General features: G+C 66.6%; 203 protein-coding genes, 3 tRNA genes, 3 rRNA genes and 1 pseudogene (1 of these 210 running past the window's edge). 113 read left to right on the top strand and 97 right to left on the bottom strand.

The annotated features are described in order from the left end of the window. Positions 1-2: 2 nt before the first annotated feature. The 3 genes from FBY21_RS20060 to coxB are packed head-to-tail and all read right to left on the bottom strand — an operon-like array spanning position 3 to position 3,283. Entirely contained in the window at positions 3-548 is a 546-nt protein-coding gene (locus tag FBY21_RS20060) for a cytochrome c oxidase assembly protein (RefSeq protein WP_142013181.1), read from the bottom strand. Between the two features lies 1 nt (position 549). Further along, the gene (gene ctaD, locus FBY21_RS20065) at positions 550-2,154 is read right to left on the bottom strand and encodes a cytochrome c oxidase subunit I (RefSeq protein WP_142013184.1); all 1,605 of its coding nucleotides are present in this window, start codon (positions 2,152-2,154) and stop codon (positions 550-552) included. 1 nt (position 2,155) lies between these two features. Further along, positions 2,156-3,283, bottom strand: a complete 1,128-nt coding sequence (gene coxB / locus FBY21_RS20070) for a cytochrome c oxidase subunit II (RefSeq protein WP_142013186.1) — start codon at positions 3,281-3,283, stop codon at positions 2,156-2,158. A 370-nt stretch (positions 3,284-3,653) separates the two neighbouring features. On the opposite strand from coxB, the gene FBY21_RS20075 reads away from it, so the two are divergent. After that, positions 3,654-4,313: a hypothetical protein gene (locus FBY21_RS20075; protein WP_142013189.1), complete on the top strand. Its 660-nt coding sequence runs from the start codon at positions 3,654-3,656 to the stop codon at positions 4,311-4,313. A 3-nt stretch (positions 4,314-4,316) separates the two neighbouring features. Here FBY21_RS20075 and FBY21_RS20080 read toward each other — a convergent pair whose 3' ends face one another. The 11 genes from FBY21_RS20080 to FBY21_RS20130 form a co-directional block, all read right to left on the bottom strand. Then, positions 4,317-5,846 carry a SulP family inorganic anion transporter gene (locus FBY21_RS20080; protein WP_142013191.1) on the bottom strand — a complete coding sequence of 510 codons (1,530 nt, stop codon included), beginning with the start codon at positions 5,844-5,846 and terminating at the stop codon, positions 4,317-4,319. A 66-nt stretch (positions 5,847-5,912) separates the two neighbouring features. After that, positions 5,913-6,644, bottom strand: a complete 732-nt coding sequence (locus FBY21_RS20085) for a carbonic anhydrase (RefSeq protein WP_142013194.1) — start codon at positions 6,642-6,644, stop codon at positions 5,913-5,915. 290 nt (positions 6,645-6,934) lie between these two features. Next, a complete protein-coding gene (locus FBY21_RS20090; RefSeq protein ID WP_044410202.1) occupies positions 6,935-7,639 on the bottom strand; it encodes a carbonic anhydrase in 705 nt (234 codons plus the stop codon). Positions 7,640-7,786: 147 nt separating this feature from the next. Next, positions 7,787-8,845: a PA0069 family radical SAM protein gene (locus FBY21_RS20095; protein ID WP_044410199.1), complete on the bottom strand. Its 1,059-nt coding sequence runs from the start codon at positions 8,843-8,845 to the stop codon at positions 7,787-7,789. Positions 8,846-8,927: 82 nt separating this feature from the next. After that, complete coding sequence (locus FBY21_RS20100; protein WP_142013197.1) at positions 8,928-9,440, bottom strand: hypothetical protein; 513 nt, start codon at positions 9,438-9,440, stop codon at positions 8,928-8,930. After that, positions 9,437-10,261: a hypothetical protein gene (locus FBY21_RS20105; RefSeq protein WP_074969907.1), complete on the bottom strand. Its 825-nt coding sequence runs from the start codon at positions 10,259-10,261 to the stop codon at positions 9,437-9,439. Before FBY21_RS20105 ends, FBY21_RS20100 begins: the two co-directional genes overlap by 4 nt. A 130-nt stretch (positions 10,262-10,391) precedes the next feature. Beyond that, positions 10,392-11,033 carry a Vat family streptogramin A O-acetyltransferase gene (locus tag FBY21_RS20110; RefSeq protein ID WP_107329947.1) on the bottom strand — a complete coding sequence of 214 codons (642 nt, stop codon included), beginning with the start codon at positions 11,031-11,033 and terminating at the stop codon, positions 10,392-10,394. A gap of 45 nt (positions 11,034-11,078) precedes the next feature. Beyond that, a complete protein-coding gene (locus FBY21_RS20115) occupies positions 11,079-11,861 on the bottom strand; it encodes a DUF1835 domain-containing protein (RefSeq protein ID WP_142013200.1) in 783 nt (260 codons plus the stop codon). A 22-nt stretch (positions 11,862-11,883) separates the two neighbouring features. Further along, complete coding sequence (locus tag FBY21_RS20120) at positions 11,884-12,150, bottom strand: YheV family putative zinc ribbon protein (protein WP_044410189.1); 267 nt, start codon at positions 12,148-12,150, stop codon at positions 11,884-11,886. After that, complete coding sequence (prlC, locus tag FBY21_RS20125) at positions 12,147-14,195, bottom strand: oligopeptidase A (protein WP_142013202.1); 2,049 nt, start codon at positions 14,193-14,195, stop codon at positions 12,147-12,149. Before prlC ends, FBY21_RS20120 begins: the two co-directional genes overlap by 4 nt. A 78-nt stretch (positions 14,196-14,273) precedes the next feature. Beyond that, positions 14,274-14,468: a hypothetical protein gene (locus FBY21_RS20130; protein WP_044410186.1), complete on the bottom strand. Its 195-nt coding sequence runs from the start codon at positions 14,466-14,468 to the stop codon at positions 14,274-14,276. Positions 14,469-14,632: 164 nt separating this feature from the next. Here FBY21_RS20130 and FBY21_RS20135 point away from each other — a divergent pair, with 164 nt between their 5' ends. Both FBY21_RS20135 and FBY21_RS20140 read left to right on the top strand, forming a co-directional pair. Then, the gene (locus FBY21_RS20135) at positions 14,633-15,178 is read left to right on the top strand and encodes a gamma carbonic anhydrase family protein (RefSeq protein ID WP_142013205.1); all 546 of its coding nucleotides are present in this window, start codon (positions 14,633-14,635) and stop codon (positions 15,176-15,178) included. A 27-nt stretch (positions 15,179-15,205) separates the two neighbouring features. After that, entirely contained in the window at positions 15,206-15,850 is a 645-nt protein-coding gene (locus FBY21_RS20140) for an HAD family hydrolase (protein WP_044410180.1), read from the top strand. Between the two features lie 2 nt (positions 15,851-15,852). Here FBY21_RS20140 and FBY21_RS20145 read toward each other — a convergent pair whose 3' ends face one another. Continuing rightward, entirely contained in the window at positions 15,853-16,086 is a 234-nt protein-coding gene (locus tag FBY21_RS20145; RefSeq protein ID WP_142013208.1) for a DUF1161 domain-containing protein, read from the bottom strand. 31 nt (positions 16,087-16,117) lie between these two features. Continuing rightward, on the bottom strand, positions 16,118-17,215 hold the full coding sequence (locus FBY21_RS20150; RefSeq protein ID WP_142013210.1) for an aminopeptidase: 1,098 nt from the start codon (positions 17,213-17,215) through the stop codon (positions 16,118-16,120). Positions 17,216-17,263: 48 nt separating this feature from the next. Between FBY21_RS20150 and FBY21_RS20155 the strand changes: the two genes are divergently transcribed. Together FBY21_RS20155 and FBY21_RS20160 are read left to right on the top strand one after the other, a co-directional pair. Further along, the gene (locus FBY21_RS20155) at positions 17,264-17,680 is read left to right on the top strand and encodes a hypothetical protein (protein WP_044410171.1); all 417 of its coding nucleotides are present in this window, start codon (positions 17,264-17,266) and stop codon (positions 17,678-17,680) included. Between the two features lie 62 nt (positions 17,681-17,742). Beyond that, entirely contained in the window at positions 17,743-18,162 is a 420-nt protein-coding gene (locus FBY21_RS20160) for a hypothetical protein (protein ID WP_044410169.1), read from the top strand. A gap of 3 nt (positions 18,163-18,165) precedes the next feature. On the opposite strand, the gene FBY21_RS20165 is transcribed toward FBY21_RS20160, so the two are convergent. The 3 genes from FBY21_RS20165 to FBY21_RS20175 form a co-directional block, all read right to left on the bottom strand. Next, positions 18,166-19,164, bottom strand: a complete 999-nt coding sequence (locus FBY21_RS20165; RefSeq protein ID WP_142013213.1) for an LLM class flavin-dependent oxidoreductase — start codon at positions 19,162-19,164, stop codon at positions 18,166-18,168. Between the two features lie 235 nt (positions 19,165-19,399). After that, a complete protein-coding gene (locus FBY21_RS20170) occupies positions 19,400-19,624 on the bottom strand; it encodes a DUF1161 domain-containing protein (RefSeq protein WP_044410163.1) in 225 nt (74 codons plus the stop codon). A 139-nt stretch (positions 19,625-19,763) separates the two neighbouring features. Next, a complete protein-coding gene (locus FBY21_RS20175) occupies positions 19,764-19,979 on the bottom strand; it encodes a dodecin (protein WP_044410160.1) in 216 nt (71 codons plus the stop codon). Between the two features lie 135 nt (positions 19,980-20,114). Here FBY21_RS20175 and FBY21_RS20180 point away from each other — a divergent pair, with 135 nt between their 5' ends. Continuing rightward, the gene (locus FBY21_RS20180) at positions 20,115-20,444 is read left to right on the top strand and encodes a hypothetical protein (protein WP_142013215.1); all 330 of its coding nucleotides are present in this window, start codon (positions 20,115-20,117) and stop codon (positions 20,442-20,444) included. Positions 20,445-20,448: 4 nt separating this feature from the next. Here FBY21_RS20180 and FBY21_RS20185 read toward each other — a convergent pair whose 3' ends face one another. From FBY21_RS20185 to FBY21_RS20195, 3 genes are all read right to left on the bottom strand, one after another. Next, positions 20,449-20,952: a DUF3060 domain-containing protein gene (locus FBY21_RS20185; protein ID WP_142013217.1), complete on the bottom strand. Its 504-nt coding sequence runs from the start codon at positions 20,950-20,952 to the stop codon at positions 20,449-20,451. Positions 20,953-21,046: 94 nt separating this feature from the next. Continuing rightward, positions 21,047-21,934, bottom strand: coding sequence for a LysR family transcriptional regulator (locus FBY21_RS20190; protein ID WP_142013220.1), 888 nt, complete (start codon positions 21,932-21,934; stop codon positions 21,047-21,049). Position 21,935: 1 nt separating this feature from the next. Then, positions 21,936-22,607, bottom strand: a complete 672-nt coding sequence (locus FBY21_RS20195; RefSeq protein WP_142013223.1) for a DUF3592 domain-containing protein — start codon at positions 22,605-22,607, stop codon at positions 21,936-21,938. A 117-nt stretch (positions 22,608-22,724) separates the two neighbouring features. Here FBY21_RS20195 and trpB point away from each other — a divergent pair, with 117 nt between their 5' ends. From trpB to FBY21_RS20210, 3 genes are all read left to right on the top strand, one after another. Further along, positions 22,725-23,948: a tryptophan synthase subunit beta gene (gene trpB, locus FBY21_RS20200; RefSeq protein ID WP_044410145.1), complete on the top strand. Its 1,224-nt coding sequence runs from the start codon at positions 22,725-22,727 to the stop codon at positions 23,946-23,948. Then, positions 23,948-24,757 carry a tryptophan synthase subunit alpha gene (gene trpA, locus FBY21_RS20205; RefSeq protein WP_142013225.1) on the top strand — a complete coding sequence of 270 codons (810 nt, stop codon included), beginning with the start codon at positions 23,948-23,950 and terminating at the stop codon, positions 24,755-24,757. The genes trpB and trpA overlap by 1 nt, the downstream gene beginning before the upstream one ends. Positions 24,758-24,881: 124 nt before the next feature. Further along, positions 24,882-25,406 carry an REP-associated tyrosine transposase gene (locus tag FBY21_RS20210; protein WP_142013227.1) on the top strand — a complete coding sequence of 175 codons (525 nt, stop codon included), beginning with the start codon at positions 24,882-24,884 and terminating at the stop codon, positions 25,404-25,406. Between the two features lie 83 nt (positions 25,407-25,489). Here the strand turns inward: FBY21_RS20210 and FBY21_RS20215 are convergent, their stop codons facing one another. After that, positions 25,490-26,356, bottom strand: coding sequence for a carboxylate/amino acid/amine transporter (locus FBY21_RS20215; protein ID WP_142013230.1), 867 nt, complete (start codon positions 26,354-26,356; stop codon positions 25,490-25,492). A 101-nt stretch (positions 26,357-26,457) separates the two neighbouring features. On the opposite strand from FBY21_RS20215, the gene FBY21_RS29770 reads away from it, so the two are divergent. Next, entirely contained in the window at positions 26,458-27,132 is a 675-nt protein-coding gene (locus tag FBY21_RS29770) for a FadR/GntR family transcriptional regulator (protein WP_052807632.1), read from the top strand. A gap of 70 nt (positions 27,133-27,202) precedes the next feature. Further along, complete coding sequence (locus tag FBY21_RS20225; RefSeq protein WP_142013233.1) at positions 27,203-28,639, top strand: flavin monoamine oxidase family protein; 1,437 nt, start codon at positions 27,203-27,205, stop codon at positions 28,637-28,639. Here FBY21_RS20225 and FBY21_RS20230 read toward each other — a convergent pair. From FBY21_RS20230 to FBY21_RS20250, 5 genes are all read right to left on the bottom strand, one after another. Beyond that, entirely contained in the window at positions 28,636-29,004 is a 369-nt protein-coding gene (locus FBY21_RS20230; RefSeq protein ID WP_142013235.1) for a DOPA 4,5-dioxygenase family protein, read from the bottom strand. The two genes, FBY21_RS20225 and FBY21_RS20230, sit on opposite strands and share 4 nt — an antisense overlap. Before the next feature lie 54 nt (positions 29,005-29,058). Then, complete coding sequence (locus FBY21_RS20235) at positions 29,059-29,655, bottom strand: hypothetical protein (RefSeq protein ID WP_142013237.1); 597 nt, start codon at positions 29,653-29,655, stop codon at positions 29,059-29,061. After that, positions 29,652-30,920 (bottom strand): peptidylprolyl isomerase, encoded by a 1,269-nt coding sequence (locus tag FBY21_RS20240; RefSeq protein WP_174244737.1) that lies wholly within the window; start codon positions 30,918-30,920, stop codon positions 29,652-29,654. The genes FBY21_RS20235 and FBY21_RS20240 overlap by 4 nt, the downstream gene beginning before the upstream one ends. Continuing rightward, positions 30,907-31,893 carry a phospholipase gene (locus tag FBY21_RS20245; RefSeq protein ID WP_074969870.1) on the bottom strand — a complete coding sequence of 329 codons (987 nt, stop codon included), beginning with the start codon at positions 31,891-31,893 and terminating at the stop codon, positions 30,907-30,909. Before FBY21_RS20245 ends, FBY21_RS20240 begins: the two co-directional genes overlap by 14 nt. Positions 31,894-32,038: 145 nt before the next feature. Beyond that, positions 32,039-32,989 carry a choline sulfate utilization transcriptional regulator gene (locus tag FBY21_RS20250; protein ID WP_044410131.1) on the bottom strand — a complete coding sequence of 317 codons (951 nt, stop codon included), beginning with the start codon at positions 32,987-32,989 and terminating at the stop codon, positions 32,039-32,041. 112 nt (positions 32,990-33,101) lie between these two features. Between FBY21_RS20250 and betC the strand changes: the two genes are divergently transcribed. From betC to FBY21_RS20265, 3 genes are all read left to right on the top strand, one after another. Beyond that, a complete protein-coding gene (betC, locus tag FBY21_RS20255; protein WP_142013242.1) occupies positions 33,102-34,610 on the top strand; it encodes a choline-sulfatase in 1,509 nt (502 codons plus the stop codon). Between the two features lie 10 nt (positions 34,611-34,620). Further along, entirely contained in the window at positions 34,621-35,547 is a 927-nt protein-coding gene (gene choX / locus FBY21_RS20260) for a choline ABC transporter substrate-binding protein (RefSeq protein ID WP_142013244.1), read from the top strand. 120 nt (positions 35,548-35,667) lie between these two features. Beyond that, the gene (locus tag FBY21_RS20265) at positions 35,668-37,227 is read left to right on the top strand and encodes a SulP family inorganic anion transporter (RefSeq protein ID WP_142013246.1); all 1,560 of its coding nucleotides are present in this window, start codon (positions 35,668-35,670) and stop codon (positions 37,225-37,227) included. Between the two features lie 23 nt (positions 37,228-37,250). Here FBY21_RS20265 and aroE read toward each other — a convergent pair whose 3' ends face one another. Next, positions 37,251-38,075, bottom strand: coding sequence for a shikimate dehydrogenase (aroE, locus tag FBY21_RS20270; RefSeq protein WP_107331492.1), 825 nt, complete (start codon positions 38,073-38,075; stop codon positions 37,251-37,253). A 157-nt stretch (positions 38,076-38,232) separates the two neighbouring features. Further along, positions 38,233-39,150: an oxygen-dependent coproporphyrinogen oxidase gene (gene hemF, locus FBY21_RS20275; RefSeq protein WP_142013248.1), complete on the bottom strand. Its 918-nt coding sequence runs from the start codon at positions 39,148-39,150 to the stop codon at positions 38,233-38,235. A gap of 157 nt (positions 39,151-39,307) precedes the next feature. On the opposite strand from hemF, the gene FBY21_RS20280 reads away from it, so the two are divergent. Then, positions 39,308-40,285, top strand: a complete 978-nt coding sequence (locus FBY21_RS20280) for an NADPH:quinone reductase (RefSeq protein ID WP_142013250.1) — start codon at positions 39,308-39,310, stop codon at positions 40,283-40,285. A 57-nt stretch (positions 40,286-40,342) separates the two neighbouring features. On the opposite strand, the gene FBY21_RS20285 is transcribed toward FBY21_RS20280, so the two are convergent. From FBY21_RS20285 to FBY21_RS20295, 3 genes are all read right to left on the bottom strand, one after another. Continuing rightward, entirely contained in the window at positions 40,343-40,900 is a 558-nt protein-coding gene (locus FBY21_RS20285; RefSeq protein WP_044410112.1) for an L-threonylcarbamoyladenylate synthase, read from the bottom strand. A gap of 40 nt (positions 40,901-40,940) precedes the next feature. Then, the gene (dprA, locus tag FBY21_RS20290; RefSeq protein WP_142013252.1) at positions 40,941-42,041 is read right to left on the bottom strand and encodes a DNA-processing protein DprA; all 1,101 of its coding nucleotides are present in this window, start codon (positions 42,039-42,041) and stop codon (positions 40,941-40,943) included. An 84-nt stretch (positions 42,042-42,125) separates the two neighbouring features. Further along, on the bottom strand, positions 42,126-43,151 hold the full coding sequence (locus FBY21_RS20295; protein WP_142013254.1) for a LysM peptidoglycan-binding domain-containing protein: 1,026 nt from the start codon (positions 43,149-43,151) through the stop codon (positions 42,126-42,128). A gap of 141 nt (positions 43,152-43,292) precedes the next feature. Here FBY21_RS20295 and def point away from each other — a divergent pair, with 141 nt between their 5' ends. The 7 genes from def to FBY21_RS20330 all read left to right on the top strand — a co-directional run bounded on the left by def (position 43,293) and on the right by FBY21_RS20330 (position 49,961). After that, positions 43,293-43,799 carry a peptide deformylase gene (gene def / locus FBY21_RS20300; RefSeq protein WP_069561846.1) on the top strand — a complete coding sequence of 169 codons (507 nt, stop codon included), beginning with the start codon at positions 43,293-43,295 and terminating at the stop codon, positions 43,797-43,799. 60 nt (positions 43,800-43,859) lie between these two features. Then, positions 43,860-44,804 carry a methionyl-tRNA formyltransferase gene (fmt, locus tag FBY21_RS20305; protein WP_142013257.1) on the top strand — a complete coding sequence of 315 codons (945 nt, stop codon included), beginning with the start codon at positions 43,860-43,862 and terminating at the stop codon, positions 44,802-44,804. Next, positions 44,801-46,114: a 16S rRNA (cytosine(967)-C(5))-methyltransferase RsmB gene (rsmB, locus tag FBY21_RS20310; protein ID WP_142013259.1), complete on the top strand. Its 1,314-nt coding sequence runs from the start codon at positions 44,801-44,803 to the stop codon at positions 46,112-46,114. Before fmt ends, rsmB begins: the two co-directional genes overlap by 4 nt. Positions 46,115-46,125: 11 nt before the next feature. Beyond that, the gene (trkA, locus tag FBY21_RS20315) at positions 46,126-47,499 is read left to right on the top strand and encodes a Trk system potassium transporter TrkA (RefSeq protein ID WP_044410095.1); all 1,374 of its coding nucleotides are present in this window, start codon (positions 46,126-46,128) and stop codon (positions 47,497-47,499) included. Between the two features lie 120 nt (positions 47,500-47,619). Beyond that, entirely contained in the window at positions 47,620-49,143 is a 1,524-nt protein-coding gene (locus FBY21_RS20320) for a TrkH family potassium uptake protein (RefSeq protein ID WP_142013261.1), read from the top strand. Positions 49,144-49,210: 67 nt separating this feature from the next. After that, positions 49,211-49,531 carry a tetratricopeptide repeat protein gene (locus FBY21_RS20325; RefSeq protein WP_044410092.1) on the top strand — a complete coding sequence of 107 codons (321 nt, stop codon included), beginning with the start codon at positions 49,211-49,213 and terminating at the stop codon, positions 49,529-49,531. 1 nt (position 49,532) lies between these two features. After that, entirely contained in the window at positions 49,533-49,961 is a 429-nt protein-coding gene (locus FBY21_RS20330; RefSeq protein ID WP_142013263.1) for a hypothetical protein, read from the top strand. A 29-nt stretch (positions 49,962-49,990) separates the two neighbouring features. On the opposite strand, the gene FBY21_RS20335 is transcribed toward FBY21_RS20330, so the two are convergent. The 3 genes from FBY21_RS20335 to FBY21_RS20345 all read right to left on the bottom strand — a co-directional run bounded on the left by FBY21_RS20335 (position 49,991) and on the right by FBY21_RS20345 (position 51,859). Further along, positions 49,991-50,257, bottom strand: coding sequence for a PilZ domain-containing protein (locus tag FBY21_RS20335; RefSeq protein ID WP_044410086.1), 267 nt, complete (start codon positions 50,255-50,257; stop codon positions 49,991-49,993). A 95-nt stretch (positions 50,258-50,352) separates the two neighbouring features. After that, a complete protein-coding gene (locus FBY21_RS20340; RefSeq protein WP_142013265.1) occupies positions 50,353-51,240 on the bottom strand; it encodes a lysophospholipid acyltransferase in 888 nt (295 codons plus the stop codon). 67 nt (positions 51,241-51,307) lie between these two features. Further along, a complete protein-coding gene (locus FBY21_RS20345) occupies positions 51,308-51,859 on the bottom strand; it encodes a DNA-3-methyladenine glycosylase I (RefSeq protein WP_142013267.1) in 552 nt (183 codons plus the stop codon). Positions 51,860-51,940: 81 nt separating this feature from the next. Between FBY21_RS20345 and glyQ the strand changes: the two genes are divergently transcribed. Genes glyQ through FBY21_RS20365 form a run of 4 tightly spaced genes read left to right on the top strand, consistent with a single transcriptional unit; the run spans position 51,941 to position 56,311 of the window. Next, positions 51,941-52,888, top strand: a complete 948-nt coding sequence (gene glyQ / locus FBY21_RS20350) for a glycine--tRNA ligase subunit alpha (protein WP_142013269.1) — start codon at positions 51,941-51,943, stop codon at positions 52,886-52,888. After that, a complete protein-coding gene (glyS, locus tag FBY21_RS20355) occupies positions 52,885-54,939 on the top strand; it encodes a glycine--tRNA ligase subunit beta (protein WP_044410069.1) in 2,055 nt (684 codons plus the stop codon). The genes glyQ and glyS overlap by 4 nt, the downstream gene beginning before the upstream one ends. Positions 54,940-54,991: 52 nt before the next feature. Next, positions 54,992-55,522, top strand: coding sequence for a D-glycero-beta-D-manno-heptose 1,7-bisphosphate 7-phosphatase (gene gmhB, locus FBY21_RS20360; RefSeq protein ID WP_074969844.1), 531 nt, complete (start codon positions 54,992-54,994; stop codon positions 55,520-55,522). 15 nt (positions 55,523-55,537) lie between these two features. Continuing rightward, on the top strand, positions 55,538-56,311 hold the full coding sequence (locus FBY21_RS20365; RefSeq protein ID WP_142013271.1) for a lysophospholipid acyltransferase family protein: 774 nt from the start codon (positions 55,538-55,540) through the stop codon (positions 56,309-56,311). Positions 56,312-56,442: 131 nt separating this feature from the next. Here the strand turns inward: FBY21_RS20365 and FBY21_RS20370 are convergent, their stop codons facing one another. From FBY21_RS20370 to dnaA, 5 genes are all read right to left on the bottom strand, one after another. After that, positions 56,443-56,643, bottom strand: a complete 201-nt coding sequence (locus FBY21_RS20370) for a hypothetical protein (RefSeq protein WP_107330185.1) — start codon at positions 56,641-56,643, stop codon at positions 56,443-56,445. An 81-nt stretch (positions 56,644-56,724) separates the two neighbouring features. Continuing rightward, positions 56,725-59,145 carry a DNA topoisomerase (ATP-hydrolyzing) subunit B gene (gyrB, locus tag FBY21_RS20375; protein ID WP_044410057.1) on the bottom strand — a complete coding sequence of 807 codons (2,421 nt, stop codon included), beginning with the start codon at positions 59,143-59,145 and terminating at the stop codon, positions 56,725-56,727. After that, on the bottom strand, positions 59,142-60,251 hold the full coding sequence (recF, locus tag FBY21_RS20380) for a DNA replication/repair protein RecF (protein WP_074969840.1): 1,110 nt from the start codon (positions 60,249-60,251) through the stop codon (positions 59,142-59,144). Before recF ends, gyrB begins: the two co-directional genes overlap by 4 nt. Before the next feature lie 8 nt (positions 60,252-60,259). Then, entirely contained in the window at positions 60,260-61,363 is a 1,104-nt protein-coding gene (gene dnaN, locus FBY21_RS20385) for a DNA polymerase III subunit beta (RefSeq protein ID WP_044410051.1), read from the bottom strand. A gap of 38 nt (positions 61,364-61,401) precedes the next feature. Then, positions 61,402-62,868, bottom strand: coding sequence for a chromosomal replication initiator protein DnaA (gene dnaA, locus FBY21_RS20390; protein ID WP_044410048.1), 1,467 nt, complete (start codon positions 62,866-62,868; stop codon positions 61,402-61,404). A gap of 527 nt (positions 62,869-63,395) precedes the next feature. Between dnaA and rpmH the strand changes: the two genes are divergently transcribed. The 24 genes from rpmH to FBY21_RS20515 all read left to right on the top strand — a co-directional run bounded on the left by rpmH (position 63,396) and on the right by FBY21_RS20515 (position 87,054). Further along, entirely contained in the window at positions 63,396-63,530 is a 135-nt protein-coding gene (gene rpmH / locus FBY21_RS20395) for a 50S ribosomal protein L34 (RefSeq protein WP_003458028.1), read from the top strand. A gap of 14 nt (positions 63,531-63,544) precedes the next feature. Next, a complete protein-coding gene (rnpA, locus tag FBY21_RS20400) occupies positions 63,545-63,949 on the top strand; it encodes a ribonuclease P protein component (protein WP_074969836.1) in 405 nt (134 codons plus the stop codon). Further along, positions 63,942-64,187: a membrane protein insertion efficiency factor YidD gene (gene yidD, locus FBY21_RS20405; protein WP_074969834.1), complete on the top strand. Its 246-nt coding sequence runs from the start codon at positions 63,942-63,944 to the stop codon at positions 64,185-64,187. The genes rnpA and yidD overlap by 8 nt, the downstream gene beginning before the upstream one ends. 2 nt (positions 64,188-64,189) lie before the next feature. After that, positions 64,190-65,872, top strand: coding sequence for a membrane protein insertase YidC (gene yidC, locus FBY21_RS20410; RefSeq protein ID WP_142013273.1), 1,683 nt, complete (start codon positions 64,190-64,192; stop codon positions 65,870-65,872). A 71-nt stretch (positions 65,873-65,943) separates the two neighbouring features. Continuing rightward, complete coding sequence (gene mnmE, locus FBY21_RS20415; protein ID WP_142013275.1) at positions 65,944-67,311, top strand: tRNA uridine-5-carboxymethylaminomethyl(34) synthesis GTPase MnmE; 1,368 nt, start codon at positions 65,944-65,946, stop codon at positions 67,309-67,311. Positions 67,312-67,828: 517 nt separating this feature from the next. After that, positions 67,829-69,721: a tRNA uridine-5-carboxymethylaminomethyl(34) synthesis enzyme MnmG gene (gene mnmG / locus FBY21_RS20420; RefSeq protein WP_142013277.1), complete on the top strand. Its 1,893-nt coding sequence runs from the start codon at positions 67,829-67,831 to the stop codon at positions 69,719-69,721. Next, on the top strand, positions 69,721-70,368 hold the full coding sequence (rsmG, locus tag FBY21_RS20425) for a 16S rRNA (guanine(527)-N(7))-methyltransferase RsmG (RefSeq protein WP_044410031.1): 648 nt from the start codon (positions 69,721-69,723) through the stop codon (positions 70,366-70,368). The genes mnmG and rsmG overlap by 1 nt, the downstream gene beginning before the upstream one ends. Before the next feature lie 17 nt (positions 70,369-70,385). Further along, a complete protein-coding gene (locus FBY21_RS20430; RefSeq protein ID WP_044410028.1) occupies positions 70,386-71,174 on the top strand; it encodes a ParA family protein in 789 nt (262 codons plus the stop codon). A gap of 9 nt (positions 71,175-71,183) precedes the next feature. Next, entirely contained in the window at positions 71,184-72,056 is an 873-nt protein-coding gene (locus tag FBY21_RS20435) for a ParB/RepB/Spo0J family partition protein (RefSeq protein ID WP_044410025.1), read from the top strand. Positions 72,057-72,203: 147 nt separating this feature from the next. Continuing rightward, complete coding sequence (locus FBY21_RS20440) at positions 72,204-72,611, top strand: F0F1 ATP synthase subunit I (RefSeq protein WP_074969823.1); 408 nt, start codon at positions 72,204-72,206, stop codon at positions 72,609-72,611. A gap of 16 nt (positions 72,612-72,627) precedes the next feature. Continuing rightward, entirely contained in the window at positions 72,628-73,497 is an 870-nt protein-coding gene (gene atpB, locus FBY21_RS20445) for a F0F1 ATP synthase subunit A (protein WP_142013279.1), read from the top strand. Between the two features lie 183 nt (positions 73,498-73,680). Next, entirely contained in the window at positions 73,681-73,938 is a 258-nt protein-coding gene (atpE, locus tag FBY21_RS20450; RefSeq protein WP_003457994.1) for a F0F1 ATP synthase subunit C, read from the top strand. Positions 73,939-73,986: 48 nt separating this feature from the next. Beyond that, positions 73,987-74,457 (top strand): F0F1 ATP synthase subunit B, encoded by a 471-nt coding sequence (locus tag FBY21_RS20455; protein ID WP_142013281.1) that lies wholly within the window; start codon positions 73,987-73,989, stop codon positions 74,455-74,457. Positions 74,458-74,469: 12 nt separating this feature from the next. Beyond that, positions 74,470-75,006 (top strand): F0F1 ATP synthase subunit delta, encoded by a 537-nt coding sequence (locus tag FBY21_RS20460; protein WP_044410011.1) that lies wholly within the window; start codon positions 74,470-74,472, stop codon positions 75,004-75,006. 21 nt (positions 75,007-75,027) lie between these two features. Continuing rightward, positions 75,028-76,572, top strand: coding sequence for a F0F1 ATP synthase subunit alpha (gene atpA, locus FBY21_RS20465; protein WP_044410008.1), 1,545 nt, complete (start codon positions 75,028-75,030; stop codon positions 76,570-76,572). A 50-nt stretch (positions 76,573-76,622) separates the two neighbouring features. Further along, entirely contained in the window at positions 76,623-77,483 is an 861-nt protein-coding gene (atpG, locus tag FBY21_RS20470; RefSeq protein WP_044410005.1) for a F0F1 ATP synthase subunit gamma, read from the top strand. Between the two features lie 30 nt (positions 77,484-77,513). After that, positions 77,514-78,890, top strand: coding sequence for a F0F1 ATP synthase subunit beta (gene atpD / locus FBY21_RS20475; RefSeq protein WP_044410002.1), 1,377 nt, complete (start codon positions 77,514-77,516; stop codon positions 78,888-78,890). A gap of 43 nt (positions 78,891-78,933) precedes the next feature. Beyond that, a complete protein-coding gene (locus FBY21_RS20480; RefSeq protein ID WP_044409999.1) occupies positions 78,934-79,359 on the top strand; it encodes a F0F1 ATP synthase subunit epsilon in 426 nt (141 codons plus the stop codon). 99 nt (positions 79,360-79,458) lie between these two features. Continuing rightward, positions 79,459-80,820 (top strand): bifunctional UDP-N-acetylglucosamine diphosphorylase/glucosamine-1-phosphate N-acetyltransferase GlmU, encoded by a 1,362-nt coding sequence (gene glmU / locus FBY21_RS20485; protein ID WP_142013283.1) that lies wholly within the window; start codon positions 79,459-79,461, stop codon positions 80,818-80,820. 142 nt (positions 80,821-80,962) lie between these two features. Continuing rightward, entirely contained in the window at positions 80,963-81,733 is a 771-nt protein-coding gene (locus FBY21_RS20490; RefSeq protein WP_044409993.1) for a DeoR/GlpR family DNA-binding transcription regulator, read from the top strand. 11 nt (positions 81,734-81,744) lie between these two features. Continuing rightward, positions 81,745-83,577 (top strand): glutamine--fructose-6-phosphate transaminase (isomerizing), encoded by a 1,833-nt coding sequence (gene glmS, locus FBY21_RS20495; RefSeq protein ID WP_044409990.1) that lies wholly within the window; start codon positions 81,745-81,747, stop codon positions 83,575-83,577. 332 nt (positions 83,578-83,909) lie between these two features. Next, on the top strand, positions 83,910-84,683 hold the full coding sequence (locus FBY21_RS20500) for a hypothetical protein (RefSeq protein ID WP_142013285.1): 774 nt from the start codon (positions 83,910-83,912) through the stop codon (positions 84,681-84,683). 46 nt (positions 84,684-84,729) lie between these two features. Further along, a protein-coding gene (locus FBY21_RS20510) for an IS3 family transposase (RefSeq protein WP_409563791.1) occupies positions 84,730-85,886 on the top strand; the annotation gives its coding sequence in 2 pieces (ribosomal slippage) (positions 84,730-84,990 and positions 84,993-85,886; 1,155 coding nt in all). A gap of 532 nt (positions 85,887-86,418) precedes the next feature. Next, a complete protein-coding gene (locus FBY21_RS20515) occupies positions 86,419-87,054 on the top strand; it encodes a hypothetical protein (protein ID WP_142013288.1) in 636 nt (211 codons plus the stop codon). A gap of 31 nt (positions 87,055-87,085) precedes the next feature. Here the strand turns inward: FBY21_RS20515 and FBY21_RS20520 are convergent, their stop codons facing one another. From FBY21_RS20520 to FBY21_RS20530, 3 genes are all read right to left on the bottom strand, one after another. After that, positions 87,086-87,748 (bottom strand): RES family NAD+ phosphorylase, encoded by a 663-nt coding sequence (locus FBY21_RS20520; protein WP_142013290.1) that lies wholly within the window; start codon positions 87,746-87,748, stop codon positions 87,086-87,088. 547 nt (positions 87,749-88,295) lie between these two features. Next, positions 88,296-89,186: an ImmA/IrrE family metallo-endopeptidase gene (locus tag FBY21_RS20525; RefSeq protein WP_142013292.1), complete on the bottom strand. Its 891-nt coding sequence runs from the start codon at positions 89,184-89,186 to the stop codon at positions 88,296-88,298. Between the two features lie 2 nt (positions 89,187-89,188). Beyond that, complete coding sequence (locus FBY21_RS20530; RefSeq protein WP_015278133.1) at positions 89,189-89,512, bottom strand: helix-turn-helix domain-containing protein; 324 nt, start codon at positions 89,510-89,512, stop codon at positions 89,189-89,191. Between the two features lie 187 nt (positions 89,513-89,699). Between FBY21_RS20530 and FBY21_RS20535 the strand changes: the two genes are divergently transcribed. The 8 genes from FBY21_RS20535 to FBY21_RS20570 all read left to right on the top strand — a co-directional run bounded on the left by FBY21_RS20535 (position 89,700) and on the right by FBY21_RS20570 (position 97,115). Beyond that, positions 89,700-90,665, top strand: coding sequence for a CBASS oligonucleotide cyclase (locus FBY21_RS20535; RefSeq protein ID WP_142013294.1), 966 nt, complete (start codon positions 89,700-89,702; stop codon positions 90,663-90,665). Positions 90,666-90,672: 7 nt separating this feature from the next. Further along, on the top strand, positions 90,673-91,188 hold the full coding sequence (locus FBY21_RS20540) for a hypothetical protein (protein ID WP_142013296.1): 516 nt from the start codon (positions 90,673-90,675) through the stop codon (positions 91,186-91,188). Beyond that, positions 91,188-92,120: an AAA family ATPase gene (locus FBY21_RS20545; RefSeq protein WP_142013299.1), complete on the top strand. Its 933-nt coding sequence runs from the start codon at positions 91,188-91,190 to the stop codon at positions 92,118-92,120. Before FBY21_RS20540 ends, FBY21_RS20545 begins: the two co-directional genes overlap by 1 nt. Positions 92,121-92,155: 35 nt before the next feature. Next, positions 92,156-93,703, top strand: coding sequence for an SAVED domain-containing protein (locus tag FBY21_RS20550; RefSeq protein WP_142013301.1), 1,548 nt, complete (start codon positions 92,156-92,158; stop codon positions 93,701-93,703). Between the two features lie 84 nt (positions 93,704-93,787). After that, positions 93,788-94,348, top strand: a complete 561-nt coding sequence (locus tag FBY21_RS20555; protein WP_142013303.1) for a DUF6037 family protein — start codon at positions 93,788-93,790, stop codon at positions 94,346-94,348. A gap of 339 nt (positions 94,349-94,687) precedes the next feature. Further along, the gene (locus FBY21_RS20560; protein WP_160158614.1) at positions 94,688-95,473 is read left to right on the top strand and encodes a DUF1190 domain-containing protein; all 786 of its coding nucleotides are present in this window, start codon (positions 94,688-94,690) and stop codon (positions 95,471-95,473) included. Positions 95,474-95,500: 27 nt separating this feature from the next. Continuing rightward, entirely contained in the window at positions 95,501-96,340 is an 840-nt protein-coding gene (locus FBY21_RS20565; RefSeq protein ID WP_142013308.1) for a hypothetical protein, read from the top strand. After that, on the top strand, positions 96,330-97,115 hold the full coding sequence (locus FBY21_RS20570) for a hypothetical protein (RefSeq protein ID WP_142013310.1): 786 nt from the start codon (positions 96,330-96,332) through the stop codon (positions 97,113-97,115). The genes FBY21_RS20565 and FBY21_RS20570 overlap by 11 nt, the downstream gene beginning before the upstream one ends. On the opposite strand, the gene FBY21_RS20575 is transcribed toward FBY21_RS20570, so the two are convergent. From FBY21_RS20575 to FBY21_RS20585, 3 genes are all read right to left on the bottom strand, one after another. After that, positions 97,083-98,246 carry a glutathionylspermidine synthase family protein gene (locus FBY21_RS20575; protein ID WP_142013312.1) on the bottom strand — a complete coding sequence of 388 codons (1,164 nt, stop codon included), beginning with the start codon at positions 98,244-98,246 and terminating at the stop codon, positions 97,083-97,085. The two genes, FBY21_RS20570 and FBY21_RS20575, sit on opposite strands and share 33 nt — an antisense overlap. A gap of 98 nt (positions 98,247-98,344) precedes the next feature. Further along, a complete protein-coding gene (locus FBY21_RS20580; RefSeq protein ID WP_142013315.1) occupies positions 98,345-99,724 on the bottom strand; it encodes a heavy metal sensor histidine kinase in 1,380 nt (459 codons plus the stop codon). After that, complete coding sequence (locus tag FBY21_RS20585; protein WP_044409960.1) at positions 99,721-100,395, bottom strand: heavy metal response regulator transcription factor; 675 nt, start codon at positions 100,393-100,395, stop codon at positions 99,721-99,723. The genes FBY21_RS20580 and FBY21_RS20585 overlap by 4 nt, the downstream gene beginning before the upstream one ends. A gap of 418 nt (positions 100,396-100,813) precedes the next feature. On the opposite strand from FBY21_RS20585, the gene FBY21_RS20590 reads away from it, so the two are divergent. The 4 genes from FBY21_RS20590 to FBY21_RS20600 are packed head-to-tail and all read left to right on the top strand — an operon-like array spanning position 100,814 to position 106,575. Continuing rightward, positions 100,814-102,064 carry a TolC family protein gene (locus FBY21_RS20590; RefSeq protein WP_233473346.1) on the top strand — a complete coding sequence of 417 codons (1,251 nt, stop codon included), beginning with the start codon at positions 100,814-100,816 and terminating at the stop codon, positions 102,062-102,064. Between the two features lie 3 nt (positions 102,065-102,067). After that, positions 102,068-102,229, top strand: a complete 162-nt coding sequence (locus FBY21_RS29460) for a hypothetical protein (RefSeq protein ID WP_160158615.1) — start codon at positions 102,068-102,070, stop codon at positions 102,227-102,229. Continuing rightward, positions 102,220-103,410, top strand: a complete 1,191-nt coding sequence (locus FBY21_RS20595; RefSeq protein ID WP_074969770.1) for an efflux RND transporter periplasmic adaptor subunit — start codon at positions 102,220-102,222, stop codon at positions 103,408-103,410. The genes FBY21_RS29460 and FBY21_RS20595 overlap by 10 nt, the downstream gene beginning before the upstream one ends. Positions 103,411-103,422: 12 nt before the next feature. Beyond that, positions 103,423-106,575, top strand: coding sequence for an efflux RND transporter permease subunit (locus tag FBY21_RS20600; protein ID WP_142013318.1), 3,153 nt, complete (start codon positions 103,423-103,425; stop codon positions 106,573-106,575). A 42-nt stretch (positions 106,576-106,617) separates the two neighbouring features. Here the strand turns inward: FBY21_RS20600 and FBY21_RS20605 are convergent, their stop codons facing one another. From FBY21_RS20605 to folE2, 4 genes are all read right to left on the bottom strand, one after another. Next, a complete protein-coding gene (locus FBY21_RS20605; protein ID WP_160158616.1) occupies positions 106,618-107,364 on the bottom strand; it encodes a DUF695 domain-containing protein in 747 nt (248 codons plus the stop codon). 222 nt (positions 107,365-107,586) lie between these two features. Beyond that, positions 107,587-107,793, bottom strand: coding sequence for a hypothetical protein (locus FBY21_RS20610; RefSeq protein ID WP_044409945.1), 207 nt, complete (start codon positions 107,791-107,793; stop codon positions 107,587-107,589). A gap of 140 nt (positions 107,794-107,933) precedes the next feature. Next, positions 107,934-109,256, bottom strand: a complete 1,323-nt coding sequence (locus FBY21_RS20615; protein WP_142013325.1) for an OprD family porin — start codon at positions 109,254-109,256, stop codon at positions 107,934-107,936. A 255-nt stretch (positions 109,257-109,511) separates the two neighbouring features. Further along, a complete protein-coding gene (gene folE2, locus FBY21_RS20620) occupies positions 109,512-110,402 on the bottom strand; it encodes a GTP cyclohydrolase FolE2 (RefSeq protein WP_074969762.1) in 891 nt (296 codons plus the stop codon). Between the two features lie 75 nt (positions 110,403-110,477). Here folE2 and dksA point away from each other — a divergent pair, with 75 nt between their 5' ends. From dksA to FBY21_RS20635, 3 genes are read left to right on the top strand one after another with little or no spacing between them, the layout of a single operon-like run. Beyond that, entirely contained in the window at positions 110,478-110,894 is a 417-nt protein-coding gene (dksA, locus tag FBY21_RS20625) for an RNA polymerase-binding protein DksA (RefSeq protein WP_074969760.1), read from the top strand. A gap of 32 nt (positions 110,895-110,926) precedes the next feature. After that, positions 110,927-112,132: a zinc metallochaperone GTPase ZigA gene (gene zigA / locus FBY21_RS20630; RefSeq protein ID WP_142013327.1), complete on the top strand. Its 1,206-nt coding sequence runs from the start codon at positions 110,927-110,929 to the stop codon at positions 112,130-112,132. Next, positions 112,132-112,776: a DUF1826 domain-containing protein gene (locus FBY21_RS20635; protein ID WP_142013329.1), complete on the top strand. Its 645-nt coding sequence runs from the start codon at positions 112,132-112,134 to the stop codon at positions 112,774-112,776. Before zigA ends, FBY21_RS20635 begins: the two co-directional genes overlap by 1 nt. A gap of 170 nt (positions 112,777-112,946) precedes the next feature. On the opposite strand, the gene FBY21_RS20640 is transcribed toward FBY21_RS20635, so the two are convergent. Next, positions 112,947-113,333: a hypothetical protein gene (locus tag FBY21_RS20640; protein WP_044409936.1), complete on the bottom strand. Its 387-nt coding sequence runs from the start codon at positions 113,331-113,333 to the stop codon at positions 112,947-112,949. A gap of 224 nt (positions 113,334-113,557) precedes the next feature. Here FBY21_RS20640 and FBY21_RS20645 point away from each other — a divergent pair, with 224 nt between their 5' ends. Beyond that, complete coding sequence (locus FBY21_RS20645) at positions 113,558-114,526, top strand: CobW family GTP-binding protein (protein WP_142013331.1); 969 nt, start codon at positions 113,558-113,560, stop codon at positions 114,524-114,526. A gap of 432 nt (positions 114,527-114,958) precedes the next feature. Here the strand turns inward: FBY21_RS20645 and FBY21_RS20650 are convergent, their stop codons facing one another. The 3 genes from FBY21_RS20650 to FBY21_RS20660 all read right to left on the bottom strand — a co-directional run bounded on the left by FBY21_RS20650 (position 114,959) and on the right by FBY21_RS20660 (position 120,992). After that, entirely contained in the window at positions 114,959-116,266 is a 1,308-nt protein-coding gene (locus FBY21_RS20650) for an MFS transporter (RefSeq protein WP_044409934.1), read from the bottom strand. A gap of 1,691 nt (positions 116,267-117,957) precedes the next feature. Then, positions 117,958-119,304, bottom strand: a complete 1,347-nt coding sequence (locus FBY21_RS20655; protein WP_044409931.1) for a sigma-54-dependent transcriptional regulator — start codon at positions 119,302-119,304, stop codon at positions 117,958-117,960. Continuing rightward, positions 119,301-120,992, bottom strand: coding sequence for an ATP-binding protein (locus tag FBY21_RS20660; protein WP_142016538.1), 1,692 nt, complete (start codon positions 120,990-120,992; stop codon positions 119,301-119,303). The genes FBY21_RS20655 and FBY21_RS20660 overlap by 4 nt, the downstream gene beginning before the upstream one ends. A 237-nt stretch (positions 120,993-121,229) precedes the next feature. Between FBY21_RS20660 and FBY21_RS20665 the strand changes: the two genes are divergently transcribed. Then, positions 121,230-122,108, top strand: a complete 879-nt coding sequence (locus FBY21_RS20665) for an alpha/beta fold hydrolase (RefSeq protein WP_142013333.1) — start codon at positions 121,230-121,232, stop codon at positions 122,106-122,108. Beyond that, on the top strand, positions 122,105-122,476 hold the full coding sequence (locus FBY21_RS20670; protein ID WP_142013336.1) for a hypothetical protein: 372 nt from the start codon (positions 122,105-122,107) through the stop codon (positions 122,474-122,476). The genes FBY21_RS20665 and FBY21_RS20670 overlap by 4 nt, the downstream gene beginning before the upstream one ends. 10 nt (positions 122,477-122,486) lie before the next feature. Here the strand turns inward: FBY21_RS20670 and FBY21_RS20675 are convergent, their stop codons facing one another. Then, positions 122,487-122,900 carry a DUF3301 domain-containing protein gene (locus FBY21_RS20675; protein ID WP_107330294.1) on the bottom strand — a complete coding sequence of 138 codons (414 nt, stop codon included), beginning with the start codon at positions 122,898-122,900 and terminating at the stop codon, positions 122,487-122,489. A gap of 46 nt (positions 122,901-122,946) precedes the next feature. Next, positions 122,947-124,521: a GGDEF domain-containing protein gene (locus FBY21_RS20680; RefSeq protein WP_142013339.1), complete on the bottom strand. Its 1,575-nt coding sequence runs from the start codon at positions 124,519-124,521 to the stop codon at positions 122,947-122,949. A 64-nt stretch (positions 124,522-124,585) separates the two neighbouring features. Here FBY21_RS20680 and pdxY point away from each other — a divergent pair, with 64 nt between their 5' ends. The 3 genes from pdxY to FBY21_RS20695 all read left to right on the top strand — a co-directional run bounded on the left by pdxY (position 124,586) and on the right by FBY21_RS20695 (position 126,696). After that, positions 124,586-125,455, top strand: a complete 870-nt coding sequence (gene pdxY / locus FBY21_RS20685; protein WP_107330307.1) for a pyridoxal kinase PdxY — start codon at positions 124,586-124,588, stop codon at positions 125,453-125,455. A 253-nt stretch (positions 125,456-125,708) separates the two neighbouring features. Continuing rightward, positions 125,709-126,074, top strand: a complete 366-nt coding sequence (locus FBY21_RS20690) for a DUF2946 family protein (protein WP_232104237.1) — start codon at positions 125,709-125,711, stop codon at positions 126,072-126,074. A gap of 97 nt (positions 126,075-126,171) precedes the next feature. Then, complete coding sequence (locus FBY21_RS20695) at positions 126,172-126,696, top strand: copper chaperone PCu(A)C (protein WP_044409910.1); 525 nt, start codon at positions 126,172-126,174, stop codon at positions 126,694-126,696. Between the two features lie 62 nt (positions 126,697-126,758). Here FBY21_RS20695 and FBY21_RS20700 read toward each other — a convergent pair whose 3' ends face one another. Then, positions 126,759-127,253 (bottom strand): acyl-CoA thioesterase, encoded by a 495-nt coding sequence (locus tag FBY21_RS20700; RefSeq protein WP_044409907.1) that lies wholly within the window; start codon positions 127,251-127,253, stop codon positions 126,759-126,761. A gap of 184 nt (positions 127,254-127,437) precedes the next feature. Here FBY21_RS20700 and FBY21_RS20705 point away from each other — a divergent pair, with 184 nt between their 5' ends. After that, complete coding sequence (locus tag FBY21_RS20705) at positions 127,438-128,709, top strand: hypothetical protein (protein WP_142013342.1); 1,272 nt, start codon at positions 127,438-127,440, stop codon at positions 128,707-128,709. 48 nt (positions 128,710-128,757) lie between these two features. Here FBY21_RS20705 and FBY21_RS20710 read toward each other — a convergent pair whose 3' ends face one another. Together FBY21_RS20710 and FBY21_RS20715 are read right to left on the bottom strand one after the other, a co-directional pair. Then, a complete protein-coding gene (locus tag FBY21_RS20710; RefSeq protein ID WP_142013344.1) occupies positions 128,758-130,125 on the bottom strand; it encodes a glutamine synthetase family protein in 1,368 nt (455 codons plus the stop codon). Positions 130,126-130,219: 94 nt separating this feature from the next. Further along, complete coding sequence (locus FBY21_RS20715; RefSeq protein ID WP_142013347.1) at positions 130,220-131,611, bottom strand: aspartate aminotransferase family protein; 1,392 nt, start codon at positions 131,609-131,611, stop codon at positions 130,220-130,222. Between the two features lie 270 nt (positions 131,612-131,881). On the opposite strand from FBY21_RS20715, the gene FBY21_RS20720 reads away from it, so the two are divergent. Both FBY21_RS20720 and FBY21_RS20725 read left to right on the top strand, forming a co-directional pair. Next, positions 131,882-132,547, top strand: a complete 666-nt coding sequence (locus FBY21_RS20720; protein WP_074969737.1) for a GntR family transcriptional regulator — start codon at positions 131,882-131,884, stop codon at positions 132,545-132,547. 172 nt (positions 132,548-132,719) lie between these two features. Next, positions 132,720-134,483, top strand: a complete 1,764-nt coding sequence (locus FBY21_RS20725; protein ID WP_074969735.1) for a cation:proton antiporter — start codon at positions 132,720-132,722, stop codon at positions 134,481-134,483. An 11-nt stretch (positions 134,484-134,494) separates the two neighbouring features. Here the strand turns inward: FBY21_RS20725 and FBY21_RS20730 are convergent, their stop codons facing one another. Then, positions 134,495-134,902, bottom strand: a complete 408-nt coding sequence (locus tag FBY21_RS20730) for an SMI1/KNR4 family protein (RefSeq protein ID WP_074969733.1) — start codon at positions 134,900-134,902, stop codon at positions 134,495-134,497. Positions 134,903-135,026: 124 nt separating this feature from the next. On the opposite strand from FBY21_RS20730, the gene FBY21_RS20735 reads away from it, so the two are divergent. Next, positions 135,027-135,506 carry a GNAT family N-acetyltransferase gene (locus tag FBY21_RS20735; RefSeq protein ID WP_074969731.1) on the top strand — a complete coding sequence of 160 codons (480 nt, stop codon included), beginning with the start codon at positions 135,027-135,029 and terminating at the stop codon, positions 135,504-135,506. 301 nt (positions 135,507-135,807) lie between these two features. Here the strand turns inward: FBY21_RS20735 and FBY21_RS20740 are convergent, their stop codons facing one another. The 3 genes from FBY21_RS20740 to FBY21_RS20750 form a co-directional block, all read right to left on the bottom strand. Continuing rightward, on the bottom strand, positions 135,808-136,662 hold the full coding sequence (locus FBY21_RS20740) for a Tim44 domain-containing protein (RefSeq protein ID WP_044409887.1): 855 nt from the start codon (positions 136,660-136,662) through the stop codon (positions 135,808-135,810). A gap of 132 nt (positions 136,663-136,794) precedes the next feature. Continuing rightward, positions 136,795-137,703 (bottom strand): D-hexose-6-phosphate mutarotase, encoded by a 909-nt coding sequence (locus FBY21_RS20745; protein ID WP_142013350.1) that lies wholly within the window; start codon positions 137,701-137,703, stop codon positions 136,795-136,797. Between the two features lie 73 nt (positions 137,704-137,776). After that, positions 137,777-138,181 carry an acyl-CoA thioesterase gene (locus FBY21_RS20750; protein ID WP_044409881.1) on the bottom strand — a complete coding sequence of 135 codons (405 nt, stop codon included), beginning with the start codon at positions 138,179-138,181 and terminating at the stop codon, positions 137,777-137,779. Between the two features lie 292 nt (positions 138,182-138,473). Between FBY21_RS20750 and FBY21_RS20755 the strand changes: the two genes are divergently transcribed. Further along, positions 138,474-139,760 (top strand): MFS transporter, encoded by a 1,287-nt coding sequence (locus FBY21_RS20755; RefSeq protein ID WP_142013352.1) that lies wholly within the window; start codon positions 138,474-138,476, stop codon positions 139,758-139,760. Positions 139,761-139,946: 186 nt separating this feature from the next. On the opposite strand, the gene FBY21_RS20760 is transcribed toward FBY21_RS20755, so the two are convergent. Next, positions 139,947-141,251 carry a PQQ-dependent sugar dehydrogenase gene (locus FBY21_RS20760; protein WP_142013354.1) on the bottom strand — a complete coding sequence of 435 codons (1,305 nt, stop codon included), beginning with the start codon at positions 141,249-141,251 and terminating at the stop codon, positions 139,947-139,949. A 178-nt stretch (positions 141,252-141,429) separates the two neighbouring features. Between FBY21_RS20760 and FBY21_RS20765 the strand changes: the two genes are divergently transcribed. From FBY21_RS20765 to prfH, 9 genes are all read left to right on the top strand, one after another. Next, positions 141,430-142,401 carry a phosphate ABC transporter substrate-binding protein PstS gene (locus FBY21_RS20765; protein ID WP_044403475.1) on the top strand — a complete coding sequence of 324 codons (972 nt, stop codon included), beginning with the start codon at positions 141,430-141,432 and terminating at the stop codon, positions 142,399-142,401. A gap of 482 nt (positions 142,402-142,883) precedes the next feature. Further along, positions 142,884-144,860, top strand: coding sequence for an ABC transporter permease subunit (locus tag FBY21_RS20770; RefSeq protein WP_174244763.1), 1,977 nt, complete (start codon positions 142,884-142,886; stop codon positions 144,858-144,860). 162 nt (positions 144,861-145,022) lie between these two features. After that, positions 145,023-146,639 carry a phosphate ABC transporter permease PstA gene (pstA, locus tag FBY21_RS20775; RefSeq protein WP_142016543.1) on the top strand — a complete coding sequence of 539 codons (1,617 nt, stop codon included), beginning with the start codon at positions 145,023-145,025 and terminating at the stop codon, positions 146,637-146,639. A 79-nt stretch (positions 146,640-146,718) separates the two neighbouring features. Next, positions 146,719-147,552 (top strand): phosphate ABC transporter ATP-binding protein PstB, encoded by an 834-nt coding sequence (pstB, locus tag FBY21_RS20780; RefSeq protein ID WP_044403471.1) that lies wholly within the window; start codon positions 146,719-146,721, stop codon positions 147,550-147,552. Between the two features lie 103 nt (positions 147,553-147,655). Beyond that, positions 147,656-148,387: a phosphate signaling complex protein PhoU gene (phoU, locus tag FBY21_RS20785; RefSeq protein ID WP_044403468.1), complete on the top strand. Its 732-nt coding sequence runs from the start codon at positions 147,656-147,658 to the stop codon at positions 148,385-148,387. Positions 148,388-148,517: 130 nt separating this feature from the next. After that, positions 148,518-149,432 carry a response regulator gene (locus FBY21_RS20790; protein WP_044403466.1) on the top strand — a complete coding sequence of 305 codons (915 nt, stop codon included), beginning with the start codon at positions 148,518-148,520 and terminating at the stop codon, positions 149,430-149,432. A gap of 124 nt (positions 149,433-149,556) precedes the next feature. Further along, positions 149,557-150,453 carry a peptidoglycan DD-metalloendopeptidase family protein gene (locus FBY21_RS20795; protein WP_142013356.1) on the top strand — a complete coding sequence of 299 codons (897 nt, stop codon included), beginning with the start codon at positions 149,557-149,559 and terminating at the stop codon, positions 150,451-150,453. Between the two features lie 214 nt (positions 150,454-150,667). Then, entirely contained in the window at positions 150,668-151,804 is a 1,137-nt protein-coding gene (locus FBY21_RS20800) for an RNA ligase RtcB family protein (protein WP_142013358.1), read from the top strand. Continuing rightward, positions 151,804-152,418 carry a peptide chain release factor H gene (gene prfH, locus FBY21_RS20805; protein WP_142013360.1) on the top strand — a complete coding sequence of 205 codons (615 nt, stop codon included), beginning with the start codon at positions 151,804-151,806 and terminating at the stop codon, positions 152,416-152,418. The genes FBY21_RS20800 and prfH overlap by 1 nt, the downstream gene beginning before the upstream one ends. Positions 152,419-152,468: 50 nt before the next feature. On the opposite strand, the gene FBY21_RS20810 is transcribed toward prfH, so the two are convergent. From FBY21_RS20810 to FBY21_RS20825, 4 genes are all read right to left on the bottom strand, one after another. Next, positions 152,469-153,659, bottom strand: a complete 1,191-nt coding sequence (locus FBY21_RS20810; RefSeq protein WP_142013363.1) for an N-acetylmuramoyl-L-alanine amidase — start codon at positions 153,657-153,659, stop codon at positions 152,469-152,471. Positions 153,660-153,830: 171 nt separating this feature from the next. Next, positions 153,831-154,589, bottom strand: a complete 759-nt coding sequence (locus FBY21_RS20815) for a TerC family protein (protein WP_044403457.1) — start codon at positions 154,587-154,589, stop codon at positions 153,831-153,833. A gap of 101 nt (positions 154,590-154,690) precedes the next feature. Next, entirely contained in the window at positions 154,691-155,998 is a 1,308-nt protein-coding gene (locus tag FBY21_RS20820; protein WP_044403455.1) for a CitMHS family transporter, read from the bottom strand. A gap of 268 nt (positions 155,999-156,266) precedes the next feature. Then, positions 156,267-157,247 carry an AEC family transporter gene (locus FBY21_RS20825; RefSeq protein WP_409563801.1) on the bottom strand — a complete coding sequence of 327 codons (981 nt, stop codon included), beginning with the start codon at positions 157,245-157,247 and terminating at the stop codon, positions 156,267-156,269. 41 nt (positions 157,248-157,288) lie between these two features. On the opposite strand from FBY21_RS20825, the gene FBY21_RS20830 reads away from it, so the two are divergent. Beyond that, positions 157,289-157,690: a GFA family protein gene (locus FBY21_RS20830; RefSeq protein WP_142013367.1), complete on the top strand. Its 402-nt coding sequence runs from the start codon at positions 157,289-157,291 to the stop codon at positions 157,688-157,690. Between the two features lie 847 nt (positions 157,691-158,537). Here FBY21_RS20830 and FBY21_RS20835 read toward each other — a convergent pair. The 8 genes from FBY21_RS20835 to FBY21_RS20870 form a co-directional block, all read right to left on the bottom strand. Further along, entirely contained in the window at positions 158,538-160,508 is a 1,971-nt protein-coding gene (locus tag FBY21_RS20835) for a DUF4105 domain-containing protein (protein WP_409563802.1), read from the bottom strand. Between the two features lie 10 nt (positions 160,509-160,518). Continuing rightward, entirely contained in the window at positions 160,519-160,839 is a 321-nt protein-coding gene (locus FBY21_RS20840; protein WP_044403447.1) for a DUF2388 domain-containing protein, read from the bottom strand. A 172-nt stretch (positions 160,840-161,011) separates the two neighbouring features. Further along, entirely contained in the window at positions 161,012-161,329 is a 318-nt protein-coding gene (locus FBY21_RS20845) for a DUF2388 domain-containing protein (RefSeq protein ID WP_142013370.1), read from the bottom strand. A 131-nt stretch (positions 161,330-161,460) separates the two neighbouring features. Then, entirely contained in the window at positions 161,461-161,670 is a 210-nt protein-coding gene (locus FBY21_RS20850) for a DUF1127 domain-containing protein (RefSeq protein ID WP_044403443.1), read from the bottom strand. A 233-nt stretch (positions 161,671-161,903) separates the two neighbouring features. Further along, positions 161,904-162,119: a DUF1127 domain-containing protein gene (locus FBY21_RS20855; protein WP_044403441.1), complete on the bottom strand. Its 216-nt coding sequence runs from the start codon at positions 162,117-162,119 to the stop codon at positions 161,904-161,906. Between the two features lie 312 nt (positions 162,120-162,431). Then, the gene (locus FBY21_RS20860; protein ID WP_044403440.1) at positions 162,432-163,925 is read right to left on the bottom strand and encodes an acetyl-CoA hydrolase/transferase family protein; all 1,494 of its coding nucleotides are present in this window, start codon (positions 163,923-163,925) and stop codon (positions 162,432-162,434) included. 220 nt (positions 163,926-164,145) lie between these two features. Beyond that, the gene (locus FBY21_RS20865) at positions 164,146-165,135 is read right to left on the bottom strand and encodes an asparaginase (protein WP_142013373.1); all 990 of its coding nucleotides are present in this window, start codon (positions 165,133-165,135) and stop codon (positions 164,146-164,148) included. 156 nt (positions 165,136-165,291) lie between these two features. Next, positions 165,292-166,740, bottom strand: coding sequence for an alanine/glycine:cation symporter family protein (locus FBY21_RS20870; protein ID WP_044403437.1), 1,449 nt, complete (start codon positions 166,738-166,740; stop codon positions 165,292-165,294). A 171-nt stretch (positions 166,741-166,911) separates the two neighbouring features. Here FBY21_RS20870 and FBY21_RS20875 point away from each other — a divergent pair, with 171 nt between their 5' ends. Both FBY21_RS20875 and FBY21_RS20880 read left to right on the top strand, forming a co-directional pair. After that, positions 166,912-167,730, top strand: coding sequence for a helix-turn-helix domain-containing protein (locus tag FBY21_RS20875; protein ID WP_044403434.1), 819 nt, complete (start codon positions 166,912-166,914; stop codon positions 167,728-167,730). Positions 167,731-167,758: 28 nt separating this feature from the next. Further along, on the top strand, positions 167,759-168,457 hold the full coding sequence (locus FBY21_RS20880) for a hypothetical protein (protein ID WP_142013375.1): 699 nt from the start codon (positions 167,759-167,761) through the stop codon (positions 168,455-168,457). 659 nt (positions 168,458-169,116) lie between these two features. Here the strand turns inward: FBY21_RS20880 and FBY21_RS20885 are convergent. From FBY21_RS20885 to FBY21_RS20900, 4 genes are all read right to left on the bottom strand, one after another. Beyond that, positions 169,117-172,020, bottom strand: coding sequence for an autotransporter outer membrane beta-barrel domain-containing protein (locus FBY21_RS20885; RefSeq protein ID WP_142013377.1), 2,904 nt, complete (start codon positions 172,018-172,020; stop codon positions 169,117-169,119). Between the two features lie 165 nt (positions 172,021-172,185). Beyond that, the gene (locus tag FBY21_RS20890) at positions 172,186-172,863 is read right to left on the bottom strand and encodes a GNAT family N-acetyltransferase (RefSeq protein WP_142013380.1); all 678 of its coding nucleotides are present in this window, start codon (positions 172,861-172,863) and stop codon (positions 172,186-172,188) included. A 10-nt stretch (positions 172,864-172,873) separates the two neighbouring features. Continuing rightward, on the bottom strand, positions 172,874-173,317 hold the full coding sequence (locus FBY21_RS20895; protein WP_107331749.1) for a GNAT family N-acetyltransferase: 444 nt from the start codon (positions 173,315-173,317) through the stop codon (positions 172,874-172,876). A 28-nt stretch (positions 173,318-173,345) separates the two neighbouring features. After that, a complete protein-coding gene (locus tag FBY21_RS20900) occupies positions 173,346-173,978 on the bottom strand; it encodes an FMN-binding negative transcriptional regulator (protein WP_142013382.1) in 633 nt (210 codons plus the stop codon). A gap of 96 nt (positions 173,979-174,074) precedes the next feature. Between FBY21_RS20900 and FBY21_RS20905 the strand changes: the two genes are divergently transcribed. Further along, positions 174,075-175,541, top strand: a complete 1,467-nt coding sequence (locus FBY21_RS20905; protein ID WP_142013385.1) for a PLP-dependent aminotransferase family protein — start codon at positions 174,075-174,077, stop codon at positions 175,539-175,541. 761 nt (positions 175,542-176,302) lie between these two features. Here the strand turns inward: FBY21_RS20905 and aspA are convergent. Then, positions 176,303-177,727 (bottom strand): aspartate ammonia-lyase, encoded by a 1,425-nt coding sequence (aspA, locus tag FBY21_RS20910; RefSeq protein WP_044400038.1) that lies wholly within the window; start codon positions 177,725-177,727, stop codon positions 176,303-176,305. A gap of 180 nt (positions 177,728-177,907) precedes the next feature. Between aspA and FBY21_RS20915 the strand changes: the two genes are divergently transcribed. Beyond that, positions 177,908-178,834: a LysR substrate-binding domain-containing protein gene (locus FBY21_RS20915; protein ID WP_142013388.1), complete on the top strand. Its 927-nt coding sequence runs from the start codon at positions 177,908-177,910 to the stop codon at positions 178,832-178,834. Positions 178,835-178,849: 15 nt separating this feature from the next. Here FBY21_RS20915 and adhP read toward each other — a convergent pair whose 3' ends face one another. Further along, positions 178,850-179,872 carry an alcohol dehydrogenase AdhP gene (gene adhP / locus FBY21_RS20920; protein ID WP_074969682.1) on the bottom strand — a complete coding sequence of 341 codons (1,023 nt, stop codon included), beginning with the start codon at positions 179,870-179,872 and terminating at the stop codon, positions 178,850-178,852. 246 nt (positions 179,873-180,118) lie between these two features. Between adhP and purE the strand changes: the two genes are divergently transcribed. From purE to FBY21_RS20940, 4 genes are all read left to right on the top strand, one after another. Then, on the top strand, positions 180,119-180,610 hold the full coding sequence (purE, locus tag FBY21_RS20925) for a 5-(carboxyamino)imidazole ribonucleotide mutase (protein WP_044405744.1): 492 nt from the start codon (positions 180,119-180,121) through the stop codon (positions 180,608-180,610). 3 nt (positions 180,611-180,613) lie between these two features. Continuing rightward, positions 180,614-181,696: a 5-(carboxyamino)imidazole ribonucleotide synthase gene (locus FBY21_RS20930; RefSeq protein WP_142013390.1), complete on the top strand. Its 1,083-nt coding sequence runs from the start codon at positions 180,614-180,616 to the stop codon at positions 181,694-181,696. An 82-nt stretch (positions 181,697-181,778) separates the two neighbouring features. After that, positions 181,779-182,024 (top strand): GlsB/YeaQ/YmgE family stress response membrane protein, encoded by a 246-nt coding sequence (locus FBY21_RS20935; protein WP_044405746.1) that lies wholly within the window; start codon positions 181,779-181,781, stop codon positions 182,022-182,024. A gap of 65 nt (positions 182,025-182,089) precedes the next feature. Continuing rightward, entirely contained in the window at positions 182,090-182,626 is a 537-nt protein-coding gene (locus FBY21_RS20940) for a DUF3299 domain-containing protein (protein ID WP_142013403.1), read from the top strand. Between the two features lie 6 nt (positions 182,627-182,632). On the opposite strand, the gene FBY21_RS20945 is transcribed toward FBY21_RS20940, so the two are convergent. The 3 genes from FBY21_RS20945 to FBY21_RS20955 all read right to left on the bottom strand — a co-directional run bounded on the left by FBY21_RS20945 (position 182,633) and on the right by FBY21_RS20955 (position 186,762). Beyond that, positions 182,633-183,073 carry a CBS domain-containing protein gene (locus FBY21_RS20945; RefSeq protein ID WP_044405749.1) on the bottom strand — a complete coding sequence of 147 codons (441 nt, stop codon included), beginning with the start codon at positions 183,071-183,073 and terminating at the stop codon, positions 182,633-182,635. A 451-nt stretch (positions 183,074-183,524) separates the two neighbouring features. Next, on the bottom strand, positions 183,525-185,330 hold the full coding sequence (gene oadA, locus FBY21_RS20950) for a sodium-extruding oxaloacetate decarboxylase subunit alpha (RefSeq protein ID WP_142013405.1): 1,806 nt from the start codon (positions 185,328-185,330) through the stop codon (positions 183,525-183,527). Positions 185,331-185,346: 16 nt separating this feature from the next. Next, positions 185,347-186,762, bottom strand: a complete 1,416-nt coding sequence (locus FBY21_RS20955; protein WP_142013407.1) for an acetyl-CoA carboxylase biotin carboxylase subunit — start codon at positions 186,760-186,762, stop codon at positions 185,347-185,349. Between the two features lie 204 nt (positions 186,763-186,966). On the opposite strand from FBY21_RS20955, the gene FBY21_RS20960 reads away from it, so the two are divergent. Further along, positions 186,967-187,914, top strand: a complete 948-nt coding sequence (locus FBY21_RS20960; RefSeq protein WP_107331003.1) for a LysR family transcriptional regulator — start codon at positions 186,967-186,969, stop codon at positions 187,912-187,914. Here the strand turns inward: FBY21_RS20960 and FBY21_RS20965 are convergent. After that, entirely contained in the window at positions 187,856-188,080 is a 225-nt protein-coding gene (locus FBY21_RS20965; RefSeq protein ID WP_074969676.1) for a PA3496 family putative envelope integrity protein, read from the bottom strand. The two genes, FBY21_RS20960 and FBY21_RS20965, sit on opposite strands and share 59 nt — an antisense overlap. 184 nt (positions 188,081-188,264) lie before the next feature. Here FBY21_RS20965 and FBY21_RS20970 point away from each other — a divergent pair, with 184 nt between their 5' ends. From FBY21_RS20970 to FBY21_RS20980, 4 genes and pseudogenes are all read left to right on the top strand, one after another. After that, on the top strand, positions 188,265-188,783 hold the full coding sequence (locus FBY21_RS20970; protein ID WP_044405757.1) for a sigma-70 family RNA polymerase sigma factor: 519 nt from the start codon (positions 188,265-188,267) through the stop codon (positions 188,781-188,783). Next, positions 188,780-188,923: pseudogene (locus tag FBY21_RS29985) on the top strand (DUF4880 domain-containing protein); the annotation flags it as partial. The gene FBY21_RS20970 and the pseudogene FBY21_RS29985, both read left to right, overlap by 4 nt. Before the next feature lie 93 nt (positions 188,924-189,016). After that, entirely contained in the window at positions 189,017-189,730 is a 714-nt protein-coding gene (locus FBY21_RS20975) for a FecR domain-containing protein (protein WP_243899319.1), read from the top strand. A gap of 95 nt (positions 189,731-189,825) precedes the next feature. Next, positions 189,826-192,267, top strand: coding sequence for a TonB-dependent siderophore receptor (locus FBY21_RS20980; RefSeq protein ID WP_174244738.1), 2,442 nt, complete (start codon positions 189,826-189,828; stop codon positions 192,265-192,267). Positions 192,268-192,462: 195 nt separating this feature from the next. On the opposite strand, the gene hexR is transcribed toward FBY21_RS20980, so the two are convergent. After that, positions 192,463-193,329 (bottom strand): transcriptional regulator HexR, encoded by an 867-nt coding sequence (gene hexR / locus FBY21_RS20990; RefSeq protein ID WP_044405761.1) that lies wholly within the window; start codon positions 193,327-193,329, stop codon positions 192,463-192,465. 174 nt (positions 193,330-193,503) lie between these two features. Here hexR and zwf point away from each other — a divergent pair, with 174 nt between their 5' ends. Further along, positions 193,504-194,925 (top strand): glucose-6-phosphate dehydrogenase, encoded by a 1,422-nt coding sequence (gene zwf, locus FBY21_RS20995; RefSeq protein WP_222119545.1) that lies wholly within the window; start codon positions 193,504-193,506, stop codon positions 194,923-194,925. Between the two features lie 306 nt (positions 194,926-195,231). After that, positions 195,232-196,575, top strand: coding sequence for a tRNA 5-hydroxyuridine modification protein YegQ (gene yegQ / locus FBY21_RS21000; RefSeq protein ID WP_044405765.1), 1,344 nt, complete (start codon positions 195,232-195,234; stop codon positions 196,573-196,575). Here the strand turns inward: yegQ and FBY21_RS21005 are convergent. Further along, positions 196,559-199,444, bottom strand: a complete 2,886-nt coding sequence (locus FBY21_RS21005) for an EAL domain-containing protein (protein ID WP_142013414.1) — start codon at positions 199,442-199,444, stop codon at positions 196,559-196,561. The two genes, yegQ and FBY21_RS21005, sit on opposite strands and share 17 nt — an antisense overlap. Positions 199,445-199,644: 200 nt before the next feature. Here FBY21_RS21005 and uvrD point away from each other — a divergent pair, with 200 nt between their 5' ends. Beyond that, on the top strand, positions 199,645-201,828 hold the full coding sequence (gene uvrD, locus FBY21_RS21010) for a DNA helicase II (protein WP_142013417.1): 2,184 nt from the start codon (positions 199,645-199,647) through the stop codon (positions 201,826-201,828). 250 nt (positions 201,829-202,078) lie between these two features. Here the strand turns inward: uvrD and FBY21_RS21015 are convergent, their stop codons facing one another. The 7 genes from FBY21_RS21015 to FBY21_RS21045 all read right to left on the bottom strand — a co-directional run bounded on the left by FBY21_RS21015 (position 202,079) and on the right by FBY21_RS21045 (position 212,403). Beyond that, entirely contained in the window at positions 202,079-203,515 is a 1,437-nt protein-coding gene (locus FBY21_RS21015; protein WP_044405769.1) for an NAD(P)(+) transhydrogenase (Re/Si-specific) subunit beta, read from the bottom strand. 2 nt (positions 203,516-203,517) lie between these two features. After that, the gene (locus FBY21_RS21020) at positions 203,518-203,832 is read right to left on the bottom strand and encodes an NAD(P) transhydrogenase subunit alpha (RefSeq protein WP_044405771.1); all 315 of its coding nucleotides are present in this window, start codon (positions 203,830-203,832) and stop codon (positions 203,518-203,520) included. Between the two features lie 12 nt (positions 203,833-203,844). Continuing rightward, the gene (locus tag FBY21_RS21025) at positions 203,845-204,966 is read right to left on the bottom strand and encodes a Re/Si-specific NAD(P)(+) transhydrogenase subunit alpha (RefSeq protein WP_074969656.1); all 1,122 of its coding nucleotides are present in this window, start codon (positions 204,964-204,966) and stop codon (positions 203,845-203,847) included. A gap of 507 nt (positions 204,967-205,473) precedes the next feature. Then, on the bottom strand, positions 205,474-207,993 hold the full coding sequence (locus FBY21_RS21030; protein WP_142013420.1) for a LuxR C-terminal-related transcriptional regulator: 2,520 nt from the start codon (positions 207,991-207,993) through the stop codon (positions 205,474-205,476). 132 nt (positions 207,994-208,125) lie between these two features. Next, positions 208,126-209,496 carry a DUF1329 domain-containing protein gene (locus FBY21_RS21035; RefSeq protein WP_044403420.1) on the bottom strand — a complete coding sequence of 457 codons (1,371 nt, stop codon included), beginning with the start codon at positions 209,494-209,496 and terminating at the stop codon, positions 208,126-208,128. Between the two features lie 22 nt (positions 209,497-209,518). Next, positions 209,519-211,285, bottom strand: a complete 1,767-nt coding sequence (locus tag FBY21_RS21040) for a DUF1302 domain-containing protein (RefSeq protein WP_142013423.1) — start codon at positions 211,283-211,285, stop codon at positions 209,519-209,521. Positions 211,286-211,494: 209 nt separating this feature from the next. Next, positions 211,495-212,403: a LysR family transcriptional regulator gene (locus FBY21_RS21045; RefSeq protein WP_044403416.1), complete on the bottom strand. Its 909-nt coding sequence runs from the start codon at positions 212,401-212,403 to the stop codon at positions 211,495-211,497. A gap of 180 nt (positions 212,404-212,583) precedes the next feature. Here FBY21_RS21045 and FBY21_RS21050 point away from each other — a divergent pair, with 180 nt between their 5' ends. The 10 genes from FBY21_RS21050 to FBY21_RS21095 all read left to right on the top strand — a co-directional run bounded on the left by FBY21_RS21050 (position 212,584) and on the right by FBY21_RS21095 (position 225,242). Next, positions 212,584-213,765 carry an acyl-CoA dehydrogenase gene (locus FBY21_RS21050; RefSeq protein ID WP_044403414.1) on the top strand — a complete coding sequence of 394 codons (1,182 nt, stop codon included), beginning with the start codon at positions 212,584-212,586 and terminating at the stop codon, positions 213,763-213,765. Positions 213,766-213,839: 74 nt separating this feature from the next. After that, positions 213,840-215,063 carry a CaiB/BaiF CoA transferase family protein gene (locus FBY21_RS21055; protein WP_142013425.1) on the top strand — a complete coding sequence of 408 codons (1,224 nt, stop codon included), beginning with the start codon at positions 213,840-213,842 and terminating at the stop codon, positions 215,061-215,063. A gap of 487 nt (positions 215,064-215,550) precedes the next feature. Then, a 16S ribosomal RNA gene (locus tag FBY21_RS21060) occupies positions 215,551-217,086 on the top strand. Between the two features lie 93 nt (positions 217,087-217,179). Beyond that, positions 217,180-217,256, top strand: a tRNA-Ile gene (locus FBY21_RS21065). Between the two features lie 26 nt (positions 217,257-217,282). After that, positions 217,283-217,358: transfer RNA gene (locus tag FBY21_RS21070), tRNA-Ala, on the top strand. Positions 217,359-217,582: 224 nt separating this feature from the next. Beyond that, positions 217,583-220,474, top strand: a 23S ribosomal RNA gene (locus FBY21_RS21075). Between the two features lie 122 nt (positions 220,475-220,596). Further along, positions 220,597-220,712, top strand: a 5S ribosomal RNA gene (rrf, locus tag FBY21_RS21080). Together the 16S, 23S and 5S rRNA genes with 2 tRNA genes alongside form the textbook arrangement of a ribosomal RNA operon. Positions 220,713-220,967: 255 nt before the next feature. After that, entirely contained in the window at positions 220,968-222,374 is a 1,407-nt protein-coding gene (locus tag FBY21_RS21085) for an NAD(P)/FAD-dependent oxidoreductase (RefSeq protein ID WP_142013427.1), read from the top strand. 78 nt (positions 222,375-222,452) lie between these two features. After that, positions 222,453-223,685: an aromatic amino acid transport family protein gene (locus FBY21_RS21090; RefSeq protein ID WP_142013430.1), complete on the top strand. Its 1,233-nt coding sequence runs from the start codon at positions 222,453-222,455 to the stop codon at positions 223,683-223,685. Positions 223,686-223,745: 60 nt separating this feature from the next. Further along, positions 223,746-225,242, top strand: a complete 1,497-nt coding sequence (locus FBY21_RS21095) for a PucR family transcriptional regulator (protein WP_142013432.1) — start codon at positions 223,746-223,748, stop codon at positions 225,240-225,242. A 70-nt stretch (positions 225,243-225,312) separates the two neighbouring features. On the opposite strand, the gene FBY21_RS21100 is transcribed toward FBY21_RS21095, so the two are convergent. Continuing rightward, positions 225,313-225,389 (bottom strand) — tRNA-Arg (locus FBY21_RS21100). Between the two features lie 317 nt (positions 225,390-225,706). On the opposite strand from FBY21_RS21100, the gene gabD reads away from it, so the two are divergent. Then, positions 225,707-226,305, top strand: partial view of an NADP-dependent succinate-semialdehyde dehydrogenase gene (gene gabD / locus FBY21_RS21105; RefSeq protein WP_044401960.1) — the beginning only. Its footprint extends 853 nt past the window's final position; the window shows 599 of its 1,452 coding nt (coding positions 1-599); its start codon is at positions 225,707-225,709; its stop codon lies off the right edge, out of view.

Consider the following 226,305-nt stretch of genomic DNA (forward strand, 5'->3'; position numbering starts at 1 on the left):
CCTCAGTTCTTGGCGACTGGCGGCTTGCGGGCGGTGATGTCGAACAGCGTGTAGGCGAGGGTCAGGTGGTGCACGTCCGCCGGCAGGTCGCGGTCGACGATGAAGCGCACCGGCATCTCGATGCGTTCGCCCGGCTGCAGCACCTGCTGGGTGAAGCAGAAGCACTCGGTCTTGTGGAAATAGGCGGCGGCCTTGGACGGCGAGATGCTGGGGATCGCCTGGGCGGTCATGGGCTTGTCGGTGGTGTTGTGGGCGATGAACAGCATTTCGTTGCTGGCCCCCGGGTGCACCACCAGGTCGTCCGCCTTGGAGCGGAACTCCCAGGTCATGTCCGCCGCGTTGGTGGCGAGGAACTGCACCCGCACCTGGCGCTGGGCGTCCTGCACCTGGCTGCCTTCGTAGGCGCTGGTGTTGGTCTTGCCGTTGATGCCGAAGGCGACGCACATGACGTCGTAGATCGGCACCAGGGCGAAACCGAAGCCGAACATCGCCACCACCAGCACCAGCAGGCGCAGGATCAGGCGGCGGGTTCCCAGCTCGCCGTCCATGTCACTTCACCTCGGGCGGGGTGCTGAAGGTGTGGTACGGCGCCGGCGAGGGCACGCTCCATTCCAGGCCCTCGGCACCGTCCCAGGGCTTGGCCGGGGCGGGTTTGCCGCCACGGATGCACTTGATGACGATGAACAGGAACAGCAGCTGGGTGGCGCCGAAGGTGAAGGCGCCGATGGAGGAGATCATGTTGAAGTCGGCGAACTGCAGGTTGTAGTCCGGGATGCGCCGGGGCATGCCGGCCAACCCCACGAAGTGCATGGGGAAGAAGGCGAGGTTCATGCCGATGAAGCTCATCCAGAAATGCAGCTTGCCGAGGGTCTCGTCGTACATGTGGCCGGTCCACTTGGGCAGCCAGTAGTAGGCCGAGGCGAAGATGCCGAAGATGGCGCCGGGCACCAGCACGTAGTGGAAGTGGGCCACCACGAAGTAGGTGTCGTGGTACTGGAAGTCCGCCGGGGCGATGGCCAGCATCAGCCCGGAGAAGCCGCCGATGGTGAAGAGGATGACGAAGGCCACGGCGAACAGCATCGGTGTCTCGAAGGTCAGCGAGCCCTGCCACATGGTGGTGGCCCAGTTGAACACCTTCACCCCGGTGGGCACGGCGATCAGCATGGTGGCGTACATGAAGAACAGCTCGCCGGTGAGCGGGATGCCCACCACGAACATGTGGTGCGCCCAGACGATGAAGGAGAGGAAGGCGATGGAGGCGGTGGCGTAGACCATCGAGGTGTAGCCGAACAGCGGCTTGCGCGAGAAGGCCGGGATGATCGAGCTGACCGCGCCGAAGGCGGGCAGGATCATGATGTACACCTCGGGGTGGCCGAAGAACCAGAACACGTGCTGGAACAGCACCGGGTCGCCACCGCCGGCGGCGCTGAAGAAGCTGGTGCCGAAGTGGATGTCCATCAGCATCATGGTCACGCAGCCCGCCAGTACCGGCATCACCGCGATCAGCAGGAAGGCGGTGATCAGCCAGGTCCAGACGAACAGCGGCATCTTCATCAGGGTCATGCCCGGGGCACGCAGGTTGAGGATGGTGGCGATCACGTTGATCGCCCCCATGATCGAGCTGATGCCCATCAGGTGGATGGCGAAGATGAAGAAGGTGACGCTCTCCGGCGCGTAGGTGGTGGACAGCGGGGCGTAGAAGGTCCAGCCGAAGTTGGGCCCGCCGCCGGCGCTGAACAGGGTGCTGATGAGCAGGCCGAAGGCCGCCGGCAGCAGCCAGAAGCTGAAGTTGTTCATGCGCGGCAGGGCCATGTCCGGCGCGCCGATCATCAGCGGGATCATCCAGTTGGCTAGGCCGACGAAGGCCGGCATCACCGCGCCGAAGACCATGATCAGGCCGTGCATGGTGGTCATCTGGTTGAAGAAGGCCGGCTCGACGATCTGCAGGCCGGGCTGGAACAGCTCGGCGCGGATCACCATGGCCATGGAGCCACCCACCAGGAACATGGTGAAGGCGAACCACAGGTACATGGTGCCGATGTCCTTGTGGTTGGTGGTGAGCACCCAGCGCATCAGGCCCTTGGCCGGGCCGTGGTGGTGATCATGCCCGGCATGATCGTGACCAGTGTGGTCCGGATCGATCACTGCACTCATGTCATTTCTCCTCGGCTTGTTTGAGGGCCAGGACTTCCTTGGGCGTGACCATGTCGCCCTTGGCGTTGCCCCAGGCATTGCGCTCGTAGGTGATCACGGCGGCGATGTCGACCTCCGACAGCTGCTTGCCGAAGGCGGCCATGGCGGTGCCGGGCTTGCCGTGGAAGACGATGTCGAGGTGGCCTTCCTTCGGCCCGGTGGCGATCTTCGAGCCCTTCAGCGCCGGGAACATGGGCGGCATGCCTTGCCCTTCGGGCTGATGACAGGCGGCGCAGGTGGTGTGGTAGACCTTGTCGCCACGGGCCACCAGTTCGTCGAGGGTCCAGTCCTTCTCGGTCAGTTCCTTGACCTTGGCCACCTCGGCCTTGCGCTCGTCGAGCCACTTGGCGAAGTCCTCGCGGGACTTGGCCTCGACCACGATGGGCATGAAGCCGTGGTCCTTGCCGCACAGCTCGGCGCACTGGCCGCGGTAGAGGCCGGGCTTCTCGATGCGGGTCCAGGCCTCGTTGACGAAGCCGGGGATGGCGTCGCGCTTGACCGCCAGCGCCGGCACCCACCAGGAGTGGATCACGTCGGCGGCGGTGATCAGGAAGCGCACCTTGGTGCCCACCGGGATCACCAGCGGCTCGTCCACCTCCAAGAGGTAGTGCTCGCCCTTGTCGGCCTTGTTGTGGATCTGGTCGGCGGGCGTGGCCAGGTTGCTGAAGAACTCCACGTCCTGGCCCAGGTACTTGTAGTTCCACTTCCACTGGTAGCCGGTGATCTGGATGTCCAGCTCCGACTCGGAGGTGTCGTAGATGTTGATCAGGGTGCGGGTGGCCGGCACCGCCATCGCCACCAGGATCACGAAGGGCACGACGGTCCAGAGGATCTCCACCGTGGTGCTTTCGTGGAAGTGGGACGGTTCCTGGCCGGTGGAGCGCCGGTGGACGAGCATCGACCAGAACATCACGCCGAAGACGACCACGCCGATCACGACGCAGATCCAGAAGATCGTCATGTGCAGGTCGAATACGGTCTGACTGACTTCAGTGGCGCCGGGCGTCATGTTGACCGTCCAGGCCGCCTGGACCGGGGTCAACGTCAACCACAGCAGGAATCCCATCCAGGCACGCGGATGTCGCATCATTGCGGGTTCCCCTTATCGTTCTTGTTCTTCCCGCCGGCTGGGCCAGCGGCTGGGGGACGGTCGTCAATACGGCTGACTTTAACGGCCGACCTCTAGCACGTGGTGCACAGTCGGGTGTCATCAGGTAACGCCTTCGGGTCGGAGTATAGACAGGGGGTCCGACCTGGCAATTCGCGGGGAAATTTATCCTGTGCGGAACGTTCCCAGCGCCGCAGGCCGCGCCGGACGTGGCTTCGCTGGTAAAGTAAATGGGACCCGTTATCGCTTGGATGCATAAGCGTTACGCGATTATGACAATCCGGTCTTAGCCGCCGGCCACGGCAGGCTAAGGTCTGTTCTTCCCATCCCATGTCCTGAATCAGGAGCAGTCATGAACACCCTCGCCCTGCGCGAACTGATCCGCCAGGCCCACGCCCAGGAAGCCGTCCACGGCCACCTGGCGCGCCTGCTCGATGCCCAGCTGTCCCGCCTGCACCCGGCCATCCGCCTGCCTGGCGACGATGCCCACGGGGTGCTCTCGCGCTTCGTCGCGGCCTACATCGACCAGGTGCCGGACGTGCTCGACGCCGCCGCCAGCGTCGCGGCCGAAGCCGGTATCGAGGCGGAGGTGAAGCCGGTGCTGAAGGTGGCCGAGCACTTCTTCCTGCAGCCGCCCAGCGTGGTGCACGGGCACGAGGGGCTGGACGGCCTGCTGGACGAGGCCTACCTGGCCCATCGCCTGGTGGAGGAGGTGAACGACCGCTACATCGCCCACCTGGGCGAGCCGCTGATCCCGCTGGACACCACGGTGGCCAACCTGATCGCCCACCAGCTCATCGGCGAGCCCTTCGCCAACCAGCTGGACGAGGCCGTCCACCTGGCGGTGGACGGCATGCTGGACCCAGGCGTGTTCCAGCGCGAGTCGGTGCAGCAGTACCGCGCGCGGCGGCACGACCCGAAGGTGGAGGCGGCGTGGAAGCGCTGGCCCTGCCTGTCGCGCCAGCTCGGCGTCGAACTGCAGCTGGACCCGGCGCCCTGCGCCACCGCCTGACCCTCAGACCGTCCGCCCCCGCAGGCTCAGCCGTCGCCCCTCCAGGCGCCGGTTGAGCCCGCGCGTCTCGATGCACAGCTCGCCACCCTGGCGCTCGGCGTTGCGGCCCCAGTCCTGCAGCAGCTCCATGCAGGCGTGGTCGATGTAGCTGAGCCGGTCCAGCGGTACGTGCAGCCGGACGCTCGGTGCCACGCCCTCCAGGGTCGCGGCCAGCTGCGGCACCCGCAGGAAGGTGGCTGCGCCCACCAGGCGCAGCTCCGCCTCGTTCGGGCCGATGGGCGCCAGGACGATCTTCAGCCGCGAGGCCTTCCAGGCCAGCTTGGCCAGGGTCAAACCGAAGCCGATCAGCACCCCGGTGAGCAGGTCGAAGGCGACGATGCCCAGCGCCGTGGCGGCATGGATCGCCAACGGTGCGCGCCCGTAGCGGCCGAGGCCGCGCAGGCTCTTGAGGTCCACCAGCTTGATGCCCGTGTAGACCAGCACACCGGCCAGGCTGGCGATGGGGATCTGCTGCAGCAGGCCCGGCAGCAGCGCCACCAGGGCCAGCAGCCAGGCGCCGTGCAGCACCGCCGAGAGGCGGGTCCGCGCGCCGGCCTGGACGTTGGCCGAGCTGCGCACGATCACCCCGGTCATCGGCAGCGCGCCGAGCACCCCGCACAGCAGGTTGCCGACGCCCTGGGCCGACAGCTCGCGGTCCAGGTCGGAGCGCGGGCCGCTGTGCATGCGGTCCACGGCAGCGGCGGAGAGCAGCGTCTCGGCACTGGCGACGAAGGCCAGCACCAGCGCCGCCAGCAGCAGCTGAGGATCGGCCAGGCGCAGCAGGTCCGCCGGCTGCAGCCAGTCGATGGCCTCGCCGAGGGTGGCCGGCACCTGCACGCGGTTCACCTGCAGGTCGAGCCCGCTGGCCGCCAGGGTGGCCAGGCCGACGCCGATCAGCGCGCCGGGCAGGAAGCGCAGCGCGCCCGGCCGCCAGCGTTCCCAGGCCAGCATCACCAGGATGGTGCCGAGCCCCAGCAGGGCGGCATCGAGGTCGCCGCCGGGGCCGAACTGGCGGGCCGCCTCCAGCAACGTGGCGGGGAAGGCCAGCAGGTTGTCCAGGCCGGAGGCCTGGGGGCTGGCGTCGAACATCACGTGGACCTGGGACAGCACGATGAGGATGCCGATGCCGGCCAGCATGCCCTGCACCACCGCCGGGGCGGTGACGCGGAACCAGCAGCCCAAGCGCAAGCGGCCGGCCAGCAGTTGCAGGGCGCCGGCCAGCACCAGGATCGGCCCGAGCATGGCCACGCCGTGCTCGCGCACCAGTTCGAAGACCAGCACGGCGAGCCCGGCCGCCGGACCGCTGACCTGCAGCGGCGAGCCGGCCAGCCAGCCCACCACCAGGCCGCCGATGATGCCGGTGACCAGGCCCTTGGCCGGCGGCATGCCGGAGGCGATGGCGATGCCCATGCACAGCGGCAGGGCAACGAGGAAGACCACCACCGAGGCGAGCGCCTCCCGTGGCAACGTGTTCTTGAGTTCAGCAAGGCGCATGGCGAATTCTCCTGAGCGCAGCAAGGGGCACGGCAGCCCAGCGGGTGCCGTGGCAAGGGGCGGGCGTCAGGACGCCAGGTAGCGGGGACGCGGGGTGGCCATGCTCGCGCTGGCCTCCTCCAGCGGGCGGAAGCCGCCCGTCTCGGCGTCGTAGGCGCGGATGGCAGCGGTCTCGATGTCGTAGACCCAGCCATGGATGTACAGCTGGCCGGCCGCCAGGCGGGCGGCGACGGCGGGGTGGGTGCGCAGGTGGTCCAGTTGGGCCACCACGTTCTCCTCGGTGAGCACGCCGAGGGTGTCGTGGGCAGCGCAGGTGCAGTTGCGCTCCACCAGGCTGCGGGCCACCTCGGCATGGCGCAGCCAGGCGCGCACGGTAGGCATGGGGCCGAGGGTCTCGGGGGCCAGCACCGCCTTCATGGCGCCGCAGTCCGAATGGCCGCAGACGATGATGTGCTGCACACCCAGGGCCAGCACGGCGTACTCGATGGCGGTGGAGACGCCGCCATTCATCTGCCCGTAGGCCGGCACCAGGTTGCCGACGTTGCGGGTGACGAACAGGTCGCCGGGGGCGCTCTGGGTGATCAGCTCGGGGGCGACGCGGGAGTCGGCGCAGGTGATGAACAAGGTGCGCGGTGCCTGGCTGCGGGCCAGGCGCTGGAACAGAGCCCGCTGCTCGGGGAATACCTGCTCGCGGAAGCGCCGGCAGCCGTCAACCAGCGCGGCGAAGGTGGCCTCGGCGGGGTGGCCGCCGAGGCCGGCAGACTGCCCGGGTCGAATGCGGTGAATGTCCTGTTTCATGGGTCCTCCTGAAGGTCGGATGGGCGTCATGCCCCGGTGGGCTCCGCACGGGTTGGCGGAGGGCGCTTCAACTAGGCGGTCGAAGCCCCTACAGACCTTAAACACGAGCCTTAACTCAACCTGAATAAACCGCTCTGGCATGCGGCTTACAGACGAGCGGACGATGGCACGCCGCCAGCGTCGGCCAAGAGCGCAACGCGCCGGGAGGGGTGCGAAACGGAGGGGAACAGCGGGGACGGGAAGAGGGAGGAGACCCGCAGGGCCCCGGCCACAGCCGGGGCGCCGGGGGCTTACAGGTAGCGGGCGCGGGGCGTGGCCATCGGCAGCGGGCCGTCGCCGATGGTGCGGAAACGGCCGCTCTCGGCGTCGTAGGCGCGGATGGCGGCGGTCTCGATGTCGTAGACCCAGCCGTGGATGAACAGCTGCCCGCTGGCCAGGCGTGCGGCCACCGAGGGATGGGTGCGCAGGTGGTCCAGCTGGGCCACCACGTTCTCCTCGGTCAGCACGCCCAGGGTCTCGTGGTTGGCGCAGCCGCAGTTCTCGGCGACCACGGTGCGGGCCACTTCGGCGTGGCGTAGCCAGGCCTTGACGGTGGGCATGCGCTCCAGCTGCTCGGGGTTGAGCACCGCCTTCATCGCGCCGCAGTCGGAGTGGCCGCAGATGATGATGTGGTGCACGCCGAGGGCCATGACGGCGAACTCGATGGCGGTGGAGACGCCGCCGTTCATCTGGCCGTAGGGCGGCACCACGTTGCCGACGTTGCGGGTGACGAACAGGTCGCCCGGCGAGCTCTGGGTGATCAGCTCCGGGACGATGCGCGAGTCGGCGCAGGTGATGAACATGGCGCGGGGTTTCTGCTCATGGGCCAGGCGCTTGAACAGCTCTTCCTGCTCCGGATAGACCTGGTCGCGGAAACGCTGGAAACCTTCGACGATGTTGCGCAGCGCTTCTTCGGCGCTTTCCTGGGGTTGCGGGGTATCGTGCTCGTCGCTCATGCCGACCTCGTTCGCCTTGGACTCTGTAGGGGTAAGTGGGATTACTTTACCGATACGGTCGGATTTATCCGACCCCCTACAGGACACCGTTCGGCGCGTTGCGGTCACACACCGGGCGCGTAAAACCCGTGCCGTTCATCCCATCGCTCACAGCAGGGCCATCTGCCCGCCGGGCGGGCAGAAGCGCGAGCAGTCCAGCGCCACGTCACCGCGCTTCTCCAGCCCCAGGCGACGCATGGCCACGGCGAAGCGCTGGGCCAGCAACGCGGCAAAGGCGCCTTCGCCGGTGAAGCGCTTGCCGAAGCGGCTGTCGTACACCTCGCCGCCCCGGCACTGGCGGATGATGCTCATCACGTGGGCCGCGCGTTGCGGGTAGTGGGCCTGGAGCCATTCCTCGAACAGTGGCGCCACCTCCCGGGGCAGGCGCACCAGCATGTAGGAGGCGCTGCGTGCGCCGGCATCGCGGGCCGCCTCCAGCAGGCTCTCCAGTTCGCTGTCGTTGATCATCGGGATCATCGGCGAGCACAGCACGCCCACCGGTACGCGGTTCTCGCGCAGCACGCGAATCGCCCGCAGCCGCGCGGAGGGCGCCGCTGCGCGCGGTTCGAGGATGCGCTTGAGCTCATCGTCGAGGGTGGTGAGGCTGATCATCACCTTCACCAGGCGCTGCTCGGCCAGCTGGGTCAGCAGGTCGAGGTCACGCAGCAGCAGCGAGCCCTTGGTGACGATGGTCAGCGGATGGCGGTAGCGCAGCAGCACCTCCAGCACCTGGCGGGTGATGCGGTGCTCGCGCTCGATGGGCTGGTAGGGGTCGGTGTTGGCCCCCAGGGCGATGGGCGCGCACTGGTAGCCGGGCTTGCTCAGCTGCTGCTCCAGCAGGGCGGCGGCGTTGGTCTTGGCGATCAGCCGGGTCTCGAAGTCGATGCCGGGGGACAGGTCCCAATAGGCGTGGCTGGGCCGCGCGTAGCAGTAGATGCAGCCGTGCTCGCAGCCACGGTAGGGGTTGATGGAGCGGTCGAAGGGCAGGTCCGGCGACTGGTTGCGGGCGATGATGCTCTTGGCCGTCTCGATGCGTACCTCGGTGGCGCGGGTCGGCGGCACTTCCTGGTACCAGCCGTCGTCCTCGGCCACCGAGAGGGTCGGGGCGAAGCGGTTGTAGGGGTTGCTGCCGGTTCCCCGACCACGGGGCGGGAGGGTGACGGACATGGCGGGGCGCTCCGAAAATACTGTATGCATGAACAGTATATTCAGACAGCGCCATGCGCCAGACGGTTTTCGTCGGAAAGCCCTACTCGTCCTCGCTCGGCGGCGTGAACGGCTCGATGAGGTACTGCCGGCCATGGGCCTTGCAGTCGGCCAGCGTGCCTTCGGCGGAGGCGCGCAGCTGCAGGAAGCTGCTGCCGAAGCGCTGCTCGTCGGTGTCCACCAGGCCGTTCTTGAGGTCCACCGAATTGGCCATGGCCATGGAGTCGGCGTACTTGAACTCATCGCCCCAGCCGGACTTGCCGCCCCAGAGGACGATGCGTTCGCCCTCCTGCCAGTGCACCGCCGCCTTGCGCGAGCCATCCGCCCATTGATAGCCGACCACGCAGAAGTGGTTGGGCCGGTCGTTGCGCTGGGCCTGCACCAGCAGGTAGCGCATGTCCTGCTCGGGGTTGGCGAAGGCCTTGTCCGCGTTGATGTCGAAGCGGGCCACCTGGTCGGTATAGATCGACGGCCCGAAGGCGCCAGCCGCGCAGGCGCCGAGCGCAACGAAAAGCAGTGTGCTGGAAAGCCATCCAGCGAGGCGTGAACTGTTCATTTCTTCGGTTTACCCGGGTTGTTGGGGTTGTCGATGAAAGCCTGCTGGAGGCTGAAGAACACTTGCCCGCCCTTATCGAGAGCCTTGACGAAGTAGCCGCCTGGATCGTTGCCAGCCGTCATCCAGGCGTAGAGCGCTGGCTTGTAGGGTTTGGCCACACTTCTGCCCGCTGCAACGTCCAGAGCGTTCTGCACATGCTGCCGCAGGAAGGCGAAGCGCAGGTCGGAGCCGTCGTTGGCCAGTTTCACGTAGCCGTCGACCTTGACCTGCTTGGAGCCGATGGCGGGGTAGTTGCCGAACCCTTCGAACTGCAGCGGGTCCTTGGCGGTGATGAACGCCGTCATGGTCTTGCCGGCGGGTTTGCCGAAGTGCTTCGGCTCGGAAAATGCCATGCGGTTCTCGATGACCTGACGCATCAGCTGCATGGAGTAGAGCGCTTCCTCCAGGCCAGCGGCATTCGGCGGCACCACCGATTCGGCCAGAAGCAGGCGGGCGAGACAGCCCTCGTCGGTCTTGCCATCGGGTAGTTGGAGCGCTTCCAGAACGTTGATGACCACATGGATGCCGGACGGCAGGTCGTCGACGGCGGAAAAGGCCTCGACCCGAACCCCTTCGCATGCACGCAGCGCCTTGATGGCAAGGGTCTGCTCGGCCTGACGGTCGTTAGCGTTCTGGGTGATTTCCAGACAGGCGTTGGCGCTCTTGATGCGGTAGTGCTTCTTGCCCGGCCCCAGGCCGTTGAGCTTCAGTCGCAACGTGTTACCAACCACGAGGTCGAGGGTGCCGACGACCGGCTTGTTGTTTCGGGTGAAGGTGGGCACTGGGGGAATCTCCTTGCGCTGTCGCTGCGTCGTGCTGCAGCTCCCTGTGCGCGGCGGCACAGCCGGGAAAACTACTCCCGGCCCCGCGTCCGGGCAAGGCGACAGCACGGCGGAAGTGACGCAGTTCGCCTCACGCCTCGCAGGCGCAGCGCTCCAGGGCATCGAGGTCGGCCGCCATGATCGCCGCCAGGTGCCGGCTGACCTTCTCCACCGGCCAGTCCCACCAGGCGATGGCCAGCAGGCGCTCCACCACCGCATCGGGGAAGCGCTGCTTCAGCGGCTCGGCCGGGTTGCCGCCGACCACTGTGTAGGGCGGCACGTCGCGGGTCACCACCGAGCGGGAGGAGATGATGGCGCCGTCGCCGATCTTCACCCCGGGCATGATCAGCGCCTCGTAGCCGATCCACACGTCGTTGCCGATCAGGGTGTCGCCCTTGTTGGGGAACTCCGACAGGTCGGGCATGTGGTGTTCCCAGCCACCGCCGAAGATCTGGAAGGGGTAGGTGGAGAAGCCGGAGAGCTTGTGGTTGGCGCCGTTCATGATGAACTTCACCCCACGGGCGATGGCGCAGAAGCGTCCGATCACCAGGCGGTCACCGATGAAGGGGAAGAGGTAGAGCACGTTGCGCTCGAAGTGCTCCGAATCCTCCGGGTCGTCGTAGTAGGTGTATTCGCCGATCTCGATCTGCGGGTTGCTCACCGTGTTGCGGATGAAGCAGACCTGGGGGAAGCCCGCCATGGGGTGCGGGTTGCGAGGGTCGGGGCCGTGCATGGCACCTCCTGTGCGCTGCGAAGGGGGGAAGGAGCGCCGCCGGGATCAGCCCGGCAGGCGACGCACCCGAAGGTTGCCGTAGCCGTTGGCGGCCGGCTCACCACCGATCTCGACCCGGCCCTGGGCGGCCAGTTCCCGCGCCCGCCAGAAGAGGAAGAAGTCGGTGGCGAAGAAACCATCGCAGCTGGCCATGACGTCGGCCATCACCCGCGCCAGCGGCTGCCAGTCGGAACTGCAGTGCTGCAGCAGATCGGCATCGATGAAGCTGAAGTCCTCGCCATGGAACACCTCCTGTCGCCAACGGCGGATGCCGGCACCTTCGGCCAGCACGCTGCGCCATTGGGTCGCCAGGTAATGGCGGCGCTCGGGCCCCACCTGCCTCGGCAGGTAGCGCTCGGCCAGGTCGGTCGGCGTGTGCATGGCCACCGCGCGGCGGTGGGTGACGCTGCTGTCGCCGCTACCGCAGGGCACTTCCCAGAACGGCAGGTCGCTGTGCTCCAGCACCGCGGCAACGCGGGCCAGCAGCAACTGCTCGGAGGCGCTGTCGCCGTGCCAGACGGTCACCCCATGGTCCTGATCGGCCAACCCGGCGAGCCACTGCGCATCCGCTCCCAGGTCACGCTCGAAGTCCGGCATCGGGTGCACGCCCTCCGGCCAGACCGCCCGCCAGAAGGCGGCGCGGCGGGCGCAGGGCGGCTGCTCGATGTCCTTCAGCGGGCCGACGGCGAGGTCGTCACGCAGCACCCGCAGCCACTCATGGGCCACGGAATCGCCGAGGACGATGCCGACGCCTTCGGCCGCGTTGTCACCGCATACCAGATGCCACATGACGCCCTCCTTGGCCTTGTCGCTACTCGCTGGATTTCTTCAGCTTGGGATTGGGGAAGAACTGCACGCTCTGCACCTTGGGGTCGGCCGGCTTGGGCTTGGCCTGGTTGACCCGGGTGCCGAGCTCCTTGGGCACCGACTGGCCCTGGGCGTTGAGGGTGTCGGCGTAGCCGCAGCCGACGCACTGGCGGTGCGGCACGCCGTCTTCGTCCCACATCTGGATCTTGTCCATCTCGCTGCAGGCGGGGCACACGGCCCCGGCGATGAAGCGCTTCGGCGTGGCGGTCATGCAGCGTCCTCCGTGAGGCCGCTGTGGCGCAGCAGGGCGTCGATGGAGGGCTCGCGACCACGGAAGTCGACGAACAGCACCATGGGCGCCTGGGAACCGCCCCGGGCGAGGATGGCGTCGCGGAAGGCACGGCCGGTGGCCGGGTTGAGCACGCCTTCTTCCTCGAACTTCGAGAAGGCGTCGGCGGAGAGCACTTCAGCCCACTTGTAGCTGTAGTAACCGGCGGCGTAACCCCCGGCGAAGATGTGCGCGAAGCTGTTGGCGAAGCGGTTGAACGCCGGTGGGCGCATCACTGCCACTTCGTCACGCACCGCTTCCAGCACGTCGAGCACGCTGCGGCCATCGCCGTGGGTGGCATGCAGTTCGAAGTCGAACAGGGAGAACTCCAGCTGGCGCACCATCATCAGGCCGGACTGGAAGTTCTTCGCCGCCAGCATCTTGTCCAGCAGGTCCTGGGGCAGGGGTTCGCCGCTCTGGTAGTGGCCGGAGATCAGCGCCAGGCCTTCCGGCTCCCAGCACCAGTTCTCCATGAACTGGCTGGGCAGCTCGACGGCGTCCCAGGCCACGCCGTTGATGCCGGAGGCGCCGGCGTGCTCGACGCGGGTGAGCAGGTGGTGCAGGCCGTGGCCGAACTCGTGGAACAGGGTGGTGACTTCGTCGTGGGTCAGCAGCGCGGGCTTGTCGCCGACGGCCGGGGTGAAGTTGCACACCAGGTTGGCCACCGGGGCGACCAGTTCGCCACGGGCGTTGCGGCGCTTGTCGCGGGCGCCGTCCATCCAGGCGCCGCCGCGCTTGTTGGCACGGGCGTAGAGGTCGAAGAAGAAGCGGCCGACGTGCTCGCCGTTCTCGCGGATCTCGAACAGGCGCACGTCCGGGTGCCAGGTGTCGAAGCCGCTGAGTTCGCGGATCTCGATGCCGTAGAGCCTCTGCACGATGGCGAACAGGCCGGTGAGCACCTTGTCGATGGGGAAGTAGGCGCGCAGGGTTTCCTGGGAAATGCTGTAGCGCTGCTCACGCAGCTTCTCGCTGAAGTAGCCGACGTCCCAGCTCTTCAGGTCGGCCACGCCACGTTCGGCGGCGAAAGCCTTGAGCTCGTCCAGGTCGCGGGCGGCGAAGGGCTTGCTGCGCTGGGCCAGGTCCCGCAGGAAGCCGAGCACCTGGGGGGTGGTCTCGGCCATCTTGGTGGCCAGGGACAGGTCGGCGAAGTGGGCGAAGCCCAGCAGGCGGGCCAGCTCCTGGCGCAGGTCGAGGATCTCGGCCATCACCGGGCCGTTGTCGTTCTGGCCGGCGTTGGGGCCCTGGTCGGAGGCACGGGTGGCGTAGGCGGTGTAGACCTCTTCGCGCAGGGCGCGGTCGTCGGCGTAGGTCATCACCGCGTAGTAGCTGGGGAATTCCAGGGTGATCAGCCAGCCGTCCAGGCCCTTGGCTTCGGCGGCCTGCTTCATCTGCGCCCTGGCCGAGTCGGTGAGGCCGGCGAGGGCGGCTTCGTCGGTGACGTGCTTGGTCCAGGCCTGGGTGGCGTCCAGCAGCTGGTTGGAGAAGCGGCTGCCCAGCTCGGAGAGCTTCATCTGGATCTCGCCGTAGCGCTGCTGCTTGTCGGTGGGCAGGTCGATGCCGGAGAGGCGGAAGTCGCGCAGGGCGTGTTCGAGGATGGTCTTCTGCGCCACGTCGAAACCGGCGGCCTCGGGGCTGGCGGCCAGGGCCTCGTAGGCCTGGAACAGGGCGCGGTTCTGGCCCATTTCGGTCCAGTACTCGGACAGCTTGGGCAGGCAGGCCTCGTAGGCGTTGCGCAGTTCGGCGCTGTTGCAGACGGCGTTAAGGTGGCTCACCGGGCTCCAGGCACGCCCCAGGCGCTCACCCAGTTCATCCAGTGCCAGCACCAGGCCCTTCCAGCTGGGGGTGCCGTCCTGCCCGGCCAGCAGCGCAGCGAGGGCGGCGCGGTTGTCGGCCAGGATCTGGTCGACGGCGGGCTCGACGTGCTCGGGCTTGATGGCGGAATAGGGGGGCAGGTCGAAATCTTGCAGGAGGGGATTGCTGGAACTCACGGCATTCACCTGTAGCGTCTTGGAAAAGGGTTCTAGGCTCGGAAAAACAAGAAGGGGGCGCAAGGCCCCCTCGACGAATCACTTTTTCTTGCTGGTCCGCGACATGGACCAGGCGCCGTTCTGTGGTAAACCGCTGACCCCCTTGGCGACCTTCTGGATCTCCCCTCCCTGGCGCAGGAATGCTGCGACCTGATCATCGAGGGTTGCACGGGTTTCCAGGGCCACTTCGGCTTCAGCCTTACGTGCGGAAGCTCTGATACGCAGGGTGGACATGACACTCTCCTTATCCAAAGGCGGCCAGCCAGTATGCCAGATTCTTGACAGCTTTGCAGAAATAGTGTTCCGACAGCCGGAAACCGACGTGCCAGAGGGTTCTCCGAACCGTGTGGGCCGCATCTTAATTACAATCGCCTTCCACCACAGCCACAGGACTTTCTATGAGCCCGATTAGAGCCTACCGCGGCCTGTCGCCCCAGCTGGGCGAGCGGGTCTTCGTCGATCCGTCCGCCGTGGTGATCGGCGACGTGCACCTGGGCGAGGACAGCTCGGTGTGGCCGCTGGCGGTCATCCGCGGCGACATGCACCGCATCCGCATCGGCGCCCGCACCAGCGTGCAGGACGGCAGCGTGCTGCACATCACCCACGCCGGCCCGTTCAACCCCGACGGCTTCCCGCTGGAGATCGGCGACGACGTGACCATCGGCCACAAGGCCCTGCTCCACGGGTGCCGGATCGGCAGCCGGGTGCTGATCGGCATGGGCTGCATCGTGATGGACGGCGCGGTGATCGAGGACGGCGTGGTGCTCGGCGCCGGCAGCCTGGTGCCGCCGGGCAAGCGCCTGGTCACAGGCTACCTCTACGTCGGCAGCCCGGTGCGCCAGGCGCGCCCGCTGACCGACAAGGAAAAGGCCTTCTTCACCTACAGCGCCGCCAACTACGTGAAGCTGAAGGACCACCACCTCGCCGAACACACCGGCGCCTGAGCCGCCCCTTCCAGACAGCAGGACCGCATGCGCTACCAGAACATCCTCTTCGACCTCGACGGCACCCTCACCGACCCGCGTGAGGGCATCACCCGCTCCGTGCAGTACGCCCTGGCCCAGCTCGACATCCACGAGCCGGACCTGACACAGCTGGAACACTTCATCGGCCCGCCGCTGCTGCAGTGCTTCATGCAGACCTACGACCTCAGCGAGGCACGCGCCTGGGACGCGGTGAACCACTACCGCGACCGCTTCAAGGTCACCGGCCTCTACGAGAACCGCGTGTTCGACGGCGTCGACCCCTTGCTCGCGCGCCTCGCCCAGCAGGGCCGCACCCTGTACATCGCCACCAGCAAGCCCACCGTGTTCGCCCGGGAGATCGCCCGGCACTTCGGCTTCGACCGGCACTTCCGGCACATCTACGGCAGCGAGCTGGACGGCACCCGCACCCACAAGGTGGAGCTGATCGCCCACCTGCTGGCGGAAGAGGGGCTGGACCCGGCGGACACGCTGATGATCGGCGACCGCAAGCACGACCTCATCGGCGCCAGCCAGAACGGGCTGCACGCCGCCGGCGTCGGCTATGGCTTCGGCAGCCGCGAGGAATTGATGGCCGAGGCGCCGACCTACTACTTCGCCACCCTCGGCGAACTGGACCGCGCCTTCGGCTGAGGTCAGTTGCCGTTGCGCTGGTAGAGGATCTTGCGGGTGCCGTTCTCGCAGGAGCCGACCACCATGTTGGGGTCCTCCACCTCGCCGGCGGGCACGATCTCCAGGGTGTAGGCCGTCACCCCGGCGGCCTGGATCTTCACCTCGATCTCGGCCTTCAGCTCCTCGCACGGCTTGGGCGCGGCCATCACCGCGCCCGAGGCCAAGCCACACAGCATCACCAGCATCCACCGCTTCATCGTGCGTCTCTCCCTTGTCTCGAATCCGCTGTCATTCGACCGGAGCCGCCGGGGCGGAGTTCGCCGCCTGCAGCTCGGCCAGGCGCGCCTCCCGTGCCGCCGTCGGCAGGGCTGCCAGCGCCGCCACCCGGGCATGGAAGTCGCTCCAGCCGTCCGCCTGGCTATAGAGCGCAGCGAAGGCCGGCACCCAGCGGTCGTAGAGGCCGAAAGGCAACAGCTTGGCGTTGTTCATCGGCCCCGCCATCCAGCCGTCATAGCGCCCCACGCCGCCCCAGGAGCCATCACGCAGGGCACGGTAGTCGCGCCGCAAGCGCTCGAACTCGGCGGCCTTGGCCTCGCGCAGCTCGGCGTCCGGGCGACCACTGGCATAGAGCGCCTGGAGCCGCTCGCGGCTGGCCAGCACCAGCGCGGTGAACTGCTCGCGCTGGCGCAGGGACGGATCCTCCCCGGTTGCCAGGCCCCGCGCGGCGCGCCATTGGCGCAGCCCTTCGCGCTCCACGAAGCTGGCGTAGGACTCGTTGAAGGCGCTGTCGTCGGTCACGTACAGCCGCTGGTGGGCCAGTTCGTGGAAGATCACCGCCACCAGCCGATCCTCGCCCCAACCGAGCATGCTGCTGAGGATCGGGTCATCGAACCAGCCGAGGGTGGAATAGGCCTCCACACCGCCGACCCAGGCGTCGAAGCCGTCCTCGCGCATCAGCGCCGCCGCACCCCGGGCGCGGCCCTGCTGGTAGTAGCCGCGGTAGGCCACGCACCCGGCGATGGGGAAGCAGTGGGTGACCGGCGCCAGGGAGAACTCCGGCGTGGCAAACACGTTCCACACCACGAAGGGCCTGTGGATATCCGCATAGACCCGGTAGCTGCCGTTGTCCGGCAGGACCAGCTGCTGGCTGGCGTAGTCCCGCGCTTCCTGCGCCAGGGCCAGGCGCTGGCGCAACGCCGGGTCACGGGCCGGGTCGGCGACGATGCGTGCCACCGGCTCGCGGGCGCGCAGCAACTGCCACTGCCCGGCGGCCAGTTGTCCGTAGTAGTCCAGCGTCGAGCAACCGCCCAGCACCAGGGCGAGCAGACAGGGAACCGCGAGGGTGCGGCAGCGGTCGAGAAAGGCGAGAAAAGAGGAGGGCGGCATGCGCCGAAGCTAGCGCAACGCCCCCGACCACGCCAGAAGGAGTTGCCCATGCGTCGCCTGCTCGTCCTTGCCCTGCCCCTGAACCTGGCCGGCTGCGGCCTGATCATGCCCAGCCCCGACCCGGACCAGGCCTGGATCGCCTTCGCCCCGCAGCAGCGGGGCGCACTGGAGGCCGCACGGGTGGACGAACGCCCGCTGGAGGACGACCGCTACTTCCAGGTCCAGCCCGGGCGCCACGCCCTGGAGGTGCGCTACCGCTTCGACGTGGACGGCAGCGCCATCGGCACCGCCCAGCCGAGCCTTGCCCGCACCTGCCTGCTGACCCTGGACTATGCCGACTTCGCCGCCGGTCAGCGCTATGAAATGCGCGCGGGGGAGATCGGTTTCCGCCCCTGGGTGCGGCTCTACGACGAGCGCCAGCGGGAAGTGGCCCGCGCCCGTGAAGGCCGCTGCGGTGATGTCTGAACGGGGCTGCCGTCGCGCCCCGGCGGGTTTATCCTGAGAGCCCGCCCCACGAGGTGATCGCCATGCACAAGCCCGCCCTGCTGCTCCTGCTCGCCAGCCTCGGCGCCTGCGCCAGCCCGTTGCCGACGCCCGACCCGAACCAGGCCTGGGTGGAGCTGCGCAGTGATCCGGGCACCACGCTGATGGCCAACCGGCAGGATGGCGAGCGCACCCGGGACGGGCGCTTCTACCAGCTCAGCCCCGGCGCCCATGAACTGGAAACCCGCTTCCAGTTCGACATCCCCGGCGGGGGCGGCTTCAACACCAGCAGCGGCCCGACCCAGCTCACCTGCCACATCCGCTTCCGCTACGACGGCTTTGCCGCCGGCCAGCGCTATCGCCTGGAAGCCCGACCGGTGGTGATGAGCGCCCAGGCGCTGCTGCGCGACGCCCAGGGCCAGGTGGTGGCGCGGGGCGACGTGCTCGGCTGCGGCCCGCTCTGACGCTCAGCCGCGCAACCCGGCGAGGATGTCGAAGGCCCGCAGGCGGTGCTCGTGCTGGTAGACGTCGCAGGTGAAGATCAGCTCGTCCGCCCCGGTCTGCTCCAGCAGCACCTCCAGCTTGCTGCGGATCTTCTCCGGCCCGCCGACCATCGCCAGGCCCAGGAAGCTGCCCACCGCCTCCTTCTCGTGAGGCAGCCAGCGCCCGGCCATGCTTTCCACCGGCGGGCGCAGCACCAGGCTCTCGCCGCGCATCAGCGCCAGCACCCGCTGGTAGACGGTGGTGGCGAGGAAGTCCGCCTCCTCGTCGGTGGGCGCCGCCACCAGCGGCACGCCGAGCATCACGTAGGGCGCATCGAGCACCTCGGACGGGCGGAAATGGTTGCGGTACACGCGGATCGCCTCGTGCAGGTAGCGCGGGGCGAAGTGCGAGGCGAAGGCGTAGGGCAGGCCCTTCATGCCCGCCAGCTGGGCGCTGAACAGGCTGGAGCCGAGCAGCCAGATCGGCACGCGGGTGTCCATGCCGGGCATGGCGATCACCTTCTGGCCCTCCTGGCGCGGGCCCAGCAGCTGTTCCAGCTCCTCGACGTCACGGGGGAAGTCGTCGGCGCTGCCCAGGCGGTCGCGCCGCAGCGCCTGGGCGGTGAAGTGGTCCGCCCCTGGCGCGCGCCCCAGGCCCAGCTCGATGCGGCCCGGGTAGAGGGTGGCCAGGGTGCCGAACTGCTCGGCCACCACCAGCGGCGCATGGTTGGGCAGCATCACCCCACCGGAACCGAGGCGCAGGGTCGAGGTGTTGGCGGCGAGGTAGCCCAGCAGCACGGCGGTCGCCGAGCTGGCGATGCCGTCCATGTTGTGGTGCTCGGCCACCCAGAAGCGCGAGAAGCCCAGCCGCTCGACGTGCTGCGCCAGGGCCAGGGAGTTGTGCAGGGCCTGGGCGGGGCCGCCGTGGTCGCGGATCGGCGCCAGGTCGAGGACGGAAAGGGGAAGCGAGGAAAGCGCAGTCATGGTGATCGGGCCTTGCGAGGGGAAGGCGGAAGACCTTCCGTAGGACAGGATGCGCCTACTCTAAGTTGCCCCTTTCGATCGGACCAGAAGGCACTTTTCCGTGCCTCAGGCACCTTCTGGTAAGCCTCTCACCGCTGCGGACGGGTCGTTCCGGCAGAGAAGGAACGCCTGTAAGTTGAAGTTAACGCGCAGAAAAAAGCCGGCATCGAGCCGGCTTCTTCCCAGATACGGTGAATCACTTGCGCTGGTAGACGATTTCCTTGGTGCCCGCCTCGCAGCTGCCCACCACCTTCTTGTCGGTGACGCTGCCCTTATCGACGATCTCCAGGGTGTAGGACGTCGCACCCTTGGCCTTGATCTTCGCGTCGATCTCGGACTTCAGCTCTTCACAGGGCTTGCCAGCGGCCATGGCCGAACCGGCGAGCGCGAACAAACCAGCAGCCAACAGCAGTTTTTTCATCGGTAACGCTCCCTCGTTGCAGAAAAGAAACGGCTCGTGCGAGCCATGGAGACGACCCGTCTCCGGGGTTGGCCGGGCACCCAGGCCCGGCCGAACGCGAACAGCCTAGCTCAAGGTGCCGGGGATTTCTGTCAGACAGTTAGCTATCGCTGAGTCGGAAGCCTACTTTCAGCGTCACCTGGTAATGGCCCACCTTGCCGTTCTCGATGTGGCCGCGGGTTTCCACCACCTCGAACCACTCCAGCAGCTTGATGGTCTTGGCCGCCTGCTCCAGCGCGTTGCCGATGGCGTCCTCGATGCTGGTGCGGGACGAGCCCACGATCTCGATCTTCTTGTAGGTGTGGTGATCCGACATAGCCGTTCTCCTTGCCTTAACGATGATTCGCCTGCCAGTTCTGGCACGTGCCTCGGGCGATAAGTTCAGATTAGCTGCACTCCCTCGCGCTGCCGTGGTCGCAAAACGTACACCCCACGACAGAGAAGACACCCCATGGCGTTCTTCATGAACCGGCGCAAGCAGCGCGCCCTCGACGACATCCAGCGGGAAATCGACCACCTGCGCGGCCGCATCGACCACATCCGCGGGCGCACCGAGGCCGCCACCGGGCAGGCAGTGGCCACGCTGAAGACGGAAACGGGACAGATGGCCCGCGCCCTGGACCACGGGCGCGAATGGGTGACCCGCAGCGCCTGGACGGCCGGGCGCGGCGCGCTCGCCTATGGTCGCCGGCACCCGCTGGCCGCGACGGGCCTGGCCGTGGGTGCGGCAGGCGCCGTGGCCCTGGCCTGCCTGCTGCAGGCGCGCGCCCAGCGGCGCTGAGTGATCAGGGCTGGTGCTCGATACGGTTGTCCACGCCCTGAACCCTGATCCGCGGCTCCGAACCGCTCCAGCGCAGCAGGTTGTCAGCCCCCGACAGGGTCGCCACGACCGGCCCCCTGAAGACCAGCTCCAGGTTGTGGTCGGCGCCGCTGACCTCCAACAGCGCGTGATTCGGGGCGCGGCCTTCGAGGGCCGCCTGGACGCGGTTCTTCGCGGTGTCCACCTCCAGGCGCTCGACGCGCCCGGCGGTGACCTGGTTCTGAATACCCGAAACGCTCAGCGCCCCACCCTGTTCCAGGCTCACCTGGTGGTCCGAGCCGTACACGGTGACGGCACCGCAGGTGCCGGTGAGGCGGATGTGATTGCCGGAGCCGGTGATCTCCACGTCCTGCCCCTGGCAGGGCACATCACGGGTCAGGCCGACGCCGTCGATGCTCACGGGTTCGGCCTGGGCGAGGGGGGCAAGGGTCAGGGCCAGCAGGGCGCCGGCGAGGGGAAACTTGGGCATGGACGCATCCTTCTTCCATTGGGCATGCCCGGCTGTGACCGGCCGTGGCCCGGGAAAGTTGCACGCCCTGGGCAGAAGCGTGACGCCGTAGACGTCAGCGCCCCAGCTCCTGGCGCAACCAGCCCGCCAGGGCATCGGCGCGGCGGTCGGCCTGCCGGCCGTTGATCCACAGCGCCAGGCGCGCGGGCGTCTCGACGAACCCCCAGGGCGCCACCAGGCGGCCCGAGGCCAGCTCGTCCGCCACCAGCTGCTGCGGGGCGATGGCCACGCCCAGGCCGGCCACCGCCGCCTCCAGCAGGTAGTAGAGGTGTTCGAAGCCCTGGCCGAGGCGCAGCCGATCCACCGCCAGCCCCTGGGCTCCGGCCCATTGCGGCCAGGCCTGGGGCCGCGAAGTGGTGTGCAGCAGCGACTCGTCCAGCAGGACCACGGGGGGCGCACCGGCCAGCCGGTCATGCCGCGCGTAGCGGGGGCTCAGCACCGGGCCGATGGATTCCGCCGCCAGTTCCACCACCCGCAGGTCCGCCGGCCAGGGCGGTGCGGCGAAGCACAGGGTGGCGTCCACCCCGGGTCGCCGTGGATCCAGCTCGCCCTCGCTGGCGGACAGCTGCAGGCGCAGGTCCGGCAGCTCGCGGTTGAGGCGGTCCAGGCGCGGGATGAACCAGCGCGCCAGCAGGCTACCGGGGCAGGCGAGGACGAAAGGCGCCTCGTCGCTGCGCCGTGCGAGGTCGGCACAGACCCCGCGCAAGCGTTCGAAGGCCTCCGCCGTGGCGTCCCGCAGGCGCTGGCCGGCATCCGTGAGTTTTACGCCGCGCCCGTCCTTGCTGAACAGCGCCACGCCGAGGGACTCCTCCAGTTGCCGCACCTGGCGGCTCACCGCCCCGTGGGTGACGTGCAGCTCATAGGCGGCGCGGCTCATGCTCTGCAGCCGCGCCGCGGCCTCGAAGGCGCGCAGGGCGTTGAGGGAGGGTAGGTCCTGGCTCATCTCAGTCCGCCAGTTCCGGCAGGAAGGCCGTGTCCATGGCATAGCGGCGCGGGTTGGCCGGGTCGATCAGCACCCGCACCCAGCCATCGTCGGGCAGGAAGCGGGACGGGTCGAACCAGAGGTTCTCGCTGTTGAACACATGAAGCTTGCCGGTGGCCGGGTTCTTCCACTGGGCCACGATGCGCCAGGGGTGCTGGCCATTGACGCTCAGCGAGCCGTTGAGCCGTACGTCGACCACCTCGGCCATCACCGCCTGGCCGCTCACCGCCAGTTGCGCCGCGCGGCGCCGGGCCAGCAGCGGCGGCACCACGAAGCACGAGCCGATCAGGGCGAACACCGCACCGATGCCGCCGAGCACCAGGGAACCGACCCAGTTGTCGACGAAGCTGTCCAGGTGCGCATCGCGGGGGTCTGCCGGGTCGTAGTAGACCCTCGCCGACTCGCCCAGCTCGAAGGCCGGCGGGCTGCTGCAGCCGCTGCTGGTGTGCTCCACCGCCTCACCCGCCGCCGTGCGGAAGGCCACCGTCGGGCAGCCGCCGCTGATATCGATCACCTCCGCCGAGGCCAGCGTCATGCGTGCCTGGTCGCTCAGCCGCGCCACCTGCACCGCCACCGCCCCCGCGATCATCAGACCGCCCAGGGCGGGAAACACCCACAACCATCCCAGTTTCATGTGTCGATCTTCCTGTGAGTAAAAATCACACGTCGAGGCGGAATTATCGGTTTTTCTACCGCCCCGTCCAGTCGTAGACTGGCCACCATTGTCCCAGCCACCCAACGGATGACCGCCATGCCTGGTTCACAGAATTCCTATCGCAACGGCCCGGACGCCAAGGGCCTGTTCGGCGCCTTCGGCGGCCAGTACGTCGCCGAGACCCTGATGCCGCTGATCCACGACCTGGCCCGCGAATACGAGAAGGCCAAGGAAGACCCGGCCTTCATCGAAGAGCTGGCCTACTTCCAGCGTGACTACGTCGGCCGCCCGAGCCCGCTGTACTTCGCCGAGCGCCTGACCGAGCACTGCGGCGGCGCCAAGATCTACCTCAAGCGCGAAGAGCTGAACCACACTGGCGCGCACAAGATCAACAACTGCATCGGCCAGATCCTCCTGGCCCGCCGCATGGGCAAGAAACGCATCATCGCCGAGACCGGCGCCGGCATGCACGGCGTGGCCACTGCCACCGTGGCCGCCCGCTTCGGCATGGAATGCGTGGTGTACATGGGCACCACCGACATCGACCGCCAGCAGGCCAACGTGTTCCGCATGAAGCTCCTGGGCGCCACCGTGATCCCGGTCACCGCCGGCACCGGCACCCTCAAGGACGCCATGAACGAGGCCCTGCGCGACTGGGTGACCAACGTCGACACCACCTTCTACCTGATCGGCACCGTCGCCGGCCCGCACCCGTACCCGGCCATGGTCCGTGACTTCCAGGCCGTGATCGGCAAGGAAACCCGCGAGCAGCTGGCCGAGAAGGAAGGGCGCCTGCCCGACTCCCTGGTCGCCTGCATCGGCGGCGGCTCCAACGCCATGGGCCTGTTCCACCCCTTCCTCGACGACGCCTCAGTGCAGATCGTCGGCGTGGAAGCCGCCGGCCACGGCATCGAGACCGGCAAGCATGCCGCCAGCCTCAACGGCGGCGTACCGGGCGTGCTGCACGGCAACCGCACCTTCCTGCTGCAGGACGACGACGGCCAGATCATCGACGCCCACTCCATCTCCGCCGGCCTGGACTACCCCGGCATCGGCCCGGAACACGCCTGGCTGCACGACATCGGCCGCGTCGAGTACACCTCGATCACCGACCACGAAGCCCTGGAAGCCTTCCACCAGTGCTGCCGCCTCGAAGGCATCATCCCGGCCCTGGAGAGCTCCCACGCCCTGGCCGAAGTGTTCAAGCGCGCGCCCACGCTGCCCAAGGACCACATCATGGTGGTCAACCTCTCCGGCCGCGGCGACAAGGACATGCAGACCGTGATGCACCACATGCAACAGAACCAGGAGAAGCACTGATGAGCCGCCTGCAGACCCGCTTCGCCGAGCTGAAGCAGCAGAACCGCGCAGCCCTGGTGACCTTCGTCACCGCCGGCGACCCGAACTACGACGCCTCCCTGGCGATCCTCAAGGGCCTGCCGGAGGCCGGTGCCGACGTGATCGAACTGGGCATGCCCTTCACCGACCCGATGGCCGACGGTCCCTCGATCCAGCTGGCCAACATCCGCGCCCTGGCCGGCAAGCAGAACCTGGCCAAGACCCTGCAGATGGTCCGGGAATTCCGCGGGGGCAACCAGAGCACCCCGCTGGTGCTGATGGGCTACTTCAACCCCATCCACCACTACGGCGTCGAGCGCTTCGTCAACGACGCCAAGGCTGCGGGCGTGGACGGCCTGATCGTCGTCGACCTGCCGGCCGAACATAACGACGACCTGTGCCTGCCGGCCCAGAACGCCGGCATCGACTTCGTCCGCCTGACCACCCCGACCACCGACGACGCCCGCCTGCCGACGGTGCTCGCCGGCAGCTCCGGCTTCGTCTACTACGTCTCGGTGGCCGGCGTCACCGGCGCCGGCTCCGCCACCCTGGAGCACGTGCAGGCCGCCGTGACCCGCCTGCGCCGCCACACCGACCTGCCGGTGGCCATCGGCTTCGGCATCCGCACCGCCGAACACGCCGCCAGCATCGCCCGCCTCGCCGACGGCGTGGTGGTGGGCTCCGCCCTGGTGGACCAGATCGCCAAGGCCGAAACCGCCGAACAGGCCGTCGACGGCGTCCTCACCCTCTGCAAGACCCTGGCCGACGGCGTGCGCAGCGCCCGCGCCTGAGGAGCAAGCCCACTCGCACGGACTTCGTAGGGTGGGCCGGACGGCGTTCCGCTTCAGCCCGCTGAGTCCGTAGGGTGGGCTTCAGCCCACCAAAGCAAAAACCCACACGAGGCAACGGATTGCCATGTCGAACTACCGCCGAAGCCTGGTGCCCGGCGGCACCTTCTTTTTCACGGTCACCCTGGCCGATCGCCGCGCCACTCTGCTGACCGATGCCATCCACGCGCTGCGCCGGGCCTACTCGATGGCACTGCAACGGATGCCGTTCGAAACCCTCGCCATCTGCGTACTGCCGGACCACCTGCACGCCATCTGGACGCTACCGCCCGGAGACACCGACTTTTCCCGTCGCTGGAGCCTGATCAAGAGCCAGTTCTCCATGACGGTTCCACCGTCCCCGCGCTCGGCCAGCAAGGCGAACCGGCGGGAGAAAGGCATCTGGCAACGGCGCTTCTGGGAGCACCAGATAAGGGACCAGAACGACCTGCAGCGGCATGTGGACTACATCCACCACAACCCGGTGAAGCATGGGCTGGTCACCCAAGTGAAGGACTGGCCCTATTCGAGCTTCCATCGCTACGTGCGTAACGGGTTGCTACCGGAAGACTGGGCAGGGATTGGGGAGGATGCGGGTGGTTTCGGTGAGTAGCGGGGGCATCGTGGTGGGCTGAAGCCCACCCTACGTCCAGCACCGGAGTTCTCGGTAGGGTGGGCTTCAGCCCACCGTTGTTCCTAAACCCGCAACTCGATAGGCCGTCGGCCCAAACGACTTATCCACAGGGACGCGAGGATCACCGCGCCGCCCAGGGCGAGGCGGGGGAGGTCGGCGTCGCGGTTCCAGATCAGCAGGTTGACCAGCAGCCCGGCGGGTACGTGGAGTTCGTTCATCACCGCCAGGGTGCCGGCGCTGACGCGGGTGCTGCCCTTGACCCACCAGAACATCCCCAGTGCCGTGGCGAACAGCCCCATCCACAGCAGCACGCCCCATTGCACGATCGTCTGCGGCAGGCGCTCGGGGTTGCCGAAGAGCAGGAAGGAGGGCAGCGCCAGCACCAGCGCGCCGAGGAAGAAGTGGCCGAAGAAGCGGTGCAGCGGCTGCTCCACCGGGTAGCGCACCAGCAGCCGGCGGCACAGCACCTGGCCGGCGGCGAAGGTGGCGTTGGCCACCTGCAAGAGGATGAAGCCCAGCAGGTACTCCCCCTCCAGCCGGTCGAAACGGATGATCACCCCGCCACCCACCGCCACCAGTGCGGCCAGCAGCGCCCAGGGGCTGAAGCGCCGGGCCAGCGCATCGTCCAGCAGGGTCACGTAGATCGGTGTGAGGACGGTGAACAGCAGCACCTCCGGCACCGTGAGCACCGCGAAGCTGCGGTACAGGCACAGGTAGGTGATGCCGAACTGCAGCGCACCGGCCAGCCAGAAGCCGGCCAGCAGGCGGGTCGGCAGGCCACGCCAGCGGGTGAAGGGCAGGAACACCAGCGCCCCGATCAGCACCCGCGCCAGCACCGCGAAGTCACTGTCCACCCGACCGGCCAGGTACTCGCCGATCAAACTGAAGGAGAAGGCCCAGAGCAGGGTGACGATGAGCAGGAAGGGCATGGACGGCCTCCGGAAACGCGGGCCGCGATGATAGGCGCTGCCTCGTCGTTCGTCATCGCGGGTGCTTGACTGTACTTGGTAACCAAGTACAGTGGCGCCCCATGAGCACAGCGAATCCCCCCACGCGGCATGCCGCTGACGACGCCCTGGAAGGGCTGTTCGTCGAAATCTTCGACGGCCACCTGGCCCCCGGCGAGGCATTGCCTGCGGAACGGCTGCTGGCCGAACGCTATGGCGTCTCGCGCATCACCGTGCGCCAGGCGGTGCACAAGCTGAAGGACGCCGGCCTGGTGGAAGTGCGCCAGGGCGGCGCGAGCCGGGTGCTGGACCCGGCCCGCGCCGATGCCCGGGTGTTCGAGCTGCTGCTGCGCTACGGCGCCCGCCTGCGCTCGGACGCCGCCCGACGCCTGCTGCGCGACCTGGACGAGTACCAGCAGCTCTATGCCATCGGCCTGCTGGAAGCGGCGGCGCGCCACGCCACGGACGACGAGCGGGCCGAGCTGCTGGCGGAGGTGGAAGGCTGTCCGGCCACACCGACCCCGGAGCAGTTGCAGGCCCTGGAGCGACGGGTGTGGCAGCGGCTCACCGCCTTCGGCCGCAACCGTGTGCTGCAGATGGAAATGGCCCTGTGGCAGCGCTGGCTGGGCGAGGAGCCGCCTTCGGCGGGCGACCCGGCGGAGCTGCGCTGGTTCTACCTGACCCTGGTGCGCCAGCTGCACGCCCGGCAGGACCCGATCCCGTTCTACCTGGCCTCGGTGCGTACACCGGCCGCCTGAACCCGTCGCCACCCCGGATTGGGTGGTTTTTTTCGACCCGATCAACTTGGTAACCAAGTGGAGATACAGGATGTACACGCGATTGCTCGATGCCCTGGGTGTTTCCCGCCGCTCCCTGCTGCGCCTGGGCGGCGCGGCGCTGCTGACCGGGCTGGCCCGGGGTGGACAGGCCTCGCCCGGCGGGCCGCCGGACCGGCAGGTGGACGTGGTGGTGGTGGGTGCGGGCCTCTCCGGCCTGGTGGCAGCTAGACGCCTGGTGGCCGCAGGGTGCCGCGTGCAGGTGCTGGAGGCCCGCGAGCGGGTCGGCGGGCGCACCCTCAACCAGCCCCTGGGCGAAGGCATTGAGGTGGACGGTGGTGGCCAGTGGGTCGGCGGCAGCCAGCAGGCGGTGATGCGCCTGGCCGGTGAACTGGGCGTGCCGCTGGTGCCGCAGTACACCCAGGGCGAGATGGCGGCCCTGATCCAGGGCCAGCGCTACACCTTCCCGCCCGAAGGCCCCGGCCCCAAGGCGCGGGCGTTGATGGACCGGCTCGAAGCCATGGCGGCGCGGGTGCCGCCGGAGGCGCCCTGGAAGGCGCCCCGCGCCGAGGCCTGGGACGCCATGAGCGTGGCGGCCTGGCTGAAGGCCCAGCGCGCGGACGAGGAAGCCGTCGAGGCGGTGGCGACCACCCTCTCCACCACCCTGGCCAGCGAGCCGGACCGGGTCTCGCTGCTGTGGTTCCTGTTCTACCTGCGTTCAGCGGGCGGCTTCACCGCCCTGGACGACCAGGCCCAGCAATACCGTTTGCGGGGCGGGGCGCAGCGCCTGTCCCTGTTGCTGGCCGAGCCACTGGGCGACAGCCTGATCACCGGCAGCCCGGTGAGCCGGATCGACGGCTGGCTGGAGGGCCCGCTGCGGGTCCACAGCGAACGGGCGGTGATCAGCGCCGAACAGGTGGTGGTGGCGATGATGCCGGCCGATGTCAGCCGCATCGGCTTCAGCCCCGCCCTGCCGCCGGGGCGCGAGGCTTTGCAGCGCAACTGGGCCGCCAGCGGCGGGATCAAGGTGCACCTGCGCTACCCGGCACCGTTCTGGCGCGCGGCCGGTCTCTCGGGTGCCGGCCTGGTCACCGACGGGCTGGTGCAGATGACGGTCGACAGCACCCCGGAAGGCCAGGGGGACGGCGTGCTGCTGGCCTTCCTCGATCCGGCCCGCGCGGGCGGCGACCCGGCCCGGCGGCGCAAGCGGGTGCTGCGCGAGCTGAGCCGCCTGCTGGGTGATGAAGCCGCGCGGCCGCTGGTCTATGTGGAGCAGGACTGGTCCCAGGAGCGCTGGAGCGCCGGCTGCGTGTCGCCCCTGCCACCCGGTGTGCTGGCGCGCAACGGCCACTGGCTGCGGGCGCCCCTGGGCCGGCTGCACTGGGCCGGAAGCGAAGCCTCGCCGATCTGGTGCGGTTACCTGGAAGGGGCGGTGCGCGCCGGCGAACGGGTCGCGCAGGAGGTGCTGGTGGCGCTGGGGCGGGCCTAAAGGTCGTACTCGATGGCCCCATCCTGCAGACCAGCCAGGTCCAGCGGACGGACCTCGCCCATCCACAGCGGAAAGTCGCGGTGGTCCTTCAGGTCGCTGCCGGTGATGGGGTGCACCAGCACGTTGAGGCCACCGCGGTTGAGCGCCAGCCAGGGCACCACGTCGCCAAACAGCTCGGGCTTGAAGGCCAGCTGGCAGCTCCAGTCCGGGTGCGGGCCGACCCGCTTCTCGTGGACGCGGCCCATCTTCAGCGGGAAGCGGCGGGCCGCCTCCTCGCACAGCGCACGGGCCTGGGGCAGGGTCTCGGCGTCGAAGTAGACGTGGGCGTGGAAGCCCTTGATGCGGGGGGTGGCAAAGGCCGACATGGCGGTCTCCCAAAAACGGAGGCTGCCATGGTAGCCGCTTGCGCCCGGGGCTGCTCAGTCGGCGCGGGTGCTGCCGGGCAGCAGCTCCGGCGCTTCACGCTCCAGGTGCGCCTGCATGGCCTCCAGTTGTTCCAGCGCGGCGCGGGCCTCGTCCAGCTCGGCGGGGCTGCGTTCGCCGCTCTGGGCGGCGGCCTCAATGCGCGCGCGGATCTCCGGGATCTGCTGCACGCCGGCGGCATAGGCCTGCACCAGCTCGCGGGTCTGGCGCTCCTCCAGGGCGGCATAGGCCTGTGGATCGGCCCGTTCGGCCTCGCTGGCGGCCTGGCGTGGCTTGAGCCCGCCCAGGGCCGGGCTGCGCGGGTCGCCGTGTTCCACCGTCCACTGCATGAGCTGCTGGGCCTGCTGAAGATCCAGGGGCGCCGGGGATGGCGGGGCCTCGTCCACGGCCTTGGCGGCAACGGGGGCCGCCGGTGCGGGGGAGGCCGGCGGCTGCGAGGCCGTCGGAACGGGCACAGGCGGAAGGCTGGCCGGCGCGGACGGCGCCCGGGCAGGCGACGCCACGACCACCGGGGCTTCGCGCCAGCTCCAGGCCGCACCCACGCCGGCGCTGACCAGCACGCTGGCCAGGGCCAGCCCCAGCCAGCCCTTCACAGCCCCTCCACGCGGGCATCGGCCAGCAACTGGCGGATGCGCGCCTCGAACTCGGCGGCCAGTTGCTCACGGGCCACGGCCTGGTTCACCTCGTAGCGCACGCTCGGGTCCGCCAGGGGCAGCTGGCGGTCCTCGCGGCTGCGCACGCGGAGGATCTCGAAGGCACCGTCGATCAGCATCGGCTGCGACAGGGTGTTGGCCTTCTGGATCAGCGCGGTCTTGTGCAGCAGGTCCAGCTTCGGGTCGTCGGCGCGGATCAGCCCGAGGTCCCCCGGCGGGGTGCGGGCCTTGTCGTCCGCCAGGGAATGGCGGCGCACGGCCTCGTCGAAATCCAGGCCCTGCTGCAGTTCGGCGTAGAGGCGGTCGGCGCTGGCCTGGTCCCCCACGCGCAGGTGCGCGGCCTGGACCTGGGCGACGTTGCGGTAGTTCGCCAGGTTGCGCTGGTAGTAGGCCTCGGCGTCGGCGTCGCTGACCCGGGCGGCCCGTGCCCGCAGGTTGTCGGACTCATGGTGGAAGTCGCTGTAGAGGCCGACCTGGTGCAGGTAGCGCTGACGCACCAGGCGATCCCGCACCAGGGTGCGCAGGCCCTGGCGCTCTTCGGCGCTGAAGCCCTCCTGGCCGAGGCGGTACCAGAGGCGATCCCGCTGAATCCGGGCCTGGACCTGGCGCGCCAGGTAGCCGAGGTTGCCCTGCTGCAGCTCCACGCGGCCCTGGACGTTGTCGCCCTGGTAGAGGTCGAGCAGGTCGAGGCGCTGTTCGGCTTCGCCGGGGAACTGCCAGCGGATCAGCTCGGTGGCTGCTGCTTCGCGGGTCTGGGTCGGGTCCAGCTGCAGGCTGTCCACCACCAGCACCCGGGCGGCGGGGGCCAGCACCTGGCGCAGGCGCTCCGCGCTGAGCGGCCGGGGCTGGCGCAGGTAGGGGCTGAGGTCTTCCTCGGCGCGGCGGCCGAAGTACTGCTCCAGCAGGTTGCCGGCCTCGATCTCGACACTGGCGTCGAGGTCGCGGCGGTTCTGCTCGTTCAGCTGCGGCTCCAGTTCCCGCGCCAGCAGGTGGTTCTCCACCAGGCCGCGGCGCAGCTGGCGCGGGTCGGTGTTGAACTTGACCCGGGTGAGCACCTGTTCCAGCAGGGCGATGCTGCGCCCGGGCAGGCGCTGACCGTCGATGCGCAGGTCCGGGGCGCTGGGCATGGCCTGCGCGCCGCCGAGCCAGGCGCCGAGCAGCAGCGCCAGGCCCCGCCGGCGCCAGGGGCGATCAGAGGCTTTCACGGGCATTGAAGCTGCGTGCGCCCTTGGTCAGCACGGTGACGGTCAGGGCGATGGACTCGGGAATCAACTCGCGGGCGACCCGCAGCCGGGTGGCGTAGCTGGTGTCGTAGAGCGGCTCGGGGTGGGCGTAGGCGACCTGGCCGGTCTGGGTCAGCAGTTCGCGGATGCTGCGGGCCGGGTCGTAGCGGCTGATGAGGTTGGCCACGGCGGTGGGGTCGTTGAGCTTCTCGCTGGCGTAGTGGTCGTCGACCCAGCCTTCCCAGCTGACGTGGCCGTTGGCCGAGGTGATCCACACGTGGTGGGGCTGGGCCACGTCGCCGGTGGCGTGCAGGGCATAGCCGATGGTCTGCAGCGAGGGGGCGGCGCGGAACTGGTCGAACCAGTAGCCGGCGAGGTTATCGATGGGCTGGAAGGCGGCGGTCTGGAAGTCGCCGTAGTGCTCCTGCCAGTTGGACCGGCTGCCGCGCCGGTAGTGGGCCTCGGTGGTGTCGAAGTCCTCGCGTTTCAGCTCGCGGTTGTACAGGTAGACCTTGGCGTACCAGTCCACGTCGGCGATGGTGCCGTCCACCTTGTGGTAGCGGTAGTCGTAGCCGCCGTGGGGGTTGCCGTGGGCATCGCCCTGGCGGCCCATGTTGAGGAAGTGCCAGTAGGAGGTGTAGTTCACCAGCTTGGCGGCGGCATTCCACACCGGGGCGTATTCGTAGCCGACCCACCAGCCACCCAGGCGCGTGTCGCGGAAGTCGTCCACGTCGTAGGCGGCCTGGCCGAGGATCTCGCCGGCCTTGGCCTCGCTGCCGGCAGCACCGACGTAGAAGGCATAGGCCTGGCGCATCTCCTCGGTGGCGTAGGCGGAGTTCATGTACGCCAGGGCATCCTTGACGATGTTCTTGTGGGTGGGCTGCGACCAGGCGTGGGCCTGGCCGGCGAGGGCGCACAGCACAAGGCTGGCGACCAGGCGGGAGGTCGGTCTCATTGGGGGCAGCGCTCTTTGGAGTGGTGGTGTGTCAGTAATGGGCGAAGGTTGTGGCCTTTGCATGACGCTCAGGCCGGCGCCCCGTGACGGGCATCACATAATAGCGGCGCCCAAACGATGGTTCGGGTCTGCAGACGTTTCGCGCTCAGATTGCGATGCCCTCGCGATTGCGGATCAGATGTGCCTGTCGAGCAGCATCGCCCAGCTCCTGCTGCAGCCAGTCGACGAAGCATTTCATCAGCCGGGCGCGGCGTTTGCGCTCGGGCTGGACCAGGTAGTAGCCGAGGTCCGAGCACACCCGGCCTTCCAGCAGCGGGGCGAGCAGGCCCTGCTCCAGCAGGTCGTCCACCAGGTAGCGCCAGCCGATGGCGACGCCCTGGCCGGCGATGGCGGCCTGGATCAGCAGGGTGTAGTTGTCGAAGCGCAGTGCGCCGGAGGGCGGGCTCTGGCTGATGCCCAGCTCGCGGAACAGGCTGCTCCAGTCGAACCAGCGGGTGCGCACCTCCGGCTTCAGGTGCAGCAGCGGCAGCTCGGCCAGCGCGGCGGCCGGCAGCGGCGTGGCGCGCCCGGCCAGCAGGCGCGGGCTGGCGATGGGGAAGACCTCCTCGCGGAACAGCAGCAGGGCATCGCCGTGCTTGAAGCGGCCGTCGCCGAAGGCGATGGCGATGTCCACCTCCGAGCGCAACATGTTCATGGTGCGGTCGCTGGTGACGAGGCTGACGTCGATGTCCGGGTTGGCTTCATGGAAGCGGTGCAGGCGCGGCATCAGCCAGTAGGCGGCGAAGGCGAAATCCGTGGCCACCTGCAGCACCTCGTGCTGGCTGCGGGCGCCCACGGCCTCCAGGCCGGCCTGGATCGCCTGCAGGCCTTCCTGCACGTGGAGGAACAGCACGCGCCCGGCATCGGTGAGCTCGATGCCGCGGTAGACGCGGTCGAACAGCCGGGTCGCCAGTTGCTTCTCCAGCCGCTGGATCTGCTGACTCACCGCCGGCTGGGTGGTGCCCAGCTCCACGGCAGCGGCGGTGAAGCTGAGGTGGCGGGCGGCGGCCTCGAACACACGCAGCAGGTCGAGGGCGATGTCAGGGAAATCTGCCATAAGCCTTGCTTATCCGAGTCATGTCTCCCCGTGCGGTTTACCGGGGCGAGGGGCTGACGCAATCATCAGCGCCAGCACTCTCGCATAATTCATCGGTATGGATAAGCGCACGATGAAACGCCCCAACATCCTCTTCATCATGGCCGACCAGATGGCCGCGCCGCTGCTGCCCTTCTACACCCCGTCCTCCCCGCTGAAGGTGCCGCACCTGGCACGCCTGGCCGCCGAGGGCGTGGTGTTCGACTCGGCCTACTGCAACAGCCCGCTGTGCGCCCCTTCGCGCTTCACCCTGGTGAGCGGGCAGCTGCCGTCGAAGATCGGCGCCTATGACAACGCCGCCGAGTTCCCCGCCGACATCCCCACCTACGCCCACTACCTGCGCCGCCTCGGCTACCGCACGGCGCTGTCGGGCAAGATGCACTTCTGCGGCCCGGACCAGTTGCACGGCTACGAGGAGCGCCTGACCAGCGACATCTACCCCGCCGACTACGGCTGGGCGGTGAACTGGGACGAACCGGATGTGCGCCCGAGCTGGTACCACAACATGTCCTCGGTGCTGCAGGCCGGGCCGAGCGTGCGCACCAACCAGCTGGATTTCGACGAGGAGGTGGTGTTCAAGGCCCGCCAGTACCTCTACGACCACGTGCGCCAGCGGGCGGACCAGCCCTTCTGCCTGACGGTGTCGATGACCCACCCCCACGACCCCTACACCATCCCGGCCGACTACTGGGCCCGCCACGACGAGGCGGCGATCCCCATGCCCCGCGTGCACTTCGCCGACCACGAGCAGGACCCCCACAGCCAGCGCCTGCTGAAGGTCATCGACCTGTGGGGCAAGCCGCTGCCGGAAGCGAAGATCCGCGATGCCCGCCGGGCCTACTTCGGCGCCTGCAGCTACGTCGACGACCAGGTCGGCGCGCTGTTGAAGACCCTGGCCGAGTGCGGCCTGGCCGAGGACACCCTCGTGGTGTTCTCCGGCGACCACGGCGACATGCTTGGGGAGCGGGGCCTCTGGTACAAGATGCACTGGTTCGAGATGGCCGCCCGGGTGCCGCTGCTGGTGCACGCCCCGGCGCGCTTCGCGGCCCGCCGGGTGACGGCCTCGGTGTCCACCGTGGACCTGCTGCCGACCCTGGTGGAACTGGCCGGCGGCCACCTGGAGGCGAACCTGCCGCTGGACGGTCGCTCGCTGCTGCCGCACCTGGAAGGCCGCGAAGGCCACGACGAGGTGCTGGGCGAATACATGGCCGAAGGCACCACCAGCCCGCTGATGATGATCCGTCGCCGGCAGTGGAAGTTCATCTACTCGGAGCAGGATCCGTGCCTGCTGTTCGACCTGGCCAACGACCCGCTGGAGCTGGAGAACCTGGCCGGCTCCGCCGAACACCAGGCGCTGCTGGCAACCTTCCTCGACGAGGCGCGGGCGCGCTGGAACGTCGCGGCCATCGCCGAGGCGACCCTCGCCAGCCAGCGCCGCCGCCGCTTCGTCGCCGAGGCCCTGGCCCAGGGCACGCTGACCAGCTGGGACCACCAGCCCTTCGTCGACGCCAGCCAGCAGTACATGCGCAACCACATCGACCTGGACGACCTGGAGCGCCGCGCGCGCTTCCCCCAACCCTGAGGACCGCCCCATGAAGACGCTGATCCCTGCCGTGGCCGCCGGCCTGCTGAGCACCATCCTGGCCCTGGCGGCGCAGGCCGAGGACGCCCGCTGCGCCACGGTGAAACTGGGCGACCCGGGCTGGAGCGACATTGCCGTGACCAACGGCGTGGCACGCCTGCTGCTGGACGGGCTGGGCTACCGCACCGAGACCCAGACCCTGGCGGTGCCGATCATCTTCGCCGGGTTGCAGAAGGGCCAGGTGGACGCCTTCCTCGGCAACTGGATGCCGGCCCAGCAGAGCAACTACGACCGGTTCGTCGCCAGCGGCGAGGTGGAGCGGCTGGCCGAGAACCTCACGGGCACCGAGTACACCCTGGCGGTGCCGCGCTACGCCTACGAGGCCGGGGTGAAGACCTTCGCCGACCTGGACAGCCATGCCGAGCGGTTCAAGCACACCCTGTACGGCATCGCCGCCGGCTCGCCGGCCAACGTTTCCATCCAGGAGATGATCCGGTCGAACGAGTTCGGCCTCGGCGACTGGAAGCTGGTGGAGTCCAGCGAGCAGGCGATGCTGGTGCAGGTGGGCCGGGCGGTGAAGCGCAAGGACTTCGTGGTGTTCCTCGGCTGGACGCCGCACCCGATGAACGTGCAGTACGACCTGGTCTACCTGAAGGGTGGCGAGCGCTACTTCGGCGAGAGCGGCAGCGTGAACACCCTGGCCCGCAAGGGCTACGCCCAGCAGTGCCCGAACGTGGGCCGGCTGCTGGCCAACCTGCAGTTCACCCAGGTGATGGAAAACAGCGTGATGGACCAGGTGCTGAGCGGCAAGGCCAGCAACGAGGCGGCGGTGAAGGCCTGGATCAAGGCCAACCCGGCAGCCATGGAGGCCTGGTTGAACGGCGTGACCACCCGCGAGGGCGGCGATGGGTTGGCAGCGGTGAAGGCGAAGCTCTGAGCCCGACCGCTCACAGGCCCGGGGGCGCTTTCACGGTCGAAACCGCGCCCACCGGGCGGGCTGGCAGCGTTGCCCTTCCGAATGACCGCGCTCCCGTAACCGAGCCACAGCGACGCCGCCATGCGCCCACCCCGTCTCTTCCCCTTCCTCCACTGGCTACCCGGCCTGCGCCCCCGGGCCGTCGGCCGTGACGCCCTGGTGGGGCTGACCGGGGCGGTGCTGGCGCTGCCCCAGTCCATCGCCTATGCGCTGATCGCCGGGCTGCCGGCGGCCTATGGGCTGTATGCCGCCGTGGTGCCGGTGATCGTCGCCTGCCTGTGGGGCTCGTCGCGGCACCTGATCGGCGGGCCCACGGCGGCCATCTCGGTGGTGCTGATGGCCAGCGTCAGCCCCCTGGCCTTGCCGGGCAGCCAGGACTACATCGGCCTGGTGCTGCTGCTGACCTTCCTCGCGGGGGCCTTCCAGTTCCTCATGGGGCTGTTGCGCTTCGGCGCCCTGGCGAACTTCGTCTCGCAGTCGGTGGTGCTCGGTTTCACCCTGGGTGCGGCGTTGGTGATCGCCCTGGGGCAGGTGCCCAACCTGCTCGGCCTGGTGCCGCCGGAGGGTCGCGCCACAGCCTGGCAGAGCGCGCTGGCGCTGGCCGCCCACCTGGGCGAGGCACACGGGCCGTCGCTCACCGTGGCCGGGGTGAGCCTCGGCGTGTCGATTCTGACAAGGGTGCTGGCGCCGCGCCTGCCGGCCCTGCTGCTGGGCCTGCTCGCGGGCAGCCTGCTGGTGATGGCGCTGCCCGGCCCGTTCGGCGCGGTGGCACGGGTGGCGGCCTTCCAGGGCAGCCTGCCGCCACTGGCGACGCTGCGCTTCGATGCCGAGGACATGCTGCGCCTGCTGCCGTCGGCGGTGGCGTGCGGGCTGCTGGGCCTGGTCACCAGCCTGTCCATCGCCCGCGCCCTGGCCAGCCGCTCGGGGCAGGTGCTGGACATGAACCAGGAAACCCGTGGCCAGGGGCTGTCCAACCTGGTCGGCGCCTGGTTTTCCGGCTACCTGTCGGCGGGCTCCTTCACCCGGTCGGGGCTCAACCTGCAGGCGGGCGCCGGCTCGCCCCTGGCGGGGGTGTTCTCGGCGCTGTGGGTGGCGCTGTTCGCGTGGGGCGGCGCGGACCTGATCGGCCACATCCCGCTGCCGGCGATGGCCGCCGGCATCCTGATGATCTGCTGGGGCCTGCTGGACGGGCGCGGGGTGCGCCAGCTGTGGCGGGTGAGCCGGGCGGAGTTCGCGGTGATGGCCCTGACCCTGGCGGCGACCCTGCTGCTGGAGTTGCAGACGGCAATCTATGCCGGGGTGCTGGCGTCGCTGTTCTTCTACCTCAAGCGCACCTCGCAGCCACGGGTGCTGCAGGCCCGGCAGGGTGACGAGGAGGTGCTGCGCATCGAGGGGTCGATCTTCTTCGGGGCCTGCCCGTACCTGCAGCGGCTGATCCAGAAGAGCCAGGCCGGGCGCCTGGTGCTGGATGCCCACTACGTCAATTTCATCGACTACGCGGGGGTCAGCCTGCTCCACGACGAGGCCCGTCGCCTGGGCGGGGAGGGCCGCTGCCTGGTGCTGCGCCGGGCCCGCCCGCAGGTGGAGCGGGAGCTGCGCAAGCTGGAGGGCGAGGGCAGCGGCCTGCTGATCGAGCCGTAGCCCGGCGTCAGGCCGGGGGTCGCTCAGCCCTCGGCGAGCTGGCGACGCAGTTCGGCCAGTACCGGGGCGCTGTCGGGCAGCACGCCACGCCACAGCAGGAAGGCTTCGGCGGCCTGCTCCACCAGCATGCCGAGGCCGTCGAGGGTGCGCGCGGCACCGTGGCTGGCGGCCCAGCGGTTGAAGGCGGTCGGTTCCTTGCCATACATCATGTCGTAGCAGGCGGTGTGGCGCGGCTGGATGAGGCTGGGGGCGATGGGGGGCAGGTCGCCGGCCAGGCTGGCGGAGGTGCCGTTGATGATCAGGTCCACCGGTTCTTCCAGCCAGTCGAAGCCGCTGGCGGACACCGGGCCGAGGTCGGCGAACAGGCGGGCGAGGGCTTCGGCCTTTTCCACGGTGCGGTTGGCGATCACCAGGGACGCCGGTTTTTCCGCCAGCAGCGGTTCGATCACCCCGCGCGCGGCCCCTCCGGCGCCCAACAGGAGGATGCGCTTGCCGGCCAGGGACAGCCCGGCATTGCGGGTGAGGTCGCGGACCAGCCCGGCGCCGTCGGTGTTGTCCCCGAGCAGGCGGCCGTCGTCGAGCTTCTTCAGGGTGTTCACCGCACCGGCGCGCTGGGCGCGGGCGCTGAGCTGGTCGGCCAGTTCGAAGGCCTGCTCCTTGAAGGGCACGGTGACGTTGCCGCCCAGGCCGGTGGCGAAGAAGGCGCGGGCGCAGCCGGTGAAGTCGTCCAGCGGGGCGAGGACCGCTTCGTAGCTCAGCACCTGGCCGGTCTGCTCGGCGTAGAGGCGGTGGATGAGCGGCGACTTGCTGTGGCCGATGGGGTTGCCGAAGACGCAGTAGCGGTCCATGGGGAAGTCCTTGGGGCAGGGCCGGGGCGGTTCGGGAACCCGCTTCGGCGCGTCACGTGGGAAGGGCCGCCAGGGCGGGCCCGGATCAGCGGCGGAGTCTACATCGGTGGATGCGCTTGCCGGGGCCGGGCCGGCGCACCTGGCCGGGCGCGGAGCGTCAGGGCTGGGTGGCCAGCCAGTCGCGGTCCTGGAGGAAGTACTCGGTGAGGCGTGCTTCTTCGCTGCCCGGCTCGGGCTTCCAGTCGTAGCCCCAGCGCACGTGGGGCGGCAGGGACATGAGGATGGATTCGGTACGCCCGCCGGATTGCAGGCCGAACAGGGTGCCGCGGTCGAACACCAGGTTGAATTCGACGTAGCGGCCGCGGCGGTAGGCCTGGAATTCACGCTGCTGTTCGGTGAAGGGGGTGTGGCGGCGACGGCGGATGATCGGCAGGTAGGCTTCCAGGTAGGCGTCGCCGATGGCGCGCATGAAGGCGAAGCTGGTGTCGAAGTCCCACTCGTTGAGGTCGTCGAAGAACAGGCCGCCGATGCCGCGCGGCTCGTTACGGTGCTTGAGGTGGAAGTAGCGGTCGCACCAGGCCTTGTAGCGCGGGTAGACGTCCTCGCCGAAGGGCGCGCAGGCGTCGCGGGCCACCTGGTGCCAGTGCACGCAGTCTTCCTCATGGCCGTAGTAGGGGGTGAGGTCGAAGCCGCCGCCGAACCACCACACGGGGGCCTCGCCTTCCTTCTCGGCGATGAAGAAGCGCACGTTGGCGTGGGAGGTGGGGACGTGGGGGTTTGCCGGGTGGATCACCAGGGACACGCCCATGGCCTGGAAGCTACGTCCGGCAAGCTCCGGACGATGGGCGCTGGCCGAGGGCGGCAGGCTGGTGCCGAACACGTGGGAGAAGTTGACCCCGCCCTTTTCGATCAGCGCGCCGTTCTCGATCACGCGGGTGCGACCACCGCCGCCGGCGGGGCGGTCCCAGGCGTCCTCGAAGAAGCTGGCCTGGCCATCCTCGGCGGCGAGGGCAGTGCAGATGCGGTCTTGCAGATCGAGCAGGTAGGCCTTCACGGCCGCAATGTGTTCACTCACGTCGGATACACCTTGAGTCGGCTTGCGAGCGCCGCCGGACGGGGCTTGCGGGGAAAAAAGAGGGCGCAAGCATACCACCGCCGGGGGCTGGCGGTGGCTTGACGGCGATCAAGCGGAAGGCTTGGATGAGGGCCTTTCCCATGCAGGAGCCTGAACCATGCCCAGACGCATCCAGTTTTCCCGATACGGCGGTCCCGAGGTGCTGGAACTGGCGGAGGTGGCGCTGCCACAGCCCGGGCCGGGCGAGGTGCGGGTACGCAACCATGCCATCGGCCTGAACTTCATCGAGACCTACTACCGCAGCGGCCTGTACCCGGCACCGGGCTTTCCGTCCGGGCTGGGCAGCGAGGGCGCGGGGGTGGTCGATGCGGTGGGCGAGGGCGTGTCACGGGTGAAGGTGGGCGACCGGGTGGGCTACGCAACGGGCCCGCTGGGCGCCTACGGGGAGTTCCACGTGCTGCCCGAGGGGCACCTGGTGACGCTGCCGGATGCCATCGGCTTCGAACAGGCGGCGGCGGTGCTGCTGAAGGGGCTGACGGTGCAGTACCTGCTGCGCCAGACCCATGCGCTGGAGGCCGGCGAGACGGTGCTGTTCCACGCGGCAGCCGGCGGGGTCGGCTCCATCGCCTGTCAGTGGGCGAAGGCCGCGGGGGCGAAGCTGATCGGCGTCGCCGGCTCGGCGGAAAAGGCCGCGCGGGCCAAGGCGCTGGGCGCCTGGGCGTGCATCGACAGCAGCCGCGAGGACGTGGTGCAGCGGGTGCTGGAGCTGACCGATGGGCAGAAGTGCCGGGTGGTGTACGACTCGGTGGGCAAGGACACCTGGGCGACCTCGCTGGAGTGCGTGGCGCCGCGCGGGCTGCTGGTGAGCTTCGGCAATGCGTCGGGGCCGGTCACCGGGGTCAACCTGGGGGTGCTGGCCCAGAAGGGCTCGCTGTTCGTCACCCGTCCGACCCTGGGCGGCTACGCGGACACGCCGGTACGCCTGCAGGCGATGGCGGACGAGCTGTTCGGGATGATCGCCAGCGGGGCGATCCGGGTGGAGATCGGCCAGCGCTACGCCCTGGCAGAGGTGGCGCAGGCCCACGCCGACCTGGCGGGGCGACGCACCCAGGGCTCCAGTGTGCTGCTGCCCTGAACGCATCAGCCCCGGACAGTGCCGGGGCTGTTCTGGCCTGGAGGCCGGAGGCGGTCTTCAGGAGGGGCGGATCACCCGTCCTGTGGCCAGGTCACGGATGGTGCTGGGCTTGCGGCGGCCCCCCAGGGCGCCGCCGAGCACAGCGTCCAGTTGGCCGGGGAAGTACTGCTGGACCCGCAGGCGCGACATGGCGGCGGGCCGCCCGCCGGGGTTGGCAGAGGTGGAGACCAGCGGCCCGACTTCAGCGCACAGGGCGCGCACCAGGGGGTGGTCGGTGACGCGCAGGGCGACGCTGTCGTGCTGGCCGGTGATCCATTCGGGCAGCAGGCCCTGGTGGGGCACCAGCCAGGTGTTGGGGCCCGGCCAGCTGGCGGTGAGCTGGTCGATCCAGGCGTCGGGCAGGCCGTCGAGGAGGAAGTCGAACTGCTGGATGTCGTCGGCCACCAGGATCAGGCCCTTTTCCACCGGCCGGTCCTTGAGCGCCAGCAAGCGGTAGACCGCGTCCGCATTCCACGGATCACAGCCAAGGCCCCACACCGCTTCGGTGGGGTAGGCGATCACGCCGCCTTCTCGAACGATCCGCGCCACGCGTTGAACCTGCCATTTGTTGACCATCGCCTGCTCCCGGAAAAACGATGGCGCGAGTGTACAGGGCTCACCCGCGGCGATGAACCCAGCGCCCCGCCTCGCAGGCGACACAGCCGTCGAGCTCCAGTTCGGTGAGGCTGGCCAGTACGCGGGGCAGGTCCCAGCCGCTGGCGTGGGCCAGGGCCTCGCTGCTGTAGGGGGCGGCCCGCAGCAGGTCCAGCAGCGGGTGCTGGCGGGGGGCTTCGATCGGCTTGGCAGCTGGGAGCGGTGCCACCTGCTGCCAGCCCCGCAGGGCTTCGAGGATGTGCTCGGTGGTCTCCACCAGCACGGCGCCTTCGCGGATCAGTTGGTGGCAACCCCGCGCGCCCGGGTGGTGGATGGAACCGGGCAGGGCGTAGACCTCGCGGCCCTGGTCGGCGGCCAACCGGGCGGTGATCAGCGAGCCGCTGGAGGGGCTGGCTTCCACCACCAGCACGCCCAGGGACAGCCCGCTGATGATGCGGTTGCGGCGGGGGAAGTTGGCGGCCTGGGGCGGGCAGTCCAGAGGCAGTTCGGACACCAGGGCACCGCCCCCGGCCAGCAGGTCCCGGGCCAGCCCGGCATGGCGCCGGGGGTAGAGCCGCTGCAGGCCGGTGCCGAGCACGGCGATGGTCTTGCCGCCGGCATCCAGTGCGCCCTGATGGGCGGCACCGTCGATGCCCAGGGCAAGGCCGCTGGTGATGGTGAACCCTCCGCCAGCCAGGGCGCGGGCGAAGGCGTGGGCGTTGTCGAGCCCGGCGGCGGAGGCGCGACGGCTGCCGACGATGGCCAGTTGCGGGGTCTCCAGCAGGCCGGGGTCGCCCTGGAGGAAGAGCAGGGGCGGGGCGTCCGGGAGTTCGGCGAGCAGGGCGGGGTAGCGCGGATCATCCCAGGTGATCAGGTGGCAGTCCGGCCCCTCCAGCCAGGCCAGCGCATGGGCGGCCCGCTCGCGGATGGCGGCATCCCGGCGCGGGCCGGCACAGGCTTCCGGCAGGCCGAGGGAACGCCAGGCGGCAGCCGGGGCGCTGAGCGCGGCAGAGGCGCTGGCGAAGGCTTCGATCAGGGTGTGGAAACGGCGGGGGCCGACTTCGGGGAGGCTGTGCAGACGGAGCCGGGCTTCCAGCTCGGCGGGGGAGAGGGCGGGCGGCATGGGGTTCGTCCTTGACCGGTGCCGCATCGCGCGGCTGGCCGCCCTGTATACAACAAGCCCCCGCTAGGCGGGGGCTGATTGGCACTACGGATTTTGTACCTTGTCCATCACCGCCAGTTGGCGGCTCGCGGCCAGGACCAGCCCGTAGCTGAGCTTGTCGTAGGTGCGGAACACCATCAGCAGGCCGGCACGCTCGTCGGGGATCTTCACCATCTCGCCGGTGACCCGGTCACGGACGGTTTCGCCGGTCTTGTAGACCGCCAGTACGTTGCCCTCGACCAGGCCATCGCGCTTGCCCTTGTTCAGGGTGACCACATCGAACTGGCCGATCTGGTTCACGCCACGCGGCACATCAAGGATCACACCCTTGATGTCACCGGCCGGTGCACTAGGCATGAAGGTGGAGGTGACGGCACGTTCCTCGGTGGGGAACAGGCGATCGCCCAGGCGGACTTCCTGGGTGGAGCGGGTCAGGTTGAGGGTGGCGACATCGCCTTCCTCGGCCACCACGTCACCGCCGCCGATGTCATCGGCGTTGATGCCGAGGAATTCCTGGGTCTTCGGATCCAGGTAGGTCTTGCCCTGACGGAAGATGCCGTAGGTGGGGTTGGCCGCATCGAACTTGCCACGGGCATAGACGCGATCACCCGCACCGCTCACCACGCGCTCGGCATTGCCGGCGACGATGTAGGGCGCGCCCTGGAACTGCTCGGGGGTGTCGACGATGCGGTTGGACAGCAGGAAGCTGTTGATGGCCCCCAGCGGAATGGTCGGAATGGCCTCGGCCATCGGTGTGCTGCGCACCTGCGGCGACAGCTTGATGGTGCCGCGGGACGCGCCACGATCCAGCACCAGACGCGGCTGGCCATCGACATACACCAGGCTCAGGGTGTCGCCGGGGTAGATGAGGTGCGGGTTCTGGATCTGCGGGTTGGCGTGCCAGATTTCCGGCCATTTCCAGGGTTCGCTGAGGAACTTGCCGGAGATGTCCCAGAGTGTGTCGCCACGGACCACCGTATAGCGTTCCGGATGGCCGTCCTTGAGCTCCACCGCAGCCTGTGCCAGCCCGTTGGCAGCCAGGAGCAGCAGGGCGAGTAGTGATTTCCTCATGCGGTGAATCCCTTTATTATGTGCGTTCACGCGAAACGGCCTGAAAGCCGCCCCAACCGGGCTTTTCAGGCGTTTTTCAATGCTGCTCATCATCTTAGCAGCGGATTTTGACTTTATTCCACAAGTGCATCACAAACCCATATGGCGATCCTGAACATCCTCGAATTCCCTGATCCGCGCCTGCGTACCATCGCCAAACCGGTGGAGGTGGTGGACGACGCGCTGCGCCAGTTGATCGACGACATGTTCGAGACCATGTACGAAGCCCCCGGCATAGGCCTGGCGGCGACCCAGGTGAATGTGCACAAGCGCGTGGTGGTGATGGACCTGTCGGAGGACAAGTCCGAGCCGATGGTCTTCATCAATCCCGAGTTCGAGTCCCTGACCGACCAGATGGACCAGTACCAGGAAGGCTGCCTCTCGGTGCCCGGCTTCTACGAGAACGTCGACCGCCCGCAGAAGGTCAAGATCAAGGCCCTGGACCGCGATGGCCAGCCGTTCGAGATGATTGCCGAAGGCCTGCTGGCGGTGTGCATCCAGCACGAATGCGACCACCTCAACGGCAAGCTCTTCGTCGACTACCTCTCCAGCCTCAAGCGCGACCGGATCAAGAAGAAACTGGAAAAGCAGCACCGCCAGCAGGCTTGATCCCCGAACCCCAAAGGCTTGCTCCGGCAAGCCTTTTTCTTTTTAGAGAGTGAGCCCCGCATGACCCAAGCCCTGCGCCTCGTCTTCGCCGGCACCCCGGAGTTCGCCGCCGAACACCTCAAGGCCCTGCTCGACACCCCTCACCAGATCGTTGCCGTGTACACCCAGCCCGACCGCCCCGCCGGCCGCGGCCAGAAGCTCATGCCCAGCCCGGTCAAGCAGCTTGCCCTGCAGCACGGCCTCCCGGTCCTGCAACCGCCGACCCTGCGCGACCCTGCCGCCCAGGAAGAACTGCGCGCCCTGGCCCCGGACCTGATGGTGGTGGTCGCCTACGGCCTGATCCTGCCGCAGGTGGTGCTGGACATCCCGCGCCTCGGCTGCATCAACAGCCATGCCTCGCTGCTGCCGCGCTGGCGCGGCGCCGCACCGATCCAGCGGGCGGTGCAGGCGGGCGACGCCGAGAGCGGCGTCACCGTGATGCAGATGGAGGCGGGTCTCGACACCGGCCCCATGCTGCTCAAGGCCACCACCCCGATCACCGCCGGCGACACCGGCGGCAGCCTGCATGACCGCCTCGCCCAGCTCGGCCCCCAGGCCGTCGTCCAGGCCATCGCCGGTCTTGCCGCCGGAACGCTGCAGGGCGAGGTGCAGGACGACGCCCTGGCCACCTACGCCCACAAGCTCAACAAGGACGAGGCGCGGATCGACTGGAGCCGCCCGGCCGACGAACTGGAGCGCCTGGTGCGTGCCTTCAACCCCTGGCCCATCTGCCACAGCACCCTCGACGGCCAGCCGCTGAAGGTGCTCGCTGCCGAGCCCGCCGAAGGCCGCGGCCAACCCGGCCAGATTCTCGATGCCAGCAAGGACGGCCTCACCGTGGCCTGTGGCGCAGGCGCCCTGCGCCTGACCCGCCTGCAACTGCCCGGCGGCAAGCCCCTGGCCTTCGCCGACCTCTACAACAGCCGCCGCGAGCAGTTCGCCCCCGGCCAGGTGCTCGGCGCATGAGCCCGCGCCTCGCCGCCGCCCGTGCCCTGGCGGCCGTGCTCAACGGCAAGGCCTCCCTCGGCGGCAGCCTGCCTGCCCAGCTGGACAAGGTGGACCCGCGCGATCGCGGCCTCGCCCAGGACCTCGCCTTCGGCGCCGCCCGCTGGCAACCCCGCCTGTCGGCCCTGGCCGAGCGCCTGCTGCAGAAGCCCTTCAAGGCGGCCGACCGTGACGTCGAGGCCCTGCTGCTGGTGGGCCTCTACCAGCTGTTCCACACCCGCATCCCGCCCCACGCGGCCATCGGCGAAACCGTCGGCTGTGCCGACAAGCTGAAGAAGCCCTGGGCCAAGGGCCTGCTCAACGCCGTGCTGCGCAATGCCCAGCGCCAGGGCGAGGCGATCTTCGCCGAGTTCGAGCGCGACCCGGCCGTACGTAACGCCCACCCGCGCTGGCTGCAGAAGGCCCTGAAGGCCGCCTGGCCGGAACAGTGGGAAGCCGTCTGCGCGGCCAACAATGCCCACCCGCCGCTGATCCTGCGGGTCAACCGCCGTCACGGCGACCGCGATGCCTACCTCGCCGAACTGCGCCAGGCAGGGATCGAAGCCGAGCCCTGCCCCTTCAGCCGCGATGGCATCCGCCTGGCCGAAGCCTGCGACGTCACCGGCCTGCCGGGCTTTTCCGAAGGGCGTGTCAGCGTCCAGGACGAAGCCGCGCAACTGGCCGCCGACCTGCTGGAACTGGCCCCCGGCCAGCGGGTGCTGGATGCCTGCTGCGCCCCCGGTGGCAAGACCTGCCATTTGATGGAAGCCGAACCTAGCCTGGCCCAGGTGGTCGGCGTGGACCTGGAAGAAAGCCGCCTGGTGCGCGTGCGCGAAAACCTGGCGCGCCTGGGCCTGGATGCCCAGTTGATCGCCGCCGACGGCCGCGATACCGCGAGCTGGTGGGACGGCAAACCCTTCCAGCGCATCCTGCTCGATGCCCCGTGCTCGGCCACCGGCGTGATCCGTCGCCACCCCGACATCAAGCTGACCCGCAAGGCCGAGGACATCGCGCCCCTGGCCACCCTGCAAGGCGAGCTGCTGGACGCCCTCTGGCCCACCCTCGAGGTGGGCGGCATCCTGCTCTACGCCACCTGCTCGGCGCTGCCGGCGGAAAACAGCGAGAACATCGCCGCCTTCCTCGCCCGCACCCCCGGCGCGCGGGAGCTGGATATCGCCGGCGGGTTCGGCCTCAAGCAACCCCATGGCCGCCAGCTGCTGGCCCGGGAAGACGGCCATGACGGCTTCTACTATGCCAAGCTGATGAAGATCGCCGCGTCTCCCCGCGGCTAACGGAGCAATCAGTGAAGATCATCATTCTCGGGGCCGGCCAGGTCGGCGGCACCCTCGCGGAACACCTGTCCGGCGAAGCCAACGACATCACCGTGGTCGACACCGACGGTGATCGCCTGCGCGACCTCGGCGATCGCCTGGACATCCGCACCGTGCAGGGCAAGGGCTCGTTCCCCACCGTGCTGCGCCAGGCCGGTGCAGACGACGCCGACATGCTGGTGGCCGTGACCAACAGCGACGAGGTGAACATGGTCGCCTGCCAGGTGGCCTACACCCTGTTCCACACCCCCACCAAGATCGCCCGCGTGCGCGAGTCGGCCTACCTGACCCGCGAGGCGCTGTTCGACAACGAGGCCATCCCGGTCGACGTGCTGATCAGCCCCGAGCAGGTGGTCACCAACTACATCAAGCGCCTGATCGAGTACCCCGGCGCCCTGCAGGTGATCGACTTCGCCGAGGGCAAGGCCCAGCTGGTAGGCGTCCGCGCCTACTACGGTGGCCCGCTGGTGGGGCAGGAGCTGCGCCAGATCCGCGAGCACATGCCCAGCGTCGACACGCGCGTGGCGGCCATCTTCCGCCGCAACCGGCCGATCATCCCCAAGGGCGACACCGTGATCGAGGCGGACGACGAGGTGTTCTTCATCGCCGCCAAGGCCCACATCCGCGCGGTGATGAGTGAGCTGCGTCGCCTGGAGGACAGCTACAAGCGCGTGGTCATCGCTGGCGGCGGCAACATCGGCGAGCGCCTGGCCGAGGCCATCGAGAGCCGTTACCAGGTGAAGATCATCGAGATGAACCCGGCCCGCTGCCGCTACCTGTCGGACACCCTCGACAGCACGGTGGTGCTGCAGGGCAGCGCCTCGGACCGCGACCTGCTGGTGGAAGAGAACATCAACGACGCCGACATCTTCCTGGCCCTGACCAACGACGACGAGGCCAACATCATGTCCTCGCTGCTGGCCAAGCGGCTCGGCGCGCGCAAGGTGATGACCCTCATCAACAACCCTGCCTACGTGGACCTGGTACAGGGCGGCGAGATCGACATCGCCCTCAGCCCCCAGCTCGCCACCATCGGCACCCTGCTCACCCACGTGCGCCGGGGTGACATCGTCAGCGTGCACTCCCTGCGCCGGGGCGCGGCCGAAGCCATCGAGGCCATCGCCCACGGCGACGCCAAGTCGAGCAAGGTGGTGGGCAAGATGATCGAGGACATCGCCCTGCCGCCGGGCACCACCATCGGTGCGGTGATCCGTGACGACGAGGTGCTGATCGCCCACGACGACACGGTGATCGAGTCCGGCGACCACGTGATCCTCTTCCTCGTGGACAAGAAGTACATCCGCGACGTGGAGCGGCTGTTCCAGGTCGGCCTGACCTTCTTCTGACGCCGCCAACCGGGCGAGCGCGGTATCCAGATACCGGCCGCCCGGTTTTCAGCCACTTCCTACATCCCCTCCCTGCGAGCCGGCGGTAGGGTTCGGACCCTCCCGTTCCGAGGGCCCGCCATGTCCCGCTTCGAACCCCTCCTGCCGCTGCGCCAGAACACTTACCTGCCTAACGCCGTGACCGGGCGAGCCCAGCGCCATGCGGTGATCCGCCGGATCCTCGGCGTGCTGCTGATGCTGTTCAGCAGCACCCAACTGCCGCCCCTGCTGATCGACCTGTACTACGGCGAAGGCGCCTGGCAGGGCTTTCTGATGGCGCTGCTGATCACCCTGAGCATCGGCCTGCTCATCTGGCTACCGGTGCGCGGTGCCAACGGGGACCTGAAGATCCGCGACGGCTACCTGATCACCGCGCTGTTCTGGACCGTGCTCGGCACCTTCGGCTGCATACCCTTCCTGCTCATCGACACGCCGCGCATGGGCCTGGTGGACGCGCTGTTCGAGTCCGTCTCGGGCATCAGCACCACCGGGGCGACCGTACTCACCGGGCTCGACCAGCTGCCCAAGGCGGTCCTCTACTACCGCCAGCAGCTGCAGTGGTTCGGCGGGATGGGGATCATCGTTCTCGCGGTGGCGATCATGCCCATGCTCGGCATCGGCGGCATGCAGCTGTACCGCGCCGAGATGCCCGGCCCGCTGAAGGAGCAGAAGCTCTCGCCACGCATCGCGGAAACCGCGCGCACCCTGTGGCTGATCTACTGCGGTCTGACCCTGGCCTGTGCGCTGGCGTACTGGGCCGCCGGGATGAGCCTGTTCGACGCCATCTGCCACAGCTTCTCCACCATCGCCATCGGCGGCTTCTCCACCCACGACGCCAGCATCGGCTACTTCGACAGCCCGCTGGTGGAGGCCGTGTGCATGTTCTTCCTGGTGGTCTCGGGGGTGAACTTCGGCCTGCACTTCCTCGCCTGGCGACAGCGCAGCCTGCGGCACTACCTGCGCGACGCGGAATGCCGCACGTACCTGTTGCTGCTGCTGGGCACCTTCGTGATCTGCGCCACCACGCTCATCGTCCACCAGCACTACGAGGCGCCGCTGCAATCGATCCGCTATGCCGCGTTCATGGTGGTCTCGGTGGCCACCACCACCGGCTTCGGCCTGGCCGACTTCAGCACCTGGCCGACCCTGCTGCCGCACCTGCTGCTCTACACCACCTTCATCGGCGCCTGCGCCGGCTCCACCGGCGGCGGCATGAAAGTGATGCGCATCCTGCTGGTGCTGCGCCAGGGGGTGCGGGAGTTCCAGCGGCTGCTGCACCCCAACGGGGTGTTCACCCTCAAGCTGGGGCGCCGTCACATTCCCGAGCGGGTGGTGGAGTCGGTCTGGGCCTTCTGCTCCATCTACCTGATGACCTTCGTGGTGCTGCTCCTGCTGCTGATGGCCATGGGGCTGGACCAGCTCACCGCCTTCTCCACCCTGGCGTCCTGCATGAACAACCTGGGCCCGGCCCTGGGCGAAGCGGCGGCGCACTACGGCAACCTGCCCGATGGCGCCAAGCTGGTGCTGAGCCTGGCCATGGTGCTGGGGCGGCTGGAGGTGTTCTCCCTGCTGATCCTGCTCAGCCCGGCCTTCTGGCGGTTCTGAACCTCGGGGTTGGGCGCTCGCGTCGATCAGGGTAGGGTGAGCGCCTCGACAGCCCGGGGACAGGACCATGATCGATTCACTGGAGAAGATGCTCGCCAAGGGCGTGGACAACGCACTGCTGCGCTTCGGCCTGGGCAAGGGCTACCTCGACCAGGGTGATGCGACGGCAGCAACGCTGCACCTGCAACGCTGCGTCGAGCAGGACCCGGCCTACTCGGCGGCCTGGAAGCTGCTGGGCAAGGCACTGGAGAGCACCGGTGACAGTGAGGGGGCTCGCCAGGCCTGGGAGCAGGGCCTGAGCGCCGCGCAGGCCAAGGGCGACAAGCAGGCGGAGAAGGAGATGGGGGTGTTCCTCAAGCGCCTCGCCCGCCGCCAGGGAGGGCAGTGACATGGTGCGCACCGTACTCGCCCTGGGGATTGCGGCGTTCGCCTTGGATGGCGTCGCTGCCCAACCGGTGCCGCCCTACCAAGTCGACTCGATCAAGCCACCGATACTGGAAGCCCCGCCTTCGGCCGAACCTGCCCTGACCGAAGCCTGCCACGCCTGGAAGCTGGACGCGCGGGGTGCCAGCCGATTCTTCACCCTGGCCGAGTTGCTGGACGGCGTGGTGCTGCACCATGCGTTCTCCTGGGTGCCCTGCAGCATCGAGGGGCGCCTGCATGACGGCCGCGGCCAGGTGTGGAACTTCCGCATCAACGGCGGCGCCACGGCAACGACCTGGCGCGGTGAAGGGCCGACCCGGGAGGAGTATCGCTGGGGCTGCCGCCGCCAGGCGTGCGAACCACTGGTGCTGCTGACGGCGGACGAAGAAGGCTAGGGGGATTTCCGGGAGCGGTTGGTAGCGGATCAGGACTCGACGAAGCGCAGGCCGACGCCCTCGGCGTCCACCCGCATGATCTCCATCTGCAGGATCGGCGCTTCGAAGGGCAGGTCCTGCACCTGGCCGGTGAGGATGGTGCCCACCGGCAGGGCCACCAGGTCCGGGTGGCGGACGTACACACCGCCGTCCGACAGGTCGCGGGTCTGGGCGAAGAGATCCCCGAAGCTCTCGTGACTGATCTTGATCCGGCACTTCATCGGCGTACGGGGATGCTGGCGCTGGTTGGAGGACATCGCGACACACCTTGGATTGGTCTGAGCGGTTTTTTAGCCTAAAACCACCGACTCGCCCAGCAGAAGGCGCAAAAAAGGCGCCGAAGCGCCTTTTCTCAATACCAGCGGGCTTCGCCCTCAGGGCGCTTCTTGAAGCGCTTCATGCTCCACATGTACTGGGTCGGGTAGGTGCGCACGTAGCGCTCCACCACGGCGCTCATCGCCGCCACGCCCTCTTCCACGTCGTCGCTGTACATCCCCTCCGGCGCAGCCTCGAGGATGACCTTGAAGCCGGAGCCATCCGCCAGGCGCAACGCATGCAGGAACACCCCGCGCGCCTTGCCGCCGGCGAGCATGCCGGGGACGAACTTGCTGGTCAGCGCCAGGGTGCCGAGGAAGGGCACGAACACGCCGGCGGACAGGCTCGGCTCCGGGTCGGCCGGAATGCCCACCGCGCCGCCCCGGCGCACTTCCTTGATGACGCTGAGGATGCCTTCCTTGGTAGACGGCGCGACGCGGTTGCCGAGCTGCACGCGCTGCTTCTGCAGCAATTCGTCCACGGCCTTCAGCTTCGGCGGGCGGTAGAAGATGATCGGTTTGCACTGGGCACAGTAGAAGTGGTTCAGCACCTCCCAGTTGCCCAGGTGACTGGTGATGCCCACCACGCCCTTGCCGCTGGCCAATGCCTCGTGCAGCACCTCCAGGCCTTCCACTTCGCGCACCAGGCCGATGGACTTCTCCGCCGGCCAGATCCAGGCGCAGGCGCTTTCGGTGAGGGTGCGACCGATGTCCATCAGGCTCTGGCCGACACGCTGGTCGAGCTCGGCCGGGGACAGTTCCGGAAAGCACTTGGCGAGGTTGATCCGCGTGACCTCGCGGGAGCGGTTGGGCAGCTTCCACATCAGCCAGCCGATTGCCGCGCCCACGGCTTGTACGGCCCGCCAGGGCAGCAGGGCGAAGAGGCGCAGGAAGCCGACCACGAGGGCGCCTTTGAGCTTGTCCACAGGCAACTCCAGGGCAAGGAAAAGCGCGCATTCTACCGTGACGCGCGCTCAGGTGCGGGACGGACCGTCAGCCCGCCAGGTGCGGATGCCGGTCGCAGTCGAGGGTGTGGTCCATGACCATGCCGGTGGCCTGCATGAAGGCGTAGCAGATGGTCGGCCCGACGAAGGTGAAGCCCAGCTTGCGCAGCGCCTTGCTCATCGCCTCGGCCTCGGCCGTCACCGCCGGCACCTCGCTGCGGTCGGCGAAGCGGTTGATCCGTGGTGCGCCGCCGACGAAGGACCAGAGCAGGGCGGAGGGGTCCTCCAGGCGCAGCCAGGCCTGGGCGTTCTGCCGGGCCGCGCGCAGCTTGGCGCGGTTGCGGATGATGCCCGGGTCCTGCATGCGCACCTCGATTTCCTCGTCGGTCATCTGCGCCAGGCGCTGTGGGTCGAAACCGAACAGCACCTCGCGGTAGCGGGCACGCTTCTTCAGCACCGTGATCCACGACAGGCCGGCCTGGAAACCCTCCAGCAGGAGCATCTCGAACAGCGCCCCGGCATCCCGTTGGGGCACGCCCCATTCCTGGTCGTGGTAGGCGATGTAGAGGGGGTCTTCGTTGCACCAGAAGCAGCGTGGCATAAGGCTTTCCATGCGGTTGCGGCGGGTCGGATCGGGTATACTCGCGCCCTTTCAGTCGAATACCCAGCACAGGTGAAATTCGTGAGCCAGACTACGCCCGCCGTGCGCACCTTCCAAGACCTGATCCTCGCCCTGCAGCAGTACTGGGCCGAGCAGGGCTGCGTGGTGCTCCAGCCCTACGACATGGAAGTGGGCGCCGGTACCTTCCACACCGCCACCTTCCTCCGTGCCATCGGCCCGGAGACCTGGAACGCCGCCTACGTGCAGCCCTCGCGCCGCCCCACTGACGGCCGCTACGGCGAGAACCCCAACCGCCTGCAGCACTACTACCAGTTCCAGGTGGTCCTGAAGCCCAACCCGGAGAACTTCCAGGAGCTGTACCTGGGCTCCCTGAAGGCCATCGGCATCGACCCGCTGGTGCACGACATCCGCTTCGTCGAGGACAACTGGGAGTCCCCCACCCTCGGCGCCTGGGGCCTGGGTTGGGAAATCTGGCTGAACGGCATGGAAGTCACCCAGTTCACCTACTTCCAGCAGGTCGGCGGCATCGAGTGCTACCCGGTGACCGGCGAGATCACCTATGGCCTGGAACGCCTGGCCATGTACCTGCAGGGCGTGGACTCGGTCTATGACCTGGTGTGGACCGACGGCCCCTTCGGCGTGGTCACCTACGGCGACGTGTTCCACCAGAACGAGGTGGAGCAGTCCACCTTCAACTTCGAGCACGCCAACGTGCCGAAGCTGTTCGAACTCTTCGACTTCTACGAGAGCGAGGCCAACCGCCTGATCGAGCTGCAGCTGCCGCTGCCGACCTACGAGATGGTCCTCAAGGCCTCCCACACCTTCAACCTGCTGGATGCCCGCCGCGCAATCTCCGTGACCGAGCGCCAGCGCTACATCCTGCGCGTGCGCACCCTGGCCCGCGCCGTGGCCCAGAGCTACCTGCAGGCGCGCGCGCGCCTGGGCTTCCCCATGGCGACCCCCGAACTGCGTGACGAAGTACTGGCCAAGCTGGAGGCGGAAGAATGAGTGCACAAGATTTCCTCGTCGAACTGGGCACCGAAGAGCTGCCGCCCAAGGCCCTCAAGTCCCTCGGTGACGCCTTCCTCGCCGGCATCCTCGGCGGCCTCAAGACGGCCGGCCTGAGCCACGGCGCCGCCCGCGTCTACGCCGCGCCGCGCCGCCTGGCGGTGCTGGTCGAGCAACTGGCCACCCAGCAGCCCGACCGCAGCGTCAACCTCGACGGCCCGCCGCTGCAGGCCGCCTTCGACGCTGCCGGCAACCCGACCCAGGCCGCCCTCGGCTTCGCCAAGAAGTGCGGCGTCGACCTGGCCCAGATCGACACCAGCGGGCCGAAGCTGAAGTTCAGCCAGACCATCCCCGGCCAACCCGCCAAGGGCCTGCTGGCCGGCATCGTCGAGGCTTCCCTGGCCGCCCTGCCGATTCCCAAGCGCATGCGCTGGGCTGCGCGCCGTGAAGAGTTCGTGCGCCCGACCCAGTGGCTGGTGATGCTCTTCGGCGATGACGTGGTGGACTGCGAGATCCTCGCCCAGAAGGCGGGCCGCGAGTCCCGTGGCCACCGCTTCCACAACCCCGCGAACATCCGCATCAGCAAGCCTTCCAGCTACCTGGAGGACCTGCGCGCCGCCTACGTGCTGGCCGACTTCGCCGAGCGCCGCGAGCTGATCGCCAAGCGCGTCGACCAACTGGCTGCCGAGCAGAAGGGCAGCGCCGTGGTACCGGCGGACCTGCTGGACGAGGTGACGGCGCTGGTCGAGTGGCCGGTGCCGCTGGTGTGCTCGTTCGAGGAGCGCTTCCTCGAGGTGCCCCAGGAAGCCCTGATCACCACCATGCAGGACAACCAGAAGTACTTCTGCCTGCTGGATGCCAACGGCAAGCTGCTGCCGCGCTTCATCACCGTGGCCAACGTCGAGAGCAAGGACCCGGCGCAGATCATCTCGGGCAACGAGAAGGTCGTGCGTCCGCGCCTGACCGACGCCGAGTTCTTCTTCAAGCAGGACAAGAAGCAGAAGCTGGAAACCTTCAACGAGCGCCTGAAGAACGTGGTGTTCCAGGCCCAGCTCGGCACCGTGTACGAGAAGGCCGAGCGCGTTTCCGCACTGGCCGCCCACATCGCCGAGCGCGTCGGCGCCGACCCGGTGAAAGCCGCCCGTGCCGGCATCCTCGCCAAGTGCGACCTGGCCACCGAGATGGTCGGCGAGTTCCCGGAGATGCAGGGCATCGCCGGCTACTACTACGCTCTGAACGATGGTGAAGCGGACGACGTCGCCCACGCCCTGAACGAGCAGTACATGCCGCGTGGCGCCGGCGCCGAGCTGCCGCAGACCCTGACCGGTGCTGCGCTGGCGGTGGCCGACAAGCTGGACACCCTGGTGGGTATCTTCGGCATCGGCATGCTGCCCACCGGCAGCAAGGACCCCTTCGCCCTGCGCCGCCAGGCCCTCGGCGTACTGCGCATCCTGATCGAGAAGAAGCTGGACCTGGACCTGGACGACGCCGTCGGCTTCGCCATCGCCCAGTACGGCGACAAGGTGAAGGCGGACGGCCTGGCCACCCAGGTGCTGGACTTCATCTTCGACCGCCTGCGCGCCCGCTACGAAGACGAAGGCGTGGATGTGGCGGTGTACCTCTCCGTCCGTGCCCTCAAGCCGACCTCGGCCCTGGACTTCGACCAGCGCGTGCAAGCCGTGCAGGCCTTCCGCGCCCTGCCCGAAGCCGCAGCCCTGGCCGCCGCCAACAAGCGCGTCTCCAACCTGCTGGGCAAGGCCGAAGGCGAAGTACCGGCCGTGGTCGACAGCGCCCTGCTGCAGGAAGACGCCGAGAAGGCCCTTGCCGCGGCCGTGGCAGAGGCCGAGCGTGCCGTGGCCCCCATGGCAGCCGCCCGTTGCTACAGCGAAGCCCTGGGCCGCCTGGCGAGCCTGCGCGAGCCGGTGGATGCGTTCTTCGAGGCGGTGATGGTCAACGTCGATGACGCGGCCGTCCGTGCGAACCGCTACGCCCTGCTGGCGAAGCTGCGCGGCCTGTTCCTCGGCGCCGCCGACATCTCCGTTCTCGGCTAAAGGCTGAGCCAACCGCAGGCGACACGTCTGCGGTTGGCTGCCAGGACGCACCATGAAATTGCTCATCCTCGACCGCGACGGCGTCATCAACCATGACTCCGACGCCTACATCAAAAGCCTCGATGAATGGATCCCGATCCCGGGCGCCATCGAGGCCATTGCGCGCCTCTCGCGTGCGGGCTGGACCGTGGCCGTGGCCACCAACCAGTCGGGCATCGCGCGTGGCTACTACCCCCTGGAAACCCTCGACGCCATGCATGCGCGGCTGCGTGAGCGGGTGGCGGAGCAGGGCGGCGACGTCGGCCTGATCGTCCATTGCCCCCACGGGCCCGACGACGGCTGCGACTGCCGCAAACCCAAGCCGGGCATGCTGCTGCAGATTGCCGAGCACTACGGCGTACCGTTGGGCGGCATCTGGTTCGTCGGCGACAGTAGCGGTGACCTGGAGGCGGCCAGAGCCGTCGATTGTCAGCCTGTGCTGGTTAGAACCGGCAAGGGCGAGCGAACCCTGGCCAAAGGCGTGCCCGGGGACGTCCTCGTATTCGACGACCTGGCGGCCGTCGCCAACCATCTCCTCAGTTAGCCAAGGCAAGGAACCATGACGACAGTGCAGGCCATCAGAACCGTCCTCTTCTACCTGCTGCTGTCGTCCAGTGCCTTCGTCTGGGGCACGATCAGCTTCCTGGTCGCGCCCTTCCTGCCGTTCCGCGCACGCTACCGCTTCGTGATCTGGCGCTGGTGCCGCTTCGCGGTCTGGCTGGCCAAGGTGGTGGCGGGTGTCGACTACCGCGTTGGGGGCATGGAGAACATCCCGCAGACGCCCTGCGTGATCCTCTCCAAGCACCAGAGCACCTGGGAAACCTTCTTCCTCTCCGGCTTCTTCGAACCCCTCAGCCAGGTGGTGAAGCGCGAGCTGCTCTACGTGCCGTTCTTCGGCTGGGCAATGGCCCTGCTGCGCCCCATCGCCATCGACCGCAGCAACCCCAAGGCTGCGCTAAAGCAGCTCGCCAGCCAGGGCGACGAGCGCCTGCGCCAGGGGGCCTGGGTGCTGGTGTTCCCCGAAGGGACCCGGGTTCCGGTGGGGCAGATGGGCAAGTTCTCCCGCGGCGGTACTGCACTGGCAGTCAACGCAGGGCTGCCGGTGTTGCCGGTAGCGCACAACGCCGGGCTGTTCTGGCCCAAGGTGGGCTGGGCCAAGTACCCCGGCACCATCCAGGTGGAGATCGGCCCGGCGATGTACGCAGAAGGGGAGGGGCCTCGTGCCATTGCCGACCTGAACGACCGCGCCTACGCATGGGTCGAGCAGGCCCAGCAGCGGATCGAAGGCGCCGCGCCCCAGCCTGTGGAAGCGGCGGACTCCACGCCTGCCTGATCTGTTGAAAAGCTGTGGATAAAAATTCCGCCTATTGATTGTTTCCAGCCTGAGGCCCGCGCCAGTCGGGCCTCACAGCTTTCCCCTGGAAAACCGACGATTGGTGCATAAACTGATTGCCCGGACGGGATTCAGCGCTTCAGGTAGCGCGATTCCAGTGCATTGAAACAGCGCACCAGGCGATCCCGCTCCACACCGGGGAATGCCTTCTCGAACTGCACCATCAGCACGCCGACCTTTACCCTGCCGCTGCGCAGCTGTCGCTCGAGATAGTCCATCAGCACGTCATCGCTGACGGCCGCTGCCTCCGGCGAGCCTTGGGTTTCCTGCATGTGGCGCACTCCTTTCCTGTTCCCAATAAAAAGCCCCGGCACAGGGCCGGGGCTGGAAGCATAGCCAAGCACTCGGGTGGGTTACACGTCGAGGTTGGACACCGCCAGAGCGTTGCTCTCGATGAAGTCGCGGCGGGGTTCCACCGCATCGCCCATCAGGGTGTTGAAGATCTGGTCCGCGGCGATCGCGTCCTCGATGGTCACCTTGAGCATGCGGCGGACGTTCGGGTCCATGGTGGTTTCCCACAGCTGCTCCGGGTTCATCTCGCCAAGGCCTTTGTATCGCTGGATGGTGTGGCGCTTGGTGCTCTCGGTCATCAGCCAGGCCAGGGCGTCCTTGAAGCTGCTGACGGGCTTGCGGCGCTCTCCACGCTGCACGTAGGCCCCCTCTTCCAGCAGGCTGTTGAGCTGCTCGCCGAGGGTAGTGACCTGGCGGTAATCATTGCTGGCGAAGAAGTCGCGGTTGAAGGTCACGTAGTGCGACAGGCCATGAGCGGTCTGCTGGACTTCGGGCAGCCACAGGTGGCGCTCGCGGTCTTCACGCAGGCTGATGGAGTAGGTCAGGCCGGACTTCTCCGCACCCTTCAGGCGCTCTTCGAACTGCTTGAGCCAGCCCTCCATCGCGCCCTGGTCGGACAGCTGCTCCACGCTGACGCGGGGCAGGTAGACCATGTGCTCGGTGAGCTCCTGCGGGTACAGGCGGGACAGACGCTTGAGGGTGCGCATGACGGCGCGGTATTCGTTGACCAGACGCTCCAGGGCTTCGCCCGACAGGCCCGGGGCGTTCTCGTTGACGTGCAGGCTGGCGTCTTCCAGGGCCGACTGGGTCATGTACTCGTCCATGGCCTCGTCGTCCTTGATGTACTGCTCCTGCTTGCCACGCTTGACCTTGTACAGCGGCGGCTGGGCGATGTAGACGTAGCCGCGCTCGATCAGCTCCGGCATCTGACGGAAGAAGAACGTCAGCAGCAGGGTACGGATGTGCGAACCGTCCACGTCGGCGTCGGTCATGATGATGATGTTGTGGTAGCGCAGTTTCTCGATGTTGTACTCCTCGCGCCCGATCCCGCAGCCCAGTGCGGTAATCAGGGTGCCGACTTCCTGGGAGGACAGCATCTTGTCGAAACGGGCCTTTTCCACGTTGAGGATCTTGCCCTTCAACGGGAGGATGGCCTGGGTCCTGCGGTTGCGGCCCTGCTTGGCCGAACCACCCGCGGAGTCACCCTCCACGATGTAGAGTTCGGAAAGGGCAGGGTCCTTCTCCTGGCAGTCGGCGAGCTTGCCGGGCAGGCCGGCGATATCCAAGGCGCCCTTGCGACGGGTCATCTCGCGGGCCTTGCGCGCAGCCTCACGGGCGCGGGCGGCATCGATCATCTTGCCGACGACGGCCTTGGCTTCGTTGGGGTTCTCCAGCAGGAAGTCGGCAAAGTACTTGCCCATTTCCTGCTCAACGGCGGTCTTCACCTCGCTGGAGACCAGCTTGTCCTTGGTCTGCGAGCTGAACTTCGGATCCGGCACCTTGACCGAGATGATGGCGGTCAGTCCTTCACGGGCATCGTCGCCGGTGGTGGCGATCTTGTACTTCTTCGCCAGGCCTTCCTGCTCGATATAGTTGTTCAGGTGACGGGTGAGGGCAGAGCGGAAGCCTGCCAGGTGGGTACCGCCGTCACGCTGGGGAATATTGTTGGTGAAGCAGAGGATGTTCTCGTTGAAGCTGTCGTTCCACTGCAGCGCCACCTCGACACCCACGCCGTCTTCTTCGCGCTGGATGTTGAAGTGGAAGACCTCGTTGACGATGGTCTTGTTGGTGTTCAGGTACTCGACGAAGGCTTTCAGGCCGCCCTCGTACTTGAACATTTCTTCCTTCCCGCTGCGCTCGTCACGCAGGAGGATGCCCACGCCGGAGTTGAGGAAGGACAGTTCGCGCAGACGCTTGGCGAGGATGTCCCAGCTGAAATGGATATTGGTGAAGGTCTCGGCAGAGGCCTTGAAGTGCACCTCGGTGCCGGTTCCGTCGGTCTCGCCAACGGCACGCAGGGCGAACTGGGGAACGCCGTGGCGATAGATCTGCTCCCAGACCTGGCCTGCACGGCGGATGGTCAGGCGCAGCTCCTCGGACAGGGCGTTGACCACGGAAACCCCCACGCCGTGGAGGCCGCCGGACACCTTGTAGGTGTTGTCGTCGAACTTACCGCCGGCGTGAAGCACGGTCATGATGACCTCGGCAGCGGAGACCCCTTCTTCCTTGTGGATATCCACCGGAATGCCCCGGCCGTTGTCACGGACGGTGATCGACTCATCGGTGTGGATGGTGATGCTGATCTCGGAGCAGTAACCCGCCAGGGCTTCGTCGATGGAGTTGTCCACCACTTCGAAGACCATGTGGTGCAGACCGGTCCCATCGTCGGTATCGCCGATGTACATACCCGGGCGCTTGCGTACGGCGTCCAGTCCCTTCAGCACCTTGATGCTGGAAGAGTCGTACGTGTTGTTCTCGCTCATGCTTCACTCCGATGATCAAAGGTCTGGGTGATACCACCATGTTCCACGTGGAACATGGCTACCGGCGTATCCGTTCGCCAGCCGTCCCTCATTAGTTCGTGATCGACGCAGGTGATGAATACCTGGCAATCCAATTCGTCCAGCAAACGGCAAAGGGCGCGCCGGTGCTGTTCATCCAGTTCAGACGGAAGGTCGTCCACCAGATAGATGCATTGGCCATGTTTGGCCTGGTTGAGCAGGTGCCCCTGGGCGATGCGCAACGCGCACACCACCAGCTTCTGCTGGCCTCGGGAAAGAATCTCGGCGGCGTTATGCCCGCCTAATCGCAACCGCAGGTCGGCACGCTGGGGGCCGGCTTGGGTATGCCCCATTTGCTGGTCGCGGAGAAGGGAAGTGGCCAGCACATCGGCAAGCTCCTTGTCCTTGTCCCATCCGCGGTAATAGCTGAGGGTGAGCCCTTCGATCTGTACCAGCTCCTGCAGGGTGCGCTCGAAAACCGGCTTCAACGCCTGGATATAGGCTCGTCGATAGCCATCGATTTCCGCACTCGCGAGAGTCAGTTCACGGTCCCAGACCGCCTGCGAAACGGCGTCAAGTGTACCATGCCGGAGCCACGAGTTCCGCTGCCTCAGCGCCTTCTGCAGGCGCTGCCAGGCGGGGAGAAAACGAGGTTCCACGTGGAACACTCCCCAGTCGAGAAACTGCCGACGAATCTTTGGGGCACCTTCCAGAAGACGGAAGCTGTCCGGATTGATGACTTGAAGCGGCAAGGTCTCGGCAAGCTGAGCAGCGCTCTTGGCATTCTGCCCGTCGATACGGATCTGGAACTCCCCATTCCGTTCCCGGGATATGCCCAGGCTGCTGCTACGCCCCTCCAGGAGTTCGACCTGGCCGAAGACCGTGCAGGCTGGCTGGTCGTGCTGGATGACAGGCTGCAGCTTGTTGCTGCGGAAGGACCGGGCAAGCCCGAGCAGGTAAATGGCTTCGAGCAGACTGGTCTTACCGCTGCCGTTGTCGCCATGGATGATGTTGATGCGGGGGGAGGGGGAGAGCGTCACCGGGTGCAGGTTTCGCACCGCGGTGACGGTGACGCGGCTGAGGGACATCGAGCGTGTTACAGGCGCATCGGCATGACGACATAGGACGAGTCGTCGTTGTCGGCTTCCTGGAGCAGGGCGCTGCTGTTGGAGTCGGACAGGATGAGGCGCACTTGGTCGGTGGTCATCACACCCAGCACGTCGAGCAGGTAGCTGACGTTGAAACCGATCTCCAGGTTGCTGCCACCGTACTCGACGGCCACTTCCTCTTCCGCCTCTTCCTGCTCCGGGTTGTTGGCCTGGATCTTCAGCAGGCCGGCCGCCAGTTGCAGGCGAATGCCGCGGTACTTCTCGTTGGACAGGATCGCGGTGCGGCTGAAGGCCTCACGCAGAGCCTGGCGATCACCAACGACGAGCTTGTCGCCGCCACGGGGCAGCACACGCTCGTAGTCCGGGAACTTGCCGTCGACCAGCTTGGAGGTGAAGGTGAACTCGCCGGTGGTGGCGCGGATGTGGTGCTGGCCGAGCACGATGCGGACTTCGCCATCCTGTTCGGTGAGCAGGCGCGCCAGTTCGAGGATGCCCTTGCGCGGCACGATCACCTGGTGACGATCCACGCCTTCGATGCCGGCCTGCATGGCGCACATCGCCAGGCGGTGGCCATCGGTGGCAACGGCGCGCAGCACGCCGGCGTTCACTTCCAGCAGCATGCCGTTGAGGTAGTAGCGCACGTCCTGCTGGGCCATGGCGAAGCTGGTGCGCTCGATCAGGCGACGCAGTTTGCTCTGCACCAGGCTGAAGTTCAGCGAGCCCGGGCCTTCTTCCACGGTGGGGAAGTCATTGGCAGGCAGGGTGGAGAGGGTGAACTTGCTCCGGCCGGCCTTGATCAGCAGCTTCTGCTCGTCGACGCGGATATCGATCAGCGCATCGCTGGGCAGGCTCTTGCAGATGTCCATCAGCTTGCGCGCCGGTACGGTGATCTCACCCGGCTCAGCCGCTTCTTCGAGGACTACGCGCCCGACCAGCTCGACCTCAAGGTCGGTACCGGTCAGCGACAGCTGCTGGCCTTCAACCACCAGCAACACATTGGAGAGGACCGGCAAGGTCTGGCGGCGCTCGACGACGCCGGCGACCAGTTGCAGGGGTTTCAACAGGGCTTCGCGTTGAATGGTGAAATGCATGGTCTAGTCCCTTGCCTCAATGGGCTGCGCTTGAACAGTCACGTGGTCAGTGTACGCAGCAGGTTCTTGTAGTCCTCGCGGATATCCGCGTCGGATTCCCTGAGTTCCGCAATCTTACGACAGGCATGCAGAACAGTCGTGTGGTCTCGTCCACCAAAGGCGTCGCCGATTTCCGGCAAGCTGTGGTTGGTCAGTTCCTTGGACAGTGCCATGGCCACCTGGCGCGGCCGCGCGACGGAGCGCGAGCGGCGCTTGGACAGCATGTCCGACATCTTGATCTTGTAGTACTCGACGACGATGCGCTGGATGTTGTCGATGCTGACCAGCTTGTCCTGCAGGGCCAGCAGGTCCTTCAAGGATTCACGGATCAGCTCGATGGTGATCTCGCGCCCCATGAAGTGCGCATGGGCGATGACCCGTTTGAGCGCACCTTCCAGCTCACGGACGTTGGAGCGGATGCGCTGGGCGATGAAGAACGCGGCATCGTGTGGCAGGTCGACCTTGGCCTGCTCGGCTTTCTTCATCAGGATCGCCACACGGGTCTCCAGCTCCGGCGGCTCCACGGCCACCGTCAGGCCCCAGCCGAAGCGGGACTTCAGGCGCTCCTCGAGCCCCTCGATCTCCTTCGGATAGCGGTCACTGGTGAGGATCACCTGTTGGCCACCCTCCAGCAGGGCGTTGAAGGTGTGGAAGAACTCCTCCTGGGAACGCTCCTTGCGGGCGAAGAACTGGATGTCGTCGATGAGCAGCGCGTCCACCGAGCGGTAGAAGCGCTTGAATTCGTTGATCGCATTCAGCTGCAACGCCTTGACCATGTCAGCGACGAAACGCTCGGAGTGCAGGTAGACGATCTTCGCGTTGGGGTTCTTCTTCAGCAGGTGGTTACCCACCGCGTGCATCAGGTGGGTCTTGCCGAGGCCCACGCCCCCATAAAGGAAGAGCGGGTTGTAGCCGTGCTTCGGGTTGTCCGCCACCTGCCAGGCTGCAGCACGGGCCAACTGGTTGGACTTGCCTTCGACGAAGTTCTCGAAGGTGAAGGTGCGGTTCAGGTAGCTGGTGTGCTTCAACGCCCCCTCGACCTGCACCGAACGCTCCGTGCGAACGGCCGGCGGTGCCGAGACGGAAGCGAGCGGATCGAGGCTCGCGCGGCTTTCCTCGACGGTCTCGACACGCTGTGCAGCCACCGGCGCAACCGGCGCAGGGGTGATCACAGGTGGCGCGGAAACCGGAACGGGCGCGACACGGGGCGGCGGTGGGTTGCGCTTGCTGCCGATCAGCAACGACAGCGCAGGCGCCAGGCCATTGCCTCGCTCACTGAGCAACTCCAGCAGGCGACCCATGTACTTTTCATTGACCCAGTCCAATACGAAACGATTGGGGGCGTAGACCCGGAGTTCGTCACCCTCGGCCTCGACCTGCAACGGACGGATCCAGGTGTTGAATTGCTGGGCGGGCAGTTCGTCGCGCAGAAGATCGACGCACTGCTGCCAAAGTTCCACTGACACGGATGTCCCCCAGGTAGGAAAGGAGTGCGGTGAAAAAGCTGGCGCATAGTGTAGCGGTCAGCGGCCAAGTTATCCACATGCAATTCGTCGATTCGCCAAGGAAAATCAATGTCTTATTGACGCACCACGCAGCACCTGGGATAGCCCGTGAAAGCTGTGGATAACGACCGCTTAGCTCGGTATACAAGGCCCTGGATAACCCAGTGCACAAAGAGCCTGTGGACAACGGACCGATTTATGCCCCGCTTGCCAACAGCCCCGGCACAGCTGCTCCCCGACTTGCTGACAGGCTTTTCCCGGGCCAGCTTGTGCGCAACCCGGCCCCTTGAGGCAGTTTTCCACAGGCAGAGGGTCTCACTACATCTGTAAGCTCATTCATCCTTCTTTAATCCGTCTTCTTTTCTATCTATTCCTGCCTGGGATTCATCGCTGGTTGGAAATTGACCTGCTCACGCCATTTCTCTAGAATTGCCGGTCTCTTAAACGGGGGCCACCTCGGCCCGTTGTGATCAACCAGGTAACGAATCATGAAACGCACTTTCCAGCCCAGCACCCTCAAGCGCGCTCGTACCCACGGTTTCCGTGCTCGTATGGCCACCAAGAACGGCCGCCAAGTCCTGTCGCGTCGCCGCGCCAAGGGCCGCAAGCGCCTGACCGTCTGATTCACCCGGAACAGGTGGTGAGTCGAGGCTTCGGCCGGGAAAAGCGACTACTGGTCCCCCGGCAATTCAAGGCGGTCTTCGACTCCCCTTCCGGCAAGGTCCCCGGCAGGAATGTCCTGCTGCTCGCACGTGACAACGCCCTCGATCATCCCCGCTTGGGCATGGTGATCGGCAAGAAGAGCGTCAAGCTGTCCGTCGAGCGCAACCGCCTCAAACGCCAGATACGCGAATCCTTCCGCCACAACCTTGAGTTGCTGGCTGGCTGGGACATCGTGATCGTGGCCAAGCGAGGCCTGGGCGATCTGGAGAACGAAGAGCTCAAGCAGCAATTCGGCAAACTCTGGAAGCGCCTTGCACGCAGCCGGCCTCGCCCTGAGTCTCCGACCGAACCAGGGATGGCCGACACCCCTCATGCGTAAACTGGCCCTCGTCCCGATCCAGTTCTATCGCTACGCCATCAGCCCGCTGATGGCCAGTCACTGCCGCTTCTATCCCAGCTGTTCCTGTTATGCACAGGAGGCCATCGAACGTCATGGCGTCCTGCGTGGTGGCTGGCTGACCCTGCGTCGACTGGGTCGCTGTCACCCCTGGAACCCCGGCGGCTACGACCCGGTTCCCCCTGCCAACACATCCCAATCCTCTTCGATGGCCGAGTAATCATGGATATCCAACGCTCGATCCTGATAGTCGCCCTGGCGATCGTGTCCTACCTCATGGTTCTCCAGTGGAACCAGGACTACGGCCAGGCCGCACTGCCGACCACCAGCACCGCCGCCTCCAGTGCACCGTCTTCCCTGCCGGAAACCGGTTCGCCGGCCCAACGCAGCAGCGACGACGTGCCCACCGCCGAGGGACCTGGCCAGGCCAGCGCCCCCATGACGGCACAGAGCGCGCCGAGCAATGAGCTGATCCGTGTCGACACCGACGTGCTGAACATCGCCATCGACCCGAACGGTGGTGACATCGTCCAGCTGACGCTGCCGAAGTACCCCCGTCGCCAGGATCACCCGGATGTTCCGTTCCAGCTGTTCGACAACGGCAACGAGCGTACCTACCTGGCCCAGAGCGGTCTGATCGGTGCCAATGGCCCGGATGGTCGTGCCAGCGGCCGCCCGGTGTATGCCTCTGCCCAGCGTCAGTACAAGCTGGCCGACGGCCAGGATCAGCTGGTGGTCGACCTGACCTACAGCGACGCCGGTGTGAACTACACCAAGCGCTTCACCTTCACCCGCGGCCAGTACGACCTCAAGGTGACCTACCGCATCGACAACCAGAGCGGACAGCCCTGGACCGGCAACCTCTATGCCCAGCTCAAGCGTGACGGCAGCGGTGATCCGTCCTCCAGCACCGCCACCGGCGTCTCCACCTACCTGGGTGCCGCCGTCTGGACCCCGAGCGAGCCCTACAAGAAGATTTCCATCAAGGACATCGACAAGCAGGAGTTCAAGGAAACCGTCGATGGCGGCTGGGTCGCCTGGCTGCAGCACTACTTCGTGACGGCCTGGATTCCTGAAAAAGGCCAGACCAACATCATCCAGACCCGCAAGGACACCAAGGGCAACTACATCGTCGGTTTCGTCGGCTCCAGCCTCAACGTCGCCGCGGGTGGCCAGGGTGAAAGCTCGGCCGTGCTGTACGCCGGTCCGAAGATCCAGAACCACCTGAAGGAACTCTCCCCAGGCCTGGAACTGACCGTCGACTACGGCTTCCTGTGGTTCATCGCTCAGCCGATCTTCTGGCTGCTGCAACATATCCACAGCCTGATCGGCAACTGGGGCTGGTCGATCATCGCCCTGACCGTGCTGATCAAGCTCGCCTTCTTCCCCCTCTCCGCCGCCAGCTACAAGTCCATGGCCCGCATGCGTGCCGTATCGCCCAAGCTGCAGGCGCTGAAGGAACAGTTCGGTGACGATCGCCAGAAGATGTCCCAGGCGATGATGGAGCTGTACAAGAAAGAGAAGATCAACCCGCTGGGCGGCTGCCTGCCGATCCTGGTGCAGATGCCGGTCTTCCTGGCCCTGTACTGGGTACTGCTGGAAAGCGTCGAGATGCGCCAGGCCCCCTGGATGTTCTGGATCACCGACCTGTCGATCAAGGATCCGTTCTTCATCCTGCCGATCATCATGGGCGCCACCATGTTCATCCAGCAGCACCTGAACCCGACCCCGCCGGATCCGATGCAGGCCAAGGTCCTCAAGCTGATGCCGGTGATCTTCACCTTCTTCTTCCTGTGGTTCCCGGCCGGCCTGGTGATCTACTGGGTGGTCAACAACTGCCTGTCCATTGCACAGCAGTGGTACATTACCCGGCAGATCGAAGCGTCCACCAAGGCCAGTGCCTGACGCCAGAACCGCCTGAAAAAAGACGCCCCCATCGTGGGGCGTCTTGCTATCCGCTCGTTGAAGGAGAGCCCATGAACGCGCCCCGTGAAACCATCGCCGCCGTCGCCACCGCCCAGGGTCGGGGTGGTGTCGGTATCGTGCGCGTCTCGGGTCCCCTGGCGGGACAGATCGGCGAGGCCGTCACAGGTCGCTCGCTCAAGCCCCGATTCGCCCATTACGGCGCCTTCCGGGACAGCGAGAACGGCGCCCTGGACGAAGGGCTTGCCCTGTACTTCCCCGGACCGAACTCCTTCACCGGGGAAGACGTCCTAGAGTTGCAGGGGCACGGCGGCCCCGTGGTGCTCGACCTGCTGCTCAAACGCTGCCTCGCGTTGGGCGCACGCCTGGCACGCCCTGGTGAGTTCAGCGAGCGCGCCTTCCTCAACGACAAGCTCGACCTGGCCCAGGCCGAGGCGATCGCCGACCTGATCGAAGCCAGCTCCGAACAGGCCGCGCGAAATGCCCTGCGCTCCCTGCAGGGCGCTTTCTCGGCTCGGGTACACGGGTTGACCGAGCGACTCATCCAGTTGCGCATCTATGTCGAGGCCGCCATCGACTTTCCGGAAGAGGAAATCGACTTCCTCGCCGATGGCCATGTGCTCGGCCTGCTGGACGGCGTTCGCGCGGACTTATCCACAGTCCTCAAGGAAGCAGGGCAGGGCGCCTTGCTGCGGGACGGCATGACCGTTGTCATCGCCGGGCGCCCCAACGCCGGCAAGTCCAGCCTGCTGAATGCCCTGGCGGGGCGAGAGGCAGCCATCGTCACCGACATCGCCGGTACCACCCGAGACGTGCTGCGTGAACATATCCACATCGACGGCATGCCCCTTCACGTGGTGGACACCGCCGGCTTGCGCAGCACCGACGACCATGTGGAAAAGATTGGCGTGGAACGTGCCCTGAAGGCCATCAACGAGGCTGACCGCGTCTTGCTGGTGGTGGACGCCAATGCACCGGAAGCGGCCGCCCCCTTCGCCCTCTGGCCGGAGTTCCTCGACACCTCGCCCGACCCCGCCCGGGTGACGCTGATCCGCAACAAGGCGGACCTGAGCGGCGAAGCCGTGGGGCTGGAAATCTCCGCCGACGGCCACGCCACCCTGAGCCTCAGTGCACGCTCCGGCGCCGGCCTCGAGCTGCTGCGGGATCACCTCAAGGCCTGCATGGGCTACGAGCAGACCGCCGAGAGCAGCTTCAGCGCCCGCCGCCGGCACCTGGAATCCCTGCGGCAGGCCAGCACCCATCTGGATCATGGCCGTGATCAGCTCACCCACCTGGGCGCTGGCGAGCTGCTGGCGGAAGACCTGCGCCTTGCACAGCAGGCCCTGGGCGAAATCACCGGTGCATTCAGCTCCGACGACCTCCTGGGCCGGATCTTCTCCAGCTTCTGCATCGGCAAGTAGCCGCTCCGCCCCCCACGACCACTTCCCCCCTCCCCATGCTGCCAACCCACGGCAGCGTGGAACGGGCGGCTGCGCGCCGAATAAACCCTGTTGATAACCTGGCCTGAACCCCGTCCATAACCCTGGGTAAAAGACGGAGGATAACTGCCCTGTGCATAAGGGCATCTTTCATCCACAGGCCCGACACGGGCATCCCCCAGGAAACCGCCAGGAACTCGACAGGCTTATCCTTGGCTACACGCATTTTGTTTAGTGGCTTACAGGTACTTATCCACAGAAAGGTGCTTCACCATACATAAACACAAGAACAAGCTCTTTAAGAAATTCTCTTCTCTTTTCTTTTTCTACCCGCGAAGGTTTTCCACAAGACGTGGTTAGTCAGGGAAAGCGGGTGTGGAAAACTTACGGAATCACCAATTGGCTATTTTTTGTGCAGAAGGCTTCATTCAAGAAGGCTAAATCCCTATACTTGCGGCCTTCCCTATTTCCCCCTTCCAGAACAGGCACGAGGTGCGTGGTGGATTTCCCTTCCCGTTTTGACGTGATCGTGATCGGCGGCGGTCATGCCGGTACCGAGGCCGCGCTGGCATCCGCCCGCATGGGCGTTAAGACCTTGCTGCTGACCCATAACGTCGAAACCCTGGGCCAGATGAGCTGCAACCCGGCCATCGGCGGCATCGGCAAGAGCCACCTGGTCAAGGAAATCGATGCATTGGGTGGCGCCATGGCCACTGCCACCGACCTGGGCGGCATCCAGTTCCGCGTACTCAACAGCCGCAAGGGCCCGGCAGTACGCGCTACACGTGCCCAGGCTGACCGTGTTCTCTACAAGGCGGCGATTCGCGAGATCCTGGAAAACCAGCCGAACCTGTGGATATTCCAGCAGGCCTGCGACGACCTGATTGTGGAAAACGACCAGGTGAAGGGGGTCGTGACCCAGATGGGCCTGCGCTTCCATGCCGAATCCGTGGTACTGACCACTGGCACCTTCCTCGGCGGACTTATCCACATCGGGCTGCAGAACTATTCAGGTGGTCGTGCCGGCGACCCGCCGTCCATCGCCCTGGCTCACCGCCTACGTGAGCTGCCCCTGCGGGTCGGACGCCTGAAGACCGGCACCCCGCCGCGCATCGATGGCCGCTCCGTCGACTTCTCGGTGATGACCGAGCAACCCGGCGATACGCCGATCCCGGTGATGTCCTTCCTGGGCAACAAGGAGCAGCACCCGCGCCAGGTCAGTTGCTGGATCACCCACACCAATGCCCGCACCCACGAGATCATCGCCAGCAACCTCGACCGCTCGCCGATGTACTCGGGAGTCATCGAAGGGGTCGGCCCGCGCTACTGCCCGTCGATCGAGGACAAGATCCACCGCTTCGCCGACAAGGACAGCCACCAGGTGTTCCTCGAGCCGGAAGGCCTGACCACCCACGAGCTGTACCCGAACGGCATCTCCACCTCGCTGCCCTTCGATGTGCAGCTGGACATCGTCCGCTCCATCCGTGGCATGGAGAACGCCCACATCGTGCGTCCCGGGTACGCCATCGAGTACGACTACTTCGACCCGCGCGACCTCAAGTACAGCCTGGAGACCAAGGTCATCGGCGGCCTGTTCTTCGCCGGGCAGATCAACGGCACCACCGGCTACGAAGAGGCCGGTGCACAGGGCCTGCTGGCCGGCGCCAACGCCGCACTGCGTGCCCAAGGCCGTGAAGCCTGGTGCCCGCGTCGCGATGAGGCCTACATCGGCGTGCTGGTGGATGACCTGATCACCCTGGGTACCCAGGAGCCCTACCGCATGTTCACCTCGCGGGCCGAGTACCGGCTGATCCTCCGCGAGGACAACGCCGACCTGCGCCTGACCGAAAAAGGTCGCGAACTGGGCCTGGTGGACGACCGTCGCTGGGCCGCCTTCGAGGCCAAGCGCGAGGGCATCACCTTGGAAGAGCAGCGCCTGAAAAGCACCTGGGTACGCCCCGGTACGCCCCAGGGCGACGCGATCGCCGAGCGTTTCGGCACGCCGCTCACCCACGAATACAACCTGCTCAACCTGCTCAGCCGCCCGGAGATCGACTACGCCGGCCTGGTGGAAGTGACCGGCAACGGCGCCGAGGATCCGCAGGTGGCCGAACAGGTGGAGATCAAGACCAAGTACGCCGGCTACATCGACCGCCAGCAGGACGAGATCGCTCGCCTACGCGCCAGCGAGAACACCCGCCTGCCCGATGACCTGGACTACGCCGCCATCTCCGGGCTGTCCAAGGAGATCCAGCACAAGCTGGGCAACGCCCGTCCGGAGACCCTGGGGCAGGCCTCGCGCATCCCCGGCGTCACCCCGGCGGCCATCTCGCTGCTGCTGATCCACCTGAAGAAGCGTGGTGCCGGTCAGTCGCTGGAGAGAAGTGCCTGATGTCCCTCGTCACCTCCCGGCACGCCGAAGAACTGACCCAGGGCGCCGCGACCCTGGGCGTAGCGCTCGATGCCCGTCAGCATGAGCTGCTGATGGGCTACCTGGCCCTGCTGATCAAGTGGAACAAGGCCTACAACCTCACCGCTGTGCGCAACCCCGACGAGATGGTGTCGCGCCATCTGCTGGACAGCCTCAGCGTGGTGCCCTTCGTCGCCGAGCGTGGCAATGACTGGCTCGACGTCGGCAGCGGCGGCGGCATGCCCGGCGTGCCCCTGGCGATCCTGTTCCCCGAGCGTCGCTTCACCCTGCTGGACTCCAACGGCAAGAAGACCCGCTTCCTCACCCAGGTGAAGCTGGAGCTCGGTCTGGACAACCTCGGTGTGGTCAACGCACGCGTCGAAGCCTTCCGTCCGGAGCAACCCTTCGCCGGCATCGTCTCCCGCGCATTCAGTGCCCTGGAGGACTTCGCCAACTGGACCCGCCACCTGGGCGACCGCGACACCCATTGGCTGGCCATGAAGGGGCTGCGCCCGGATGACGAACTGGCGCGCATGCCCGAAGACTTCAAGGTCGAAGCGGAGCACACCCTCGCGGTTCCCGGTTGCCAAGGCCAACGCCATCTGCTGATACTGCGCCGCACGGAATGAAGGGGGGTAAGGCAGCCATGGCCAAGGTATTCGCGATCGCCAACCAGAAGGGCGGAGTGGGCAAGACCACCACCTGCATCAACCTGGCTGCGTCGCTGGTCGCGACCAAGCGTCGTGTCCTGCTGATCGACCTCGATCCCCAGGGCAACGCCACCATGGGCAGCGGCATCGACAAGCACGCCCTGGAGCATTCCATCTATGACGTCTTGATCGGCGAGTGCGACCTGGCCGACGCCATGCAGTTCTCCGAGCACGGTGGCTACCAGCTGTTGCCGGCCAACCGCGACCTGACCGCGGCGGAAGTGGCCCTGCTGGAAATGAAGATGAAGGAAAGCCGCCTGCGCTATGCCCTTGCACCGGTGCGAGAGAACTACGACTACATCCTCATCGACTGCCCGCCGTCCCTGTCGATGCTTACCATCAATGCCCTGGTGGCGGCCGATGGCGTGATCATCCCCATGCAGTGCGAGTACTACGCACTGGAAGGACTGTCCGACCTGATCAACAGCATCCAGCGCATCGGCCAGTTGCTGAACCCCGAACTGAAGATCGAAGGCCTGCTGCGCACCATGTACGATCCGCGCATCAGCCTCACCAACGACGTCAGCGCCCAGCTCAAGGAGCACTTCGGCGACAAGCTCTACGACGCCGTCATCCCCCGCAACGTACGCCTCGCCGAGGCGCCCAGCTTCGGCATGCCGGCGCTGGTGTACGACAAGCAATCCCGTGGCGCCATCGCCTACCTTGCGCTGGCTGGCGAAGTGGTTCGCCGACAGCGCGCCGGCGCCAGAACAGCTACCGCATAAGGAAACCGCATGGCAGCGAAAAAACGAGGCCTGGGTCGTGGCCTGGACGCCCTGCTGGGCGGCAACAACGCCACCGTCCTGCAGGAGGAGGCCAGCAAGGCCGATACTCGCGAGCTGCAGAACCTGCCCCTGGACCTGATCCAGCGCGGCAAGTACCAACCCCGCCGGGACATGGATCCCACCGCCCTCGAAGAGCTGGCCCAGTCGATCAAGGCCCAGGGCGTCATGCAACCCATCGTGGTGCGCCCCATCGGTGGTGGCCGCTTCGAGATCATTGCCGGTGAGCGCCGCTGGCGCGCCAGCCAGCAGGCCGGCCTGGACCGCATCCCGGCCCTGGTGCGTGAGGTGCCGGACGAAGCCGCCATCGCCATGGCGCTGATCGAGAACATCCAGCGTGAAGACCTCAGCCCGATCGAAGAGGCCGTGGCGCTTCAGCGCCTGCAGCAGGAGTTCCAGCTCACCCAGCAACAGGTGGCCGAAGCGGTGGGCAAGTCCCGCGTCACCATCACCAACCTGCTGCGCCTGATCGGCCTGCCGGAAGAGGTGAAGACCCTCCTGGCCCATGGCGACCTGGAAATGGGCCATGCCCGTGCACTGCTCGGCCTGCCCCTGGAACGCCAGGTGGAAGGCGCGCGACATGTTGTCGCACGCGGGCTCACCGTGCGCCAAACCGAGGCACTGGTGAGGCAGTGGCTGAACACCCGCGAGAAGCCTGTCGAAGCGGTCAAGTCCGACCCGGACATCAGCCGGCTCGAACAGCGCCTGGCTGAGCGCCTGGGCGCTCCGGTGCAGATCAAGCACGGGCAGAAGGGCAAGGGACAGCTGGTGATCCGCTACAACTCCCTCGACGAATTGCAGGGTGTCCTGGCCCACATCCGCTGAAACATCTGGGCATGTAGCGGATAGTCGGATTTCACTACCGGGCAGTTGAACGGGGGGGGTTAGGCCCCTATACTCTGCGCGCAATTTTGTCGGCACAAAGTATGCCAAGTCATTGATTCAAGGCGCCGACTCAGAGGACATGCTGCGATGGATATCCGCACGCCGAATCGCTTGCCCTTCCATCGTCTACCGGTCTTCCCGGTGCTGCTCGTCCAAGGGGTCGTATTGCTGATCGCCACCGTCGTTCTCTGGCAGTGGCGCGGCACGGTCGCCGGGTACTCTGGCTTGTGCGGTGGGCTTATCGCCTGGTTGCCGAACCTGTACTTCGCCCACAAGGCCTTCCGCTACAGCGGTGCCCGGGCAGCCCAGGCGATCGTCCGGTCGTTCTACGCCGGCGAGATGGGCAAGTTGATTCTGACGGCAGTGCTCTTCGCACTGACGTTTGCAGGCGTGAAACCACTGGAGGCGCCGGCCTTGTTCGGTGCCTTCCTGCTGACGCAATCGGTCAGCTGGTTCGCTCCCCTGCTGATGAGAACAAGATATTCGAAACCTTAGGGCGTTTGAGGCAAACATGGCAGAGCAAACCGCTTCGGGCTATATCCAGCACCACCTGCAAAACCTGACCTTCGGTAAGCTGCCGTCCGGCGAGTGGGGCTTCGCCCACACCGCCGAACAAGCCAAGGAAATGGGCTTCTGGGCGTTCCACGTGGACACCCTGGGCTGGTCCATCGGCCTCGGTCTGCTGTTCGTCTTCCTGTTCCGCATGGCGGCCAAGAAGGCCACCTCCGGCGTTCCCGGTGGCCTGCAGAATCTGGTGGAAGTGATGGTCGACTTCGTCGACACCAACGTCAAAGACACCTTCCACGGCCGTAACCCGCTGATCGCCCCGCTGGCGCTGACCATCTTCGTCTGGATCTTCCTGATGAACGCCATCGACCTGGTCCCGGTGGACTGGATCCCGATGCTGGCCGCCAAGATCTCCGGCAACGAGCACCTGTTCTTCCGCGCCGTACCGACCACCGACCCGAACGCGACCCTGGGCATGGCCTTCTCCGTGTTCGCCCTGATCATCTTCTACAGCATCAGGGTGAAAGGCATCGGCGGCTTCATCGGCGAACTGACCCTGCACCCCTTCAGCAGCAAGAACATCGCCGTGCAGATCCTGCTGATCCCGGTGAACTTCCTGCTCGAATTCGTCACCCTGATCGCCAAGCCGATCTCCCTCGCCCTGCGACTGTTCGGCAACATGTACGCCGGCGAACTGGTGTTCATCCTGATCGCCGTGATGTTCGGTGCCGGCATCCTGCTGCTCAGCGGCCTCGGCATCGCCCTGCAGTGGGCGTGGGCCGTGTTCCACATCCTGATCATCACCCTGCAGGCCTTCATCTTCATGATGCTGACCATCGTCTACCTGTCGATGGCGCACGAAGACAACCATTGATAGCGCGCGGCGCCTCCTGGCTGTCTTCCCCTCGGGGAGGAACAGCAGGAGGCGTCTCAGGCTAGCGATGGTCCCGCCGCAGTCCGCGCGGGAATGCCCGAAAGGGCGATGGGAACACCAAAACGATTTCGTTCTACCGCTTCACTTAAACCTAACCAACACGACATAAAGTCGGGAGGAAAAATGGAAACTGTAGTAGGTCTCACCGCGATCGCCGTAGCTCTGCTGATTGGTCTGGGTGCCCTGGGTACCGCTATCGGCTTCGGTCTGCTGGGTGGCAAGTTCCTGGAAGGCGCTGCTCGCCAGCCGGAAATGGTCCCGATGCTGCAGGTCAAAATGTTCATCGTCGCCGGCCTGCTGGACGCCGTGACCATGATCGGCGTTGGTATCGCTCTGTTCTTCACCTTCGCTAACCCGTTCATTGCTCAGGTAGCCCAGTAATCCCTTCCTTAGGGAATTGGACTGACAACGAACGAGCGAGGTGTTGGCGTGAATATTAATGCAACCCTGATCGGCCAGTCCGTCGCGTTCTTCATCTTCGTACTGTTCTGCATGAAGTTCGTGTGGCCTCCGGTCATCACGGCACTGCGCGACCGTCAGAAGAAGATCGCCGACGGCCTGGACGCTGCCAACCGCGCGGCTCGTGACCTGGAGCTGGCCCACGAGAAAGTGGCCCAGCAACTGCGCGAGGCCAAGACTCAGGCAGGTGAAATCATCGAGCAAGCCAAGAAGCGTGCTACCCAGATCGTCGACGAAGCTCGCGATCAGGCCCGCACCGAAGGCGAGCGCCTCAAGGCGCAGGCTCAGGCCGAGATCGAGCAGGAACTCAACGGTGTCAAAGACGCGCTGCGTGCCCAACTGGGTAGCCTGGCCGTCAGCGGTGCCGAGAAGATCCTGGGTGCCACTATCGATCAAAACGCGCACGCGGAGCTGGTTAACAAACTGGCCGCCGAAATCTAAGCGAGGGCGATCATGGCAGAACTGACCACGCTGGCCCGACCTTACGCCAAGGCGGCTTTCGAGTACGCCCAGGCCCATCAGCAGCTGGCCGCCTGGTCGGCCATGCTTGGCCTGGCCGCTGCGGTGTCTCAGGACACCACCATGCAGCAGGTGCTCAAAGCCCCGCGTCTGACGAGCGAAGAGAAAGCCAACACCTTCATCGAGGTGGTTGGCGACAAATTCGATGCTCAGGTAGGCAATTTCATCCGCGTCCTCTCCGAAAACGGCCGCATCGGCCTGTTGCCGGAGATCGTCGAACTGTTCGAGCTGTACAAGGCCGAGCAGGAGAAGTCGATCGACGTGGAAGTCACCAGTGCCTTCGCATTGAACACTGAACAGCAAGACAAACTCGCCAAGGTTCTCAGCGCTCGGCTTGGCCGGGAAGTGCGACTGCACGCTGCGGAAGACACCAGCCTCATCGGCGGTGTCGTGATCCGTGCCGGCGACCTGGTTATCGATGGCTCGGTTCGCGGCAAGATCGCGAAGCTGGCCGAAGCGTTGAAATCTTGAGTTTGAAGGGGCAGCAGAGCAATGCAGCAACTCAATCCTTCCGAAATTAGTGAAATCATCAAGGGGCGTATCGAGAAACTCGACGTCTCTTCCCAAGCCCGCAACGAAGGCACCATCGTCTCCGTCTCCGACGGTATCGTCCGCATCCACGGCCTGGCCGACGTGATGTACGGCGAGATGATCGAGTTCCCGGGTGGCGTCTACGGCATGGCACTGAACCTGGAGCAGGACTCCGTAGGTGCCGTGGTACTGGGCAGCTACCTGAGCCTGGCCGAAGGCATGAGCGCCAAGTGCACCGGCCGCATCCTGGAAGTCCCGGTTGGTCCGGAACTGCTGGGCCGCGTCGTCGACGCACTGGGCAACCCGATCGATGGCAAGGGCCCGATCAATGCCAAAGCCACCGACGCTGTCGAGAAAGTGGCTCCGGGCGTGATCTGGCGTAAGTCGGTCGACCAGCCGGTACAGACCGGCTACAAGTCGGTTGACGCCATGATCCCGGTCGGCCGTGGCCAGCGCGAGCTGATCATCGGTGACCGTCAGATCGGCAAGACCGCCCTGGCTGTCGACGCCATCATCAACCAGAAGAACAGCGGCATCCGCTGCGTCTACGTAGCCATCGGTCAGAAGCAATCGACCATCGCCAACGTCGTACGCAAGCTGGAAGAAACCGGCGCCCTGGCCAACACCATCGTGGTGGCTGCCTCGGCTTCCGAATCCGCTGCGCTGCAGTTCCTGGCTCCCTACGCCGGCTGCACCATGGGCGAATATTTCCGCGACCGCGGTGAAGACGCCCTGATCGTCTACGATGACCTGTCCAAGCAGGCCGTCGCCTACCGCCAGATCTCCCTGCTGCTGCGCCGCCCGCCGGGCCGCGAAGCCTACCCGGGCGACGTGTTCTATCTCCACAGCCGCCTGCTGGAGCGCGCATCCCGCGTTTCCGAGGAATACGTCGAGAAGTTCACCAACGGCGAAGTGAAAGGCAAGACCGGTTCCCTGACCGCCCTGCCGATCATCGAAACCCAGGCTGGTGACGTTTCCGCGTTCGTTCCGACCAACGTGATCTCCATCACCGACGGTCAGATCTTCCTGGAATCCGCCATGTTCAACTCGGGTATCCGTCCGGCCGTCAACGCCGGTATCTCGGTATCCCGCGTCGGTGGCGCCGCCCAGACCAAGATCATCAAGAAGCTGTCCGGTGGCATCCGTACCGCACTCGCCCAGTACCGTGAACTGGCGGCCTTCGCCCAGTTCGCCTCCGACCTGGACGAAGCCACCCGCAAGCAGCTGGAACACGGTCAGCGCGTTACCGAGCTGATGAAGCAGAAGCAGTACGCGCCCATGTCCATCGCTGACATGTCCGTGTCTCTGTACGCTGCCGAGCGTGGCTTCCTGACCGATGTGGACGTGAACAAAGTTGGCGCCTTCGAAGCAGCCCTGCTGGGTTACTTCAACCGTGAGCTGGCCGCACTGATGGCCAAGATCAACGAGAAAGGTGACTTCAACGACGAAATCGACGCAGGCATCAAGTCCGGCATCGAGAAGTTCAAGGCCACCCAAACCTGGTAAGCCGCAGCGGGGGCCCCAGGGCCCCCGCCTGCTAACCCGAAAGGTGTCAAATGGCAGGCGCAAAAGAGATTCGCAGCAAGATTGCGAGCATCAAAAGCACGCAGAAGATCACCAGCGCCATGGAAAAGGTGGCCGTCAGCAAGATGCGCAGGGCTCAGCAGCGCATGGCTGCCAGCCGTCCGTACGCGGAGCGCATCCGCCAGGTGATCGGTCATCTGGCCAACGCCAACCCCGAGTACCGCCACCCCTTCATGATCGAGCGCCCCGTCAAGCGCGTCGGCTATGTCGTGGTGAGTTCGGACCGTGGTCTGTGCGGTGGCTTGAACACCAACCTGTTCAAGGCCCTGGTCAAGGACATGGCGAGCAATCGCGAGCAAGGCGTGGAGATCGATCTCTGCGTGATTGGCAGCAAGGGTGCGGCGTTCTTCCGCAACTTTGGTGGCAATGTCGTTGCTGCGATCAGCCACCTCGGCGAAGAGCCGTCGATCAACGATCTGATCGGCAGCGTCAAGGTGATGCTCGATGCCTACCTCGAAGGTCGCATCGATCGTCTGTCCGTGGTTTCGAACAAGTTCGTCAACACCATGGTGCAGAAGCCCACTGTGGAACAGCTCGTTCCGCTTGTGGCGACTCCGGATGAAGCGCTCAAGCATCACTGGGACTACCTGTACGAACCCGACGCCAAGCAGCTCCTCGACGGGCTGATGGTGCGTTACGTGGAGTCGCAGGTGTACCAGGCGGTGGTCGAGAACAACGCCGCCGAGCAGGCTGCGCGGATGATCGCGATGAAGAATGCCACCGACAACGCCGGTGAACTGATCAGCGATCTGCAGCTGATCTACAACAAGGCGCGTCAGGCAGCGATCACCCAGGAAATTTCGGAAATCGTCGGCGGCGCTGCCGCGGTTTAAGAACGGTTCAAATATTCAGAGGAACCAAAGATGAGTAGCGGACGTATCGTTCAAATCATCGGCGCCGTTATCGACGTGGAATTCCCGCGTGATCAGGTACCGGCCGTATACGAGGCGCTGAAAGTTCAAGGCGCCGAAACCACCCTCGAAGTCCAGCAGCAGCTGGGCGACGGCGTGGTTCGTTCCATTGCCATGGGCTCGACCGAAGGTCTGAAGCGTGGCCTGGACGTCACCAGCACTGGCGCAGCCATCTCCGTCCCGGTTGGCAAGGCCACCCTGGGCCGCATCATGGACGTCCTGGGCAACCCCATCGACGAAGCCGGCCCCATCGGCGAAGAAGAGCGTTGGGAAATCCACCGCGCTGCTCCGTCCTACGCCGACCAGGCGGGTGGCAACGAGCTGCTGGAAACCGGCATCAAGGTGATCGACCTGGTCTGCCCCTTCGCCAAAGGCGGCAAGGTAGGCCTGTTCGGTGGCGCCGGCGTGGGCAAGACCGTGAACATGATGGAACTCATCCGTAACATCGCCATCGAGCACAGCGGTTACTCCGTGTTCGCCGGCGTGGGCGAGCGTACCCGTGAGGGCAACGACTTCTACCACGAGATGAAGGACTCCAACGTACTGGACAAGGTCGCCCTGGTTTACGGCCAGATGAACGAGCCGCCGGGCAACCGTCTGCGCGTTGCACTGACCGGCCTGACCATGGCCGAGAAGTTCCGTGACGAAGGCCGTGACGTACTGCTGTTCGTCGACAACATCTACCGTTACACCCTGGCCGGTACCGAAGTGTCCGCGCTGCTGGGTCGTATGCCGTCCGCTGTGGGTTACCAGCCGACCCTGGCCGAGGAAATGGGCGTTCTGCAAGAGCGCATCACCTCCACCAAGACCGGTTCGATCACCTCCATCCAGGCCGTATACGTACCTGCGGACGACCTGACCGACCCGTCCCCGGCGACCACCTTCGCCCACCTGGACGCCACCGTCGTACTGTCCCGTGACATCGCCTCCCTGGGTATCTACCCGGCCGTTGACCCGCTGGACTCCACCAGCCGTCAGCTGGACCCGCTGGTAATCGGCCAGGAGCACTACGAGACCGCCCGTGGCGTGCAGTACGTACTGCAGCGCTACAAGGAGCTGAAGGACATCATCGCGATCCTCGGCATGGACGAGCTGTCCGAATCGGACAAGCAACTGGTAGCCCGCGCTCGTAAGATCCAGCGCTTCCTGTCCCAGCCGTTCTTCGTGGCCGAAGTCTTCACCGGCTCCCCGGGCAAGTACGTTTCCCTGAAGGACACCATCGCGGGCTTCAAGGGCATCCTCAACGGTGACTACGACCACCTGCCCGAGCAGGCGTTCTACATGGTCGGCGGCATCGATGAAGCCATCGAGAAAGCCAAGAAACTGTAACCCCCTGAGCGCCCGGCAACGGGCGCTTACGTGAGGCAAGCGTATGGCTATTACTGTCCACTGCGATATCGTCAGCGCCGAAGCGGAGATTTTCTCCGGTCTGGTCGAGATGGTGATCGCCCACGGCAACCTGGGCGACCTGGGTATCACGCCGGGCCACGCCCCGCTGATCACCGATCTCAAGCCGGGTCCGATCCGCCTGGTCAAGCAGGGCGGCGAGGAGGAGGTGTTCTACATCTCCGGTGGTTTCCTCGAAGTGCAGCCGAGCATGGTGAAGGTCCTGGCCGACACCGTGGTCCGCGCCGGTGACCTGGACGAAGCCGCTGCTCAGGAGGCCCTCAAGGCCGCTGAGAAGGCGCTGAACCAGAAGGGCTCGGAGTTCGACTACAGCTCCGCTGCCGCCCGTCTGGCAGAGGCCGCGGCCCAGCTGCGTACCGTCCAGCAGTTGCGCAAGAAGTTCGGCGGCTAAGCCACCGCTCTTCATCGCATGCAAGTAAAAGGGTAGCCTTGGCTACCCTTTTTCTTTTCCGGCATCGCCGGTTATCCACAGGCTCGGAAGCGTCCTTTCATGTCCCTCGATATCGTCATCCTCGCCGCAGGCCAGGGCACCCGCATGCGCTCGGCGCTGCCCAAGGTTCTCCACCCCGTTGCCGGCAAGCCCATGCTCGGGCACGTCATCGACAGCGCCCGTGCGCTGCAGCCCCAGGGCATCCACGTGGTCATCGGCCACGGGGCCGACCTTGTGCGTGAGCGCCTCGCCGCAGACGACCTCAGCTTCGTCCTGCAGGCCCAGCAGCTGGGCACCGGCCATGCCGTGGCCCAGGCCCTGCCGCAGCTCAGTGCCGAGCGCGTGCTGATCCTCTATGGCGACGTGCCGCTGATCGAGGAAGCCACCCTGCGCCGCCTGCTGGACAAGGTCCAGGACGACCAGCTCGCCCTGCTCACCGTCGAGCTGGACGACCCCACCGGCTACGGCCGCATCGTGCGGGACGCCCAGGGCGTGGTGAAGGCCATCGTCGAACACAAGGACGCCAGCCCCGAGCAGCGTGCCATCCGCGAAGGCAACACAGGCATCCTCGCCGTCCCCGGCAAGCGCCTGGCCGATTGGCTGGGCCGGCTGTCCAACCACAACGCCCAGGGCGAGTACTACCTGACCGACGTCATCGCCATGGCCGTGGCCGACGGCCTGGTGGTGGTCACCGAGCAGCCCCAGGACGCCATGGAAGTGCAGGGCGCCAACGACCGCATCCAGCTTGCCGAACTGGAGCGTCACTACCAGCAGCGGGCGGCCCGCCGCCTCATGGCCCAGGGCGTGACCCTGCTGGACCCGGCGCGCTTCGACCTGCGTGGCGAAGCCAGCGTGGGCCGCGACGTGCTCATCGACGTCAACGTCATCCTCGAAGGCCGCGTGGTGATCGAAGACGACGTCCAGATCGGCCCCAACTGCGTCATCAAGGACAGCACCCTGCGCCGCGGCGCCATCGTCAAGGCCAACAGCCACCTGGACGGTGCCGAGCTGGGCGAAGGCGCCGACTGCGGCCCGTTCGCCCGCCTGCGTCCCGGTGCCGTGCTGGGTGCCAAGGCCCATGTGGGTAACTTCGTCGAACTGAAGAACGCCGTGATGGGCGAGGGCGCCAAGGCCGGCCACCTGAGCTACCTGGGTGATGCCGAGATCGGCGCACGCACCAACATCGGTGCCGGCACCATCACCTGTAACTACGATGGCGCCAACAAGTCCCGCACCGTCATGGGCGAAGACGTCTTCATCGGCTCCAACAGCGCCCTGGTAGCGCCCGTGACCCTCGGTGACGGCGCCACCACCGGTGCCGGCTCCACCATCACCCAGGACGTACCCGCCCACAGCCTCGCCGTCGGCCGCGCCAAGCAGCGCAACATCGAAGGCTGGAAGCGCCCCGTGAAGAAGAAGTGAGTTGTGGATAACCCCGCCTGTGGATAAACCGCAGGCCCGACAGAAGGCGACCGAGGTCGCCTTCTGTCGTTTCCGGGGTTGACGCAAAAGCTTCGTTGAGTTTTGATTCGCCCACTTTTTCTTTCGAATCGAAACTTGCGAGATGTCGAAGCGCAATACGCCCCAGCGTCGCCATGCCATCCTCGCCCTGCTCGCCGAGCAGGGCGAGGTCAGCGTCGACGCCCTGGCCAAGGCCTTCGCCACCTCGGAAGTGACCATCCGCAAGGACCTCGCCGCCCTGGAGGCCAACGGCCTGCTGCTGCGTCGCTACGGCGGCGCCGTGCCCGTGCCCCAGGAGTTCATCAGCGAAACCAGCCAGCCGGTGTCCCGCTACAAGCAGGCCATCGCCCGCGCCGCCGCCGAGCGCATCCGTGAGCACGCACGGATCATCGTCGACAGCGGCAGCACCACCGCCGCGCTGATCCCCGAACTCGGCCACCGCCCCGGCCTGGTGGTGATGACCAACTCACTGAATGTCGCCACCGCCCTGCGCGAACTGGAGCACGAGCCGGTGCTGCTGATGACCGGCGGCACCTGGGACCCGCACTCCGAGTCCTTCCAGGGCCAGGTCGCCGAGCAGGTGCTGCGCTCCTACGATTTCGACCAGCTGTTCATCGGCGCCGACGGCATCGACCTGGCCCGTGGCACCACCACCTTCAATGAGCTGCTGGGCCTGTCCCGGGTCATGGCCGAGGTCGCCCGCGAGGTGATTGTCATGGCCGAGGCCGACAAGGTCGGGCGGCGCATCCCCAACCTGGAGCTGCCCTGGAGCAGCATCCATACCCTGATCACCGACGAGCGCCTGCCCCAGGACGCTCGCCAACAGATAGAAGCGCGCGGCATCACGCTGGTCTGCGCGCCTGTGGATAACTGAGGAGACAACCCATGTGTGGCATCGTTGGCGCAGTGGCTGAACGGAACATCACCGCCATCCTCGTCGAAGGCCTCAAGCGCCTCGAATACCGTGGCTACGACAGCGCCGGCGTCGCCGTGCTGGACAACCAGGGCGGCCTGCAGCGCCGTCGTCGCGTCGGCAAGGTCAGCGAACTGGAACAGGCCCTGGCCGCCGAGCCCCTCGCCGGCCGCCTGGGCATCGCCCACACCCGCTGGGCTACCCACGGCGCGCCCACCGAGCACAACGCCCACCCGCACTTCTCCGGCGACCTCGCCCTGGTGCACAACGGCATCATCGAAAACCACGAACCCCTGCGCGAGCACCTCAAGGGCCTGGGCTACGTCTTCACCTCCGACACCGACACCGAGGTCATCGTCCACCTGCTCGACCACCACCTGTCCAACCTCGGCGACCTCACCGAAGCGCTCAAGGTGGTGGTGCGCGAACTCCACGGCGCCTACGGCCTGGCCGTGATCAGCCGCAGCCAGCCCGACCGCCTGGTGGCCGCCCGCAGCGGCAGCCCGTTGGTGATCGGCCTGGGCCTGGGGGAAAACTTCCTCGCCTCCGACCAGTTGGCCCTGCGCCAGGTCACCGACCGCTTCATGTACCTGGAAGAGGGCGACATCGCCGAGATCCACCGCGACCAGGTGCGCATCTGGGACAGCGCCGGCCAGCCCGTGCAGCGTGAGCAGGTGCAGTACCACGAAGGCGCCGAGGCCGCCGACAAGGGCGAGTACCGCCACTTCATGCTCAAGGAGATCCACGAGCAGCCCAAGGTCGTCCAGCGCACCCTCGAAGGCCGCCTGGGCGCCGACCACGTACTGGTCAACGCCTTCGGCCCCCGCGCCGCCGAGCTGTTCGCCAAGGTACGCAACGTGCAGATCGTCGCCTGTGGCACCAGCTACCACGCCGGCATGGTCGCCCGTTACTGGCTGGAAGAGCTGGCCGGCGTCCCCTGCCAGGTGGAAGTGGCCAGCGAGTTCCGCTACCGCAAGGTGGTGGTCCAACCCGACACCCTGTTCGTCACCATCTCCCAGTCCGGCGAGACCGCCGACACCCTGGCCGCCCTGCGCAACGCCCGCGCCGGCGGCTACCTGGCGAGCCTGGCCATCTGCAACGTCGGCACCAGCTCCCTGGTGCGCGAGTCCGACCTCACCCTGCTGACCCTGGCTGGCCCCGAGATCGGCGTCGCCTCCACCAAGGCCTTCACCACCCAGCTGGTGGCCCTGCTGCTGCTCACCCTCAGCCTCGGCCAGGTGCGCGGCAACCTCGACAAGGCCCGCGAAGCCGAACTGGTGGAAGCCCTGCGCCGCCTGCCCACCCACCTGGGCGAGGCCCTGGCCATGGACAAGACCGTGGAGAAGGTCGCCGAGCTGTTCGCCGAGAAGCACCACACCCTGTTCCTCGGCCGTGGCGCCCAGTACCCGGTGGCCATGGAAGGCGCGCTCAAGCTCAAGGAGATCTCCTACATCCACGCCGAGGCCTACCCGGCCGGCGAACTCAAGCACGGCCCCCTGGCCCTGGTGGACGCCGACATGCCGGTGGTCACCGTGGCGCCGAACAACGAGCTGGTAGAGAAGCTCAAGTCCAACCTGCAGGAAGTCCGCGCCCGTGGCGGCGAACTGATCGTCTTCGCCGACCGCCAGGCCGGCATCGACAACGGTCCCGGCACCCACGTGGTGGCCATGCCCCACACCGTCGACATCCTCGCGCCGATCCTCTACACCCTGCCGCTGCAACTGCTGTCCTACTACGTCGCCGTGCTCAAGGGCACCGACGTCGACCAGCCGCGCAACCTGGCCAAGTCCGTCACCGTGGAGTGACGGGCCGCCCGCACGGCGCCCGTTGGTCTTTAGTGGTCTGTCCCGCACTGGCAGATGTCGCTTGGGCCAAGGGCAGCAGGTGACGCGATTCGGGCGCTGGCATCGCTCGGTCCGCTGTGGGTCGATGAAGCAGTCGTAAACCTACGTATTATTCTGCCGAGTGATGAATGGCAGGCTTTGCAATCGGTAGCGTCCGTGCTCCCTGACTGGATGGCCGAAGCTATTGAAAAGCACTCCGCCAATTAGATTTAGGCGGGTAGTAAGGGCGCTTGCTTGGCTGTTGTCATAGCCGCTCAGGCCTCAGCTCCGCGGCGCCGCCAAGGGATAGCTGTATGCAGGGTACGAAGATTCCATTTGGAGAGCGTGACGGAACGCTTTACCGTGCTTTCGAGGTTGAGAATGGCCTCGGCTGCGGTTGCATCTGTCCTGGGTGCTGTAAACCGCTGAATGCTGCGAATGGTGGGCAGAAAGTCATCCCGCACTTTCGCCACGCCCAGTCGGAAGATTGCGTTCGTGGCTATAAGGAGGCGGTACGGCGGGCTGCAGTTGCGCTGATAGCTGCTCGGCGGGGATTAACACTCCCTGCGTTCTATCACCAAGTCCGCGCTGCAACCTCCTCTGGGCACTCCCTGTTTCGAGATGTGGCTTTCAAGGCAGCACCTGTTGGCGGAGATGCAGTAGAGCGATTCGTGGATCTTGGCGATGTGCTTGCGCATGCTGTCCTTACTTCTGACAACCGCCAGCTGATTATCCAGATCAAGGTCTTCTCTCGAGCAGAGCACGAGCGCTATCAGCGGCTATCCAGCATTGAGGCGTCCTCCGTCGAAATTGATCTCAGCGGGCTTAGCCTTGATCAGATCAACGATTCAGTGGCCTTTGAGCGAGCAGTGCTTTCCGACCATGCCACTCGATCGTGGATTCGATCGCTACGCGGAGAGATGCTGATCAAGCGCGCTGTAACTGAGCTGGCCGCCGAGGTCGACCTCTATAACACCCAGTGGGAGCAGGAGCGGGCACGCCAGCAAGCGATCGAGGAAGCAAAGCGAGTTGAGCAGGAGGAAAAGGCTGCCGAGCACACAGCTGCACTCTGGTCTGTCCCGCGCTGAGTGGACACTGACTTTAGGTGGATAATGTCCACCGCAAGGAGTGTTCATGACCCAGACCAGACGACGTTTTCCCGAATCCTTCAAACGCGAGGCGGTAGACCAGGTACTTGCAGGCACGCCGCTTCGTCATGTAGCCGAGACGCTGGGCATCGCTGAAAGCCTGTTGGGCAAATGGAAGCGCCAGTACGAGCAGCAAGGTGACGATGCCTTTCCGGGCAACGGCAAGCAGCGAGGCGAGAGCGCGGAACTGCGTCGTCTACGCCAGCAACTGGCTCAGGTCACCATGGAGCGCGATGTTTTAAAAAAGGCGCTCGCCATCTTCTCGCAGCCCACGAAGTGAAGTTCCGCGCCATCGAGGCGTTGGCCGGTCGCTATCCCGTAGCGCCAATGTGTCGGCTGCTGCGGGTATCCCGCAGCGGCTTCTATGCATGGCAGCAGCGACCACCTTCGGCGAGAGAGATGGCGAATCGGCGTCTGAGCAAGGAGATCCGCACCATCCACCATGAGGTGAATGGGATCTATGGCCATCGCCGAATCAAGGCCGAGTTGGCGGCCATGGGGCATGCGTGTGGTCGACACCGAGTCGCTCGACTGATGCGCGAAGCCGGCCTGCGTGTTCGTTCGCGCAAGCGTTGGCGGCTGGTTTCCAGCAGTCGTCATGCTCTGCCGATTGCCCCGAACCATCTGGATCGCCAGTTCGCCTCGGATCGCGCCAATCGGCACTGGGTCTCGGACATGACCTACGTGCGGACGGCCCAAGGCTGGCTATATCTGGCCGTCGTGCTCGATCTCTATTCACGCGCTGTCGTCGGTTGGGCGATGCACCACCGCATGCAGCAGGCTTTGGTACATGCCGCGCTGGAGATGGCCGTTGCACGTCGACAGCCGAAAAAAGAAGTGCTGCTGCACTCGGATCGTGGCAGCCAATACTGCGCGTACGACTACCAGGCCTTGCTTCGGCGACATCGAATCGTGCCCAGCCATTCACGTCCGGGGAACTGCTGGGACAACGCCGCGATGGAGAGCTTCTTCCGTTCGCTGAAGGCTGAGCGGGTGTACCTGACTCGCTACGCCAGTTACCAGGAGGCGAAAACCGACCTGTTCGACTACATCCGCTTTTACAATCACCGCCGTCGCCACTCGACGTTGGGCTATCTCAGTCCGATGGAGTTTGAGCGGCGAAATGCGAGCAGTAGCTCTTAACTACCTGTCCACCAGTCCCGGGACAGACCACTCGCAGCTCACAGGCAGTCCCAATTGGAGGCTGCTGAAGCACAGCGATCTGCTGGGTTGCCTCTGAAGGGTGAGCGCGGGGCTCGTGAGTGCTGAGTGGAGTTGATCGTCAACCAGACACTGCGTGCCGCCCGAGACTGGGGTGGCCAAGCGGTTGAGTGCTCTGCCTGCTGCCTGCTTAGTCCGCCGGGATCCCACTTTTGTCTCTTTTGCACCAGTGAGTCGAGCACGATGACCCGCATCCTGGTGCCGGCAGATGTTGCTGCCACTATCTACCTGCGGATGCGCAGCTCGGCTAAGCCGGATCGCTCTCTGAGGATGGCCCCCGCCCTAGTGGTTCAACCAGATATCTAAATGATTAGTGGGCGTCTAGGCCTAGAGGGTTTGGCTCGGAGCGCAGGAAGATGGTTGACGAGTGGACGGGTTGACAGGTTGACGAATTGGCTATGGGGTAGTAGGCTTGAGTAGCTGGCGAAAAAGCGATCAGCGAGTGAGGAAGATTATGAAGACTGCTATCGAGTTCACCGAAGCCACTAGCCACAGCGAGGCCGCTAAGTCAGTGCTGCGTGAAGGCTTTGAGCAATTCATGGAAAAGCTTTCTCAGGCTCAACTGTTAGAGTTGGCTAGGAAGGGTAATCAGGAAAAGTACTTCGATACGATTCGAAATACCATTGCAATAAAGGATGGAGAAAAGCTGAGCCCAAAGATGCGAAACCAAATCGCATACGCAAAAGGCAAGGAGCTCGCTTTAGAAAAGGTAAAGGAAGCTTACGAACTGCTTGAGTCGAAAACTGTGTGCCAGATACTGGGTATTACCCGGCAAGCACTTAACAAAAGGGTTCAGCTGTGTCAGGTCCTTTCCTATACCGACGCGTCGCGACGGAAGTACTATCCATCATTTCAGTTCGAGAATAATACGATAATCCCTCAAATTGGGCTGCTGACAAAGACAACTGCGATAAGCCCAAAAAGCGAGGAAGAAGTAAATGTTCTATTAGGATTTTTGGCTCAAAATATGGATTACTCTAATCCGGGTGAGCCAGAGAATTTGAAACCAAGGTACATGCTTTTGGCTGATGAAAAGGCTTTCGAGATAATTGTTCGTGATTTCAAGAACAGACTGTCGATGGGCAGGTAAGCCGGGCCCATGGCTGGGCCCGGCTCCTGTTTCACTCGATGGGTACTTGCAGACGATTCAGAAGTTCACCGACAGTCTCTTCGGTAGAAAGCTCCAACTCCCCAAGGGGAGTCTTTCTCACTGCCTTAAGCTGCTCGGGGCGATCAGCAAAGAGCGCCAGGTTGCATTCATTTTGTCTACCAGCGCTAGGGTATACCTGCGATGTATAGATGATGCCGTCGACGTGATCGGTGTGTCGCATTACCACATCACTTAAGGCTTGGGTAAAGGCATAGCCTTGGCTTCCCTGGCCTTTCGACTGAACAATTGCTCCTAGACGCCTTCCTGTATTCGCTACCAGTCTTGCAGAGTCCACTACCTTCAGCAGGCGTGCCGCCTCAAGCTCATGAAGAGACCGAGCTTCGATCTCCTGCTGTGTTACAGGTGTACCCTCGCCTGCTTTTCCATGTTGAACCGTTTCCGCTACAGCCACGACGTCGGAAAACGCGACATAGCAGACCCCAATAGTTCCTTGGGGGTCTCCATACCGAGAGTCGGATTTAGGGTTGTAGTAGAGCGGGTTGGAGTGCTCAGTCTCCTGAACACGGAAGGTTGGGGTGCCTTTGGGGATCTCCGTAAGCGGCAAACCGTGCTTTTCTATGGCATCTTGAATCGTCTGCTTAAGTGCTTCGAGTTCGTCTTTTCTCTTTGTCATTAGTTGTAGGGCCTCTAATAGGGTTAAATTTTCTGCTCATGGTCGAATTCCATTTGCAAGTTGGTTTCTGCTTGCAGGTGGCTGAGCACTTGCAAACACGTACGCGCAGTGGGTCGCTACTAGATTTCGCTTATGGCCCATGCGCGCAACCATATTTAACCGAAGAATATTTATCTTGACTAGAGATTTTTTAGGTGCGTGGCAAAAAATAAATAAGCTTAATTAATAAATTACTAAAGCCGCTAAAACAAAGGCGCAGCTGGAGGCTGTAGGGGGGTATAGGCTGAAAGCCTTTACGTGGAATTAATTTGATTAAACAGGAGGAATCAAGAGAAGCGCGCCAGCACTCCTGCACCGCTCATTTCTTGCGGCCAGTTTTGGCCTAGCCGAATGGCATCTTGCGGGCACTCGACTACTCCCTCAGTCTGGCTTTTGCCCTGAGGTGTGGTGCAGAGGCGAGGATTTATGCAGAGCTTCCTGGGATGTGAGGGCTCAAATACACAGATAGCACCTCACCCCAGCAGTTCTGGTCAGTCGATGAGCATATTCATTTGCGACGCCAGTAATCCTTTCCGTCTCGAGACTCAGGATAAGGGGGCCAAACCGCAGCAGAGCGAGGAAGTCGGAGCAGGGTAATGACGTACTCATACCGCTCGGAATGAATCTTCATTTCACGAACGCAAGCACTGCGATCAGCATGTGGGAACCAGAGTGAGGCAGGAAGCTCAATCCCCTTTCGTTCTTGGGTAATCGTTGAGCAAGCTGCTAACGAGCCCGCAGGGATTGGTATGGGGCTCTGGCGTGTTCGGAAAAAAGCACCATTACGGCGTGCTGCCGAGCTGGAAAACGCCCATTTCATGAAGCCATCACGTGACAGTATCAAGACTGCACTGTCCTCGGTGCACTCAATCCACTTCAGGGCGGCAGCGGTAAGTGAAACGCCATAGCGATCCGCACAATGGCGCAATACCTCAATATCAGTGTCTGGGGTGAGTTGGCTGCGAAAGTCGTTTAGGGGCATCAGCAGAAAAGATGCGAACAGATCGGCTTCGGCCTCAATGTTCTTGTCCTCCCATGACAGCATGTCATCACTGCTGCATTGAAATTCGTCGCGCTTGAGGCGATGGAGGATGTAGTGCCCCAGCTCGTGAGCTTGAGTGAAACGAATACGGCCTGGAGATTTCAGGCCGTTGTTGTATAGCAGCATCCAGCGGTTTTTAGCTTCGTTGGCAAACAGTGCACCATCGAAGTTTTTGATGTCGACAGCCTCTACCTTAACGATCGGGTCGGGGTACTTGAAGACCTCGAAGGCGCCAAGGGCAAGCTCGCTAACATCAACAGGGAAGCGATCAAGCCCGAGGGATTGGCTGATCTGATCACAGATTTTGGTCAGATGGATGGCGGCTTTCTGCGGTGTCCATACCTTGCCATCAGGCATCTTTAAAAGTCCTTTTTGAACGTATCTAGAATCCTCCTAAGCTGCGCTTTCGCATCCGGCTCCAGATTCTTGTAGCCGCGGAAGAAGGCTTCATCGAGATGCTTTTCTTCCGGCTCACGTAGATCATCCTCGAAAAAGTAAGCCGTTCCTACTCCGAGAACATCCGCCAGCGCTGTGAGCTTCTCTGCTGAGGGTCTTTGGGACTCTCGGTTCTCCAGCTCCCATAGGTAGCTCTTGCTGAGCCCTGCCATGTCCGCAAGCTTTTCCAGGGTCAGCCCACGCTGCTTGCGCAGGTCGCGGAGCTTCTCGCCGAGACGGGTAGTCATCGTCGTGTCTCCTCCATAGTCGTTAAACACAAAATACCACGATTCCGAACAAATCGTTTGACAAAGGCGATAGGCGCGAGCAGTCTGTCACAAAGTTCGCTATTCCGAACTTTTTTTCCTGGCTCGACGACTAGCCCTTTCAGCTCCTCGCCCGGCCTCTAGAAGCGTGTGGACTGAGGGGGATGAAATGGCAAGAGAGCATATCGACCATAAGGATATAGCGCGGTTCGCCGAGGAAAAGGTGAATCTGCCTAAGGAAAAGGCTCAGCAGTATCGCGAGCAAGCTCAGCGGCTGCAGGACAAGCTGGAAGGGTACCTGGCGGACCACGACGATTTCTCTCTGAAACGCATGATGCTGTCTGGCAGCCTGGCCAAAGGGACGGCGCTTCGCTCGCTGAATGACATTGATGTTGCCGTGTACATCAGTGGCTCTGAGGCGCCGCACGATATCCGTGATCTTCTCGACTATCTGGCGGAGAGGCTGCGCAAGGCTTTTCCTAACTTCACGCCTGATCAAGTCAAGCCACAGACCTACTCGGTAACCGTGTCCTTCAAAGGTTCAGGCCTGGATGTCGATGTTGTGCCGGTGCTGTACTCCGGCTTGCCAAATTGGCGGGGCAACTTGGTGAGCCAGGAGGATGGGTCTTTCCTGGAGACAAGCATTCCGTTGCACCTTGAGTTTGCCAAGGCGCGTAAACGTGCTGCCCCTACGCATTTTGCTCAGGTTGTTCGGCTGGCCAAGTATTGGGCACGTCTGATGAAGCAGGAGCGTCAGGATTTCCGATTCAAGTCCTTCATGATCGAGCTGATCATGGCCAAGCTGTGCGACAACGGAGTCGACTTCTCCGACTATCCCGAAGCCTTGCAGGCGTTCTTTACCTATCTGGCTGCAAGCGGGTTACGACAGCGGATTGTTTTTGAAGACAACTACCCGGCCTCGAAAGTCGGAGCGTTGTCTGACCTCGTGCAGATCATCGATCCGGTTAACCCCAGTAACAACGTCGCGCGTCTGTATACGCAGCGCAACGTTGACGCGATCGTTGATGCAGCAATGGAAGCGGGAGATGCCATAGAAGCTGCGACCTACGCGCCCACCAAGCAGTTGACGGTTGGCTATTGGCAGAAAGTCTTCGGCTCTTCATTCCAGGGGTAAGAAAGCCATGTCCTCCTACAGCTTTACCGTTGCTGAAACGCAAACCTTCACCATCACTCACGCCCGACACATGGCTGCCAAAGTAGCGACTGACCTTAAGCGGGTTCAGCGCTTCTACGGCTACCCCAGCGATTCCTCGATCACGCAGTACGAAGCGGAACTAATTGTGATGCTTAAAGCCGGGTATCTCGGGGAGGTGACCTACGGCTTCAAGCGTGGCAACGATTTCATCGAGCCCACTCTGCGCTACACAGCGGGGGATCTGGTAGGCGCAGGTTCGGATGATGATCCGGGAAAGGTGCGTCCTGGGAAAGACGTGACTGGGGCGTCCTTCTCCAGCTACATGACTTACAGCTCGAAGTACTACAGCGATGCGGCGGCTGAGCGGGAGAGCGCCCTAAAAGATTTGCCTTTTAAGCGAGAAGGCGCGCCAACACCGGGGGTCAGTGGCTATCTAGAAAGTGACAAGACCTATTCGGCAGGTGGCCGTGCCCTCAATCGTGCAAGCGTAAGGAGCTACTGATGAACGTAAAACCGTCTCTAGATGAACTGTTTGAGCGGCGCGTAAGCTTCCCGGACTTCGAGCCCCAAGAGCGTTTGGCACGCCTCGTCGGACTGGACGCGCATAAAGAGCGGCTGGCTAAAATATTGGGTCTTTTGGTCAACCCGTACGGTTTGCAAGAGTGGGCCGAGAAGCATCACCCGCAGGCCCGCGCAGCTGTTGATGCGGTTATGCGCCGTCCCCCTTTAGCCGTTCTGGCAGGTGATGTCGGCTCGGGTAAAACCGAACTTGCTGAAACCATCGGTGATGCTGTCGCTCGGCAAGAGGGTATCGACATCACCCTCTACCCTTTGAGCCTCGCGACTCGCGGACAGGGCCGTGTGGGAGAAATGACCCAACTGGTTTCAGCCGCATTCGACTACACCATCGAGGCTGCAGAGAAGCTCAAGAACTCAAGCGGGAAGGCCCGCGGTGCTGTGTTGCTGCTGATTGACGAAGCTGATGCTTTGGCCCAATCCCGAGAAAATGCACAGATGCACCACGAGGATCGTGCAGGGGTAAATGCCTTCATTCGAGGCATTGACCGCATTGCCAACCAGAAGCTTCCAGCGGCAGTGCTGATGTGTACCAATCGACTCAAAGCTCTTGATCCCGCGGTGCAGCGGCGAGCCGCTGAGGTACTGACGTTTGGTCGCCCTGACGAGGCCCAGCGGCGCTATTTGTTGAGTTCGAAACTAGAAGGCCTAGGTCTTCCGGCTCTTGCGATTGACCAGCTAGTGAAGCTGACAGGACCCCGGGAAGCGAATGAGCCTGGCTTTACATTCTCGGATATCAACCAGCGACTGATTCCTTCCATCATTCTTGCTGCCTATCCGAACAAGGCCGTGGACGCGCGTGAGGCACTGCTCACCGCTCAAGAAATGAAGCCCACGCCAGCGTTCCAGGATCGCTGAGTCACTGCTGTGTGACTGATCAGAGAGGCAGAGTTATGACGCAAGCAGTTGTCACTCGTCGTGATGGTGATGTGTTTCAAGCGCGAATGTTCTGGCTTTATGCCGCCCGCTTGCTCGACGAAGGAGGCCCAATCATCCGCGTGGGTTTCGAGTCCGGGTTGAAAGGGTTCGACGATATTTGGGTTGAATATGATCCTCGTCGCGCGCCTCAAGATCATCGAGGCAACTCGGTTCATATTGAACGAATGCAATGTAAGTGGCACGCGATCCCTGGCTCGTTTACTCATGGGGATCTAGTACGACCCGATTACATCAATGCGACTACCACCTCTATGCTGCAGCGTGCTCTCGCTGCGCATCGACATGACATGGCCAATGAGTGCACGTCTAGGCTGGTTTTAGTCACCAACCACATGGCAGATCTAGCTGATGCCTTGGCGAAATGCATTCGCTCAAAGTCCCTAAATCTCGATGTGGATAAGCTGTTTCAAGGAACAACTGAGCGTAGTGCGACTGGGAGCTTGCGTAAGCTGTGGCGCGACCACCTCGGTGTAGAAGAAGAGGAGCTACGGGCACTTTGTAATCGTCTGGCTTTCCACCTGACCCGCGACTCGTTGGATGGGTTGCGCGATCTTTTGGACAGCGCATGTCGTGCGAATGGGTTGGTTAGGCCTGAGCCGAACGCGAGCGTCACTGTCTACGACGGAAATATCTTCGAATGGGTCGGGCAACGCAGAGCTGTGTTCGACCGATCAGACTTTAAAGATAAGTGTGCGCAAGAAGGGTTACTGGCCGAAAAGCCGAAGGCAGCTCCACTGATATTTGGCGTGAAGTCGTTCGAGCACGCCCTCGATCGAATGGAGAGCCGCTGTGCTCAGGTGCTGAATTTGGTCCCAGAGTTTGATGAGCGGACGATACGAGATGAGAGCTCCTGGAGAGATTCGCTTCTGCCCAAGCTCCGAGAGTTTTTATTGAATGTGCCCTCCGAAGATGGGCGTATCCGTCTGGCGATCGAGGCTCATGCCACTCTGGCTTTTGCGGCTGGAGCTGTACTCGATGCTAAATCTGGAAGGCTGACAGAATTAGAGCAGCGCTCGCCTGTCATGAAGATTTGGGCGCCAGATGACGAGACCCTGAGCAGTGCGTCCAACGGGTGGGTATTCTCTGAGCACGAACTAGATCCCGATGGTAGCGGCACAGTCTGTGCGGTCAGTTTGACTCGTGAGACGGAAGGTTCGGTACGGCAATTTCTTGAGGAGAACCCGGGGCACTTCCGTCGTCTGCTGGTAGCGACTTTGGTGGGGGGGGCCTCGCCACGAGCTCTTACGTCAGGAGCTCATGCAAACCACCTAGCCGAGCAGCTAGCCACGAAAATCGCAGCCGATCGAGCGGTCGACTTAGCGGCGAGGCGTGAGCGCTATCACCTGTTCATTTCGGCACCTAATGCTTTCACGTTTTATCTTGGAAGGCAGGCACCACTACTTAAGCCACTGACGTTGTACGAATTCGATTTTGATTTCCAGGCCGATGGATCTTATCGGCCATCGCTGTCGTATCCAGAGATAACTTCAGCCACTAGTTAGGGAGGCGGCTTAACTGCAGCTTCAGCAATCTATGGCCGCGGATAGCACAGTACGCGACACCATAAGCTCCAGAGGAATGAATGTATGCATATGACCGGGCTTGAGCGATTGGCGCGAAGCATGATTGCGTTAGGTATAGATATTCAGCAGTTCCTCTTTGTAAACGGAGCTGCGACCTTTGATTGCCTTTTCTCGATGAGAGGAGACTTCGAGTTGACGATGACGTCTCGTGGCGAAAACCCTAAATTCTTTCAGTTTCAGGTCACGGACAATTTCCACATGTCCGCCTACCTGGGTGATCTCTTCCAAGATCTGATGAGCGTGCTCAAGACCCATGGCATGTCCACAAATGAATTTAAATCTTCAGATTTTTTCCAGGCACTTAATGCAGCTGTGCCGCACGAGGCAAGCCCGGATAGGGCACCGACCCCGCAGCAAATCTTGACCCTTCGTCATGATCTTGAGGAGAGAGATCGGCCATTCTTCGATGCCTGGATCTACTGGGGGCCGGATAGGGGACCAACTGCGTCCAATCTTAAGAAGACCCTAATAGTCTTTGGGCCTGATGCAATGCAGTTCAGCCTAAGGAACCGAGCCTCTTCTAGATGGAGCGCTAATGACCTTGGCCGCGCCTGGCAGGGCTAGACCAAGACGAACCTAGCAGCAATGAGGCTAGGTTGCGTCATTAGTGAGCGTGGCTCGAAAGCGCTCGAACAGACTTTATTACTACGCGTTAGAGCGTTTTTCTGAATTCCTAGCAAATCGAACAGACTTTCAATAATTTCCTTACGGGCTGGAAGGCCCGGGTTTGGGCACACGACAGAACAGACTTTATTCCTGATTATCACCGTGGCAGGCCTCCAGCCACGGGCGCCGTGGGCCGTGCACAGCCGCCGGGACTGGATCACATCCCGTTCAATGGCGGTTGACCCGAGGGGAGCGTCATCTTCTAATCCGCCCCTCGATCTTGAACATGGACTGTTTATGCCCTCCGCCGAAGCGCCCTCGGCACCTGCTGCCGCTCCCTCCCAGCCATTGCCTGACACCGCTCGCCGGCAGAAGCGCGCCGGCTTGCTGACCCTCAGCCTCATGGGGGCCACGCCCCTCGTCCTGCTGGCCTGGGACCCGATGTACCGCGACGTGCAGGTCTTCGACAGCCTGGCGGTCTGCGAGCAGGGCACCACCCTGACCGCCGAGCAATGCCTGCGGCTGCGCGACGAAGCGTTCCGGCGCACGGCCCTGATGGCCCCGGTCTACACCAGCTTCATGGCCTGTGAGCGCGACTTCATCCGTATCAGTGGCAACTGCAAGGTCGGTGACTGGTGCGCGGCCGACGCCGTGCAGAGCTGCACACAGGGCGACGACGGCCTGGCCCGCCCCCAGCCGGTGGCGTTCCTGGTCAGCGATGCCTTGATCAGACGCCTGCGCAGTGGCGAACCGGACGATTGGAGCGAGATCGGCCTCGATGAGTTGCAGCCGGTCTTCGGCATGAGCGAAGACACCCTCTATGGCAGCGGCACCTACGTCAGTGGCCATTACGGTGGCTACTACGGCAGTGGTGGCCGCAACCTGCACCTGTTCACCGGCCAGGGCCAGTACCTGGGGGATCAGCGTACCCGCCAGGCCAGCGTGCATCGCAGCCAGTTGCAGGCGTCCGGTTATGCCCAGCAGTTCCAGAGCGGGCAATTGCCGACGCGCCTCCAAGGCGTTGCCAGCCGCGGCGGGTTCGGCGCGACGGCCCGCAGCAGCCTGGCCATGGCCAGCGGGTAACCGATCATGTGGATACGGATTGGCCTAGTGCTTGGTTGCCTCTTCGGCAACTCGATCGCCCAGGCAGCGGGTCTGGATAGCAGCATTGGCGAGGCCGATGCACGTCTCGAGGAGCTGCGTCGGCTCATCGCCGAAAAGCCCGACCGGCTGCGGGTGCGCCTGCCGAACAGTCGCGAATGGCAGAGCCTGGAATCCCTCGGTCTTGCCCCTACCTGCCGGGCGCCCGTGCTGGTGCGTCTTGCGGCCCCTTTGCGGGCGTTTACGCAGTGCGGCGGCATAGAGGTGACCGAGGAAGGCGTGAGGTGGATGACGACCTCGATCTTCTGGACCCATGACCGTACCTGGGAGCATGGGCGGATGCTGCACATGCAGGTCAGGAGTTTCGCCCGTCAGAGCAGACCCACCGATGACGTCGACCTGCGCGCCGAGTCGCCACTGGTCAAGGCCCTGGTGGACGCCAGGCCGGTCGAACTGGAAAAGCTCGCCGAGCTCTGGGCGACCCTGCGCCAGCAACCGTTGCCGGCCCGACCGGATGGCCAGTGGGGGGCCAGCGAGTCCTGGCCCACCGGCCTGCTGGCGTTGCATACCGATGGGCGGATCAAGCTGGCCGGCTCGAACCTGGCGGGCTTGCATGCCTGGCAGGCCTGGTGGGCGAGCCAGCCTCGGACCGAGAACGTCACTGCGTTGGTGGGGGTCGACCTGCAGCTGGGAGGCAAGTCCCCGGCCTTGCAGTTGGGCGAGTTCACGCTGGGCCAGACGCCCTTTGCGGTGGTGGTGTTGCCGGCTGACCAGCAGCCCCGCGATGAGCCTGCGCTGTGGCGTGATGACAGTTGGCAATTGCTGATGGTGCGCACCGATGGCAAATGAATACCTGAAAGCAACCCTGGTGACCGAAAATGGCGGCCCGCTCGACGTGTCGGAGCCTCGCATCGTGCGCGTCGACTCGGCCAGCGGCAGTGCCATGCTGGTCGGCGCCACCCATGGGTTGACCCTGATGCTGGGCTGTATGACGCCGCTGGTGATCGGCCTGATGTTCGCCGCGCAGCTGGCCTGTGACCTGCCGCCCTGGCCCGTGGGCAACTACGAGCTGACGTTGCTGGTCTGGACCGTCCTCTGGTTGGCTTTCCTGGGTTACAGCCTGTGTTGCGGCAGCTACGTGGAGACCTACCTGTTCAACCCGCAGCAGCGGCGGCTGTGGCACCTGAACAGTGGTGAGGTGCTCGACCTGAAGGCGCTGGCCGAGCTGGCACGCGCCCGCCAGAAGCCAGCGGATGCCGCCGCGACCGACGCGTCACCGCAGGAGCGCCTGTTGCCCATGGCCGCCGAGCGACTGTTGGGGATCAACTGGCAACGGCTGCAAAAGCTTCAGCCCTACCGACCCAGCCCATTGCGCGCCTACCTGCGCAGCTTCTGGGCCGTGGACGCCTGGTGGATCGCGGGGGTAACGGTGGGCACCTGCCTGCTGGTCATCCTGCTGATCGTTGGCTCGCTCGCCGGCCTGCTCCTTGCTGCAATGGCGCTGGCTGCCGCCTGGCTGGCCAGCGCCCTGGCCGGTTTCTGCCTGCAGCATCAGGCACTGAGGCGGGCCGAGGCCCTGCTGCGCGGGCGTTCAATCGAGGATGTAGTGCGGAACAAAGCGTGAGCTGTCCTGGGTGATGGCGCTGCGGTCTTCGCGAATGCCCATGCCCACGGGCCGGCCACCGACCAGCCAGCTGCCGATGATGGGGTGCTCCCCACCCATGCAGGGCGGCGGACACCAGCTCTGCAGAATCGCCGGCCCCTGCTCGTAGGGGCCGGGCGTCGCCAGCTCCACACCGCCCTCGCTTTCCACCTGGATGTTCGCCCCCTCGCGGGAGAAGAACGGCTTGCGCACCCAGCGCGGGCCCAGCAGGGCCGCATCCGGCTCATCGGCGAAGCAGGCCGGGATCAGGTTGGGGTGGCCGCGATGGCGCTGCCAGAGCAGCGGCAAGATCGCCTTGTTCGATAGCAGGGTCTTCCAGACGGGCTCGATGAAGCGCGTCCGGCTCCGGGCCAGATGGTGGGCGAAGTCCTCCTCCAGCAGCCACTCCCAGGGGTAGAGCTTGAACAGCTGGATCAGCGGCTGGTCGTGCAGGTCGACGAAGCCCTTGCCGGGCACATGGCCGATGTCGTCGATGTACAGCAGATGGGGCTGCAGGCCGGCCTGGTTGGCACAGTCGGCCAGGTAGGTGACGGTGCCCTCGTCCTCGATGTGGTCGCGGCAGCAGGCCAGGTGGAAGGGCTCACCCGCCAGGCCGATGCGCTGCAGGCGCTCGACCAGCGCATCCTGAATGAGGTTGTACTGGTCGGCTCGCTCCGGCAGCACGCCGCGCTCGCGGCACTGCTCCAGCCAGACCCACTGGAAGAAGGCCGCCTCGTAGAGGCCGGTCGGGGTGTCGGCGTTGTACTCGTAGAAACGCGCAGGGCCCTGGCCGTCGTAGGTCAGGTCCATGCGCCCGTACAGCGCCGGCTCGCGTGTACGCCAGCTGTCGCGGATCAGCGTCCAGTGCGCCTCGGGCACCGCCATGCGCCGCAGCAGGGCTTCGCTCTCCACCGCGTCTTCCACCAGGGCCAGGCACATGGCCTCCAGCTCGGCGCTGGGTGCCTCGATGTCGTCCTCGATCTGCCGCAGGCTGAAGCGGTAGCAGACGCTTTCATCCCAGTAGGGTTCGCCGCCGATGGAGTGGAAGTGGAAGCCGAGCGTCGAGGCTTGCTCGCACCAGTCGTGGCGCGGCGCGATGGTGTGCCGATGCATGAAACGTCCGTGTTGGCCTGGAAAATGGGTCGCCATTCTAGCGACCCGCCAGGGCCTTGGTTGTTGATCGAGGCGGCAACCCGGTGAGGGCGTCGTTCTTAGCCAGCCGCCGGGAAGCGCAGGCGGAACTCCGTAGGGCCGGCCGGTTCGCTGCTTACCTCCACCGAGCCCCGGTGCAGGCTCATGATCGAACGCACGATGGCCAGGCCCAGGCCGGTGCCGCCGTCCGCCCGGGCGCGGCCGGGGTCGACCCGATAGAAGCGCTCGAACAGGTGGGGCAGGTGCTGCGGGGGAATGCCCGGGCCCGGGTTGCGCACCGCCATCACCAGGCTGTCGCCTTCCCGGCGGGCCTCCAGGTGGATGCAACTGCGCGGCGGGCTGTGGCGGATGGCGTTGGACAGCAGGTTGGACAGCGCCCGCTGCACCATCAGCCGGTCCCCCAGCACCTGGCCTTCGCCCTCCACCACCAGCACCTGCTGCTTGTCGTCGGCGGGCAGGGTGAACAGGTCGGCCACCCGGCGCGCCTCGGCGCCGAGATCCAGCGGGGTCATGGGCACCAGCGCCGCCGGGTGGCTGACCTGGGCCAGGAAGAGCATGTCGGTGACGATCCGCGCCAGGCGCTCCAGCTCCTCGGTGCAGCACTCCAGCACCGCCTTGTAGACCTCCGGCGGGCGCTCGCGGGAGAGGGTCACCTGGGCCTGGCCCATCAGGTTGCTGATGGGCGAACGCAGCTCATGGGCCAGGTCGTCGGAGAACTGCGCCAGCTGCTGCACGCCGCCGTCCAGGCGGTGCAGCATCAGGTTGATGGATTGCGCCAGCTCCCCCAGCTCCCGGGGCAGCGACGCCACGGGCAGGCGGTGGGAGAGGTCCTCGGTGGAGACCTTCGCCGCCACCCGGCGGAAGCGTGCCAGCGGCGCCAGGCCGCGCTGCACCACCAGCCAGGCGCCGCAGCCGATCAGCAACAGCACCAGCGGCAGCGTCGCCAGCGCCGAGCGCAGGTAGGCCGCCAGCAGGGCGCGGTCGCTGCGCCGGTCCAGGTTGAGGAACAGGCGCACCGCCTGGCCGTCGGGCAGCACCAGCTCGCGGTAGGCCGCCAGCACCTCGCTGCCGTCCTCCAGGTACAGGGTGCGGTAGCGCACCTCCGGGCCCGCCGGCAGGTCCCGCAGGCGTTCCGACAGCGGCAGGCGCCCCAGCTCCAGGCGCACCGGCCCGCCGGTGCGGGCATCGAACAGCGCCAGGCTGAGGTCGTCGTGGCCCTTGATCTGGTCGCCCACCACGTGGGGCCGCAGGCTGTTGCCCAGATCCAGCGCCAGGCTGTGCTCGATCTGCTTCAGCTTGCTCTCCAGGGCCTCGCGGGCGCGGGCATCCAGCGCCCCGTCCAGCCCATAGACGGCCAGCAGGGCCAGCACCACCACCAGCACGGCGCCCATCGCGCCGACCGCCAGCCCCAGCCGGACGGACAGGCTGGCCGGCTTCATCCGCGGTCTTCCAGCACGTAGCCGACGCCGCGCAGGGTGTGGATAAGTTTGTTCTCGAACGGGTCGTCGATCTTCGCCCGCAAGCGTCGGATGGAGACCTCCACCACGTTGGTGTCGCAGTCGAAGTTCATGTCCCACACCAGCGAGATGATCTGGGTGCGCGACAGCACCTCGCCGGCGCGGCGCATCAGCAGGTGCAGCAGGGCGAATTCCTTGGTGGTCAGGTCGATGCGCTGGCTGCCGCGGAAGGCCCGGTGGCGCCCCGGGTCCAGCTCCAGGTCGGCCACCCGCAGCACCTCCGGCACGGCGATCTGCTCGGCGCGCCGCAGCAGGCTGCGCACCCGTGCCAGCAGCTCGGGAAACTCGAAGGGCTTCACCAGGTAGTCGTCGGCACCCAGGTCCAGGCCCTTCACCTTGTCCGCCAGGCGGCCCCGGGCCGAGAGCATCAGCACCCGCGTGGCGGTGTCCTGGCGCAACTGGCCGAGCACGCCGAAGCCGTCGATCTGCGGCAGGTTCACATCGAGGATGACCAGATCGTACTGGTGCTGGCGGGCCAGGTGCAGGCCGTCGACGCCGGTATGGGCAGCGTCCACCACATAACCGCTTTCGCTCAGGCCCTGGTAGAGGTAATCGGCTGTCTTGGGCTCATCCTCGACAATAAGGATCCGCATGGGAATTCATCCTGCATATAGAAGGAAAAGTGCCCGGCTCATTGTTCGAACAAGAGGGCAGCGATAAATAAGTCAATTAAGAAAAACGACCGGAAAGTTGCGCAGGCTAAACCCTGTAGTCACTTCAAGGTCAAGCGATCAGACCCGCCAGCGCCGCCTGCCACGAGGCTTTCAGCGCGGCGTAAGGCCTGTGGATAACACCGGTAGTTGTTTCAAGTTGCTACGGAAGTTGCCCGGAAGTTGTTCGGGGCGGTGCGATGCTAAACCAGATAAGTGCCCCCGGAACGGGCATTACATATTTGTAATCCGTGCGTCACCCTGGGGATAAGTGCCCCGCCCTAGAGTCCCCGGCGTTATCGGATCAACCCCTGGAAGTTGCCAGGCGTTGATCGCTTCCAAGACGCAGAGGACTTCCACCGTGTACCGACCCAAGCCCCCCAAGCGCCTGCGCCCGAGCCTGGCCGTCCTGGCCCTGTGCCTGGCGTTGCCGCCCTTCGCCACGGCCGCCGAGCTGGACTTCGCCACCGCCCTCGCCACCGCCTACCAGGGCAACCCCGAACTGGCGGCCGCCAGCCAGGGGCCGGGCATCGCCGCCGGCGAACGCCGCCAGGCCGCGCTGCTGCCCAACCCGGAACTCTCCTGGGAGATGGAGGACACCCGCAGCGCCACCCGCACCACCAGCGTCAGCCTGGCCCAGCCCCTCGAACTGGGCGGCAAGCGCGGTGCCCGTGTCACCTACGCCGAGCGCGGCCAGGCCCTGGCCGAGCTGACCCTGGAGCAGCGCCGCAATGCCTTGCGCGCCGACACCCTGCTGGCCTTCCAGGCGGCCCTGCGTGCCCAGGCGCGCAGCGAGCTGGCCGACGCCTCCCTGGCCCTGGCCGAGCGCGGCCTGACGGTGGCCCAGGCGCGCATCCGCGCCGGCAAGGCCGCCCCCATGGAAGCACTGCGGGCCCAGGTCCAGCAGGACGAGCTGACCCTGGAGCGCGACCGTGCCCGCACCGAGCAGCGCCAGGCCTACCAGCGCCTCGCCACGCTCATGGGCGAGCCACGGCCCGGCTTCGAGCGGGTCGCCGGGCGCCTCGGTCCGTTGCCGTCCCCCCCGGCCGAAGCCCGCCTGCTGGCCCGCCTGGGTGACACCGCCGACCTGCGCCTGGCGCTGGCCGACGTGGCGCGGGAAGAGGCCGGCCTGGACCTGGAGAAGGCCCGGCGCTACCCCGACGTCACCGTCAGCATCGGCAGCCAGTACAGCGCCGAGGACCGCCAGCGGGTGAACCTGGTGGGGGTGTCGCTGCCGCTGCCGCTATTCGACCGCAACCAGGGCAACGTGCTCTCCGCCAGCCGCCGCGCCGACCAGGCCCGCGACCTGCGCAACGCCACCGAGTTGCGCCTGCGCGGCGACGTGGCCATGGCCCTGGAGCAATGGCGCCGTGCCCAGGCCGCCATCGACGCCCACGACCGCAGCATCCTGCCGGCTGCTCAGCAGGCGGTGGACAGCGCCACCCGTGGCTTCCGCATGGGCAAGCTGGCCTTCCTCGACGTGCTCGACGCCCAGCGCACACTGATCGACGCGCGCAACCGCTACCTGCAGGCCATGGCCGAGGCCACCGAGGCCTGGGCCAGCCTGGAGCGCCTCTACGGCGACCTGTCGGGCCTCGACGGCCCGGCCTGAAGCATGCCCCGTCGCCACCCCTGGCTCGGCCTGCTGGTGCTGGTGGCGGGCTGCGGCTACGCCCCCGGCGTACCCAGCGAGCCCGACGGCCACTGGTGCCGCCACGACCTCTACCGCGCCTTGCACATCATCGTTTCCCTTCGAGAGGACACCCCATGGACATGAAACGAGGCCTCGCCCTCGGCCTGCTGCTCGCCCTCGGCCTGGGCGCGGGCGCCACCCTGCTGCCGGCCATCGGCAGCCCGTCGCCCCAGGCCACCGACGACCCGCCGCCCTCGGCCCATGCCGACGAGGAGGGCGGCGACCACGATGAGGAGGAGGGCGCCATCGCCCTCAGCCCCGCGCAGATCCAGGCCGCCGGCATCGAGCTGGTGAAGGCCGCTCCCCGCGCCCTCAGCCAGCGCCTGGCCCTGCCCGGCGAGATCCGCCTGGACGAGGACCGCACCGCCCACCTGTTCCCCCGTGCCGCCGGCGTGGTCGAGCAGGTCAGCGTCGGCCTCGGCCAGGCGGTGCAGAAGGGCGACCTGCTGGCGGTGATCGCCAGCCCCCAGGTGTCCGAGCAGCGCAGCGAACTGGCCGCCGCCGAACGCCGCGTGCGCCTGGCCCGCACCACCTTCGAGCGCGAGCGCCAGCTGTGGCAGGAAGGCATCTCCGCCGAGCAGGACTACCTGCTGGCGCGCCAGGCCCTGGATGAGGCCGAGATCGCCCTGGGCAACGCCCGGCAGAAGGTCAGCGCCCTCAGTGGCAGCCTCGCCCAGGGCGGTGGCAACCGCTACGAGCTGCGCGCGCCCTTCGCCGGCATGGTGGTGGAGAAGCACCTGGTGCCCGGCGAGGTGGTGAACGAGAGCAGTGCCGCCTTCACCCTCTCCGACCTGTCCCGCGTCTGGGCCACCTTCAGCGTCTCGCCCCGTGACCTGGCACGGGTCCGCGTGGGCCGCCCGGTCACCGTCAGCGCCCGCGACCTGGGGGCGGAAGTGGCCGGCTCGGTGGCCTACGTCGGCAGCCTGCTGGGTGAGCAGAGCCGCACCGCCACCGCCCGCGCCACCCTGGAGAACCCGGAACTGGCCTGGCGCCCGGGGCTGTTCGTCAGCGTGCAGCTGGCCACCGACACCCGCGAGGTGCCCGTCGCCGTGCCCGAGGCCGCCGTGCAGACGGTGGAGGACCGCAGCGTGGTGTTCGTCCGCACCGACACCGGCTTCGCTACCCGCCCGGTGACCCTGGGGGCCCGCGACCAGGGCTTCGTGGAGGTGAGCGACGGGCTGGAGGCGGGGGTCGAGCTGGCCGCCGCCGGCAGCTTCACCCTCAAGTCCGAGCTGGGCAAGGCCAGCGCCGACCACGCCCACTGACGAGTAGCCACCATGTTCGAACGCATTCTCCGCTTCGCCATCGAGCAGCGCCTGCTGGTGATGCTCGCCGTGCTGGCGATGGCCGGCCTGGGCATCGCCAGTTACCAGAAACTGCCCATCGACGCCGTCCCCGACATCACCAACGTCCAGGTGCAGATCAACACTGCCGCGCCCGGCTCTTCGCCCCTGGAGACCGAGCAGCGCATCACCTTCCCCATCGAGACCGCCATGGCCGGCCTGCCGCACCTGAAGCAGACCCGCTCGCTGTCCCGCTCCGGGCTGTCCCAGGTCACCGTCACCTTCGAAGACGGCACCGACCTGTACTTCGCCCGGCAACTGGTCAACGAGCGCCTGCAGACGGCCCGCGAGCAATTGCCCGAAGGCGCCGAGGCGGTCATGGGGCCGATCTCCACCGGCCTCGGCGAAATCTTCCTGTGGACGGTGGAAGCCGAGGAGGGCGCCCTCAAGGCCGACGGCACGCCCTACAGCGCCACCGACCTGCGGGTGATCCAGGACTGGATCATCAAGCCGCAGCTGCGCACCGTGCCCGGCGTCGCCGAGATCAACACCATCGGCGGCCACGCCAAGCTGTTCCAGGTCGCTCCCGATCCGGCGCGCCTGGCCGCCTACCGCATCACCCTGGCGGACCTGGTCACCGCCCTGGAGCGCAACAACGCCAACGTCGGCGCCGGCTTCATCGAGCGCAACGGCGAACAGCTGACCATCCGTGCCCCCGGCCAGCTGGAGGGCATCGAGGACATCGCCGCCATCGTCGTCACCCAGCGCGAGGGCACGCCCATCCGCGTGCGCGACGTGGCGCGGGTGGCCATCGGCGAGGAGCTGCGCAGCGGCGCCGCCACCGAGAACGGCCGCGAGGTGGTGCTGGGCACCGTGTTCATGCTCATCGGCGAGAACAGCCGCAGCGTCTCCCAGGCGGTGGCCGAGCGCCTGGAGAGCGTCAACCGCAGCCTGCCCGCCGGCGTGGTGGCGGTGCCGGTGTACGACCGCACCCACCTGGTGGACAAGGCCATCGCCACGGTGAAGAAGAACCTGATCGAGGGCGCCATCCTGGTGGTGGCTGTGCTCTTCCTGTTCCTCGGCAACATCCGTGCGGCGCTGATCACCGCCCTGGTGATCCCGCTGTCGATGCTCTTCACCTTCACCGGCATGTTCGCCAACAAGGTCAGCGCCAACCTGATGAGCCTGGGCGCGCTGGACTTCGGCATCATCGTCGACGGCGCGGTGGTGATCGTGGAGAACGCCATCCGCCGCCTGGCCCACGCCCAGCAGCGCCATGGCCGCCTGCTGACCCGCAGCGAGCGCCTGCACGAGGTGTTCGCCGCCTCCCGCGAGGCGCGCCGGGCCCTGGTGTTCGGCCAGCTGATCATCATGGTGGTGTACCTGCCGATCTTCGCCCTCACCGGGGTCGAGGGGAAAATGTTCCACCCCATGGCCTTCACCGTGGTGATCGCCCTGTTCGGCGCGATGATCCTCTCGGTCACCTTCGTCCCGGCGGCCATCGCCCTGTTCATCACCGGCCGCGTGCGCGAGGAAGAGAACGCCGTGATGCGTGCCGCCCGGCGCGGCTACGCCCCGGTGCTGGCCTGGGTGATGCGCCGGCGCAACCTGGCCTTCGCCCTGGCGGCCGCCAGCGTGCTCGGTGCCGGCGTGCTGGCCAGCCGCATGGGCAGCGAGTTCGTCCCCAGCCTCAGCGAGGGTGATTTCGCCCTGCAGGCCCTGCGCGTGCCCGGCACCGGCCTCGGCCAGTCGCTGGACATGCAGCAGCGCCTGGAACGCGCCCTGGTGGCGCAGGTGCCGGAGGTGCTGCGGGTGTTCGCCCGCACCGGCACCGCCGAGATCGCCTCCGACCCGATGCCGCCGAACATCTCCGACGCCTACGTGATGCTGCGCCCGCGCGAGCAATGGCCGGACCCGGGCAAGAGCCGCGAGGCGCTGGTGGCCGAGATCCAGCAGGTGGCGGCCGGCGTGCCGGGGAGCAACTACGAGCTGTCGCAGCCGATCCAGCTGCGCTTCAACGAGCTGATCTCCGGGGTGCGCAGCGACGTGGCGGTGAAGGTCTTCGGGGACGACATGGACGTGCTCGGCAGCACCGCCCAGCGCATCGCCACGACCCTGCAGCAGGTGCCCGGTGCCTCCGAGGTGAAGGTGGAGCAGACCTCCGGGCTGCCGGTGCTCACCGTCAACATCGACCGCGACAAGGCCGCGCGCTACGGCCTCAACGTCGGCGACGTGCAGGACACCCTGGCCATGGCCGTCGGTGGTCGCCAGGCCGGCACCCTGTTCGAGGGTGACCGCCGCTTCGACCTGGTGGTGCGCCTCGACGAGGGGCTGCGCACCGACCCGCAGGGCCTGTCGCGCCTGCTGCTGCCGCTGCCCGGCGGCGCGGCGGACGGCATCGCCTTCATCCCCCTGGGGGACGTGGCCACCCTCGACCTGGAGCTGGGGCCGAACCAGGTCAGCCGCGAGAACGGCAAGCGCCTGGTGGTGGTGAGCGCCAACGTGCGCGGCCGCGACATCGGCTCCTTCGTGGCCGAGGCCGAGGCGCGCATCCAGGCCGAAGTGCAGGTGCCGGCCGGCTACTGGACCACCTGGGGCGGCCAGTTCGAACAGCTGCAATCGGCCGCGCGGCGCCTGCAGGTGGTGGTGCCGGTGGCGCTGCTGCTGGTCTTCACCCTGCTGTTCATGATGTTCAACAACGTCAAGGACGGCCTGCTGGTGTTCACCGGCATCCCCTTTGCCCTCACCGGAGGGGTGCTGGCGCTGTGGCTGCGGGACATCCCCCTGTCGATCTCCGCCGGGGTCGGCTTCATCGCCCTGTCCGGGGTGGCGGTGCTCAATGGCCTGGTGATGCTGGCGTTCATCCGCAACCTGCGGGAGGAGGGGCGTTCGCTGGTGGATGCGGTGAACGAAGGGGCGCTGACCCGGCTGCGGCCGGTGCTGATGACGGCCCTGGTGGCCTCCCTCGGTTTCGTGCCCATGGCGCTGGCCACCGGCACCGGGGCGGAGGTGCAGCGGCCGCTGGCCACCGTGGTGATCGGCGGCATCCTTTCGTCCACGGCGCTGACGCTGCTGGTGCTGCCGGCGCTCTACCTGCGTGCGCACCAGCGCGACGAGGAAGAGGACGAAGCCGACGAGCGCGGCTGACCCGGGCGGCGCCACCCGAGTTCGCGGGTGGCGCCGGTGGTGTCAGTCGGCGCTGACCAGCTGGGTTTCCCAGCCGTCGTAGCGGCCACCGTGGTCCTCGGCCAGGTGGAACAGCGGCAGGGTGACGCTGTCGATCTCGGCGAAGGAGGGCAGGTCCTTGCGCCACAGGTGCACGCTGTACTGCCCGTCTTCGTTGGCCGCGATCGGCACCCGCAGCGAGAAGCCCAGGGCCTGGGCGCGGTTGGCGAAGGCCTGGGCGTCGCCGGCCTCGGCGAATTCGGCCCAGTGGTCGATGTCACGCGGGGTGTCGAGGCGGTCGCCGTTCTGTTCCAGGGTCTGGCAGACCCGGCGGTTCTGGATGCACTGGTGGTCGATGGCGCTGGGGTACAGGTACTCCAGGTAGGTCGACCAGCCCGGGTCGGGGTTGCTGCCGGCCTCGAAGCGGTAGTCCGGGAAGCCCCGGAACGCCTCGGCCACGCGGGCTTCCCAGCCTTGCGGGTGGGCGGTGTAGAAGAAGAAGTCGCGGCAGCCGTTGGTGGTGCAACGCCCGACGTAGGCGTGGTCGGCATCCTCCAGTTTCGGCAGCACGGCGTCCTCCAGCGCGATCAGCGCGTCGTACTCCTCGTTGCTCGACAGGCCGTCGCCCCGTGGCGCGTTCATCTCCACGCGCACATAGGCCATGGCCGGCAGGCGCTCGATCGGCGCCTCTTCCACGGCACCCAGGTCGACAAACAGCGATGCCGGGCGGTCATCCACCCGGGCGAAATAGAAATCCCAGTTCTCGGTCATCAGTCTCCCTCCCTGTTGGGGTGGCGAGACTGTAGCGGGTTTGCCGGGGCAAGAAGCGGACCTGGCGCACGGCGGGCCGTGGCGTGGCAATCGGTCGCTGGAGAGAGGAGGGAGAGGATTTGCGACCGGACGGCCACAAAAAAAGGCGCCCATCCGGGGCGCCTCAGGGTCCACCCCATCCAAAGGAGCGGAAGCGGGAGGTGGACGTATTGCCTGGGGAAATCAGTTGTTGGCGCGTTCGGCGCCCCTGGCCTCGGCCTTGTCGGCGTCGCGCTGGGCGGTGAGTGTCTGGCTGTCGTCGGCCGGGCGGGCGAGCTGGGCATCGCGGGCGGCCTGGACCATCTGCTGGGCGCGTTCCGAGCCGTCTTCGGCGAGGGCGGCGGTGGCGTTCAGGCCAAGCAGGGCGATCAGGAGAAGACTGGCTTTCATGGGGGTAACCTCGTTCATCTTTCGGGATTGGCGTCGAACCACGAGGCCCATGCTAAGGAGCGGAAGCTAACAGGACGGTGAGGCGCGGATTACATCTTTGATATCCGGGCCGACCCCCGTGGGCCGGCCCGGACGGCCCGTCAGAGTACGTTCAGCGGGTACTCGACGATCAGGCGCACCTCGTCCAGGTCCGACTCGAAGTCGGTGGCGCGGGTGGTGGCCTGGCGCAGGCGCAGGGACAGGTCCTTCAGCGAGCCGCTCTGCACCACGTAGCGGGCCTCGATGTCGCGCTCCCAGCGCTTCTGGTCCACCAGCGGGTCGCCGTTGCCGTCGCGGCGCATGTAGGTGCTGTTGGCGTGGGAGTAGTCCGCGTCGGTGCCGCGGGCGTAGCGGGTCATGAAGCTCAGGCCCGGCACGCCGTAGGCGGCCATGTCCAGGTCGTAGCGGAGCATCCAGGAGCGCTCCTTCGGCGAGTTGAAGTCGCTGTACTGGATGGAGTTGTCGAGGAAGATCGAGTCGGACTGGCGCAGGTAGTCGAAGTCGTCGTCACCGGTGTTGCGCTGGTGCGACAGCGCCAGGGTGTGGGCGCCGTAGCGCACGCCGACCTTGCCGCTGTAGATGGTGTTGTCGAACGTGCCCAGCAGGCGGCGCCCTTCGTCGGTGGCCTTGTACAGGTTGAGGCCGCCGATCAGGGCCAGGTCCTCGCCCAGCGGGTACTCCAGCTGGAGGCCGGCGTAGTGCTGGTTCCAGGCGTCCTTGAGGCGGCTGCTGTAGAGGCTCAGGCCCAGGTACTCGTTCACCTGGTAGTCACCGCCCAGGTAGGCCACCCAGGGGGCGTCCACGCGGCCGGCGTAGAAGGTGGCGAAGTTGCCGCGCATGCCGCTTTCCTGGGGCTGGCTCATGGCGTGCAGGCGCCCGGCCTGGACCTTCAGGCCCTCCAGGCTGGTGTTTTCCAGGGTCACGCCACGGAAGCTCTCCGGCAGCAGGCGGGCGTCGCCGTAGTGCACCACCGGGGTGGTGGGGAACACGTCGCCGGCCTTGAGCACGGTGTCGAAGGCCCGCACCTTCAGGGCGCCGCCGGTCTTGGAGTAGCGGTCCTCGGCCTCGCCCCGGCTGTTCACCGGCAGCAGGTTGACGCTGCCGCCCGGGCCGTAGCGGCCGTCGCCGGTGTCCAGCTTCAGGCCGAGCATGGCGAAGGCGTCGATGCCGACCCCTACCGTGCCTTCGGTGAAGCCGGACTGGAAGGTGGCGATCACACCGTGGGCCCAGGCTTCGGTGTAGCCGTTGTCGGTGGGGCTGGACTGGCCGTGGCGGAAGTCCCGGTTCATGTAGAAGTTGCGGTTGAGGACGGTGAGGCTGCTGCCTTCGATGAAGCCTTCGGGCTTCTGCTCAGCGGCCTGCAGGGGTGTGCTGGCGGCGAGGGCGACGAAGAGGGCCAGAGGGGCCCGTGCGGATTGGATCATCGGATGCTCCTGTTCGTGTATGGCAGGTCGTGGAGGCCATGTCGTTGTTGTTATCGAACACGCCGACGCTCACGCGGGCGGCGCGCGGCGGGGCTATCGTGGCAAGCGCCGGATAACCCGGAGATGAGGCGCTGATTACAATTCCGTAATCCGCCCGCCATGGGGACAGGGGCAGCCGGGGGCCTCAGGCCGGGCGCAATGCCACGGCCTGGGAGCGGGAAGGGCAGTTGGAGGGGGCCGGGCGGGGAAGGGGGCTCAGGTCCAGAGCCAGTGGATTTCCGCCACGGCGTCGTGGGCGTGCAGGCTCTCCTCGTGCTCCACACGCACCTTGAATGCAGCCAGGTCCGGCAGCGCCCGCAGGGGCTCGGCCAGGCGCCGCGCGGCGTCCTCGCAGAACATCAGGTTGTGGCCATTGGCCAGCGCAAAGGCCTGCTCGTCGGCGCGCTTCACGGCAGTCTGCAGCGCCGTGCCCAGGGCGGCTTCGCAGCGGTCCACCAGCTCGATCCAGTCCGGCGCCTGAAGCGGGTCCGCCGGGCGCAGCCACAGCCGCGCCTTGCTGCGCTGGCTGTGGGGCGTGGCGGGCATGGCCGCTTCGCTGCCCAGCCATTCATGCAGGGCTTCCCAGGTGGGTGCCTGCCCGGCGAAGCGTTCGCTGAAGGCACGCTGGGTCATCTGCCGTGACAGCGCCGCCGAGCACGGGCAGGTGGAGGAGTAGCCCAGTTCCAGCATGAGTTCCACGTGAAACCCCCGTGGATCCAGGCTCAGCGCGATTTCGAAGGGGTAGGCCTTGTGCCCCGACAGCGGGCTGACCAGCGCCGGACGCTTGAGCAGCAGCTCACCGGCCACCCGCAGGTGTGCCGAGAGGGACAGGCCCTGGTGGCTGTCGAGGAAGTGCTGCAGCAGCGCCTGCAGGGCGGTGAGGGTCAGCTCCTCGCCGGCCAGGGCCTCCAGCGCCAGGTACAGCCGCGACATGTGGATGCCGCGTACGCCTGGGGTGTCGAGGCTGACGCTGGCTTCCACCCGCGCCTGCACGGCTTGCCCGGCCACCTGCAACGGCAAGCGGATGCCGGCCATGCCGACGCGGTCCAGCGGGGCGAGGGTGGCCTGGGTCTGGCTGGCCACGTCGGGCAGGGAGAGGTCGTTCATCGTCGGGCTCGGCTTGCGGGGAATTCGATATGTTATGTTATAACACTTGAAAATCAAGCCACCCTTGCCGAAGCCATGCACCTCATCACCAGCGAAGACGACCTGCTCAGCCAACCGGACGAGCAGTACATGGACGACGCCCAGCAAGCCTTCTTCCAGCGCCTGCTGGAGGCCCAGCGGGACGACCTGCGTACGCGCATCGACAACGAGATGAACGAGCTGCGGGAGATCGAGCCCGCCAGCGACGAGGTCGACGTGGCCGCCCGCGAAGAGCAGCGCCAGTGGCAACTGCGCCGCCTGGAACGGGAAAAGAAGCTGCTGGACAAGATCGACAGCGCCCTGGACCGCCTCGCCCGTGGCGAGTACGGCTGGTGCCGGGAGACCGGCGAGCCGATCGGCCTGCGCCGCCTGCTGCTGCGGCCCACCGCCGAGCTGTGCATCGAGGCCAAGGAGCGCGAAGAGCGTCGCGAACGGCACCTGCGCGACGCCTGAACTCATAACCGTGCCCTGAAGAGGATTCCGCCATGCAAGAGCGTCTTCCCGTCACCGTGCTGTCCGGCTTCCTGGGAGCCGGCAAGAGCACCCTGCTCAACCAGATCCTGAAGAACCGCGAGCACCTGCGGGTCGCCGTGATCGTCAACGACATGAGCGAGATCAACATCGACGGCAGCGAGGTCCAGCGCGACGTCAGCCTCAACCGGGGCGAAGAGCGCCTGGTGGAGATGAGCAACGGCTGCATCTGCTGCACCCTGCGCGAGGACCTGCTGGAAGAGGTCGGCCGGCTGGCCCGCGAAGGCCGCTTCGACTACCTGCTGATCGAGTCCACCGGCATCTCCGAACCCTTGCCGGTGGCCGAGACCTTCACCTTCCTCGACGAGGACGGGCGCGGCCTGTCCGACGTCGCCCGCCTCGACACCCTGGTCACCGTGGTGGACGGGGTGAACTTCCTGCGCGACTTCCACCAGGCCGAGAGCCTGGCCAGCCGTGGCGAAACCCTGGGGGAGGACGACGAGCGCGCCATCACCGACCTGCTGATCGACCAGGTGGAGTTCGCCGACGTCATCCTCATCAGCAAGATCGACCTCATCAGCCAGGCCGAGCGCGAGGAGCTGACCGCCATCCTCCAGCGGCTCAACACCGAGGCGGAGATCCTGCCCATGAGCATGGGCCGCGTGCCGCTGGACAAGGTGCTCAACACCGGCCGCTTCGACTTCGAGCGGGCCGCCCGCGCGCCGGGCTGGCTCAAGGAGCTGCGCGGCGAACACCAGCCGGAGACCGAAGCCTACGGCATCGCCTCCAGCGCCTACCGGGCGCGGCGGCCGTTCCACCCCGAGCGCTTCCACGCCTTCCTCAACCGCGAATGGCGCAACGGCCGCCTGCTGCGCTCCAAGGGCTTCTTCTGGCTGGCCAGCGCCTGGCGCGAGGCCGGCAGTTGGTCCCAGGCCGGCGGCCTGATGCGCTACGGCCATGCCGGGCGCTGGTGGCGCTTCATCCCGCGCGAGCAGTGGCCCCAGGACGAAGAAGGGCTGGAAGCGATCTTCAAGCACTGGGATCCGCAGGTGGGCGACTGCCGCCAGGAACTGGTGTTCATCGGCCAGGGCATCGACTTCGAGCGCCTGCATGCCGAGCTGGACGACTGCCTGCTGGACGATGCCGAGATGGCCCAGGGCGTCGAAGGCTGGTCGCGCCTGCCCGATCCCTTCGGCGGCCTGGTCGGGGAGGCGGCGTGATGGAAGCCCTGGCCCTGCCCCCGCCGCCCCGGGCGGCCATCGGCGACAACCCGGCGGTGCTGGGCGAAGCCCTGCGGGACGAGGTCAACCTCGCCGTCTGGGAGCGCCAGCTGCCCCTGCACATCAGCGACTACGCCCGCTGCCTGCTGGGGCTCGGGGAACCCTTGAGCGAGTCCCTGACCCTGGAACTGCCGGACCCGGAGGCGCCCCTCGACCTGAGCAACCTGGCCCGGCGCTTCGCCGACATCGACGGCCATGCCGGCTTCCTCGCCGACGTGGCCTGGCTGGTGCGCGCCTTCGCCTGCCTGCTGGATGCCCGGCGCATCGGCCTGCGCCTGCGGCGCCTGGACCGCGCCATGTGCCCGCGCTACCACGTCGACCACGTGCCCCTGCGGCTGATCACCACCTACGCCGGTGCCGGCAGCCACTGGCTGCAGGAAGGCCAGATGCCCCGCAGCCGCCTGGGCGACCCCGCCGCCGAGCCCGCGGCCGTACCCGCCGGGCAGACCCTGGCGGCCGGCCATGTGGCGTTGTTCAAGGGCGAGAAGTGGCTGGGTAACGAGGGGCGAGGGGTTATCCACAGGTCGCCGGACGTCCTTCCGGGCGAGGCGCGGCTGCTGCTGACGCTGGATTGGCTGGCCTGAGCGGCAGGTGTGGTTGTGCTCGATGGGGTTCGCACCGCTCACCCCATCCTACGGGCTGGGGCGGCGGGCCTGCCGGTGCTTATCCACAGGTCAAAAAAAGGGCCACCCGAAGGTGGCCCTGCATCACCGAGGCCCTGCCGGCTGAGCCGGCATGGGCGAGGTACCCGGGGCTATTTCACCGCCTGGCTGTTACCGGCTGATGACGACGGGCTTTCCCAGGTGCCTTTGCCCTGGCCCTCGCAGAACGGCTTGAGGTAGCGCGCGTCGCTGGCGACGCCGTAGTAGTAGAGGTCCTGGCGGTAGGCGATGTTGCTGACCTGACTGTTGCGGCAGACGCCGAAGGCCCCTTCGGGGCACTGCTCGGCGTAGCTCACCTCCACCTTTTGGCCCGGCATCTCCGGCTTGCAGAAGCCGTCGCGGAACAACTGGGAGGGAATGCTGCGGTTGGCCTGGCAGACCTTCACGTCCAGCCGGTCGCTCTGGCTGTGGACAATGCAGGCTTCCGCCAGGGCCTGGGACGAGGCGAGCAGCAGCAGGGGCAGCAGGAACACACGCATGAAGCACCGACCGGGATCGTTGAGATGCGCGACTCTATCACGCCTTCAGGACACCTCTAAAAACTACCTGCGTTGTCATCGCAGCGTTAAAAACAGGCTCAATATGCTCATTTACCGCGCGTAAACTGCGCTTTTCGCCTGTTTTTGCCTTGCGCTGACGGCCTCGCCTACGTTTTTAAAGGCGTCCTGTTATTCATAGACTGTGACACCGCACCATGGCACCCATGCTGACCCACATCCCCACCCACCTGGTGGCCGGCCCTCTCGGTGCCGGCAAGACCAGCCTGATCCGCCACCTGCTGGCCCAACGCCCCGTGGGCGAACGCTGGGCGGTGCTTATCAACGAATTCGGCCAGGTCGGCCTGGATGCCGCGCTGCTGGAAACCGGCGAGGACGGTATCAGCCTGGCCGAGGTGGCCGGCGGCTGCCTCTGCTGCGTCAACGGCGCGCCCTTCCAGGTCGGGCTCGGGCGCCTGTTGCGCAAGGCGCGGCCGGACCGGCTGTTCATCGAACCGTCCGGGCTGGGCCACCCGGCGGAGTTGCGTCGGCAGCTCGTTGCGGCGCCCTGGACCGTGGTGTTGGCCCTGCAGCCCACCCTGGTGGTGCTGGATGCCCAGGCCCTGGCCCGTGGCGAGCCGCTGCCCGCCAGCCAGCAGGCGGCACTGGAAGATGCCGGGCTGCTGGTGCTGAACAAGGCCGAGGGCCTGCAAGCCGACGTTCGACAGCGTATCGCCCAGGCCCTGCCGGCGGTGCCCCAGTGTTGGACCGAACAGGGCCAGCTTCCGCTGGAACGCCTGCCCGGCCTGGCGGCGCGCGCCGGCGCGGCTGTGGATAACCTCGCGCTGCCCAGTGCCCCGCCGTCTTTGCCGACCCTGTGGACAGACCCCACCCGGCCCGTATGCCAGGCCGGCGGTCAGGGGGACGGCTGGAGCATCGGCTGGCGCTGGCACCCGTCCCAGCGCTTCGACCCGGAGCACCTGGCCGCCTGGCTCCAGGGCCTGGACTGGCGCCGCGCCAAGCTGGTTATCCACAGCGCGCAAGGCTGGGTCTCGGCCAACGTCCTGGACGGCGCCCCGCTGCACTGGCGCCCCAGTGAGTGGCGGCGGGATTCGCGGCTGGAGCTGATCTTCAGCGAGCCGCAGGAGGAGGCCGCCCTCTCGGCGGGGCTGGAGGCCTGTCGGTTGCGGGAGTGATGCCTCTCCAGCACTTGAGAGGGAGTTAGGCTGATTATCGAGTTCTGCTGGTGTTTTCTGTTTCGCCCTCCCGGGCGAGCCCCTTTTGGCAGTCGCCCCAAAAGGAGCCAAAAAGGCTTGCCCCTGCATACGGCCCGACTACGTCGGGTCCCCTCGCTACATCGTCGTTCCAGGGGCACGCGCTGACGGGCCATCCCTGGCCCGGCAGCGCTCTCGCGACATCCATGTCGCTCAACCCCTTCCACGACGATTCCGCTCGGCCTCCTGAAGGGGCACTGTCCCCGCCCAACCTCTCAAGCCAAGCACTGGTTCTATGTGCGCCCGGACGTAGAGCGCGAGGCGTGCAGAAACGAAAACGGGCCCTTGCGGGCCCGTCTGCGGAATAAAACGGCTACGGCAAACCGCAGCCAGGGCCAGGGCGGCCCAAGGGAATCAGTCGTCGTTCATGCGCGAGTGGGTGCGGGTGTCCTTCATGAACAGGTACACCATCAGCGAGCAGGCGATGCAGGCGGTCACGTACCAGTAGAAGCCGCTCTCCATGCCGATGCTCTTGAACCACAGCGCGATGTACTCGGCGGTGCCGCCGAAGATGGACACGGTCAGCGCGTAGGGCAGGCCCACGCCCAGGGCGCGGATCTCGGTGGGGAACAGCTCGGCCTTCACCACGGCGTTGATCGAGGTGTAGCCGCTGACGATCACCAGCGCCGCCATGATCAGGAAGAACGCGCCCCACCAGGTCTCGATGGTGTGCAGGGTGCTGAGGATCGGGTAGGTGAACAGGGTGCCCAGCACGCCGAAGGCGATCAGGATCGGGCGCCGGCCGATCTTGTCCGAGAGCGCGCCGACGATGGGCTGCAGCAGCATGAACAGGAACAGCGTGGCGGCCGAGATCATGGTCGAGTCGTCCTTGCTCATGCCCACGGTGTTGACCAGGTACTTCTGCATGTAGGTGGTGTAGGTGTAGAAGGCCAGGGTCCCGCCCATGGTCAGGCCGACCACGGTCAGCACTTCCTTGGGGTGGCGCATCAGGGTGCGCAGCAGGCTTTCCTTGGGCTTGTCCTTCTTCTGGGTGAAGGAGTCGGTCTCCTCCATGCCGCGACGCAGGAACATCGCCACCACGGCGCAGGCCGCGCCGATGAAGAAGGGTACGCGCCAGCCCCAGCTGTCCAGCTGCTCGGTGGTCAGGGTCTGCTGCAGCACGATCAGCACCGCCAGGGCGATGAGCTGGCCGGAGATCAGCGTCACGTACTGGAAGCTGGAGTAGAAGCCGCGCTGTTCCTTGGTGGCCATCTCCGACAGGTAGGTGGCGGAGGTGCCGTATTCACCGCCCACCGAGAGGCCCTGCAGCAGGCGGGCGATCACCAGCAGGATGGGCGCGGCGATGCCGATGCTCTCGTAGCTGGGGGTCAGGGCGATGATCAGCGAGCCGAAGCACATCAGCAGCACCGAGGCCAGCAGGGCAGCCTTGCGGCCCTTGCGGTCGGCGTAGATGCCCATCAGCCAGCCGCCGATGGGGCGCATCAGGAAGCCCACGGCGAAGATCGCGGCGGTGTTCAGCAGCTGGGCGGTCAGGTCGCCCTGGGGGAAGAAGGCCTTGGCGAAGTACAGCGAGAAGGCGGCGTAGACGTACCAGTCGTACCACTCCACCAGGTTGCCCACCGAGCCGCTGAAGATCGACTTGATGCGCTGGGATGTGGTGCGGGTTGCTGCTGAGGCAGTCAGGGTGCTGGAGCTTTCCATCGTGGTTCCTCGAGTCGTTGTTGTTGTGTGCACGGACTGGCCGGGCTTGGACAGGCGCCATAGCAGGACCTGTGCCAGGGGCCGGAGACCGCGCCGTTGCTGGGGTTCGGCTCGATGGAGGGGCATCGCTGCGCGGAATCCCGCCGATGCCGGAACGGGCAATGAGCGGGTTCTTGCCGAGTGCCCGGTGCTGGCGTGCGCATGCCTTCGGCATGGCTTCCGGGCACCGCGCCGCACATGGAAAGTGCCAGGGGCAGGTGTTCATCCCCGATTCCGGTGGAGCACAGCGTGGACAAGCTGTGGGCAGCTTCCCGTGTGCCCCGTCATCCGTGGCTTTCAGGCATTCGATCAGGATTTGAACAGGGCAGGGCCTGTGGATGGGCTTCCGCCCTGTGGGCGACTGTCCTCAAATAGCGTGGATGAGCCTGTGGAAAAGCTGTAGCCACCCCGCCAGAGGCCAGGCTGTACGCTGCCTGTGGAGGGTTGATCACTTAATGTCCAACGGGATAAGTGAGCGGATACGGCCTGTTGGGTATCGTCCCCAATTCCCGTGGACGGTACTGTGCCCAAGCTGTGGATAGATCGAAAAAGCCCAGTATCAATGGGCCTTTCATACGTTCGTACAGTTTCTGATCAGTAGCTGGGCCCTGCCATGCACCGGTTCTCCGCGGCTGTGAACTGTGGACAAAACCGCTGCATGATCCACACCTGTCCCCAAACGCCGGGGATGAGCCTGTGGACAAGCTGTAGCCAGACCGTCGGAGGCCTGATTTGGCGGGGCTTCTGGCGTTTAGATCGTTTTTTGATCGATGCGCGGGCACTCCAGTCGTGTGGAAAAGGCCTGCGCCGGTGGCCTTGCTGTCCACATTGCCCCCAGTATCCGGGGAAGACCCTGTGGAAAAACTGTACGCACCTGCCTGTTACCCACTGTTGGCGGGCTGTTCAGCCGATTGATCATTAATTGAGCCCTTGCTGGCCGGACGGTGCAGGCATCTGGCGTGTGCCGGACAGGCCGGGCCGGAGCGGCAGTCGGCCTGTCAGAAGGGGCGTTCTCCCTGCTATCCACACCGTCCCCAATAACGGTGGAAGGGCCTGTGTACAAGCTGTCTGTACCTCTCTGAAGGCCAGGGATTGCAAGGCCTCCAAGGGTTTGTACGAATTCTGAGCGATGGCCCGGGCGCACCGCAAGCAGCGGTGGTGTTTGCCTGTTCATCACGCTATCAACAGTCCCCAGATCAGGTGGAACAGCCTGTTGATAAGCTGTGCTCAATCGCTTGCAGGCCTTTATTCATAAGGCTTTCATCGATCTGATCGCGTATTGACCAGGGGTGCGAGGACGATTGGATGCACACAGCGAGCGACGCACTGGCGGTACTGTCCACAATTGTCCCCGCTTAAAGGGGAAAAATCTGTGGATAAACTGTTTTCAGTTGTACACAGGCCGTGTCGGGTGCGGCACGGAGCAAACTGTGCATTTACTGATCATGTTTTCGCAAGGCCCCGCCATACAAGGGATTTTGCGGAGTGAAGGGGGTGCGGGGTGTGGAAAAGCCCCGCCTGGGAGCTTTCCCCAGATAGCGTGTATCAACCTGTTGAAAAGCTGTGTCCACAGTGCTGAAGGCCCCGATTGACGGGGCCTTTGGCGTTCAGGTGGATTTATGATCACAGGGCCGGAAGGCCCTGTGGATGGCTCAGTCGTCTTCGCCGGGGAGGAAGTCGCCACGGGCCAGGCCGTGGCGTTGCATCTTCTCGTTGAGGGTGCGTCGCGGCAGTTGCAGCAGCGCCATCACCGCCTTGATGTCGCCCTTGCTGCGGGCCAGGGCCTGGCGCAGGCATTGCGCCTCGTAGGCTTCCATCAGCTCGGCCAGGGACGGCGCGCTGTCCTCGCGGGGGGCGTCCAGCGGCGCGGCCAGCCCCAGCACGTGGCGCTCGGCGGCGTTGCCCAGCTCGCGCACGTTGCCGGGCCAGTCGTGGGCCAGCAGGTGCGCCAGCTCGGCCGGGGTGAGGTTCGGCACCGGGCGCTGCAGGCGTTCGCCGGCCAGGGCGGCGAAGTGTTCGAACAGCAGGGGGATGTCCTCGCGGCGGTCCCGCAGCGGCGGCAGTTGCAGCTCGGCGACGTTCAGGCGGTAGAGCAGGTCCTCGCGGAAGCGCCCGGCGCGTACTTCGTCGCGCAGGTCCGGCTTGGTGGCGGCCACCACCCGCACGTCGATGCGGATGCTCTGGTTGGAGCCCAGGCGCTCCAGTTGCTGCTCCTGCAGGACCCGCAGCAGCTTCACCTGCTGGGCCAGGGGCATGCTCTCGATCTCGTCGAGGAACAGGGTGCCGCCGTTGGCGTGCTCCAGCTTGCCGATGCGCTTGCCCTGGGCGCCGGTGAAGGCGCCGCTTTCATGGCCGAACAGCTCGCTCTCGAAGAGGTTCTCGGGGATGGCGGCGCAGTTGAGGGCGACGAAGGGCCGTTCCGCGCGCGGGCCGAAGTCGTGCAGGCAGCGCGCGACGAGTTCCTTGCCGCTGCCGGTGTCGCCCCGCAGCAGGACGTTCACCGGGGTCTGCGCGAGGTCCAGCACCTGTTTGCGCAGGTGCAGGATGGGCCGGGAGATGCCCAGCAGGCGGCCGTCCAGTTGCGCGCGGCTGTCCGCCTGCTGGCGCAGGCGGCGGTTCTCCTGCTGCAGGCGGCGCTTCTCCAGCGCGCGCTTGAGGCTGCCCAGCAGGCGCTCGGGGGTGAAGGGCTTCTCGATGAAGTCATAGGCGCCCAGGCGCATGGCCTCCACCGCCTGGGGCACGTCGCCGTGGCCGGTCACCAGCAGGAAGGGCAGGTCGCGGTCGCGGGCCTGGACCGCCTCCAGCAGGGCCAGGCCGTCCATGCCCGGCATGCGCAGGTCGCTGACCACCACGCCGGGGAAGTCCGGTTCCAGGGCGTGCAGGCACTCGGCGGCGCTGGCGCACAGGCGCACGGCGAAGCCGGAGAGTTCCAGCCATTCGCGCACGGCTTCGCGGATGGCGGCTTCGTCGTCGACGAAGATCACGTGGGGGGAGGTCATGCTCGCTCCTCGGGGGGGCTGGCCGGCAGGCTGAGGCGGAACACCGCGCCGGGGCCACGGTTTTCCGCAGACAGGCGCCCGCCCAGTTCATGGACGATGGCGTAGGACACGGCCAGGCCGAGGCCCAGGCCGTCGCCCACCGGTTTGGTGGTGAAGAAGGGATCGAAGACCTGGGGCAGGACCTCGGCGGGGATGCCGCCGCCGTTGTCGGCGACCTCCAGGCACCAGTGCTCGCCGTCGCGTCGCAGGCTGATCTCCACCTTTGGCGAAGCCTGGCCGTCGACGGCATCCAGGGCGTTGCGCAGCAGGTTGACCAGCACCTGCTCCAGGCGGATGGCGTCGCCCTGGACCCAGGCCGGCTGTTCCAGGCGCTGGACGATGTGGGCGTCGCTGTCGCGCAGGCGCGGGGCGAGCAGTTGCAGGGCCTTGCCCACCACGTCGCCGAGTTCCAGGGTTTCCCGCAGGCCGCCGGGGGTGCGGCGGGCGTAGGTCTTCAGGTGGCCGGTGAGGGCGGCCATGCGCCGCAGCAGCTCGTCGAGGCGGTCGAGGGCCTTGCGCGCCGGCTCCAGCTGGCCGTTGTCCAGCATCAGGCGCAGGCTGCCCAGGTGCATGTGCAGGGCGGTCAGCGGCTGGTTGATCTCGTGGGCGAGGGCGGCCGACATCTGCCCCAGGGCGGCCAGCTTGGCGGCCTGCACCAGGCCGTCCTGGGCGGTGCGCAGGTCGGCGGTGCGCTGCTCCACCAGGCGCTCCAGCTCCTCGCGGCTCTGCTGGCGCAGGCGCGCCAGGCGCCAGCGCTGCTGCAGGAACAGGCCGAGGAAGAACAGCGCCGCCCACACCCCGCCGGCGGCCAGGCTGGCGGTGCGGGCGCTGCTGGCGGCGCCCTGGGGGCGGTGCAGCAGGTGCAGGGTCCAGCCCTCGCTGGGCAGCGCCTCGGATTCCCAGAGGTAGTCCTGTTCGCCGTCCGGGCCGTTGACCCGCACCAGGCGGCTGCCCTCGCCGAAGTCCTCGCGGGTCTGGTGCTCCAGGGGCACCAGGGGCTTCTTGTCGTACTGCCGGGTGGCGGCCAGCTCGGCACGCTGCCCTGCGTCCAGCGGCGCCAGCTCGCGGTAGCGCCAGTCCGGCTGGTTGGCGATGAAGACGATGCCCTTGGCGTCGCTCACCAGGATCACGTCGGGGCGTTCGCGCCACTGCTGCTCCAGCTCGGGGAACTCCAGCTTGACCACGATGGCGCCGAGGAAGCGCCCGGCATCGTCGTGGATGGCATGGGAGAGGAAGTAGCCGGGGATGCCGCTGACCACGCCCACGGCGTAGAAGCGTCCGGTGCCCTGGGTGCGGGTTTCCAGGAAGTAGGGGCGGAAACCGTAGTTGTGGCCGACGTAGCTGGTGGGCAGGCGCCAGTTGCTGGCGGCGATGGCCAGGCCGTCTTCGCGCATCAGCTCCAGGGTGGAGGAGTGGGCGGCACCGTTGATGCGTTCCAGCTTGAGGTTGAGCTGCCGTTGCAGGTCGTCGGTCAGCGGTGCCTGCAGCGCCTGGCGCAGCTCCGGGTCCAGGGCCAGCACGGCGGGCAGGGCGCGGTAGCGCTCGATCAGGGTGCTCAGGGCGCTGCGGTAGAGCCCGAGCTGGGCGCCGGCCTGGAGGCCTTCCTCGCGCAGTGCGGCGTACTCGGCCTGGCGCCCGGCCTGGTGCATCGACAGCAGCAGGCCGATGACGAACAGCAGGGTCAGCGGGACGATGCGCGGGGGCAGGCTGGGCACGGGCGGGTCCGGGGTGGTGCAGAGGGGCTGCGACGATAGCACGAGCGGGGCGGCGGCGGCCTGTGGATAACCCCTGGAGCCCGGAGCCGGCGGGTCGGCACGGGTATCCACAGGCTGCCGGTGGGCGGCATCCGGCGATACACTGCGCGCTTCCCGTTGCGAGCCTGTCCCATGTCGTTGATCGCCTGGTCCCATTCCACGTCCGCCGGTTTCACCCTGCGTGGCTGGCACAGTCCGCCCAGCGGCCGGCCGCTGCTGCACTTCCTGCACGGCAACGGTTTCTGCACCCGCGCCTATGCGCCGATGCTGGCGCGCCTGGAGGCACACTTCGACCTCTGGCTGTGCGACCTGCAGGGCCACGGCGAGAGCGATCACGGGGGGCGCTTCCTGGGCTGGAACCGCAACGCGGAGCTGGCCGTGGAGGCGTTCGAGGCTGGTCGCGGGCGCTTCGGCGAGGTGCCGCGCCTGGCCCTGGGGCACAGCTTCGGCGGCGTGCTCACCAGCCTGGTGCTGGCCCGCCATCCCGCGTTGTTCCAGCGTGCGGTGCTGCTGGACCCGGTGATCTTCACCCCGGCGATGATCGGGGTGATGGCCTTCAGCGAGGTGCTCGGCCTGCACCGCCGCACCACCCTGGCCAAGCGCGCCCGGGCCCGACGCCACCAGTGGAGTGATCGCGAGGCGGCTTTCAAGGCGCTGCAGGGGCGCGGCATCTTCCGTGGCTGGCGCGACGATGCCCTGGCGGCCTACGTGGACCATGCGATCAAGGCGGTGGAGGGCGGTGTCGAACTGAAGTGCCGCCCCAGCCGCGAGGCGGAGGTGTTCAGCTCCTGCCCGAAACGCCTCTGGCCGTCGCTGGCACGCATCGCCACGCCGACCCTGATCCTCCACGGCGAGGCCAGCTACCCCTTCGTCGCCCGTTCGGTGGCGCGACTCTGTGCCCTCAACGGCCACGTCAGCGCCCAGGTAGTGGAGGGCGGCCACTGCTTCATGCAGGAAGACCCGGACGCCGCCGCCGAGCGGGTGGCGGACTTCCTCGGGCGCGGCCTGTGAGCGACCCGCGCCGCGAGGCGGTCTGGCTGGCGCTTTCGGAGCTGTGGCTGGACACCGAGCTGGACGCGGGCGACCTGTTGCGGCTGGCGCGCTGCCTGCGCGAGAGCGGTTATCCACAGGCCGAGCTGGAGGCGATCTACGCGCTGGAAGTGGCGCCTGCCGTCTGGCTCAACGCCTGGAGCGTGGCGGGGGTGTGGCAGGGGTTCGATCCCGACTGGCTGTTCGAGCGCTGCCGGCATAACCAGGCACGGCGGGTGCGGCTCGGCTTCCGCCTGTGCTGCCGGCTGCTGCGCGGCGCCATGACCGGCGCCACACGGGCGGACTGGAACGGGGTTATCCACAGGCTGGAGGGGCTCGGCGAGGGCTGAGCCCGGCGGGTCATTCCACCTGGCGCTGCTCGTCCTGGCGCGGGTGGTTGCGGCGCCAGGTGTCCAGCTGGATGACGTTGCTGGCGACGACTTCCGGCTCGCGCGGGGCCTGGAAGGGGTGCGGGTCCATCTCGATGCGCCCCAGGTGGTTGCCGAACATCTGCACCGTGCCGGTCAGGCGCTGCTCGCCGGTGACGGTGAATTCGAAGCCATAGATGCGCGCCAGGCGCCGGTGGCCCTTGGCATCGCGGACGATGGCCATGCGCTGCAGGGCGACGTTGCCGTCCAGCAGGTCCACGTCGAAACGGGCGCAGTGTTGTTTCACCAGCACCAGGGCGCGCTCGCGCACACCGTGGCCGCGCCAGAGCCAGGCGGCGCCGGCGGCAAGCAGCAGGAACAGGAAGACATCGGCCAGACTGATCATGATCACTCCCCTCGGATGCGCTGAAGCTTAACCCATCCGTGGCCGATCAGAAGGCCAGCTCGAGGCGATTGCGACCCTGCTGCTTGGCTCGATAAAGCGCCTGGTCGGCCGCCTCCTGGAGGGCCTCCAGACCTCGCTCCGCCGGGGCTTCGGCCAGGCCGATGCTGACGCTGACGGCCAGCGCCTGACCGTCGATTTCGATGCGCAGCTGCTCCACGGCCTCACGCAACCGTTCAAGAAAACGACGGGCGGCATCGGCCGGGGTGTCGGGCAGCAGGAAGACGAATTCCTCGCCGCCGATCCGGGCGAACACGTCGGTGCTGCGGGCGGCCGCCTGGCAGAGGCGGCTGAAGGCCTGCAGCACCTGGTCGCCGGCGGCGTGGCCATGCTGGTCGTTGATGCGCTTGAAATGATCGATGTCGAGCATCGCCAGGCACAGCGGCTGGCCCTGGCGCAGGGCCCGCAGGCGCTCCTGCTCGGCGCGGGCGTCGAAGGCCCGGCGGTTCAGGGCGCCGGTCAGCGGGTCGGTGGTGGCCTGCAGGCGCAGGCGTTCCTCCAGGGCCTTGCGGTGGCTGACGTCGCGGATCTCCATCAGCCGCTGTCGGTCGTCCAGCACCGTCACCGAGCACTCGACGGCGAGCAGGGTGCCGTCCTGGCGCTGCACGGCGAAGTCGCGCGGGGTGCCGTCGGCCTCCGTCAGCAGGCGCTCCAGCGCAGCCTGCTCGCTGGCCGGGAACAGCGCCTGGGGCGTGCGCTCGCGCAGGCCGTCGCGGGGCAGGCCGAACAGGCTGTCGAGGGCCGGGTTGCTGTCCTGGATGCGGCCGTCCTGCAGCACCATCAGGCCGACGCTGGTCAGGCCCATCAGGCGCTCGAAGCGCTGGGCGCCGGCCTCGGCCTGCTCGGCGTGGCGCTGGCTGTCGAGGAGGATGCGGCGCATGGTCATCAGCGCCAGGCCCACCAGGGCGATGACCCACAGCGGGATGCCGAAGTTGTAGGGCAGCAGGTAGGCCACCGAGCGGGTCACGTCGGGGTGCTCCACCGCGTTCAGCCAGTCGTGCACGGCGATGCCGCCCCGCAGCAGGGTGACCAGGGCGTAGCCCAGCAGCACCACGCCGACGCCGGCACACACCCCGCGCAGCTGGGGTTCGCGCGGGTGGCGCAGCAGGGCGCTGGCGGCCTGCAGGGGCAGCGCCCCGCCGATGGCGGCGTAGACGGCGATCAGCAGCTCGCTGTTGAGCGGTGCCACCCACCAGTGCCAGCTGTTGAAGGCGGCCATCAGCCCGGCACTGGCCGGCACCGTCCAGACCGGCAACGGCCGGCCGAGGAAGCGGAACACCCCGAGCATCAGCACTGCCTCGCCGGCCAGCTGGGTGGCGTTGCCGAGGACGTTGAGCACGCGGTTGCCGGTGGCGACGAAGACGAAGAAGGCGAGGATGCCGAGGATCAGCAGCCAGGCGCCGGCCGCCCAGAAGCCGGGACCGCGATAGGGGCGCGAGACGTACCAGAGCCCGGTGCAGGCCAGGGCGCTGCCCAGCATCAGGTTGAGCCCGAGCAGCATGGGCGAAAAATACAGGGATTCCATGGTGACGGTGGGTGCCGGCAGGTTGGAGAATCCTGCCATTATGGCCGGCGAACCGAGCCCGCACCTCCTGGCATTCGATCCACCCCGACCCGAAGGACCTTCCATGTCGCGCACGCCCCATCTCCTCAGCATCCAGTCCCATGTGGTGTTCGGCCACGCCGGCAACCGCGCGGCGGTGTTCCCGGTCGAGCGCCTGGGGGTGAAGGTCTGGCCGCTGAACACCGTGCAGTTCTCCAACCACACCCAGTACGGGCAGTGGACCGGCGAGGTGCTGCCGCCCCGGCAGATCCCCCAGCTGGTGGAGGGCATTGCCGCCATCGGCGAGCTGGGCAACTGCGATGCGGTGCTGTCCGGCTACCTGGGCAGCGCCGCCCAGGGCCGCGAGATCCTCGAGGCGGTGGCCCGCATCAAGGCGGCCAACCCGCGCGCGCTGTACCTGTGCGACCCGGTGATGGGCCACCCGGAAAAGGGCTGCGTGGTGGCCCCTGAAGTGAGCCGCTTCCTGCTGGAGGAGGCCGCGGCGGCCGCCGACTACCTGTGCCCCAACCAGCTGGAGCTGAACAGCTTCGCCGGGCGCCGCCCGGAGTCCCTGGAGGACTGCGTGGCCATGGCCCGCGCGCTGCTGGCCCGTGGCCCGCGTGCAGTGCTGGTGAAGCACCTGGACTACCCCGGCCGCGCCCCGGAGGACTTCGAAATGCTGCTGGTCAGTGCCGACGGCAGCTGGCTGCTGCGCCGGCCGCTGCTGGCCTTCCCGCGCCAGCCGGTGGGTGTGGGCGACTTGACGTCCGGGGTGTTCCTCGCCCGTCTGTTGCTGGGGGACACCCTGGTGGCGGCCTTCGAATTCGCTGCTTCCGCAGTGCACGAGGTGCTGCTGGAAACCCAGGCCTGCGGCAGCTACGAACTGGAGCTGGTGCGGGCCCAGGACCGCATCGCCCACCCGCGCGTGCGCTTCGAGGCGCGTCGCCTGGGCTGACCTGCGGCCATCTGACTCAGGGCACGTCCAAAAACGTCGGCGAGGCCGGAAGCCGAAGGCAAAAACCGGCGAAAAAGCGCAGTTTATGTGCTGTAAATGAGCATTTGAGGCTGTTTTCAACGCCGCGATGACAACGCAGGCCGTGTTTGGAGGTGCCCTTCAGCGGCTATGCTTGCCGGCGCTGTATCGCTAGCATGGCGCGGTTTCCGGCGTGGTTGCCCACGCCACCCTCCAACGGACCCGGGAGACGGGATTGGCTCATCACGGACGCATGCGCTTCGGCGCCTGGCTCGGACTGCTGGCCCTGTGGCTGGTGGTGGCCGGTCCGTTGCTGTCCCAGGTCCGCGCCCAGGCGGGCGAACTGCCGGCCTGGCTGGCGGAGATGGCCTGCGCCTCCGGGCGTGATTCGGCCAAGCTCCCGGCCCACCCCGACCACCTGCTGGCCAAGTGCGGCTACTGCACGCTGCTCTCCGCCTCCCCGGCACTCACGCCCGCACCGCTGCTGCCCGCCCTGTTGCCGGCCACGGCGTTCTTCGCCCCGCTGGAGCCGGAGGCGGGCCATGGTGCCGCCTCGGTATTCCCCGGTGCCCGGCCCCGCGCACCGCCGTCGCTCGCCTGAAACCGTCTGCCGCCGCGCGCCCCTGTGCGCGGCGTTCCCGGCGTCCGGATGGCCGTTTTCAGGCCCGGCGCCGATCGACTTTCCAAGGAGTGACCCCATGCGCAAGACCCTGATTTCCGCCGCTGCCCTACTGGGCCTGTTCAGCACCGCCGCCCTGGCCCACGAGTACCAGGTGGCCAAGCTGCACATCGACCACCCGTGGGCCCTGGAGCTGCCGCCGGTGTCCGCCAATGGCGCGGCCTACCTGGTGGTGCACAACAACGGCGACACCCCGGACCGCCTGGTGGGCGCCGACACCCCCCGTGCCGGCAAGACCGAGATCCACGAGCACGTGCACAAGGACGGGGTGATGAAGATGCAGCAGGTGGAAGGTGGCCTGGCCATTCCCGCCGGGGGCGAGGTGCGCCTGGAGCAGGGTGGCTACCACCTGATGATGTTCGGCCTGAAGCAGCCGCTGAAGGATGGCGAGCGCTTCCCCCTGACCCTGCACTTCGAGAAGGCCGGCGACCTCAAGGTGGAGATCGCCGTGCAGAAGGCCGCCCCCGCCGCCGAGAAGGCCCACGCCCACGGCGAACACGCCGAGCAGGGCGACCACAGCCAGCACAGCGGTCACGCCCAGTAACCGCCTGCCGGCCTGCACCCGCCAGCAGGGGCCCTCGCCCCTGCCGGGTGCAAGCCGGATTCTCAACCCTGGACGTCGTCCTCGCCGCGCAAGGCGCGGTAGCGGCGTTCCAGTTCCTGGCGGATCTCCCGCCGCTGCTGACCCTGCACGTAGCGACGCTTCTGGTCGGGGGTCTGCGGCTCCAGCGGCGGGACCGGTGCCGGGCGGCGCTCATCGTCCAGCGCCACCATGGTGAAGAAGCAGCTGTTGGTGTGGCGCACCGAGCGTTCGCGGATGTTCTCGGTGATCACCTTGATGCCGATCTCCATGGAGGTGGTGCCGGTGTAGTTCACCGAGGCGAGGAAGGTCACCAGTTCGCCGACGTGCACCGGCTGGCGGAACACCACCTGGTCCACCGAGAGGGTCACCACGTAGCGCCCGGCGTAGCGGCTGGCGCAGGCGTAGGCCACCTCGTCGAGGTACTTGAGCAGGGTGCCGCCATGGACGTTGCCGGAGAAGTTGGCCATGTCCGGGGTCATCAGGACGGTCATCGTCAGTTGTGCGTTGCCGGGTTCCATCGGGGCTCCAGAGGCAGTGTGAGTCGGGGTGCGTGACGCGGTGCCAACCGCGCCGGGACGGGCGCCCGTATGATGGGCGTCTTTTTCCCAAGCAAGGACGCCCTCCCATGCCGGCAGGCTACACCTGGCGCCCCACGTGGCGCTGCGAAAACTTCATCCTCCTTCCTATCGCCCGAGTGCAGCCATGAAGCGCGCCGTGATCGGTCTGCTCGGCAGTGCGGTGTTGGTGGGCGCCCTGGTGACGGGGGGCGCGCTGCTGCTGCGGGACGACCCGCTGCGTCCGGAGGTGGCCGACTGGCTGCGGGATGCCCGCCACGAGGGCGCCGACAGCGCGGCATTCCTTTACCTGATGGGCATGGATGCGCCGGCCGACCAGGCGCCGGAGGCCTACGGCCGCGAGCGGCTGGACCTCTACGAGCGCTGGTACGCCCAGCACGGGGCGACGGATGACGCCCAATTGCCTGACCTGCCCGGACTTGAACTGTCCGAAATCCCCCAGCTGTGTGACCTGGGGCAGGACGGCTGCTGGGAGAGCCTTGTGGCTCGGGAGGGTGAGCTGGATGCGTGGGTGCGCGACCATGGCCTGCTGATCGGACGCTACAACCACCTGCTGACGCTGGATGACTATCAGACGCTGACCACCGAAGGTGCCAGCGAGCCCTTGCCGAAGCTGTCCCCTCTCAATCGGGCCCAGCAGATGTTTGGCCTGCAGATCATGCAGCGAGCTCGCAGGGGCGAGGGTGAGGAGGCCCGGCGTTTGTTGGCAGAGGAGTTGGTCAGCCTGCGCCGCCTCTTGGCGAGGACGGACCAGCTTGTCGTGAAAGTCATGACCAGCAAGCTGATCGACCGCAACCTGGAGTTGCAGGCCCGCCTGTACCGTCAGGGCTGGATGCCTGTACCGCAGCAGCCAGCACCGCTGAACGAGGCGGAGCGTGCCCTGGTCAAGCCGTTGCAGCGGGAGCTGCTGTACATCGCGACGCTGTTCCAGAGCCTGCCCGGTGGCAAGGAGGTACCGTTGAAGGAGCGCATCGGCATGGCACTGCTGGTGCGGCCGAACATGAGCCTCAATGCCACGTTTCCGCCCTTCCGCCAGGTTGCCGAACTGTCCCGGCTGGAACCGAAGGACTTTGCCCGCGAGGTGAAGGCGCAGCCTCTGGTGGTTCCGCAGCCCACGGGCTGGCGCAACTGGATGGGGGATCGACTGGTGGGAACCGCCGGGCCGGACTACCGCGCCTATGCCGGCCGCATCCAGGACCTGGACGCGAAGCTGCGCCTGCTGGCGTTGCTGGACGATCTGCCCGCCGAGCCGTCCGGCTGGGCGGCGGCGCTGGCGGCCTCGCCTGTGGATAACCCCTATTACCCCGGCCAGCCGGCGCGCCTGGAGGGCGGGAACCGGGTGTGCTTCGCCGGGCCCCTCGAACCCAAGCCCAACGCCCGCTGCCTGCCGCTGCGCTAACGCTGTGGATAACCCTGCCGGCCCCTGGGTCGGCAGGGCCTCCAGCGGTCAGGCGTGGGTCAGGTACCAGCGCCAGTCCTGCTCGCCCACTTCGCTGACGAACTGGCGGAACTCTTCCCACTTGATGGCGAGGTAGATCTTCAGGAACGCCTCGCCCAGGGCGTCCTTCGCCCAGGCGGACTGCTCAAGATTGCGCAAGGCGGTGAGCCAGTCGGTGGGCAGGGTTTCGCGGGCCTGCTCGTAGCCGTTGCCGACGATGGGCTTGCCCGGGTCGATCTGTTCGCGGATGCCGGTGTGGATGCCGGCCAGGATGGCCGCAGCCGCCAGGTAGGGGTTGGCGTCGGCGCCGCAGATGCGGTGCTCCACGTGGCGGCTCTTCGCCGGGCCGCCGGGCACGCGGAAGGACACGGTGCGGTTGTTCACACCCCAGCTCTTGGCCAGCGGCGCGTAGCTGTTGGCCTGGAAGCGCCGGTAGGAGTTGGCGTTGGGGCAGAAGATCGCCAGGGCGTCGTTGAGCGTGGCCATCATGCCGCCGATGGCGTGGCGCAGCAGCGGGGTGCCGTGGGGGTCTTCGCTGGCCATCAGGTTGTTGCCCTCGGCGTCGGCCAGGCTGACGTGCATGTGCAGGCCGCTGCCGGCCAGGTCGCCGAAGGGCTTGGCCATGAAGCAGGCGATCAGCCCGTGCTTGTTGGCCACGCCCTTGACCAGGCGCTTGTAGCGCAGGCCTTCGTCCACCGCCTGCAGCGCGTCGAAGCGGTGCTCCAGGGTCAGTTCCAGCTGGCCGGGGGCGTATTCGGAGATGGCGGTGCGCACCGGCAGGCCTTGGGCTTCGCAGGCGGCGTAGAGGTCGTCGAGGAAGGGCTGCAGCTGTTCCAGCTCGTACACGCCGTAGACCTGGGGCGCCTGCGGGCGCACGCCGTTGGCTTGCAGGGCGGGCTGCGGGCGGCCGTTGGCGTCGCGCTGCTTGTCCAGCAGGTAGAACTCCAGCTCCACCGCCATGACCGGGTGGTAGCCGTCTGCCTTGAGCCGGTCGATGGTGCGCGCCAGCACGTGGCGCGGGTCGCCGGCGGCGGCCGGCTGGCCCTGGGTCGGGTGCATGCTCACCTGCACCTGGCCGGTGGGGGTGGCGCGCCAGGGCTGCAGGCACAGGGAGCCGGCGAGGGGGTAGGTCCAGCAGTCGGCATCGGCCACTTCCCAGACCAGGCCGCTGGCTTCCACGTCCTCCCCCTGCAGGGTGAGGGAGAGGATGGAGCTGGGCAGCGGGCGGCCGTTCTCGTAGATGGCCAGCAGCTCGTCGCGGTGCAGCAGCTTGCCGCGGGGGATGCCGTTGGCGTCGATCAGCATCAGCTCGATGCTGCGGACTTCGGGGTGGCGTTCGAGGAAGTCGCGGGCTTCCTGGGGATGGGCGAAGGGCATGGGGGTTCTCGCGTCGGGTGGCTGGCGCGTCCTCCAGCCACCGGTGGTTGGGTGTGGGCGGATGACAGCGCCATCCGCCCGACCGGTCTACGGACTATTCGCGGGCGCCGGGGATGGCCAGCAGCTCGGTGATGGCCTGGTCCAGGGTGGCGATCAGCTGGTCCACGTCCGCCTCGGAGGTAGCGGGGCAGCACAGGGTCATGTTGTGGAACGGCGTGATGAGGATGCCGCGGTTGATCAGGTACAGATGCAGTGCCATCTGCAGCTCGTCATGGAAGGCGGCCTCGGCCTCGGCACCGGTGCGCGGGGACACCGGGCAGAACTGGAATTCGCTGCGGGCGCCCAGCTCGGTCACCGACCACTTCAGGTCGTGCTGGGCGATGAGCCGGCGGAAGCCGTCGGCCAGGCGCTTGGCCAGGGGCAGCATGTGGTCGTAGGCGGCCTGGGTCATGACCTCTTCGAGGTTGGCGCGCATGCAGTGCATGGCCAGGGCGTTGGCCGAGAGGGTGGTGCCCATGCCGCTGTGGCCGTGGCCATGGCTGTCTTCCTGGGCCTGCCTACGCGAGGCGGCCATGCGTTCGGCCATCTCCGCGCTGCAGCCGAAGATGCCGCAGGGCACGCCGCCGGCGATCGGCTTGCCGACCACGAAGAAGTCCGGGTCGAGGTTCCACAGGCGGGTGCAGCCGCCGATGTCGGTGGAGATGGTGTGGGTCTCGTCGATGATCAGCAGGCTGCCGTACTTTCGTGTCAGCTCGCGGCACTTCTGCATGAAGCCCGGGTCCGGCAGGACCATGCCGATGTTGGTCATGGCCGGCTCGCAGAGCAGGGCGCAGACGTCGCCCTGGGCCAGGGCGGCCTCCAGGGCCTCGACGTCGTTGAAGGGGATGGCGCGGCTGTACTGGGTCAGGTCGTAGGCCTGGCCCACCAGCCCGGAGCGGTGCACGGTGCGGCCGTCGCGGCTGCGCACCATCACGTCGTCCACGGTGCCGTGGTAGCAGCCGTCGAACACCAGCAGGGTCTTGCGGCCGGTGACGGCACGGGCCCAGCGCAGCACGTAGCGGTTGGAGTCGGTGGCGGTGGCGGTCACCTGCCAGTAGGGCAGGCCGAAGCGGGCGGCCAGCAGCTCGCCGCAGACCACGGCGTCTTCGCCGGGGAGCATGGTGGTCAGGCCGTTGCCGGCCTGCTCGGCGATGGCACGGGCCACCGGGTCCGGCGAGTGGCCGAACATGGTGCCGGTGTCGCCCAGGCAGAAGTCGATGTATTCGTGGCCGTCCACGTCATAGAAGCGGGCGCCCTTGGCGCGCTCGACGAACAGCGGGCAGGGGGTGGACCAGTCGGCCATCCAGTGCATCGGCACGCCGGCATACAGCGAGTTGCGGGCGCGCTCGGCGAGGGCGACGGACGTCGGGTTGCGCTCGATGAAGCGGGTGCGCTCACGGGCGGCGAAGGTTTCCACGGCGGCTTGGCTGATACCACTGGCGGTCATGCTGAACACCTCGTTCGAATTTCCGCACATCGTGATTTGTGATCACATTTGTGTCAAGCATTGGCCGGATACGTCGTTTGGAGTAGGCTTTCACCTGCTTTGTGATCACAAGGAGGCGAAAGCAACCGTCCCCCTGCTGATCGAGTCCCGTGTCCGCACAGCCCGTGCGGGCCTCCCCAACCCTTGATATAGACGGTGTCCACGATGCGCGATTGCAGCCTGACCCTCAGCCAACTGCCGGCCCCGCCGGTTTCCGCACGGTGATCCGCCATGGCCGAGAACCTGCAGGAACAGCTGTACCTCCGACTCCGTGAAGGCCTGCTGGCAGGCCAGTTCAAACCCGGCGAGCGCATGAAGATCCGCGACCTCGCCGCCGCCTGGGGCACCAGCCCGATGCCGGTGCGCGCCGCGTTGCAGCGCCTGGTGGCCGAAGGCGCCCTGGAAGGCGAGCCGCAGCGCTCGGTGCGGGTGCCGGTGATGACCCGGGAACGCTTCGCCCAGGTGTTCCAGGTGCGCCTGGCGCTGGAAGGGCTGGCGGTGGAAACCGCCGTACCGCGCCTGAGCACCGATGAGCTGGCGACCTTGCAAGGCTGCGTCGAGCGCATGGAAAAGGCCCTGGAGCGCCGCGACGTGCAGGGCTACCTGGACGACAACAGCCTGTTCCACCTGACCCTCTACCGCGCCTGCGCCAACCCGACGCTGCTGCGCATGATCGAATCCCTCTGGCTGCAGGTCGGGCCCTTCTTCAACCAGCTGTTCACCGAGGCGGACCTGTCCCTGCGCCTGAACGACTTCCATGAAGACGCCTATGAGGCCGCGCGGGCAGGCGACGCCCGTGGCGCGCGGGCAGCCATCGAGCAGGACATGCAGTTCTTCGGCAACTTCCTGATGAACCTGCTGGCGCTGGAAACCAGCCAGGCCCGCAGCGGCGGTTGAAACCTGTTTCGGTTTGTTTCGCGGAAATGATGGCGTGAGACCGGGTGTTACTCTCCGGAAAAGTCTTACATAGACCTTCCAGAGTTCTTACGTGGCTCTTCGGGGCCAAGGGAGTAACCCCGGGCGCGGCGACCACGCCTGCGCACTGACGAGCAAGAGGAGCCGGTGCGCCATGCATGCCATCAGTTTCATCCAGGACCTGGCCGTGATCATGCTGGTGGCCGCCATGGTCACGGTGCTGTTCCATCGCTTCAAGCAGCCGGTGGTACTGGGCTACATCCTCGCCGGCTTCCTCATCGGGCCGCATACGCCGCCCTTCGCGCTGATCCACGACGAACACACGATCAAGATCCTCGCCGAGCTGGGGGTGATCTTCCTCATGTTCTGCCTGGGGCTGGAGTTCAGCCTGCGCAAGCTCTTCCAGGTGGGGGCGACGGCCTTCATCGCGGCCTTCCTGGAAATCGTCCTGATGATCTGGATCGGCTACGAGATCGGGCGCTTCTTCGGCTGGAGCACCATGGACTCGCTGTTCCTCGGCGCAATCCTGGCGATCTCCTCCACCACCATCATCATCAAGGCCCTGGGCGACCTGAAGATGAAGCACGAGCGCTTCGCCCAACTGATCTTCGGCGTGCTGATCGTCGAGGACATCCTTGGCATCGGCATCATCGCGCTGCTGTCCGGCATCGCCCTGTCCGGTTCGGTAGAGACCGGCCAGGTGTTCGCCACCGTCGGCAAGCTCAGCCTGTTCATGGTGGTCGCGCTGGTCATCGGCATCCTGCTGGTGCCGCGCCTGCTGGCCTACGTGGCGAAGTTCGAGAGCAACGAGATGCTGCTGGTGACGGTGCTGGGGCTGTGCTTCGGCTTCTGCCTGCTGGTGGTGAAGCTGGAGTACAGCATGGTGCTGGGGGCCTTCCTGATCGGCGCGATCATGGCCGAGTCTCGCCAGCTGGCGCAGATCGAGCGCCTGGTGGAGCCGGTGCGGGACCTGTTCAGCGCGATCTTCTTCGTCGCCATCGGCCTGATGATCGACCCGGCCATCCTGCTTGACTACGCCTGGCCCATCGCGGTGATCACCGTCGCCGTGGTGCTGGGCAAGATGCTCTCCTGCGGCGTCGGCGCCTTCATCGCCGGCAACGACGGACGCACTTCGCTGCGGGTGGGGATGGGGCTGTCCCAGATCGGCGAGTTCTCCTTCATCATCGCGGCGCTGGGCATGACCCTGAAGGTGACCAGTGACTTCCTCTATCCGGTGGCGGTGGCCGTTTCGGCCATCACCACGCTGCTCACGCCCTACCTGATCCGTGCCGCCGACCCGTTGTCACTGCGGCTCGCCAGCCTGGTGCCGCCGCGCATCGCCCGGGTGTTCAACCACTACGGCGACTGGCTGCGCAGCATCCAGCCTCACGGCGAGGGCGCGCTGCTGGCGGGGATGATCCGCAAGATCCTGCTGCAGGTGGGGATCAACATCGCGCTGGTGGTGGCCATCTTCCTCTCGGGCGCCTACTTCGCCGGCGCCCTGACCGGGCATGTGGCGAACTGGGTGGCTGCGGAGAACCTGCAGAAGGGGCTGGTCTGGGGGGCGGCGCTGCTGCTCTCGCTGCCTTTCCTGATCGCCGCGTACCGCAAGCTCAAGGCGCTGTCGATGCTCCTGGCGGAGATGGGCGTGCGCCCGGAGAAGGCCGGGCGGCACACGGCGCGGGTGCGCAAGGTGATCGCCGAGCTGATCCCGCTGCTCGCCCTGGTGGGCTTCATGCCGCTGCTGATGGCGCTGTCGGCGAGCATCCTGCCGACCGTGGAGCTGCTGGTGCTCATCGCCCTGCTGGCGGCAGGCGTTATCGCACTGGCCTGGCGCTGGCTGATCCGCGTGCATTCACGGATGCAGATCGCGCTGATGGAGACCCTGGAGCAGAACCCGCCCAGGCCGCCCCACTGAGGCCCGCCGGCTCAGCTGGCGAGCCAGACGTCCCGGGCCCAGTGCCAGACGGAGTCCCAGCTCTCGTCGGTCATCTCGCCCTCGGCGCCGGACCACAGCAGCACCTCGCCCTCGGCGTCGACCACGTAGTAGTCGTCGCCATCCTGGCAGATCGGCACCAGGTCGCGGGGCAGGCCCAGGTCCCAGGCCACGGCGGTGACTTCCGGCAGGTAGGTGTGGGACTGCGGGTCGGTGACGGTCACCGGCTCCAGGCGGCCGTAGACCACGTCGCTGACCTTGAGCAGGAATTCGCGGAGTTCGAAGGGCAGGTTGATCAGCAACTGTTCCTCGATCTCCACCAGCAGCTCCTCGTCGGGCAGCTCCAGCGGGACGGGAACCGGTTCGTTGAGTTCGCGCAGCTGTTCGATGACTTCTTCCACGGCGACAGGCCCTCGTGCATTGGGATGCGCTTTATACAGTAGCCGGCGTGTCGGAAAAACCGTCGCGGGGCGACGTGCTGCGCCGGCATACTGCCCGGCCTGATCGACTACGCGAGGCCCGCACATGACCCTGGACTGGAGCTGCCAGCACCACGACGCCCTGACCAAGGAGGCGCTCTACGCCATCCTCGCCCTGCGTACCCAGGTGTTCGTGGTGGAGCAGAAATGCCCCTACCTGGAGGTGGATGGGCTGGACCTGGTGGGCGACACCCACCACCTGATGGCCCGTGACGGTGAACGCCTGGTGGCCTACCTGCGCCTGCTGGACCCGGTTCGCCAGGGCGGCGAGGTGGTCATCGGCCGGGTGGTGATCGAGGCGAGCGCGCGCGGCGCGGGCCTGGGCCGGCCGCTGATGGCCCAGGCGCTGGAAGCCTGCGAACGGCTCTGGCCGGGAATGCCGGTGTACCTGTCGGCCCAGGCGCACCTGCAGGGGTACTACGGGCGGTTCGGCTTCGAGCCGGTGACCGAGGTGTACCTGGAGGACGACATCCCCCATATCGGCATGCGCAAGGCGGCGGGCGCGGGGATGACCGAGACGGTGTGATGCCGTGCAGGGGCGAATTCATTCGCCAAGGACCGCGCCAAAGCCATGGTCAACGCCCCCGTAGGATGGCGCTGAGCGCAGCGATGCCCATCGGGCCGGGTGCAACATGTGGTGCCACGGCCTGGCGTGGACGCGATGCGCTTCGTGGCCTCAGCGCATCCTACGGATCGTGTACAGCCCGACCGGGGAGTGGGCGGCGGGAGTTGGTGGATGCGAAGAGTCTTATCCGCCCTTCATCCTCAAGGCCCGACAAAAGAAAACCCCGGGACAAGCCCAGGGTTTCTTCATGCCAGTGTCGCGATCAGTTCTGGCGGATGCCGGCCACCAGCCAGGGCTGGTTGTCGCCGTTGACGCGCTCCATGCGCCAGCTTTCGCTGAACACTTCGCCCTGGTCGAAGCGGGAGGTCTTGGAGACGCCGCTGAAGGTGAGGGTGGCGACGGTCTTGTCGGCCAGTTCGTCGATACCGTCCAGTTGCACCTGCAGGTTGTCGATGTAGGTCGACTGGAAGCCTTCACCCAGGCTGGCGCGCTCTTCCTTGAGGAAGTTGAGCATCTGCGGGGTAACGAACTCGGCGATCTTGTCCATCTCCGCAGCGTCCCAGTGTTGCTGCAGGGCGAGGAAGTGCTCGCGACCGGCCTCGACGAAGCGGGCTTCGTCGAACCAGCTCGGCGCGTTGAAGGCACGAGCCGGGGCCGCCGGGGCGGCGCTGCCGAAGATCGGCGCCTGCTGCTGCGGCATTTCACGCTGGAAGGGGGCACCACCGGCTGCACCGGCCATGGCCGGCTGGCCCATCTGCTGGCGCTTGCGGGCGGCGATGAAGCGGAAGATGACGAAGGCGATCAGGGCGATGATCAGGAAGTCGAAGATCTGCATGCCTTCGAAGCCGTCGCCCATGAACATGGAGGCCAGCAGGCCACCGGCGGCGAGGCCGGCCAGCGGGCCGAGCCAGCGCGAGGCACCACTGGCGGCAGCCGGGCGGCCCGCTGCGTTCGGCGCGGCGGCCGGGGTGTTGGGCTGGGCCTGGCGGGTCTGCTGGGTCTGGTGGGTCGGCGCGGCACCGGAGGTCTTGCCCCCGCCCATCCGCTTGGCGTTGGCGTCCAGGCTGAGCGTCAGGCCGACGCACAGGGCCAGGGCGATACTGAGGAATCGGCGCATCACAGGCTCTCTATAGGGTTGGGAATCACGCGCGCCATGCTGCCCAGTCACCGGGGTGATGACCAGCGAGAGAATGTATCGGGATTTTTAGCGAGGCGTGGGGGCGGGCGCATGCCGGCCCCCCGGAGGGGATCAGAGCGCTTCGCTCCACAGGCTGAACGCGAGGCGGTGCCGCGCGCCTGGCGCCAGGTGCAGGACGTCGTCCATCACCTGGGCGGTCTCGATGCAGAGCATGCGCTGCCAGGCGTCGGGGGCGAACTGGGAGAGGCGGGTGGACTTGTCGATCCAGGGGTTCCACACCACCGCCGAGGACGAGCCCTCGGCCTCCAGCACCACGCGGCGGTTCCAGCCGGCATCGTGGATGGCCACACGGCGGGGGACGCCGAGGTAGATGCGGTCGGTCTCGCCGCTGAAGGCCACGTCACCGGCCTGCCGGCGGCGGCTCCAGCCGTCCAGGGTCTCGATGTAGTCGCAGCCGTCCAGCCCTTCGACGCGGGCCTGGTGGATGTCGCTCACGGCGAAGTAGGTGTGCAGCGCCTGGCTGATGGCCAGGGGGGCGTCGCCGAGGTTCTCGGTGTCCAGGGCCAGGTGCAGGCGCTGGGCGTCGAGGCGCAGGGTGAGGCCCAGGCGGGCGGCGTGGGGCCAGCCGGGGAGGGGCTGGCGTCGGGTGTCGAGGCTGAAGCGCAGCTGCACCTCGCCGTCGAGGGCTTCGACGCCGTCCAGCTCCCAGTCCAGGCCGCGTACCAGGCCGTGGGCAGGGGCGTTGCCGTCACCGGGGTAGCACGCCTGCACGGCATCGGGGTTGCGGCGCAGGTCGCCGAACCAGGGCCAGCACACCGGTACGCCGCCGCGTACCGACTGGCCGCGCTGGTAGCCGGCCTGTTCGCTGAGCCAGATCAGCGGCTGCTCGCCGTGGCGGCGGTAGCTGAGCACCTGGGCGCCCTGCTGGGCGACCAGCAGCTCGGCTTCGGCGGTGAGTACCCGCCAGCAGGCGAGCGAGTCCATTTCGATGCGTTCGATCTGCGGGGTCGCGCGGGTCATCGGCGTTCTCTCGTGGGGGATGGCCCGAGCTTGGGCAAGGGCAGGGCCGGCGAGGTTCCCGCCGGCCGGTGCATCAGCTGCGGCGGGGAACCGGGCGGGTGCGGCCGCTGCCGTCGATGGCGACGAACACGAACACCGCTTCGGTGACCTTGCGCCATTCACTGGAGAGGGGGTCGTCGCTCCACACTTCCACCAGCATCTGGATCGAGCTGCGGCCGATCTCCAGGGTCTGGGTATAGAAGGAGAGCTGGGCGCCGACGGCGACCGGGACGAGGAAGGCCATGCGGTCGATGGCCACGGTGGCGACGCGTCCGCCAGCAACCTTGTTGGCCATGGCGGTGCCGGCCAGGTCCATCTGGGAGACCAGCCAGCCGCCGTAGATGTCGCCGAATCCGTTGGTTTCGCGCGGGAGCGCGGTGATCTGCAGGGCCAGGTCGCCCTGGGGAGTCAGGTTTTCTTCTTCTTCGATCTCGATCATGCCTGGGGTGCCTCTACCCCTGTGCTGCTCTGATTTGGCTTCGGTGGGCGGGGAAGGGCACGCTGCCCTGCAAAGAATCCCCGGGCGCCCGTCGACCCACTGCCCGTCGTCCGTGCGCAACAGCGCGCAGTATATAGGTCGGCGTGGCGGGCGACGACCGCCCGGTCGGGCTTTGTCGCGGTCATACGTCAGAGATTGTGTGCCCGGTAGGCCTTTTTGCTATGTTGCGGACCGGCCCGCCGCCAACGCAGTGGCGGGCACGCTTTGCCTGCCCCCGAACAAGAGACCCCACATGGCCACCGTTTCCGCCTCCGAGGCGCCCGCGCGTCCCCTGACCCGTAGCGACTACAAGACCCTGTCCCTGTCCGCCCTGGGCGGCGCCCTCGAGTTCTACGACTTCATCATCTTCGTGTTCTTCGCCGCCGTGGTGGGCAAGCTGTTCTTCCCCGCCGAGATGCCCGAGTGGCTGCGCCAACTGCAGACCTTCGGCATCTTCGCCGCCGGCTACCTGGCGCGGCCGCTGGGGGGCATCGTCATGGCGCACTTCGGCGACCTGCTGGGGCGCAAGCGCATGTTCACCCTGAGCATCTTCCTCATGGCGGTGCCGACCCTGGTGATGGGCCTGCTGCCCACCTACGCGCAGATCGGCATCTGGGCGCCGCTGGCGCTGCTGCTGATGCGGGTGATCCAGGGCGCGGCCATCGGTGGCGAGGTCCCCGGCGCCTGGGTGTTCGTGGCCGAGCACGTGCCGGCGCGGCACGTCGGCTACGCCTGCGGAACGCTCACCTCGGGCCTCACCGCCGGCATCCTGCTGGGCTCGCTGATGGCGACCCTGATCAACACCCTCTACACCCCGGAAGAGGTGCAGGCCTGGGCCTGGCGTGTGCCGTTCCTGGTGGGCGGTGTGTTCGGCCTGTTCTCCGTGTACCTGCGCCGCTGGTTGCACGAGACGCCGGTGTTCGCCGAGCTGCAGCAGCGCAAGGCGCTGGCCGAGGAGGTGCCGCTGAAGGCGGTGCTGCGCGAGCACCGGGGCGCCATCGCCATCAGCATGCTGCTGACCTGGGTGCTGTCGGCCGGCATCGTGGTGGTCATCCTCATGACCCCCACCGTGCTGCAGACCGTGTACGGCTTCGACGCGGCCACCGCGCTCAAGGCCAACAGCCTGGCCATCGTCTGCCTGACCGTCGGCTGCATCGCCTCCGGCGCCCTGGCCGACCGTCTCGGTGCGGGCCGTACCTTCCTGGTGGGCGGGCTGCTGCTGGCGGCCAGTTCCTGGACCTTCTACTCCAGCCTCAAGGCGCACCCGGACTGGCTGTTCCCGCTCTATGCGCTGACCGGGCTGTTCGTCGGCACCATCGGCGCGGTGCCCTACGTGATGGTCAAGGCCTTCCCGCCGGTGGTGCGTTTCTCCGGCCTGTCGTTCTCCTACAACCTCGCCTACGCCATCTTCGGCGGGCTGACACCGATGATCGTGTCGCTGCTGATGAAGTGGGACCCGCTGGGGCCGGCCTACTACGTGGCGGCCCTGTGCGGGGTGGCGGTGTTCATCGGGCTGTACCTGATCGGGCAGAAGCGCTGATCGAGCGCACTTCGTGGGGCACTCCCGTAGGGTGGGCTTCAGCCCACGCTGAGCACCACTGGTGGGCTGAAGCGGAACGCCGCCCGGCCCACCCTACGTGGCCGTCATGTACGGGGCGGCGATGCGGTTCGCCGAGCTCACCGCATCCTACGACCGGCTCTATGCGCTGTGGGGCTGGCCTGGCCATCACCGGGCGGTGGAGGTTACCCGCCAGACCGTGTTGCCGACGTCGTCGGTCACCAGCAGGGCGCCCTGGGCGTCCAGGCGCACGTCCACGGGGCGGCCCTGGGCGTTGCCGTCGGCGTCGAGGAAGCCGGTCAGCACGTCCACCGGCTGGCCATTGGGCTTGCCGTCCTTGAAGGGCACGAAGATCACCTTGTAGCCGCTGTGGGGCTTGCGGTTCCAGGAGCCGTGCTGGGCGACGAACAGGCCGTTCTGGAAATCCGGCAGGGCGCTGCCGCGGCCGAAGGCGATGCCAAGGGAGGCGGTGTGCGGGCCCAGGGCATAGTCCGGCACCAGGGCGCTGGCGACCTTCTCCGGGTTGGCCGGTTGCACGCGTTCGTCGACGTGCTGGCCGTAGTAGCTCCAGGGCCAGCCGTAGAAGCCGCCGTCCTTCACCGAGGTGATGTAGTCGGGCACCAGGTCGCTGCCGATCTCGTCACGCTCGTTCACTGCCGTCCACAGCGCGCCGCTGTCCGGCTCCCAGGCCAGGCCGTTGGGGTTGCGCAGGCCACCGGCGAACAGGCGCTTGGTGCCGCTGGCGCGGTCCACTTCCCAGATCGCGGCGCGGCCTTGCTCCATCTCCAGGCCGTTCTCGCCGACGTTGCTGTTGGAGCCGACGGTGACATAGAGCCGGGTGCCGTCGCGGCTGGCGATGACGTTCTTGGTCCAGTGGTGGTTGATGCCCGCCGGCAGGTCGGTGACCCGCTGCGGCGTGGCGTCGATGCGGGTCTGGCCGGGCTGGTAGGGCACCTTCACCAAGGCGTCGGCGTTGGCGACATACAGGGTGTCGTCCACCAGGGCCATGCCGAAGGGCGAATGCAGGTTTTCCAGGAAGGGCGTCTTCAGGTCGGCCACGCCGTCGCCGTCGGTGTCCCGCAACAGGGTGATGCGGTCGGCGCTGGGGGTGCGGGCGCCGGCCTTCTCCATGATCTTGCCGGCGATCCAGCCCTTGAGGCTGAAGCCGCCGTCACTGGCCGGGGCGTTGCTCTCGGCCACCAGCACGTCGCCATTGGGCAGCAGGTACAGCCAGCGCGGGTGGTCCAGGCCCTCGGCGAAGGCCTTCACCTCGGTGCCCTGGGTGGCCTGGGGACGGCCGCCTGCGGGCCAGCCGGTGGCGGGGGCGATGTTCACCGTGGGGACCAGGGTCTTGTTCGGCGCGGGCAATTGCGGGGTGGGGCCGGTGCCGTCGGCCACCTGCAGGGCGGCACGCTCGCCGCAGGCGGCACAGAGGACGGCGAGGCTGAGGGGCAGCAGGTGCAGCGCTTTCATGGGGTTCTCCTTGAGCGGGCCTGGTGGGCTTCCTGTCGGGATGAGTGGCGGTCGCCAGGGATTGGACCGGCATGATGGCCATTCATCCAATTGTCATATTCGGGTCATAGAGTGTTCACACGGCCTTCCGATACTGGCCCCCGACTCATCCAACCCTATCCTCTGCTAGGAGCAAGGCATGAAACTGAAGCGTTTGATGGCGGCCCTGACCTTCGTCGCCGCCGGCGTTGCCACCGCCAGCGCGGTTGCCGCCGTCGACCCGTCCATCCCGTCCTACACCAAGACCACCGGTGTGTCGGGCAACCTCTCCAGCGTCGGTTCGGACACCCTGGCCAACCTGATGACCCTGTGGGCCGAAGCGTACAAGCGCGAATACCCCAACGTGAACATCCAGATCCAGGCTGCCGGTTCCTCCACCGCGCCGCCGGCCCTGACCGAGGGTACCGCCAACCTCGGCCCGATGAGCCGCAAGATGAAGGACGTCGAGCTGCAGGCCTTCGAGCAGAAGTACGGCTACAAGCCCACCGCCGTCCCGGTGGCCGTCGACGCCCTGGCGATCTTCGTGCACAAGGACAACCCCATCAAAGGCCTGACCATGCAGCAGGTCGACGCCATCTTCTCCGCCAACCGCCTGTGCGGTGGCAAGAGCAACATCAAGACCTGGGGTGAGCTGGGCGTGACCGGCGACCTGGCCGACAAGCCGATCCAGCTGTTCGGCCGCAACTCGGTATCCGGCACCTACGGCTACTTCAAGGAAGAAGCCCTGTGCAAAGGCGACTTCAAGGCCAACGTCAACGAGCAGCCGGGCTCCGCCTCCGTGGTGCAGTCCATCAGCCAGTCCCTGAACGGCATCGGCTACTCCGGCATCGGCTACAAGACGTCCAGCGTGAAGACCGTGGCCCTGGCCAAGAAGGAAGGCGGCGAGTTCGTTGAAGACAACGAGCAGAACGCCCTGAACGGCAGCTACCCGCTGTCCCGCTTCCTCTACGTCTACGTCAACAAGGCCCCGAACAAGCCTCTGGCCCCGCTGGAAGCCGAGTTCATCAAGCTGGTGCTGTCCCAGCAGGGTCAGCAGGTTGTGGTGAAAGACGGCTACATCCCGCTGCCGGCCAAAGTGGCCGAGAAAGCCATGAAGGATCTGGGCCTGTAATCCAGGGCAGATGAAGGGGCGGCTTCCCCCATCGGCCGCCCCGCAAGGATGCGACGGCGTCGGGTGATCCCCGGCGCGAAGGCCCGCCCCCGGCATCACGCCCCGGGCGGGCTTCGTTGCGTCACCACGCTGTCATCTTTCTGTCATACGAAGGCTTTAGGGTGTGCCCCATGAATGACCTGGCCAGTTCTCCCATGACCTCGACGAATCCCCCCGCGCGCATCGACTTCAATACGCCGGCGATGCAGCGCAAGCGGCGCATTCGCGCGCTGAAAGACAACCTGACCCGCTGGTACGTGCTGGTGGGCGGCCTCGCGGTCCTCGCGGCCATCACCCTGATCTTCTTCTACCTCGCCTACGTGGTGCTGCCCCTGTTCAAGGGTGCCGAGCTGACCGCGAAGAAGGTGCAGGCCCCGGCCTGGCTGCAACAGGAGACCGGCAAGCCGCTGCTGCTGACCCTGGAAGAGCAGAACCAGGTGGGCATGCGCGTTTCCGACAAGGGCGAGGTGGTGTTCTTCGCCACGAAGGACGGCGCCGAACTCCAGCGCGTCGCCCTGCCGCTGCCGGAAGGTGTCAGCGTCGCCTCCATCGGCCAGGACCAGCCCGGCCAGCCGCTGGTGGCCCTCGGCCTGTCCAACGGCCAGGTGCTGCTGTTCAAGCACAGCTACCAGGTGACCTACCCGGACAACAAGCGCGTGATCACCCCGCGTATCGACTACCCCTTCGGCGACAAGCCCATGGCACTGAACCCCGAGGGCAAGCCGCTGGAGCACGTGGCCGTCAACCAGAACGACGAGACCCTGGTCCTGGCCGGCTCCACCGGCAACCAGCTCTACGTGCAGGAGCTGGTGAGCCAGGAGAACATGCTCACCGGCGAGACCACGGTCGAGCAGAACGCCATCGCCCTGCCGCAGATGGTCGAGCCGATCAAGGCCATCTACGTCGACCCGCGCCAGCAGTGGCTGTACGTGATCAACGGGCGTGCCCAGGCCGACGTCTTCAGCCTGCGTGAGCACGCTCTCAACGGCCGCTACAAGCTGTTCGAGGACGGCGACCGCGAAACCACCGCCAGCGCCCTGCTGCTGGGTGGCATCTCCCTCATGGTGGGCGACTCCAAGGGCAGCATCGGCCAGTGGTTCATGGTCCGTGGTGCCGACGGCGAAGCGCGCCTGACCCACATCCGCAGCTTCCAGCTGGGCAGCGCCCCGGTGGTGCAGATCGCCCCGGAAGAACGCCGCAAGGGCTTCCTCGGCCTGGATGCCAGCGGCAAGCTCGGCGTCTTCCACAGCACCGCCGAACGCACCCTGCTGATCGAGCCGGTGACCGAAGGTGCCGGCATGCTGGCCCTGTCGCCCCGCGCCAACCGCGTGGTGGTGGAGGCCGATGGCAAGTTCCTGCCGTTCCGCCTGTCCAACCCGCACCCGGAAGTCTCCTGGAGCGCGCTGTGGGGCAAGGTCTGGTACGAGAGCTACGACGCGCCCAAGTACGTCTGGCAGTCCACCGCCGCCAACACCGACTTCGAGCCCAAGCTGAGCCTGGCGCCGCTGACCTTCGGCACCCTCAAGGCCGCCTTCTACGCCATGCTGCTGGCCGCTCCGCTGGCCATCGCCGCCGCCATCTACACCGCCTACTTCATGGCCCCCGGCATGCGCCGCAAGGTCAAGCCGGTGATCGAACTGATGGAAGCGCTGCCGACGGTGATCCTCGGCTTCTTCGCCGGCCTGTTCCTGGCGCCCTACGTCGAAGGCCACCTGCCGGGCATCTTCAGCCTGCTGCTGCTGACCCCCATCGGCATCCTGCTGGCCGGCTTCATCTGGAGCCGCATGCCGGAGTCGGTGCGCCTGCGCGTGCCGGACGGCTTCGAAGCCGCCATCCTGATCCCCGTCGTCCTGCTGGTGGGCTGGTTCGCCCTGGGCATGAGCCCGCTGCTGGAAACCTGGTTCTTCGGCGGTGACATGCGCCTGTGGATCAGCAACGACCTGGGCATCACCTACGACCAGCGCAACGCCCTGATCGTCGGCCTGGCCATGGGCTTCGCGGTGATCCCGAACATCTTCTCCATCGCCGAAGACGCCATCTTCAGCGTGCCCAAGAGCCTCACCTACGGCTCCCTGGCCCTGGGTGCCACGCCCTGGCAGACGCTGACCCGCGTGGTGATCCTCACCGCCAGCCCGGGCATCTTCTCCGCCCTGATGATCGGCCTCGGCCGTGCGGTGGGCGAGACCATGATCGTGCTGATGGCCACCGGCAACACCCCGGTGATGGAAGTGAACATCTTCGAAGGCATGCGCACCCTGGCGGCCAACGTCGCGGTGGAGATGCCGGAATCCGAAGTGGGCGGCTCGCACTACCGCGTGCTGTTCCTCGCCGCGCTGGTGCTGCTGATGTTCACCTTCGTGATGAACACCCTGGCCGAACTGATCCGCCAGCGCCTGCGCAAGAAGTACGCATCCCTGTAAGGCGGCCCGCGCCGCGATGGCCCCCTCCCGGCGGGAGGGGGTGTGGACAAACAAGCGCCTCCGGCCCCGGGCGGGAGGCACTGGAAGACTCACGAGTTGGAGACATCCGTGAAAAAGGTTTCCCTCAAGAACTGGTTCGAGAGCGGCGCACCGGGCGTCTGGATGAGCGGTGGCGCCGTGGCCATCGCCGTCATCATGACCATCGGCCTGCTCTCGGTGATCGCCGTGCGCGGCCTCGGCCACTTCTGGCCGGCCGACCTGGTCGAAGCGCAGTACAGCATCCCCGGCCAGGCCCCCAAGGCGGTGATCGGCGAGGCCGTGCAGATCGAGGAAGTGCCCAGCGCGCGCCTCAAGAGCGCCGGCCTGCCGGTGCAGGACGACAGCCCCGAGTTCATGACCCGCGAGCTGCTCAAGGTGGGCAACCGCGAGGTCTACGGCGCGGACTTCACCTGGGTGGTGGGCGAGTGGCTGAAGGACCTGCAGAAGCCTGCTGACCTGATCGCCATGGAGCGCCGCGAGTGGGGCAACTTCTACGGCCGCCTGGTGAGCGTGAAGGAGAACGGCAAGGTGATCGCCGAAGGCGAGGCCGCCATGCCCGTGCTGCAGGAGCGCCTGAAGCGCGTCGACGACCTCTACGCCCAGCTCTACCGGCTGGAGAAGAAGGAGATCGGCGGCATCAACCACGGCCTCGAACGCCTGCGCCTGGAAGGCCGCAAGCTGGAACTCAAGGGTGAGCTGGACGCCGTGGCCCAGGCCGACCTGGCCGCGCGCCGCGCCGAGCTGGACGCCCGCTACAAGACCCTCGAAGGCCAGCTGACCGAGCTGCACCAGGCCTTCAACCGCGACAGCGTGGTGGTGCGCGAAGCCGGTGGCCAGGAGCAGGAAATCACCCTGGGCAAGGTGGTGCACGCCTACCAGCCCAACGCCATGGGCGTGATGGACAAGCTGGGCTTCTACTTCAAGAAGCTCTGGGAATTCCTCGCCGACGACCCGCGTGAAGCCAACACCGAGGGCGGCATCTTCCCGGCTATCTTCGGCACCGTGATGATGACCCTGATCATGGCCGTGATCGTCACCCCCTTCGGCGTGGTGGCCGCCATCTACCTGCGCGAGTACGCCAAGCAGGGCGTGCTGACCCGCGTCATCCGCATCGCCGTGAACAACCTGGCCGGCGTCCCCGCCATCGTCTACGGCGTGTTCGGCCTGGGCTTCTTCGTCTACGTGGTGGGCGGCTCGCTGGACCGCATGTTCTTCCCCGAGGCCGCCCCGGCGCCGACCTTCGGCACCCCGGGCCTGCTCTGGGCCTCGCTGACCCTGGCGATCCTCGCCGTGCCGGTGGTGATCGTCGCCACCGAGGAAGGCCTGGCGCGCATCCCCCGTGCGGTGCGTGAAGGCTCCCTGGCCCTCGGTGCGACCAAGGCCGAGACCCTGTGGAAGATCGTCCTGCCCATGGCCAGCCCGGCCATGATGACCGGCCTGATCCTCGCCGTGGCCCGCGCCGCCGGCGAAGTGGCGCCGCTGATGCTGGTGGGCGTGGTGAAGCTGGCCCCGAGCCTGCCGGTGGACGGCAACTACCCGTACCTGCACCTGGACCAGAAGATCATGCACCTGGGCTTCCACATCTACGACGTCGGCTTCCAGAGCCCCAACGTCGAGGCCGCCCGCCCGCTGGTGTACGCCACCGCGCTGCTGCTGGTGCTGGTGATCGCCCTGCTGAACTTCTCGGCCGTGGCCATCCGCAACCACCTGCGCGAGAAGTACAAGGCGCTGGAAAACTGATCGAACGCCCGGCGGCCCCCAGGGCCGCCGCGCCTGAATACCTGAGCGCGTAGCCACCGGCTACGAACGGAGCGAGACCATGCAACACGAGACCCACAGCCACGGCGTCAACATCTCCGCCCTGGGCCGCGGCAAGCAGAGCCTGAACCTGGCCGACGAGACCGTCGCCCTGGAAGTGCCGGGCCTGAACCTGTTCTACGGCGAGAAGCAGGCCCTCTACGACGTGCGGATGAACATCCCCAAGCAGCGCGTGACCGCCTTCATCGGCCCGTCCGGCTGCGGCAAGTCGACCCTGCTGCGTTGCTTCAACCGCATGAACGACCTGGTGGACGGCTGCCGCGTGGACGGCGAGATCCGCCTGGACGGCAACAACATCTACCGCAAGGGCGAGGAAGTAGCCGAGCTGCGCCGCCGCGTCGGCATGGTGTTCCAGAAGCCCAACCCCTTCCCCAAGAGCATCTACGAGAACGTCGTCTACGGCCTGCGCATCCAGGGCATCAACAAGAAGCGCGTGCTCGACGAAGCCGTCGAGTGGGCCCTGAAGGGCGCCGCCCTGTGGGACGAGGTGAAGGACCGCCTGCACGAATCCGCCCTCGGCCTCTCCGGCGGCCAGCAGCAGCGCCTGGTCATCGCCCGCACCATCGCGGTCGAGCCTGAAGTGCTGCTGCTCGACGAGCCCTGCTCGGCCCTCGACCCGATCTCCACCCTCAAGGTGGAAGAGCTGATCTACGAGCTGAAGAGCAAGTACACCATCGTCATCGTCACCCACAACATGCAGCAGGCCGCGCGCGTCTCCGACTACACGGCGTTCATGTACATGGGCAAGCTGATCGAGTTCGGCGATACCGATACGCTGTTCACCAACCCGGCCAAGAAGCAGACCGAGGACTACATCACCGGCCGCTACGGCTAGTGGCCGGGGCGGCCCGCCTGCGCGGGCACCCACGGGTGGACCCGGACAACACGAATGACCTGTAGCTGGCGGCGTGGAGCCTGCAGCTTTCGCGGAGCGAACAATGATCGACAAAGACAGCCTTACCCACCACATCTCCCAGCAGTTCAACGCCGAGCTGGAAGAGGTGCGCAGCCACCTCCTGGCCATGGGCGGCCTGGTGGAGAAGCAGGTGAACGACGCCGTCACCGCGCTGATCGACGCCGACTCGGGCCTGGCCCAGCAGGTGCGCGAGATCGACGACCAGATCAACCAGATGGAGCGCAACATCGACGAGGAGTGCGTGCGCATCCTCGCCCGTCGCCAGCCGGCCGCCTCCGACCTGCGCCTGATCATCAGCATCTCCAAGTCGGTGATCGACCTGGAGCGCATCGGCGACGAATCCTCGAAGATCGCCCGCCGCGCCATCCAGCTGTGCGAAGAGGGCGTCTCGCCCCGGGGCTACGTCGAGGTGCGCCACATCGGCGACCAGGTGCGCAAGATGGTCCAGGAGGCGCTGGACGCCTTCGCCCGCTTCGACGCCGACCTGGCCCTGTCGGTGGCCCAGTACGACAAGAACATCGACCGCGAGTACAAGACCGCCCTGCGCGAGCTGGTCACCTACATGATGGAAGACCCCCGCGCCATCAGCCGCGTGCTCAACGTCATCTGGGCCCTGCGCTCGCTGGAACGCATCGGTGACCACGCGCGCAACATCGCCGAACTGGTGATCTACCTGGTCCGCGGCACCGACGTGCGTCACATGGGCCTGGCCCGCATGCAGGAAGAGGTGAAGGGCTCGGCCAAGTCCGAGTAAGCTTCGCCTACGGACCGGTCGCCCTTTTCCCGCTGGACCCGTCGCGCCCCGGCTTGCCCGGGGCGCATTCTATTTGGCACAGCGCTATCGCCCGCAGCTATGCTTAGGTCCGGTCTGAGAGGAGTGGTTGATGAGCAAAGTTACTGTGCTGGTGGTGGACGACGCGTCCTTTATTCGTGACCTGGTGAAAAAGGGCCTGCGCGACCATTTCCCGGGTATCCAGATCGAAGAAGCGGTGAACGGCCGCAAGGCCCAGCAGATGCTCAGCCGCTCGTCGGTGGACCTGATCCTCTGCGACTGGGAGATGCCGGAGATGTCCGGCCTCGAGCTGCTCACCTGGTGCCGCGCCGAGGAAAGCCACAAGACCACGCCCTTCGTCATGGTCACCAGCCGTGGCGACAAGGAGAACGTGGTGCAGGCCATCCAGGCCGGCGTCTCCGACTACATCGGCAAGCCCTTCTCCAACGACCAGCTGGTGACCAAGGTCAAGAAGCAGCTGGCCCGCGCCGGCCGCCTCGAAGCCCTGGCCGCCTCCGCACCGCCCAAGATGCTCAGCACCGGCGGCTTCGCCAACGACTCCCTGGCCGCGCTGACCGGTGGCAAGGGCGCCGACGTGGTCAAGCCCAGCAGCCCCGGCGCCAAGCCGGCGGTCCAGGCCGCCGCTGCCTTCGCCGCGCCGGCCAAGAGCGCCGCGCCCAAGGTGCCCGCCGGCCGTGGCCAGGCCCAGTTGCGCCTGCCCTCGGCGGTGCTCTCCTGCGTGATCAAGACCATCAGCCTCAAGGACGCCCACCTGGTGGTGAAGCGGGGCGACCCGCTGCCCCAGGTACTGGAAAGCGCCGTGCTCGACCTGGAGCAGGGCGAGGGCGGCGAAGTGGCGCGCCTCAACGGCTACCTGCACGCCGTTGCTGCGCTGGAGCCCAAGCCCGACAGCGAGTGGCTGCAGCTCACCTTCCGCTTCGTCGACCGCGACCCGCAGAAGCTCGACTACCTGTCGCGCCTGATCGCCCGCGGCACCGCCCAGAAGCACTTCGTCCCCGGCGCCTGATGCCCGCCGGTCCGCCCGGACCGGCCCCCAGCCAACCCCGTCACAGCCCGACCGTCGGCGCCTCGCACAGGACCGGCGGCGCTGCTAGGCTTGCCAGCTCATAACACTCATGAAACGTGCAGTCATGCCAGGGCGCGCTCTACTCCTCTGCTGCTTGCTGGTGGCCGCCATGCCCGCCAGCGCACTGACCATCTACAAGTACACCGACGCCAACGGCGTGGTGACCTACACCGACAAGGCCGTCTCCGGCGCCCAGGTGTTCGTCTTCCGCGACCGCATGGTGGAGCGGCTGGACCGCTCGGTGAAGCTGGAGACCCAGAAACACGACGCCGGCGAGACCCTGCTGGTGCGCAACGATCTGTTCGCCCCGGTGGAAGTGGAGCTGAGCCTGGAGAACGTCAGCAACGCCGTCGGCGATCCTGGCCGGCCGATCCGCTGGGTGCTCCCCCCGCGCAGCAAGATCCGCCTGGTCACCCTCAGCCCCGAGAACCCCGGCAAGGCCCTGCGCTACAAGCCGCGCCTGCGCTACGCCCTGGGCGATCCCCGGCAGCAACCCTCGCTGTACCGCTACCCGCTGCCCTGGCTCGGTGGCCCGTTCCGTCTGACCCAGGGCGCCAACGGCCAGTACAGCCACTTCACCCCCAAGGGGCGCTATGCCCAGGACGTGGCCATGCCCGAAGGCACGCCCATCGTCGCCGCCCGCGCCGGCATGGTGGTGAAGACCGAGAACCGCCAGAGCGGCCGCGGCGAGAACCCCTCCGGCAACTTCGTGCGCATCCTCCACGACGACGGCACCATGGGCGTCTACCTGCACCTCATGAAGGGCTCGGTGCAGGTCCAGGAAGGCCAGCGCGTAGCCCTCGGCGAGCAGATCGGCCGCTCCGGCAACACCGGCAACAGCACCGGCCCGCACCTGCACTTCGTCATCCAGCGCAACGTCGGCCTGGCCCTGGAGTCCATCCCCTTCGACTTCGCCCAGCCGGTGGACAGCCTGCCCAACTTCGCCGTCGGCGGCGAATGACGGCGCTTGCGTCAATCCGCACGGCGCGCCTAAGATGCGCGCCTTCCCCCCCAACCCGACAGCAAAGGAGGTTCATCATGCAGACACTGACCACCCTTTGCAGGTCGCGCCAGGCTTAATCGCTTCTCCGTCCTCCTTCTCGACGGTTCCGCATCGCCCGGCCCCAGGCCTGCCAAATCCAAGCATTTTCGTTTCAACCCATTTGGATTGGACCATGGGCACTTGCATTCGCAATCTGGCCGACGGCATCACCCTGATCGCCGCGGACGACACCTGGATCGAAGGAAAAGCGATCCAGCAACTTGAAACCACCGCCCGCCTGCCGGGCATGCAACGGGTGGCCGGCATGCCGGACCTGCACCCGGGGCGCGGCTACCCGGTGGGCGCCGCGTTCTTCTCCAGCGGCCGTTTCTACCCCGCCCTGGTGGGCAACGACATCGGCTGCGGCATGGCCTTCTGGCGCACCGACATCCCCGTCGCCAAGCTCCACCTGGACAAGCTGGAGAAGCGCCTGGGCTCCCTCGACGCGCCGCTGGACGACAGCTGGCACGAGGCGATCGCCGCCTTCGGCCTGCCGCCCTGCGGACACGAGCGCTCCCTGGGCACCATCGGTGGCGGCAACCACTTCGCCGAGCTGCAGCAGCTCGACGAAGCCTACGACGCCGACGCCCTGGCGGCCTTGGGCATCGACCGCAAGCACCTGCTCCTGCTGGTGCACAGCGGCTCGCGTGGCCTGGGCGAAGCCATCCTGCGCGAGCAGGTGGACCGCTTCAGCCACGCTGGCCTGGAGGCCGGCAGCCTGGAGGCCGAGCACTACCTGGCCCGCCACGACGGCGCCCTGCGCTTCGCCGAAGCCAACCGGCAACTGATCGCCCGGCGCATCCTCGACCGCCTGCGTGCAGACGGCGAACAACTGCTGGACGTGAACCACAACCTCGTCTCCGCCGCGACCATCGGTGGCGTCGATGGCTGGCTGCACCGCAAGGGCGCCACCCCCGCCGACCAGGGCGTGATGGTCATCCCCGGTTCCCGGGGTGACTACAGCTACCTGGTGGCCCCGGTTCCCGACGAGCGCAGCCTCAACTCCCTGGCCCACGGCGCCGGGCGCAAGTGGATGCGCAGCGAGTGCAAGGACCGCCTCGCCAAGCGCTACAGCGTCGAGCAGCTGGAACGCACCGCCCTTGGCAGCCGGGTGATCTGCGCCGACCGCGCGCTGATCTACGAGGAAGCGCCGGAAGCCTACAAGGCCATCGACTCGGTGGTCGGCGCCCTGCGCGATGCCGGGCTGGTGCAGGTGCTGGCGCGGCTCAAGCCGGTGCTGACCTACAAGACGCGCGGAGGGTGCTGCTGATGATCCTCCTGCAACTCTCGGCGGCCCAGGGACCGGACGAATGCGCCCTGGCCGTGGCCAAGGCGCTGCAGCGGCTGATGCACGAAGCCACGCAGCGGCAGGTGCGCGTCCAGGTACTGGAGCGGGAGGAGGGTGCCCGGCGCGGCACCCTCGTCTCCGCCCTCCTGGCCCTGGACGGCGATCAGGCCGACGGCCTCGCCCGGGACTGGGAAGGCACCCTGCAATGGACCTGCCCCAGCCCCTACCGGCCCAACCACGGGCGCAAGAACTGGTTCTTCGGCGGGGCCCGCTTCGCCCCGCCGCCGGCCAGCCTCGAAGGCGAGATCCGCTTCGAAGCCCTGCGCGCTTCCGGCCCCGGCGGGCAACACGTCAACACCACCGACTCGGCGGTGCGCGCCACCCACCTGGCCAGCGGCATCAGCGTCAAGGTGCAGAGCGAGCGCAGCCAGCACGCCAACAAGCGCCTGGCCATCCTCCTCATCGGCCAGCGCCTGGCGCAACGGGCCGATGAGGCGGACGGCGCCCTGCGCGCGGAGCGCCGCCTGTTCCACCACCGGGTGGAGCGGGGCAACCCGTTGCGCTGCTTCAAGGGCGAGCGGTTCGAACCGGTGTGAACACGCGCGCAGGTCGGGTTCGCCCGCACCTGCGCGTCATCGGTGATCCATCAACTGCTCTGGCTGGCCTTCATCGAGGCCAGCAACGTGCCTTGCGGCGGCGCTGCCCGGAAGTGCCGGTACAACCCGTCGAAGATCGCGTTCGCCACCCGCTGCTGGTGGCGGGCATCGATCAGCCGACGGCAATCACCCGGGTTGGACATGAAGCCGGTTTCCACCAGCACCGAGGGGATGTCCGGGGACTTGAGTACGGCGAAGCCCGCCTGCTCGACCCGCTTCTGGTGCACGCCCGCCACACCCTGCAGGCTGCCCAGGATGCTCTTGCCCAGGTCCAGGCTGGTGGCAATGGTGGCGGTCATCGACATGTCGAGGATCACCCCGGCCAGCATCGGGTCCTTGTCCTTCAGCGACAGCAGACGCTCGGCACCGATCAGGTCCACACGGTTCTCGCGCTCGGCGAGCCAGCGCGCCGTGGTGGACGTCGCACCGCCCTGGGACAGCGCGAAGACCGACGCCCCGGAGGCACTGCGCCTGGGCGCCGCATCGGCATGGACGGAGATGAACAGATCGGCGTTGCGCCGCCGGGCGATCTCGACCCGCTTGCGCAGCGGCACGAACACGTCGTCATTGCGCACCAGGTGGGCCTTGAAGCCCTTCTGGGCATTCACCTTCCTGGCCAGCAGGCGGGCGATGGCCAGTGCCACCGCCTTCTCCTGCTCACCGTTGAAACCGATGGCGCCCGGGTCCTTGCCGCCGTGGCCCGCGTCGATGGCGACGACGATGTCCCGCTGCCCGCCCGCAGGGGCGACCGCCGGAGCGGCCGGCGCCCACGCAGGGGTGGGCGTGAGCGGCTGGAAGTCCAGCACCAGCCGGTGCCCCTTGCCCTCCCCAGGTGGTAGCAGGAAGCTGCTCAGCTGCGCCGGTGCCTGCAGGTCGAACACCAGCCGCGTGCTGCGGCCCTGCAGACCACTGCGGACCGAACGGATCGGCCCCTGGCCCAGCGCCAGGTCTTGCAGCTGAGCCAGCAGGCGGGTGTCGTCCAGGTCGACGATGACCCGCTCCGGCGCGGCCAGCGCGAAGCTGCGGAAGTTCACCGGGCCGCTGAGGTCCAGCACGATGCGCAGGCGGTCGGCCGTCCGCCAGCTGCGAACCTGGGTGATGGCCTGGGCGGCGGAGGCCGTGGAAGCGAAGGGCAGGGTGAAACCGGCGAGCACGAACTTGAGCAGATGACGGCGATCCATGAGGGGGCTCCATCGCATCGAGGAAAGCAGGATCGGTCAATTATGTTATAAAGTAACATTTTTGCGCAGCCTGATTCCGGCTCTACGCTCCCTCTACCGTGCGTTTCGCACCCACAAAAAACGGGGCCCTTCGGCCCCGTTCTTCATTCCAGCTGGCGGTCACGCCCGGGCTTATTCCCCCGGGATGTCCTTGCGCAGCTTCACCGCCTCTTCCTTGCGTCCACGGGCGATGCGCATGCGGATGTTCAGCGCCTCCACGCCCAGGGAGAAGGCCATGGCGAAGTAGACGTAGCCCTTCGGCACGTGGACTTCGAAAGCCTCGGCGATGAGCACGGTGCCCACCACCACCAGGAAGGCCAGGGCCAGCATCTTCAGGCTCGGGTGCTTGTCGATGAAGGCACTGATGGTGCCGGCGGCGGCCATCATCACCAGCACGGCGACGATGATCGCGGCGACCATCACCGGCACGTGGGAAACCATGCCCACGGCGGTGATCACCGAGTCCAGGGAGAACACGATGTCGATGATGGCGATCTGGATGATGGTGGCGATGAAGTTGCCGCCCTTGCCCTTGGGCGCCTCGCTGGCCTCGTCCTCGCCTTCCAGGCTGTGGAACATCTCGGTGCTGCTCTTCCACAGCAGGAACAGGCCGCCGAAGAACAGGATCAGGTCACGGCCGGAGATGCCCTGGTCGAACACATGGAACAGGTCGGCGGTGAGCCGCATGATCCAGGTGATCGACAGCAGCAGCAGGATGCGCGTGACCATCGCCAGCGCCAGGCCGAAGAGCCGGGTGCGTGCCTGCATGTGCGGCGGCATGCGGCCCACGAGGATGGCGATCATGATGATGTTGTCGATGCCCAGGACGATCTCCAGGGCGGTCAGGGTGAAGAAGGCGACCCAGATTTCCGGGCTGGTCAGCCATTCCATGATGCGTGTACCTCGTGGTGTCGACGGCTAGGTTGGAGCACGGCCACGCCGGAAAGTGCGAGCCTTTCCGGCGTGAATGAATTAAAGGAGGCGCCTGACCCTCACGGGGTGCCGAACAGCGGGAAGACCCCGAGCAGCAGCGCGGCGAGCAGGATACACAGGCAGATCAGAACCGCCCACTTCAACGTGAAGCGCTGGTGGTCGCCGAATTCGATCTTCGCCAGGCCCACCAGCAGGTAGGTGGAGGGCACCAGCGGGCTCAGCAGGTGCACCGGCTGGCCCACGATAGAGGCCCGCGCCATCTCCACCGGGCTGATGCCGTAATGGCCCGCCGCCTCGGCCAGCACCGGCAACACGCCGTAATAAAAAGCGTCGTTGGACATGAAGAAAGTGAACGGCATGCTCACCACCGCCGTGATCACCGCCATGTACGGCCCCATGGACGGCGGGATCACCGCCAGCAGGCTCTTGGACATCGCCTCCACCATCCCCGTGCCGGAGAGGATGCCGGTGAAGATGCCGGCCGCGAAGATCAGCCCCACCACCGCCAGCACGTTGCCGGCATGGGCCGCCACGCGCTCCTTCTGCTGCTGCAGGCAGGGGTAGTTGATGATCATCGCGATGCTGAAGGCCACCATGAACAGCACCGGCAGCGGCATCAGGCCGAGGATCAGCGTCACCATCAGGGCAGCCGTCAGCGCCGCGTTCACCCACAGCAGCTTCGGCCGGCGCGCCTCGGGGAACTGCGACACGCTGATGTCCACATGGCTTTCCGGCAGGTCAGGCAGCTGCAGCACGCCCAGGCGGGCGCGCTCGCGCTTGCCATAGGCCCAGGCCAGGCCGAACAGCGCCACGGCACCGGCCGCCATCGCCGGGATCATCGGCACGAAGATGTCCGACGGGTCCACGTGCAGCGCACTGGCCGCACGGGCGGTGGGGCCGCCCCAGGGGGTCATGTTCATGATCCCGCCGGCCAGGATGATCAGCCCGGCCATTATCAGCGGGCTCATGCCCAGGCGGCTGTACAGCGGCAGCAGCGCCGCCACGCAGATCATGTAGGTGGTCGCGCCGTCGCCATCGAGGGAGACGATCAGCGCCAGTGCCGCCGTGCCCATGGACACCTTCAGCGGGTCGCCCTTCACCAGCCGCAGGATCGCGCGCACCGGCGGGTCGAACAGGCCCGAGTCGATCATCAGGGCGAAGTAGAGGATGGCGAACATCAGCATCACGCCCGTGGGCGCCAGCTTGGTGATGCCCTCCAGCATCATCGGGCCGATGCCGGCGGCGAAGCCACCGATCAGCGCGAAGGTGATGGGCACGATGATCAGGGCGATCAGGGCGGACAGGCGCTTGGTCATGATCAGGAACATGAAGGTCATGACCATGGCAAAACCGAGGAAGGTCAGCATGGGAATCTCCGGACGAAAGGCGACGAGGACGGGCGCCGGTCAGCGCGCAGCGGGTCGGGTACGGAGAGGGGGCGGAACGAGGCCGGGGAGGCGGCAGGAGCGGAACATGGCAATCACCCATCTTGTTGTTGTCGGGGTGCCTGGCGCGGAACGGGCAGCGCCGGGCGGCCGGTCTGTGCCGGCGGTGGGGCGATGCTAAGGGGCGAAGCTTTCAGCCAGCTTTCGCTGCGAACCGGCAGCGAACGTGCAGCGAAATCCGGACGGGCGGTCAGCCCGCCCCGGCTTGCAGCAATACCAGCACGGCCACCAGGGTGGCGCCGGAAAGCAGCGTCTGCAGGGTGATGATCCCCGCCATCAGGTGGCCGTCGCCGCCCAGCTGGCGGGTCAGCACATAGGCGGTGGGCGCCGTCGGCAGGGCGAAGAACAGCACCAGGATGCTGCTCTCCATCGCCGGCAGCCCGAGCACTCGCGCCACGACGAAGGCCAGCGCCGGCATCGCCAGCAGCCGCGCCGCGCAGTTCCAGCCCAGGGCTGGCAGCTCGCCACCCAGCTCGCGGGGTTGCAGCGCCGCCCCCACGCAGAGCAGGCCCAGGGGCAGGCTCGCCACCGCCAGCAGGTTGAGCAGCCGGTCCAGCCCGCCGCCCAGGCCCAGCCCCGTCAGGTTGTAGGCTGCGCCAGCCAGGCAGGCGAGGATCAGCGGATTCTTCACCATCGGCAGCAGCAGGCCCCGTGCGCTGACGCCGCGCTCGGCAGTCAGCGACCACACCGACAGCAGGTTCACCGTCGGCACCATCAGCGCCAGCATCAGCGCCGCGATGGCCAGCCCCTCCTTGCCGAACAGGCTGCCGATGGCCGCAAGCCCCAGGTAGGTGTTGAAGCGCAGCACACCCTGGGTGATCGCCCCGAAGCGCGCCGCCGGCCAGCCCAGCAGGCGCCGCGCCAGCAGCAACGCCGCCCAGCCGAGGCCCAGGCCCAGCAGCACCGCCAGCGCCAGGCGCGGCAGCGCCGGGTTGTCCAGCGGCGCCGTGGCCAGGCTGCTGAACAGCAGCGCGGGGAACAGGATGAAGTAGTTCAAACGCTCGGCGGCCGGCCAGAAGGCCTCGCCGGGGAAGTCGACCCGCCGCAGCACGTGGCCGGCGACGATCAGGGCGAACAGGGGCCAGAGGGCCTGGAGCAGGGTCAGCACGGGCGCGTCCGTTTGTCCGGTGGCGAAGGCCGCATCTTGTCCGCCGCGGCCCTCACGGCGCAACCCGCAACGCGCTAGGCTGCGCCTTTGCCAAGGAGTACGCCATGACCACCGCACACACCGGCGGCTGCCACTGCGGCCGCCTGCGCTACCGCTTCGACGCCCCGCTGGCCGACATCGCCCACTGCCATTGCAGCGACTGCCGGCGCATCACCGGCGGCCTGGTGACCACCTGGATCACCGTGCCCCGCGCGGCGTTCACCTGGCTCGACGGGGAGCCGGCGGAGTACCGCTCCTCCGCCACCTGCAGCCGCTACTTCTGTGGCCATTGCGGCTGCCACCTGGCGCTCTACACCAGCCTCAGCCCGGACAGCCTCGACGTCACCGTGGCCACCCTCGACGACGCCCACCAGGCCCCGGCCGACCGCCACATCTGGGTGCGCAGCCGCCTGCCCTGGGTGACCCTCGACCCGCACCTGCCGGAGGAGCAGGAAGAGGCGCTGTGAGTTATCCACAGCGCCCCATCAGCGCGGCGCCGGGCATTCCCGGACTGAAGTCCGGGCTACGGGCTCAGCGCCATCCTACGGGGGAGTTGGCCGTGGCTTTGGCGCGGGACCGCGTGGATCGGTGAAGCGCGATCCACCCTACGGTTGGTGCTACTTGGTCGCGTAGGGTGGATGCCGCTTTTTGCATCCACCAAATGCCCCCGCCCGCACTCTGGTCGGGCTGGGCACGATCCCATCGCGTTCATGCCAGGCCGTGGCACCACCTGTTGCGCTCGGCCTGATGGGCATCGCTCCGTTCAGCGCCATCCTACGGGGGTGCTGGCCATGGCTTTGGCGCGGGTGCGTGGATCGGTGGAGCGTACGGCTGTAGCCCGGGCTTCAGCCCGGGAGCGGCGCCGGGCATTCCCGGACTGAAGTCCGGGCTACGGGCTCAGCGCCATCCTGCGGGGGCGTTGACCGAGGCTTTGGCGCGGGACCGCGTGGATCGGTGAAGCGCGATCCACCCTACGGTTGGTGCTACTTGGTCGCGTAGGGTGGATGCCGCTTTTTGCATCCACCAAATGCCCCCGCCCGCACTCTGGTCGGGCTGGGCACGATCCCATCGCGTCCACGCCAGGCCGTGGCACCACCTGTTGCACTCGGCCCGATGGGCATCGCTGCGCTCAGCGCCATCCTACGGGGCGTTGACCATGGCTTTGGCGCAGGGTGCGTGGATGTATGAAGCGTACGGCTGTAGCCCGGGCTTCAGCCCGGGAGCGGCGCCGGGCATTCCCGGTCTGAGCGCCATCCTGCGGGGTGTTGGTCGTGGCTATGGTGCGCGATCCACCCTGCATCCCTGGGAGCGGGCTCAGGGCAGTTCGAGGCCGCCGGCGGCTTTGTGCAGCTGGCGCAGGTGGGCGCTGAGCTGGTCGAGGTTGGCCTGGGTGGCGTCGAGTTCGGTGAGGATGCGCGGGTCGATCAGTTCGCGCAGTTCGCGGTCGAGGCTGTCGGTGAGCTGGCGCAGGGTGCGCTGGCGGTTGGCGCTCTCTTCCTGCAGGCGTTGCCATTCGCTGGCCTGGGGCAGGCCGTAGCCGCTGCCTTGCAGCAGGTCGGCCGGGCGGCTGAGGAAGCCGCTGTTGGCGAGGATCTGTTCGAGGGTGCCGCCGGCGCGGGAGAACTCGGTCTGGCCGAGGGTGGCGCGGTTGTCCAGGTAGCGGCGCTTGAGGTTGTCCTGGGCGAGCAGCATCTGCCGGCGCATGGCGGCCTGCTCCAGCAGCAGCAGGGCGGCGCTGCCACGCAGGTCGGCGTGTTCGATGTAGGGGCGGCGGCGGGTGGCGTCCTGGGCGAGCCAGGTTTCCACGTCGGCCTCGGGCAGCCCCAGGCGCTGGCGGGCGATGTCGAACATGGCCTGGTAGCGGTCGCGGAAGGAGTCGAAGCGGTAGCCCAGGCGCAGGGCTTCCTTCGGGTCGCGCAGGGGGCTGGGGTCGGCCACGCCGCGCCCTTCCAGCACCGCGAGGAGGCCGTTGGGCATGATGCTGTCGAGGTCGTCCAGGCGCGGGTCGGCGGTGCCGCTGCGCAGCAGCTTGAGGGTCTCGACGGCGCAGTTGTTGGAGAGGAACCAGTAGTTGCCGTCGTAGCTCCAGTGCATCTCGGCGGCACGCTCCACCAGGTTGTGGACCTGCTCGCGGTCCAGGCGCAGGGGCACGGAGGCGAGGCTGCGCATTTCCACCTTGGTGTACTCGTCGATCACCTGGGCCAGCGGCAGGACGAACAGCCGCGAGGGGTAGGCGCCGGTGAGGCCGTCCCAGCTGGAGAGCTGCACATCGCCGACGAAGGCGCGGTAGGAGAGCACCAGGTGCTGGTCGAGGTCGAGCCGGCAGTCCGGGCCGCGCGGGCGACCGGGGGCGCAGATCACCAGGCGCAGCATGGTGTGGCCCCAGCGGCTGGCCCAGTTGTCGTTGGCTTCGGCGAACAGGTAGTCCACTTCGTAGACCCGCTCGGGGTCGAGGCGCCCCAGGGGTTCGCGGCCGAAGTCGCGCCCGGCGTTGAGGTAGGCCAGTTCGCTGGCGCAGGTGCCGGTGGCGTCCGGGGCCCAGCCGAAGTGGTCGCGGAAGTAGCGGTACAGCGCGGGGCGTCGGCAGCGGTAGTCGGGGTCGAGGAGGAAGTACTCCATGTTCACCGCGACGAATTCGCGGGGGTTGGTCAGCTCGTAGAGGTCGGGGCTGCGGGCGGCCTGGTGGTTGTCCGCTTCGCGCTCGCCGCGCTGGCCGACGCGCTGGGGCCAGCCAGCGAGGTCCAGCAGGCGCGGGTCGTCGCTGAAGGTGAAGCGGCGGGCGGTCTGCCCCCGGCATTCGCTGCGCAGGCCGACGGCACCGGTGCTGGCTTGGGCGCTGCGGCAGCGGAAGCCGAGGCTGCGCTGGGCGGCGTCGCGGTAGTGGGCGCGGTCGTAGAGGTGGGTCAGCTCGTGGAGCACGGTGGCAAGCAGTTCGCGGCGCACGGTGCCGTGGGGGCGCGTGGTCTTCTCGCGGGCGGCGCTGCCGTCGGCGAGGGCGGGCAGCAGGGCGCGGTTGAGGTCGAGGGCGTCGATGCGGGTGGCGCGGCCGTAGGCGTTGTCCGGCAGGTCATCGGCCCAGGTGACTTCCACCTGGCGGTCGAGGCGTTCGACGAAGCGCGGCGGCAGCTTCTGCAGGGCTTCGTCGAGCAGGGCCTGGCTGGCCTGGCGCTGGGCGGCGTCGAGGCTGTCGGTCTTGAGCGCCAGGCGCAGATCGGCCCGTGCGCTGGCGCAGGCCAGCAGGGCGGCCAGGCCGAGCGCACCGAGGCGCCACAGACGCAGGCTCAAGGGCGCCGCTTCAGAGGGCGAGGATGGCCTGGGCGAGGGCTTCGTCGCTGGCGTCGCGGGCTTCCGGCAGGCGGGTGCGCAGGGTGTCGAAGGCGGCTTCGAGCTGCACGCCACGGATGGCGCCTTCGCTGGCGACGAAGCTGGCGGCGTCGTCGCGGGCCTCGCGGATCACCTTCATGTCGCGGATGGAGGTGGTGGTGTCGGAGGTGAAGTCGATGCTGCGGCCCAGTGCACGGACGACGATGTTGCTGGTGGCGACCAGGGTCTGGGCCTGGGCGATGCCGGTGAACAGGGTGAGGGCGGTGGCAGCGACGATCAGCGTGCGACGCATGGAGGGTCTCCGGAGGTGAAAACTGTACGGGTCATTGGACGTCAAAGCGGCCGCCCGGTTCAGCGCAAGCGCAGCGGCACCGGCGCGGCGGGCGCCAAGGCTAGCGAAAGGCGCCAGGCGCGGCCATAGCCTGCTGTCGCGGCTGTGAACCGGGTGGCGCCGATCGGTGGCCTCAGAGGGCGAGGATGGCCTCGGCCAGTTGCAGGTCGCTGGCCTGCAGCTGCGGGGCCTTGGTGCGGATGTGCACCAGGGCGGCTTCCAGGCGGGCGCCACGGATGGCGCCTTCGCTGGCGACGAAGCTGGCGGCGTCGTCACGGGCGGCGCGTACCAGCTTGCTGTCGCGCAGGGAGGAGGAGGCGTCCGAGGTGGCGTCGGCGGTGGCGCTGAGGGCGCCGACCAGGGAGTCGGTGGTCACGGCAAGGCTGGAGGCGAAGGTGGTGCTGGAGAAGGCCAGGAGCGCAGCGGCACCGAGCAGGCGGAACGAGGGCATGGGGAAACTCCTGTACGGCAGGGGGACGCCCGCCAGGGCGTCCCATCGACACGGTGCCCCGGGGCGGGGCGGCGCCGATTTTCGCACAGGGCCCAGCGCAGCGGCAGAGCAGATGACCGCCGGGTCGCGTTTCAGCGCCAGAACGGCTTGTCCAGCTCCACGCGGCGGTCGCTTTCGCTGAGGCCGATGTCGGCCAGCTGCTGGGCGTTGAGCTGGGCCAGGTGGCTGCGGGTGCGGGCGTTGCGCTGCCATTCGACGACGCGGGCGTACAGGCGCAGGAACAGCGGCGCACGGGGTGCGGGCGGCAGCGGGGCAGGGCGGGCGTGGAGGTGGCGTTCCATGGTTGTGGCTTCCCTGTTGGTGTGGGGCAGTCCATGGTCGCGCGGCGGGGGGGGCCTGGGCAGGCACAGCGGGGTGGAATTGTACGGGTCCAGGTGCGGATATTCGTGAACTGTTATGCCCGTATCCGGCACATCTGTACCAGCGCCCGGTTTCCCGGGACCGTAAAAACGAAAACCCGCCGGCTGAGCGGCGGGTTCTGTCGGTACTGCGGTGCGGCTTGCGCCGCGCTGGCTCAACGCCAGAAGGGCTTGTTCAGCTCCAGTTCACGCTGCGCTTCGCTGATGCCGGCGTCAGCCAGCAGGCGGGCGTCCAGCATGGCCAGTTGACGACGGCTGGCGATGCGGCGCTGCCACAGCAGCAGGGTGGAGATGACGCGCAGCGGCCAGGAGGCTTTGGCGCTCGACTCGTGGGAGTTGAAGATCAGGTCGGAACTGAGGGTACGTTCCATGGCGGTGCTTCCTTCCCGCTTGTGGCGGGGCTAGAGGGGTTGTCTGGTGGCTATTTTCTAGCCGGAACAGCCGACCCAGTAGTCACAGCTACCGAAAATTGTATGGCTACTAGAAAGCAAGCTAACTAACTGTATTGGTAAAATTTTAGTCAGCTGTACCGGTCACCCGTTGAAACCCTCGGCATTCAACGGGAAACCGGATTTTCCTCTGGGGAAGTGCCTTTTGGCAGGGGTTTGGAGCAGTACAGTTGGCCTTTTACCTGATGCAGTTTTTTGACCTGTTTGTCAGGTAAAAGGCCGTTCGGCGGGGGCTCAGCTGGCCAGCATGCGGCCGGTTTCTTCCAGGTTGATGTGCCAGGCCATGGCCTCGCGGAGCAGGTGCGGGGTGTGCCCGCCCTTGGCGCAGGCGGCGCTGAAGTACGCATCGAGCGCCGGACGATAATCCGGATGCACGCAGTTGTCGATGATGACCCGTGCGCGCTCGCGCGGGGCCAGGCCGCGCAGGTCCGCCAGGCCCTGTTCGGTGACGAGGATGTCGACGTCGTGCTCGGTGTGGTCCACGTGGCTGACCATGGGCACTACGCTGGAGATGGCGCCGCCCTTGGCGATGGACTTGGTGACGAAGATCGCCAGGTGGGCGTTGCGGGCGAAGTCACCCGAGCCGCCGATGCCGTTCATCATCCTGGTGCCGCCGACGTGGGTGGAGTTGACGTTGCCGTAGATGTCGAACTCCAGGGCGGTGTTGATGCCGATGATGCCCAGGCGCCGCACCACTTCGGGGTGGTTGGAGATCTCCTGCGGGCGCAGCACCAGCTTGTCCTTGTAGCGCTCCAGGTTGCCGAACACGTCGGCGTTGCGGCGCGCGGAGAGGGTGATGGAGCTGCCCGAGGCGAAGCGCAGCTTGCCGGCGTCGATCAGGTCGAAGGTGGAGTCCTGCAGCACCTCGGAATACATGGTGAGGTCCTGGAAGGGCGAGTCGATCAGGCCGCACATCACCGCGTTGGCGATGCTGCCGATGCCGGCCTGCAGCGGGCCGAGGTTGTTGCTCATGCGGCCGTCGGCCACTTCACGGCCGAAGAAGGCGATCAGGTGGTCGGCGATGGCCTGGGTCTCGTGGTCCGGCGGCAGCACGGTGGACAGCGAGTCGGGCTGGTTGGTGAAGACGATGCCGGCGATCTTCGCCGGGTCGATCGGGATCGCGGTGCTGCCGATGCGGTCGTCCACGCGGGTCAGCGGGATCGGCGTGCGGGTCGGGCGGTAGGTCGGGATGTAGATGTCGTGCAGCCCTTCCAGGTTGGTGTGGTGGGAGAGGTTGATCTCCACGATCACCCGCTTGGCGAAGATGGCGAAGCTGGCCGAGTTGCCCACCGAGGTGGTCGGCACGATGTGGCCCTGCTCGGTGATGGCGGTGGCCTCGATCACGGCGATGTCCGGCAGCTTGAGCTGGTGGTTGCGCAGCTGCTCGACGGTTTCCGACAGGTGCTGGTCGATGAACATCACGCTGCCGTCGTTGATCGCCTTGCGCAGGGTGCTGTCCACCTGGAACGGCATGCGCCGTGCCAGTACGCCGGCCTCGGTGAGCTGCTTGTCGAGGTCGTTGCCCAGGCTGGCGCCGGTCATCAGGGTGATGCGCAGCGGCGAGGCCTTGGCGCGTTCGGCCAGGGCGCGGGGCACGGCCTTGGCTTCACCGGCGCGGGTGAAGCCGCTCATGCCGACGGTCATGCCGTCTTCGATCAGGGCCGCGGCCTCGGCCGCACTCATGACCTTGTCCAACAACGAGGGCAGGCGTACGCGATCAGGGTACATGGAGGAAAACCTCAGGGCTTCAGGGTGGGGAGGAAGGCGCGCAGTCTAGGGGCTGCGGCGCGGGGCGACTTCTATACCAAGGTCGAAGAGGCCGCTCTGGACGGGGCCTTTGCGCGCGCCATGGTGGTGCTTCGGAGGGCGCTTTTGAATGCGGCGGATTGGCGCGGCGCAGACGGCCGCGCGGGGTATGGCGAGGGGCCCGGGCAGGCCCCTGCGGGGGTCAGTCGGCGCGTTCGCCGCACAGGTCCAGGGCGAACCAGCGTTCCGTCGCCTCGGCGTCCAGGCCGGCGCCGATCAGGGCGAACAGCTTGGCCAGGGCGGCCTCGCGGGTCATGCCGCCGGCCGACACCAGGCCACTGGCGGCCAGTTGGCTGCCGGCGGCGTAGACACCGAACTCCACGTGCCCGGCCGGGCACTGGCTGATGGCCGCCAGCACCACGCCGCGCTGGCGCGCCTCGCGCAGCACCTGCAGCAGCTCGGCGTTGTCCGACGGGCCGGTGCCGCTGCCGTAGCACTCCAGCAGCAGGCCCTGCACGCCGCTGCCCAGCAGGGCCCGCAGGTGCGCGGCCTGCAGGCCGGGGAACAGCGGCACCACCGCCAGGTTGACCGGCTGCCGACGGATGGCGAAGTCCAGCTCCGCAGGCACCGGGGCGTGCTCGCCGTGGCGCGGGCGCGGCAACACGGTGAAGGCGTCCAGCGCCTCGCTGTACAGCTTGCTGACCCGGGCGCCGTGCATCAGCGCGCCGTTGAACCACAGGTGCACGCCGGGCGCCACGCCAGCCGCGAGGGCCGCCAGGGCGCCGCACAGGTTGGGCCAGGCGTCGCTGCCCTCGGCCCCGGCCGGCAGCATGGAGCCGGTGAGCACCACCGGCACGCCCAGGCCGAGCAGCTGGAAGCTCAGGGCCGCAGCGCTGTAGGCCAGGGTGTCGGTGCCATGCAGCAGCAGCACGGCGTCGTGCCCACCTTCGCGCACTGCGTCGACGATGACGTCGCGCATGGCCAGCCACTGGGCCTGGGTCATGTTGGCGCTGTCCAGCAGGGGCAGCATCTCGGCGAAGGTGAAGTCCAGGGCCGGCGCAGTGGGCTGGCTCGCCAGGTGCTCGCGCATGCGCGCCTCGAAGCCGCCGGCCGGGGCCAGGCCCTGGGCGCTCTGCAGCATGCCGATGGTGCCGCCGGTGTAGAGGACGAAGAGGTTCTTGACTGCGCTCATGCCTTGCCCTGGTCGTACGGGGAGTAAAACGGTGGGCCAGCATAACGCTGAATCCGGTCGCGAACGCGAGCCGATCCCACCAGAAAAGGTTGCCTGATATGAAAATGCCGCTTCCCCGCAGGGCGGAGAAGCGGCATCCGGTGACGCGCGGGGCGCTTAGCGGTGGCTTTCCGCCAGGCCGGCCGGGACCTGCTGCGGAGCCGCTTCGGTGACCGGGTTGATCGGCCAGGCGGCGCGGTCCAGGTCCAGGTCGGTGAACTTGCTGGCGTCGAACACCGGCTGGTCGATGCCGGCCTTGCGCTGCTCGTCGTAGTCACGCATCACCCGCAGGCCGACCTTGATCAGCAGGGCCAGGGCCAGCAGGTTGACGAAGGCCAGGCAGGTCATGGTGATGTCGGCGAAGGCGAACACGGTGCCCAGGTTCTGCATGGAGCCCCAGCAGATCAGTGCCAGCACCAGGCCACGGTAGGTCAGCAGGGCGGCGCGGCTGCGGCCGGCGAGGAACTGCAGGGCGTTCTCGCCGAGGTAGTAGTTGTAGAGGATGCAGGTGAAGACGAAGAGGCTCAGCGCGACGCTGACGAAGATCCGGCCCCAGTCACCGACCACGGCGGCCAGGGAGTTCTGGGTCAGGACGATGCCGTCGCCTTCGAAGCCCGGGGTGTAGAAGCCGGACAGCAGGATCAGCAGCGCGGTGCAGGTGCAGATCACGAAGGTGTCGAGGAACACGCTGAACGCCTGGACCACGCCCTGGGCGGCCGGGTGCTTCACGGCGGCCACGGCGGCCACGTTCGGGGCGCTGCCCAGGCCGGCTTCGTTGGCGAACACGCCACGCTTCACGCCCATCACGATAGCGCTGCCCAGCAGGCCGGCGAAGGCCGGTTCCAGGCCGAAGGCGCTCTTGACGATGGTCACCAGCATGCCCGGGACCAGCTCGATCTGGGTGGCGATCACGTACAGGGTCACGCCGATGTAGGCCAGGGTCTTGACCGGCACCAGCAGGTCGGAGACGGCGGCGATGCGCTTGATGCCGCCGATGAACACCAGGCCCAGCAGCACGGCCAGGCCGATCCCGGTGTACTGCACCGGCAGGCCGAAGGCGTTCTCCAGGGAGTGGGTCACGGTGAAGGACTGCAGGCCGTTGAAGGCGAAGCCGTAGGTCACCAGCAGCAGCACGGCGAAGGTCACGGCCATCCAGCGCAGCTTCAGGCCGTGCTCGATGTAGTAGGACGGGCCGCCACGGTACAGGCCGTCGCCATCGGCGCGCTTGTAGACCTGGGCTAGGGTGCACTCGAAGAAGCTGCTGGACATGCCGACCAGGGCGGTCACCCACATCCAGAACACGGCGCCCGGGCCGCCCAGGGTCACGGCGATGCCGACGCCCGCGATGTTACCGGCGCCGACGCGGCCGGCGAGGCTCAGCATCAGGGCCTGGAAGGAGCTCAGCTGGCCTGCCTGGCCGCGGATGGATTCCTTGAAAACGCTGAACATGTGGCCGAAGTGGCGGAACTGGACGAAACGGGAGCGGAGGGTGAAATACCCGCCCAACCCGACGATCAGCACGATAAGCAGTTTCCCGGACAGGAAGTCGTTGAGCGCTTCGAGCATTGGAGAATTCCTCGATTCTTATTGTTCGAACGATGGAGTGCCGCGAGCGGGTCGAGGCAGAGGCGCGCATGGTTGGGCATGGCCGTCGGTCAGGCAATTTCGCAGGTTGGCTCAAAATGGTGCGAGTTGACGCTACAATCGCGCCGCTCGCGTCAGCTGGAGGGGCGGGAATTGTCAAACAATCTGGGTGCCAACCTGAAGTTGCTGTGCAGCCACTACCGCTCTATCTCGGAGGTTTGCCGGAAGCTGTCGATCAACCGTGCGCAGTTCAACAAGTACCTCAGCGGCCAGAGCGCGCCGACGGCCTACAACCTCAAGCGCATCGGTGATTTCTTCGGTGTCGAGGACTATGAGCTGGGCCTGCCACCGGAGCAGTTCGCCCGCCTGATCGGTGCCCGCCGCCCCCACGACAGCAGTGCCCCCAGCGACGACCCACTGATGCAGATGCTGCGCCCCCTGCGCGAGCACGCCGGCGACCTGTCGCGCTACTGCGGCTACTACTTCGAATACTCCAACTGCATGTCGGTGCCCGGCACCATCCTGCTGTCGCTGGTGCACCTGTGGGAGGAGCGCGGCACCTTCCTGTTCGAGCGCCAGGAACGCCAGGAGCGCTCCAGCGCCTCCAACGTCGAGGCCGAGGACTGGGTGCGCTGCCGCTACCTTGGCGCGGCGTTCCAGCTGCAGGACCGGCTGTTCCTCGCCGACTTCGAGTCGCTCACCCTCAATGAGATGAGCCAGACCATCCTCATCCCCAGCTTCAAGAGCCGCATCACCCGCCTCAACGGCCTCAAGACCGGTGTCTCCAGCGGCGACCGGCGCAACCCCGCCTGCACCCGCGTGGTGTGGGAATACCTGGGGCCGGAGATCAACCGCGTCAGCGCCTACCGCCAGGTGATGCTCTACCGCCCGGACGACCCGCGCATCGACGAGGACATCCGCCGCCGCCTGCAGGTCGGGCCGCTGCAGAACAACCTCTTCGAAATCGAATGACCCACCCGCTTCAAGGAACCCCCCGACCATGGACGTTCTCCGTCACCCCCGCTCCCTCGCCCGTGCCCTCGTGCTGCTGTTCGCCGGCCTCCTGCTCGCCGGCTGCGGCGGCGTGAAGGGCAAGGGCTACCTGTTCACCCGCGACAGCCAGGCGCTGCGCCTGAACGATGAGGCCACCCTGCACCAGGGCCACAAGGAGCTGGAGTTCAGTCCCACGCCGAGCTTCTTCGGCACCTTGCGGCTGAAGGACGAGCGCGACGACGTCAGCATCGACGTGCCCCGCAGCGCCTACGGCAAGCGCTCGTTCTTCATCGACGGCCGGGAGGCCGGGCTGAACTACGACATCCAGGCCCGCTGGCGCGAGGAGCGCGAACTGCAGACCGAGCGCGATCGCCAGGAGTCCTGCACCGCGCCGGGCTATTGCACCCGCACCGTGAGCGTCCTCAATTGCGACGGCAAGCGCTACCTCAGTGGCACCGAGCGCTACGGCGACCACCTCGACGACCAGAACTGCCGGCGCGAGCAGGTGACCCGCACCGACTACTTCCGCGATTGCCCCGGCTCCCGCCCGGTGCGCGAGCGTTACCAGGTCTACCGCCTGCTGGTGAACCTGTCCTTCACCGACCCCGTCCACAAAGGCCCGCCCGCCGCCGAGTTCGACGGCGAAAGCCGCCTGCGCGACCGCTTCCTGGAACGCCTCTCCGAGGGTGCCTGCCGGGTCAATTGACCCCGCACCACCCTCCGTGCCACCGCCTGGCCGCGACGTGATGCGCTTCGTGGCCTCAGCGCATCCTACGGTTCGCCCGAGGACCAACGGGAGGCGTCGGGTGCGGTGCCGAACGCTTCAATCGGCACCCGTAGGATGGCGCTGAGCGCAGCGAAGCCCATCGATCCGAGCGCCAAGGCCATCCGAGGTGCCTCCCTTGGCCGCGACGTGATGCGCTTCGTGGCCTCAGCGCATCCTACGGTTTGCCCGAGGGCCAACGGGAGGCGTCGGGTGCGGCGCCGAACGCTTCAATCGGCACCCGTAGGATGGCGCTGAGCGCAGCGAAGCCCATCGATCCGAGCGCCGAGGCTATCCGTGGTGCCGCCACTTGGCCGTGACGTAATGCGCTTCGTGGCCTCAGCGCATCCTACGGTTCGCCCGAGGACCCACGGGAGGCGTCGGGTGCGGTGCCGAACGCCTCAACGACACCCGTAGGATGGCGTTGAGCGCAGCGAAGCCCATCGATCCGAGCGCCGAGGCTATCCGTGGTGCCGCCACTTGGCCGTGACGTGATGCGCTTCGTGGCCTCAGCGCATCCTCCGGTTCGCCCGAGGGCCAACCGGGTGGCGTCGGGTAGACCGCGCTTCATCGATCCAGGCGGACCCCGTCCCCCAGCCTGCTCAGAACCCCATCTGCCACTGGGCGATGAGGGCGTTGTTGCGGGCGTTGCTGCCCAGTTCGCCGCTGTAGGCGAGGCCGATGCGCTGGGTGCTGCTCAGGCCGAGGTCGAGGCCGGTTTCCACCAGCAGGCTGTTGCGGTCCAGGGCGGTGCCTTCGACGCGGAAGGCGCTGCCGCCGCTGAGGAAGGCCTGACGGGTGCTGCTGTCGACGTCGCCGTAGACGTGGCGCCAGGCCAGGGACAGGCGCGGCACCAGGGTCATGCCGTTGTCCAGGGTGCCCAGGTGCGCCAGGCGCAGGCCGAGGCTGCTGGTGAAGTTGCCCTGGTGCTGGTCGTCCACCCGCAGGGCGGCGGCTCCGCCCCGTTCGGCGTAGCCGTCGCGGGCGTAGTACTGGTAGCCCAGCCCGGCAAAGGGCTCGGCCTGCCAGCGCCCGCTGCCCAGGGCGTAGCCCAGTTCGCTGACGGCCTGCAGGCTGTGGGCGTCGTAACGGCCCTTGAGGCGGTCGCTGAATCCGTCGAACTCAACCGTACGGCGGCTCTCGCCGTCATGCCGGCTGTAGGCGGCGCCCAGGCGCAGGGACAGCGGGCCGTCCTGGCGCAGGCCGTAGAGGCCCAGGTGCAGGCTCTCCACATCGCCCTTCAGGCTGCGTCCGGCATCCAGCCGGGTGCGCGAGTAGCCACCCAGCACGCCGAGGCGCCACTGGCCGTCGAGGGCCCAGTCGGCGCCGAGCACCGCCCCCCGGGTATCGCTGTCCAGGTCGGCGCTGCCGGCCTGGCCGTCCAGGCGGCCGTGGCTGCCCAGGCCTTGCATCCACAGGCGGCCTTGGGCGGCGGGGTCGTTGAGGTTGCGTGCCGCTTCAGGCACGCCGAGGGCCGCCAGTTGCGGTCCGTCTTCCAGCGAGCGGGCGCTGAGCAGCCCGCCGGTGCCGCTGGCCCCGACGCTTTGCAGTGCGCCGAGCATGGCGCCGGTGACCTGGCCGGTACTGGCCAGGCTGCTGCCGGCGAGGCTGGCGTTGCCGGCGGCGGCCAACTGGTCGAGGGCCTGCCCGGCGCGGGTGCCGTCCTGCACCACCAGGGCGTTGTACAGCTGCGGGCTGCCCTGGGCACTAATGCTGCCCGCGACCGTGGCGGCGTTGCCGTTGCCGGCGAGGCTGGCGAAGGCCACGTCGTTGCGGGTCAGCTCCAGCTCCACGCTGTTGGCGCCGTAGCGCAGGCTCGGGGTGAGAAAGGCGAAGGTGCTGGTGACGCTGGCGAAGCGCCCGCTGACACCGCCGGCCGCCTGGATCACCTGGTAGCGGCTGGTGTTCGGGTAGGTGCCGGCGCTGGCACGGACATCCAGGCGGGCGCCGTCGAGGCTGACCCGGCCGTCGGCCTGCAGCGGGCTGTGGCTGCCGTCGGCCGCGACGGCGAAGGCCAGGGTGGAACCGGCCGCGAGGTCGAGGTTATCCACATGGCCGCCGCCGGCGTAGGTGGCGCCCGAGGCGATGCCCAGGGTGCCGCCGATGCGCCCGAGGTTGACCAGCTCGGCGCCGGCCAGCACCTGGCCGCCTTCGCTGAAGTCGTCGGTGTCGAGGGTCCAGCGGCCGGCGCTGACCTGCAGCCATTCGAAGCGGGTGCTGTTGCCGAAGCTGCCGCCGCCGACGTCGTCCAGGGTCAGCACGTCGCGGCCGGCGCCGCCGTCCACCCGGCCGACGAAGCGGCTGCCGCTGCGCAGGGTGAGGCTGTCGGCGCCGCCGCCCAGGTCCAGGGCCACGCCGCCGGTGCTGCTGATCAGGCCGCCGTTGATCACGCTGTCGGCCTGCTCGCCGATGATGCGCACGGCATCGCCGCCCAGGCCGAGGATCTGCCCGAAGTTCTCCAGGTGGGTGGCATAGGGGGCGCCGCCGGTGGCGCTGTCGTCGATGAGGATGGCGTTGGCCGCCCCGCTGATGGTGGCGCCGGCGTGGTTGAAGATTGTCCCGCCGCCCATGGCGATGCCTTCGCTGGTGTTCGGCGAGCCGTCCTTGGAACCGCCGGCGCCGGTGCCTTCGATGATGCCGTGGTTGTCGATCCAGCCCTGGCCGTCGATGTCCACGCCATCGCCGTCGCCATCGGGCACCAGGCCGTTGTAGGCACCGGTGATGCGCCCGTAGTTGGTGACCCGGCCGTTGCCGTCGGAGCCGAAGCCCGAGCCGTTGCGGCCGATGATCACGCCGCCTGCGTAGTTGACCAGCTCGGCGCCGGCATCGGTGGTGATGCCGTGGCGGCCACCGGTGATGGTGCCGTGGTTCTCCACCTTGCCGCCGGTGGAGGCGTCGAAGTCGATGCCGTCGAACTTGGCGTCGGCGCTGGTCATGTCGCCGCTGCTGATGGTGCCGTAGTTGGTGATGGTGGCGTTGTTGCCGACGCGCATGGCGTCCTCCCGCACACCGCGGATCAGGCCGGTGGCGCGGTTGGTGATGTCGATCTGCACGTTGGTCTTCAGGTCCTTGAGCATGATCGCGCGGTCGGTCTGGGAGATGACGGTGCCGGCGTTGTCGATGGACACGCGGGTGCCGGCCAGGTCGCCGCTGATGCGGATGGCCTGCTTGGCGGCGTCGAGGGTGGCGCCTTCGCGGTTGATGATCTGGTAGGTGCGCGCGGGGTTGCTGCCGGAGGCGTCGAGGCCGCGGTCGGCGGTGGACTTGATCAGGCCGCTGTTGTCGACGACCACGCCGGTGCCGCTGGTGGCGTTCTTCAGCTCCACGCTTTTGCCGCTGGTGGTGATGCTGCCGCTGCTGCCCACCTGGAGGGTGGTCTCGCCGCTGAGCACCTGGCCGGTGGTGGTGGCGCTGTTCACGGTGACGGTGGCGGCGCTGGCCAGGCCGGTGCAACCGGCCAGGGCGAGGGTGATGCAGCGGGCGAGCGGGGACGGCGAGCGGAGCATGGCGGCAACCTGTTGGGGGTCTTGTTGGCTGGCCGCTCTTTATAAGGAAGAAGTCTTACCGTTCCGTAACAGCGGTGTGACGGGAATAAGGGAGTGGGGCGGGCCATCCCGCGTCGCCCGTCGAGGTGACGGGCTGCAACGGGGCGGGATGGCACCGGGTGCGGCCTACGCCGGCCGCAGATCCTCCAGCCGGCGGCGCTGGCGGCCTTCGCCGTCGAAGTTATCCACAGCCAGCCAGGCCTCGAAGGCGCTGCGCACGGTGGGCCATTCGCCGTCGATGATGGAGAACCAGGCGGTATCGCGGTTCTGGCCCTTGATGACCATGTGCTGGCGGAACAGCCCTTCGTAGCGGAACCCCAGGCGTTCGGCGGCGCGCATGGAGCGGGCGTTGGCGGCGTTGCACTTCCACTCCAGGCGGCGGTAGCCGAGGTCGTCGAAGGCGTGGCGGGCCAGCAGCCAGACCGCTTCGGTGGAGGCCGGCGAGCGCTGCATGGCCTGGCCGAAGGCGATGTGGCCGATCTCGATGGCGCCATCCTTCGGGGCGATGCGCAGGTAGCTGAGCAGGCCGGTGACGCGGCCGCTGGCCAGGTCGACGACGGCGTAGAACAGCGGGTCGCGGTTGGCGGCGTGGCCGGCGAGCCAGGCGTCGAAGGGCACGCGCTCGGGGAAGGGGCCGTAGGGCAGGTAGTTCCACAGCGCCGGGTCGTGGCCGGGGCCTTGCAGGGCGTGCCAGAGGTCGTCGCCGTGGCGCGCCGGGTCGAGGGCTTCCAGGCGCACGAAGCGCCCGGGCAGGGCGCGGTGGTCGGGGGTGGGGCGGGGTTGCCAGTGGCTGAGGTCGGTCATGGGGCGGTCCTCACAGGACTTTGCGGTACTGGACGAAGCCGGAGCGGTTGGCGATGCGGTCGTAGAGCTGCATGGCGTCGGTGTTGGTCTCGTGGGTCAGCCAGTGCACCCGCGAGCCGCCGGCGGCCTCGGTGCGGGCGTAGACGTATTCGATCAGCGCGCGGCCGATGCCGGCGCCGCGCAGGCCCTCGGCAACGAACAGGTCCTGCAGGTAGCAGTAGTTGCCCACCGTCCAGCAGCTGCGGTGGTCGATGCAGTGCACCATCCCGACGGCGCGGCCGTCCTGCCAGGCGAGGGCGGCGTGCATGGGTTCGGCCGGGTCGAGGAAGCGCTGCCAGGTGACGGCGCTGGTGGCCTCGGGGATCTCGGTCTTGTAGAAGCGCTGGTAGCCCTGCCAGAGGGGCAGCCAGGCGGCGTGGTCATCGGCGGTGACGGGGCGGATCTCGAGGCTCATGGGGCGTCCTTGTGGGCTCGGTTGAGGATCAGGAAGTGGACTGCAGCCGGGCCGCCAGGGCCTGGTCGCGCGGATCGGCGGAGGCCTCCAGGCCGGCGCGGACACCGGCCTGGTCGGCAGCGGAACGGTTCTGGCCGAGCTTCCACTTGCCTTCCAGGCGGCGGATCGGCAGGGCGAAGCCGACGATGGCGCGCAGCATGCTGGCCAGGTAGTCGGCCGGGGCTTCGTCCACGGACCAGGGGCGTGCCTGACGCGCTTCGTGGCGGTCGCTGAGCTGGCGCACCAGGGCCAGCAGGCGTTCGGGGTCGTCGAACACTTCGGCCTGGCCCCAGGCGTGCACGGCGATGTAGTTCCAGGTAGGCACCGCCTTGCCGTGCTCGGCCTTGCTCGGGTACCAGCCGGGGTGGACGTAGGCGTCCGGGCCGCTGAACACCACCAGGGCTTCGCTGCCAGCGGCCAGGTCGCGCCAGTGCGGGTTGGCCCGGGCGAAGTGGCCGTAGAGGGTGCCGAACTCGCCTTCGCCGGGGGCCAGCAGCAGCGGCAGGTGGCTCGCCTGCAGGCCCTGGGGGCCGGCGCTGGTGAGCAGTGCGAGGCCGCTGGCGTCGATCTGGGCATGGAGCTGGGCCAGGTCGTCCTGGCGGAAGGCGGCGGGGCAGTACATGGTCGGTCTCCTCGGCGATGGCTTCATGCTAGGCAGGGAATTGGCCTTGTGTAAGATCCATTGGCCGCCACTTTCATAGAGCCAATCGAGGCCGCCATGACCGCCACGCCCCCCTTGCCCGTCGACCTCTCCGGCATCCGCCTGGACCCTGCGCGGGGGCTGTCCCGCCAGCTCTACGAGGCGCTGCGCGAACGCATCCTCGACGGGCGCCTGGGCAGCCGCACGCGCCTGCCCGCCAGCCGCGACCTGGCGGCGCTGCTGGGCATCTCCCGCAACACCGTGACCCGCGCCTTCGACCAGCTCTATGCCGAGGGCTATGTGGAGGGGCGTGTGGGCGACGGCACCTACGTGGTGGAGTTATCCACAAGCCCGCCGGTGGCCCTGCCCGAACCGCCCGGGCCGGCGCCGAGCGTGGCCCTGGAGCGCCTGGAGCGGCATCACCTGCCGGCTTCGCCGGAGCGCGCGCCCCGGGCCTTTCGCATCGGCGTGCCAGCCTTCGACCTGTTTCCCTTCGAGACCTGGGCACGACTGTCCGCGCGCTTCTGGCGCAAGCCGTCGCTGGCGCGCCTGGGCTATGGCGACCCGGCGGGCGACCGGGGCCTGCGCGAGCTGGTGGCGGCCTACCTGCGCAGCAGCCGGGGCCTGGCCTGCGATGCGGAGCAGGTGGTGATCACCTGCGGTGCGCAGCAGGCCATCAGCCTCTGTGCGCAGTTGCTGGTGCAGCCGGGGGACCGGGTGGCTGTGGAAAACCCCGGCTATCGCGCGGCGGGCCACGCGTTCGCGGTGGCCGGTGCGCAGCTGGTGGGAGTGCCTGTGGACAACGAGGGGCTGGTCTGCCCGGCGCTGTCCGCTGTGGATAACTGCCGGCTGGTGTACCTGACGCCGTCCCACCAGTACCCGACGGGGGTGACGCTGTCCCTGGCGCGGCGCCTGGAGCTGCTGGAGTGGGCCGAGCGCGAGGGCGGCTGGATCATCGAGGACGACTACGACGGCGAGTACCGCTACAGCGGGGTACCGCTGGCGCCCCTGGCCTCGCTGGACCGGCAGGGGCGGGTGCTCTACGTCGGCACCTTCTGCAAGATCGCCTTCCCGGCCCTGCGCCTGGGCTACCTGGTGCTGCCGCCGGCCCTGGCCCAGCCCTTCGCCCGGCGGCTGGCTCTGGACATGCGCCATTCGGAGATCGGCACCCAGGCGGTGATGGCGGAGTTCATCGCCGCCGGGCACTTCCAGCGCCATGTCCGGCGCATGCGCCAGGCTGCCCGGGCGCGTCGCGATGCCTTGCTGCGGGACTGGCCGGCGGCGATTCCCGGTTGTGCACCGATGCCGGCGGTGGAAGCGGGGCTGCACCTGTGCATCCGCGTCGACAGCCTGGAACGGGAGCAGGCACTGCTGGGCGCCGCGCGGGCGGCGGGGGTGGAGATGAACGGGTTGAGCGGCTATTGGCTGGAGGACAGTGACGAGCCTGTGGATAACCGCGCCGGGCTGGTGCTGGGCTTCGCCGCCGTGCCCGAGCCGGAGATCGCCGAGGCGGTGCGGGTGTTGCGCCGGGCCTGGCGGGTGTAGGTGCCGTAGAGGCTTCGGTGTCGGGGGATAGCCCGGCCGGTGGATAAAAAGAGCGTTATCCATCCTACGCAATGACCGGCACCCGTAGGGGGATCGCGCTTCATCGATCCACCAGCGGAGTTGCGGCGGGTCCGGATGGTGGGCTGAAGCCCACCCTACGCCTAGGCAGCCCCCGTAGCCTGGGCTTCAGCCCAGGGATGTTCGACTCCAAGTCCCCGGGCTGAAGCCCGGGCTACGGCTGGCGGGTGTAGATGCCGCAGGGGGAGGCTTTGGTGTCGGGCGTGAGTCCGGTCGGTGGATAAAAAGAGCGTTATCCACCCTACGCAATGACCGGCACCTGTAGGGTGGATCGCGCTTCATCGATCCACCAGCGGAGCTGCGGTGGGCTCCGATGGTGGGCTGAAGCCCACCCTACGCCTAGGCAGCTCCCGTAGCCTGGGCTTCAGCCCAGGGATGCTCGGCTCCAGGTCCCCGGGCTGAAGCCCGGCCTACGGGGCTAGCGGTTTTAGGTCCACAGGGGGCTTCGGTGTCGGGGGGTAGCCCGGTCGGTGGATAAATAGAGCGTTGTCCACCCTACGCAATGATCGGCACCCGTAGGGTGGATCGCGCTTCATCGATCCACCAGCGGAGTTGCGGCGGGTCCGCATGGCGGGCTGAAGCCCACCCTACGTGGGGCACTTTTCCACAGGCAAAAAAAAGGATGGTCAGACGACCATCCTCTAGAATGAGGGGCTGCGCCCCTCCTGGTGAGACGGTAAGGCTCAGGCCTTCAGCGGTACGAGGCGCGGGGCGATCATGTTTTCCGGGCGGAGGATGTCCGCCAGCATGGAGTCGTCCAGCAGCTTCTCTTCGCGAACCAGTTCCAGTACGCCGCGGCCGCTGATCAGGGCCTCCTTGGCGATACGGGTGGAGTTCTCGTAGCCGATGTAGGGGTTGAGCGCGGTGATCAGGCCGATGGAGTTCTCCATCAGGCGGCGGCAGTGCTCTTCGTTGGCGGTGATGCCGACGATGCAGTGCTCGCGGAGCATGTCCATGGCGCGCTGGAGCAGGCGGATCGAGTCGAAGATCTTGTAGGCGATCAGCGGCTCCATCACGTTCAGCTGCAGCTGGCCGCCTTCGGCGGCGAGGGTCAGGGCCAGGTCGTTGCCGATCACTTCGAAGGCGACCTGGTTGACCGCTTCCGGGATCACCGGGTTGACCTTGCCGGGCATGATCGAGCTGCCCGGCTGGCGTGCCGGCAGGTTGATCTCGTTGATGCCGGTGCGCGGGCCGCTGGAGAGCAGGCGCAGGTCGTTGCAGATCTTCGACAGCTTGACCGCGGTGCGCTTGAGCATGCCGGAGAACAGCACGAAGGCGCCCATGTCGGAGGTGGCTTCGATCAGGTCGGCGGCGGGCTTCAGCGGCTGGCCGCTGATTTCGGCCAGGCGCTCGACGGCCAGCTTCTGGTAGCCGGGGTCGGCGTTGATGCCGGTGCCGATGGCGGTGCCGCCCAGGTTCACTTCGGTCAGCAGTTCGGGTGCCAGGCGACGCAGGCGGTCCAGGTCCTCGCCCAGGGTGGTGGCGAAGGCGTGGAATTCCTGGCCCAGGGTCATGGGCACGGCGTCCTGCAGCTGGGTGCGGCCCATCTTCAGCACATGGGCGAATTCTTCACCCTTGGCGGCGATGGCCTGGATCAGGCTGTCGAGGCTGGCCAGCAGGGCGTCGTGGCCGAGCAGCAGGCCGAGGCGGATGGCAGTGGGGTAGGCGTCGTTGGTGGACTGCGCCATGTTCACGTCGTTGTTCGGGTGCAGGTGCTTGTATTCGCCCTTCTGCTTGCCCATCGCTTCGAGGCCGATGTTGGCGATGACCTCGTTGGCGTTCATGTTGGTGGAGGTGCCGGCACCGCCCTGGATCATGTCCACCACGAACTGGTCGTGGTACTCGCCACGGATCAGGCGGGCGCAGGCCTCGGTGATGGCGGCGTGCTTGTCGGCCGGCAGGTGGCCGAGCTGCTTGTTGGCGTCGGCGGCGGCCTGCTTGACCATGGCCAGGGCGACTACCAGTTTCGGGTAGTGCGACAGCGGTACGCCGGAGAGGCGGAAGTTCTGCACGGCGCGCAGGGTCTGGATGCCGTAGTAGGCATCGGCGGGGACTTCGAGGGTACCGAGCAGGTCTTTTTCGACGCGGAAGGATGCAGCAGCGGACATGATGCGATTCATCTCTGGAAGAACACGGCTAGTGCCGCGATGCCCGCTAATCTAAGGCTCCAGGCATTTTTAGACCAATGCTGTTATTCGCTGCCCTATGCACAATCGGCATAATGCAGGTGTGACGCCGCTTCGCTGGCAAGCGTGTGCACCAAAATCGAGCATTCCCTGGAAGGCCCCATGAACCTGGAAACCAAATGGCTGGAGGATTTCGTCGCCCTGGCCAACACCCGCAGCTTCTCCCAGGCCGCCGAGCGGCGCTTCGTCACCCAGCCGGCGTTCAGCCGGCGCATCCGCAGCCTGGAGGCGGCGCTGGGGCTGACCCTGGTGAACCGCTCGCGCACGCCGATCGAGCTGACCGACTCGGGCCAGCTGTTCCTGGTCACCGCGCGCAGCATGGTGGAGCAGCTGGGGGAGGTGGTGCGCCGCCTGCACCACCTGGAGGGCCAGCAGGGCGAGGTGTTGCAGTTCGCCGCCGCCCACTCCCTGGCGCTGGGCTTCTTCCCGCAGTGGATCGCGCGGTTGCGGGTCGAGGGGCTGAACATCTCCAGCCGCCTGATCGCCACCAACGTGGGGGAGGCGGTGCACTCGCTGCGGGAGGGGGGCTGCGACCTGATCCTGGCCTTCTATGACCCGGACGCGGCGCTGCAGATGGACCCGGAACTGTTCCCGTCCATGAGCCTGGGGCGCACCGAGATGCTGCCTGTGTGCGCGGTGGACGCCGAGGGCAAGCCGCTCTACGAGCTGGACAGCGGGCAGAGCGTGCCGCTGCTGGCTTACAGCGCTGGAGCCTTCCTCGGGCGTTCGGTGAACCTGCTGCTGCGCCAGCGGGCCCTGCGTTCCACCACGGTGTACGAGACGGCGATGGCCGACAGCCTCAAGAGCATGGCGCTGCAGGGCCTGGGCGTGGCCTGGGTGCCGCGCTTCAGTGCCGAGGCGGCGCTGGCGCGGGGGGATCTGGTGGTGTGCGGCGGGCCGCACTGGCACGTGCCGCTGGAGATCCGCCTGTACCGCTGCGCGCTGGTGCGCAAGGCTGCCATCCGCCTGCTGTGGCGCAAGCTGGAGGGCGGGCTGGGGGCGACGCTGGAGGGAGGAGGGGCCGGCTGAGCCGGCCCCGGCGGGTCAGGGGTTGATGACGATGCGGCCTTCGATCTTGCCGGCGCGCATCTGGTCGAAGATGCCGTTGATGTTGTCCATCGAGTCCTTGTGGATGGTGGCCTTCACCAGGCCTTCACCGGCGAAGTCCAGCGCTTCCTGCAGGTCGGCACGGGTGCCGACGATGGAGCCGGTGATGCTGATGGCCTTGAGCACCACGTCGAAGATCGGCGTGGGGAAGTCGCCCGGGGGCAGGCCCACCAGGGCCACGGTGCCGCCGCGACGGGCCATGCCGATGGCCTGGCCGAAGGCGCTGTTGGACACGGCGGTGACCAGCACGCCGTGGGCGCCGCCGATGTCGCGCTGGATCACCTCGGCGGGGTTCTCGTTGCGTGCGTTGATGGTCAGGCTGGCGCCGAGCTTGCGGGCCAGGTCGAGCTTGGCGTCGTCGACGTCGATGGCCGCCACATGCAGGCCCATGGCGCGGGCGTACTGCACGGCCACGTGGCCGAGGCCGCCGATGCCGGAGATGGCCACCCACTGGCCGGGGCGGGCGCCGGTGACCTTCAGGCCTTTATAGACGGTGACGCCGGCGCAGAGGATCGGCGCGATCGCGTCGAACTCGACGTCCTTGGGCAGCAGCCCGACGTAGTTCGGGTCGGCCAGCACGTATTCGGCGTAGCCACCGTTCACCGAGTAGCCGGTGTTCTGCTGGCCTTCGCAGAGGGTTTCCCAGCCGGTCAGGCAGTGTTCGCAGCAGCCGCAGGCGGTGTACAGCCAGGGCACGCCGACCCGGTCGCCTTCGCGGACGCGGGTGACGCCGCTGCCGACGGCGGCGACGTAGCCGACGCCTTCATGGCCGGGGATGAAGGGCAGGGCGGGTTTCACCGGCCAGTCGCCCTCGGCGGCGTGGAGGTCGGTGTGGCAGACGCCGGAGGCCTCGATCTTCACCAGGATCTGGCCGGGGCCGGGCAGCGGCACCTTCACTTCCTCGATCCGCAACGGTTCACCGAAGGCATGGACGACGGCGGCTTTCATGGTCTTGTTCATGGCTTTCACCTCCTGGCTGTGGAGCCTGGGAGTGTGCCGTGCCGAGCGTGACAAACCTTGCGCTGGGACAAGGTTACGGCCCGTGGCGGGCACCGCGTGACGGACGGTCGAGGCGGGTGATTACCGCGCCCGCCTTTGCGGTATACTGCGCGGCCTTCGGCCGGCAGCGCACGCCGGCCCACATCGCAGACAAGCCACGCCCTTGAGCGTGGCTTGTTGGTTTTCGACCCTTGATGAGGTACGACGATGAGCGCACTGGTAGGCGTGATCATGGGCTCCAAGTCCGATTGGAGCACCCTCAGCCACACCGCCGAGATGCTGGACAAGCTGGGCATCCCCTATGAAGTGAAGGTGGTCTCCGCCCACCGCACCCCGGACCTGCTGTTCCAGTACGCCGAAGAGGCCGAGGCCCGCGGCATCCAGGTGATCATCGCCGGTGCCGGCGGTGCCGCCCACCTGCCGGGCATGTGCGCGGCCAAGACCCACCTGCCGGTGCTCGGCGTGCCGGTGCAGTCGTCCATGCTCTCGGGCGTCGACTCGCTGCTCTCCATCGTGCAGATGCCGGCGGGCATCCCGGTCGCCACCCTGGCCATCGGCAAGGCCGGTGCGGTGAATGCCGCCCTGCTGGCCGCCAGCATCCTCGGCCACCAGCACCCGCAGTACCACGCGGCGCTGAAGGCCTTCCGCGAGGAGCAGACCCGCACCGTTCTCGACAATCCGGACCCGCGCGAGGCCTGACCCATGAAGATCGGCGTGATCGGCGGCGGCCAGCTCGGCCGCATGATGGCCCTGGCGGGCACCCCGCTGGGCATGGACTTCGCCTTCCTCGACCCGGCCCCCGACGCCTGCGCTCAGGCGCTCGGCGAGCACATCCGCGCCGACTACGGCGACCAGGACCACCTGCGCCAGCTGGCGGACGAAGTGGACCTGGTGACCTTCGAGTTCGAGAGCGTGCCGGCCGAGACCGTGGCCTTCCTCTCCCAGTTCGTGCCGGTCTATCCCTCGGCCAATGCCCTGCGCATCGCCCGTGACCGCTGGTTCGAAAAGTCGATGTTCAAGGACCTGGGCATCCCCACCCCCGAGTTCGCCGACATCCAGTCCCAGGCGGACCTGGACGCCGCCGTGGCCGCCATCGGCCTGCCGGCGGTGATGAAGACCCGCACCCTGGGCTATGACGGCAAGGGCCAGAAGGTCCTGCGCAGCCCGGCGGACGTGGCCGGTGCCTTCGCCGAGCTGGGCAGCGTGCCCTGCATCCTCGAAGGCTTCGTGCCCTTCACCGGCGAAGTGTCCCTGGTGGCGGTGCGCGCCCGTGACGGCGAGACGCGCTTCTACCCGCTGGTGCACAACACCCACGAGAACGGCATCCTGCGCCTGTCCATCGCCAGCACCGACCACCCGCTGCAGAGCCTGGCCGAGGACTACGTCGGCCGCGTGCTGCGCGAGCTGGACTACGTCGGCGTGCTGGCTTTCGAATTCTTCGAAGTGGACGGCGGCCTGAAGGCCAACGAGATCGCCCCGCGCGTGCACAACTCCGGGCACTGGACCATCGAAGGCGCCGAGTGCAGCCAGTTCGAGAACCACCTGCGCGCCGTTGCCGGCCTGCCGCTGGGTTCCACCGCCAAGGTGGGCGAGAGCGCCATGCTCAACTTCATCGGCGAAGTGCCGCCGGTGGAGAAGGTGATCGCCGTCGGCGACTGCCACCTGCACCACTACGGCAAGGCCTTCAAGGCCGGGCGCAAGGTCGGCCACGCCACCCTGCGCAGCGCCGACCTGCCGACCCTGAAGGCGCGCATCGCCGAGGTCGAGGCGTTGATCGCCGGCTGAACCCCTGCCGCTGCGCTGCTGTCTGATCAAGGGCGTGTCCACGGACACGCCCTTTTTCATTCAGGATTCAGGAGTGACTGCCATGGGGCTCATCGGAACGCTATTCATCGGCCTGGTCGTGGGCCTGGTCGCACGCTTCCTCAAACCGGGCGATGACAGCATGGGCTGGATCTGGACCATCCTGCTGGGCATCGGCGGTTCCATCGCCGCCACCTACGGCGGCCAGGCGCTGGGCATCTACCGTGCCGGGCAGGGGGCGGGCTTCATCGGTGCGGTGGTCGGCGCCATCGTCCTGCTGATGATCTACAGCGCCATCAAGAAGGACTGAGGGCTGGGAACCGGGAACGGGCGCGGCTAGTCTTAGCGCCTGTTTCCCGCCCGCGAGCCCGCACCATGCGCCGTACCCTGCTGTTTCCCCTGCTGCTGTGCAGCGCCCTGGCCCACGCCCAGCTCCCCGAGACCGACTGGCTGGAGCTGATGCCCCCGGAGGACCGCAAGGCCCTGGAAGAGATGCCGGACATCAGCCACAACACCCCCGAAGGCGAAGGCACCTTCACCAACAAGGGCGGGCTGAAGCAGCAGGACAAGGACCTGCCGGCGGTGATGTATTCGGCGAAGACGGTGGCCACGCTCAACGGCAAGAAGATCCGCCTGGGGGGCTACCCGGTGCCGCTGGAGACCGATGCCAAGGGGCGTAACACGCTGTTCTTCCTCGTGCCTTACCCGGGCGCCTGCATCCACGTACCGCCGCCGCCGCCGAACCAGATCGTGCTGGTGCGCTTCCCCAAGGGCATCGCCCTGGACGACATCTACACCCCGCTCTGGGTGAGCGGCACGCTCAAGGTGGAGCCGGTCAGCAACGACCTGGCCGACGCCGCCTACGCGATGGACGCCGGCGAGGTGCGGGTGGTGCAGGACGAGGACCTCTGACAGGCCTCAGGCCACTTCGCCGCGGATGTACTGCTCCAGGTGCAGGATCAGGTTGTCCTGCTCGGCCATGGCTTCCTTCACCAGGTCGCCGATGGACAGCAGGCCGATCAGCTGGCCGTCTTCCACCACCGGCAGGTGGCGCATGTGGCGGTCGGTCATCAGCGACATGCATTCGCGGATGCTCTGCCGGGCATGGACGGTGAACACCGGCTCGGTCATGAACTCGCGCACCGGCGTCGCCACCGAGGAACGCCCCTGGAGCACGCCGCGCCGGGCGTAGTCACGCTCGCTGACGATGCCCACCAGGCGACCGCCTTCGGTGACCGGCAGGGCGCCGATGTTCTGCTCCGCCATCAGGCGCAGGGCCTCGAGCATCGGGGCATCGGCCTCGATGGTGTGGACCTGCTGGCGAGGCTTGGCGTGAAGCATCTGGGCGACGGTTTTCATGGCTTCTCCTCCCTGGGGATGGCGCTGACTGGAAGCGCAGGATGCACCTGCAGCCGGTGCGGCGGCCAAGTGGGAATTTTCATGATGACCATTGAGAAATTCATGAGCCGGGCAGATGCTGCGGTGGGCCCGGATGGTGGGCTGAAGCCCACCCTACGCGGTGCGGCTCCCGTAGCCTGGGCTTCAGCCCAGGGAGATTCGACTCCAAGTCCCCGGGCTGAAGCCCGGGCTACGGCTGGTAGGTGTAGATGCCACAGCGGGGAGGCTTCGGTGTCGGGTGTGAGTCCGGTCGGTGGATAAAAAGAGCGTTATCCACCCTACGCAATGACCGGCACCCGTAGCCTGGGCTTCAGCCCAGGGATGTTCGGCACCAGGTCCCCGGGCTGTAACCGTTGGGGCATAGGCAAAAAAAGGGAGCCTTTCGGCTCCCCACGGGGACTTCGGGTCGGGATCATTCGATCTCGATCAGCACTTCGCCCGGGTTGACCCGGTCGCCCTTGGCGACGTGGATCGCCTTGACGGTGCCGGCGATGGGCGCCTGGACCTCGGTTTCCATCTTCATGGCTTCGGTGATCAGCACGGCCTGGCCGGCCTTGACGCTGTCTCCGTCCTTGACCAGCACGTCGACGATGTTGCCCGGCATGGTGGTGCTGACATCGCCCGGTGCGCTGGCGCTCTTGCGCTTGTTGCCGCCGCCGCCGATGAATTCGTTCAGCGGCTCGAACACCACTTCTTCCGGCATGCCGTCGATGGACAGATAGAAGTGGCGCTTGCCGTCGCTCTTCACGCCCACGCCGGTGATGTCCACGCGGTAGCTCTCGCCGTGCACGTCCACCACGAACTCGGTGGGTACGCCCTCGCCGCCGACCGGAGCCGGGCCCTGGCCGTTGGGGATGGGCAGCAGTTCCTCGGGCTTGAGGGTGCCGGCGGCGCGCTCTTCGAGGAACTTGCGGCCGATGTCCGGGAACATGGCGAAGGTCAGCACGTCTTCCTCGGACTTGGCCAGGCTGCCGATCTCGGCGCGCAGCTTGTCCAGCTCGGGCTTGAGCAGGTCGGCCGGGCGCACGTCGATGACTTCCTCGTTGCCGATGGCCTGGCGGCGCAGCTCTTCGTTGATCTGCCCGGCGGCCTTGCCGTAGCGGCCTTGCAGGTAGAGCTTCACCTCGTTGGTGATGGTCTTGTAGCGCTCACCGGCCAGGACGTTGAAGAAGGCCTGGGTGCCGACGATCTGCGAGGTGGGGGTGACCAGGGGCGGGTAGCCCAGGTCGGCGCGCACGCGCGGGATCTCTTCCAGCACTTCGCCCATGCGGTTGAGGGCGCCCTGTTCCTTCAGCTGGTTGGCCAGGTTGGAGATCATGCCGCCGGGCACCTGGTTGACCTGCACGCGGGTGTCGACGCCGGTGAATTCGCTCTCGAACTGGTGGTACTTCTTGCGCACGGCGTGGAAGTACAGGCCGATCTCCTGGATCAGCTCCAGGTCCAGGCCGGTGTCGTAGGGGGTGTTGCGCAGGGCCGCGACCATGGACTCGGTGCCGGGGTGGCTGGTGCCCCAGGCCATGCTGGAGATGGCGGTGTCGATGCGGTCGGCACCGTTCTCCACGGCCTTGAGCTGGCACATGCTGGCCACGCCGGCAGTGTCGTGGGAGTGCACGGCCACTTCCAGGGGCAGGGCATCCTTCAGGGCCTTGACCAGATCGCCGGTGGCGTAGGGGGTCAGCAGGCCGGCCATGTCCTTGATGGCGATGGAGTCCACGCCCATGGCGGCCATCTGCTTGGCCTGCTCGACGAAGGCGTCGATGGTGTGCACCGGGCTGGTGGTGTAGCAGATGGTGCCCTGGGCGTGCTTGCCGGCGGCCTTCACCGCCTCGATGGAGACGCGCAGGTTACGCACGTCGTTCATGGCGTCGAAGATGCGGAACACGTCGATGCCGTTGACGGCGGCCTTGGCCACGAAGGCGCGGACCACGTCGTCGCTGTAGTGGCGGTAGCCCAGCAGGTTCTGCCCGCGCAGGAGCATCTGCAGGCGGGTGTTGGGCAGGGCGGCCTTGAGCTTGCGCAGGCGCTCCCACGGGTCTTCCTTGAGGAAGCGCACGCAGGCGTCGAAGGTGGCGCCGCCCCAGACTTCCAGGGACCAGTAGCCGACCTTGTCCAGCTTGTCGCAGATCGGGAGCATGTCCTCGGTGCGCATGCGGGTGGCCAGCAGCGACTGGTGGGCGTCGCGCAGGATGGTGTCGGTGACGGTGACTTTTTTGCTCATGTTCTGAATCCTTCCCCTACAGGCCGGCGTGGGCAGCGATGGCGGTGGCGATGGCGATGGCCAGGTGCGACGGGTTGCGCTTGATGGAGTACTGGGTCAGTTCCGGGTGGGCCTCGACGAAGCTGGTGTTGAACTGGCCGCTGCGGAACTCGGGATCGCGGAGGATCTCCTGGTAGTAGGCGGCGGTGGTCTTGACCCCCTGCACGCGCATGTCGTCGAGGGCGCGCAGGCCGCGGTCGAGGGCTTCTTCCCAGGTCAGCGCCCAGACGATGAGCTTCAGGCACATCGAGTCGTAGTAGGGCGGGATGGTGTAGCCGGTGTAGATCGCCGTGTCGGTGCGCACGCCGGGGCCGCCGGGGGCGTAGTAGCGGGTGATCTTGCCGAAGGAGGGGAGGAAGTTGTTCTTCGGGTCCTCGGCGTTGATGCGGAACTGCAGGGCGTAGCCCCGGTGGATGATGTCGTCCTGCTTGACCGACAGCTCCAGCCCGGAGGCGACGCGGATCTGCTCGCGGACGATGTCGATGCCGGTGATTTCCTCGGTGATGGTGTGCTCCACCTGGACCCGGGTGTTCATCTCCATGAAGTACACCTCGCCTTCGGCGAGCAGGAACTCCACGGTGCCGGCGTTCTCGTAGCCCACGGCCTTGGCCGCGCGCACGGCCAGGTCGCCGATGTAGGCGCGCTGCTCGGGGGTGAGCTGCGGGCTGGGGGCGATCTCGATGAGCTTCTGGTTGCGGCGCTGGATCGAGCAGTCACGCTCGAACAGGTGCACGGTGTTGCCGAAGGAGTCGGCCAGCACCTGGGCTTCGATGTGCTTCGGGTTGACGATGCACTTCTCCAGGAACACTTCCGCCGAGCCGAAGGCCTTGGTGGCCTCGGAGATCACCCGGGGGTAGGCCTGCTCCAGTTCCTCGCGGCTGTTGCAGCGGCGGATACCACGGCCGCCGCCGCCGGAGGTGGCCTTGAGCATCACCGGGTAGCCGATGCGGTCGCCTTCGCGCAGGGCCTCGGCCAGGTCGGCGACGTTGCCCTCGGTGCCGGGGGTGACCGGTACGCCGGCCTTGATCATGCTGCGGCGCGCCTCGGTCTTGTCGCCCATGCGGCGGATGACCTCGGCGGACGGGCCGATGAACTTGATCCCGCGCTCGGCGCAGATCTCCGCCAGCTCGGAGTTCTCCGAGAGGAAGCCGTAGCCGGGGTGCAGGGCGTCGCAGCCGGTCTCCACGGCCAGGTTCACCAGCTTGCGCGGGTTCAGGTAACCGGCCAGCGGGTCTTCACCGATGCTGTGGGCTTCGTCAGCGCGCTTCACGTGCAGCGCATGGCGATCGGCCTCGGAGTAGATGGCCACCGAGCGGATGCCCATCTCGGCGCAGGCGCGCACGATGCGGACAGCGATCTCACCCCGGTTGGCGATGAGGATTTTCTTGATCACGAGTGTTCCCTCGACCAAGTGGGCAGGCGAACGGCGTAGGCCGGTCGGCGAGTGACCGAGCCAGGCTGGACGGTCGCGTATCTAACCTAAATCGAAGTTTGTGAATAACCAAAATCAATAATTATTGGGATATCCATTAGGAAGGCCTTATAGTCCGGCGCCGCACCCCCCGATTTATCGAGGTCCATGATGCGCAAGACCCTGCTGCGCATGACGTTGCGCCAGCTCCAGGTGTTCCGTGCCGTGTACGAGAGCCGCTCCTACAGCCGCGCGGCAGAGGAGATGGCGCTGACCCAGCCGGCGGTGAGCCTGCAGATCCGCCAGCTGGAAGAGCTGGTGGGCCAGCCGCTGTTCGAATACGTGGGCAAGAAGCTCTACCAGACCGACGCCGCCGAGGCGCTGTACGTGGCCAGCGGCGACATCTTCCAGCGGCTGGAGAGCCTCGACATGCAGCTCTCCGACCTGCAGGGCTCGCTGCAGGGGCAGCTCAACCTGGCGGTGGAGTCCAGCGCCAAGTACTTCGTGCCCCACCTGTTCGCCGCCTTCCGCCAGCAGCACCCGGACGTCAGCCTGCACCTCACGGTGGTCAACCGCGCCCAGGCGATCAAGCGCCTGGCAGACAACCGCGACGACCTGGTGATCATGTCCCTGGTGCCCCAGGACATGGCCCTGGAATTCCTGCCGTTCCTGAACAACCCGATCATCGCCGTGGCCCCGCCGGACCACCCGCTGTGCCACGCCCGTAGCCTGACCCTCAAGGACCTGGAGCCCTTCCCGCTGCTGGTGCGCGAGGCCGGCTCCGGCACCCGCAAGGCCTGCGAGGAGTACTTCCAGCAGAAGCGCGCGCACTTCGCCCACACCCAGGAAGTCACCTCCCTGGATGCATTGCGCGAGTGCGTGGTGGCGGGCCTGGGCATCGGCCTGCTGCCCCGTCATGCGGTCAGCCTGGAGCTGGCCACGGGGTTGCTGCGGGAACTGCCGGTGGAGGAACTGCCGCTCTACCGCAGCTGGTGCGTGGTGCATGCCAAGGGCAAACGGCTGTCACCGGTTGCCCAGGCCTTCATCAGCTACATCCGCGAAGAACGCGCCCAGATCAGCACGCTTTCGCAGCGTTTCGACGGCGCTTTGCCGTTGTCGACAACAGGTAGTTGATGGCGATCAGGTCGGGATAATCGTCGATCTCGGCCTTCAGGCGCCGTTCCTCGGCGTGGGCCTCGATGGCGCGGCGGAAACGCATCCGGCGCTGATCTTCGAGTTTGCGGCGGGTCTTGCTGTCGAGGACGGGGGCGTCCGAACGCACGTCATGGGGATGAGTCATGTCGGGTCTCCAGGGGCTCCGTTGTCGGAGCCCTCAGCATTTGCGCAGCAGGTGACCGTTTGAAGACGTGCCGTTGAACATCCCGTGACGCCGATGGGTGATTGCTCGCTGCTGGGGCTCTACATAGAATGAGACTTTTTCTCATTTGATGTCGGTCAGGCGCATGTCGCCAGGGAAGTCCTCCATGCCAGTCGCCCCCCACCAGAGCTGCTCCGGTGATCCGCTGCAGCAGCTTTACCGTGAACACCATGGCTGGCTGCTCAACTGGCTGCGCAAACGCCTGGGCAATGGTGCCGATGCTGCCGACCTGACCCAGGACAGCTTCCTTCGCCTGCTGGTGGCCCGACCGCAATCGATCGAGGCCCCGCGAGCCTACCTGGCGACCGTGGCCAATCGCCTGCTGATCAACTTCTACCGGCGCAAGTCGCTGGAACGCGCCTACCTCGATGCCCTGGCGGAGTTGCCCGAGCCTGCGGTGCCGTCCCTGGAGCAGCAGGCGCTCCTGCTGGAGGCCTTGCAGGAGGTCGACCAGGTGCTTCAGCGGTTGTCTGCAAAAGCCCGTGAGGCCTTCCTGCTGTCCCAGCTCGAAGGTTGCACCCAGGAGGAAATCGCCCAGCGCCTGGGTGTGCATGTGCGCTCCGTGCAGCGCTATCTCGCCCAGGCGTATGAGGAGTGCATCGTGATTGCAGGGGATCTGTTGTGAGCGCAGGTCCCATCGAACGGAGGATTGCTCGGGAGGCGGCGCGCTGGTTCGTTCGCCTGCAGGCCGGGGCCAGTGAGGCGGTGCACGCCGAGTGCGCCCGCTGGCGGGCCAGCCATGAGGCGCACGAACGCGCCTGGCAGATTGCCGAACAGTTTCATCAGCGGCTACAAGGCATTCCGCCTGCCATTGCCGGACAGGCCCTGGGGCGGCCGGCGACAGCGGATCGCCGAGCATTGCTGAAGCTGCTGGCCCTGGCTGCCCTCGCCGCGCCCTGCGGGGTCATCGGCTATCGGGCAACGCCCTGGCGCAGCTGGGTGGCAGACGAGCGTACGGCAGTCGGCGAGCGACGCGAGATCCAACTGCCCGATGGCACCCAGGTCGTCCTCAACACCGCCAGTGCCCTTGATCTGGCGTTCGATGAGCAGCGACGCCTGCTGCGCCTGCACGCTGGTGAAATCCAGGTGTCCACCGCCGTGGACGCGTCTGGCCGACCGTTCTGGGTGCAGACCCGTGAGGGCCTGGTGCGACCGGTGGGGACGCGCTTCACCGTGCGACAACGCGAGGGGCTCACCCAGGTGGCAGTGCAGTCGGGCGCCGTCGAGCTGAAGCCCGTCGGTGCCCCTTCGGCCACTCTGCTGGGGGCGGGCTACCAGAGTGAGTTCGACGATCTGCGGATGGGCGAGGTGAGGCCGTTGCAGCCCGGAGCGGACGACTGGGTGCGTGGTGTGCTGCGGGCCGAAGGGCTCACCCTGGGGGCATTCATCGAGGAGCTGGGACGCTACCGACCCGGTGTGCTGCGCTGTGACCCTGCCGTCGCCGGGCTGCGCATCTCCGGTGCCTTCCAGTTGGCCGATACGGACCAGGTGCTGGAGTCCCTGGCGCGTACCTTGCCTGTGGATATCCACTACCGGACCCGATACTGGGTGACGCTGGCTCCACGTGCCTGAGGCGCTGCATACGCGCTAATGAGAATTGTTGTCGTGTTTTCGCGGCTGGCGTGTCCCTTCCTCGACACTGCCAACCACAACACGGGGACACCCTGATGCAGCCCGCCACTCTTTTCTCCCTCCACCCACTGGCCCAGCGGGTCCGCTGCCTGGCTCTCATGCTGGCCGCCAGCACGGCGGCCGTCGCCCTTCCGCTCAATGCTGCGGATGGGGCCCGTCACTTTGCCGTACCGGCCGGTTCCCTGGGGACGGCGCTGGTCGAGTTCGCCGTGCAGGCCGGGATCACACTGCCGATCGACCCGGCCCTGGTCCAGGGGCGTTCCAGCCCTGGCCTGAACGGTGACACCGGCATCGAAGCCGGGTTGGAGGCTTTGCTGCATGGCAGCGGTTTGCGTGCTGTTCGCGAGGGTGAGGGGCTCTATGGATTGCAGCCGGTGGGCGACGAGGCTGGCCTGCAACTGGCGCCCACCACCGTCGCCAGCACCGCAAGCGAGTCGGCCTATGGCCCCGTGGTCGGCTACATCGCCACGCGCAGCGCCACCGGAACCAAGACCGACGCGTCGTTGCTGGAGGTTCCGCAGAGCATCAACGTGGTCACCGCCGACCAGATGCAGGCCCAGGGCGCGCAGGACCTCACCCAGGCCCTGCGCTATACGCCGGGTATCGGGGTGAACGGTTTCACCGATCGCAACGTGATTGCCGACGAAATCACCAGTCGCGGATTCGCGCCGGCAGCGCTTTACCTGGATGGAGCCTACCTCCCGTATGCCGGCAGCCTGGGCGGAGCCCCGCAGATCGACCCCTACACGCTGGAGCGGGCCGAGGTCCTCAAGGGGCCGGCGTCCGTGCTCTATGGGCAGAACCAGCCGGGTGGCCTGGTCAACCTCGTGTCCAAGCGGCCCACCGGGGAAACACGCAACCAGGTCAAGTTCGGCCTGGGCGACAACCATCGGGTCAATGGCGCGCTGGACACCCAGGGTGTACTGGATACCGAGCAGGACCTGGCCTACCGGCTGGTGGCCCTGGCGCACAAGGGCAATGGCCAGGTCGATCACACCCGCAATGGCCGTCTGCTGCTGGCGCCGAGCTTCAGCTGGGCGGTGTCGGATGACACCGACCTGACCTTGCTGGCGCAGGTGCAGCGGGACGATGGCAAGGCGGACTACCAGGCCCTGCCCAGGATCGGCAGCCTGGTTCGGGGGCCGAATGGGCAGCGGATCGACCGCGACTTCTTCTCCGGAGACTCGAACTACAACGACTACCAGCGCGACCAGTACGTCCTCGGCTACGACTTCGAGCACCGTTTCGACGATGACCTGAAGTTCCGTTCCACAGCGCGCTACATCGATGTCCGTGACCGCTACAAGGGCTTCTACCTGCGGGGTTTCGTCGTCGACGGACTCGGCCAGACCGACTACACGCGGGTCAACCGCGTGAAGTTGGATTGGCGCCAGCACAACACCACCTACACCCTCGACAACAACCTGACCTACAGCTTCGACACCGGCCCCGTGCAGCACACCACGCTGGTGGGCGTGGACTACCGCGACTTCAACCGCAAGTACCAGGGCTACAACGCCTACAGCGTGCTGCCCATCGACCTGTACGGCCGCAACAACTACGACACCAGCAGCGTCACCCCGCAGTTGGATACCCGCTGGGACAACACGGTCCGCCAGACCGGTCTCTACCTGCAGGACCAACTGCGCCTGGGCAATTGGCTGCTGACTCTTGGCGGTCGCCAGGATTGGGCGGAGGTTGAGAACAAGGACCTGCTGGCGCGTACCGAGACGACGCAGCGAGACAACCGGTTCACCGCACGGGCCGGGCTGACCTACCTGACCGCATTCGGCCTGGCGCCTTACATCAGCTATTCCGAGTCCTTCATGCCCACCGTCGGGACGGGCGCGCCGGAGCGGGGTGGCAAGGCGTTCGAGCCCATCGAGGGTATCCAGTACGAGGCGGGCGTGAAGTACCAGCCCCACGAGGACCTGCTGCTGACCGCATCGGTCTTCGAGATCACCCAGAAGAACGTGCGGACCGGCGATGTCGACTATCCCCAGTACGAGATCCAGTCCGGGCAAATGCGCACGCGGGGTGCGGAGCTGGAGGCCAAGGCGCGCCTCGGGCGCTTCGATGTCCTGCTCTCCGGCAGCTACCTCGACGCCTTCTACACCCGCGACACCTACGGCAACGAAGGGAACCGCAGCGAGGCCCAGGCGCCCGTATCCGCCGCTGCCTGGGTGGATTACCACCTGGTCGGGCTGCCCGGTGTCACCTGGGGAGCGGGTGCCCGTTACACCGGACGCAAGCCCGGCGACGCGGCCAACAGCTTCAGCACCCCCGCCTATGTCGTCTACGACACCACCCTGCGCTACCAGTTGGGGGAACTGTCGGCTGACCTCAAGGGCCTGCAGGCCAGCCTGAACGTGCAGAACCTCTTCGACCGCGACTATGTGTCGGACTGCAACTATGCCTTCGGCTGCTACTACGGCCAGGAGCGCACGGCGAGCCTTGAAGTCACCTACGACTGGTAAGCCGTACTGCCGCTAGAACAGGGCGTCCAGCAGTCCATGCTGGCCGCCCGGTGGCTTCGGTGCACGTGGTCGCGCCCACGAGTCGCTGGACCCAGGAGGAAGCCGAGCGCCGCCTGGCGCCGGCGGTGATCGAGTGCGCGCGGGCCATCCGCACCTCGATCCGAACGCTCTAGCCGGTCGCTTTCAGCGGGCGGCTCAGTCCTCGGCGTTCTTGATCGACTTCGGCGACAGACGCAGGCTGCGCAGGCTGCGCTTCACGCTCTTGAGGTGGTTGACCAGGCTCGGGCCACGGGCCATGGCCACGCCCATGGCCAGCACGTCGATCACCACCAGGTGGGCGATGCGCGAGGTCAGCGGGGTGTAGATCTCGGTGTCTTCCTGCACGTCGATGGCCAGGTTGACGGTGGCCAGGTCCGCCAGGGGGGTCTGGCTGGGGCACAGGGTGATCAGCGTGGCGCCGGTCTCGCGGACCAGGTTGGCGGTGATCAGCAGGTCCTTGGAGCGGCCCGACTGGGAGATGCAGATGGCCACGTCGGTGGGCTTGAGGGTCACCGCCGACATCGCCTGCATGTGCGGGTCGGAATAGGCCGCGGCGGTCAGCAGCAGGCGGAAGAACTTGTGCTGGGCATCGGCCGCCACCGCACCGGAGGCGCCGAAGCCGTAGAACTCCACGCGCTGGGCCTGGGCGCAGGCGGCGATGGCGGCCTGCAGGGCCTGCGGGTCGAGCTTCTCGCGCACGTCCATCAGGGTGTGCAGGGTGGTGTCGAAGATCTTCAGGCTGAAGTCCGCCACCGAGTCGTTCTCGTGGATGGCGAACTGGCCGAAGCTGGCGCCCGCCGCCAGGCTCTGCGCCAGCTTCAGCTTGAGGTCCTGGAAGCCGCCACACCCGATGGCACGGCAGAAGCGCACGATGGTGGGCTCGCTGACCCCGACGCTCTGCGCCAGGTCGGCCATGGAGCTGTGCATGACGGCGGCGGGGTCGAGCAGGACGTGATCGGCGACTTTCAATTCCGACTTGCGCAGCAGATGGCGCGATTGGGCGATATGTTGCAGCAGATTCACTGGGCAGGCTCTTCGAAGTGGGGAAGTACGCCGCAGGTCGCGATCTATTCGGCCGGGCAACTCGGTTATGATCGGCGACGGTCAGGCTGTAGTGACCGTGTAGTTATACTACATGACCCGCTTCCCCGCCCAGGCAAACCACGCAGGAGTGCACACGTGACCCAGCCTTGCGACATGTTGGTCTTTGGCGGCACCGGCGATCTGGCGCTTCACAAGCTGCTGCCGGCGCTCTATCACCTGCATCGCGACGGCCGGCTGCATCCGCAGCTGCGCATCCTCGCCATTGCCCGCAATCCCCTGGACATCGACCGCTACCGCGCCCTGGCCGAGCGCCATTGCCGCGCCCAGGTGGCCCGTGCCGAGTTCACCGAGCAGGCCTGGGCCGGGTTCGCCGAGCGGCTGGACTACTTCGCCATGGACGTGTCCCAGAGCGCCGACTTCGGCCGCCTGGCGCGCCACCTCGGCCCGCTGGAGGGGCGCACCCGCGTCCACTACCTGGCCATCGCCCCGCGCCTGTTCGAGGACATCGCCCGGCACCTGCAGATCGCCGGGCTCGGCGGGCCGGACGACCGCATCGTGCTGGAGAAGCCCATCGGCCATTCCCTGGAGTCGGCCCGGGCCATCAACGCTGCCATCGGCAAGGTGTTCAGCGAATCCCAGGTGTTCCGCATCGACCACTACCTGGGCAAGGAGACGGTGCAGAACCTCATGGCGCTGCGCTTCGCCAATGCCCTGTTCGAGCCGATCTGGCGCGCCGGTCACATCGACCACGTGCAGATCAGCGTGTGCGAGACCCTGGGCGTGGAGAACCGTGGCAGCTACTACGACCAGGCCGGCGCCATGCGCGACATGGTGCAGAACCACCTGCTGCAGCTGCTCTGCCTGGTGGCGATGGAGGCGCCGGTGCGTTTCGACGCCGAGGCGGTGCGCAACGAGAAGGTGAAGATCCTCGAAGCGCTCAAGCCCATCTCCGGGCTCGACGTGCAGGACAAGACCGTGCGCGGCCAGTACAGCGCCGGCAAGATCGGCGGCCAGGAAGTGCCGGCCTACTACTTCGAGAAGAACGTCGACAACGACAGCGACACCGAGACCTTCGTCGCCCTGCAGGTGGAGATCGACAACTGGCGCTGGGCCGGCGTGCCCTTCTACCTGCGCACCGGCAAGCGCCTGGCGCGCAAGTACTCGGAGATCCTCATCCAGTTCAAGCCGGTGCCCCACCGCCTGTTCAACGGCGGCGAGGCCAACCGCCTGCTGATCCGCCTGCAGCCGGAGGAGCGCATCAGCCTGCAACTCATGGCCAAGAACCCCGGCAAGGGCATGCGCCTGGAACCGGTGGAGCTGGACCTGAACCTGGCCCAGGCCTTCAGCCAGCGGCGCTGGGATGCCTACGAGCGGTTGCTGCTGGACGTGATCGAGGGTGACTCGACGCTGTTCATGCGCCGCGACGAGGTGGAGGCCGCCTGGCGCTGGGTCGACCCGATCCTCGAAGGCTGGCACGAGCACTACCAGAGCCCCCGCAGCTACCCCGCCGGCTCCAGCGGCCCGGAGCAGGCCCACAGCCTGCTGGAGCTGCAGGGGCGGGCCTGGAACGACTGAGCCCCATTCTTTCGCGAATGAATTGGCTTCCACAAAAAAGCCAGACCGCTGCCTAGGCTGGACGTCACCGGCTGGGCTCGGCCCGGCTCCGCTGATGGACCGGTGTAGCGGGCTCCACCCCAACGATGGGCTTCGCACGGCTCAGCCCATCCTACGAGTCGAGCAGGCCCGTAGGATGCGGTGAGCTCGGCGAACCGCATCGATCGGTCACGGCGTTGTGGGCGTGCAGCGGCATTGCTCCAGCGCAATACCCATGGTTTGGGGCTTGCCTAGAATGCGCGATTTTTCGCGTCACGAGCCCCGCCCATGTCCCGCCTTCCCGCCCCCGAACTGCTGTGCCCCGCCGGTACCCTCAAGTCCATGCGCCACGCCTTTGCCTACGGTGCCGATGCCGTCTACGCCGGGCAGCCGCGCTACAGCCTGCGGGTGCGCAACAACGAGTTCGACCACGCCAACCTGGCGCTGGGCATCGCCGAGGCCCATGCCGCCGGCAAGCGCTTCTACGTGGTGGTCAACATCGCTCCGCACAACGCCAAGCTGAAGACCTTCCTCAAGGACCTGGAGCCGGTGGTGGCCATGGGGCCGGATGCGCTGATCATGTCCGACCCGGGGCTGATCATGCTGGTGCGCGAGCACTTCCCGGCCATGCCCATCCACCTGTCGGTGCAGGCCAACGCGGTGAACTGGGCCAGCGTCGAGTTCTGGCACCGCCAGGGGCTGGAACGGGTGATCCTCTCCCGCGAGCTGTCCCTGGAGGAGATCGGCGAGATCCGCCAGGCCGTGCCCGGCATCGAGCTGGAGGTGTTCGTCCACGGCGCCCTGTGCATGGCCTATTCCGGGCGCTGCCTGCTCTCCGGCTACATCAACCACCGCGACCCCAACCAGGGCACCTGCACCAACGCCTGCCGCTGGCAGTACAAGGCCGGTGAAGCGCGGGAAGACACCCTCGGCGACATCGTCCACGCCTGCCAGCCGGCGCCGACCCTGGGCGAGGGGCCAAGCACCGAGCGGGTCTTCCTGCTGGAGGACGAGACCCGCCCCGGCGATTTCATGCCCGCCTTCGAGGACGAGCACGGCACCTACATCATGAACTCCAAGGACCTTCGCGCCGTGCAGCACGTGGAACGCCTGGTGGCCATGGGGGTGCATTCGCTGAAGATCGAGGGGCGCACCAAGTCGCACTTCTATGTGGCCCGCACGGCCCAGGCCTACCGCCAGGCCATCGACGACGCGGTGGCCGGCCGGCCCTTCGAGCCGCGCCTGCTGGAGCGCCTGGAGTCACTGGCCAACCGGGGCTACACCGAGGGCTTCCTGCGCCGGCACACCCACGACCACTACCAGAACTACGCCTTCGGCAGTTCGCGGCCTTCGCGCCAGCAGTTCGTCGGCGAGCTGACCGGCGTGCGCCGGGGCGAACTGGCCGAGGTGGTGGTGAAGAACCGCTTCGAGGTGGGCGACCGCCTGGAGCTGATGACCCCCGCCGGCAACCTCGGCTTCATCCTCCATGGGCTGCAGGCCGGCGATGGCAGCCGCCGCGAGGTGGCGCCGGGGGACGGCCACGTCCTCTACATCCCGCTGCCTGCCGACCTCGACCTGGAGCACGGGCTGCTGCTGCGCGACCTGCCGGAGCCGGTCAGCGCCACAGCGTAGCGCTCTGCTCGCGGAGCAGCGCGGTGAAGGCCGAGGCCTCCACCGGCGGGCTCAGCAGGTAGCCCTGGATCTCGTCGCAGCCCTGCTCCTTGAGGAAGTCCAGCTGCTCGGTGGTCTCCACGCCCTCGGCCACCACCTTCAGCTCCAGGCCGTGGGCCATGGCGATGATGGCGCGGGTGATGGCGGCATCCTCGCCGCCCAGCGACAGGTCGCGGATGAAGGTCTGGTCGATCTTCACGTAGTGCACCGGGAAGCGCTTGAGGTAGCTCAGTGACGAGTAGCCGGTGCCGAAGTCGTCGATCGCCAGCTTCACCCCCAGCTCGCGCAGCTGGTGGAAGGTGGCGATGACGTGCTCGACGTTCTCCAGCAGGTGGCTCTCGGTCAGCTCCAGTTCCAGCAGGCGCGGCGGCAGGCCGGTCTCCGCCAGCACCTGGCGCACCAGGGCCACCAGGTTGCCCTGGCGCAACTGGTGGCCGGAGAGGTTCACCGAGACGCGGATGTCCGCCACGCCCTGGCGCTGCCAGTCGCGGGCCTGCAGGCAGGCCTGGCGCAGGACGAACTCGCCGATGGGGGCGATCAGCCCGGTTTCCTCGGCCAGGCCGATGAAGTCCCCCGGCGGGACCAGCCCCATCTGCGGGTGGCGCCAGCGTACCAGGGCCTCGGCGGCGTTGAGGCTGTCGTCGGCCAGGCACAGTTTGGGCTGGTAGAAGACCTCCAGCTGACCCTCGTCGATGGCCTTGCGCAGCTGGGTTTCCAGTTGCAGGCGCTCCAGGGTGCAGGCCTGCAGGTTGTCGGTGAAGAACTGGAAGGTGTTCCCGCCCAGGTGCTTGGCGTGCTGCATGGCCATGTTGGCCTGGCTGACCAGGGTGGTGATCTCCCGCGCGTTGTCCGGAAGCAGGCTGATGCCCAGGGAGGCGCTGACCACCAGCTCCTCGCCGCCCACCGTCATCGGCGTGCGCAGCTTGGCCAGCAGGCGGCTGGCGGTGCGCGCGAGGCTGGAGAGGCTGCCGTAGCGGTCGAGGATCAGCGCGAACTCGTCGCCGGACAGCCGCGCGATGGTGTCCGCCTCCGGCGCGGCCTGGGCCAGGCGCCGGCCCATCTGCCGCAGCAGCTGGTCGGCCAGCTCGTGGCCGAGGCTGTCGTTGAGCACCTTGAAGCGGTCCAGGTCGATGTGCAGCAGCGCCAGGCCGTGGCCGTGCTCGCGGGCCCGCTCGCTGGCCTGGTGCAGGCGGTCGCGGAACAGCGTGCGGTTGGCCAGGCCGGTGAGGTCGTCGTAGTGGGACAGGTAGCGCAGGCGCTCCTCGGCCTCGCGCCGGGCCGAGAGGTCGGAGAAGAAGCCGACGATGTGGCTGGCCTGGCCGCGTGAGTCGCGCACCACGTTGAGCTGCAGCCACTGCGGGTAGAGCTCGCCGTTCTTGCGGGTGTCCACCAGCTCGCCCTGCCAGCAGCCGTCGTGCTCCAGCTGCTGGTGGATCAGGTGGTACTGGCGGCGGCTCTCGCGGGTGCCGCTGATTTCCGCCACGGCGCGGCCGAGCACTTCCTCGGCGCGGTAGCCGGTGACCTGGGTGAAGGCCTGGTTGACCGCCAGCAGGCGGTAGTCCGGGTCGAGGATGACGATGCCTTCGCTGGCGGCCTCGAACACCGTGGCGGCGAGGCGCTGCTGCTCCTCGGCCTGGCGCCGGGCGGTGACGTCGCGGCGGGTGCCGACCATGCGCAGCACGCGCCCGCGCGCGTCGCGCTCCACGGCGCGGCCGCGGTCTTCCACCCAGATCCAGCGGCCGTCACGGTGGCGCACACGGTAGTCCACCGCGTAGTCCTCGCTGCGGCCCTTGAGGTGGTCAACCAGGGCGCGGCGCAGCAGCGGTACGTCATCGGGGTGCAGGCAGGGGCGCAGGTCGCTGAGCACCCGGGACACCTCGTCGCTCTCCAGGCCGAAGATGGCCTTGAGCTGGGTGTGGTGCACCTCGTCCGTTTCCAGGTTCCAGTCCCACAGGCCCAGCTCGCTGGCCTCCAGGGCCAGGGCCAGGCGCGCCTCGCTCTTGGCCAGGGCGTGGGTGGCGTCGGCCAGTTCCAGGGTGCGCTGGGCAACGCGGATCTCCAGCTCGTCGTGGGCACCGCGCAGCTCCCGCTCGGCACGGCGGCGCTGCTCCACCTCGCGGGCCAGTTCGGCGTTGAGCCCTTCGGCGCGGCTCTTGGCGTGCTCCAGGTTGTCGATCAGGGCCTGGTTCTGCAGGCGCTGCAGCAGGCTGTTGCGCACCAGGCGGTTGACCTGCAGCGCCACCACCATCAGCGCCGCCAGCAGGGTCAGGCTCAGCAGGCCCCAGCCGCGCAGCATCGGGTGGCCGCTGGCGAGCAGCCAGCTGACCGTGGGCAGCAGGCAGGGCAGGGCGAAGGCGAGGAAGGCCGGCAGGCTGACGGCATAGGCGACGCTGGCGGAGAGGATGGCGGCGGCGACGAGCCCGTAGACCAGCGCCTGCTGCAGGAAGGCGTCCGCCGGCACCAGGAAGACCACCGGGAAGGCCAGGGTCAGCCCCGAGGCGCCGGCGCCGAGCAGGAAGGTGCGGTGCCAGTGCGGCTGGGCCTGGCGCGAGGGCAGGGCGCGGTTGAAGGCGGCGACCTGGGTCAGCCGCAGCACGGCCAGCAGGACCAGCCAGAAAAGCCAGCCGGAGAGCAGGGCCGCCAGTTCGGAACGCCACAGCAGGCAGGCACAGGCCAGCCCGTTGAGCAGCATGAACAAGGTCGGGACCCGGGAGCCCTGGTAGAGCAGGCGCGTGCGTTCGATCGCCAGGTCGGCGGCGAACGGGGGGCGCAGCGGCGCGGAATCGTCGTCGGCAAACGCAAGGGAAGCCTGGTTGGGAGTCGCGGTCATAGGCGATGTTCTTGTAATGGTTGCCTAGGCGTCGGCGGAGCTTACCCGAGCCTGCGGAGTCGCCAAAGGGTTATGTGATGCCTTTCTCCCTTGCGCCTCCCAACTTTTGGCGGGCGCTCTGGCACGCAGGCTGCGTGCCGTCTGGCCGACCGCCCGGTCATCGGTTTGCCCTGCCTGGGCCGCCCCCCTAGAATGCCGCGATGCAAAACGACCCCGAACTCCTCATCGCGTCCCTCAACGATGCCCAGGTGCAGGCTGTGGCCGCTCCGCTGGGCCGCCAGCTGGTGCTGGCCGGCGCCGGCTCCGGCAAGACCCGCGTGCTGGTGCATCGCATTGCCTGGCTGATCCTCACCGAGGGTGCCTCGCCTCATTCCATCCTCTCGGTGACCTTCACCAACAAGGCCGCCGCCGAGATGCGCCACCGCATCGAGCAGCTGCTGGGCATCAACCCGGCCGGCATGTGGGTGGGCACCTTCCACGGCCTGGCGCACCGCCTGTTGCGCGCGCACTGGCAGGAGGCCGGGCTGGCGGAGAACTTCCAGATCCTCGATGGCGACGACCAGCAGCGGCTGATCAAGCGGGTGATCCGCGACCTCGGGCTGGACGAGCAGCGCTGGCCGGCGCGCCAGGCGCAGTGGTTCATCAACGGGCAGAAGGACGAGGGCCTGCGCCCGCAGCACATCCAGGCCGGCGGCGACCTGTTCCTCGCCACCATGCTGAAGATCTACGAGGCCTACGAGGCCGCCTGCGCGCGCACCGGGGTCATCGACTTCTCCGAACTGCTGCTGCGCGCCCTCGACCTCTGGCGTGACAAGCCGAGCCTGCTGGCGCACTACCAGCGGCGCTTCCGCCACCTGCTGGTGGACGAGTTCCAGGACACCAACGCCGTGCAGTACGCCTGGCTGCGCCTGCTCGCCCAGGGTGGCGAGAGCCTGATGGTGGTGGGCGACGACGACCAGTCCATCTACGGCTGGCGCGGCGCGCGGATCGAGAACATCCAGCAGTTCGCCAGCGACTTCCCGGATGTGCAGACCATCCGCCTGGAGCAGAACTACCGCTCCACCGCGGCCATCCTCAAGGCCGCCAACGCCCTGATCGCCAACAACAACGGCCGCCTGGGCAAGGAACTCTGGACCGACGGCCCGGACGGCGAGCCGCTGGGTCTCTATGCCGCCTACAACGAGCACGACGAAGCCCGCTACGTGGTGGAGAGCATCGAGAGCGCGCTGAAGGACGGCATGACCCGCAGCGAGATCGCCATCCTCTACCGCTCCAACGCCCAGTCGCGGGTGCTGGAAGAGGCGCTGCTGCGGGAGAAGATTCCCTACCGCATCTACGGCGGCCAGCGCTTCTTCGAGCGCGCCGAGATCAAGAACGCCATGGCCTACCTGCGCCTGCTGGACGGCCGTGGCAACGACGCTGCGCTGGAGCGGGTGATCAACGTGCCGCCGCGCGGCATCGGCGAGAAGACCGTGGAAAGCATCCGCGAGTTCGCCCGCGCCCAGGACGTGTCCATGTGGGAGGCGATCCGCCTGCTGCTGGCCAACAAGGGCCTGTCGGGGCGCGCGGCGTCGGCCCTGGCGGTGTTCGTCGAACTGGTGGAGAACCTTGCCGCCAAGGTCCTGGAGATGCCCCTGCACCTGATGACCCAGACCGTCATCGAGCAGACCGGGCTGATCACCTACCACAAGGAAGAGAAAGGCGAGAAAGGCCAGGCCCGGGTGGAAAACCTGGAGGAACTGGTCAGCGCCGCCCGCGCCTTCGAGAACAGCGAAGAGGACGAGGAGCTGACGCCGCTGCAGGCCTTCCTCAGCCACGCCTCCCTGGAAGCCGGCGAAGCCCAGGCCGATGCCTTCGAGGACAGCGTCCAGCTGATGACCCTGCACAGCGCCAAGGGCCTGGAGTTCCCTCTGGTGTTCCTGGTGGGCATGGAAGAGGGCCTGTTCCCCCACAAGATGAGCATGGAGGAACCCGGCCGCCTGGAAGAGGAGCGCCGCCTGGCCTACGTCGGCGTCACCCGCGCCATGCAGCGCCTGGTGCTGACCTACGCCGAGACCCGGCGCCTGTACGGCAGCGAGACCTACAACAAGGTTTCGCGCTTCGTCCGCGAGATTCCCGCCTCGTTGGTGCGCGAAGTGCGCCTGGGCAATACCGTCAGCCGCCCGATGGCTGGAAGCGCCTCGCGTACGCCGTCGATGTTCAGCGGTGCCGAAGTGCCAGAGACCGGCTTCACCCTCGGCCAGCGTGTGCAGCACGCGCTGTTCGGCGAGGGCACCATCCTCAACTTCGAAGGCGCCGGCGCCCAGGCGCGGGTGCAGGTGAAGTTCGAGAGCGAAGGCAGCAAGTGGCTGATGCTGGCCTACGCGAAGTTGCAGCCGCTCTGAGGCCGGTGTGGCCGGGAGGGTCTGGTTTGCCCTTCCGGCCGTCGCTTCCCTGGCTGTACCTGCTCGATCCTCCGGACGCTCCCTGCCTCTCGCTCCTCGAGGGCTATGCCAACCTTTGGCTGCTCTCCAGCCCCTTTCCCCAGTGGGCGATCCATGAGCGCACGCCGACAGCACCCGCCTGAAACACCACCCATAAAAAACCCCGGCACGAAGGCCGGGGCTGGGAAAGGTGGAGCGCAGGCGTGTGATCTCAGTCCACGGCCTTGACCATGTCTTCCAGGACTTTCTTGGCGTCGCCGAAGACCATCATGGTCTTGTCCAGGTAGAACAGTTCGTTGTCCAGGCCGGCGTAGCCGCTGGCCATGGAGCGTTTGTTGACGATCACGGTCTTGGCCTTGTAGGCCTCGAGGATCGGCATGCCGGCGATGGGCGACTTGGGGTCGTTCTTCGCGGCCGGGTTGACCACGTCGTTGGCGCCCAGGACCAGCACCACGTCGGCCTGGCCGAACTCGGAGTTGATGTCTTCCATCTCGAACACCTGCTCGTAGGGCACTTCGGCCTCGGCCAGCAGGACGTTCATGTGGCCGGGCATGCGGCCGGCGACCGGGTGGATGGCGAACTTCACGGTCACGCCACGGTGGCTCAGCTTCTCCGACAGTTCCATCAGCGCGTGCTGGGCACGGGCCACGGCCAGACCGTAGCCGGGGACGATGATGACGGTGTCGGCGTTGGTGAGCAGGAAGGCCGCGTCGTCGGAGGAGCCCGACTTCACCGGGCGCTGCTCCTGGCTGCCGCCCGAGCTGCCGGCGTCCGCGTCGGCACCGAAGCCGCCGAGGATGACGTTGAAGAACGAGCGGTTCATCGCCTTGCACATGATGTAGGAGAGGATCGCGCCCGAGGAGCCCACCAGCGAACCGGCGATGATCAGCATCGAGTTGTTCAGCGAGAAGCCGATGCCGGCCGCCGCCCAGCCCGAGTAGCTGTTGAGCATCGACACCACCACCGGCATGTCGGCGCCGCCGATCGGGATGATGATCAGCACGCCGATGACGAAGGCCAGGGCCACCAGCACGGCGAAGGCGCGGATGTCACCGGTGAAGGTGAAGTACAGGCCCAGTGCGAGGATGGCCAGGCCCACCAGCAGGTTGACCATGTGCTGGCCCTTGAACACCACCGGAGCGCCCTGGAACAGGCGGAACTTGTACTTGCCCGAGAGCTTGCCGAAGGCGATCACCGAACCGGAGAAGGTGATGGCACCGATGGCCGCGCCGAGGAACAGTTCCAGGCGGTTGCCCTTGGGAATGGCGTCGCCCAGGGTGGCGACGATGCCCAGGGACTGGGGCTCGACCACGGCGGCGATGGCGATGAACACGGCGGCCAGGCCGATCATGCTGTGCATGAAGGCGACCAGCTCCGGCATCTTGGTCATTTCGACGCGCTTGGCCATGATCGAGCCGGCGGTGCCGCCGACCAGCAGGCCGACGATGACGTAGCCGATGCCCTGGGTGGCGAGCTCAGCGCCGAGCTTGTAGATCAGGCCGACGGTGGTGAACACCGCGATGGCCATGCCGATCATGCCGAACAGGTTGCCGCGACGGGACGTGGTCGGGTGCGACAGGCCCTTCAGGGCCTGGATGAAGCACACCGAGGCGACGAGGTAGAGAACAGTGATCAGGTTCATGCTCATGGTCAGTGTTTCTCCGCAGCCGCTTTCGGCGCTTTCTTCTTGAACATTTCCAGCATGCGGCGGGTGACCAGGAAGCCACCGAAGACGTTCACCGCGGCCAGGGCCACCGCCAGGGTGCCCATGGCCTTGCCCAGGGGGGTGACGGTGAGCGCGGCGGCCAGCATGGCGCCGACGATCACGATCGCGGAGATGGCGTTGGTCACGGCCATCAGCGGGGTGTGCAGGGCGGGGGTCACGTTCCACACCACGTGGTAGCCGACGTAGATGGCCAGCACGAAGATGATCAGGTTGTAGATGCCGTCAGAAATCAGGTCCATGTCCGCTGCCCCTTAGCCGTTGGTGCGGACGACTTGCCCGTCGCGGCACATCAGGCACGCGGCGACGATGTCGTCTTCGAGGTTGAGGTGGAACTGGCCGTCCTTGTCGATGACCAGCTTGAGGAAATCCAGCAGGTTGCGGGCGTACAGCGCGGAGGCATCGGCCGGCACCAGGGCCGCGAGGTTGCCGTGGCCGACGATGGTGACGCCGTGCTTGACCACCACCTGGTCCAGCTCGGTGAGCGGGCAGTTGCCACCCTGGGCGGCGGCCAGGTCGATGACCACGGAGCCCGGCTTCATTTCGGCGACGGTGGCCTCGTGGAGCAGGGTCGGGGCCTTGCGGCCGGGGATCAGCGCGGTGGTGATGACGATGTCGGACTGCTTGGCGCGCTCGTGCACGGCCTTGGCCTGGCGCTCCATCCAGGAGGCGGGCATGGGGCGGGCATAGCCGCCGACGCCCTGGGCGCATTCGCGCTCTTCATCGGTCTCGAAGGGCACGTCGACGAACTTGGCGCCGAGGGACTCGATCTGCTCCTTCACCGCCGGGCGCACGTCGGAGGCTTCGATCACTGCACCCAGGCGCTTGGCCGTGGCGATGGCCTGCAGGCCGGCGACACCGGCGCCGAGGATCAGCACGCGGGCGGCCTTCACGGTACCGGCGGCGGTCATCAGCATGGGCATGAAGCGCGGGTAGTGGTTGGCCGCCAGCATCACCGCCTTGTAGCCGGCGATGTTGGCCTGGGACGACAGCACGTCCAGGCTCTGGGCGCGGGAGGTACGCGGGGCGGCCTCCAGGGCGAAGGCGGTCAGGCCACGGGCGTTGAGCCGGGCGATGGTTTCGTTGCTGAAGGGGTTGAGCATCCCCACCAGGACGGCACCGGCCTTCATCAGGGCGGCTTCGTCGTCGCTGGGAGCCACGACCTTGAGCACCAGGTCGGCACCGAAGGCGGCAGCGGCATCACCCAGGGTGGCGCCGACGGCTTCGAAGGCGGCGTCGGGAATGCTGGCGTTGATGCCGGCCCCGCGCTGCACGGTGACCTGATGGCCTTGGCCGATCAGCTTCTTGATGGTCTCTGGCGTCGCGGCAACCCGCGTTTCGCCGGCCTGGGTTTCGAGAGGAACACCGATGTGCACGTAAAAACCTCCTGCGTGATCGTTTTACTTATGAGTCCAGTGCACTGCGATGGCGCTCTGGCGGGCGGATCAGCACGACGCCGCCGGGTGCGCATGGCGCGACCAGGACGGGCGCGGCATTTTGCAGGTGAACCGAATGGCCATCAAGGAGTTCTGGAGCAAAACGCAACAAGAACTACAAGTCACCTACTGACCGTTTTCCCGGTGATAAGGTTCGATCTGCCTCCAGCCCTTGTCTAATGGGCCTTTCGGCGTTCTTTTGTCTTCCGTGAGACGCCGGGGCTCGTGGAAAAGCGCCTGGCACGCCGGAACCTCGGGAAGGCTGCGCAATCCTGCCGTGTCCAGCGTGGGGACTGTTAGTCAGCGTTTTTTATAGTTGCCATAAGGTCCCGGAAATCCGGGCTTCTGTAGTTTTCATGAATAGTTGACTACAGGGTCAGGTCGCTCTGCGGCGGGGCTTTGAGCCGGGTGTGCGGGGTGGGTGTGGCGGATTGTCGCGATAGTGCCTCAGACCAGCAGGCCAAGGGTCTTGGCGCGCATCACGGCCTGGGTGCGGCGTTTCACGCCGAGCTTGCTGTTGATCTTCTTGGTGTGGGTCTTGACGGTGTTGACCGAGATGAACAGCCGCCCGCCGATCTCTTCGTTCGAGCAGCCCTCGGCCAGCAGGTGCAGCACCGCCTGTTCCCGCTGGCTGAGCAGTGCCACGGCCGCCGGGGTGCCGTTCGGCAGGGCGGCCCATTCCTGCAGTAGGCCGTTGAGGCCCAGTGCCGAGGCCTGCTGGCGGGCTTCGCGCTCCAACTGGGCGGCGTCCTCCTGGCCGAGTTGCCGCGCGGCCTCGGCCAGTACCAGGCCGACTTCACAGGCCAGCGGCCGGTACTGCAGGCGCTCGCAGCGTTGCAGGAGGCTGCGCAATGCCGCTTCGGCCTGCTGCGGGTGGCCGGCGCTGAGGTGCACCCGGGCCAGCAGCAGCTGGTTGCGCAGGGGCAGGGTGGGGTAGTCGAGCGGGGCCATCCAGGGGTGTTCGCCCTCGAAGTAGCGCTGGATGCGCAGGCCCACCGGCTCGACCCGTTCCCAGCGGCCCTGGCGGGCCAGCACGCGCATGCTCTGCAGGCTGAGGGCGCCGTTGAAGCACAGGCGCCAGACCTGCCGGCAGTGCATCTGCCGCTCGGCTTCGCGCAGGTGCAGGAAGGCCTGGTCGAACTCGCCCTGGCGCGAGCTGCGTTCGGCGAGGCCGAGGTAGCCGTGCAGGGCGAAGGGGTCGGCGCAGGCCAGGGCCTGTTCCAGGCCGCTGTCCAGGGCGGGGCCGGCTTCGTCGAGGCGACCGTGGAGCAGGTGCAGTTCGGCCTGGATCAGGTGCAGGCGGCCCAGCAGCAGGCCGTCGACGCCCCGGCGCCGGGCGGTGAGGGCGAAGCTCTGGGTGACCAGGCTCTGGGCGCGGGTGAGTTCGCCCCGCAGGACCAGCAGGCGGATGCGGTCGAGGTTGATCAGCACCTCGAAGAGCACGCTGCCCTGGCGCCGTGCCAGTTCGAGGGCGTCGTGCAGCAGGGCGGCGGCCTGGTCGGGCTCGCCTTCGGCCATGGCCAGCCGGGCCAGGGCGGAGTGGCACAGCAGCAGCGGCATCCAGTCCCGTTCGGGCAGGTGTTCCAGGGCTTCGCGGCAGTGCTGTCGGGCTTCGCTGGCGGAGCGTCCGCGCAGGGCGGTGAGCACGCCCTGCAGGGCCTGGCCGTTGGCGATCAGCTTGCGGTTGCGCCGTGCGTCGGCCTGGGGCAGGAAGCGGCCGAGGTGCTCGATGCAGGCCTGGGCTTCGTCCAGGCGCCAGGCCAGCAGCAGGGCCCAGGCGCTGAGGGTGAGCAGGCGCGGGGTGCTTTCCAGCAGCACCTGGGGCAGGCGGTCGCGCCAGGCGAGCAGGTGGGCGAGGTGCTGTTCGCCGGTGAGCCATTCCTGGCCGAGGTGTTCGAGGTAGTTGGCGGCCACTTCCGGCTGCTGGGCGCAGAGCGCCTGTTCGATGGCGTCTTCCACCTGGCCGGCGGCGATGAAGACCCGGCAGGCGGCCAGGTGCAGGTGGGTGGCGGCTGCGGGGGCGAGGCGGTTGCGCAGCACCCGGGCGACGATGGGCAGGACGCGGTACCAGCGGCCCTCTTCGTCCAGCGGCATGAAGAAGGCATGGCGGGCGAGAAGACGGGCGAACAGGGCGGCGCCATCGCCGTCCTCCCAGAGTTGCTGGCAGAGCTCGGCGCTGACCCGGGGCAGGTGCACCAGGGCGAACAGGCAGCGGGCTTCGTCGTCGTCCAGGCGGGCCAGCAGTTCGTGGTCGAGGTATTCCTTGAGCCAGCAGTGGTGGGCGCCGACGTTGCTGGCGGCGGCCGGGGGGAAGCGGCTGCACAGTTGCAGGCGGACGCCGGCGCACCAGCCTTCGCTTTCCGCCCACAGCTCGTCGCGCAGGGTCGGGTTGGCCTGGGGGGCGATCAGGTCCACCAGGCGCTCCTGCTCGTCACGGGTGAGGGCGAGCTGGGCGGCGTCCAGCTCTTGCAGGTCACCGGCCAGCAGCAGGCGCGGCAGGTTCCACTCGGGGCGCTGGCGGGCGCTGACCAGCAGCTGCAGGTTGGGTGGGGTGCGGGCGAGCAGCAGGTCGATGCAGGCGTCCAGTTCGGGAGGCGGGTCGGCGGGGTAGTCGTCGAGTACCAGCCACAGCGGCCGCGAGGGGTCGCCCAGCAGTTGCCAGAGGGCCTGTTGCGGGGGCAGGTCGGGGGCCGGGCGCTGCAGGGCGGTGGCGACCTGGGCGACCAGGCGCTCCACGGGGAGGGCTTCGCCACCGAGGCCGATCCAGGCGATGGCGTCGTGGGTGTCGGCGCCGGCCCGCAGCAGTTCGCTGAGCAGCACGCTCTTGCCGAAGCCGGCGGGGGCACAGAGCAGGCGCAGGCGCGCCGGTTGCTCCAGCAGGGGCGCCACCAGGCGCGGCCGGGGCACGTGCGCGGGCGGCAGGCGGGGCACGCCGGGACGGTCGGGTCGGGGGGCGGTGCGGGGCATGGCGGTTCTCGGTGTTGTCGTTATGGTGAACCGTGGTCGTTCAGGCTAGACATCCGCTGCCATCGCGCAAAGGCCCATGCGCCGGCGTGATGGCGGGTCATAAGGGGGCGCCCGTCCCTGGGCGCGGTGTGCTCAGCGGATGCCGGCGTTGCGCAGGGCGGCGGGGGTGTAGTCGGCGCCGCTGGCCTTGAAGCCGAACTCGGTGCCGTGCTTCTCCTCGTTCTTCAGGCCGAGGGCGATGTAGCGGCCGGCGATGATGTCGTAGAGGGCTTCGAGGGTGTAGGCGGAGACCTGCTGGCCGTAGTGGTACTCGGCGTGGCCTTCGCCGACGCGCCACAGTTGGCCGCGACCGTCGTAGTGGTCCACCAGGGCCACCTGCCAGCTGTCCTCGTCGAGGTACATGTGGCGCTTGGCGTAGATGTGCCGCTCGCCGGACTTGAGGGTGGCGACCACTTCCCAGACCCGGTGCAGCTCGTAGCGGGTGAGGTCCTGGTTGATGTGGCCGGGGCGGACGATGTCGGCGTACTTGAGGCTGGTGGAGTCGAGTTTGTAGCTGTTGTAGGGGATGTACATCTCCTTCTTGCCGATCAGCTTCCAGTCATAGCGGTCGGGGGCGCCGGAGAACATGTCGAAGTTGTCGGCGGTGCGCATGCCGTCGGCGGCGGTACCGGGGCCGTCGTAGGCGACCTGGGGGGCACGGCGCACGCGGCGCTGGCCGGCGTTGTAGATCCACGCCAGGCGCGGCTCCTTGACCTGGTCGATGGTCTCGTGGACCAGCAGCACGTTGCCGGCCAGGCGCGAGGGCGCGAGGACCCGCTGCTTGAAGTAGAGGAGGATGTTGGCGGCCTTGTCCTTGTCTAGGTCGGTCATGTCGGCGGGGAAGGCGACCTCGTCCTGGAACTGCACGGGAGAGAAGGAGCCGTTGGTCTGCGGGGTGACCTGGACCACCAGGCGCCGGGCGTTGCCGCCGCGGTAGCGGGTGATGTGGTTCCACAGCACCTGGACGCCGTCCTTGGGAATCGGGAAGGCGTAGTAGTGGCTGTCGGCGAAGTTGGAGAGGCCGTTGCCGCCGTCCACCGGCTGGGTGTTGAGGGCGCTCTGCCGGGCGGCGGCGTAGATGGCCTCCGGCGCGGCGGCGGTGCGGTGGGTGGGGTAGACCGGGATCTTGTAGGTCTCGGGATAGCGCTTGAACATCGCCAGCTGCCCTTCGGAGAGCCTGGCTTTGTACTGATCGACGTTCTGGGCGGTGATGGTGAACAGCGGCTTCTCGCTGGCGAAGGGGTCGGCGAGGAAGCCGTTGGCGTCGATCGGTGCGGCGTTCTTCGCCAGGCCGCCGGTCCAGGCGGGGATGCTGCCGTCGGCGTTGCCGGCCTTCTCGGCGCCCAGGGGGGTGAGGGTGGTGCCGAGTTGGGCGGCCTCTTCGGGGCTGACGGCCGCCATGACCTGGCAGGCCAGCAGGCCGAGTACCAGTGCGCCACCTTGCAGGATTCTTATGGTTTTCATGGTGCGAGTCCTATGCGCGGGGTCAGAAGTTCAGACCGAAGCTGAGGGCGACGAAGTCGCGATCAGTGGTGGGGTTGTAGTGGCCGCCGAAGAAGTCGGTGTAGCTGAGGCTGGCGGTGTAGGTGTTCTGGTATTCGGCGGTGAGGCCGAGGCTGATGGCCTTGGAGCCTTCGTTGAAGTTGGGGCCGTAGCCGTCGACGTCATGGGACCAGGCGAGGCTCGGGCTGAGGTTGATGCCGGCGATGACGTTGGGGTAGTCGAGCACGGCGCGGGCGCGGTAGCCCCAGGAGTTGCTGGTGTAGAAGCCCTTGTCGTTGCACTCGCGCTGGGCGGGGCTGGAGGCGGTGAGGGCGATGCAGGTGGCCTGGGAGGAGAGCTGGCCGGGGCCGTAGATCGGGTCGCGGCCGTAGCGCAGGGAGCCGATGTCGTCGTCGAGGCCGCTGATGTGGTTGTAGCCGACTTCGGCCACCAGGGTGAGGCGGCTGGCGCCCATGACCTGGTCGACGAACTGGGTGGCGGTGACCTGGGCCTGGGTGACCGGCTTGCGCTCGTAGCCATGGATGATGGCGCCGGCGGTGTTGCTGCTGTGGCCGCTCTCGAACACCGGTGAGGAGGGTACCGCCAGGGCGGCGAAGGACAGGTCGGTGCTGTTGAGCTGCAGCGGCATGTTGGGGCGGTAGCTGATCTCGCCGGCCACGGAGGTGCCTTCGATGTTGGTCTGGAAGCTCAGGCCGTAGAGGCGGATGTCCTCGGGGTATTCGATGAAGTAGCGGGCGCCCGGTGCACCGGGGATCACCGCGAGGCTCGGGCTGGTGGTGCGGATGGTGCTGAACACCGGGCCACGGCTGTGGTAGTTCATGGCGTAGGCGCCGAATTCGGTGTCGTTGAACTCCGGCACGAACCAGCGCAGGGCGACGCCGAACTGGCCGCTGTCGCGGGCGTCCTTGTCACCGGCGCGGGGGATGTAGAGGGTGCTGCCGGTGTTGGTGGAAACGCCGGGGGCGAGGTCGGGCCCGTTGACGATGAGGCGGTCGGTGCAGCCGTCGGCGACCACGTCGGAGGTGGAGAAGAAGGTGCCGCAGTTGTCGGCGACGGTCTGGTCCCATTCCAGCTGGTAGAAGGCTTCGGCCGAGAGGTTCTCGGTGAGGCTCTGGGACAGGTAGATCATGTTGACCGGAATGAGGCCTTCCTTGATCTCGGCGCCCGGTCGGCGGAAGGCGGCGGCGTCGATGGGGTTGATGCTGTTGATGCTGTTGCCGATGAAGGTGCTCTCGCCCCAGCTCACCACCTGCTTGCCGACCCGGACCGAGCCGGGCAGGTCGCCGAGGTTGTAATTGTGGTAGAGGAAGGCATCGAGGATCTGCGCGCCGGAGGCCTTGGCACCTTCCTTCCGGTTGTGGTCGTCGATGTCGTAGAACTCGCGGTGCTCGTCCTTGAGTTCGAAGTCATACCAGTACTTGCCACGGATGAAGATGCCGGTGTCGCCGTACTTCAGCTCGAGGTCGTGGATGCCCTTGAAGATCTTCGAGAAGGTCTCGCCCTTCTTGAAGTTGAGGCGGCCATCGTCGCTGGTCCGGGACAGGGCGGTGCCGCCGCTGGCGGTGGAGATGAAGTCCCGGTCCGGGGCGCGGGTGCTCCAGCTGGCGCCGACGGACAGCGAGGAGTCCAGCTGCCCTTCGATCTCCCCGATGTTGAAGTTGATGGCGAAGGCGGGGGCGCTCAGCCCCAGTGCCACGGCGGCGGCCAGCGCGTGCGGCCGGAAGATTCCGCGCATTGTTCTTGTTGTCATGCGGCTCTCCAGTGAAGGAATGAGGGAGGCTTCATGCTAGTCAGCGCGGTCGGGGCCCATAACTGCCTGAATGGGCGATTTGCGGCATCACCCGTGTGGGTGATGCGGTGGGATGGGGCGCGGGGAAATGACCTGTTCTGGTGCGTCGGGCGGGGATTCGGGCTGGGCTGTCACCTTGCGTGACAGGGCGCTGGGTGGGGTGTTTCGCCTCAGGATTCGCCTGCTTCCTGGCGATACCGGGCGGCGGCTTCCAGCAGCCAGTCGCGGAAGGCGCCGAGCACGGCGGACTCGACCTTGCGCTCGGGGATGAACAGGTAATAGGCCTTGTCGCTGCGGCAGCTGTGGGTGAGGGCAGTGACCAGGCGGCCTTCCTCCAGTTCGCGCTGGATGAGGAAGGGGGGGATGAGGGCGACGCCCATTTCGTGCATGGCGGCCTGGGCGAGCATGGAGAAGAGTTCGTAGCGTGGGCCGCTGAGGTCGCGGGCGACGTTCAGGCCGAGGGAGTTGAACCACTGGCGCCAGGCGTAGGGGCGGGTGGTCTGCTGCAGCAGCGGCAGGCGGGCGATGTCCTCTGCGCTGAGGCTGGTCCGGCCGCCCAGCAGGCTGGGGCTGCACACCGGTACGGAATGCTCGTGCATGAGGAAGTGGGACTGGGTGCCGGACCAGTCGGCGGTGCCGAAGTGCAGGGCGGCGTCGAAGTCGGTGTCGGCGAACAGGAAGGGGCGGGTGCGGTTGGTGAGGTTGACGGTGACTTCGGGGTGCAGGCGCTGGAAGTCCTTCAGCCGGGGCAGCAGCCATTGGGTGCCGAAGGTGGGGACCACGGCGAGTTCGATGGCCATGGCGCCCTGCTGGCCCATGACGGCGAGGGTGTCCCGCTCGACGGCGTCGAGCTGGCTGGCGATGCGCCGGGAGTAGGCGAGGCCGGCTTCGGTGAGCTTCACGCCACGTCGGGAGCGGCGGAACAGTTCGATGCCGAGGAAGTCTTCCAGGCCGCCGATCTGGCGGCAGATGGCGCTCTGGGTGAGGGCCAGCTCTTCGGCCGCCTTGGTGAAGCTCTGGTGGCGGGCGGCGGATTCGAATGCGACCAGTGCGCTGGTGCTGGGAATCTTGCGGCGCATTGTGTACGGCTACCTCACAAATGACGGGCCTTTGGCGGGGCTATGAAGCGTTCGGAGTGAGAAATTAGCACAAGAGGGTGCGAAAACCTCGTTTGCCGGGCTTGGGGGCGCTGTCTAGGATTGTTCCCCACAACGCGCGGACACTCCGCCTGATCCCATCCCTTATTCGAGGACCTGCCCATGGCTGCCAAAGCTTCCTTCAACTGGATCGACCCGTTGCTGCTGGACCAGCAACTGACCGAAGAGGAGCGCATGGTGCGCGAGAGCGCCCAGCAGTTCGCCGAGGACAAGCTGGCGCCGCGCGTGCTGGAGGCCTTCCGTCATGAGCAAACCGATCCGGCGATCTTCCGCGAGATGGGCGAAGTGGGCCTGCTGGGCGCGACCATTCCGGTGGAGTACGGCGGCAGCGGTCTGAATTACGTGTGCTACGGGCTGATCGCCCGCGAAGTGGAACGCATCGACTCGGGCTACCGCTCGATGATGAGCGTGCAGTCGTCCCTGGTGATGGTGCCGATCAACGAGTTCGGCAGCGAGGCGCAGAAGCAGAAGTACCTGCCGAAGCTGGCCAGCGGTGAGTGGATCGGCTGCTTCGGTCTGACCGAGCCGAACCATGGTTCCGACCCGGGCTCGATGGTGACCCGTGCGAAGAAGGTGGATGGCGGCTATCGCCTGAGCGGCAGCAAGATGTGGATCACCAACAGCCCGATCGCCGATGTGTTCGTGGTCTGGGCGAAGGACGATGCCGGCGACATCCGCGGCTTCGTGCTGGAGAAAGGCTGGGAAGGCCTGAGCGCGCCGGCGATCCACGGCAAGGTGGGCCTGCGTGCCTCCATCACCGGCGAGATCGTGATGGACAACGTGTTCGTGCCGGAGGAGAACGCGTTCCCTGAGGTGCGTGGCCTGAAAGGTCCGTTCACCTGCCTGAACTCGGCTCGCTACGGCATCTCCTGGGGGGCGCTGGGTGCCGCCGAGTTCTGCTGGCACACCGCGCGCCAGTACGTGCTGGACCGTCACCAGTTCGGTCGCCCGCTGGCGGCCAACCAGCTGATCCAGAAGAAGCTGGCCGACATGCAGACCGAGATCACTCTGGCTCTGCAGGGCTGCCTGCGCCTCGGCCGGATGAAGGACGAGGGTACGGCGGCTGTGGAGATCACTTCGATCATGAAGCGCAACAGCTGTGGCAAGGCGCTGGACATCGCGCGCATGGCCCGCGACATGCTGGGCGGCAACGGCATCTCCGACGAGTTCGGCATCGCCCGTCACCTGGTGAACCTGGAGGTGGTCAACACCTACGAGGGCACCCATGACGTCCACGCGCTGATCCTCGGCCGCGCGCAGACCGGTATCCAGGCGTTCTTCTGATCCGGTCCCTGTCCGGGCCCTTCTATATATAGAGGGGCCCGGCTCTGCTTATTTCTTCTTCCGCAGGTGATTCCATGGCTGGTGCCCTCTCCCATATCCGCGTGCTCGACCTGTCCCGTGTGCTTGCCGGGCCTTGGTCGGGGCAGATCCTTGCTGACCTCGGTGCCGACGTGATCAAGGTGGAGCGGCCGGGGAGTGGCGACGATACCCGCGCCTGGGGGCCGCCCTTCCTCAAGGACGAAAGCGGGCGGGATACCAGCGAGGCGGCGTACTTCCTCTCGGCCAACCGCAACAAGCAGTCGGTGACCATCGACTTCACCCAGCCGGAAGGCCAGGCGCTGGTGCGAAAGCTGGCGGCGGAGTCGGACATCCTCATCGAGAACTTCAAGGTCGGTGGGCTGGCGGCCTATGGGTTGGACTACGAATCCCTGAAGGCGATCAATCCGCGGCTCATCTATTGCTCCATCACCGGCTTCGGTCAGTTCGGCCCCTATGCCAAGCGGGCGGGTTACGACTTCATGATCCAGGGGCTGGGTGGGCTGATGAGCCTGACCGGGCGCTCGGATCAGGAAGAGGGTGCCGGGCCTGTGAAGGTGGGGGTGGCGCTGACGGACATTCTTACCGGGCTCTATTCCAGCGTGGCCATCCTGGCGGCCCTGACCGCCCGTGAGACCACCGGCCGGGGACAGCACATCGACATGGCGCTGTTGGACGTGCAGGTGGCCTGCCTGGCGAACCAGGCGATGAACTACCTGACCACGGGCGTTCCTCCCCGGCGCCTGGGCAATGCGCATCCGAATATCGTGCCGTACCAGGACTTCCCCACGGCGGATGGTGATTTCATCCTCACGGTTGGCAACGACGGGCAGTTCCGCAAATTCTGTGAGGTGGCCGGGCATCCGGAATGGGCGGACGATCCGCGCTTTGCCAGCAACAAGGCACGGGTGGCGAACCGGGCGGAGCTGATCCCGCTGATCCGCCAGGCCACCGTATTCAAGACCACGGCCGAGTGGGTGGCGGCACTGGAAGCGGTCGGCGTGCCCTGCGGACCGATCAACGACCTGGCGGCGGTATTCGAGGATCCCCAGGTTCTGGCCCGGGGGCTGAAAGTCGAATTGCCCCATGCACTGGCCGGTGCGGTGGCCCAGGTGGCCAGCCCGCTGCGCCTTTCCGATACGCCAGTGGAGTACCGGATGGCACCGCCGCGCCTGGGCGAGCACACGGCATCCGTACTGGAGCGTGTGCTGGGGCTGTCGGCGGAGGCTATCGAGCGTCTGCGGCAGGAAGGGGTGGTGTAGCCACCTCTATAAAGAGGCCTGGAAGCCGGGCGTAAACTTTTTCCGAAAAGGGGGTTTACACCCATCTTCACTCATGTAGAATGCGCGCCTCGCTGAAGCGGAACGCTCTGCCAAGCGAGCTAAGTTGTTGAGTAGAAAAGAAAATTTCGAAAAATAGCTTGACGGAAGAAAGAGGTGCTGTAGAATACGCGCCTCGCTTCGGAAGAGAAATAGAACGAAGCGCAAGTTGTTGAGTAGAAAGAAAAAATTCTTCGAAAAACAGCTTGACAGAAAGAAAGGCTGCTGTAGAATGCGCGGCCTCGGTTGAGACGAAAGACTTGATCGAAACGCTCTTTAAAAATTTGAATCAAGCAATTCGTGTGGGTGCTTGTGATGTAAGACTGGTAGTCGACTGATTATCAGCAACACAAGTAACACTCGTGAATTCGAGAGTTTATTTGCGATTGCTGAGCCAAGTTTAGGGTTTTCTCAAAACCCAAGCAGTATTGAACTGAAGAGTTTGATCATGGCTCAGATTGAACGCTGGCGGCAGGCCTAACACATGCAAGTCGAGCGGATGAGTGGAGCTTGCTCCATAATTCAGCGGCGGACGGGTGAGTAATGCCTAGGAATCTGCCTGGTAGTGGGGGATAACGTTTCGAAAGGAACGCTAATACCGCATACGTCCTACGGGAGAAAGTGGGGGATCTTCGGACCTCACGCTATCAGATGAGCCTAGGTCGGATTAGCTAGTTGGTGGGGTAATGGCCCACCAAGGCGACGATCCGTAACTGGTCTGAGAGGATGATCAGTCACACTGGAACTGAGACACGGTCCAGACTCCTACGGGAGGCAGCAGTGGGGAATATTGGACAATGGGCGAAAGCCTGATCCAGCCATGCCGCGTGTGTGAAGAAGGTCTTCGGATTGTAAAGCACTTTAAGTTGGGAGGAAGGGCAGTAAGTTAATACCTTGCTGTTTTGACGTTACCAACAGAATAAGCACCGGCTAACTTCGTGCCAGCAGCCGCGGTAATACGAAGGGTGCAAGCGTTAATCGGAATTACTGGGCGTAAAGCGCGCGTAGGTGGTTCAGCAAGTTGGATGTGAAAGCCCCGGGCTCAACCTGGGAATTGCATCCAAAACTACTGAGCTAGAGTACGGTAGAGGGTGGTGGAATTTCCTGTGTAGCGGTGAAATGCGTAGATATAGGAAGGAACACCAGTGGCGAAGGCGACCACCTGGACTGATACTGACACTGAGGTGCGAAAGCGTGGGGAGCAAACAGGATTAGATACCCTGGTAGTCCACGCCGTAAACGATGTCGACTAGCCGTTGGGATCCTTGAGATCTTAGTGGCGCAGCTAACGCGATAAGTCGACCGCCTGGGGAGTACGGCCGCAAGGTTAAAACTCAAATGAATTGACGGGGGCCCGCACAAGCGGTGGAGCATGTGGTTTAATTCGAAGCAACGCGAAGAACCTTACCTGGCCTTGACATGCAGAGAACTTTCCAGAGATGGATTGGTGCCTTCGGGAACTCTGACACAGGTGCTGCATGGCTGTCGTCAGCTCGTGTCGTGAGATGTTGGGTTAAGTCCCGTAACGAGCGCAACCCTTGTCCTTAGTTACCAGCACCTCGGGTGGGCACTCTAAGGAGACTGCCGGTGACAAACCGGAGGAAGGTGGGGATGACGTCAAGTCATCATGGCCCTTACGGCCAGGGCTACACACGTGCTACAATGGTCGGTACAAAGGGTTGCCAAGCCGCGAGGTGGAGCTAATCCCATAAAACCGATCGTAGTCCGGATCGCAGTCTGCAACTCGACTGCGTGAAGTCGGAATCGCTAGTAATCGTGAATCAGAATGTCACGGTGAATACGTTCCCGGGCCTTGTACACACCGCCCGTCACACCATGGGAGTGGGTTGCTCCAGAAGTAGCTAGTCTAACCGCAAGGAGGACGGTTACCACGGAGTGATTCATGACTGGGGTGAAGTCGTAACAAGGTAGCCGTAGGGGAACCTGCGGCTGGATCACCTCCTTAATCGAAGACATCAGCTTCTTCATAAGCTCCCACACGAATTGCTTGATTCACTTGCGAAAAGCGATTGGGTTTAGACCCGAAAGTGTGACGATTGGGTCTGTAGCTCAGTTGGTTAGAGCGCACCCCTGATAAGGGTGAGGTCGGCAGTTCGAATCTGCCCAGACCCACCAATTGTCGAGGGCGCAGCAGGTCTGAAGGGGCCATAGCTCAGCTGGGAGAGCGCCTGCTTTGCACGCAGGAGGTCAGGAGTTCGATCCTCCTTGGCTCCACCATCCACACAATCGCTGAAAGCTCAGAAATGAGTACCTGGTTCAGGTATTGATTTCTGGTCTTTGCGCCAGAACGTTCTTTAAAAATTTGGGTATGTGATAGAAGTGACTTGTTGAGTGTTTCACTGCACTCAGCAACTCAAGGCAAAATTTGCGAGTTCAAGCGCGAATTTTCGGCGAATGTCGTCTTCACACCATGACCACTGGCAGATTGCTTGGGGTTATATGGTCAAGTGAAGAAGCGCATACGGTGGATGCCTTGGCAGTCAGAGGCGATGAAAGACGTGGTAGCCTGCGATAAGCTTCGGGGAGTCGGCAAACAGACTTTGATCCGGAGATCTCTGAATGGGGGAACCCACCTAGGATAACCTAGGTATCTTGTACTGAATCCATAGGTGCAAGAGGCGAACCAGGGGAACTGAAACATCTAAGTACCCTGAGGAAAAGAAATCAACCGAGATTCCCTTAGTAGTGGCGAGCGAACGGGGATTAGCCCTTAAGCTTCTTGGATTTTAGCGGAACGCTCTGGAAAGTGCGGCCATAGTGGGTGATAGCCCCGTACGCGAAAGGGTCCTGGAAGTGAAATCGAGTAGGACGGAGCACGTGAAACTTTGTCTGAACATGGGGGGACCATCCTCCAAGGCTAAATACTACTGACTGACCGATAGTGAACCAGTACCGTGAGGGAAAGGCGAAAAGAACCCCGGAGAGGGGAGTGAAATAGAACCTGAAACCGTATGCGTACAAGCAGTGGGAGCCTACTTTGTTAGGTGACTGCGTACCTTTTGTATAATGGGTCAGCGACTTATATTCAGTGGCGAGCTTAACCGAATAGGGGAGGCGTAGCGAAAGCGAGTCTTAATAGGGCGTTTAGTCGCTGGGTATAGACCCGAAACCGGGCGATCTATCCATGAGCAGGTTGAAGGTTAGGTAACACTGACTGGAGGACCGAACCGACTCCCGTTGAAAAGGTAGCGGATGACTTGTGGATCGGAGTGAAAGGCTAATCAAGCTCGGAGATAGCTGGTTCTCCTCGAAAGCTATTTAGGTAGCGCCTCACGTATCACTCCAGGGGGTAGAGCACTGTTTCGGCTAGGGGGTCATCCCGACTTACCAAACCGATGCAAACTCCGAATACCTGGAAGTGCCGAGCGTGGGAGACACACGGCGGGTGCTAACGTCCGTCGTGAAAAGGGAAACAACCCAGACCGCCAGCTAAGGTCCCAAAGTTGTGGTTAAGTGGGAAACGATGTGGGAAGGCTTAGACAGCTAGGAGGTTGGCTTAGAAGCAGCCATCCTTTAAAGAAAGCGTAATAGCTCACTAGTCGAGTCGGCCTGCGCGGAAGATGTAACGGGGCTCAAACCACACACCGAAGCTGCGGGTGTCACGTAAGTGACGCGGTAGAGGAGCGTTCTGTAAGCCTGTGAAGGTGAGTTGAGAAGCTCGCTGGAGGTATCAGAAGTGCGAATGCTGACATGAGTAACGACAATGGGTGTGAAAAACACCCACGCCGAAAGACCAAGGGTTCCTGCGCAACGTTAATCGACGCAGGGTGAGTCGGCCCCTAAGGCGAGGCTGAAAAGCGTAGTCGATGGGAAACGGGTTAATATTCCCGTACTTCTAGTTACTGCGATGGAGGGACGGAGAAGGCTAGGCCAGCTTGGCGTTGGTTGTCCAAGTTTAAGGTGGTAGGCAGGGTGCTTAGGAAAATCCGGGCGCTCAATGCCGAGAGCTGATGACGAGTTATCTTTTAGATGACGAAGTGGTTGATGCCATGCTTCCAGGAAAAGCTTCTAAGCTTCAGGTAACTAGGAACCGTACCCCAAACCGACACAGGTGGTTGGGTAGAGAATACCAAGGCGCTTGAGAGAACTCGGGTGAAGGAACTAGGCAAAATGGCACCGTAACTTCGGGAGAAGGTGCGCCGGTGAGGGTGAAGGATTTACTCCGTAAGCCCATGCCGGTCGAAGATACCAGGCCGCTGCGACTGTTTATTAAAAACACAGCACTCTGCAAACACGAAAGTGGACGTATAGGGTGTGACGCCTGCCCGGTGCCGGAAGGTTAATTGATGGGGTTAGCGCAAGCGAAGCTCTTGATCGAAGCCCCGGTAAACGGCGGCCGTAACTATAACGGTCCTAAGGTAGCGAAATTCCTTGTCGGGTAAGTTCCGACCTGCACGAATGGCGTAACGATGGCGGCGCTGTCTCCACCCGAGACTCAGTGAAATTGAAATCGCTGTGAAGATGCAGTGTATCCGCGGCTAGACGGAAAGACCCCGTGAACCTTTACTGTAGCTTTGCACTGGACTTTGAGCCTGCTTGTGTAGGATAGGTGGGAGGCTTTGAAGCGAGGACGCCAGTTCTCGTGGAGCCATCCTTGAAATACCACCCTGGCATGCTTGAGGTTCTAACTCTGGTCCGTCATCCGGATCGAGGACAGTGTATGGTGGGCAGTTTGACTGGGGCGGTCTCCTCCCAAAGAGTAACGGAGGAGTACGAAGGTGCGCTCAGACCGGTCGGAAATCGGTCGCAGAGTATAAAGGCAAAAGCGCGCTTGACTGCGAGACAGACACGTCGAGCAGGTACGAAAGTAGGTCTTAGTGATCCGGTGGTTCTGTATGGAAGGGCCATCGCTCAACGGATAAAAGGTACTCCGGGGATAACAGGCTGATACCGCCCAAGAGTTCATATCGACGGCGGTGTTTGGCACCTCGATGTCGGCTCATCACATCCTGGGGCTGAAGCCGGTCCCAAGGGTATGGCTGTTCGCCATTTAAAGTGGTACGCGAGCTGGGTTTAGAACGTCGTGAGACAGTTCGGTCCCTATCTGCCGTGGACGTTTGAGATTTGAGAGGGGCTGCTCCTAGTACGAGAGGACCGGAGTGGACGAACCTCTGGTGTTCCGGTTGTCACGCCAGTGGCACTGCCGGGTAGCTATGTTCGGAAGAGATAACCGCTGAAAGCATCTAAGCGGGAAACTCGCCTCAAGATGAGATCTCACTGGGATCTTGAATCCCCTAAAGGGCCGTCGAAGACTACGACGTTGATAGGTTGGGTGTGTAAGCGCTGTGAGGCGTTGAGCTAACCAATACTAATTGCCCGTGAGGCTTGACCATATAACACCCAAACAATCTGGTGTTGTTGGTGAAGTCGACAAACCGAAAGTTCGATTGAACCGCAAAGTACTGTCACATACCCGAATTCGGGTGAGCGTCTCGACGATCACCCTAAAGAATTGCTTGACGACCATAGAGCGTTGGAACCACCTGATCCCATCCCGAACTCAGTAGTGAAACGATGCATCGCCGATGGTAGTGTGGGGTTTCCCCATGTGAGAGTAGGTCATCGTCAAGCACCTATACCAAACCCCCGATCATCGAAAGGTGATCGGGGGTTTGACTTTGCGCGGATGAAAAGTCTGCTGGGGATAACCCCAGTCCCGCTTCGAGTATTTCCGACTCCCCTTCCTTTGCAGCACGCTCGCTTGGCCAAGTAGCTTCATACCTTCGTACGAACAGGGCGTGACATTTCCTAATAACGCCTGATTGTTGCCTGGGTGGCCCTCCCTGAGACTGGCTCGACTTACCCTTCGAGTCCGGTCCTTTCGACATGAAGCTAACGCTTACCCCTCCCCTCAAGGCCAGCTATTGGATGGAGTCCATCGAGCATGGCGAGAGCCCGTTCGCTCCTCTGACTGGCAAGCACAAGGTCGATGTCCTCATCGTCGGTGGTGGCTTCGTCGGGCTTTGGACAGCCCTTTCCATCAAGCAAATGGAGTCCCAGGCGCGCGTCATGCTGGTCGAGCAGGATGTCTGTGGCGGCGGTGCATCCGGGCGCAATGGAGGATTCGTCATGTCCTGGTGGCCCAAGATCGGAACCCTCCTGAGCTTCTGCGATGCCAACCAGGCACGCTTCCTGGGCGAACAGGCCGAGCGTGCCATTTCCGAACTCGGGGAGTTCTGCGAGGAGCACCAGATCGACGCCCATTACCGGCAGGCAGGTTGGCTGTGGACCGCCACCACCCCACGACACGTCGATACCTGGAATACGACGCTCGCTGCCTGTGAGCGACTGGGTGTGAGCCCATTCGAGCGGGTCGATGCCAATGAGGTGGCCCGGCGAACAGGCTCCCACGTGCATCTGGCGGGGGTCTTCGAACGTAGCAACGCCACCGTTCAGCCAGCTTTGCTGGTAAGTGGAATGAGACGGGTAGCGCTGGCCAACGGTGTGGAGATCCACGAGCACACCGGAGTGACCGCCATCAGCCCCGGCGAGCCCGTGGAGGTGAGTACAGCCAGTGCCAGTATCCGAGCGGACCGCGTCGTGCTTGCCACCAACGCCTGGGCAGCCGCATTGCCCGAACTCGCCAGTGCGATAGTGCCCGTCAACAGCTCCACCGTCGTTACCGAGGCGATTCCCCATCGACTGGCCGAGATCGGCTGGACCGGTGGCGAGGCCATTACCGACTCTCAGTTGATGGTCGACTACTACCGAACCACCCACGACGGTCGCATCGCATTCGGCAAGGGCACCGGAGCCCTCGCATATGGTTCGCGGATTGACGCCACCTTCAGCGATCACCCGCCCAGTCTTCGCCTTACCGAGGCCGATCTGCGCCGTACCTATCCCATGCTCAACGACGTCGGTATCACTCACCGCTGGTCCGGCCCGATCGACCGCACTTACGACAGCCTGCCCGTATTCGGTCGACTCGCCGGGCATACCAACATCCACTACGGCATCGGCTGGAGCGGCAATGGCGTTGGCCCCAGCCGCCTCGGCGGCCGCATCCTCGCCAGCCTGGCCCTGGGGCGTGACGATGCCTGGAGTCGCTGCCCCCTGGTGGAGCGCCGCTTTCGCCGGTTCCCACCTGAACCCCTGCGCTACATCGGCGGTTCCCTGGTGCGCAGCGCCGTGATGCGCAAGGAGCGCGCAGAGCTGAAGGGCGATGAGCCTGCCCCACTCGACCGCTTCCTCGCCTGCTTCGCCCCCGCCGGCCTGGAGGATAAAGGCTGAAGGGCTGTATCCCGCAGCGTGCTGCACCTGAGAGGCCGCTTCACTCCCCCCTGATCCCAATAAAAGAGGAAATAACAAATGGGCATCAACCAACGAATCGAAACGGAGTCCGGCCTCGAAGCCCATGCTCTGGGCTCGCTCGAGACCGTCGCCATCATCATCGGCACCAATATCGGCGCTGGCGTGCTCAGCATGGCCTACGCCGCCCGCAAGGTCGGCTACCTGCCGTTGCTCGCCTGCCTCGCCATCACCTGTTTCTTCTGCATCATCACCATGCTCTACGTCGCAGAAGCCTGCCTGCGCACACGTGGCAACAATCAGCTCAGTGGCCTCGCGCGGCGCTACCTGGGCACGTTCGGAGGTTGGCTGATCTTTATTGCCGTCGCTGCCAACAGCTATGGCGCCCTGGTCGCCTACATGAGCGGCAGCGGCAACATCATGGCCGACTTCTTCGGCCAGTACGGCCTGACTCGGGAGATGGGCAGCCTGTTGTTCTTCATCCCCTCCGCGCTGGTTCTCTACCTCGGCCTCAAGGCCCTTGGCATCGGAGAAAAGCTCATCAGTACCGGCATGGTGCTGATCGTCTGCGTACTGATCGCCGCCACCCTCACTCATGCGGACACCCGCATCGCCCACCTGTGGCGAAGTGACTGGCAGTACGTGGTCCCCATCTTCAACCTCGCCGTATTCGTCTTTGGCGCTCAGTTCCTTGTGCCGGAACTGGTGCGCGGTAACCTCACGACGCCCAGGCGACTCCCATGGCTGATCATCCTCGGCATGGTCCTCACCTTTATCCTGGTCGCCGCGATACCCGCTTCCGTGATCGCTCTGGTGGGGCCCGAAAATCTCAGCGAAGTGGCCACGCTCAGTTGGGGCAGGTCCCTTGGGCAGTGGGCCTACTACACCGCCAACACCTTCGCCTTGCTGGCCATGCTGACCTCTTACTGGGGGCTGGGCGGCTGCCTGTTCACCAACTTCTTCGACCATTTCCGCCTGGGCAGCGAGCGCAACCTGCGCAAGCGCCTCCTGGTTCTCGCCCTGGTCTCCGTACCGCCCTTCCTGCTGGCCTATTCCGGCATTGGCGGCTTCGTCAACGCCCTCTATTTCGCCGGCACCTTCGGTGGTGTGTTGATGGGCATCATCCCGATCCTGCTGCTCAACGCCGCGCGCCGCTCCGGTGACCAGGCACCGGCATTCACCTGTGGCTGGTATGCCCATCCCATGATCCAGGTCGCGATCATCCTCATCTTCGCTGCCAGTGGCCTCTACGCCATCGCCTCCGCACTCGGCATGTTGCCGGCCAGCTGGTGAGGTCCGGACCGGCGGCCCCTGGCGATTACACTGGTCGCTCAACCCTGGAGCAGCCTGGACATGCCCTTCACCCTGCGAGAACTCCTCGCCCTACCGGCACTCCGCTCGCGACTGGTGAGCGGAGCCGCCGGCCTTGATCGACCCGTCCGCTGGGCCCACGTCTGCGAGCTCCCCGATCCCACCGCATGGCTCGGGGAGGCTGACCTGCTCATGAGCACAGGCCTCGGTATCCCCGCCGCTCCCTCGGAGCAGCGTCGCTATGTCCAGCGACTCATGGAGGCCGGTCTGGCCGGCCTGATGATCGGCGAAGACATGCAAGCGCCAGCTGACCTCGAAGCGCTGTGCGACGCCGCGGAGCGCCTGGGCTTTCCCCTTGTCTTCACCGAGTACGGCGTCCCCTTTGCCGCCGTTACCCGCGCCATCGCCGATGCCGGACGCAGCATCGAGCGCGAACGGCACCTGGCGCTCCAGCGCATCTACGAAACCGCCCGGTTGAGCCTGGGTGGCCTCGGGCTGGCGCCACTCCTGGCCCGCCTGGAAAAGGACGTCGCAGCGGCACTTCACCTGATCGACAGCCGCACCCTGGCGCCTTGGGATGAAGCCTTGCCAGCCCTTGCCGAAAGCGCCCGACTGGCCATCAGGCAAACGCGCGCTCAGGGGCGCACAGGGCTCTCGCCCATGTTGCAGCGTTATCCCCATCCCGACGGCGAGATGCTGGGCATGGCCCTGCCATCGGAGCCCGACTGCCTGCTGGTGGTCCGCGCTGGTGAACTGCCCGACTACGCGCTGCTGCATCACCTGCTCGCGATCGTGGGAATCGAGCTCGAACGCATGCACGTCGAGAGCGAGCGCCGGCTGCGTCTGGGGTCCGAGCTTCTGGATGACCTGTTGAACGGGCGCGCAGCGTCCCATCAAGCCGAGCAGCGCCTGCAGGCGCTCATGCCGGGCCTGCCGCTCACCGCATTGCAGCTGTGCATTGCTCGGATGCCGCTCGAAGACGCTCCAGGCAGGGAAGACATTCTGCAGCGCTGGGGCCAGCGCGGTCTGCTGCGGATCCAGGGCCATGAGATCGTCCTGCTTCAACCCGCTGAGCGGATTGGCGAACTGCAGGCCGAGTTGGGCGCAGAGCTGGGAGCGAGCAACCCGGTGGAACGGCCCGAGCGATTTGCCGACGCGCTGCGCGAAGCACGTCTCGCTCTCGCGCATGCAGGCCCCCGGATGCCCCTGATCCTCTACGCCACCCTGGGGCCGGGGGCGCCCTGGCTGCCCCGCTCCCTGGATGAAGCCGAGCGCACTGCGCGGCAGACGCTCGGCCCATTGCTGGAACAGGAGCGAGCCCAAGGTGCGCCGCTGCTGCACAGCCTGCAGGTCTTTCTCGAAGAGAATCGCTCCTGGCAGGCAGCCGCCCGGCGCCTGCACGTCCACAAGCAGACCCTGGTGTATCGCATGCGGCGTATCGAAGCGATCACGGGCCGTTCCCTGGACAGCACCGAAGACGTCACCGTCCTCTGGCTTGCCCTGCGGGCGGCTCGCCTCGCGGGGATCGGGCCGTCGTGAAGAGGTAGCCTCCGGGCGGGTGCAGAAACACAAAGGCCCCCTGGATTTCTCCAGGGGGCCTTTCGTTGTCTGGCGCATCCGGCGGGATTCGAACCCACGACCCCTGCCTTCGGAGGGCAGTACTCTATCCAGCTGAGCTACGGATGCTTGAGAGCGCGCAATCATACCTGCACGTGACGTCGGAGTCCATTTTGCGTGGCGTGTTCTGAATATTGAACGCGCACGCTCCTCGTCACGGATTCTGCACAGCAAAACCCGACGGGCGCTCATTTTTTTGTCTGTTTTATCGAACGTAGTATTGCCCTTTGATCCCTCTGGCCCTAGCATTCGTTTGAGATTTCAAACGCCCCTTGCACTGCCAAGCCCGGCTGCTGCAATCGACTTCCTTTCCTGGCCAATCCTGGGGTTGGCCGAACAAAAACAACGGACCCCGGCTCCTTGTAACCGGTGCGAAGGAGACAGAGATGCAATTGAAAGATGCCACGCTGTTCCGCCAGAAAGCCTACATCGACGGGGCCTGGCTGGACGCTGACAGCGGCCAGACCATCAAGGTCAACAACCCGGCCACGGGTGAGATCCTGGGTACCGTTCCGAAGATGGGCGCTGCCGAGACCCGCCGTGCCATCGAAGCTGCCGAACGTGCTCTGCCGGCCTGGCGTGCCCTCACCGCCAAGGAGCGTGCGGCCAAGCTGCGTCGCTGGTTCGAACTGATGATGGCCAACCAGGACGACCTGGGCCGCCTGATGACCCTGGAGCAGGGCAAGCCGCTGGCCGAAGCCAAGGGTGAGATCGCCTACGCCGCCTCCTTCATCGAATGGTTCGCCGAAGAAGCCAAGCGCATCTACGGCGACGTCATCCCCGGCCACCAGCCGGACAAGCGCCTGATCGTCATCAAGCAGCCCATCGGCGTGACCGCGGCCATCACCCCGTGGAACTTCCCCGCTGCGATGATTACCCGCAAGGCCGGTCCGGCCCTGGCCGCCGGCTGCACCATGGTGCTCAAGCCTGCTTCCCAGACCCCGTACTCCGCCCTCGCCCTGGCCGAGCTGGCCGAGCGCGCCGG

Origin of the sequence: Pseudomonas sp. SLBN-26 (genome assembly GCF_006715895.1) — a bacterium.
Taxonomy (GTDB): Bacteria; Pseudomonadota; Gammaproteobacteria; order Pseudomonadales; family Pseudomonadaceae; genus Metapseudomonas; species Metapseudomonas otitidis.

Bases quoted from the DNA above. Each gene is read 5' to 3' on its own strand.
- FBY21_RS20060 (WP_142013181.1), bottom strand. From the start codon at position 548: ATGGACGGCGAGCTGGGAACCCGCCGCCTGATCCTGCGCCTGCTGGTG.
- ctaD (WP_142013184.1), bottom strand. From the start codon at position 2,154: ATGAGTGCAGTGATCGATCCGGACCACACTGGTCACGATCATGCCGGG.
- coxB (WP_142013186.1), bottom strand. From the start codon at position 3,283: ATGATGCGACATCCGCGTGCCTGGATGGGATTCCTGCTGTGGTTGACG.
- FBY21_RS20075 (WP_142013189.1), top strand. From the start codon at position 3,654: ATGAACACCCTCGCCCTGCGCGAACTGATCCGCCAGGCCCACGCCCAG.
- FBY21_RS20080 (WP_142013191.1), bottom strand. From the start codon at position 5,846: ATGCGCCTTGCTGAACTCAAGAACACGTTGCCACGGGAGGCGCTCGCC.
- FBY21_RS20085 (WP_142013194.1), bottom strand. From the start codon at position 6,644: ATGAAACAGGACATTCACCGCATTCGACCCGGGCAGTCTGCCGGCCTC.
- FBY21_RS20090 (WP_044410202.1), bottom strand. From the start codon at position 7,639: ATGAGCGACGAGCACGATACCCCGCAACCCCAGGAAAGCGCCGAAGAA.
- FBY21_RS20095 (WP_044410199.1), bottom strand. From the start codon at position 8,845: ATGTCCGTCACCCTCCCGCCCCGTGGTCGGGGAACCGGCAGCAACCCC.
- FBY21_RS20100 (WP_142013197.1), bottom strand. From the start codon at position 9,440: ATGAACAGTTCACGCCTCGCTGGATGGCTTTCCAGCACACTGCTTTTC.
- FBY21_RS20110 (WP_107329947.1), bottom strand. From the start codon at position 11,033: ATGCACGGCCCCGACCCTCGCAACCCGCACCCCATGGCGGGCTTCCCC.
- FBY21_RS20115 (WP_142013200.1), bottom strand. From the start codon at position 11,861: ATGTGGCATCTGGTATGCGGTGACAACGCGGCCGAAGGCGTCGGCATC.
- FBY21_RS20120 (WP_044410189.1), bottom strand. From the start codon at position 12,150: ATGACCGCCACGCCGAAGCGCTTCATCGCCGGGGCCGTGTGCCCCGCC.
- FBY21_RS20130 (WP_044410186.1), bottom strand. From the start codon at position 14,468: ATGTCCACCCTGCGTATCAGAGCTTCCGCACGTAAGGCTGAAGCCGAA.
- FBY21_RS20135 (WP_142013205.1), top strand. From the start codon at position 14,633: ATGAGCCCGATTAGAGCCTACCGCGGCCTGTCGCCCCAGCTGGGCGAG.
- FBY21_RS20140 (WP_044410180.1), top strand. From the start codon at position 15,206: ATGCGCTACCAGAACATCCTCTTCGACCTCGACGGCACCCTCACCGAC.
- FBY21_RS20145 (WP_142013208.1), bottom strand. From the start codon at position 16,086: ATGAAGCGGTGGATGCTGGTGATGCTGTGTGGCTTGGCCTCGGGCGCG.
- FBY21_RS20150 (WP_142013210.1), bottom strand. From the start codon at position 17,215: ATGCCGCCCTCCTCTTTTCTCGCCTTTCTCGACCGCTGCCGCACCCTC.
- FBY21_RS20155 (WP_044410171.1), top strand. From the start codon at position 17,264: ATGCGTCGCCTGCTCGTCCTTGCCCTGCCCCTGAACCTGGCCGGCTGC.
- FBY21_RS20160 (WP_044410169.1), top strand. From the start codon at position 17,743: ATGCACAAGCCCGCCCTGCTGCTCCTGCTCGCCAGCCTCGGCGCCTGC.
- FBY21_RS20165 (WP_142013213.1), bottom strand. From the start codon at position 19,164: ATGACTGCGCTTTCCTCGCTTCCCCTTTCCGTCCTCGACCTGGCGCCG.
- FBY21_RS20170 (WP_044410163.1), bottom strand. From the start codon at position 19,624: ATGAAAAAACTGCTGTTGGCTGCTGGTTTGTTCGCGCTCGCCGGTTCG.
- FBY21_RS20175 (WP_044410160.1), bottom strand. From the start codon at position 19,979: ATGTCGGATCACCACACCTACAAGAAGATCGAGATCGTGGGCTCGTCC.
- FBY21_RS20180 (WP_142013215.1), top strand. From the start codon at position 20,115: ATGGCGTTCTTCATGAACCGGCGCAAGCAGCGCGCCCTCGACGACATC.
- FBY21_RS20185 (WP_142013217.1), bottom strand. From the start codon at position 20,952: ATGCCCAAGTTTCCCCTCGCCGGCGCCCTGCTGGCCCTGACCCTTGCC.
- FBY21_RS20190 (WP_142013220.1), bottom strand. From the start codon at position 21,934: ATGAGCCAGGACCTACCCTCCCTCAACGCCCTGCGCGCCTTCGAGGCC.
- FBY21_RS20195 (WP_142013223.1), bottom strand. From the start codon at position 22,607: ATGAAACTGGGATGGTTGTGGGTGTTTCCCGCCCTGGGCGGTCTGATG.
- trpB (WP_044410145.1), top strand. From the start codon at position 22,725: ATGCCTGGTTCACAGAATTCCTATCGCAACGGCCCGGACGCCAAGGGC.
- trpA (WP_142013225.1), top strand. From the start codon at position 23,948: ATGAGCCGCCTGCAGACCCGCTTCGCCGAGCTGAAGCAGCAGAACCGC.
- FBY21_RS20210 (WP_142013227.1), top strand. From the start codon at position 24,882: ATGTCGAACTACCGCCGAAGCCTGGTGCCCGGCGGCACCTTCTTTTTC.
- FBY21_RS20215 (WP_142013230.1), bottom strand. From the start codon at position 26,356: ATGCCCTTCCTGCTCATCGTCACCCTGCTCTGGGCCTTCTCCTTCAGT.
- FBY21_RS29770 (WP_052807632.1), top strand. From the start codon at position 26,458: ATGAGCACAGCGAATCCCCCCACGCGGCATGCCGCTGACGACGCCCTG.
- FBY21_RS20225 (WP_142013233.1), top strand. From the start codon at position 27,203: ATGTACACGCGATTGCTCGATGCCCTGGGTGTTTCCCGCCGCTCCCTG.
- FBY21_RS20230 (WP_142013235.1), bottom strand. From the start codon at position 29,004: ATGTCGGCCTTTGCCACCCCCCGCATCAAGGGCTTCCACGCCCACGTC.
- FBY21_RS20245 (WP_074969870.1), bottom strand. From the start codon at position 31,893: ATGAGACCGACCTCCCGCCTGGTCGCCAGCCTTGTGCTGTGCGCCCTC.
- FBY21_RS20250 (WP_044410131.1), bottom strand. From the start codon at position 32,989: ATGGCAGATTTCCCTGACATCGCCCTCGACCTGCTGCGTGTGTTCGAG.
- betC (WP_142013242.1), top strand. From the start codon at position 33,102: ATGAAACGCCCCAACATCCTCTTCATCATGGCCGACCAGATGGCCGCG.
- choX (WP_142013244.1), top strand. From the start codon at position 34,621: ATGAAGACGCTGATCCCTGCCGTGGCCGCCGGCCTGCTGAGCACCATC.
- FBY21_RS20265 (WP_142013246.1), top strand. From the start codon at position 35,668: ATGCGCCCACCCCGTCTCTTCCCCTTCCTCCACTGGCTACCCGGCCTG.
- aroE (WP_107331492.1), bottom strand. From the start codon at position 38,075: ATGGACCGCTACTGCGTCTTCGGCAACCCCATCGGCCACAGCAAGTCG.
- FBY21_RS20280 (WP_142013250.1), top strand. From the start codon at position 39,308: ATGCCCAGACGCATCCAGTTTTCCCGATACGGCGGTCCCGAGGTGCTG.
- FBY21_RS20285 (WP_044410112.1), bottom strand. From the start codon at position 40,900: ATGGTCAACAAATGGCAGGTTCAACGCGTGGCGCGGATCGTTCGAGAA.
- dprA (WP_142013252.1), bottom strand. From the start codon at position 42,041: ATGCCGCCCGCCCTCTCCCCCGCCGAGCTGGAAGCCCGGCTCCGTCTG.
- FBY21_RS20295 (WP_142013254.1), bottom strand. From the start codon at position 43,151: ATGAGGAAATCACTACTCGCCCTGCTGCTCCTGGCTGCCAACGGGCTG.
- def (WP_069561846.1), top strand. From the start codon at position 43,293: ATGGCGATCCTGAACATCCTCGAATTCCCTGATCCGCGCCTGCGTACC.
- fmt (WP_142013257.1), top strand. From the start codon at position 43,860: ATGACCCAAGCCCTGCGCCTCGTCTTCGCCGGCACCCCGGAGTTCGCC.
- rsmB (WP_142013259.1), top strand. From the start codon at position 44,801: ATGAGCCCGCGCCTCGCCGCCGCCCGTGCCCTGGCGGCCGTGCTCAAC.
- FBY21_RS20320 (WP_142013261.1), top strand. From the start codon at position 47,620: ATGTCCCGCTTCGAACCCCTCCTGCCGCTGCGCCAGAACACTTACCTG.
- FBY21_RS20325 (WP_044410092.1), top strand. From the start codon at position 49,211: ATGATCGATTCACTGGAGAAGATGCTCGCCAAGGGCGTGGACAACGCA.
- FBY21_RS20330 (WP_142013263.1), top strand. From the start codon at position 49,533: ATGGTGCGCACCGTACTCGCCCTGGGGATTGCGGCGTTCGCCTTGGAT.
- FBY21_RS20335 (WP_044410086.1), bottom strand. From the start codon at position 50,257: ATGTCCTCCAACCAGCGCCAGCATCCCCGTACGCCGATGAAGTGCCGG.
- FBY21_RS20345 (WP_142013267.1), bottom strand. From the start codon at position 51,859: ATGCCACGCTGCTTCTGGTGCAACGAAGACCCCCTCTACATCGCCTAC.
- glyS (WP_044410069.1), top strand. From the start codon at position 52,885: ATGAGTGCACAAGATTTCCTCGTCGAACTGGGCACCGAAGAGCTGCCG.
- gmhB (WP_074969844.1), top strand. From the start codon at position 54,992: ATGAAATTGCTCATCCTCGACCGCGACGGCGTCATCAACCATGACTCC.
- FBY21_RS20365 (WP_142013271.1), top strand. From the start codon at position 55,538: ATGACGACAGTGCAGGCCATCAGAACCGTCCTCTTCTACCTGCTGCTG.
- FBY21_RS20370 (WP_107330185.1), bottom strand. From the start codon at position 56,643: ATGCAGGAAACCCAAGGCTCGCCGGAGGCAGCGGCCGTCAGCGATGAC.
- gyrB (WP_044410057.1), bottom strand. From the start codon at position 59,145: ATGAGCGAGAACAACACGTACGACTCTTCCAGCATCAAGGTGCTGAAG.
- recF (WP_074969840.1), bottom strand. From the start codon at position 60,251: ATGTCCCTCAGCCGCGTCACCGTCACCGCGGTGCGAAACCTGCACCCG.
- dnaN (WP_044410051.1), bottom strand. From the start codon at position 61,363: ATGCATTTCACCATTCAACGCGAAGCCCTGTTGAAACCCCTGCAACTG.
- rpmH (WP_003458028.1), top strand. From the start codon at position 63,396: ATGAAACGCACTTTCCAGCCCAGCACCCTCAAGCGCGCTCGTACCCAC.
- yidD (WP_074969834.1), top strand. From the start codon at position 63,942: ATGCGTAAACTGGCCCTCGTCCCGATCCAGTTCTATCGCTACGCCATC.
- yidC (WP_142013273.1), top strand. From the start codon at position 64,190: ATGGATATCCAACGCTCGATCCTGATAGTCGCCCTGGCGATCGTGTCC.
- mnmE (WP_142013275.1), top strand. From the start codon at position 65,944: ATGAACGCGCCCCGTGAAACCATCGCCGCCGTCGCCACCGCCCAGGGT.
- rsmG (WP_044410031.1), top strand. From the start codon at position 69,721: ATGTCCCTCGTCACCTCCCGGCACGCCGAAGAACTGACCCAGGGCGCC.
- FBY21_RS20430 (WP_044410028.1), top strand. From the start codon at position 70,386: ATGGCCAAGGTATTCGCGATCGCCAACCAGAAGGGCGGAGTGGGCAAG.
- FBY21_RS20435 (WP_044410025.1), top strand. From the start codon at position 71,184: ATGGCAGCGAAAAAACGAGGCCTGGGTCGTGGCCTGGACGCCCTGCTG.
- FBY21_RS20440 (WP_074969823.1), top strand. From the start codon at position 72,204: ATGGATATCCGCACGCCGAATCGCTTGCCCTTCCATCGTCTACCGGTC.
- atpB (WP_142013279.1), top strand. From the start codon at position 72,628: ATGGCAGAGCAAACCGCTTCGGGCTATATCCAGCACCACCTGCAAAAC.
- atpE (WP_003457994.1), top strand. From the start codon at position 73,681: ATGGAAACTGTAGTAGGTCTCACCGCGATCGCCGTAGCTCTGCTGATT.
- FBY21_RS20460 (WP_044410011.1), top strand. From the start codon at position 74,470: ATGGCAGAACTGACCACGCTGGCCCGACCTTACGCCAAGGCGGCTTTC.
- atpA (WP_044410008.1), top strand. From the start codon at position 75,028: ATGCAGCAACTCAATCCTTCCGAAATTAGTGAAATCATCAAGGGGCGT.
- atpG (WP_044410005.1), top strand. From the start codon at position 76,623: ATGGCAGGCGCAAAAGAGATTCGCAGCAAGATTGCGAGCATCAAAAGC.
- atpD (WP_044410002.1), top strand. From the start codon at position 77,514: ATGAGTAGCGGACGTATCGTTCAAATCATCGGCGCCGTTATCGACGTG.
- FBY21_RS20480 (WP_044409999.1), top strand. From the start codon at position 78,934: ATGGCTATTACTGTCCACTGCGATATCGTCAGCGCCGAAGCGGAGATT.
- glmU (WP_142013283.1), top strand. From the start codon at position 79,459: ATGTCCCTCGATATCGTCATCCTCGCCGCAGGCCAGGGCACCCGCATG.
- FBY21_RS20490 (WP_044409993.1), top strand. From the start codon at position 80,963: ATGTCGAAGCGCAATACGCCCCAGCGTCGCCATGCCATCCTCGCCCTG.
- glmS (WP_044409990.1), top strand. From the start codon at position 81,745: ATGTGTGGCATCGTTGGCGCAGTGGCTGAACGGAACATCACCGCCATC.
- FBY21_RS20500 (WP_142013285.1), top strand. From the start codon at position 83,910: ATGCAGGGTACGAAGATTCCATTTGGAGAGCGTGACGGAACGCTTTAC.
- FBY21_RS20515 (WP_142013288.1), top strand. From the start codon at position 86,419: ATGAAGACTGCTATCGAGTTCACCGAAGCCACTAGCCACAGCGAGGCC.
- FBY21_RS20520 (WP_142013290.1), bottom strand. From the start codon at position 87,748: ATGACAAAGAGAAAAGACGAACTCGAAGCACTTAAGCAGACGATTCAA.
- FBY21_RS20525 (WP_142013292.1), bottom strand. From the start codon at position 89,186: ATGCCTGATGGCAAGGTATGGACACCGCAGAAAGCCGCCATCCATCTG.
- FBY21_RS20530 (WP_015278133.1), bottom strand. From the start codon at position 89,512: ATGACTACCCGTCTCGGCGAGAAGCTCCGCGACCTGCGCAAGCAGCGT.
- FBY21_RS20535 (WP_142013294.1), top strand. From the start codon at position 89,700: ATGGCAAGAGAGCATATCGACCATAAGGATATAGCGCGGTTCGCCGAG.
- FBY21_RS20540 (WP_142013296.1), top strand. From the start codon at position 90,673: ATGTCCTCCTACAGCTTTACCGTTGCTGAAACGCAAACCTTCACCATC.
- FBY21_RS20545 (WP_142013299.1), top strand. From the start codon at position 91,188: ATGAACGTAAAACCGTCTCTAGATGAACTGTTTGAGCGGCGCGTAAGC.
- FBY21_RS20550 (WP_142013301.1), top strand. From the start codon at position 92,156: ATGACGCAAGCAGTTGTCACTCGTCGTGATGGTGATGTGTTTCAAGCG.
- FBY21_RS20555 (WP_142013303.1), top strand. From the start codon at position 93,788: ATGCATATGACCGGGCTTGAGCGATTGGCGCGAAGCATGATTGCGTTA.
- FBY21_RS20560 (WP_160158614.1), top strand. From the start codon at position 94,688: ATGCCCTCCGCCGAAGCGCCCTCGGCACCTGCTGCCGCTCCCTCCCAG.
- FBY21_RS20570 (WP_142013310.1), top strand. From the start codon at position 96,330: ATGGCAAATGAATACCTGAAAGCAACCCTGGTGACCGAAAATGGCGGC.
- FBY21_RS20575 (WP_142013312.1), bottom strand. From the start codon at position 98,246: ATGCATCGGCACACCATCGCGCCGCGCCACGACTGGTGCGAGCAAGCC.
- FBY21_RS20580 (WP_142013315.1), bottom strand. From the start codon at position 99,724: ATGAAGCCGGCCAGCCTGTCCGTCCGGCTGGGGCTGGCGGTCGGCGCG.
- FBY21_RS20585 (WP_044409960.1), bottom strand. From the start codon at position 100,395: ATGCGGATCCTTATTGTCGAGGATGAGCCCAAGACAGCCGATTACCTC.
- FBY21_RS29460 (WP_160158615.1), top strand. From the start codon at position 102,068: ATGCCCCGTCGCCACCCCTGGCTCGGCCTGCTGGTGCTGGTGGCGGGC.
- FBY21_RS20595 (WP_074969770.1), top strand. From the start codon at position 102,220: ATGGACATGAAACGAGGCCTCGCCCTCGGCCTGCTGCTCGCCCTCGGC.
- FBY21_RS20600 (WP_142013318.1), top strand. From the start codon at position 103,423: ATGTTCGAACGCATTCTCCGCTTCGCCATCGAGCAGCGCCTGCTGGTG.
- FBY21_RS20605 (WP_160158616.1), bottom strand. From the start codon at position 107,364: ATGACCGAGAACTGGGATTTCTATTTCGCCCGGGTGGATGACCGCCCG.
- FBY21_RS20610 (WP_044409945.1), bottom strand. From the start codon at position 107,793: ATGAAAGCCAGTCTTCTCCTGATCGCCCTGCTTGGCCTGAACGCCACC.
- FBY21_RS20615 (WP_142013325.1), bottom strand. From the start codon at position 109,256: ATGATCCAATCCGCACGGGCCCCTCTGGCCCTCTTCGTCGCCCTCGCC.
- folE2 (WP_074969762.1), bottom strand. From the start codon at position 110,402: ATGAACGACCTCTCCCTGCCCGACGTGGCCAGCCAGACCCAGGCCACC.
- dksA (WP_074969760.1), top strand. From the start codon at position 110,478: ATGCACCTCATCACCAGCGAAGACGACCTGCTCAGCCAACCGGACGAG.
- zigA (WP_142013327.1), top strand. From the start codon at position 110,927: ATGCAAGAGCGTCTTCCCGTCACCGTGCTGTCCGGCTTCCTGGGAGCC.
- FBY21_RS20635 (WP_142013329.1), top strand. From the start codon at position 112,132: ATGGAAGCCCTGGCCCTGCCCCCGCCGCCCCGGGCGGCCATCGGCGAC.
- FBY21_RS20640 (WP_044409936.1), bottom strand. From the start codon at position 113,333: ATGCGTGTGTTCCTGCTGCCCCTGCTGCTGCTCGCCTCGTCCCAGGCC.
- FBY21_RS20645 (WP_142013331.1), top strand. From the start codon at position 113,558: ATGCTGACCCACATCCCCACCCACCTGGTGGCCGGCCCTCTCGGTGCC.
- FBY21_RS20650 (WP_044409934.1), bottom strand. From the start codon at position 116,266: ATGGAAAGCTCCAGCACCCTGACTGCCTCAGCAGCAACCCGCACCACA.
- FBY21_RS20655 (WP_044409931.1), bottom strand. From the start codon at position 119,304: ATGACCTCCCCCCACGTGATCTTCGTCGACGACGAAGCCGCCATCCGC.
- FBY21_RS20660 (WP_142016538.1), bottom strand. From the start codon at position 120,992: ATGCACCAGGCCGGGCGCCAGGCCGAGTACGCCGCACTGCGCGAGGAA.
- FBY21_RS20665 (WP_142013333.1), top strand. From the start codon at position 121,230: ATGTCGTTGATCGCCTGGTCCCATTCCACGTCCGCCGGTTTCACCCTG.
- FBY21_RS20675 (WP_107330294.1), bottom strand. From the start codon at position 122,900: ATGATCAGTCTGGCCGATGTCTTCCTGTTCCTGCTGCTTGCCGCCGGC.
- FBY21_RS20680 (WP_142013339.1), bottom strand. From the start codon at position 124,521: ATGGCAGGATTCTCCAACCTGCCGGCACCCACCGTCACCATGGAATCC.
- pdxY (WP_107330307.1), top strand. From the start codon at position 124,586: ATGTCGCGCACGCCCCATCTCCTCAGCATCCAGTCCCATGTGGTGTTC.
- FBY21_RS20695 (WP_044409910.1), top strand. From the start codon at position 126,172: ATGCGCAAGACCCTGATTTCCGCCGCTGCCCTACTGGGCCTGTTCAGC.
- FBY21_RS20700 (WP_044409907.1), bottom strand. From the start codon at position 127,253: ATGGAACCCGGCAACGCACAACTGACGATGACCGTCCTGATGACCCCG.
- FBY21_RS20705 (WP_142013342.1), top strand. From the start codon at position 127,438: ATGAAGCGCGCCGTGATCGGTCTGCTCGGCAGTGCGGTGTTGGTGGGC.
- FBY21_RS20710 (WP_142013344.1), bottom strand. From the start codon at position 130,125: ATGCCCTTCGCCCATCCCCAGGAAGCCCGCGACTTCCTCGAACGCCAC.
- FBY21_RS20715 (WP_142013347.1), bottom strand. From the start codon at position 131,611: ATGACCGCCAGTGGTATCAGCCAAGCCGCCGTGGAAACCTTCGCCGCC.
- FBY21_RS20720 (WP_074969737.1), top strand. From the start codon at position 131,882: ATGGCCGAGAACCTGCAGGAACAGCTGTACCTCCGACTCCGTGAAGGC.
- FBY21_RS20725 (WP_074969735.1), top strand. From the start codon at position 132,720: ATGCATGCCATCAGTTTCATCCAGGACCTGGCCGTGATCATGCTGGTG.
- FBY21_RS20735 (WP_074969731.1), top strand. From the start codon at position 135,027: ATGACCCTGGACTGGAGCTGCCAGCACCACGACGCCCTGACCAAGGAG.
- FBY21_RS20740 (WP_044409887.1), bottom strand. From the start codon at position 136,662: ATGCGCCGATTCCTCAGTATCGCCCTGGCCCTGTGCGTCGGCCTGACG.
- FBY21_RS20745 (WP_142013350.1), bottom strand. From the start codon at position 137,703: ATGACCCGCGCGACCCCGCAGATCGAACGCATCGAAATGGACTCGCTC.
- FBY21_RS20750 (WP_044409881.1), bottom strand. From the start codon at position 138,181: ATGATCGAGATCGAAGAAGAAGAAAACCTGACTCCCCAGGGCGACCTG.
- FBY21_RS20755 (WP_142013352.1), top strand. From the start codon at position 138,474: ATGGCCACCGTTTCCGCCTCCGAGGCGCCCGCGCGTCCCCTGACCCGT.
- FBY21_RS20760 (WP_142013354.1), bottom strand. From the start codon at position 141,251: ATGAAAGCGCTGCACCTGCTGCCCCTCAGCCTCGCCGTCCTCTGTGCC.
- FBY21_RS20765 (WP_044403475.1), top strand. From the start codon at position 141,430: ATGAAACTGAAGCGTTTGATGGCGGCCCTGACCTTCGTCGCCGCCGGC.
- FBY21_RS20770 (WP_174244763.1), top strand. From the start codon at position 142,884: ATGCGCGTTTCCGACAAGGGCGAGGTGGTGTTCTTCGCCACGAAGGAC.
- pstA (WP_142016543.1), top strand. From the start codon at position 145,023: ATGAGCGGTGGCGCCGTGGCCATCGCCGTCATCATGACCATCGGCCTG.
- pstB (WP_044403471.1), top strand. From the start codon at position 146,719: ATGCAACACGAGACCCACAGCCACGGCGTCAACATCTCCGCCCTGGGC.
- phoU (WP_044403468.1), top strand. From the start codon at position 147,656: ATGATCGACAAAGACAGCCTTACCCACCACATCTCCCAGCAGTTCAAC.
- FBY21_RS20790 (WP_044403466.1), top strand. From the start codon at position 148,518: ATGAGCAAAGTTACTGTGCTGGTGGTGGACGACGCGTCCTTTATTCGT.
- FBY21_RS20795 (WP_142013356.1), top strand. From the start codon at position 149,557: ATGCCAGGGCGCGCTCTACTCCTCTGCTGCTTGCTGGTGGCCGCCATG.
- FBY21_RS20800 (WP_142013358.1), top strand. From the start codon at position 150,668: ATGGGCACTTGCATTCGCAATCTGGCCGACGGCATCACCCTGATCGCC.
- prfH (WP_142013360.1), top strand. From the start codon at position 151,804: ATGATCCTCCTGCAACTCTCGGCGGCCCAGGGACCGGACGAATGCGCC.
- FBY21_RS20810 (WP_142013363.1), bottom strand. From the start codon at position 153,659: ATGGATCGCCGTCATCTGCTCAAGTTCGTGCTCGCCGGTTTCACCCTG.
- FBY21_RS20815 (WP_044403457.1), bottom strand. From the start codon at position 154,589: ATGGAATGGCTGACCAGCCCGGAAATCTGGGTCGCCTTCTTCACCCTG.
- FBY21_RS20820 (WP_044403455.1), bottom strand. From the start codon at position 155,998: ATGCTGACCTTCCTCGGTTTTGCCATGGTCATGACCTTCATGTTCCTG.
- FBY21_RS20830 (WP_142013367.1), top strand. From the start codon at position 157,289: ATGACCACCGCACACACCGGCGGCTGCCACTGCGGCCGCCTGCGCTAC.
- FBY21_RS20840 (WP_044403447.1), bottom strand. From the start codon at position 160,839: ATGCGTCGCACGCTGATCGTCGCTGCCACCGCCCTCACCCTGTTCACC.
- FBY21_RS20845 (WP_142013370.1), bottom strand. From the start codon at position 161,329: ATGCCCTCGTTCCGCCTGCTCGGTGCCGCTGCGCTCCTGGCCTTCTCC.
- FBY21_RS20850 (WP_044403443.1), bottom strand. From the start codon at position 161,670: ATGGAACGCCACCTCCACGCCCGCCCTGCCCCGCTGCCGCCCGCACCC.
- FBY21_RS20855 (WP_044403441.1), bottom strand. From the start codon at position 162,119: ATGGAACGTACCCTCAGTTCCGACCTGATCTTCAACTCCCACGAGTCG.
- FBY21_RS20860 (WP_044403440.1), bottom strand. From the start codon at position 163,925: ATGTACCCTGATCGCGTACGCCTGCCCTCGTTGTTGGACAAGGTCATG.
- FBY21_RS20865 (WP_142013373.1), bottom strand. From the start codon at position 165,135: ATGAGCGCAGTCAAGAACCTCTTCGTCCTCTACACCGGCGGCACCATC.
- FBY21_RS20870 (WP_044403437.1), bottom strand. From the start codon at position 166,740: ATGCTCGAAGCGCTCAACGACTTCCTGTCCGGGAAACTGCTTATCGTG.
- FBY21_RS20880 (WP_142013375.1), top strand. From the start codon at position 167,759: ATGGACGTTCTCCGTCACCCCCGCTCCCTCGCCCGTGCCCTCGTGCTG.
- FBY21_RS20885 (WP_142013377.1), bottom strand. From the start codon at position 172,020: ATGCTCCGCTCGCCGTCCCCGCTCGCCCGCTGCATCACCCTCGCCCTG.
- FBY21_RS20890 (WP_142013380.1), bottom strand. From the start codon at position 172,863: ATGACCGACCTCAGCCACTGGCAACCCCGCCCCACCCCCGACCACCGC.
- FBY21_RS20895 (WP_107331749.1), bottom strand. From the start codon at position 173,317: ATGAGCCTCGAGATCCGCCCCGTCACCGCCGATGACCACGCCGCCTGG.
- FBY21_RS20900 (WP_142013382.1), bottom strand. From the start codon at position 173,978: ATGTACTGCCCCGCCGCCTTCCGCCAGGACGACCTGGCCCAGCTCCAT.
- FBY21_RS20905 (WP_142013385.1), top strand. From the start codon at position 174,075: ATGACCGCCACGCCCCCCTTGCCCGTCGACCTCTCCGGCATCCGCCTG.
- aspA (WP_044400038.1), bottom strand. From the start codon at position 177,727: ATGTCCGCTGCTGCATCCTTCCGCGTCGAAAAAGACCTGCTCGGTACC.
- FBY21_RS20915 (WP_142013388.1), top strand. From the start codon at position 177,908: ATGAACCTGGAAACCAAATGGCTGGAGGATTTCGTCGCCCTGGCCAAC.
- adhP (WP_074969682.1), bottom strand. From the start codon at position 179,872: ATGAACAAGACCATGAAAGCCGCCGTCGTCCATGCCTTCGGTGAACCG.
- purE (WP_044405744.1), top strand. From the start codon at position 180,119: ATGAGCGCACTGGTAGGCGTGATCATGGGCTCCAAGTCCGATTGGAGC.
- FBY21_RS20930 (WP_142013390.1), top strand. From the start codon at position 180,614: ATGAAGATCGGCGTGATCGGCGGCGGCCAGCTCGGCCGCATGATGGCC.
- FBY21_RS20935 (WP_044405746.1), top strand. From the start codon at position 181,779: ATGGGGCTCATCGGAACGCTATTCATCGGCCTGGTCGTGGGCCTGGTC.
- FBY21_RS20940 (WP_142013403.1), top strand. From the start codon at position 182,090: ATGCGCCGTACCCTGCTGTTTCCCCTGCTGCTGTGCAGCGCCCTGGCC.
- FBY21_RS20945 (WP_044405749.1), bottom strand. From the start codon at position 183,073: ATGAAAACCGTCGCCCAGATGCTTCACGCCAAGCCTCGCCAGCAGGTC.
- oadA (WP_142013405.1), bottom strand. From the start codon at position 185,330: ATGAGCAAAAAAGTCACCGTCACCGACACCATCCTGCGCGACGCCCAC.
- FBY21_RS20965 (WP_074969676.1), bottom strand. From the start codon at position 188,080: ATGACTCATCCCCATGACGTGCGTTCGGACGCCCCCGTCCTCGACAGC.
- FBY21_RS20970 (WP_044405757.1), top strand. From the start codon at position 188,265: ATGCCAGTCGCCCCCCACCAGAGCTGCTCCGGTGATCCGCTGCAGCAG.
- FBY21_RS20980 (WP_174244738.1), top strand. From the start codon at position 189,826: ATGCAGCCCGCCACTCTTTTCTCCCTCCACCCACTGGCCCAGCGGGTC.
- zwf (WP_222119545.1), top strand. From the start codon at position 193,504: ATGTTGGTCTTTGGCGGCACCGGCGATCTGGCGCTTCACAAGCTGCTG.
- yegQ (WP_044405765.1), top strand. From the start codon at position 195,232: ATGTCCCGCCTTCCCGCCCCCGAACTGCTGTGCCCCGCCGGTACCCTC.
- FBY21_RS21005 (WP_142013414.1), bottom strand. From the start codon at position 199,444: ATGACCGCGACTCCCAACCAGGCTTCCCTTGCGTTTGCCGACGACGAT.
- uvrD (WP_142013417.1), top strand. From the start codon at position 199,645: ATGCAAAACGACCCCGAACTCCTCATCGCGTCCCTCAACGATGCCCAG.
- FBY21_RS21015 (WP_044405769.1), bottom strand. From the start codon at position 203,515: ATGAGCATGAACCTGATCACTGTTCTCTACCTCGTCGCCTCGGTGTGC.
- FBY21_RS21020 (WP_044405771.1), bottom strand. From the start codon at position 203,832: ATGGACCTGATTTCTGACGGCATCTACAACCTGATCATCTTCGTGCTG.
- FBY21_RS21030 (WP_142013420.1), bottom strand. From the start codon at position 207,993: ATGCCCCGCACCGCCCCCCGACCCGACCGTCCCGGCGTGCCCCGCCTG.
- FBY21_RS21035 (WP_044403420.1), bottom strand. From the start codon at position 209,496: ATGAAAACCATAAGAATCCTGCAAGGTGGCGCACTGGTACTCGGCCTG.
- FBY21_RS21040 (WP_142013423.1), bottom strand. From the start codon at position 211,285: ATGACAACAAGAACAATGCGCGGAATCTTCCGGCCGCACGCGCTGGCC.
- FBY21_RS21045 (WP_044403416.1), bottom strand. From the start codon at position 212,403: ATGCGCCGCAAGATTCCCAGCACCAGCGCACTGGTCGCATTCGAATCC.
- FBY21_RS21050 (WP_044403414.1), top strand. From the start codon at position 212,584: ATGGCTGCCAAAGCTTCCTTCAACTGGATCGACCCGTTGCTGCTGGAC.
- FBY21_RS21055 (WP_142013425.1), top strand. From the start codon at position 213,840: ATGGCTGGTGCCCTCTCCCATATCCGCGTGCTCGACCTGTCCCGTGTG.
- FBY21_RS21085 (WP_142013427.1), top strand. From the start codon at position 220,968: ATGAAGCTAACGCTTACCCCTCCCCTCAAGGCCAGCTATTGGATGGAG.
- FBY21_RS21090 (WP_142013430.1), top strand. From the start codon at position 222,453: ATGGGCATCAACCAACGAATCGAAACGGAGTCCGGCCTCGAAGCCCAT.
- FBY21_RS21095 (WP_142013432.1), top strand. From the start codon at position 223,746: ATGCCCTTCACCCTGCGAGAACTCCTCGCCCTACCGGCACTCCGCTCG.